The 230,686-nt window shown below is 32.9% G+C and carries 205 protein-coding genes, 4 tRNA genes, 1 other RNA gene, 1 pseudogene and 1 riboswitch (1 of these 212 running past the window's edge); of the genes and pseudogenes, 93 read left to right on the top strand and 118 right to left on the bottom strand.

The features are described 5' to 3' along the window. Nucleotides 1-20: 20 nt before the first annotated feature. Nucleotides 21-1,415, top strand: coding sequence for a sugar transferase (locus tag AB3G39_RS15370; protein WP_369769490.1), 1,395 nt, complete (start codon nucleotides 21-23; stop codon nucleotides 1,413-1,415). Between the two features lie 164 nt (nucleotides 1,416-1,579). Here the strand turns inward: AB3G39_RS15370 and AB3G39_RS15365 are convergent, their stop codons facing one another. After that, complete coding sequence (locus AB3G39_RS15365) at nucleotides 1,580-2,716, bottom strand: DUF4105 domain-containing protein (RefSeq protein ID WP_369769489.1); 1,137 nt, start codon at nucleotides 2,714-2,716, stop codon at nucleotides 1,580-1,582. 26 nt (nucleotides 2,717-2,742) lie between these two features. Beyond that, nucleotides 2,743-3,729 carry a PorV/PorQ family protein gene (locus tag AB3G39_RS15360; protein WP_369754069.1) on the bottom strand — a complete coding sequence of 329 codons (987 nt, stop codon included), beginning with the start codon at nucleotides 3,727-3,729 and terminating at the stop codon, nucleotides 2,743-2,745. 276 nt (nucleotides 3,730-4,005) lie between these two features. On the opposite strand from AB3G39_RS15360, the gene AB3G39_RS15355 reads away from it, so the two are divergent. Together AB3G39_RS15355 and AB3G39_RS15350 are read left to right on the top strand one after the other, a co-directional pair. Beyond that, nucleotides 4,006-4,731, top strand: a complete 726-nt coding sequence (locus AB3G39_RS15355; protein WP_369753210.1) for a phosphatidylcholine/phosphatidylserine synthase — start codon at nucleotides 4,006-4,008, stop codon at nucleotides 4,729-4,731. Then, nucleotides 4,712-5,578, top strand: a complete 867-nt coding sequence (locus AB3G39_RS15350; RefSeq protein WP_369769488.1) for a glycoside hydrolase family 25 protein — start codon at nucleotides 4,712-4,714, stop codon at nucleotides 5,576-5,578. Before AB3G39_RS15355 ends, AB3G39_RS15350 begins: the two co-directional genes overlap by 20 nt. A gap of 127 nt (nucleotides 5,579-5,705) precedes the next feature. Here the strand turns inward: AB3G39_RS15350 and AB3G39_RS15345 are convergent. From AB3G39_RS15345 to AB3G39_RS15325, 5 genes and pseudogenes are all read right to left on the bottom strand, one after another. After that, a pseudogene (locus AB3G39_RS15345) lies at nucleotides 5,706-6,078 on the bottom strand (four helix bundle protein). Nucleotides 6,079-6,114: 36 nt separating this feature from the next. Further along, nucleotides 6,115-6,855: an LPS export ABC transporter ATP-binding protein gene (gene lptB / locus AB3G39_RS15340; protein WP_367773752.1), complete on the bottom strand. Its 741-nt coding sequence runs from the start codon at nucleotides 6,853-6,855 to the stop codon at nucleotides 6,115-6,117. 87 nt (nucleotides 6,856-6,942) lie between these two features. Beyond that, nucleotides 6,943-7,293, bottom strand: coding sequence for a carboxymuconolactone decarboxylase family protein (locus tag AB3G39_RS15335; protein WP_369769487.1), 351 nt, complete (start codon nucleotides 7,291-7,293; stop codon nucleotides 6,943-6,945). A 1-nt stretch (nucleotide 7,294) separates the two neighbouring features. Continuing rightward, entirely contained in the window at nucleotides 7,295-8,101 is an 807-nt protein-coding gene (tatC, locus tag AB3G39_RS15330) for a twin-arginine translocase subunit TatC (RefSeq protein WP_367773757.1), read from the bottom strand. After that, nucleotides 8,101-9,066, bottom strand: a complete 966-nt coding sequence (locus AB3G39_RS15325) for an SIS domain-containing protein (RefSeq protein ID WP_367773759.1) — start codon at nucleotides 9,064-9,066, stop codon at nucleotides 8,101-8,103. The genes tatC and AB3G39_RS15325 overlap by 1 nt, the downstream gene beginning before the upstream one ends. Nucleotides 9,067-9,161: 95 nt before the next feature. On the opposite strand from AB3G39_RS15325, the gene AB3G39_RS15320 reads away from it, so the two are divergent. Beyond that, complete coding sequence (locus tag AB3G39_RS15320; protein ID WP_369769486.1) at nucleotides 9,162-11,357, top strand: RecQ family ATP-dependent DNA helicase; 2,196 nt, start codon at nucleotides 9,162-9,164, stop codon at nucleotides 11,355-11,357. Between the two features lie 68 nt (nucleotides 11,358-11,425). Here the strand turns inward: AB3G39_RS15320 and AB3G39_RS15315 are convergent, their stop codons facing one another. Continuing rightward, the gene (locus AB3G39_RS15315) at nucleotides 11,426-11,668 is read right to left on the bottom strand and encodes a hypothetical protein (RefSeq protein WP_367773764.1); all 243 of its coding nucleotides are present in this window, start codon (nucleotides 11,666-11,668) and stop codon (nucleotides 11,426-11,428) included. Between the two features lie 158 nt (nucleotides 11,669-11,826). Between AB3G39_RS15315 and AB3G39_RS15310 the strand changes: the two genes are divergently transcribed. Beyond that, on the top strand, nucleotides 11,827-13,401 hold the full coding sequence (locus tag AB3G39_RS15310) for an NAD(P)/FAD-dependent oxidoreductase (RefSeq protein ID WP_369769816.1): 1,575 nt from the start codon (nucleotides 11,827-11,829) through the stop codon (nucleotides 13,399-13,401). A gap of 42 nt (nucleotides 13,402-13,443) precedes the next feature. Here AB3G39_RS15310 and AB3G39_RS15305 read toward each other — a convergent pair whose 3' ends face one another. The 5 genes from AB3G39_RS15305 to AB3G39_RS15285 all read right to left on the bottom strand — a co-directional run bounded on the left by AB3G39_RS15305 (nucleotide 13,444) and on the right by AB3G39_RS15285 (nucleotide 19,073). Next, on the bottom strand, nucleotides 13,444-14,403 hold the full coding sequence (locus tag AB3G39_RS15305; protein ID WP_367773766.1) for a quinone oxidoreductase: 960 nt from the start codon (nucleotides 14,401-14,403) through the stop codon (nucleotides 13,444-13,446). Nucleotides 14,404-14,505: 102 nt separating this feature from the next. Beyond that, nucleotides 14,506-16,986: an ATP-binding protein gene (locus AB3G39_RS15300; protein ID WP_367773767.1), complete on the bottom strand. Its 2,481-nt coding sequence runs from the start codon at nucleotides 16,984-16,986 to the stop codon at nucleotides 14,506-14,508. 273 nt (nucleotides 16,987-17,259) lie between these two features. Next, nucleotides 17,260-17,901, bottom strand: coding sequence for a peptide-methionine (S)-S-oxide reductase MsrA (gene msrA, locus AB3G39_RS15295; protein WP_369769484.1), 642 nt, complete (start codon nucleotides 17,899-17,901; stop codon nucleotides 17,260-17,262). Nucleotide 17,902: 1 nt separating this feature from the next. After that, nucleotides 17,903-18,460: a peptide-methionine (R)-S-oxide reductase MsrB gene (gene msrB, locus AB3G39_RS15290; protein ID WP_367757449.1), complete on the bottom strand. Its 558-nt coding sequence runs from the start codon at nucleotides 18,458-18,460 to the stop codon at nucleotides 17,903-17,905. A gap of 151 nt (nucleotides 18,461-18,611) precedes the next feature. Beyond that, entirely contained in the window at nucleotides 18,612-19,073 is a 462-nt protein-coding gene (locus AB3G39_RS15285) for a GNAT family N-acetyltransferase (protein WP_369753217.1), read from the bottom strand. A 169-nt stretch (nucleotides 19,074-19,242) separates the two neighbouring features. Between AB3G39_RS15285 and idi the strand changes: the two genes are divergently transcribed. From idi to AB3G39_RS15250, 7 genes are all read left to right on the top strand, one after another. Then, nucleotides 19,243-19,770 carry an isopentenyl-diphosphate Delta-isomerase gene (idi, locus tag AB3G39_RS15280; protein ID WP_369769483.1) on the top strand — a complete coding sequence of 176 codons (528 nt, stop codon included), beginning with the start codon at nucleotides 19,243-19,245 and terminating at the stop codon, nucleotides 19,768-19,770. Nucleotides 19,771-19,818: 48 nt separating this feature from the next. Beyond that, on the top strand, nucleotides 19,819-20,229 hold the full coding sequence (locus tag AB3G39_RS15275) for a 6-pyruvoyl tetrahydropterin synthase family protein (protein ID WP_367757455.1): 411 nt from the start codon (nucleotides 19,819-19,821) through the stop codon (nucleotides 20,227-20,229). Further along, on the top strand, nucleotides 20,229-20,687 hold the full coding sequence (locus AB3G39_RS15270; RefSeq protein WP_367773773.1) for a peroxiredoxin: 459 nt from the start codon (nucleotides 20,229-20,231) through the stop codon (nucleotides 20,685-20,687). Before AB3G39_RS15275 ends, AB3G39_RS15270 begins: the two co-directional genes overlap by 1 nt. 68 nt (nucleotides 20,688-20,755) lie before the next feature. Beyond that, nucleotides 20,756-21,724, top strand: coding sequence for a type I phosphomannose isomerase catalytic subunit (locus AB3G39_RS15265; RefSeq protein ID WP_367757458.1), 969 nt, complete (start codon nucleotides 20,756-20,758; stop codon nucleotides 21,722-21,724). Between the two features lie 56 nt (nucleotides 21,725-21,780). Then, nucleotides 21,781-22,047, top strand: coding sequence for a hypothetical protein (locus AB3G39_RS15260; protein ID WP_187017304.1), 267 nt, complete (start codon nucleotides 21,781-21,783; stop codon nucleotides 22,045-22,047). A 78-nt stretch (nucleotides 22,048-22,125) separates the two neighbouring features. Then, nucleotides 22,126-22,199, top strand: a tRNA-Thr gene (locus tag AB3G39_RS15255). A 152-nt stretch (nucleotides 22,200-22,351) separates the two neighbouring features. Beyond that, nucleotides 22,352-22,425 (top strand) — tRNA-Thr (locus AB3G39_RS15250). Between the two features lie 172 nt (nucleotides 22,426-22,597). Here AB3G39_RS15250 and AB3G39_RS15245 read toward each other — a convergent pair. The 10 genes from AB3G39_RS15245 to htpG all read right to left on the bottom strand — a co-directional run bounded on the left by AB3G39_RS15245 (nucleotide 22,598) and on the right by htpG (nucleotide 33,157). Next, nucleotides 22,598-23,308, bottom strand: coding sequence for a DUF4369 domain-containing protein (locus AB3G39_RS15245; protein ID WP_367757460.1), 711 nt, complete (start codon nucleotides 23,306-23,308; stop codon nucleotides 22,598-22,600). Nucleotides 23,309-23,432: 124 nt separating this feature from the next. Beyond that, complete coding sequence (locus AB3G39_RS15240) at nucleotides 23,433-25,295, bottom strand: peptidase M61 (RefSeq protein ID WP_369753219.1); 1,863 nt, start codon at nucleotides 25,293-25,295, stop codon at nucleotides 23,433-23,435. Between the two features lie 128 nt (nucleotides 25,296-25,423). After that, complete coding sequence (locus AB3G39_RS15235; RefSeq protein ID WP_367757464.1) at nucleotides 25,424-25,702, bottom strand: DUF2805 domain-containing protein; 279 nt, start codon at nucleotides 25,700-25,702, stop codon at nucleotides 25,424-25,426. 290 nt (nucleotides 25,703-25,992) lie between these two features. Further along, nucleotides 25,993-26,346, bottom strand: coding sequence for a MauE/DoxX family redox-associated membrane protein (locus AB3G39_RS15230; protein ID WP_369753220.1), 354 nt, complete (start codon nucleotides 26,344-26,346; stop codon nucleotides 25,993-25,995). Between the two features lie 72 nt (nucleotides 26,347-26,418). Further along, a complete protein-coding gene (locus AB3G39_RS15225; protein WP_367773783.1) occupies nucleotides 26,419-27,330 on the bottom strand; it encodes a DMT family transporter in 912 nt (303 codons plus the stop codon). 55 nt (nucleotides 27,331-27,385) lie between these two features. After that, a complete protein-coding gene (locus tag AB3G39_RS15220) occupies nucleotides 27,386-27,790 on the bottom strand; it encodes a DUF2721 domain-containing protein (RefSeq protein WP_367773785.1) in 405 nt (134 codons plus the stop codon). Nucleotides 27,791-28,098: 308 nt separating this feature from the next. Beyond that, nucleotides 28,099-28,521 (bottom strand): VOC family protein, encoded by a 423-nt coding sequence (locus AB3G39_RS15215; RefSeq protein ID WP_369769482.1) that lies wholly within the window; start codon nucleotides 28,519-28,521, stop codon nucleotides 28,099-28,101. A gap of 24 nt (nucleotides 28,522-28,545) precedes the next feature. Next, nucleotides 28,546-29,019, bottom strand: a complete 474-nt coding sequence (locus AB3G39_RS15210) for an SRPBCC domain-containing protein (RefSeq protein WP_369765581.1) — start codon at nucleotides 29,017-29,019, stop codon at nucleotides 28,546-28,548. Nucleotides 29,020-30,254: 1,235 nt separating this feature from the next. Beyond that, nucleotides 30,255-30,944 (bottom strand): hypothetical protein, encoded by a 690-nt coding sequence (locus AB3G39_RS15205; RefSeq protein ID WP_367757476.1) that lies wholly within the window; start codon nucleotides 30,942-30,944, stop codon nucleotides 30,255-30,257. Between the two features lie 326 nt (nucleotides 30,945-31,270). Further along, the gene (gene htpG / locus AB3G39_RS15200; RefSeq protein ID WP_369753221.1) at nucleotides 31,271-33,157 is read right to left on the bottom strand and encodes a molecular chaperone HtpG; all 1,887 of its coding nucleotides are present in this window, start codon (nucleotides 33,155-33,157) and stop codon (nucleotides 31,271-31,273) included. Nucleotides 33,158-33,338: 181 nt separating this feature from the next. On the opposite strand from htpG, the gene AB3G39_RS15195 reads away from it, so the two are divergent. From AB3G39_RS15195 to AB3G39_RS15180, 4 genes are all read left to right on the top strand, one after another. Then, nucleotides 33,339-33,818: a lipocalin family protein gene (locus AB3G39_RS15195; RefSeq protein ID WP_369769481.1), complete on the top strand. Its 480-nt coding sequence runs from the start codon at nucleotides 33,339-33,341 to the stop codon at nucleotides 33,816-33,818. Between the two features lie 30 nt (nucleotides 33,819-33,848). After that, nucleotides 33,849-34,544 (top strand): OmpA family protein, encoded by a 696-nt coding sequence (locus tag AB3G39_RS15190; RefSeq protein ID WP_367757482.1) that lies wholly within the window; start codon nucleotides 33,849-33,851, stop codon nucleotides 34,542-34,544. A 140-nt stretch (nucleotides 34,545-34,684) separates the two neighbouring features. Next, nucleotides 34,685-35,629: an ABC transporter ATP-binding protein gene (locus tag AB3G39_RS15185; protein ID WP_369765580.1), complete on the top strand. Its 945-nt coding sequence runs from the start codon at nucleotides 34,685-34,687 to the stop codon at nucleotides 35,627-35,629. A gap of 225 nt (nucleotides 35,630-35,854) precedes the next feature. Beyond that, a complete protein-coding gene (locus AB3G39_RS15180) occupies nucleotides 35,855-36,862 on the top strand; it encodes a 3-oxoacyl-ACP synthase III family protein (RefSeq protein WP_369753224.1) in 1,008 nt (335 codons plus the stop codon). A gap of 92 nt (nucleotides 36,863-36,954) precedes the next feature. Here AB3G39_RS15180 and AB3G39_RS15175 read toward each other — a convergent pair whose 3' ends face one another. Both AB3G39_RS15175 and AB3G39_RS15170 read right to left on the bottom strand, forming a co-directional pair. Beyond that, a complete protein-coding gene (locus AB3G39_RS15175) occupies nucleotides 36,955-39,375 on the bottom strand; it encodes a TonB-dependent receptor domain-containing protein (protein WP_369753225.1) in 2,421 nt (806 codons plus the stop codon). A 210-nt stretch (nucleotides 39,376-39,585) separates the two neighbouring features. Further along, on the bottom strand, nucleotides 39,586-43,872 hold the full coding sequence (locus AB3G39_RS15170) for a choice-of-anchor L domain-containing protein (protein ID WP_369769480.1): 4,287 nt from the start codon (nucleotides 43,870-43,872) through the stop codon (nucleotides 39,586-39,588). A 244-nt stretch (nucleotides 43,873-44,116) separates the two neighbouring features. Between AB3G39_RS15170 and argS the strand changes: the two genes are divergently transcribed. The 4 genes from argS to AB3G39_RS15150 all read left to right on the top strand — a co-directional run bounded on the left by argS (nucleotide 44,117) and on the right by AB3G39_RS15150 (nucleotide 48,981). Then, nucleotides 44,117-45,895 (top strand): arginine--tRNA ligase, encoded by a 1,779-nt coding sequence (argS, locus tag AB3G39_RS15165; protein WP_367773804.1) that lies wholly within the window; start codon nucleotides 44,117-44,119, stop codon nucleotides 45,893-45,895. A 232-nt stretch (nucleotides 45,896-46,127) separates the two neighbouring features. Next, nucleotides 46,128-47,483, top strand: a complete 1,356-nt coding sequence (ffh, locus tag AB3G39_RS15160) for a signal recognition particle protein (protein ID WP_367773806.1) — start codon at nucleotides 46,128-46,130, stop codon at nucleotides 47,481-47,483. A 158-nt stretch (nucleotides 47,484-47,641) separates the two neighbouring features. Further along, a complete protein-coding gene (locus tag AB3G39_RS15155; RefSeq protein WP_367757496.1) occupies nucleotides 47,642-48,529 on the top strand; it encodes a bifunctional 5,10-methylenetetrahydrofolate dehydrogenase/5,10-methenyltetrahydrofolate cyclohydrolase in 888 nt (295 codons plus the stop codon). A gap of 44 nt (nucleotides 48,530-48,573) precedes the next feature. Beyond that, nucleotides 48,574-48,981 (top strand): DUF1801 domain-containing protein, encoded by a 408-nt coding sequence (locus AB3G39_RS15150; RefSeq protein WP_367773808.1) that lies wholly within the window; start codon nucleotides 48,574-48,576, stop codon nucleotides 48,979-48,981. 108 nt (nucleotides 48,982-49,089) lie between these two features. Here AB3G39_RS15150 and rluF read toward each other — a convergent pair whose 3' ends face one another. The 4 genes from rluF to AB3G39_RS15130 all read right to left on the bottom strand — a co-directional run bounded on the left by rluF (nucleotide 49,090) and on the right by AB3G39_RS15130 (nucleotide 52,764). Further along, nucleotides 49,090-49,902, bottom strand: coding sequence for a 23S rRNA pseudouridine(2604) synthase RluF (rluF, locus tag AB3G39_RS15145; protein ID WP_367757500.1), 813 nt, complete (start codon nucleotides 49,900-49,902; stop codon nucleotides 49,090-49,092). A gap of 95 nt (nucleotides 49,903-49,997) precedes the next feature. Next, complete coding sequence (locus AB3G39_RS15140) at nucleotides 49,998-50,846, bottom strand: alpha/beta fold hydrolase (RefSeq protein WP_369769479.1); 849 nt, start codon at nucleotides 50,844-50,846, stop codon at nucleotides 49,998-50,000. A gap of 39 nt (nucleotides 50,847-50,885) precedes the next feature. Continuing rightward, a complete protein-coding gene (locus tag AB3G39_RS15135) occupies nucleotides 50,886-51,665 on the bottom strand; it encodes a zinc ribbon domain-containing protein (RefSeq protein WP_367757503.1) in 780 nt (259 codons plus the stop codon). Between the two features lie 4 nt (nucleotides 51,666-51,669). Then, nucleotides 51,670-52,764, bottom strand: a complete 1,095-nt coding sequence (locus AB3G39_RS15130) for a Nif3-like dinuclear metal center hexameric protein (protein ID WP_367773813.1) — start codon at nucleotides 52,762-52,764, stop codon at nucleotides 51,670-51,672. 112 nt (nucleotides 52,765-52,876) lie between these two features. On the opposite strand from AB3G39_RS15130, the gene lpxK reads away from it, so the two are divergent. Beyond that, on the top strand, nucleotides 52,877-53,902 hold the full coding sequence (gene lpxK, locus AB3G39_RS15125; RefSeq protein WP_369765575.1) for a tetraacyldisaccharide 4'-kinase: 1,026 nt from the start codon (nucleotides 52,877-52,879) through the stop codon (nucleotides 53,900-53,902). Continuing rightward, nucleotides 53,874-54,686 (top strand): purine-nucleoside phosphorylase, encoded by an 813-nt coding sequence (locus tag AB3G39_RS15120; RefSeq protein ID WP_367773817.1) that lies wholly within the window; start codon nucleotides 53,874-53,876, stop codon nucleotides 54,684-54,686. Before lpxK ends, AB3G39_RS15120 begins: the two co-directional genes overlap by 29 nt. Here AB3G39_RS15120 and AB3G39_RS15115 read toward each other — a convergent pair. The 13 genes from AB3G39_RS15115 to AB3G39_RS15055 form a co-directional block, all read right to left on the bottom strand. Then, complete coding sequence (locus AB3G39_RS15115) at nucleotides 54,673-56,856, bottom strand: ATP-binding protein (RefSeq protein WP_369765574.1); 2,184 nt, start codon at nucleotides 56,854-56,856, stop codon at nucleotides 54,673-54,675. The two genes, AB3G39_RS15120 and AB3G39_RS15115, sit on opposite strands and share 14 nt — an antisense overlap. Nucleotides 56,857-56,874: 18 nt before the next feature. Beyond that, nucleotides 56,875-57,870 carry a type I glyceraldehyde-3-phosphate dehydrogenase gene (gene gap / locus AB3G39_RS15110; protein ID WP_369765573.1) on the bottom strand — a complete coding sequence of 332 codons (996 nt, stop codon included), beginning with the start codon at nucleotides 57,868-57,870 and terminating at the stop codon, nucleotides 56,875-56,877. A gap of 59 nt (nucleotides 57,871-57,929) precedes the next feature. Further along, complete coding sequence (lipA, locus tag AB3G39_RS15105) at nucleotides 57,930-58,799, bottom strand: lipoyl synthase (RefSeq protein WP_367773823.1); 870 nt, start codon at nucleotides 58,797-58,799, stop codon at nucleotides 57,930-57,932. Nucleotides 58,800-59,067: 268 nt separating this feature from the next. Then, nucleotides 59,068-59,892 (bottom strand): energy transducer TonB, encoded by an 825-nt coding sequence (locus tag AB3G39_RS15100; protein ID WP_369765572.1) that lies wholly within the window; start codon nucleotides 59,890-59,892, stop codon nucleotides 59,068-59,070. 176 nt (nucleotides 59,893-60,068) lie between these two features. After that, nucleotides 60,069-60,620, bottom strand: a complete 552-nt coding sequence (locus AB3G39_RS15095) for an RNA polymerase sigma factor (RefSeq protein WP_367757518.1) — start codon at nucleotides 60,618-60,620, stop codon at nucleotides 60,069-60,071. Continuing rightward, complete coding sequence (locus AB3G39_RS15090; protein ID WP_369765571.1) at nucleotides 60,611-61,717, bottom strand: glycosyltransferase; 1,107 nt, start codon at nucleotides 61,715-61,717, stop codon at nucleotides 60,611-60,613. The genes AB3G39_RS15095 and AB3G39_RS15090 overlap by 10 nt, the downstream gene beginning before the upstream one ends. A gap of 88 nt (nucleotides 61,718-61,805) precedes the next feature. Further along, nucleotides 61,806-62,420: an FMN-binding negative transcriptional regulator gene (locus AB3G39_RS15085; RefSeq protein ID WP_369765570.1), complete on the bottom strand. Its 615-nt coding sequence runs from the start codon at nucleotides 62,418-62,420 to the stop codon at nucleotides 61,806-61,808. A gap of 30 nt (nucleotides 62,421-62,450) precedes the next feature. Further along, nucleotides 62,451-63,464, bottom strand: coding sequence for a UDP-N-acetylmuramate dehydrogenase (murB, locus tag AB3G39_RS15080; RefSeq protein WP_367773830.1), 1,014 nt, complete (start codon nucleotides 63,462-63,464; stop codon nucleotides 62,451-62,453). 48 nt (nucleotides 63,465-63,512) lie between these two features. Then, nucleotides 63,513-65,360 (bottom strand): asparagine synthase (glutamine-hydrolyzing), encoded by a 1,848-nt coding sequence (asnB, locus tag AB3G39_RS15075; RefSeq protein ID WP_369765569.1) that lies wholly within the window; start codon nucleotides 65,358-65,360, stop codon nucleotides 63,513-63,515. 2 nt (nucleotides 65,361-65,362) lie between these two features. Continuing rightward, nucleotides 65,363-66,430, bottom strand: a complete 1,068-nt coding sequence (locus AB3G39_RS15070; RefSeq protein WP_369765568.1) for a glycosyltransferase — start codon at nucleotides 66,428-66,430, stop codon at nucleotides 65,363-65,365. An 8-nt stretch (nucleotides 66,431-66,438) separates the two neighbouring features. Then, nucleotides 66,439-67,119, bottom strand: a complete 681-nt coding sequence (locus tag AB3G39_RS15065; protein ID WP_369753243.1) for a DUF2461 domain-containing protein — start codon at nucleotides 67,117-67,119, stop codon at nucleotides 66,439-66,441. 10 nt (nucleotides 67,120-67,129) lie between these two features. Continuing rightward, nucleotides 67,130-67,825 carry a thioredoxin domain-containing protein gene (locus AB3G39_RS15060; protein ID WP_369765567.1) on the bottom strand — a complete coding sequence of 232 codons (696 nt, stop codon included), beginning with the start codon at nucleotides 67,823-67,825 and terminating at the stop codon, nucleotides 67,130-67,132. Between the two features lie 73 nt (nucleotides 67,826-67,898). After that, nucleotides 67,899-68,978 (bottom strand): DNA replication/repair protein RecF, encoded by a 1,080-nt coding sequence (locus tag AB3G39_RS15055; RefSeq protein ID WP_369765566.1) that lies wholly within the window; start codon nucleotides 68,976-68,978, stop codon nucleotides 67,899-67,901. A 246-nt stretch (nucleotides 68,979-69,224) separates the two neighbouring features. On the opposite strand from AB3G39_RS15055, the gene AB3G39_RS15050 reads away from it, so the two are divergent. The 6 genes from AB3G39_RS15050 (at nucleotide 69,225) to AB3G39_RS15025 (ending at nucleotide 75,462) form a co-directional block, all read left to right on the top strand. Then, a complete protein-coding gene (locus AB3G39_RS15050; RefSeq protein WP_367773844.1) occupies nucleotides 69,225-69,998 on the top strand; it encodes a tol-pal system YbgF family protein in 774 nt (257 codons plus the stop codon). Nucleotides 69,999-70,100: 102 nt separating this feature from the next. Further along, nucleotides 70,101-70,673 carry a 6,7-dimethyl-8-ribityllumazine synthase gene (gene ribH / locus AB3G39_RS15045; RefSeq protein WP_367757536.1) on the top strand — a complete coding sequence of 191 codons (573 nt, stop codon included), beginning with the start codon at nucleotides 70,101-70,103 and terminating at the stop codon, nucleotides 70,671-70,673. Nucleotides 70,674-70,839: 166 nt separating this feature from the next. Beyond that, nucleotides 70,840-72,690 (top strand): DNA mismatch repair endonuclease MutL, encoded by a 1,851-nt coding sequence (mutL, locus tag AB3G39_RS15040; RefSeq protein WP_369769478.1) that lies wholly within the window; start codon nucleotides 70,840-70,842, stop codon nucleotides 72,688-72,690. Further along, nucleotides 72,687-73,439: a rhomboid family intramembrane serine protease gene (locus tag AB3G39_RS15035; protein ID WP_369753245.1), complete on the top strand. Its 753-nt coding sequence runs from the start codon at nucleotides 72,687-72,689 to the stop codon at nucleotides 73,437-73,439. Before mutL ends, AB3G39_RS15035 begins: the two co-directional genes overlap by 4 nt. A gap of 32 nt (nucleotides 73,440-73,471) precedes the next feature. Next, on the top strand, nucleotides 73,472-74,335 hold the full coding sequence (locus AB3G39_RS15030; protein ID WP_369769477.1) for a rhomboid family intramembrane serine protease: 864 nt from the start codon (nucleotides 73,472-73,474) through the stop codon (nucleotides 74,333-74,335). Nucleotides 74,336-74,418: 83 nt separating this feature from the next. Next, nucleotides 74,419-75,462, top strand: a complete 1,044-nt coding sequence (locus AB3G39_RS15025) for an endonuclease/exonuclease/phosphatase family protein (RefSeq protein ID WP_369753247.1) — start codon at nucleotides 74,419-74,421, stop codon at nucleotides 75,460-75,462. A gap of 8 nt (nucleotides 75,463-75,470) precedes the next feature. On the opposite strand, the gene AB3G39_RS15020 is transcribed toward AB3G39_RS15025, so the two are convergent. The 6 genes from AB3G39_RS15020 to AB3G39_RS14995 all read right to left on the bottom strand — a co-directional run bounded on the left by AB3G39_RS15020 (nucleotide 75,471) and on the right by AB3G39_RS14995 (nucleotide 80,834). Next, nucleotides 75,471-76,097, bottom strand: a complete 627-nt coding sequence (locus AB3G39_RS15020) for a WbqC family protein (protein ID WP_369753248.1) — start codon at nucleotides 76,095-76,097, stop codon at nucleotides 75,471-75,473. Between the two features lie 90 nt (nucleotides 76,098-76,187). Beyond that, nucleotides 76,188-77,765 (bottom strand): signal peptidase I, encoded by a 1,578-nt coding sequence (gene lepB, locus AB3G39_RS15015; RefSeq protein ID WP_369753249.1) that lies wholly within the window; start codon nucleotides 77,763-77,765, stop codon nucleotides 76,188-76,190. A 76-nt stretch (nucleotides 77,766-77,841) separates the two neighbouring features. Then, nucleotides 77,842-78,543 carry a 4-hydroxy-tetrahydrodipicolinate reductase gene (dapB, locus tag AB3G39_RS15010; protein WP_369769476.1) on the bottom strand — a complete coding sequence of 234 codons (702 nt, stop codon included), beginning with the start codon at nucleotides 78,541-78,543 and terminating at the stop codon, nucleotides 77,842-77,844. Nucleotides 78,544-78,602: 59 nt separating this feature from the next. Then, entirely contained in the window at nucleotides 78,603-79,163 is a 561-nt protein-coding gene (locus tag AB3G39_RS15005) for a DUF5683 domain-containing protein (RefSeq protein ID WP_369753251.1), read from the bottom strand. After that, the gene (locus AB3G39_RS15000) at nucleotides 79,163-80,062 is read right to left on the bottom strand and encodes a ParB/RepB/Spo0J family partition protein (RefSeq protein WP_369769475.1); all 900 of its coding nucleotides are present in this window, start codon (nucleotides 80,060-80,062) and stop codon (nucleotides 79,163-79,165) included. The genes AB3G39_RS15005 and AB3G39_RS15000 overlap by 1 nt, the downstream gene beginning before the upstream one ends. A 4-nt stretch (nucleotides 80,063-80,066) precedes the next feature. Next, on the bottom strand, nucleotides 80,067-80,834 hold the full coding sequence (locus tag AB3G39_RS14995) for a ParA family protein (protein ID WP_367757556.1): 768 nt from the start codon (nucleotides 80,832-80,834) through the stop codon (nucleotides 80,067-80,069). Nucleotides 80,835-81,237: 403 nt separating this feature from the next. On the opposite strand from AB3G39_RS14995, the gene AB3G39_RS14990 reads away from it, so the two are divergent. Continuing rightward, nucleotides 81,238-81,312, top strand: a tRNA-Pro gene (locus AB3G39_RS14990). A gap of 131 nt (nucleotides 81,313-81,443) precedes the next feature. Next, the gene (gene trxB, locus AB3G39_RS14985) at nucleotides 81,444-82,391 is read left to right on the top strand and encodes a thioredoxin-disulfide reductase (RefSeq protein WP_369765560.1); all 948 of its coding nucleotides are present in this window, start codon (nucleotides 81,444-81,446) and stop codon (nucleotides 82,389-82,391) included. 78 nt (nucleotides 82,392-82,469) lie between these two features. Here the strand turns inward: trxB and AB3G39_RS14980 are convergent, their stop codons facing one another. From AB3G39_RS14980 to AB3G39_RS14960, 5 genes are all read right to left on the bottom strand, one after another. Then, on the bottom strand, nucleotides 82,470-83,303 hold the full coding sequence (locus AB3G39_RS14980; RefSeq protein WP_369753253.1) for a GIN domain-containing protein: 834 nt from the start codon (nucleotides 83,301-83,303) through the stop codon (nucleotides 82,470-82,472). A gap of 87 nt (nucleotides 83,304-83,390) precedes the next feature. Beyond that, the gene (locus tag AB3G39_RS14975; protein WP_369765559.1) at nucleotides 83,391-84,131 is read right to left on the bottom strand and encodes a head GIN domain-containing protein; all 741 of its coding nucleotides are present in this window, start codon (nucleotides 84,129-84,131) and stop codon (nucleotides 83,391-83,393) included. Nucleotides 84,132-84,133: 2 nt separating this feature from the next. Next, a complete protein-coding gene (locus tag AB3G39_RS14970) occupies nucleotides 84,134-85,864 on the bottom strand; it encodes a PspC domain-containing protein (protein WP_369765558.1) in 1,731 nt (576 codons plus the stop codon). A gap of 5 nt (nucleotides 85,865-85,869) precedes the next feature. Beyond that, on the bottom strand, nucleotides 85,870-86,199 hold the full coding sequence (locus tag AB3G39_RS14965; RefSeq protein WP_007136354.1) for a PadR family transcriptional regulator: 330 nt from the start codon (nucleotides 86,197-86,199) through the stop codon (nucleotides 85,870-85,872). Nucleotides 86,200-86,339: 140 nt separating this feature from the next. Beyond that, complete coding sequence (locus AB3G39_RS14960) at nucleotides 86,340-86,795, bottom strand: DUF4870 domain-containing protein (RefSeq protein ID WP_367757566.1); 456 nt, start codon at nucleotides 86,793-86,795, stop codon at nucleotides 86,340-86,342. Between the two features lie 196 nt (nucleotides 86,796-86,991). Between AB3G39_RS14960 and AB3G39_RS14955 the strand changes: the two genes are divergently transcribed. Further along, nucleotides 86,992-87,444 (top strand): DUF4442 domain-containing protein, encoded by a 453-nt coding sequence (locus AB3G39_RS14955; protein WP_369765557.1) that lies wholly within the window; start codon nucleotides 86,992-86,994, stop codon nucleotides 87,442-87,444. 88 nt (nucleotides 87,445-87,532) lie between these two features. Here AB3G39_RS14955 and AB3G39_RS14950 read toward each other — a convergent pair whose 3' ends face one another. The 3 genes from AB3G39_RS14950 to AB3G39_RS14940 all read right to left on the bottom strand — a co-directional run bounded on the left by AB3G39_RS14950 (nucleotide 87,533) and on the right by AB3G39_RS14940 (nucleotide 104,463). Continuing rightward, nucleotides 87,533-87,766: a hypothetical protein gene (locus AB3G39_RS14950; RefSeq protein WP_367773871.1), complete on the bottom strand. Its 234-nt coding sequence runs from the start codon at nucleotides 87,764-87,766 to the stop codon at nucleotides 87,533-87,535. A gap of 91 nt (nucleotides 87,767-87,857) precedes the next feature. Beyond that, nucleotides 87,858-99,509: an Ig-like domain-containing protein gene (locus AB3G39_RS14945; RefSeq protein WP_369769473.1), complete on the bottom strand. Its 11,652-nt coding sequence runs from the start codon at nucleotides 99,507-99,509 to the stop codon at nucleotides 87,858-87,860. Nucleotides 99,510-99,909: 400 nt separating this feature from the next. After that, nucleotides 99,910-104,463, bottom strand: coding sequence for a LamG-like jellyroll fold domain-containing protein (locus tag AB3G39_RS14940; protein ID WP_369769472.1), 4,554 nt, complete (start codon nucleotides 104,461-104,463; stop codon nucleotides 99,910-99,912). Between the two features lie 1,131 nt (nucleotides 104,464-105,594). On the opposite strand from AB3G39_RS14940, the gene AB3G39_RS14935 reads away from it, so the two are divergent. Continuing rightward, complete coding sequence (locus AB3G39_RS14935) at nucleotides 105,595-106,269, top strand: TonB-dependent receptor plug domain-containing protein (protein WP_367773878.1); 675 nt, start codon at nucleotides 105,595-105,597, stop codon at nucleotides 106,267-106,269. A gap of 68 nt (nucleotides 106,270-106,337) precedes the next feature. On the opposite strand, the gene AB3G39_RS14930 is transcribed toward AB3G39_RS14935, so the two are convergent. Next, nucleotides 106,338-106,502 carry an SDR family oxidoreductase gene (locus tag AB3G39_RS14930; protein ID WP_369753260.1) on the bottom strand — a complete coding sequence of 55 codons (165 nt, stop codon included), beginning with the start codon at nucleotides 106,500-106,502 and terminating at the stop codon, nucleotides 106,338-106,340. A 658-nt stretch (nucleotides 106,503-107,160) separates the two neighbouring features. Here AB3G39_RS14930 and AB3G39_RS14925 point away from each other — a divergent pair. The 6 genes from AB3G39_RS14925 to AB3G39_RS14900 all read left to right on the top strand — a co-directional run bounded on the left by AB3G39_RS14925 (nucleotide 107,161) and on the right by AB3G39_RS14900 (nucleotide 116,086). Then, entirely contained in the window at nucleotides 107,161-107,517 is a 357-nt protein-coding gene (locus tag AB3G39_RS14925; protein WP_369769471.1) for a winged helix-turn-helix transcriptional regulator, read from the top strand. Between the two features lie 93 nt (nucleotides 107,518-107,610). Beyond that, nucleotides 107,611-109,359 carry an ABC transporter ATP-binding protein gene (locus AB3G39_RS14920; protein WP_369769470.1) on the top strand — a complete coding sequence of 583 codons (1,749 nt, stop codon included), beginning with the start codon at nucleotides 107,611-107,613 and terminating at the stop codon, nucleotides 109,357-109,359. A 159-nt stretch (nucleotides 109,360-109,518) separates the two neighbouring features. Beyond that, nucleotides 109,519-110,097, top strand: coding sequence for a TetR/AcrR family transcriptional regulator (locus tag AB3G39_RS14915; RefSeq protein ID WP_367757584.1), 579 nt, complete (start codon nucleotides 109,519-109,521; stop codon nucleotides 110,095-110,097). 201 nt (nucleotides 110,098-110,298) lie between these two features. Continuing rightward, a complete protein-coding gene (locus tag AB3G39_RS14910; protein ID WP_367773886.1) occupies nucleotides 110,299-111,453 on the top strand; it encodes an efflux RND transporter periplasmic adaptor subunit in 1,155 nt (384 codons plus the stop codon). Nucleotides 111,454-111,478: 25 nt separating this feature from the next. Beyond that, a complete protein-coding gene (locus AB3G39_RS14905; RefSeq protein ID WP_367773888.1) occupies nucleotides 111,479-114,649 on the top strand; it encodes an efflux RND transporter permease subunit in 3,171 nt (1,056 codons plus the stop codon). 33 nt (nucleotides 114,650-114,682) lie between these two features. After that, the gene (locus AB3G39_RS14900) at nucleotides 114,683-116,086 is read left to right on the top strand and encodes a TolC family protein (RefSeq protein ID WP_367773889.1); all 1,404 of its coding nucleotides are present in this window, start codon (nucleotides 114,683-114,685) and stop codon (nucleotides 116,084-116,086) included. 186 nt (nucleotides 116,087-116,272) lie between these two features. On the opposite strand, the gene AB3G39_RS14895 is transcribed toward AB3G39_RS14900, so the two are convergent. The 14 genes from AB3G39_RS14895 to AB3G39_RS14830 form a co-directional block, all read right to left on the bottom strand. Then, nucleotides 116,273-117,289, bottom strand: a complete 1,017-nt coding sequence (locus AB3G39_RS14895) for a hypothetical protein (protein ID WP_369769468.1) — start codon at nucleotides 117,287-117,289, stop codon at nucleotides 116,273-116,275. A gap of 60 nt (nucleotides 117,290-117,349) precedes the next feature. Further along, nucleotides 117,350-117,913: a DUF417 family protein gene (locus AB3G39_RS14890; RefSeq protein WP_369753266.1), complete on the bottom strand. Its 564-nt coding sequence runs from the start codon at nucleotides 117,911-117,913 to the stop codon at nucleotides 117,350-117,352. A 66-nt stretch (nucleotides 117,914-117,979) separates the two neighbouring features. Beyond that, nucleotides 117,980-118,834, bottom strand: a complete 855-nt coding sequence (locus tag AB3G39_RS14885) for a helix-turn-helix domain-containing protein (RefSeq protein WP_369753267.1) — start codon at nucleotides 118,832-118,834, stop codon at nucleotides 117,980-117,982. Nucleotides 118,835-119,591: 757 nt separating this feature from the next. Beyond that, nucleotides 119,592-121,244, bottom strand: a complete 1,653-nt coding sequence (locus tag AB3G39_RS14880) for an ATP-binding protein (RefSeq protein ID WP_369769466.1) — start codon at nucleotides 121,242-121,244, stop codon at nucleotides 119,592-119,594. Nucleotides 121,245-121,341: 97 nt separating this feature from the next. After that, entirely contained in the window at nucleotides 121,342-121,572 is a 231-nt protein-coding gene (locus tag AB3G39_RS14875; protein ID WP_369753270.1) for a hypothetical protein, read from the bottom strand. Between the two features lie 181 nt (nucleotides 121,573-121,753). Further along, nucleotides 121,754-124,174 carry a DUF262 domain-containing protein gene (locus AB3G39_RS14870; RefSeq protein WP_369769464.1) on the bottom strand — a complete coding sequence of 807 codons (2,421 nt, stop codon included), beginning with the start codon at nucleotides 124,172-124,174 and terminating at the stop codon, nucleotides 121,754-121,756. Continuing rightward, complete coding sequence (locus tag AB3G39_RS14865; RefSeq protein ID WP_369753272.1) at nucleotides 124,167-126,020, bottom strand: DUF262 domain-containing protein; 1,854 nt, start codon at nucleotides 126,018-126,020, stop codon at nucleotides 124,167-124,169. Before AB3G39_RS14865 ends, AB3G39_RS14870 begins: the two co-directional genes overlap by 8 nt. A gap of 249 nt (nucleotides 126,021-126,269) precedes the next feature. Next, nucleotides 126,270-127,169, bottom strand: a complete 900-nt coding sequence (locus AB3G39_RS14860; protein WP_369753273.1) for a helix-turn-helix transcriptional regulator — start codon at nucleotides 127,167-127,169, stop codon at nucleotides 126,270-126,272. A 108-nt stretch (nucleotides 127,170-127,277) separates the two neighbouring features. After that, the gene (locus tag AB3G39_RS14855) at nucleotides 127,278-128,279 is read right to left on the bottom strand and encodes a DUF6371 domain-containing protein (RefSeq protein ID WP_369753274.1); all 1,002 of its coding nucleotides are present in this window, start codon (nucleotides 128,277-128,279) and stop codon (nucleotides 127,278-127,280) included. 60 nt (nucleotides 128,280-128,339) lie between these two features. After that, complete coding sequence (locus AB3G39_RS14850) at nucleotides 128,340-128,540, bottom strand: hypothetical protein (protein WP_369753275.1); 201 nt, start codon at nucleotides 128,538-128,540, stop codon at nucleotides 128,340-128,342. Next, nucleotides 128,540-129,589, bottom strand: a complete 1,050-nt coding sequence (locus AB3G39_RS14845; RefSeq protein ID WP_369753276.1) for an AAA family ATPase — start codon at nucleotides 129,587-129,589, stop codon at nucleotides 128,540-128,542. Before AB3G39_RS14845 ends, AB3G39_RS14850 begins: the two co-directional genes overlap by 1 nt. Nucleotides 129,590-129,692: 103 nt before the next feature. Next, nucleotides 129,693-130,187, bottom strand: coding sequence for a hypothetical protein (locus AB3G39_RS14840; RefSeq protein WP_369753277.1), 495 nt, complete (start codon nucleotides 130,185-130,187; stop codon nucleotides 129,693-129,695). A 2-nt stretch (nucleotides 130,188-130,189) separates the two neighbouring features. Beyond that, nucleotides 130,190-130,486, bottom strand: a complete 297-nt coding sequence (locus tag AB3G39_RS14835; protein WP_369753278.1) for a helix-turn-helix domain-containing protein — start codon at nucleotides 130,484-130,486, stop codon at nucleotides 130,190-130,192. Between the two features lie 135 nt (nucleotides 130,487-130,621). Further along, nucleotides 130,622-131,695 carry a hypothetical protein gene (locus AB3G39_RS14830; protein WP_369753279.1) on the bottom strand — a complete coding sequence of 358 codons (1,074 nt, stop codon included), beginning with the start codon at nucleotides 131,693-131,695 and terminating at the stop codon, nucleotides 130,622-130,624. A gap of 132 nt (nucleotides 131,696-131,827) precedes the next feature. Here AB3G39_RS14830 and AB3G39_RS14825 point away from each other — a divergent pair, with 132 nt between their 5' ends. From AB3G39_RS14825 to AB3G39_RS14770, 12 genes are all read left to right on the top strand, one after another. After that, nucleotides 131,828-132,385: a restriction endonuclease subunit S gene (locus tag AB3G39_RS14825; RefSeq protein WP_369753280.1), complete on the top strand. Its 558-nt coding sequence runs from the start codon at nucleotides 131,828-131,830 to the stop codon at nucleotides 132,383-132,385. Between the two features lies 1 nt (nucleotide 132,386). Then, nucleotides 132,387-133,910: a type I restriction-modification system subunit M gene (locus AB3G39_RS14820; RefSeq protein ID WP_369769463.1), complete on the top strand. Its 1,524-nt coding sequence runs from the start codon at nucleotides 132,387-132,389 to the stop codon at nucleotides 133,908-133,910. 148 nt (nucleotides 133,911-134,058) lie between these two features. Beyond that, entirely contained in the window at nucleotides 134,059-135,813 is a 1,755-nt protein-coding gene (locus tag AB3G39_RS14815; RefSeq protein ID WP_369769461.1) for an RNA-binding domain-containing protein, read from the top strand. Next, entirely contained in the window at nucleotides 135,810-136,055 is a 246-nt protein-coding gene (locus tag AB3G39_RS14810) for a hypothetical protein (RefSeq protein WP_369753283.1), read from the top strand. The genes AB3G39_RS14815 and AB3G39_RS14810 overlap by 4 nt, the downstream gene beginning before the upstream one ends. A gap of 15 nt (nucleotides 136,056-136,070) precedes the next feature. After that, nucleotides 136,071-136,805, top strand: coding sequence for a hypothetical protein (locus tag AB3G39_RS14805; RefSeq protein ID WP_369769460.1), 735 nt, complete (start codon nucleotides 136,071-136,073; stop codon nucleotides 136,803-136,805). A 107-nt stretch (nucleotides 136,806-136,912) separates the two neighbouring features. Beyond that, nucleotides 136,913-138,190 carry a nucleotidyltransferase gene (locus AB3G39_RS14800; protein ID WP_369769459.1) on the top strand — a complete coding sequence of 426 codons (1,278 nt, stop codon included), beginning with the start codon at nucleotides 136,913-136,915 and terminating at the stop codon, nucleotides 138,188-138,190. After that, a complete protein-coding gene (locus AB3G39_RS14795) occupies nucleotides 138,183-138,614 on the top strand; it encodes a hypothetical protein (RefSeq protein WP_369769458.1) in 432 nt (143 codons plus the stop codon). The genes AB3G39_RS14800 and AB3G39_RS14795 overlap by 8 nt, the downstream gene beginning before the upstream one ends. 9 nt (nucleotides 138,615-138,623) lie before the next feature. Then, nucleotides 138,624-139,895, top strand: a complete 1,272-nt coding sequence (locus tag AB3G39_RS14790; RefSeq protein WP_369769457.1) for a restriction endonuclease subunit S — start codon at nucleotides 138,624-138,626, stop codon at nucleotides 139,893-139,895. Beyond that, the gene (locus AB3G39_RS14785) at nucleotides 139,892-140,917 is read left to right on the top strand and encodes a CBASS cGAMP-activated phospholipase (RefSeq protein WP_369769455.1); all 1,026 of its coding nucleotides are present in this window, start codon (nucleotides 139,892-139,894) and stop codon (nucleotides 140,915-140,917) included. Before AB3G39_RS14790 ends, AB3G39_RS14785 begins: the two co-directional genes overlap by 4 nt. After that, nucleotides 140,914-141,666, top strand: coding sequence for a GGDEF domain-containing protein (locus AB3G39_RS14780; protein WP_369769454.1), 753 nt, complete (start codon nucleotides 140,914-140,916; stop codon nucleotides 141,664-141,666). The genes AB3G39_RS14785 and AB3G39_RS14780 overlap by 4 nt, the downstream gene beginning before the upstream one ends. A 1-nt stretch (nucleotide 141,667) precedes the next feature. Beyond that, complete coding sequence (locus AB3G39_RS14775) at nucleotides 141,668-144,826, top strand: type I restriction endonuclease subunit R (RefSeq protein ID WP_369769453.1); 3,159 nt, start codon at nucleotides 141,668-141,670, stop codon at nucleotides 144,824-144,826. Beyond that, nucleotides 144,826-145,518, top strand: coding sequence for a M48 family metallopeptidase (locus tag AB3G39_RS14770; RefSeq protein WP_369769452.1), 693 nt, complete (start codon nucleotides 144,826-144,828; stop codon nucleotides 145,516-145,518). Before AB3G39_RS14775 ends, AB3G39_RS14770 begins: the two co-directional genes overlap by 1 nt. 41 nt (nucleotides 145,519-145,559) lie before the next feature. Here AB3G39_RS14770 and AB3G39_RS14765 read toward each other — a convergent pair whose 3' ends face one another. From AB3G39_RS14765 to AB3G39_RS14755, 3 genes are all read right to left on the bottom strand, one after another. Then, the gene (locus AB3G39_RS14765) at nucleotides 145,560-145,832 is read right to left on the bottom strand and encodes a hypothetical protein (RefSeq protein WP_369769451.1); all 273 of its coding nucleotides are present in this window, start codon (nucleotides 145,830-145,832) and stop codon (nucleotides 145,560-145,562) included. A 55-nt stretch (nucleotides 145,833-145,887) separates the two neighbouring features. Next, on the bottom strand, nucleotides 145,888-147,261 hold the full coding sequence (locus AB3G39_RS14760; protein ID WP_369769449.1) for a tyrosine-type recombinase/integrase: 1,374 nt from the start codon (nucleotides 147,259-147,261) through the stop codon (nucleotides 145,888-145,890). 52 nt (nucleotides 147,262-147,313) lie between these two features. Continuing rightward, nucleotides 147,314-147,387 (bottom strand) — tRNA-Met (locus tag AB3G39_RS14755). A 153-nt stretch (nucleotides 147,388-147,540) separates the two neighbouring features. On the opposite strand from AB3G39_RS14755, the gene AB3G39_RS14750 reads away from it, so the two are divergent. Both AB3G39_RS14750 and AB3G39_RS14745 read left to right on the top strand, forming a co-directional pair. Beyond that, complete coding sequence (locus AB3G39_RS14750) at nucleotides 147,541-147,933, top strand: START-like domain-containing protein (protein ID WP_367757600.1); 393 nt, start codon at nucleotides 147,541-147,543, stop codon at nucleotides 147,931-147,933. Nucleotides 147,934-147,987: 54 nt separating this feature from the next. Further along, the gene (locus AB3G39_RS14745; RefSeq protein ID WP_369753293.1) at nucleotides 147,988-148,827 is read left to right on the top strand and encodes an aminotransferase class IV; all 840 of its coding nucleotides are present in this window, start codon (nucleotides 147,988-147,990) and stop codon (nucleotides 148,825-148,827) included. On the opposite strand, the gene AB3G39_RS14740 is transcribed toward AB3G39_RS14745, so the two are convergent. The 5 genes from AB3G39_RS14740 to AB3G39_RS14720 all read right to left on the bottom strand — a co-directional run bounded on the left by AB3G39_RS14740 (nucleotide 148,824) and on the right by AB3G39_RS14720 (nucleotide 153,404). Next, the gene (locus AB3G39_RS14740; protein ID WP_367757604.1) at nucleotides 148,824-149,384 is read right to left on the bottom strand and encodes a YqgE/AlgH family protein; all 561 of its coding nucleotides are present in this window, start codon (nucleotides 149,382-149,384) and stop codon (nucleotides 148,824-148,826) included. The genes AB3G39_RS14745 and AB3G39_RS14740 overlap by 4 nt on opposite strands. Before the next feature lie 126 nt (nucleotides 149,385-149,510). Next, a complete protein-coding gene (locus AB3G39_RS14735; protein WP_073017033.1) occupies nucleotides 149,511-149,783 on the bottom strand; it encodes an HU family DNA-binding protein in 273 nt (90 codons plus the stop codon). Nucleotides 149,784-149,962: 179 nt separating this feature from the next. Next, nucleotides 149,963-150,910: a methionyl-tRNA formyltransferase gene (gene fmt, locus AB3G39_RS14730; RefSeq protein WP_369769448.1), complete on the bottom strand. Its 948-nt coding sequence runs from the start codon at nucleotides 150,908-150,910 to the stop codon at nucleotides 149,963-149,965. After that, on the bottom strand, nucleotides 150,910-152,805 hold the full coding sequence (locus AB3G39_RS14725) for a RecQ family ATP-dependent DNA helicase (protein ID WP_369769447.1): 1,896 nt from the start codon (nucleotides 152,803-152,805) through the stop codon (nucleotides 150,910-150,912). Before AB3G39_RS14725 ends, fmt begins: the two co-directional genes overlap by 1 nt. Before the next feature lie 59 nt (nucleotides 152,806-152,864). Continuing rightward, nucleotides 152,865-153,404 (bottom strand): AAA family ATPase, encoded by a 540-nt coding sequence (locus AB3G39_RS14720; protein ID WP_367757611.1) that lies wholly within the window; start codon nucleotides 153,402-153,404, stop codon nucleotides 152,865-152,867. Between the two features lie 149 nt (nucleotides 153,405-153,553). Here AB3G39_RS14720 and AB3G39_RS14715 point away from each other — a divergent pair, with 149 nt between their 5' ends. From AB3G39_RS14715 to AB3G39_RS14700, 4 genes are all read left to right on the top strand, one after another. After that, nucleotides 153,554-153,838, top strand: coding sequence for a DUF493 family protein (locus AB3G39_RS14715; protein WP_367757613.1), 285 nt, complete (start codon nucleotides 153,554-153,556; stop codon nucleotides 153,836-153,838). 81 nt (nucleotides 153,839-153,919) lie between these two features. Then, nucleotides 153,920-154,645, top strand: coding sequence for a DUF4290 domain-containing protein (locus AB3G39_RS14710; RefSeq protein ID WP_367757615.1), 726 nt, complete (start codon nucleotides 153,920-153,922; stop codon nucleotides 154,643-154,645). A 91-nt stretch (nucleotides 154,646-154,736) separates the two neighbouring features. Beyond that, complete coding sequence (gene murA, locus AB3G39_RS14705; RefSeq protein WP_367757617.1) at nucleotides 154,737-156,050, top strand: UDP-N-acetylglucosamine 1-carboxyvinyltransferase; 1,314 nt, start codon at nucleotides 154,737-154,739, stop codon at nucleotides 156,048-156,050. 92 nt (nucleotides 156,051-156,142) lie between these two features. Further along, nucleotides 156,143-157,018 carry a cation diffusion facilitator family transporter gene (locus tag AB3G39_RS14700; RefSeq protein ID WP_367757619.1) on the top strand — a complete coding sequence of 292 codons (876 nt, stop codon included), beginning with the start codon at nucleotides 156,143-156,145 and terminating at the stop codon, nucleotides 157,016-157,018. Nucleotides 157,019-157,023: 5 nt separating this feature from the next. Here AB3G39_RS14700 and aroQ read toward each other — a convergent pair whose 3' ends face one another. Continuing rightward, entirely contained in the window at nucleotides 157,024-157,437 is a 414-nt protein-coding gene (gene aroQ / locus AB3G39_RS14695) for a type II 3-dehydroquinate dehydratase (protein ID WP_367757621.1), read from the bottom strand. Between the two features lie 77 nt (nucleotides 157,438-157,514). Next, nucleotides 157,515-158,057, bottom strand: a complete 543-nt coding sequence (locus AB3G39_RS14690; RefSeq protein WP_367757623.1) for a porin family protein — start codon at nucleotides 158,055-158,057, stop codon at nucleotides 157,515-157,517. Nucleotides 158,058-158,361: 304 nt separating this feature from the next. Between AB3G39_RS14690 and AB3G39_RS14685 the strand changes: the two genes are divergently transcribed. Both AB3G39_RS14685 and xerA read left to right on the top strand, forming a co-directional pair. Next, on the top strand, nucleotides 158,362-158,916 hold the full coding sequence (locus AB3G39_RS14685) for a porin family protein (RefSeq protein ID WP_367757625.1): 555 nt from the start codon (nucleotides 158,362-158,364) through the stop codon (nucleotides 158,914-158,916). 73 nt (nucleotides 158,917-158,989) lie between these two features. Next, nucleotides 158,990-159,886 carry a site-specific tyrosine recombinase/integron integrase gene (xerA, locus tag AB3G39_RS14680; protein WP_369769446.1) on the top strand — a complete coding sequence of 299 codons (897 nt, stop codon included), beginning with the start codon at nucleotides 158,990-158,992 and terminating at the stop codon, nucleotides 159,884-159,886. Between the two features lie 106 nt (nucleotides 159,887-159,992). Here xerA and rny read toward each other — a convergent pair whose 3' ends face one another. From rny to AB3G39_RS14660, 4 genes are all read right to left on the bottom strand, one after another. After that, on the bottom strand, nucleotides 159,993-161,555 hold the full coding sequence (gene rny / locus AB3G39_RS14675) for a ribonuclease Y (protein WP_367757629.1): 1,563 nt from the start codon (nucleotides 161,553-161,555) through the stop codon (nucleotides 159,993-159,995). A 48-nt stretch (nucleotides 161,556-161,603) separates the two neighbouring features. Then, nucleotides 161,604-161,710: non-coding RNA, 6S RNA (gene ssrS, locus AB3G39_RS14670), on the bottom strand. Between the two features lie 51 nt (nucleotides 161,711-161,761). Continuing rightward, nucleotides 161,762-162,055 carry a cell division protein ZapA gene (locus tag AB3G39_RS14665; protein WP_367757631.1) on the bottom strand — a complete coding sequence of 98 codons (294 nt, stop codon included), beginning with the start codon at nucleotides 162,053-162,055 and terminating at the stop codon, nucleotides 161,762-161,764. 8 nt (nucleotides 162,056-162,063) lie between these two features. Next, entirely contained in the window at nucleotides 162,064-162,354 is a 291-nt protein-coding gene (locus AB3G39_RS14660; protein ID WP_369769445.1) for a hypothetical protein, read from the bottom strand. 177 nt (nucleotides 162,355-162,531) lie between these two features. Between AB3G39_RS14660 and AB3G39_RS14655 the strand changes: the two genes are divergently transcribed. The 3 genes from AB3G39_RS14655 (at nucleotide 162,532) to AB3G39_RS14645 (ending at nucleotide 167,550) form a co-directional block, all read left to right on the top strand. Then, on the top strand, nucleotides 162,532-164,226 hold the full coding sequence (locus AB3G39_RS14655) for a M23 family metallopeptidase (RefSeq protein WP_369769444.1): 1,695 nt from the start codon (nucleotides 162,532-162,534) through the stop codon (nucleotides 164,224-164,226). 15 nt (nucleotides 164,227-164,241) lie between these two features. After that, entirely contained in the window at nucleotides 164,242-166,710 is a 2,469-nt protein-coding gene (locus tag AB3G39_RS14650) for a carboxypeptidase-like regulatory domain-containing protein (protein ID WP_369765545.1), read from the top strand. Nucleotides 166,711-166,827: 117 nt separating this feature from the next. Then, nucleotides 166,828-167,550 carry a hypothetical protein gene (locus tag AB3G39_RS14645; protein ID WP_369753300.1) on the top strand — a complete coding sequence of 241 codons (723 nt, stop codon included), beginning with the start codon at nucleotides 166,828-166,830 and terminating at the stop codon, nucleotides 167,548-167,550. Between the two features lie 7 nt (nucleotides 167,551-167,557). Here the strand turns inward: AB3G39_RS14645 and AB3G39_RS14640 are convergent, their stop codons facing one another. From AB3G39_RS14640 to AB3G39_RS14620, 5 genes are all read right to left on the bottom strand, one after another. Then, complete coding sequence (locus tag AB3G39_RS14640; protein WP_367757641.1) at nucleotides 167,558-168,259, bottom strand: hypothetical protein; 702 nt, start codon at nucleotides 168,257-168,259, stop codon at nucleotides 167,558-167,560. A 70-nt stretch (nucleotides 168,260-168,329) separates the two neighbouring features. Continuing rightward, complete coding sequence (locus AB3G39_RS14635; RefSeq protein ID WP_369765543.1) at nucleotides 168,330-170,156, bottom strand: ABC transporter ATP-binding protein; 1,827 nt, start codon at nucleotides 170,154-170,156, stop codon at nucleotides 168,330-168,332. Between the two features lie 77 nt (nucleotides 170,157-170,233). Then, nucleotides 170,234-171,961, bottom strand: a complete 1,728-nt coding sequence (locus tag AB3G39_RS14630; RefSeq protein ID WP_369765542.1) for a phospho-sugar mutase — start codon at nucleotides 171,959-171,961, stop codon at nucleotides 170,234-170,236. 130 nt (nucleotides 171,962-172,091) lie between these two features. Beyond that, on the bottom strand, nucleotides 172,092-173,048 hold the full coding sequence (locus AB3G39_RS14625) for a glycosyltransferase family 2 protein (protein WP_369765541.1): 957 nt from the start codon (nucleotides 173,046-173,048) through the stop codon (nucleotides 172,092-172,094). Nucleotides 173,049-173,053: 5 nt separating this feature from the next. After that, nucleotides 173,054-173,587 carry a DUF4199 domain-containing protein gene (locus tag AB3G39_RS14620; RefSeq protein WP_367773933.1) on the bottom strand — a complete coding sequence of 178 codons (534 nt, stop codon included), beginning with the start codon at nucleotides 173,585-173,587 and terminating at the stop codon, nucleotides 173,054-173,056. A gap of 244 nt (nucleotides 173,588-173,831) precedes the next feature. On the opposite strand from AB3G39_RS14620, the gene AB3G39_RS14615 reads away from it, so the two are divergent. From AB3G39_RS14615 to AB3G39_RS14595, 5 genes are all read left to right on the top strand, one after another. After that, the gene (locus AB3G39_RS14615; RefSeq protein WP_367773935.1) at nucleotides 173,832-174,083 is read left to right on the top strand and encodes a type B 50S ribosomal protein L31; all 252 of its coding nucleotides are present in this window, start codon (nucleotides 173,832-173,834) and stop codon (nucleotides 174,081-174,083) included. A 148-nt stretch (nucleotides 174,084-174,231) separates the two neighbouring features. Continuing rightward, entirely contained in the window at nucleotides 174,232-175,407 is a 1,176-nt protein-coding gene (locus AB3G39_RS14610) for a GlmU family protein (protein WP_367773937.1), read from the top strand. A 299-nt stretch (nucleotides 175,408-175,706) separates the two neighbouring features. Further along, a complete protein-coding gene (locus tag AB3G39_RS14605) occupies nucleotides 175,707-177,170 on the top strand; it encodes an alanine/glycine:cation symporter family protein (protein ID WP_367773939.1) in 1,464 nt (487 codons plus the stop codon). A 167-nt stretch (nucleotides 177,171-177,337) separates the two neighbouring features. Further along, nucleotides 177,338-178,972 (top strand): ABC-F family ATP-binding cassette domain-containing protein, encoded by a 1,635-nt coding sequence (locus AB3G39_RS14600; protein WP_367757657.1) that lies wholly within the window; start codon nucleotides 177,338-177,340, stop codon nucleotides 178,970-178,972. Between the two features lie 189 nt (nucleotides 178,973-179,161). After that, nucleotides 179,162-180,445, top strand: coding sequence for a hypothetical protein (locus tag AB3G39_RS14595; protein ID WP_369765540.1), 1,284 nt, complete (start codon nucleotides 179,162-179,164; stop codon nucleotides 180,443-180,445). 27 nt (nucleotides 180,446-180,472) lie between these two features. Here the strand turns inward: AB3G39_RS14595 and AB3G39_RS14590 are convergent, their stop codons facing one another. Then, nucleotides 180,473-180,757 carry a GNAT family N-acetyltransferase gene (locus AB3G39_RS14590; RefSeq protein WP_367774117.1) on the bottom strand — a complete coding sequence of 95 codons (285 nt, stop codon included), beginning with the start codon at nucleotides 180,755-180,757 and terminating at the stop codon, nucleotides 180,473-180,475. Nucleotides 180,758-181,410: 653 nt separating this feature from the next. Between AB3G39_RS14590 and AB3G39_RS14585 the strand changes: the two genes are divergently transcribed. Genes AB3G39_RS14585 through AB3G39_RS14575 form a run of 3 tightly spaced genes read left to right on the top strand, consistent with a single transcriptional unit; the run spans nucleotide 181,411 to nucleotide 183,401 of the window. After that, complete coding sequence (locus tag AB3G39_RS14585; protein ID WP_367774119.1) at nucleotides 181,411-182,085, top strand: alpha/beta hydrolase; 675 nt, start codon at nucleotides 181,411-181,413, stop codon at nucleotides 182,083-182,085. A gap of 39 nt (nucleotides 182,086-182,124) precedes the next feature. Beyond that, nucleotides 182,125-183,018 carry a lytic transglycosylase domain-containing protein gene (locus AB3G39_RS14580; protein WP_369765539.1) on the top strand — a complete coding sequence of 298 codons (894 nt, stop codon included), beginning with the start codon at nucleotides 182,125-182,127 and terminating at the stop codon, nucleotides 183,016-183,018. A 17-nt stretch (nucleotides 183,019-183,035) separates the two neighbouring features. After that, entirely contained in the window at nucleotides 183,036-183,401 is a 366-nt protein-coding gene (locus tag AB3G39_RS14575) for a sulfite exporter TauE/SafE family protein (protein ID WP_369765538.1), read from the top strand. Nucleotides 183,402-183,456: 55 nt separating this feature from the next. Here the strand turns inward: AB3G39_RS14575 and AB3G39_RS14570 are convergent, their stop codons facing one another. After that, nucleotides 183,457-183,972 carry a DUF2892 domain-containing protein gene (locus tag AB3G39_RS14570; RefSeq protein WP_369753306.1) on the bottom strand — a complete coding sequence of 172 codons (516 nt, stop codon included), beginning with the start codon at nucleotides 183,970-183,972 and terminating at the stop codon, nucleotides 183,457-183,459. Between the two features lie 163 nt (nucleotides 183,973-184,135). On the opposite strand from AB3G39_RS14570, the gene rpmH reads away from it, so the two are divergent. Together rpmH and carB are read left to right on the top strand one after the other, a co-directional pair. Continuing rightward, complete coding sequence (gene rpmH, locus AB3G39_RS14565; RefSeq protein WP_026706823.1) at nucleotides 184,136-184,297, top strand: 50S ribosomal protein L34; 162 nt, start codon at nucleotides 184,136-184,138, stop codon at nucleotides 184,295-184,297. Nucleotides 184,298-184,462: 165 nt separating this feature from the next. After that, a complete protein-coding gene (carB, locus tag AB3G39_RS14560; protein ID WP_367773950.1) occupies nucleotides 184,463-187,315 on the top strand; it encodes a carbamoyl-phosphate synthase large subunit in 2,853 nt (950 codons plus the stop codon). 223 nt (nucleotides 187,316-187,538) lie between these two features. On the opposite strand, the gene AB3G39_RS14555 is transcribed toward carB, so the two are convergent. The 9 genes from AB3G39_RS14555 to mgtA all read right to left on the bottom strand — a co-directional run bounded on the left by AB3G39_RS14555 (nucleotide 187,539) and on the right by mgtA (nucleotide 195,920). After that, entirely contained in the window at nucleotides 187,539-188,495 is a 957-nt protein-coding gene (locus AB3G39_RS14555) for a CorA family divalent cation transporter (protein ID WP_369765537.1), read from the bottom strand. Between the two features lie 165 nt (nucleotides 188,496-188,660). Then, entirely contained in the window at nucleotides 188,661-189,134 is a 474-nt protein-coding gene (locus AB3G39_RS14550) for an SRPBCC family protein (RefSeq protein ID WP_367773954.1), read from the bottom strand. Nucleotides 189,135-189,146: 12 nt separating this feature from the next. After that, complete coding sequence (locus AB3G39_RS14545; RefSeq protein WP_367773957.1) at nucleotides 189,147-189,581, bottom strand: GNAT family N-acetyltransferase; 435 nt, start codon at nucleotides 189,579-189,581, stop codon at nucleotides 189,147-189,149. Between the two features lie 30 nt (nucleotides 189,582-189,611). Then, entirely contained in the window at nucleotides 189,612-190,472 is an 861-nt protein-coding gene (locus AB3G39_RS14540) for a DUF808 domain-containing protein (protein ID WP_367773960.1), read from the bottom strand. A gap of 97 nt (nucleotides 190,473-190,569) precedes the next feature. After that, nucleotides 190,570-191,034, bottom strand: coding sequence for a hypothetical protein (locus AB3G39_RS14535; protein WP_367773962.1), 465 nt, complete (start codon nucleotides 191,032-191,034; stop codon nucleotides 190,570-190,572). Between the two features lie 74 nt (nucleotides 191,035-191,108). Next, on the bottom strand, nucleotides 191,109-191,792 hold the full coding sequence (locus tag AB3G39_RS14530) for a nitroreductase family protein (protein ID WP_369765536.1): 684 nt from the start codon (nucleotides 191,790-191,792) through the stop codon (nucleotides 191,109-191,111). Between the two features lie 123 nt (nucleotides 191,793-191,915). Beyond that, complete coding sequence (locus AB3G39_RS14525; RefSeq protein WP_367773967.1) at nucleotides 191,916-192,569, bottom strand: dienelactone hydrolase family protein; 654 nt, start codon at nucleotides 192,567-192,569, stop codon at nucleotides 191,916-191,918. A 42-nt stretch (nucleotides 192,570-192,611) separates the two neighbouring features. Then, complete coding sequence (locus AB3G39_RS14520) at nucleotides 192,612-193,235, bottom strand: phosphoribosyltransferase (RefSeq protein ID WP_367773969.1); 624 nt, start codon at nucleotides 193,233-193,235, stop codon at nucleotides 192,612-192,614. A gap of 168 nt (nucleotides 193,236-193,403) precedes the next feature. Continuing rightward, nucleotides 193,404-195,920: a magnesium-translocating P-type ATPase gene (gene mgtA / locus AB3G39_RS14515; protein WP_369765535.1), complete on the bottom strand. Its 2,517-nt coding sequence runs from the start codon at nucleotides 195,918-195,920 to the stop codon at nucleotides 193,404-193,406. Between the two features lie 223 nt (nucleotides 195,921-196,143). Here mgtA and AB3G39_RS14510 point away from each other — a divergent pair, with 223 nt between their 5' ends. From AB3G39_RS14510 to AB3G39_RS14480, 7 genes are all read left to right on the top strand, one after another. After that, nucleotides 196,144-197,106, top strand: a complete 963-nt coding sequence (locus tag AB3G39_RS14510) for an ion channel (RefSeq protein ID WP_367757686.1) — start codon at nucleotides 196,144-196,146, stop codon at nucleotides 197,104-197,106. Between the two features lie 57 nt (nucleotides 197,107-197,163). Beyond that, on the top strand, nucleotides 197,164-198,063 hold the full coding sequence (locus AB3G39_RS14505) for a MerR family transcriptional regulator (RefSeq protein ID WP_367773975.1): 900 nt from the start codon (nucleotides 197,164-197,166) through the stop codon (nucleotides 198,061-198,063). 36 nt (nucleotides 198,064-198,099) lie between these two features. Further along, a complete protein-coding gene (locus tag AB3G39_RS14500; protein WP_369753308.1) occupies nucleotides 198,100-199,587 on the top strand; it encodes a phytoene desaturase family protein in 1,488 nt (495 codons plus the stop codon). After that, nucleotides 199,571-200,410 (top strand): phytoene/squalene synthase family protein, encoded by an 840-nt coding sequence (locus AB3G39_RS14495; protein WP_369753309.1) that lies wholly within the window; start codon nucleotides 199,571-199,573, stop codon nucleotides 200,408-200,410. The genes AB3G39_RS14500 and AB3G39_RS14495 overlap by 17 nt, the downstream gene beginning before the upstream one ends. 20 nt (nucleotides 200,411-200,430) lie before the next feature. Further along, entirely contained in the window at nucleotides 200,431-200,871 is a 441-nt protein-coding gene (locus AB3G39_RS14490) for a carotene hydroxylase (protein WP_369753310.1), read from the top strand. A 160-nt stretch (nucleotides 200,872-201,031) separates the two neighbouring features. After that, complete coding sequence (locus tag AB3G39_RS14485; RefSeq protein ID WP_369753311.1) at nucleotides 201,032-201,493, top strand: SRPBCC family protein; 462 nt, start codon at nucleotides 201,032-201,034, stop codon at nucleotides 201,491-201,493. Then, the gene (locus AB3G39_RS14480; RefSeq protein WP_369765534.1) at nucleotides 201,493-202,788 is read left to right on the top strand and encodes a deoxyribodipyrimidine photo-lyase; all 1,296 of its coding nucleotides are present in this window, start codon (nucleotides 201,493-201,495) and stop codon (nucleotides 202,786-202,788) included. The genes AB3G39_RS14485 and AB3G39_RS14480 overlap by 1 nt, the downstream gene beginning before the upstream one ends. 149 nt (nucleotides 202,789-202,937) lie before the next feature. Here AB3G39_RS14480 and AB3G39_RS14475 read toward each other — a convergent pair whose 3' ends face one another. The 6 genes from AB3G39_RS14475 to AB3G39_RS14450 are packed head-to-tail and all read right to left on the bottom strand — an operon-like array spanning nucleotide 202,938 to nucleotide 207,951. Next, entirely contained in the window at nucleotides 202,938-204,356 is a 1,419-nt protein-coding gene (locus AB3G39_RS14475) for an SDR family oxidoreductase (RefSeq protein ID WP_369765533.1), read from the bottom strand. Nucleotides 204,357-204,370: 14 nt separating this feature from the next. Then, complete coding sequence (gene folE / locus AB3G39_RS14470; protein ID WP_369765532.1) at nucleotides 204,371-204,982, bottom strand: GTP cyclohydrolase I FolE; 612 nt, start codon at nucleotides 204,980-204,982, stop codon at nucleotides 204,371-204,373. Between the two features lie 26 nt (nucleotides 204,983-205,008). Beyond that, nucleotides 205,009-205,692 carry an SDR family NAD(P)-dependent oxidoreductase gene (locus tag AB3G39_RS14465; RefSeq protein ID WP_369765531.1) on the bottom strand — a complete coding sequence of 228 codons (684 nt, stop codon included), beginning with the start codon at nucleotides 205,690-205,692 and terminating at the stop codon, nucleotides 205,009-205,011. Nucleotides 205,693-205,711: 19 nt separating this feature from the next. Then, nucleotides 205,712-205,990, bottom strand: coding sequence for a TIGR03643 family protein (locus AB3G39_RS14460; RefSeq protein ID WP_369753313.1), 279 nt, complete (start codon nucleotides 205,988-205,990; stop codon nucleotides 205,712-205,714). 2 nt (nucleotides 205,991-205,992) lie between these two features. Beyond that, nucleotides 205,993-207,291, bottom strand: a complete 1,299-nt coding sequence (locus AB3G39_RS14455) for an ABC1 kinase family protein (RefSeq protein WP_369765530.1) — start codon at nucleotides 207,289-207,291, stop codon at nucleotides 205,993-205,995. Continuing rightward, complete coding sequence (locus AB3G39_RS14450) at nucleotides 207,292-207,951, bottom strand: TetR family transcriptional regulator C-terminal domain-containing protein (protein WP_367774006.1); 660 nt, start codon at nucleotides 207,949-207,951, stop codon at nucleotides 207,292-207,294. Nucleotides 207,952-208,073: 122 nt separating this feature from the next. Here AB3G39_RS14450 and AB3G39_RS14445 point away from each other — a divergent pair, with 122 nt between their 5' ends. Continuing rightward, complete coding sequence (locus AB3G39_RS14445) at nucleotides 208,074-208,985, top strand: TIGR01777 family oxidoreductase (protein ID WP_367774009.1); 912 nt, start codon at nucleotides 208,074-208,076, stop codon at nucleotides 208,983-208,985. Nucleotides 208,986-208,990: 5 nt separating this feature from the next. Here the strand turns inward: AB3G39_RS14445 and AB3G39_RS14440 are convergent, their stop codons facing one another. The 4 genes from AB3G39_RS14440 to rmuC all read right to left on the bottom strand — a co-directional run bounded on the left by AB3G39_RS14440 (nucleotide 208,991) and on the right by rmuC (nucleotide 211,987). Continuing rightward, on the bottom strand, nucleotides 208,991-209,530 hold the full coding sequence (locus tag AB3G39_RS14440; RefSeq protein ID WP_367774011.1) for a YceI family protein: 540 nt from the start codon (nucleotides 209,528-209,530) through the stop codon (nucleotides 208,991-208,993). A gap of 163 nt (nucleotides 209,531-209,693) precedes the next feature. Beyond that, nucleotides 209,694-210,242 (bottom strand): acyl-CoA thioesterase, encoded by a 549-nt coding sequence (locus tag AB3G39_RS14435; protein ID WP_367757715.1) that lies wholly within the window; start codon nucleotides 210,240-210,242, stop codon nucleotides 209,694-209,696. A gap of 3 nt (nucleotides 210,243-210,245) precedes the next feature. After that, the gene (locus tag AB3G39_RS14430; protein WP_367757717.1) at nucleotides 210,246-210,611 is read right to left on the bottom strand and encodes a 6-phosphogluconate dehydrogenase; all 366 of its coding nucleotides are present in this window, start codon (nucleotides 210,609-210,611) and stop codon (nucleotides 210,246-210,248) included. A gap of 5 nt (nucleotides 210,612-210,616) precedes the next feature. Continuing rightward, nucleotides 210,617-211,987, bottom strand: coding sequence for a DNA recombination protein RmuC (gene rmuC, locus AB3G39_RS14425; RefSeq protein WP_369753317.1), 1,371 nt, complete (start codon nucleotides 211,985-211,987; stop codon nucleotides 210,617-210,619). A 109-nt stretch (nucleotides 211,988-212,096) separates the two neighbouring features. Between rmuC and AB3G39_RS14420 the strand changes: the two genes are divergently transcribed. The 3 genes from AB3G39_RS14420 to AB3G39_RS14410 all read left to right on the top strand — a co-directional run bounded on the left by AB3G39_RS14420 (nucleotide 212,097) and on the right by AB3G39_RS14410 (nucleotide 214,894). Beyond that, nucleotides 212,097-212,672 carry a pseudouridine synthase gene (locus tag AB3G39_RS14420; RefSeq protein ID WP_367774017.1) on the top strand — a complete coding sequence of 192 codons (576 nt, stop codon included), beginning with the start codon at nucleotides 212,097-212,099 and terminating at the stop codon, nucleotides 212,670-212,672. A gap of 51 nt (nucleotides 212,673-212,723) precedes the next feature. Continuing rightward, the gene (locus AB3G39_RS14415) at nucleotides 212,724-213,176 is read left to right on the top strand and encodes a tRNA (cytidine(34)-2'-O)-methyltransferase (protein WP_369765529.1); all 453 of its coding nucleotides are present in this window, start codon (nucleotides 212,724-212,726) and stop codon (nucleotides 213,174-213,176) included. A gap of 110 nt (nucleotides 213,177-213,286) precedes the next feature. After that, nucleotides 213,287-214,894 carry a class I SAM-dependent methyltransferase gene (locus AB3G39_RS14410; protein ID WP_369765528.1) on the top strand — a complete coding sequence of 536 codons (1,608 nt, stop codon included), beginning with the start codon at nucleotides 213,287-213,289 and terminating at the stop codon, nucleotides 214,892-214,894. A gap of 46 nt (nucleotides 214,895-214,940) precedes the next feature. On the opposite strand, the gene AB3G39_RS14405 is transcribed toward AB3G39_RS14410, so the two are convergent. From AB3G39_RS14405 to AB3G39_RS14390, 4 genes are all read right to left on the bottom strand, one after another. Next, on the bottom strand, nucleotides 214,941-215,792 hold the full coding sequence (locus tag AB3G39_RS14405) for a hypothetical protein (RefSeq protein WP_369765527.1): 852 nt from the start codon (nucleotides 215,790-215,792) through the stop codon (nucleotides 214,941-214,943). Between the two features lie 183 nt (nucleotides 215,793-215,975). Next, a complete protein-coding gene (locus AB3G39_RS14400) occupies nucleotides 215,976-216,755 on the bottom strand; it encodes an ABC transporter ATP-binding protein (protein ID WP_367774027.1) in 780 nt (259 codons plus the stop codon). Between the two features lie 115 nt (nucleotides 216,756-216,870). Then, the gene (locus AB3G39_RS14395; RefSeq protein ID WP_369765526.1) at nucleotides 216,871-217,902 is read right to left on the bottom strand and encodes an iron chelate uptake ABC transporter family permease subunit; all 1,032 of its coding nucleotides are present in this window, start codon (nucleotides 217,900-217,902) and stop codon (nucleotides 216,871-216,873) included. Between the two features lie 116 nt (nucleotides 217,903-218,018). Continuing rightward, nucleotides 218,019-219,161 (bottom strand): ABC transporter substrate-binding protein, encoded by a 1,143-nt coding sequence (locus AB3G39_RS14390; protein WP_369753322.1) that lies wholly within the window; start codon nucleotides 219,159-219,161, stop codon nucleotides 218,019-218,021. Nucleotides 219,162-219,258: 97 nt separating this feature from the next. Between AB3G39_RS14390 and AB3G39_RS14385 the strand changes: the two genes are divergently transcribed. The 7 genes from AB3G39_RS14385 (at nucleotide 219,259) to AB3G39_RS14355 (ending at nucleotide 226,197) form a co-directional block, all read left to right on the top strand. Beyond that, nucleotides 219,259-219,633, top strand: coding sequence for a DUF5522 domain-containing protein (locus AB3G39_RS14385; RefSeq protein ID WP_369753323.1), 375 nt, complete (start codon nucleotides 219,259-219,261; stop codon nucleotides 219,631-219,633). A gap of 3 nt (nucleotides 219,634-219,636) precedes the next feature. Then, entirely contained in the window at nucleotides 219,637-220,149 is a 513-nt protein-coding gene (gene cobU, locus AB3G39_RS14380; protein ID WP_369753324.1) for a bifunctional adenosylcobinamide kinase/adenosylcobinamide-phosphate guanylyltransferase, read from the top strand. Next, a complete protein-coding gene (locus tag AB3G39_RS14375) occupies nucleotides 220,149-220,799 on the top strand; it encodes a diphthine--ammonia ligase (protein WP_369753325.1) in 651 nt (216 codons plus the stop codon). Before cobU ends, AB3G39_RS14375 begins: the two co-directional genes overlap by 1 nt. Before the next feature lie 36 nt (nucleotides 220,800-220,835). Then, entirely contained in the window at nucleotides 220,836-222,512 is a 1,677-nt protein-coding gene (cobT, locus tag AB3G39_RS14370; RefSeq protein WP_369765525.1) for a nicotinate-nucleotide--dimethylbenzimidazole phosphoribosyltransferase, read from the top strand. A 56-nt stretch (nucleotides 222,513-222,568) separates the two neighbouring features. Beyond that, on the top strand, nucleotides 222,569-223,366 hold the full coding sequence (locus tag AB3G39_RS14365; protein WP_367774042.1) for an adenosylcobinamide-GDP ribazoletransferase: 798 nt from the start codon (nucleotides 222,569-222,571) through the stop codon (nucleotides 223,364-223,366). Further along, nucleotides 223,351-223,872 (top strand): alpha-ribazole phosphatase, encoded by a 522-nt coding sequence (cobC, locus tag AB3G39_RS14360; RefSeq protein WP_367774044.1) that lies wholly within the window; start codon nucleotides 223,351-223,353, stop codon nucleotides 223,870-223,872. Before AB3G39_RS14365 ends, cobC begins: the two co-directional genes overlap by 16 nt. Before the next feature lie 106 nt (nucleotides 223,873-223,978). Further along, nucleotides 223,979-224,207: riboswitch (cobalamin riboswitch) on the top strand. Between the two features lie 76 nt (nucleotides 224,208-224,283). Further along, nucleotides 224,284-226,197 (top strand): TonB-dependent receptor plug domain-containing protein, encoded by a 1,914-nt coding sequence (locus AB3G39_RS14355; protein ID WP_369765524.1) that lies wholly within the window; start codon nucleotides 224,284-224,286, stop codon nucleotides 226,195-226,197. Nucleotides 226,198-226,276: 79 nt separating this feature from the next. On the opposite strand, the gene AB3G39_RS14350 is transcribed toward AB3G39_RS14355, so the two are convergent. Both AB3G39_RS14350 and AB3G39_RS14345 read right to left on the bottom strand, forming a co-directional pair. Next, on the bottom strand, nucleotides 226,277-226,894 hold the full coding sequence (locus AB3G39_RS14350; RefSeq protein ID WP_369765523.1) for an N-acetylmuramoyl-L-alanine amidase: 618 nt from the start codon (nucleotides 226,892-226,894) through the stop codon (nucleotides 226,277-226,279). 74 nt (nucleotides 226,895-226,968) lie between these two features. Next, the gene (locus AB3G39_RS14345) at nucleotides 226,969-228,414 is read right to left on the bottom strand and encodes a S41 family peptidase (protein ID WP_369765522.1); all 1,446 of its coding nucleotides are present in this window, start codon (nucleotides 228,412-228,414) and stop codon (nucleotides 226,969-226,971) included. Nucleotides 228,415-228,585: 171 nt separating this feature from the next. On the opposite strand from AB3G39_RS14345, the gene AB3G39_RS14340 reads away from it, so the two are divergent. The 4 genes from AB3G39_RS14340 to AB3G39_RS14325 are packed head-to-tail and all read left to right on the top strand — an operon-like array spanning nucleotide 228,586 to nucleotide 230,602. Beyond that, complete coding sequence (locus tag AB3G39_RS14340; RefSeq protein WP_369753329.1) at nucleotides 228,586-229,095, top strand: RNA polymerase sigma factor; 510 nt, start codon at nucleotides 228,586-228,588, stop codon at nucleotides 229,093-229,095. Next, nucleotides 229,082-229,525 (top strand): hypothetical protein, encoded by a 444-nt coding sequence (locus tag AB3G39_RS14335; protein WP_367757754.1) that lies wholly within the window; start codon nucleotides 229,082-229,084, stop codon nucleotides 229,523-229,525. The genes AB3G39_RS14340 and AB3G39_RS14335 overlap by 14 nt, the downstream gene beginning before the upstream one ends. A gap of 14 nt (nucleotides 229,526-229,539) precedes the next feature. Next, nucleotides 229,540-230,070 carry a DUF4252 domain-containing protein gene (locus AB3G39_RS14330; RefSeq protein ID WP_367757756.1) on the top strand — a complete coding sequence of 177 codons (531 nt, stop codon included), beginning with the start codon at nucleotides 229,540-229,542 and terminating at the stop codon, nucleotides 230,068-230,070. Nucleotide 230,071: 1 nt separating this feature from the next. Continuing rightward, entirely contained in the window at nucleotides 230,072-230,602 is a 531-nt protein-coding gene (locus AB3G39_RS14325; RefSeq protein ID WP_369765521.1) for a DUF4252 domain-containing protein, read from the top strand. 61 nt (nucleotides 230,603-230,663) lie between these two features. Here the strand turns inward: AB3G39_RS14325 and AB3G39_RS14320 are convergent, their stop codons facing one another. After that, nucleotides 230,664-230,686: the end of an NTP transferase domain-containing protein gene (locus tag AB3G39_RS14320; protein WP_367774056.1), read on the bottom strand. 607 nt of this gene lie beyond the right edge of the window; 23 of the gene's 630 nt are visible here — the last part of the coding sequence; its start codon lies off the right edge, out of view; it ends in the stop codon at nucleotides 230,664-230,666.

Genomic DNA, 230,686 nt, shown 5'->3' with positions numbered 1-230,686 from the left:
CAATAACCACAAACGACTGTATGTCCAAAAACAAAATTCATTTTGAAATCTCAGAAAGAAAAACAATTCTTTATCTGTTTGATATTGTTTTTGTAGTAGCTGCTTTGTATTTAGTAGGCAATTTATTTGATTTAGAATATTTAAAATATTCGGTTGGGAATTTTTACTGGGCTTTATTCCTAATCATTTATCTCAATGTTTTCGGGACTATTTTTGAGATGTATAACCTACAAGTTTCCAGTAATGAATACCAAATATTAAAAAGTACCTTACTTACCGTTTCTACCACCGTTCTAGTTTACCTGCTTACTCCTTTTTTTTCACCAGTATTGCCATCCAATCGATTGCAGATTTTAGTTTTTTATATTGTTTTTTTTCTTACTTTAATTCTTTGGCGGTTGTTTTACGTTAAGTTTTTGGCGTCCAATCGATTTCTTCAAAATGCGGTACTTATTTGCGATAAAGATCAAGTAGAAGAGTTAATACTAGGATTGGAAAACATTGATCCCCATTATAAAATAGTAGCGTATGTTAGTGCCGATACCTTAGTGAATGACGACTTTGAACAGCATCATTACGTACAACATATAAAAAGGGATGATTTGACTGCATTTGTTAGAGAGAAAGGTATTTCGGAAATTGTCATCGCCTCAAAAAACACCCAAGGAATAACATCCGAGTTGTATCTTCAATTATTAGCACTTTTGGAGTCGGGTAAAATTATTAGAGAGTATACACAAGTATATGAAAGCAAAACGCATCGCATTCCAGTACAATATATGGCAAGAGATTTTTATCGTTTTTTTCCTTTTAGTAGGAGCAATCATAATAAATTATATCTGTCTGTTGTAAGAGCGTTTGAGATTGGAATTTCTTTAATTGGATTAGCAATTGGTGTTGTTTTTATTCCATTTATACTCGTGGGAAATGCTTTAGCCAATCAAGGAAAATTATTTTATACTCAAGAAAGAATAGGTAAAGATGGTCAAGTATTTGCCATATTGAAATTTCGAACGATGGTGAAAAATGCGGAATCGAACGGAGCCGTTTTTGCGACTACTAATGATGTTCGAATTACTCGTTTTGGAAAATTTTTAAGGAAAACAAGAATAGATGAACTGCCCCAGTTTGTCAATATCTTAAAAGGGGAGATGGCAGTTATTGGTCCCCGTCCTGAGCGTCCTCATTTTGTAAAGGAAATCGCTGCAATCATGCCTTTTTATGAAACTAGACATATCATAAAGCCTGGTCTTACAGGTTGGGCTCAGGTGAATTATGCTTATGGTGAAACGATTGACGATAGTTTGATTAAACTACAGTATGACCTTTACTATATAAAACACAGAAGTTTTTATTTGGATCTAAATATTACGCTCAAAACAATAACTACTGTTTTATTTTATAGAGGACAATAATGTTATTCGTTGACCAAAACTCGTTGTTCCATGCTCGATTTACGTTGTTCGTAAACCAATTTTCGCTTCACGATGGACGTAAAATGGTTAACAATAATTGATGTTCGTTGACCGATGTTCGATATTCGTTGACCGATATAGGAAGAACGAAAAACGGTTAAAGGTTAACCGACAATCAACATGCGTTTGTTTTGGATCACCAATCGCACTACTATTATTCCAGAAGTTACTATCAAAGGCATAACAATCATCAGGTGTGCTTTGTTTATTAGTATAAGGAGGTAAATCGCTAAAGAAAATAGGTTGAAAAAAGCCAAGTTTAAAATCCCTTTTCGGTTATTTTTAAAATAAAAATAGGCAAGAACTAATAAGGTGGGGTTGAATAAGAGTACATTATAGTTGTATCCTAATTCATGATGAGAGGAGTAAAACCCGATAAAAATAAAGAATAATCCCAATATTCCCATGGTTAAAAAATAGAATTGATTTATTCCTTTTTTATTGATTAAAATAATAAATCCAAGAAGTAGTAAGTACGTATATGTATTATTCCACCATGAGTTTTCCTCTATTTCATTTGATTCCAAAAGAATTTTGCTTTCATTAGCGAGAAGGTGATTTTGAAAACGAATTGTTTTTAAGCTTTTGAGTAGTTCAAAAGGTAAAAAGATACGTGTACCCAACTCATCCACTTTTTTTCCAAAAATGATGCTCGTTCCTAGTTTCTCATAAAAGTGATATTCAAAATAGGGGTAAAGAATTGTTCTGTATGTAATATCAGTATCTGTGTTTTTTACAACTGCAGTAGTGTCTAGTGTTTTATTAATCACGTCCACCACCATCGAGGTACAGTTTTTGTCGATAAATTTATAAGTATAATGACTTTCGCCAGATGCTAATGAAGTATTCAAATTATCAAACAATTTTTGCTTTAATGGTAAAGGAATATCTAATTCCTGCTCATAAACAGATCTTTTTTCATACCTGTATTCATTCATGAAATCATTGAAAGAATGGGTGACTGCAAAATACTGTAAGTCTCCTTTGATAAATTTGGGTACGAAATTAGGGGTGTTAAAATCAAAAGCGCCATAATTATATACCAGATCAATAAAATTGGGAGCATCTGTAATTCGGATAGCAGTATGTCCAAAAAGGGAGTAGGATTCATTACCCGTCCCACAGGTCAAAACACTGACTTTTGCATTTTCGGATAAAATAGCAGTTTGACTAAAAGTAGCGTTTATTGTGCTTAGAAAAGTGAAGGTTAAAATTATTTTTTTTAAAAGAGAGGTCTTCATTTTTGAAAATTGTAAAGAGTTGAAAATTAGTTTCTAAAAAGAGATAAGTCCACTTTTAGTGAAAAAATATTGGAATATAAAGCGGCACTTTGATTTCCTAAATCGGTTAAGGCATAATCTACTTGAATTCCCTTATACTTAAATCCGAGTCCTATATTGGGTTGAAATCCTACTTTTTTAGTATTATCCAATTGTTGGATGTTTTGAAAATTACCTACGCCAGCACGCAAAAAAACCAAGTCTAAGTAGCCAAATTCGAAACCTAAGGCAGGATCAATACTAACAAAATCATTCGAAAATATATCGTTTGTCTTTGAAAAGCGCATATTTAAATTGGCTGCAGCCAAAAGACTATAGTCATACCGAATGATAAATTTTTTTGAAAGTCCTAATTGTGCTTTTGGTGCCGTAATCTCTGTACTTTCAGGAAGGTCTTGATTTTGACCAGGAACGGCATCTGCAATTTTTTGGTATTCCTTCTCGTCAATATTCCATACGTTATAGGTTGTTGTAATGTCACGTACCATTAATCCCAATTTCCAGTCGTTTTTTTCATATTGTAACCCAATATCAAAACCAAATCCCCAAGAGTCAGCAAATTTGCCAATGATGCGTCGAATAATTTTAGCATTTACTCCATATTGAAATCCTTGAACGGGCAATTTTCGAGCATAAGAAAAAGTAAATCCATAGTCGGCTGTCGAAAAAAGACTAATTCTATTGTAGTCAATATTACCCTGGCTATCTATTAATTCAGTTGTATTTAAAATATCATCCACCCCAAAACGGATTAAGGAAACCCCCCAAGCGCTGCGGTCATCTATTGGACTCGCATATGCTATATAATCATATTGTGCAATATTGGCAAAATAATTGGCATGCATTAATCCAATTTGATTGTCTCTTAAACTGATTAGTCCAGCAGGATTCCAATAGGTTGCGTTAACGTCATCGGTTGATGCTACAGCCGTGTTCGCCATGCCTAAGGCAGCAGCATCAACGCCGATATTCATAAACTCATTGGAATATTTTCTAACAGTTTGTCCGTAATTTAGGGAACAAGCTAAAAGAAGAATAATAAATTGATATTTTTTGAATCTTTTTATTTTTAACAAAACGGATGCTTGTTTAAATTTCATCAAAAATATAATTTTTTAGCGAGCTTATTTCTCTCATTGCTTAAATAAATGATAAAGTCGAAAAGGCTGTTAACAATCTCTTTTAAAAACTAACGCTGCATTCACTTATTATAGTAAATTTGTCCCCTTAGATTATAAAATACAATTACAATGAATATTAAGAAACACATTCCAAACAGTATTACTTTGCTAAACCTATTCTGTGGCTGTATTGCTATTGTCTTTGTGTCTGAAAAGGATTTTGAAATGGCTTTTTATATGGTTTGCCTTGGGATCTTTTTTGATTTTTTTGATGGTTTTTTTGCTCGATTATTTAAAGTGTCCGGCCCTTTGGGTTTGCAATTGGATTCATTAGCGGATATGGTAACTAGTGGTGTTGTGCCAGGGTATATTATGTATTTTTTACTGACTAATAGCCAGCACGAAATTTCATCAAATCCTTGGATGCCTTTCTTGGGATTTATTATCACCTTGGGATCCTGTTATCGATTGGCGGTATTTAATTTAGATACCCGTCAGACGAATTCTTTTATTGGTCTACCAACTCCTGCAAATGCCTTATTTATTTTGAGTTTGCCTCTAGTATTAAAATATTCAGATTCTCTACTTGTACTTGAGTTTTTGACTAATCAATGGGTTTTATTGGCCATTACACTTTTTAGTGCTTCTATTTTGAATGCTGAGATTCCTTTATTTTCTTTAAAAATTAAAAAATTCAATCTTAAAGATAATGCACTTCAAATTGTCTTTTTGTTTCTTTCTTTTTTGTTGTTGATCTTCTTTCAATTTTCAGGAATTCCTTTGATTATCATAGGGTATGTTCTATTATCTGTAGTGAGTAACATCTTTAAATTAGATGAGAAAAAAAATCGTTAGACAAAGAAAAACAACTGTAATTCGTAAGTCCAAGAAGCGTTCCTCCGTTTTTTCTGGACGCCTTTTACGATTTTCTATAGGGCTATTTGTTATTCTTTTTGTTTTTACAATTGCCTATCATTATCGAGATGGTTTGGCCTATTATTTTAGCTTTAAATCGAATCATGCGTCACAATTGGAAGCAGAGGAGAAGCGAATTTCTGATGTTCGAAATTTTCAAGTTTTAGAGAAAAGTGAGGGTAAGGTTGTAGGGTTGGATGTTTCTGAATATCAGGGTAATATCAATTGGAAAAAGATGGATTCTTTAGAAAATAAATATCCAATTCATTTTGTTTTTATTAGAGCAACTGTCGGTAGCGATAGACTGGATAAAGGTTTTGAAGACAATTGGCTTGGAGCCAAAAAAAATAAGTTCATCCGTGGTGCTTACCATTATTATCGTCCAAACGAAAATTCTCTGGAACAGGCCGCTTTATTTATAAAAACGGTTTCCTTGAAAAAAGGTGATTTGCCTCCTGTTTTGGATATTGAGAAATTACCAAAAAATCAATCCTTGGAACGTTTGAAAATTGGATTAAGACGCTGGTTGATAGCAGTTGAGCAACATTATAAGGTAAAGCCAATTATTTATACTGGCGAAAAATACTATGAAGATTTTTTAAAAGAAGAGTTTGGGGATTACCTTTTTTGGATTGCCAATTATAACTTTTATAGAGAGGAAATTGATGCTAACTGGTTGTTTTGGCAATTTACGGAGAAAGCTTCAATAGCTGGCATAAAAGGAAATATTGATGTCAATATATATAATGGTGATTTACAGCAGCTGCGGTTTATTACTGTTGAGTAGTGTTCAGTGTTCAGTGTTCAGTGATCAGTGATCAGTGTTCAGTGATCAGTGATCAGTGTTTAAGTTTAAAGTATTTAGCGTTTATTGCTAAATAGTTATTAGAAAATTATCAATAGTAAGTACTGTCTTAGGATTGTACACCAAATTTTTCGGGATTTAAAATCATGTAATTAATTAGTTTCCCAACTTCATTACTTTCATTTGATAATTCAGTATAAACACTTTTATATATATATATAGTTACATTTAAGTGAAAACTCTAACCAGACTTGTGTTTCTGAGTTTTCAGCATCAGAATCCGTTAATTTACTATGAAAATGTCTAGGATATACTCTTTTTCTATACGCTTCTACAATATTAGCTGGTACGCTTCTCGAAGAACGTCTCATTTGGTCCGTCAATGAATGCATTTCTTCTTTGGGAAATAGTTTTGTGATTTCAAAAATTTTCATGGCTAATGAAAATGATTTCTGATACGCTAATAGGTCTTGGAATTTCATGTCAACTGTTTTTTTTACTGAACACTGAACACTTTTTTAAAACTCAATTTTCTTTTTACGTAATTCAAAATTCTGCCCTAGATATACTCTACGTACCATTTCGTCTTCCACTAATTCTTCTGGAATACCCGCTTTTAAGATGCCACCTTCAAACATCAAATAGGTTTTATCAGTAATAGCTAATGTTTCTTGAACATTGTGATCGGTAATTAAAATTCCGATATTTTTATTTTTTAACTGGGCTACAATTCTCTGAATATCTTCTACGGCAACGGGGTCAACTCCAGCAAAAGGTTCGTCAAGTAAAATAAACTTAGGGTCGGTTGCTAAACAACGCGCAATTTCAGTACGGCGACGTTCTCCTCCCGACAGTAAATCTCCCCGATTGGTGCGAATGTGCTCTAAGCTAAATTCAGAAATTAAGCTTTCCATTTTGGCTTCCTGTTCTTCTTTTGAAAGCGTAGTCAGTTGTAAAACACTTAAGATATTGTCTTCGATACTTAGTTTTCTAAAAACAGATGCTTCTTGAGCCAAATACCCAATTCCTTGTTGTGCTCTCTTGTACATGGGATAATCCGTGATGTTCAAGTCATCCAAATAAATATTACCTGAATTGGGTTTAACCAAGCCAACAATCATGTAAAAAGAGGTCGTTTTTCCAGCTCCATTGGGACCTAGTAAACCTACGATTTCTCCTTGATTTACTTCAACCGAAATGCCTTTTACAACACTTCTTCCTTTGTACGTTTTTATTAAATTTTCGGCTCTTAAAATCATATTGATTTGTTTATTTGTTTAATCGGTGATTTGTTTATTCGCTACAAAATAACGAATAAACAAATCAGTAATTAAATACGTTAACAATTATTTAGATTCTTCTTCCAATGCCTCCCAAAATTCATACGCTCTACGTAGATGAGGGACAACGATAGTTCCACCAACTAATGTCGCAATTCCCATTGCTTCCATCATTTCTTCTTTGGTCACACCTTCTTTATAACTGGTTTCTAAATGGTATTTTACACAATCGTCACAACGTAAAACAGCCGAAGCAACAAGACCTAAGAGCTCTTTGGTTTTTACATCAAGAGCACCCGCCGCGTAAGCATTGGTATCTAAGTTGAATATTCGCTTTACAATTTTATTATTGTCAGCTAGTAATTTTTCGTTCATTCTAGAACGGTATTCATTGAATTCTTCTATTATAGCAGCCATTTTAGTCTTTTTTATTTTTAACAACAAATACTGAAATCCAGATACTTGCTTCGTAGATTAATAACATCGGGATAGCAACAATAGTTTGACTCACCACATCAGGAGGAGTAACAATGGCCGCAATGATTAGTACCAATACAATTGCATATTTTCTATATGTTCTTAAAAAAGTAGGAGTTACAAGTCCTAATTTAGTCAAGAAATAGATGATTATAGGTAATTCAAAAAACAATCCACTTGCTAAAACGGATGTTTTAACCATTCCAATATAAGAATCTAGTGTAAATTGATTTTTTACCACATCACTCACGGTAAAGGTTGCAACGAAATTCACGGACATAGGGATCACAACAAAATATCCAAATAGCACTCCTAAAAAGAAAAGTAAAGAAGAGAAGAAGATGAATATTTTAGCATTTTTCTTTTCATTTGTATAAAGTGCTGGACTGATAAATTTCCATATTTCCCATAGTATATAGGGGAAACTTAAAATAAATCCCGCAAGTATACAAATCCATATGAACACATTAACTTGCCCTTCCATTTCTGTGTTCTGAATGATAAATGGCATTTCGGTGATGCAAATACTATCTGCAAAACCTATAGAATGCGATAATTCACAGAAAAAAGTATAGGTAAAAAAAGAAGGTCTTGTTGGTCCAAATATTACTACATCAAACAAATAATCACTTATGAAATAGGTGAAAAATGCCATGATGATAATTGCGACTGTACTTCTTACTAATAACCATCTTAAATCTTCAAGATGATCTAAAAACGACATTTCGTTTTGGTTTTTCTTTGCCATTATATTATTCCTTCTTTTAAAATGTCGTGTAAATGTAAAACGCCCTTGTATTCTTGTTGATCAACAACAACCAATTGTGTTATTGAGAAGTCTTCTAAAATATTGAATGCGTCTACCACCATATCATTGGATTGTATTAATTTTGGGTTTTTTGTCATAATATCTTTTGCAGTCAAATCAGCAAATGTATCTCTTTCATTCAACATTCTGCGTATGTCACCGTCAGTGATTATTCCAATTACTTTGTCATTCTCTACTACGGCAGTTACTCCAAGTCGCTTCTCTGAAATTTCAAAAATAACTTTTTTTATTGGAGTATCAGGACTAACCATCGGTTTTAGTGTATGTTCCAGCATGTCTTTTACTTTAAGTAATAATTTTTTACCTAATGCACCGCCAGGATGGTATTTAGCAAAATCTTCTGCTTTAAAGTCACGTATTTCCATGAGGCATACTGCCATAGCATCTCCCATCACTAATTGTGCAGTTGTACTACTAGTAGGAGCCAAGTTGATAGGACAAGCTTCAGATTCTACTGTTGTATTTAGAATAAAGTCAGATCCTTTGGCAAGAAATGAGGTTGTATTACCAGTAATAGCGATTAAGGTATTGCCAAAACGTTTTAATAAAGGAACAAGTACTTTTATTTCGGGACTATTTCCACTTTTGGAGATACAAATAATGATATCATCATTTTGTACCATTCCTAAGTCGCCATGTATTGCTTCTGCAGCATGAAGGAACATAGATGGGGTACCAGTTGAATTGAAAGTAGCTACCATTTTTTGAGCTATGATGGCACTTTTTCCTATTCCTGTTACGATCAATCGCCCTTTAGAATTGTAGATTGCTTGTGTAGCGTCTGAAAAATTTTCATCTAAATAATCAGTTAATTTTGTAATTGCTTTACTCTCAGCTAATATGGTTTTTTTGGCGGTAGCCAATATATTTTCTTTAGATATCAAAACAGAATGTTTAAAATTTGTAAGTGTAAAAGAAATTAGTATCTTTATGTAATGCAAATTTATACAAAATACCACATAATACCATACAATAAAGAATGAATTCAAACGAAATTGACATCCATAAAGAATTAAAGAAATATTTTGGCTTCAGCCAATTTAAGGGACTACAAGAACAGGTGATAAAAAGTTTGCTTAGCAAACAAAATACATTTGTTATAATGCCAACAGGTGGCGGAAAATCACTCTGTTATCAACTGCCCGCTTTAACACAAGAAGGAACAGCAATTGTTGTTTCGCCTTTGATCGCTTTAATGAAAAACCAAGTGGATGCCATTAGAAGTTTGTCTTCGGAAGCTGGTATTGCCCATGTTTTAAATTCTTCCCTTACGAAAACAGAGATAGCACAAGTTAAAAAAGATATTACATCTGGACTGACTAAATTATTATATGTAGCTCCAGAATCCTTGACCAAAGAAGAAAATGTGAATTTTCTTAAAAGTGTAACTGTTTCATTCGTTGCTATTGATGAAGCCCATTGTATCTCAGAGTGGGGACATGACTTTAGACCAGAATATAGAAATCTAAAAAATATTATAAAGCAGTTGGGTGATATTCCTGTGATAGGACTTACCGCTACTGCTACTCCAAAAGTCCAAGAAGACATTCTTAAAAACTTGGACATGTGCGATGCTAAAACTTTTAAAGCATCGTTTAATAGACCTAACTTATATTACGAAGTACGTACAAAAACGAAGAATATAGAATCCGATATTATTCGGTTTATAAAACAACATAAAGGTAAATCAGGAATTATTTATTGTTTAAGCCGCAAAAAAGTGGAGGCTATTGCCGAAGTTTTACAAGTAAACGGTATAAGTGCGGTTCCGTATCATGCGGGATTGGATGCAAAAACACGGGCTAAACATCAAGATATGTTTCTTATGGAAGATGTTGATGTCGTCGTGGCAACCATCGCTTTTGGAATGGGAATTGATAAACCCGATGTACGATTTGTGATTCATCATGATATTCCTAAATCACTAGAAAGTTATTATCAAGAAACGGGACGTGCCGGTCGAGATGGTGGTGAAGGACATTGTCTAGCCTATTATTCTTATAAGGATGTCGAAAAACTCGAGAAATTCATGTCGGGTAAGCCGGTTGCTGAACAAGAAATTGGCTTCGCTTTACTGCAAGAAGTTGTTGCTTATGCAGAAACTTCTATGTCTAGGAGGAAATTTTTACTCCACTATTTTGGTGAAGAGTTCGACAGTGAAACAGGAGAAGGAGCCGATATGGATGACAATGTTAGAAATCCGAAAGTAAAAATTGAAGCCCAAGATCAAGTAGTGAAACTACTGGAAGTAGTACGAGATACAAAACATTTATACAAATCAAAAGAGATTGTTTTCACCTTAATAGGGAGAGTTAATGCAGTGATTAAAGCGCATAGAACGGATGTTCAGCCTTTTTTTGGATGTGGAATTGCTTTTGATGAAAAATATTGGATGGCTTTATTAAGGCAAGTTCTTGTTGCGGGATATTTGACTAAAGATATTGAGACGTATGGTATTGTAAAAATAACCGACAAAGGTTTGGGTTTTATAAAAAAACCAAGCTCTTTTATGATGTCTGAAGATCATGAATATAATGAAACCTCTGATGAAGCCATTGTGACAGCTTCAAAATCAACTGGTGCTGTTGACGAGGTTTTAATGGGAATGTTGAAAGACTTAAGAAAAAAAGTAGCTAAGAAAATTGGGGTTCCTCCATTTGTAGTTTTTCAAGATCCCTCGCTAGAAGATATGGCTTTGAAATATCCAATTTCTCTAAATGAATTGATTAATATTCATGGAGTTGGTGAAGGTAAAGCTAAGAAATACGGTGCTGATTTTGTCGAACTAATCAATCGATATGTGGCTGATAATGAAATTATTCGCCCTGATGATTTAGTTGTTAAATCTACAGGAGTAAATTCAGCTAATAAATTGTATATCATTCAAAATATTGATAGAAAATTATCGCTAGATGATATTGCTAAGGCTAAAGGATTAACAATGGACCTGCTTATAAAGGAGATGGAACAAATTGTCTATTCAGGAACGAAGCTAAATATTAAATATTGGGTTGATGATATGCTTGATGAAGAGCAGCAAGAAGAAATTCATGATTATTTTATGGAATCAGAATCTGACAATATAGAAGGTGCCTTGAAAGAATTTGAAGGGGACTATGATATTGATGAATTGCGCTTGATGCGCATCAAATTTATTAGCGAAGTAGCTAATTAGTAGTAATGTTTCAAAGTTATAAGGTCTTAAAGTTTGAATTTTATCTTTAGGACCTAAGACCTAATACTTTAACTTTCGACGTAAATCTCAGCGCGATGCGGTTTTAAACCATCACGAACTTGTGTCATATGTTCATCCGTTACTACCATAAAAGCAATGGCGTGCATTTCATTACGGATTTCGAAGCCAGTTATATTCAAAGGTAATTTTTCAATTGCAATATATTCTTTAAGATGTATTTCATGATGTTCCGCCGTTTTTGAAGCGGCAGGCCCACGAAAATCCCATATCATTTTTATTTTTCTAGACATTATTTTAAGGTTCAAAGTTTCAAAGTAGCAAAGGTACAGCTCTATTTTGAAAATGGACTTTATAATAATCAACTAATTCCACTTCAAAATACTATTTTTGCAAATGTTTTTGTTTTTCGAAAAAATGAAACAGTAATGCAATGATTAAAAAAGATAAAATGCCTCAAGAACTCCTTTTACAAGTAACTCCAGAAATTGCTGCGAATGAATCGTTGCTAAAAGACCATTTATCGAAACAAATTAAAGTTTCTGTTAATGAAATTCAGCATGTTGTTATTTTAAAACGTTCTATTGATGCACGTCAAAAAGCAATAAAGATTAACTTGAAAGTGGCTGTTTATTTGAAAGGGGAACCTTTTCAGGAATTAAAATTGGAACTTCCTTATTATCCAAATGTTGCCAGCGCACAAGAAGTATTAGTGGTGGGAGCAGGTCCTGCAGGTCTTTTTGCGGCTTTGCAATTAATAGAATTGGGCTTGAAGCCAATCGTAATCGAACGTGGAAAAGAGGTTCGTGGTCGTCGTCGTGATTTGAAAGCGATTAATGTAGACCACATTGTAAATGAAGATTCTAATTATTGTTTTGGAGAAGGCGGAGCTGGGACTTATTCAGATGGGAAATTATATACCCGTTCTAAAAAACGTGGTGATGTAACCCGAATTTTAGAATTGTTAGTCGCTTATGGTGCTACACCAGATATTTTAGTAGAGGCACATCCACATATTGGAACAAATAAATTGCCACAAATTATTCAAGATATTCGAGAGAAAATTATTGAATGTGGTGGTCAGGTTTTATTTGAAACCAGAGTTACTGATATTTTGGTTAAGAATAATGAAGTGGAGGGAATAGTAACTCAAAATGGAGATACAATTTTGGCTAATAAATTAATTTTGGCCACGGGGCATTCCGCTCGTGATATTTATGAACTATTAGATAGAAAAAAAATATTTATTGAGGCAAAACCTTTTGCCTTGGGCGTAAGAGCGGAACATCCACAATCTTTAATTGATAGCATTCAATACAGTTGTGATTATCGTGGGGTACTTTTACCGCCTGCACCGTATAGTATTGTAAAGCAGGTAGGAGGTAGAGGAATGTATTCTTTTTGTATGTGTCCGGGAGGTGTAATTGCACCTTGTGCTACTAGTCCTGGTGAGGTGGTGACCAATGGTTGGTCTCCATCAAAAAGAGATCAAGCAACTGCCAATTCAGGGATTGTCATCGAATTGAAATTAGAAGATTTCAAACCTTTTGCTCAATTTGGCGCTTTGGCTGGAATGGAATTTCAAAAAAGTATCGAACAAAAGGCTTGGCATCTTGCAGGTGAAACCCAAAAAGTACCGGCACAACGCATGATTGATTTTACACAAAATAAAGTATCATCTGATATTCCAAAAACATCTTACGTACCAGGAACGACATCGGTAGAAATGGGGCAGGTTTTCCCAGGCTTCTTAACTCAAATATTAAGAGAAGGTTTTTCTGAATTTGGGAAATCCATGCGTGGGTATTTAACAAATGAAGCTATTTTACATGCTCCTGAATCAAGAACATCATCTCCAGTTCGTATTCCTAGAGATCCTATTTCCTATGAACACCTTCAAATAAAAGGATTGTATCCTTGCGGAGAAGGAGCAGGTTATGCGGGCGGAATAATATCAGCTGCCATTGACGGGGAGAAATGTGCTTTGATGATTGGGGAAAGTCTGCATAAAAAAACCTCGAATTAGTAATAAGTCGAGGTTTGTTCCAAAATTAGTAGTATTCTGTTTTTAAGGAACAAGAATTATTTTTCCAGTACTTTTTCTGCTTTCTAAATAATCGTGTGCTTTTTTTCCTTCAGAAAGTTTAAAAACGGTTGGTTTGGCAATTGTAATTTGGTTCATACTAATCCAGTTAAACAATTGATGCGCTCTCTTAATTCGTTCTTCTTTTGAGGTTAAATAACTCCATAAGTCACCACCTGTAAGTGTTTTGGAGGTATCCATTAGCATTCTTGGATTGATAAAATCAGGATCTCCACCCGCCATTCCAAAGAAAACAACTTGTCCACAATTTTTAGTTACTTCAAAACTATCGCTTAACGTACTGCCTACACTGTCATAAACCACATCGACTCCGTTTGGATAAAAGGACAGCACCTGCTCTTTCCAGTCTTCGGAATACAAGAATGCTTTGTCTGCTCCATTTTTTAAGGAAACAGTCGCTTTTTCACTTGATGAGGTTAACCCAATAACTGTTGCACCCAAAAGTTTGCTTATTTGAGTTAAAAATTGTCCCACTCCTCCCGCAGAAGCATGAATTAATACTGTTTCGTCTTTTTGAGTTTTATGACTGTCTGTTGCTAAGTAATGCGCTGTTAGGCCTTGTAAAAGTACAGTTGCAGCGGTTTCAAAAGAAATAGATTCTGGTAAAGGAATGACGTGGTCAAGAGGTACGGCTACTAATTCGGCATTCGCATACGGTACGTCAGCAAATGCGATTCGGTCTCCAATTTTGAAATGAGCACTTCCGTTTGCGTCTACTACAACTCCTGCTCCTTCATATCCTGCTATAAACGGAGGGTTTCCTACAAGATGATAATTGCCTTTTCGTCGGTAAACATCTGCGAAGTTTACTCCTATAGCACGCATTTCCACAAGAATCTCCTCTTCTTTTAATGTAGGGCTAGGGATATCTATATATTCAAGAACATCTGAAGTGCCAAATGTTGAAAAAGTTAATGCTTTCATTTTTTATTTTTTTGTACTGCAAAGAACGGAAATAGAATTCTAGAATTCTATTTCCGTTCTTAAAAGGTTTTTATAAAAATAAAAGGATACTATTTTTTGTAATTAGCTTTGATTGAAGATGTGTTTGTTGATTTTATTGAATAATACTATTTCGTCAATAGGTTTAGAAATATAATCATTCATGCCCACTGCTTTGCATTTTTCGACATCAGCAGTAGTGACATCAGCAGTTAAGGCAATAATTGGTATTTTAGATTTTAGTATTTCTCTAATATGAGTTGTAGCTTCAAATCCGTTCATTTCTGGCATTTGTAAATCCATCAAAACAATATCGTACGTATTGTTTTGAAGTTTTTCAACTGCGATTTTGCCATTATCTGCGACTTCAATTTCATATCCGAAATCCAATAGTATTATTTTTAGTAAAAGTTGATTCAAGATCATGTCTTCTACCACTAAGACTTTTATTTTATTAGTTATCGCCTCTTCAAATTTAATAACTGGGATTGGAATAATTTCTTCTATTAGTTCTTCTTTGATTTCAATAGATTTTTCAAAGTTCATAATAAACCCAAAAGTTGAACCTTTACCTTCTTCACTATGGGCGATAATTGATCCTCCTTGTAACTCTACCAGTTGTTTCACAATAGCAAGACCTAAACCTGTTCCTCCATAGGAAGTACTAGTACCTTTAGTTGCTTGTTCAAAATTATTAAAAATATGTGCTAGTCTATCTTGTGGTACTCCAATTCCAGTATCTGTTATTAAGAATTCAAGAGTAACTTTTTCGGTACCTTCATCTACTAGTTTGATACTTACAGTTATTTTTCCTTTTGAAGTAAATTTTATCGCATTACTCATTAGATTTAAAATAACCTGACGTAAACGCATGGGATCACCAATCAAAACTTTAGGAATTGCAGAGTCGCATTTATAGATCAATTCTAAATTTTTTTCCTTCATTTTTTGTTCAAAAAGAAGAAGAATAGTTGAAGTAGACTTGGATAATTTAAAAGGAATATGGTCAAAGATCATCTTGCCTGCATCTACTTTAGCAATGTCTAGGATGTCATTAATTAAAACAAGTAGAGCATCACCAGATTCTTTAATGGCATTGATGTATTCTTTTTGGGATTTATCTAAAGGGGTCTTTAGTACTACATTAGTAAACCCGATAATAGCATTCATTGGGGTCCTTATCTCATGACTCATATTTGACAAAAATTGCTGTTTTGATTTTACCGCTTCTTCTGCAATTTTTGTTTTTAAATCTGCATTAATTTTTGATTCAATTAGTTCGTTTTTTGCTAAAACTTGAGTAGTCACATCATAGGCAATTATAGTAACTCCTGATATTGTTTCGTCGGCTTCATAATAAGGTTGGTAAACAAAATTAAAATAGGCGTCTTTTATAATTCCATTATGCGTTATAGGAGCAAGAAGTTCGTTTCCGTAAAAAGGATTACCTGTTTTAAAAACGTTTTCGAGCAATAGAGGAAAGGCCTTGTCTATAAGTTCAGGTAAAATATCATTGAATCTTTTGCCTTCTACATTTTGTCCTTTTCCCCACATTTCTTTGATACTGTCGTTGGCCAAGGTGACTACCATATCTTTCCCTTTTAATATTGCTATTGCAAATGGGGATTGGAGCACCATCATATTAAATCGTTTATTACTGTCTTCAATCTCCTTAGATGCCTGCTTTTGTACCTCAAGTAATTTTTCGAATTCTTTTTTTTCTTTAGCTTGAAGTTTAATGGAGAGTCGTCTTACTTCAGAAACATCTTGTATGGCTAATAGAATTATTTTTTCATCATGAATTTTTTGAAAAATATAATTCGCACTAAGTATAATTGTTTTTTCTCCAAGAGAGGAAAAATCATGCGTTATTTCTACATTATGAAAGTCTTTACCGCTGGCAAGCATAGTAGTTAGAAGATTCCGAAATTCTGGAAAATCCCATTGTTTGTTATTTACTTCAAACAATGAAACTCCTTCGGTTTTTTCTTTATCGATAGTGTATTTTTGGCAAAATGATTTACTGGCAGATTTAATTTTAAAATCTTGCGTAAGAACTAGCATCGGTTCCATAATAGTCCCGATGATTTCTTCGGAAAACTCATACGATTCAGCAAGTAGATTTAAGCTTTTTTTTAATTTTTTATTGTTTGAAACGAGTTTCTTTTTTTTAGTTACATCTTCAACAATAATCATTATAAGCGTAACATTGTTGTTGGAATCAAGAATTGGGGAGTTTATTGTTTTCCAGTAGCGTTCTTCAAAATGACTGCCTTCTTCAGTAGGTATTTGGATGTCATATTTTATAAAGTCGACTGTGTCAGCTATTTTTTTCTGTAATACGCTATTTAAGGATGTTCTTAAATGGGTAATGGACTCAGGATTTTCTTCATTTGGGTTTTCAGGAAATATATCAAAAATATTTTGATCTATAATTTTCTCCCTTTCGGTCATAGTAGATTTTAGAAAACTATCCGTCACAGTTACTATATTGAAATTAAGATCCAGTACAATAGATAGAGATGGTAATTGCCTATATAGATCTATGTAATCATTGCTATTCATAAACTAAGAAATTAATTTTGTGTTTTATACTTTAAAAAAGGTATCGCTATTAAAATTTAATTATTAATTCTTTAGGTATACGAATTACAGTTCAAATATACATAAAAAAGGGATTGATAAAAATTGATTTTGACCTTGCAAATTTCATTCCAAAAAAATAATGTTTTGTGGTAATTGTTGGAATAGAATAAAAACAAATTCTTTAATTGAAGTTATAATGATGCCTTTTTTAAAGCATAAAAAAAACCGAAAATCTCTTTTCGGTTTTGATAATTAATGTTGTTTATTTTTCAGTTTATCTTTAAATAACTTCTCAAATTTTTCAATTTTGGGCTGAATCACCATTCGACAATAGGGCTGGTTTTTATTATTGGCGTAATAATCTTGATGGTAATCTTCGGCTTTATAAAAAGTGGTAAGCGGTTCTACAACAGTAACAATTGGACTGTTATAAATTTTTGCATTGCTCAGTTCGTTAATGATATTTTGAGCTGCAAGTCGTTGTTCTTCATTTTTATAGAAAATGACTGAACGGTATTGAGTACCTACATCAGCCCCTTGACGGTTCAGCGTAGTGGGGTCATGAACAGTAAAGAAAACTTGAAATATTTCATTCAAATTTGTTACTGTTTTGTCATAAGTGATTTGTACCACTTCAACATAACCAGTTCTTCCTGTTGAAACATCTTCGTAACTAGGATTGGCATTTTTCCCACCTGAAAATCCAGATACTGCCGATTTTACTCCGTTTAGATTTTCGTAAACAGCTTCCACACACCAATAACAGCCACCACCAAGTGTAATAGTTTCAAGGTTGTTTTTATTAGATGGTTTTTCCTCTATTATTTTTGTTTCTTTTTTTTGTCCACAGGCACTTAGTGTGGCCAAAATACAAATTAAAAATATTTTTTTCATGTTATTTAGTATCAGGGATAAAGTCAAGAGCGATAGAATTCATACAGTATCTTTTGTGAGTAGGAGCAGGTCCATCATCAAATAGGTGTCCAAGGTGTCCACCACATCGACCGCATAGTGCTTCAATTCGTTCCATGCCTAAAGAGTTATCTGTTTTATAGATTACACTTTTTTTATTGTCTTGTTCAAAGAAACTTGGCCATCCGCAACTACTTGCAAATTTGGCACTAGAGCGGAATAATTTATTACCGCAAGCGGCACAATAATAGGTTCCTTTTTCATCAGAGTTCCAATATTTTCCTGTAAATGGTCTTTCAGTGTCAGCATGTCTTGTTACAGCATATACATCATCCGAAAGTACTTTTTTCCATTCAGCATCCGTTAGATCTAATTTTGTTGTGTCAGTATTGGAATAATAAGGGTTTTCTGGCTTACTGATTTTATTTTCCATAGTTGTTGATTTTTCTATTTTGTTTTGTTTTTTTCCTGTTTGTCCACAAGCCGTGATTACAAACAATGGAAGAAAGAATAAAAGGCTAAAAAAAGATTTTGTTTTCATAGGTAAATAATATTAAATATTTATAGTACAAATTTAAGCAGCTGTTTTAAGAAGTAATGTCGTGTACTTTACAATTTAACAGCTAATTGTATAAGTTTTAACTAATGATAGTTACGTATTTAAAGTGTTTTTGGTTTTTAACAGGAAATATTTACAAGCCAAGTCTCATGTTTATTAAATGTTTTTTGAATCCCACTTTTTCATAGGCTTTAATGGCTGAAGGATTGTCATTGTATACATCTAAGCGAAGCTCAACAATATCCTGAGTACGACACCATACTTTTAATGATTCAATAATTTTAGCATTGACTCCTTTTCCCCTATAGTCAGCATGGGTAAACATAAATCCTAAATAGGCATAATCTATATGATTCAAATACGGTTTTGCAGTTTCTATTCGTGCGTAACCTGAACCTACAATTATGGAGTCAATCGTAGCAACTAAAACTTCAACTTCGAGAGCTGCAATCATTTTTTCTATATCGTAATAATGAATTTTTTCCTTTTTTAATGTTGGATCGTACGGACGTTCCGCTTCAATAATTCCTTGTTCGAATTCAAGAAGTGTTGTAAGGTCGCTTAAAAGGGCTTTTCGTATGTGTATAGAATTCATTGTAATGTAGCGTTAAGATTATCAAAAGTACTAAAGTTTATTGACGTGGACGGTATCAATAGAGTAGTGAAATACGCTATTTTATTTGCTCATGAACAAAATGAAAGAGAACGTTAAAGCCTGTTTTTTTCTGTATCTTTTTTGTATTTTTGTGATGCTAAAAATAAATATGATAGAAGAAAACGTAATATTAGTTAATACTGACGATGTACAAATTGGATTGATGCCAAAATTAGAGGCGCATGAAAAGGCTTTGTTGCATCGTGCCTTTTCTGTTTTTGTTTTAAACAGTAAAAATGAATTAATGCTGCAACAGCGGGCACACCATAAATACCATTCTCCTTTGTTATGGACTAATACTTGTTGTAGTCATCAAAGGGAAGGGGAGACTAATGTCCAAGCTGGAAGTCGCAGGTTATTTGAAGAAATGGGTTTTAAAACAGAGCTTAAAGAATTATTTCACTTTATCTATAAAGCTCCTTTTGATAACGGATTGACGGAACATGAATTGGATCATGTGATGATTGGCTATTATAGTGAAAGTCCAGAAATAAATACCGAAGAAGTTGAATCTTGGAAATGGATGAGTATCGATGCTGTTCAAGAGGATATGCAGTTGCATCCAGAGATCTATACCGTTTGGTTTAAAATTATTTTTGACGAGTTTTATCATTTTCTAGAAGATCATAAAGTATAGAAGGTAAGTTTTGAGCCTTTGAATTAAAAAAAAATACACGATAATAATATGAAAGTTACTATAAGTAGAAAAGCGCATTTTAATGCAGCTCATAGGTTGTATCGGAAGGATTGGACATTTGAAAAAAATGATGCGGTTTTCGGAAAATGTAATAATCCCAACTTTCATGGACATAATTATGATTTGACTGTAAGTGTTACTGGTGCAATTGATCAAGAGACCGGTTTTGTAATGGATGTGAAAATTTTGGCTGACATTATTCATGAAGAAGTCGAAAGTCAATTTGATCATAAAAACCTGAATTTAGATGTTCCTGAATTTGAAAACTTAAATCCCACTGCTGAAAATATTGTGGTTGTTATTTGGAATAAAATCCGAAAAAGAATTAAACAAGAGTTTGATTTAGAAGTAGTGCTTTATGAAACGGCTCGTAATTTTGTAACCTATAAAGGAGAATAATGGCATTGCGTGTGGGGGATAAAATCCCAAATTTTAAGGGGAAAGACGCTAATGGTAATGATTTTAACATCGAAAGCATTATAGGTAAAAAACCAATAGTTATTTATTTTTATCCTAAAGACAATACTTCTATTTGTACTGCGCAGGCTTGCAGTTTTAGAGATCAATATGAGGAATTTACTGATCTAGGTGCTGAGGTAATTGGTGTCAGCAGTGATAGTGTTGCTTCGCATAAAGATTTTGCAAAAGAACATCAGTTGCCTTTTATTTTATTATCCGACAGTGATAAAAAAATCAGAACTCTTTTTGGTGTTCCTTCTGCTTTATTTGGGTTGCTCCCTGGAAGAGTTACTTATGTAGTTGATAAAAAAGGGGTTGTTCAGCTGATTTTTAACAGTATAAAAGGGCAAAATCATATCGTAAAAGCATTAGAGTCTATAAAAAAATTAGTATCATAAAAGAACAAAATAGTATTAGATATAATTTACTTAAAGAGTGAATTTTGTCGTTTAAAAACGGAAGAAAAATGAATAAAATGGTATACCCTTTACAATTTGACCCTATATTGAAAGATAGAATATGGGGAGGTGAAAAATTAAAAACGATACTTAATAAGCCTATTGAGTCAAAAATCACGGGGGAGAGTTGGGAATTATCCACAGTGGAAGGTGATGTTAGTGTAATTGCTAATGGAGAATTTAAGGGAAAATCTTTAACAGAAGTAATTGAAGAGTTACCAAATGAAATACTAGGAACTGAAGTTCATAAACGTTTTGGAAAACAATTTCCATTACTTTTTAAATATTTAGATGCACGTGAAGATTTGTCTATTCAGGTGCACCCTAATGATGAGTTAGCAAAAAAACGTCACAATTCTTTTGGAAAAACGGAGATGTGGTACATCATGCAAGCGGATCCAGATTCAAGAATAATTGTTGGTTTTAAAGAAAAGTCAAATGCAAATGAGTATTTAGAGCATCTTAAAAATAAAACATTGTTGTCCATTCTTGATGATGTTGAAGTAAAAGAGGGAGATGTATTTTTTCTTGAGACAGGAACGGTTCACGCTATTGGAGCAGGATTAGTAGTTGCGGAGATTCAGCAAACCTCAGATATTACGTATCGTATTTACGATTTTGACCGAGTAGATGCTCAAGGGAATACTAGAGAATTGCATATTGATTTGGCTTTAGAAGCTATTAACTATGATAAAGTGGAAGCATATAGATCCTACAAAAAGGATGAGAATGTATCAAACACGATAGTTAATTGTCCTTATTTTACAACTAATTTTATTCCGTTAGAAGATACTGTAACTGTTTCTAAAACAGGAAATAGTTTTACAGTATATATGTGTGTAGATGGAGAATTTGAGTTAGAATATGATATGAATATTTACACGTATAAAAAAGGAGATACTGTTTTGATTCCAGCTGCAATGGATTATTATGTTATCACCGGAAAAGCTTCTATTTTAGAAATTTACATTTCATAGTAAGTTATAGAAAGATTATGTGTACTTTTGCAGACGCAAATTAAAATTAAAGAAAAATGGCAAACGTTAAAAATTTAAAAAAAGACATCAACTACGTTTTAGGAGATATAATTGAAGCAGTTTATTTGTTTGAGATTTCAACTACTGGAAAACCAACAACAGAAACTAATGATTTAATTGATGAAGCTATCGCTGCTTTTGACGTTTTAATCACTAAAGTGAACGCTAAAAAAGTGGAAAATAAAAAAGCACACTTCAAACAAATCAATGTTGAATTGGAACAAACTGCAAATCAATTGATTGCTAAAATCAACGAATTGTAGTCGAAAAAAACGATAAAAAAGTGCAGATTTATTTTGGAGAAATCGAATTCATCTGTATATTTGCACCCGTAATGAGACGCCAGCGTAGCTCAGTTGGCTAGAGCAGCTGATTTGTAATCAGCAGGTCGTGGGTTCGAGTCCCTCCGCCGGCTCATTGTAAAACCATCTAACTTTGTTAGGTGGTTTTTTTATGATTTCTAATTAAAACCGTCTATTTTGGTCGCTATAAAATAATTTATATTTTATTGTTATTTTGTTTGGAGATTTGGAATTCATCATTATATTTGCACCCGAGAAATGAGACGCCAGCGTAGCTCAGTTGGCTAGAGCAGCTGATTTGTAATCAGCAGGTCGTGGGTTCGAGTCCCTCCGCCGGCTCATCGTAAAACCATCTAACTTTTGTTAGGTGGTTTTTTTATTTTAAAATGAAACTCATATTATTATTTTTATCAAATAAAATTATGGTGTCTTAGTTGAAAATGCAATAAACAAAAAACGCCTCGTTTTAGCGAGGCGTTTTTTTTTGTATTCAACTGAAAATTCAATTCCTTTATTTCTGAGCTTTAATTGAAGTAACGTATTCCGTTAGTTTCTTTCCATAAAGAGATTGTGCCACTTTAGGAGTCATAGATTTCTGGATTGTATCTAGATATTTAATATTGATGTCATAGATCTCTGATAAGGCAATATAAGGAGCTACTTCATGGTCTTTGTTGTTTATGGCAAAATTAGTAGCGTACAAGTACTTTCTTTTGATGTTTGAATCTTGTTTCGCACTTAGGCTATCGATTGCAATTGCATTTTTACTTTTTATTGCATTGAATTTTTGTTCAATCAAAGTAAGGTTTTCATCTTTAAATCTAGAATTGATCTTTTTGTATTCATCCAATAATTCTTGATTTTTAGATCCAGTAATTTTGGCGTCAGAAATATAAGAGTCAAGAGTAGTTTCAATATTTATATTCCCTGGTTCAGCAAAAAATAATATATTATTGTCCAATGAATTCGTTACTCCTCTATCTAGAAATAAATAAAGCATTTCTGGTGATTTTAAATCGATATCACTTGTAAATGTAGAGCTACCATTAATTGTTATGGTGTCTATAGCAACAAGGGAAGAGTCAACGACTCTCTGAATGTATAAAGTTCCACTTTTAAGGCCTTTAATGTTTCCTGTGATGTGTACGTTTTCTTTGGATTCGTTTTTATTGCATGACACTAAAAGAACTAGTGAAAAGAATGCAAGAATTGTTTTTTTCATTGGTTATCTATTTTGGTGCAAAATAAAGAAAATTGTTGGAAAGTGGAAGAATTAACTTCTTGTAATTTTATAAAAAAAAATCCCAATCTATTTCTAAATTGGGATTTGTCAAAGTTTTATTTAATTAGCCTTTCAACCAAGCTTCTTTTAGGATACTTTTTGTTGAATCAGTCGCCTTCACAACCTCTTTTTCTTCATAAGGAAGTTTAACAATGCCTTTAATTGTTTGTTCTGAACCATTTCTTTTTATTTTCACTGTAATAGGATCATTCTCTTTCCATTTTTCACTTTCAGCTATCATTTCATAGATGTTGTCAAGTGTGTAAGACTGGTTGTTAATGGCTACTAAAACATCACCTCCTTTAAGGTCTAGAGAAGTGTAGAAAGTATTTAATTCAATTTCGGGAATAACGACAATTTCTTTGGTTTGAGGATTCACAGTAATGTAAGGTGTTTGTCCTTTTAGAAATATGTTTCCTGGTGTTTTTTCAGATATTAGTGTTAGCCCCACTTTTGCAAAATAAGTGGCGTAAGGAATTGGGGTTGTTCCTGCAACATAAGTTTTTAAAAATTCACCCACTTCTGGGTAGGTCAGTTCCGTGATTTTGGCAAAAAGCTCGTTGTCATTAAATGGTTTAGAAACGCCATACTCTTTGGACAATTTTTGCATTAAATCAAGAATTCCTCTTTGTCCGTTGCTTTTTTCTCTAATTATAATGTCCAAACACATCCCTATTAAAGATCCTTTTTGGTACACATTTATGTATTGATCTTTGTAAGGCTCTTTTAATACATTAGCACTCATTGTTGTAAATGACATCGTATCATTCATAGCATTGGCGCGCTCTATTTGGTCAGAAAGGCGACTGTAAAAGTCTTCTTCAGTAATTAAGCCTTGATTTATTTGAAATAAATTGGCAAAATATTCTGTAACTCCTTCATACATCCATAAATGCTCTGACATTTTTGGATCATTATAATCAAAAAATTGAATTTCTTTTGAATGAATACTTAAAGGAGTAACGATATGAAAGAATTCGTGAGATACCACATCCATCATCGATTTTACTAACTCTTCTTTTGGCATCACTTCAGGTAGGACAACAGTAGTTGCAGTAGGATGTTCTAATGCTCCAAATCCTTTAGCATCTGTATCGGTCATCGTCGATAAGTACAACAAAACACTGTATTTTTTAGTGGTGTTTATTTTTCCTAAAAAGTGTTTTTGCGCCGTCATCATTGTTTTCATTTCTGGAGTAATACTTTCGGCAGTTACTTTTCCAGTGGGAGAATAGACAGCAATATTAATTTCCATTCCGTCAACTGTAAAAGAAGTATGATCGGGTTTTGAATACATGATTGGGTTTTCTACTAACTCTGCGTAACGGGATGTGATAAATACATCATTAGTGTTACTATCATCAATGTCAGTCATTGAAGTAGCTCCCCATATTTCACCGGGATGTGAAATGGTAACTTTGTATGGATTAGACATATAATTTGTAAAATACCCTACAAAACAATGGGTGTTTAACAGGATGTTTTTTCCCGAATCAATGTTTGAACCTGCTGGTGAGAAAACATCATCTTTACCAAATTCAGTTCCTTTTTCAGTGTCAAAGGAATCATTAACCCAATAGGTGATTTTGCTCAAAGTCTTCGCTTTTGCAATTGACCAAGAATTAACATCTAGTTTTTTTACATCTAATGCGTTTCCTTTTTTGTCATATGCTTTTAAATCAGTAATAAAGCGGCCATAATTGTCCTCAGAATAAGTACCTGGAACTGTTTTAGGGATATGGAAAGTAATTTCATCAGTGGTGATTGCAGGTGTATTTACTGTCACCATTACCTTATCATCCTTGATGTCATTTAAATTAATTGCTACTTCAATGTTTTCTTTAATTGAAGATGAGGTTACGGAGCTTGCTGTTTTACATCCTACTAATACGGAAGCTAGGGTAAAGGCAAAAAGTATCTTTTTCATTTTAAATTTGATTTTGACTATTAGACTTATTTGTACTCATCTTGTTACAAGCTTTTTTAATATTTTTTATATGGTTTTTATTTTTGAATAAAAAAAAACACTCTAATTAAGAGTGTTTTTTTAATTGGTTAGTCCAATTTATTTTTTATGTAATATTTGCCATCCAAATCTTCATCAAAATCATCAATTTTCAGCGGTTTTGGTTTTGGTTTATTTGCGGTAGCTTTCTTTTTCCACATCTCAAATTTTTCGGCAGGCATCTTCTTCTTCATTATTTCCAGAACTTCTTTTTCGACCAGACCAAATTCTTTTTTGATAATCTCAAAAGGATTTTTTTCTTCTAAGGCCAATGTAACAAGTTTTTCTGTTTGCTCCCAGGTCAGTTCTTTTCGGTTACTCTTTTTCATCACGTGAAAATTAATTCAAATTGGTTTTAATGATTAAAATAATTGATTCTAAATTAGATACCAATATTAATAAAAAAAATAATTACTTTACGTCAAAAGAGTATTTTTTTTTTAATGTATTTAAATATTCTATTCTAGTTTTTGCTTTTGGCAAGGAATTTTTATTGAATTTTTCAATTTATTGCGTACTTCAATTTCCATAGGTCGAATAGTTAACGAATATGAAAATCATTTAATGTTTTTGAGATTCTTCAATTTTGAAGGTATCTATGTACTATAAATATAGTTTTTTAAGTGTATAAATAGGCCCAATATATCAAAACGAATTGAAATGGAATGCGTAGTAATAATACCCATTTAGGAAGCCCCATTTGTGCTTTGTGATTTTGATACATGAAAAAATGAGTTGGTAAAACGGCAATTAATAATGCAATTACGCCCCAGGCTGCATAATGTGTTAAGGCAGGAATGAGTAAGGATATACCAAGAATTATCTCAGCAATCCCGCTTAAATAATTTAAAAGACTTGGATTGGGTAAATAGGGGGGGATTATTTTTTTGTACAGTTTTGGACTTCTAAAATGATTCATACCAGCAATAGTATAGATGAATGCCATAAAGTATAAGTGCCAGTTTGAATTCATGATAAATCAGAATTAGGGTATTTGTTTTGCGAATTTAAGAATTTATTTACGATATATTAATAATCTGAAATGTTAAAAAGAAGAATTGTTTTTTATAGGTTTAAATTTTAGGTTCATTATGACAATGGCTACAATAATTAAACAGATTCCTATCCATTGCATCAGGATTACTTTTTCATTTAAAAGGAAAAAAGCCATAAGTACTGAAACAGGAAGTTCTAGAGCCGATACAATACTTCCTAATCCAATTCCTGTAAGTGGAAACCCAGCATTCATTAAAAGTGGAGGGATTATTGTCCCAAAAAGAGATAAAACGATTCCCCATTTTAGAAATATTTCGAAGTTAAATGGAGTGGTTTGTGTTGCAATTGAAAACGAAAACACAATTATAGCACCACCAAGAAGCATATATAAACTGCGCTGTGCTGATGAAATGCTTGTAGCTACTCGATTTGCTGTAAACATGGTTGTAGTGAATGAGGCTGCTGCCAAAACACCCCACATAATTCCATGCCAATCTAATTGTACCTCGTTATTGATTAAATTAGTAGCTAAAACCGTTCCTGTTAATACAATAACTACCGATATGATTTTTTGAGTTGAAGGGATTTTTTTTTCCAAAATCATTTCTAGTAAAACACCCATCCACACTGTTTGCATCAATAAAACAATACCTATGGAAACGGGAATGTATTTTACGGCCAAATAATAAAAAACACTAGTCATACCTAATGAAGTGCCTGCCAGCATTAAATGAAAAATGTTTTTTTTAGAAGCTTTACGTACTTTTTCTTTGTTTTTATTTTTTTGGAACATATTGATGAGTAGGATTCCAATAATTCCCAATATGAATTGCGAGCTCGTTACCTCGGCAGTAGTGTATCCTTCCATGTATGCCATTTTTACAAATGTGGCTAGCATGCCGTAACTCGTCGCACCGAATCCTACTAATAAAACTCCTTTTAATACTTTATTTTCAATCATTTTTTTAATTTAAAAAGCGGGCAAAGATAGTTTTTTAGTTGAGAAGACTTTACTTTTATTCTTTTTTCCCTACTTCCTTTAAGTCACTTAAATGCAAACGCAAGGCATTCACTGAAATGCTAATTTCCCAAAAAGACAATCCCAATGATATAAGTAAGCTTAATAAACTCAGCCCAAAAAGATAGAGACTGATCAATTGATTATCTAAAAACAAAAGTAGCATAGCAAAAACAGAAAGAAATAAACAACATACACCAAAAAGCTGCATGTACTTAATTAACGATAATCGCAAATTGAGGTTTTTGATTTCTAGTAATATGGTTTTATTCTCTTTTTCCTCGTAGGTCTTTTTTAAACCTCGAACAATGGTGGCTATAGTCAAGAAACGATTAGTATAGGCCAAAAGGATCAATGAAGTGGCTGAGAATAATAAAGCGGGAGTTTCTATGTGTAAGGTCATTATTGTTTTTTTATGGTTGCTTCAAAGTACGTAATTCTTTAGTTAAGTTTTTAATTTTTAATACAAAAGACTAAAAAGTGATACTTTTAGGTTTTTAAAATTACAAGTAATACAACATCTATTTCCTTTTCAATAAACTTTCTTTTATTTTGTTTGACGGTGTTTTTTAGTGTGATAGCTTTGTTCCTCGCTATGACTTTTATAGAGGAATAGTATTTTTTACTCCTTTTGTTATGCAAGGTCAAGTGGCTTTGCTTAGAGGATTGTATAGAAAATGATTGTTGGGTTTTCTATTGGTTGTTTTTGTTCTATTTTTGATCAAAATCGATCATCCATTCAATGCCATATTTATCTCTAAACATACCAAAGTAGGAACCCCAAGGGCTGTCTTCAATAGGCATTTCGATTTGTCCACCTGATGAAAGTCCGTTAAATAATTTATCGGCTTCTTCTTTGCTTTCTGTACTAATAGATATCTTGGACCTGTTTTCATTTTCATTTACGCGTCCCATACTTTCTGGAACGTCATTGGCAAATAAAAAATTCTTGCCAATAGGTAAGGAGATATGCATTATTTTATTTGCTTCTTTTTCTGAAACTGGAAATTCAGGGCTTGACATTTCTTTGAAACGGGTTATTTGTGCAAACTCTCCACCAAATACGGATTTGTAAAAATGGAATGCTTCTTCGGCATTTCCATTAAAGTTAATGTGCGGATTGATCAGTGCCATAATTCAAATTTTTAAGTTGCTTGTTTATTCTTTTAATAGATTATTGAGATTGTCAAAAAACATTTTCCAACCATCCACAATTCCCGAATGGAGAACAGTATCTTTTTGTTGCTCAGTCGCAAAACTTGAATATAGTTTCAGTACCGTTTTTTCTCCTTGTGGTTCAAAAATTAGTTCAACAACAGTGGGTTCGTTCTGCTTTCTGTCATCATCCCAAGAATCTTTATATACAATTCGATTTGGTTTGTCCAGTAAAAGGTATTCTCCTTTTGTTGGATAAATTTCTCCTCCTGGGGACTTCATGTGTATTCTGAAATAGCCGCCCACATTAGGGACCATTTCTGCTAGAGCGACTGAAAATCCCGTTGGATAAAACCACTTTTGGAATAGGTTTATATCGGTCCACGCATTGTAAACTGAATTGCAGTTTGCGTTTATTTCGTACTCGAGTAACAACATTGGCTCAAGGTAGTTGGCTGTTTTATAAAGTGCTGTCATGTTTCTTTTTTTAGAAGTACGTTTGCGTTGCTATAACCGTTTTAGCTTTTGAAAACGACTGTATTGGCTAAACGAAAATACGAATAAAAAATAGAATTCTACTAAAATTACAATGACTCGAAAAGGTGTTTTTTTTAGTAATTGCAAACGCTACGAGTTGTGTTCTAATTTAAGTAGGTACTTTTCTAAGACAAGCGCTAGAGAATGTGGACAAACGAGAGCTAGTGGAATAGTACTGTTTGTAAATTTTTTGGTATTAAATCATTCGGTCTTGTTTATCGACAGTCATTGCGAAGAATGAAGCAATCTCATCTAGTATTTCCGTTTCAATATGCTTATTTATTTTGTTTGTGGATGTATTTTAGTGTAATAGCTTCGTTCCTCGCTATGACTTTTATTGTGGAATGGTATTGTTTGTAATTTTTTTTGGTATTACATCATTAGGTCTTGTTTATCGACGGTCATTGCGAAGAATGAAGCAATCTCATCCAGTATTTCCGTTTCAATATGCTTATTTATTTTGTTTGTGGATGTGTTTTAGTGTGATAGCTTCGTTCCTCGCTATGACTTTTATTGTGTAATGGTATTGTTTGTAATTTTTTTTGGTATTAAATCATTCGGTCTTGTTTATCGACAGTCATTGCGAAGAATGAAGCAATCTCATCCAGTATTTCCGTTTCAATATGCTTATTTATTTTGTTTGTGGATGTATTTTAGTATGATAGCTTCGTTCCTCGCTATGACTTTTATTGTGGAATGGTATTGTTTGTAATTTTTTTTAGCATTACATCATTAGGTATTGTTTATCGACGGTCATTGCGAAGAATGAAGCAATCTCATCCAGTATTTCCGTTTCAATATGCTTATTTATTTTGTTTGTGGATGTGTTTTAGTGTGATTGCTTCGTTCCTCGCTATGACTTTTATTGTGGAATGGTATTGTTTGTAATTTTTTTTGGTATTACATCATTAGGTCTTGTTTATCGACGGTCATTGCGAAGAATGAAGCAATCTCATCTAGTATTTCCGTTTCAATATGCTTATTTATTTTGTTTGTGGATGTGTTTTAGTATGATAGCTTCGTTCCTCGCTTTGACTTTTATTGTGGAATAGTATGGTTTCTCAGTTTGTATTGCAAAGGCGGGAGACTTCGTAGAGGGTTAACGAAAACTTGATGCGAAACGGTAATTCCACTAAAGTCACCAACCTTGTCAAACCATCTGTCATATCACGTTTTTAGTTTTCTATGTTTCTTAATTTTAGAATTAATGTTTTTAACTCTTCTGTGTATTTGTTTAACTCTTCAAATTTTATTTCACTTGGATTGTGAACCAATTTATTTCTGAAGTTATTTATATCAATTAATTTTTTCTTTTCATCTTCTGTTAAATTGAAAAGATCAGCAAAATTTTTATATCTAAATATTTTTGGTCCTTGTTGAATTGTTAACTTGTTAAACTCAGTCCAGAATAGTAAAAAATCATCTATTCCATATTTTTTTCCATTTAATTCAATTTTTTCATCAAATAGATTTTCGAATAAAATTTTTGCAATACTAGAATATGCAATAACTTTTTCTTTTTCTACAGTTATTCCATTACCGTCATGATAAAGTTGATTTCTTAACTTGTGGAACCATTCAATTTCACCAAGTTCAATTCCAATAAGTTTGTTTTCAGCAAATTTTTCGATAGCATCAACTAAATTCGGAAAATTACTTGTTGCTTCTTCATAAACTTTTCTTGTTACACCTTCAATTTTCGTAATCCTCTTAGGTAGTCCTAAATACGTTTTCATCATTAATTCAACAGAGTTGTCAATTAAAATCATTGACATTCTGTAATCAAATTCGGTATCTAAAGATAAATGTTCAAGACCATGTTTTAATAGTTCTTTTGGTCCAGTTTTCCATAATTCTTTTCCCATTATCTTTTTTTCTAAAATGTGGTATAACTTGTATATATGTCTGACAACCGTCAGACTTTATATTCTATCAAATATATACCATTTATATTATTAATCTTGACATTGTTTTTAATAGTTGGTTTTCATATCAAAATAGTATTTTGGAAATAAAACGCTCTCCATAGCCCTGATGGCAATGAAAATCCCGCGCCTTTTTTGGTGCGGATTGTAATGAACAGCAGGACGAGGGCTTGTTATGGAAATCAGTCGTTTTGCTCCAAAAAAAAACCTGCCAGTTTTCACTAGCAGGTCTTGATTTCCCCTTATTTGGAATGGTTAGTTGAGGATTATTTGATCATCTCGAAACTACGTTTTACAAAAGCGGTTAATGCTTCTCCTTTTAGTAAGTTTTGAGACAATTTAGCTAAGTCCAGCGCTTGTTTTACAAGGTGCTCTTGGCTTGATTTGTCTTCGGTATTTAGAATGGTAGTTGCTAATGGCGAATTAGTATTTACCACTAGATTGTACATCTCTGGCATATTCCCCATCCCAAACATTCCACCACCACCTGACTGGCTCATTTCTTTCATTCTACGCATGAATTCGGGTTGCGTGATGATGAAAGGAGCTGCTTGGCTGTCCATAGATTCTAGTTGAACCGTGTACGTTTGTTTTGGAACAATCGCTTCTAAAACAGTTTTTAAACCTTCTTTTTCCTCATCGGATAATTTAGAAATGGTGTTTTCCTCCTTCTTGATTAAATTATCAATATGATCTGAATCCACACGTACAAAAGTGATTTCTCTATTGTCTCCTTCAATTTTTTGGATCAAGTGAGAAATAATTGGAGAATCTAAAAGTAATACTTCGTATCCTTTTTCTTGTGCAATTTCGATATACGAGTGTTGCGCTTCTTTATTTCCTGCATAAAGAACAACCAGTTTCCCGTCTTTGTCCGTTTGTTTGTCTTTTAGGTTTTCTTTTAATTCCTCCAGTGTATAGAACTTGTTGTCTACTGTAGGGTATAAAACGAATGCACCTGCTTTTTCGTAGAATTTATCTTCAGATAACATTCCGTATTCTAGAACGATTTTGATATCATTCCATTTGGCTTCAAAATCTTCACGGTTTTCTGTGAATAATGATTTCAATTTATCCGCTACTTTACGAGTGATGTAGTTTGAGATTTTTTTCACAGCACCATCAGCCTGTAATCCGGAACGAGAAACGTTCAAAGGAATATCTGGCGAATCGACTACTCCGCGAAGCATCATCAAGAATTCAGGTACAATTCCTTCTACGTTATCTGTAACGTACACTTGGTTTTGGTACAACTGAATTTTATCTTTTTGGATTTGTAAGTCACCACCTAATTTAGGGAAATACAAAATACCTGTTAAGTTAAACGGGTAATCTACATTTAAATGAATGTGGAATAAAGGTTCTTCAAATTGCATAGGATACAATTCATGGTAGAACGTTTTATAGTCTTCATCTGCTAATTCAGTAGGTTGTTTTGTCCAAGCTGGATTAGGGTTATTGATAAAATTATCTACTTCTACCGTTTCAGCTTTATAATCTTCAGGAGCATCTTCTGGTTTAGGAAGTGTTTCTGTTTTTGTTCCAAATTTAATTGGAATAGGCATGAACTTATTGTACTTGTTAAGAAGTTCTTTGATTTTAGACTCTTCTAAGAAATCCAATGAATCTTCGGCAATATGTAAGATAATCTCAGTACCTCTTTCTGTTTTGTCAGCTGGTTCCAAAGTGAATTCAGGACTTCCGTCGCAGGTCCAGTGTGCTGCTGGTTCATCCTTGTATGATTTAGTAATCAATTCCACCTTAGAAGCCACCATAAAAGCAGAGTAGAAACCAAGACCAAAATGACCAATAATTCCTGAATCCTTAGCGGTGTCTTTGTATTTTTCTAGAAATTCTTCGGCTCCAGAAAAAGCGAGTTGGTTGATGTATTTCTCTACTTCCTCTGCAGTCATACCAATACCTTGGTCAATGATATGCAGTTTTTTACCTTCCTTATCTACTTTTACTTCGATAATTGGGTTGCCATATTCTACTTTGGCTTCGCCAATATTCGTAAGGTGTTTTAATTTTAACGTTGCATCTGTCCCATTGGATATCAATTCACGTAAAAAAATCTCGTGATCACTGTATAGGAACTTCTTGATTAAAGGGAAGATGTTTTCTACCGAAACATTAATTTTTCCAGTTGTCATATATAATTTTTTTATAGGGTTTTACAATCTGTGGATATTCTTTCAAATAGAATACCAATTGCTTTTAAAGTGACAAATTGTCGTAACTGTTAATTTTGAAACAAAATAATTTAATTTTGAAACACAAATCAAGGGTTAAGCAATTATCTTTGTATCAGTTTAATTATAAAACGAAATAACAATGAAAAAAATATTTTTTTTAACAGCTTTAGCATTAGTGCTATTCTCATGTAAGACGAGTTCAGTAACAGGTAAAAAATTGGATAAAACTACTCAGGTAGCCATTAAAGGCGAATGGGTATTGACCTCAGTAACGTATCCAGGATCACAATATATCAGAGTGAATTCTTTTGATATTGCCGATTCTAAATGTTTTGTAGGAAGTACATGGAAATTTGTTTCGAATAATAATAAAGGAAATATGGCTTTAACAAGTGCTGATTGTACTGGTTTTAGTTCTCCAATCACTTGGTTTGTTAACACGGATCAAGAATTAATATTGAAAGTTTTGGATGCTGGTGAAAAAGCAAAAAGAGTAAGAGCAGGTTACAAACTGTTTGTTGAAAACCTAGGAGATAATTCGTTCCAATTGGTTGATAAAGGAAATGTTGTTGGTGGAAAAGCTATTGATGTAGTGTACCAATTTCAAAGAGCAAACTAAAAATTAATTAAAAAAATAAAACAGATCATTATGAAAAACTTTTCTATACTAACATTGGCATTAGTAATGTCAATAGGAACACTTTTTACAAGTTGCGAGGCTATTAAAAACACAAATAATACACAAAGAGGTGCTGGTATTGGTGCAGCAAGTGGTGCCGTTATAGGTGCAATTCTTGGTAACAATCTTGGTAAAGGTGGTAAAGGAGCAATGGGTGCTGTTCTTGGTGGTGTTGTAGGTGGAGTTGCCGGTGGAGTCATTGGTAATAAAATGGATAAACAAGCAAGACAAATTGATGAGGTGCTTCCAGGTGCTGAAGTGAAACGTGTGGGTGAAGGAATCCAATTGGTTTTAAATGAAAATGCAGTTCGTTTTGATACTAATAAATCAACTTTAACAGCTACTGCAAAAGCTAATTTAGATAAATTAATTCCTGTATTTACAGAGTATCCTGATACTGATATCACTATTTTTGGATATACTGATAACACTGGTCCAGCAGACTATAATTTAAAATTATCTGGTGAAAGAGCAGCTTCAGTTAGAAACTATTTAGTTAGTAAAGGTGTTGCTTCCTCTCGATTTAATGTTACTGGTTTAGGAATTGCTGATCCAATTGCTACAAATGATACTCCAGAAGGTAGAAGTCAAAACCGTCGTGTTGAGTTTGCTATTACTGCAAATGATAAAATGCAACAAGACGCTAAGATTGAAGCTGGGAACTAAAAGAAAATATTTTTTAATTCTAAAAAAGGTCGTTTCGTAATTATTACGAGACGACTTTTTTTTATTTATATTATCGTTTCCATAAAATAATTTTGACAAAGAAATCTATCTTTGTACTCTTAAATTTCATTATCATAAAAATGCTTCAAGTTCAAAACATCACATTCGGATATACCGAAAAACAAGTGCTAACCAATGCTAGTTTTACAATTACAAAAGGACAAAATATTGCTATAATCGGCGAAAGTGGTTGTGGTAAAAGCACGCTTTTAAAATTAATTTATGGATTGTATGATTTAGATGAAGGACACATTTTATGGAATGAGGAAGAAGTGTTAGGTCCAAAATACAACTTGGTTCCAGGAATGCCATTCATGAAGTATTTGTCACAAGATTTTGATTTGATGCCTTATATTACTGTTGCTGAGAATGTAGGTAAGTTTTTGTCCAATGTTTTCCCTGAAAAGAAGCAAGAGCGAATCCATGAATTACTGGAGATTGTTGAAATGACAGAATTCGCCCATGTGAAAGCAAAATATTTAAGTGGAGGACAACAGCAACGCGTGGCGCTGGCTAGAGTTCTGGCCTTGGAACCTGAAATATTATTATTAGACGAGCCTTTTAGTCATATTGATAATTTTAGAAAAAATGCATTGCGTCGCAATTTGTTTGCGTATTTAAAAGGGCAAGGAGTTACTTGTCTTGTAGCAACTCACGATAGTACCGATGCGCTTTCATTTGCGGATGAAACGATTGTTTTGCAAAACGGAAGAATTGTTGATAAGGCAGCTTCTTTTGATTTGTATATGAATCCTATCAACAAATATGTAGCATCCTTATTTGGCGAAGTAAATGAGCTGAAATTATCTCAATTAGTTCCTGTCGATGGGGAAGATGAGATCGTGTTACTTTATCCGCATCAATTGAAAGTAGTAGATAATGGCTTAATGCATGTAGTGGTAAAACAATCGTATTTTAAAGGAGGCCATTATTTAATAAAAGCAGTATTTGATAGAAAAGTAATCTTTTTTGAGCATGACAGTCCGTTAGAACTCAATCAAGAAGTGACGTTGATGATTTCATAATTTTTATTTGTCACGCGATTCGTTTTAGCCCTGATAGCAGCGGCATCTCCCGATTTAGAAAAACAAGGCTTTTTTTGCCGTAGTTTTTAGTATCGGGAATATAGCGGATAGCAGGAAATAGCTCCAGAAAAATATAAGTTGCTATTTGATAAAAAATCAGTAATTTGTGAGCCAATATTTTAACGTATTTATAAATTTGCAACCTTATTTTAATAAAACAATAATATGTACCATTCAAAAATAGCAGGATTAGGATATTATGTTCCTTCCAATGTTGTCACTAATGATGATTTGGCAAAAATCATAGACACAAACGACGAATGGATTCAAGAAAGAACTGGAATTCAAGAAAGAAGACACATTATAAGAGGGGAAGATACGACAACTTCAATGGGTGTGAAAGCAGCTGAAATTGCTATTGAACGAGCAGGAGTTGCTAAAGAGGATATCGATTTTGTGGTTTTTGCCACTTTAAGTCCAGATTATTATTTTCCTGGTCCAGGAGTTTTAGTTCAGCGTGATTTAGGTTTACGAACTGTGGGAGCACTTGATGTAAGAAATCAATGTTCAGGATTTTTGTATGCTTTATCAGTTGCGGATCAATACATCAAAACAGGAATGTATAAGAATGTTTTGGTTATAGGATCTGAGGTGCATTCTACAGGTTTAGATATGACATCGCGTGGACGTGGTGTTTCGGTTATTTTTGGGGATGGAGCAGGAGCCGCAGTTTTAAGCAGAGAAGAAGATTTAACCAAAGGGATTCTTTCTACCCATCTACATTCAGAAGGGCAACATGCTGAAGAACTTATTGTAAAAGCACCCGGAATGGGTGGGCGTTGGGTTACAGACATCTTAGCAGATAATGATCCAGACGATGAAAGTTATTTCCCTTATATGAATGGACAATTTGTATTTAAAAATGCAGTAGTTCGTTTTAGTGAAGTAATCAATGAAGGGCTGGAAGCGAATAACCTTCAAGTATCAGATATTGATATGCTAATACCACATCAAGCTAATTTGAGAATTTCTCAGTTTATCCAAAAGAAATTTGGATTGAAAGATGATCAAGTTTTTAATAATATTCAAAAATATGGTAATACAACCGCTGCTTCTATTCCAATTGCGCTCACAGAAGCTTGGGAATTAGGGAAAATTAAATCTGGTGACACGGTAGTTTTGGCTGCTTTTGGTAGTGGATTTACTTGGGCTAGTGCTATTATAAAATGGTAAGAAATTTATAGTTGCTATTGTTTTTAAATCAAAAAACCCAGAGTTGGCAAACTCTGGGTTTTTCTTTTGGAACCTAACTATTAAAACTAATCTTATAAAAGGCCACCACCACCTTGGGTTTCATTGTTGTCCCTTTGTTTTCTTTGAATGGCTTTGTTTTTACCGCTTCCAAATCTATAATTGAATCCTAAATAAACCGATTGGCTTTCCCAGTTGAATTGCCCGTTAGATTTATAAGGGCGGTCACCTGCAAAAGCAAAATGCATGGAGTTAAAAACATCGCTGAATCGTGCACTGATTGTTCCACTTCCTTTTAAGATATTGTAACTACTTCCAACATCCATTTTCCACATGGCTTCTCTATTAAACTGTAAGCTCAAATCGCGTCCTCTGTACATTCCAAATAATTGGAAACGCAGGTCTTTAGTAGCTTTAAAAGTATTGTTGATGCGCGCATTAAATGTACTTGCATTGACTTCAACAAATTCATAAACACCAGGAGTACTCTCAATAGTCCCTTTTACTTTTTTCTGATACGCATCAACACTTACATTAGCGCTCCACCATTTTTTAAAATCTAAATTACCCGAAACTTCAACTCCATACGCATTGTTGTTGTTGAAATTATCATAAGATAAGATTTGCTTGTTTGGGTTATCCGGATTAGTATAGATAACTCTTGTGATTTCATCTTCAATTCTTCTATAGAAAACACCTGAAGTAATAGATCCTATTTTAGTTTTTCTAGTATAATTTATTTCATACGAGTTCGTAAACTGCGGAATAAGATTTGGATTTCCTTGAGAATCTAATGTTGCAGTACTCCATTCTCTAATAGGGTTGACTTGTCCGATGCTTGGACGATCCACTCTTCTTGAAAAACTAAGGTTAAATGAGTTGTTATCACTTGGCGTATAAGTCAAGAATGTAGAAGGATAAACGTTTAATAAGTCATCTTTAAAGGCACCATCTGCTTTAGATACTTCTTTAAATAGGGCATCAACATTGTATTTTTCTACACGCGCTCCAGCTTGAAAACTCCATTTTTTCCATTGTTTACCTAAAGTGGCATAGGCCGAAGATATTTTTCTGTCGTAACTAAAATTTGAATTTGGATTACTGTCTCTAAGCAAACTATTATCGGTTGTTTCGTTTCTATGCTCTAAACCCAATTCTAATTTTATAGTCTCCGTAAGAGGGTTTACATAATCAAGATTGATAATAGTATTTTTGCCAATAGTTTCTACATCATTTGTGTAAGAACTAGTCAACGCTCGCGTGTCTCTGTTGTAATTAGAATAAACGGCATTTTCTGGCTCATTATTTTTATTGTAATTCATCTCTAATTCTAAACTGTGTCCTTCCTTTTTAAATTTTACTTTATAATCGAAATTGTAAGTTTGAGAACGTTCCTTATTTTTATTATCGAAAAGTTGAATTACATCTACATTTGTCGCATTGTTTGTATAATCTACATCTGTGCTTGCGTTACCACTTCCTTTAAAGAAACTTTGATTGGTGTAGAATGACAACGTGTTTTTATCATTAATATTGAAATCAAAACCCACTTTTGCTAAATGAGAAGTGTTATTGTTTATGAATGTAAAAAGCTGATCGTTTTCTTTATTAACTTCTTTGCTTTTTATAAATCCATGATTGGATCGTTTTCCTGTGTTTAAACCATAATTTCCATAAAAATTAAATTTTCCACTTCTATAATTTAAATCGATTGATGAATTTAGTTTGGGCGTTTTTCCAAAAGTAACTCCATTATTAATGCTACCATTAAAACCAATTTTACTGTTTTTATTTAAAACAATATTAATAATTCCGCTCATTCCTTCTGGATTGTATTTTGCAGATGGATTGGTGATTAATTCAATTTGTTTAATTGAAGAAGAAGGGATTTGTTGTAATAATTGTGAAGCCTCTATATTAGAAGGTTTTCCGTCAATTAAAACGCGAACATTAGAATTTCCTCTTAAACTAATCGCATTGGTTTGTGGGTCAACACTAACCGATGGAATATTATTCATTATTTCCCCCGCTGTTGCTCCAGCAGAGATTAAATCTTTCCCAACATTAATGATTTTTCGATCTATTTTTTGTTCAATAGTAGATTTCTCACTAACAATATCAACTCCTTTTAATTCTATTGCATCTTCTTCTATTGCAATTGTATTTAGATTTATGTTTTTATTTTCGGAAGATAATTCAATTGATTTTACAACCGTTTTATATCCAATAAACTGAAATTCGACAGTGTATTTTTTTAAATCTAGATTTTTGATAATGAAAATACCTTTGTCTGAAGTGATTCCTCCAGTTACGAATTTGTCAGCTTCTTTAACAATAACATTTACATAGGGTAATGGTTCATTGGTTTTCTTGTCAATAACTTTTCCGGTTACACTTCCTGCGTTTTCGAGAAGATTGGGTTTGACTGAGTTTTGTGCTTGCATCGAAACGATAGTTCCGAATAGGCAGACTAAAATTAATTGTACTGTTTTCATGATTGATTATTTTGATTGATGATGCAAAGGTAATTATTTTTTATATAATATGTATTACATAGTACTATTTTATGCAAAATATATTTATTAAAAATTGATGATTTACATAGTAGACTATGAAGCATTCACTTTGTTACAAAAAATCAATATTTTGTTTAAAAAAAAATGACTTTCAAAATTAGAAAGTCATTTTTATACTATGAAGTGTATTTACCTTTTTAAAGAAAAATGGGATTTGTATTCTTTTGCGGTATTGTTTTCTGTGTAGAATATAGTAAACCAGTAATCATCTGCAGGAAGTGAATACCCATTATAGTTTCCGTCCCAACCCGTTCCATTAGGAGAAAGTTCTTTGAGTAGTTTGCCGTACCTATCGAAAATATATAGTTTGATATTTTCTTGATTTGGCATTTCGGTTACATTCCAAGTGTCATTATATCCATCTCCATTTGGTGTGAAAAACTTAGGAGCATTTATCATTTTTAGACTAATCGGATTAGTAGATCCACAACCATTCGCATCGCTGACACTAATTTCATGAATTCCAGAACTAACATTTGTAAAAGTATTGCTACTTTGTGGAGTATTTCCATCTAAAGAATAAAGAAAATTAGCTCCATTTCCTATACTTGTCACTGCATTTACTGTAATGGTCTGGTTATCTGTAAACCAGCCATCAGTAGTAAACGTGATGGAACTTGGTGGAGCTGATTCGATAACAGCAAATGGAATTATATCTGAGGTGCAACCAAATATGGACAAATCAGTTACAGTTAGTGTGTAGTTTCCAGGCTGACTTGTTGAAAAATCAGAGGCGGTACCTACTAAAATGCCATTTTCTTCTTTCCATTCAAATGAATATCGAGGGGCAGTATATCCACTAGTGATATAAGCATTGGTTAACGTTCCTGTGGCAAAGTCATGGCAAATTGCTGGAACGCTAAGTATTGGGTTTGGTTTATCAGTGATTGTGATCTCCATTGGTTTTTCATCAGAGCAAATTACAGTTGACGAATTTCCTACTTCAGCATAGGCATATATTGTAGATGAAGTTGTTATTACATCACCAGGGTATTTTTCTGTATTAGTAGTATTAGCAGGGCCACCAGATTGTGTGAAGTATTTACTAATGGGAGCAATAAAGTTGGGTAATGTATACGATTCACATCTTGTTACCGCTGCAATAGGTGCAATTATGGGGCTGTTGTAAATGGTTATTGTAAAATCATCTTGATCAGAACAGGCAACTCGAGTATTGTCTTCTGCATAGACATATAGTTTTGTAGTTGTAGTAATAGGTGAATAGGGAGGACTTAGTTTTGTTCCAGCTCCTTGTGGACCATTTGCATCGGTATAATAATCGCCAAGACCTACAATTGCTGGTAAAATATAATTATTACAGGCATATTGATCTGAAATTTTATTTACTAAGGTGATTAATGCTGAAATACTATATTCAGCAGTACAAGTGTTAGGTGCAGTAGCAGCTGCATAAACATATATAGTTTTGGATGAGCTAAGTATATATCCAGGAGGTAATATTGGATTTGTAAGAGAAGGACCTCCAGGGAATTCATAATATTCTCCATTAGCTAAATCATCAAGGACATAGTTTTGCCCACATTTTATAACCTCAATTGGTCTAGCATCTATTAAGGGAGATGGGTTCACAGTAATTAAGAATTTTTCTTCAACATAGCACGAGCCAGATGCAGCTTTATCATAAAAATACATAGTTTGTGTTTTGGTTACCGGAAATCCAACGGGGCGCATATTTCCAGTACCTAGAGGTTTAGTAAAATAATTTCCCGAATGTGCCACTGGAGGTAAATAATACACATCACATTGTGGGGTAGTGTCACTAAATATTGGCAGCGGTGCTATGCTTACATTTACCGTGAACTGTAAATTGTCAGTGCAGCTTTCTCCAGTTACATAATACCAAAGTGTAGTTGTTGTATTTATTGAAGTACCGGCCGGAACAACTGATCCTCCGCCTCCAGCCGCAGTTCTATATTCACCAACAATTAATGGAGGCAAAATATAAGCCGAACAAGAATTTACATCAGATGGAGGATTAATATCTGAAATACCGATATATACAGTAAATGTTTTTTCGGAAGTACAGTTAGTTGGTGCCGTTCCTGTTTCTTTGTAAACATAAATAGGAGTAGTTGCAATTATAATTGTTCCAGCTGGAATAATAGGCAGTCCTTTATTAGGTCCTGAATAATAAATACCACCATTAACATCAGCAGGCATGATGTAGGAACTACAGCCAAATTGATTTTCATAATCTGGTAAAGCAGTAAACGGAATTATTGTTATTGAGAAAGGTTTTTCTTGATTGCAGGCGGGTGACACGGTAGTATCTTGAAACCAAACATAAATGGTATTTAAGCCTGCTGCATTTATTATTGTTCCCGATGCTAACTCAGTGTTCCCTGGAGTTGTAGTACCTCCACTTTGAGTATAGTATTTTCCGTAAGCTAAATTGGGAAGTTTGTATGCTGTGCAATAGGTAGATGAAGTGGGAGTTATTGTTCCTAAATTTGATATAGTAACTTTAAAAGAATCTTGATTTGTACAGATTCCAGATTGATTGAACACATATAAAGTAGTTGTGGTAGAAATTTGGTCTCCTGCAAAAAGCTGCGTTCCTGTCCCATTTAATCCTGTCCAATATTGTGCTCCTGTTTCTGTTAACGTAGGTAAAGTATAGGAAGTACATACAAATACATCTTTTAAGACGTCTACTTGAGGTAGGGGAGTAACAGTAAGTTGAAAGCTTGTTACAACAAAGCAATTGTTACTAGAAATATTTTGTAATCGGACCCACAATGTAGTACTAGAAGACAATAATATGTTGCTTGAATTTGGAATTATAGTATTAGAATTATTGGTAGCTCCTGCTAAAGAAGAGTGAAATGTTAGGATGGTATATAAAGGGTTTTGAGCACCCATTATTGCTGCTTTTGCTGCTGATAAGTTAAAGCTTGCTTTTGGCGTAGCATCCGTACTATTTCTTGCGCATAGAGCTATATCACTGGGTGTAGATGAAATGATTGGACTTGCCACAATCATTAATTGAAAAGATCGTATTTCGTAACATAAAGTAGATGGATTTTGAATTCGAACATAAATTGTTTTTCCGTTTTCAGAATTTAAAATGGTATAAGGGCTTGAAATTGGAGAATTATTTGAAATGGCATCGGCATTAGTTAGGTGATATGAAATAACAGTTCCTGCAGGTAAATCATCTACAATTCCTGCTGCATTAGTGGCTTGATCATTACCGGCTAATATAATTGTAGTATTTTTTGTTAAATCAAAGTCATAAGAAGACGCTCCAGTATTGCAATTGTAAATATTAGGAACTGTATTTATTACTCCAATTGCAGGGTAAATTTCGACACTTATTTCATCAGTGACTTCAGTACATCCAGGTTCCGTATAGGAGACGCTATAATTATGAATTCCAGAACTTATTAATGGGAGAATAGTATTCAGGTCTAAAGTCGTACCCGTTTGTGGAGGAGAAAAGTCAACTCCTTCTTTTTTCCATACAATTGTAGTTCCGGGACTTAAACCTGATGCGGATAAGGTGGGTAATGTATTTCCAGGACAAATTGCTCTATTGTTTGCTGCCGTATAATCAAGCCCCAAAACATTTTGTCCAATATTAAAACTATTGGCTTTTAAAAATATTGCCGAATCATAACCTGTATTATTCCCTCCATCAGCAATAACTAGTTTGATATGATAAACATGATTGGTGTTTAGCCCTGTTGCTGATGCAACCATGGGTATTGTTTGTCCGTTGAAATTAATTGCAGGACCAAAACCACTACCGTTAAAAGTGCCAAAATAACTAGGATTAGCTGATGGGCAATTAGAATTGTAAGTAGCATCTCGAATTGTAGCAACTGAAACTGGAATACTAGTACCAGGAATTACGGCTAAATTCACATTGGGTCCACCAGCAGTAACATCTTTTAATAAAAAAGCAAAGGCGTCCGAAAAGCTACATTGTGAAGTTCCATATTCTTCAGAAGCAAATAGAAAGGAGAAATCAAAATTTGGTGTTTTGGGTTGGAAATCAAATTCAATATAACTAGCATTAATCGAGTTAATTGTTATTCCTGATTGTGATAGTAAATTCGCTTCTAAATCACTATCGCCAGCCCATGCCATAGTACCATCGCTTAAAATAGTAGTATTGGGACTCGGAGTTTGTGTTACATCGCCAGTCGTTAAAACCACACCGTTGGTAAAAGGGAAATTTGGATTGCTATTTTCAAAGTAGCCAATACTATTTGTAGCACCGTAAAAGGAGCCCGACTTATAATTTATATTTGTTGCAGACACACAAGGGGAATTAATTAATACTTGGTTGATCAATTGATCCGTGGTGTACGTGGTTGTATTAATTGTAACTGATTGTGAAAAACAAACTGCCTGAAATAATAATAAAAATAGCAGTTGAGTTTTTTTCATAATACTAATTATTAATTGAATTTTTTAAATCTACAATAAACCGTTACAATACAAATAAATGCGACGTAATGATATTGTTAAATATTTATATAGTAGTATTCTTACTATTATTACTATTTTTTAATAAATAAGTCCTTGTTTAGAATATAAAGTTAAGGAATTCTATAATGGGTTTCAATATTAATTTTCTAAATGATTTTTCTAATTAAATACTATCTTTGCAAGTTCATAACAAACATATAAAATGACATTATCACAAATTCTTACGCCTTCTATAGAAAAAGCAATTCTCGCTTTATTTGACATTACAATTGACAAAGTTGAATTTCAAACTACTCGGAAGGAATTTGAAGGAGATATTACCATGGTTATTTTTCCATTATTAAAAGTGGTAAAAAGCAATCCTGTAGAATTAGGAAATAAAATTGGTAACTATTTAGTTGAAAACGTAAGTGATGTAAGTCGTTTTAATGTAGTCTCAGGATTTTTAAATATTGTTATTTCGGATGAATATTACCTGAATTTCTTTAATGAAATTAAAGACAATGAAAAATTTGGTTTCGTCACTCCAAATCCAGATGAAAAAGCGGTAATGGTAGAATATTCTTCTCCAAACACTAATAAGCCTTTGCATTTAGGTCATGTTCGTAATAATTTATTAGGATATTCTGTTGCTGAAATTATTAAAGCCTCAGGTAAAAAAGTTTATAAAACTCAAATTATCAACGATAGAGGAATTCATATTTGTAAATCGATGCTGGCTTGGCAGAAATTTGGAAATGGAGAAACTCCTGAATCTACAGGCCAAAAAGGAGATAAACTAGTTGGTAATTATTATGTAGCTTTTGATAAAGCATACAAAGTAGAAATAGCTCAATTAATGAGCGAGGGAAAAACAGAAGACGAAGCCAAGAAGCAGTCGCCAATTATTCTAGAAGCACAAGAAATGCTTTTAAAATGGGAAGCGGGTGACGAAGCAGTGATTTCACTTTGGAAAAAAATGAATCAATGGGTTTATGATGGTTTTGCTATTACTTATAAAAATCTAGGAGTCGATTTTGATTGTTTTTATTATGAAAGCAATACCTATTTATTAGGGAAAGATGTCGTACAAATTGGATTAGAGAAAGGCGTATTCGAAAAAGATCCCGATGGTTCTGTTTGGATTGATTTGACTGATGAAGGTTTAGACCGTAAAATTGTTCTTCGTTCAGATGGAACAGCAGTATATATGACGCAAGATATTGGTACTGCGATTCAACGTGTAAAGGACTACCCAGATGTAGGTGGGATGGTCTATACTGTAGGGAATGAACAAGATTATCATTTCAAAGTGTTGTTTCTTATCTTGAAAAAACTAGGTTTTGACTGGTCAAAAAATCTTTTCCACTTGTCTTACGGAATGGTTGATTTGCCTTCTGGTAAAATGAAAAGCCGCGAAGGAACTGTAGTTGATGCTGATGATTTGATGAATGAAATGACCACTACAGCTCAAAAAATCGCCGAAGACCTTGGGAAATTAGACAGCTATTCACCTGAAGAAAAAACCAATTTATACAATACAATTGGTCTTGGTGCATTGAAATATTATATTTTAAAAGTAGATCCTAAAAAACGAATCCTTTTTAATCCTGAAGAATCAGTTGATTTTGCAGGTAATACAGGTCCGTTTATTCAATATACGTATGCCAGAATTCAATCAATAATTCGCAAAGCAAATTTTGATTTTTCTAATAAATCCGAAGCAGTTTCCCTTCACGAAAAAGAAAAAGAATTATTGAAACAACTGGAATTGTTTCCAGAGGTAATTCAAAACGCGGCTCATAATCACAGTCCAGCTTTATTGGCAAATTATACTTATGATTTGGTGCGTGAATACAATTCATTCTATCAAGCAGTTCCTATTTTAGGTGAAGAAGAATTGAGTAAAAAAACATTCCGAGTACAATTGTCTAAAAAAGTAGCCGATACCATTGCTGCTTCTTTTAGATTGTTAGGAATTAATGTTCCTGAGAGAATGTAACTAAATTGGGGCGTTACCCTGAAGAAGAAAAATCTTCAGGGTCGGGCTATCCGTTATAATCTCCCGCAAAAAATCGGGAGGATTTTCACTTCTATCCCTAACGCAAAACCAAAAACTGCAAAGAAAAAATCAGTATTTCAAAAGAACTATTTTCCTTTGTTCCTTTGTGTCTCAGAACCTTTGTACCTTTCTAACTTTATATTATATTTGCAATTCCTAAAACAACAATGACATGTTCGATAATTTAAGCGATAAACTAGATAAAGCCTTTCATATATTAAAAGGGCACGGAAAAATCACCGAAGTAAACGTAGCCGAAACTTTAAAAGAAGTGCGTCGTGCTTTACTTGATGCCGATGTGAATTTTAAAATTGCCAAAGATTTTACTACAAGAGTAAAAGAAAAAGCACTTGGACAAGACGTTTTAACGACTTTACAGCCAGGACAGTTATTGGTAAAATTAGTTAAGGACGAATTAACTGAATTAATGGGTGGAGATGTTGCTGGAATTAATCTTTCAGGAACACCTACAGTAATTTTAATGTCAGGTTTGCAAGGTTCTGGTAAAACTACTTTTTCTGGAAAACTAGCAAATTATTTATTGACAAAAAAGAATAAAAAACCACTTTTGGTTGCTTGTGATATTTACCGTCCTGCGGCGATCCAGCAATTATATGTAGTGGGAGATTCTATAGGTGTTGAGGTATACTCAGAGCCAGAAAATAAAAACCCAGTTGAAATTGCTCAAAATGCAATCAAGCATGCAAAAGCAAATGGTTTCAATGTAGTAATTGTCGATACCGCAGGTCGTCTTGCTGTTGACAAAGAGATGATGGACGAGATTGCTCGTGTTCATAAAGCAATACAACCACAAGAAACTTTATTTGTTGTTGATGCTATGACAGGTCAAGATGCTGTAAATACAGCTAAAGCATTTAATGATATTTTGAATTTTGATGGTGTTATCCTGACTAAATTAGATGGTGATACACGTGGTGGTGCTGCACTATCAATTAAAACGGTTGTCAATAAACCAATCAAGTTTGTAGGAACAGGAGAAAAAATGGATGCTATTGATGTATTCTATCCAGTTCGTATGGCAGAGCGTATCTTAGGGATGGGAGATGTTGTGTCTTTAGTTGAAAGAGCGCAAGAACAATTTGACGAAGAAGAAGCAAGAAAAATCCAAAAGAAAATTGCGAAAAATGAATTTGGTTTTGATGATTTCTTATCTCAAATTCAGCAAGTAAAGAAAATGGGTAATATGAAGGATTTGGTTGGAATGATACCAGGTGCCTCAAAAGCAATGAAAGATGTAGAAATTGAAGATGATGCTTTTAAACATATTGAAGCAATTATTCATTCGATGACTCCTGCTGAAAGAAGCAAACCAGCTCTTATAGACGTGAAAAGGAAAGCTAGAATATCCAAAGGTTCAGGAACAAAAATTGAGCAAGTAAATCAATTGATGAAACAGTTTGAGCAAATGAGCAAGATGATGAAAATGATGCAAGGTCCAGGAGGAAAAAACCTTATGAAAATGATGGGTGGTATGAAAGGCGGAATGCCTGGAGGAATGCAAAGATAAATTAAGACTTAGGTTTAAAATTTCAAGGTATTGAAGTTTTAAACCTTTTTTAATAGTGTAAACAAGCAGTAAAACAAAACTATTTTTTAAGGCTTTAAATTAAAGGCGATCCGAGAAACTTTAAATTGTAAACTTTAAACTTTTTAAACTAAATTAAAATGCAACTACTAGACGGAAAGAAAACAGCAGAAGATATTAAAAGCGAAATCGCTGCCGAAGTACAAAAGATAAAAAACAATGGAGGCAAAGTACCGCATCTAGCAGCAGTTATAGTTGGTAATGATGGGGCTAGTTTAACTTATGTTGGTAGTAAAGTGCGTTCATGTCAGCAAATTGGTTTTGACTCTACTTTAGTAAGTTTGCCAGAAACTACTACAGAGGCTGAATTGTTAGAAAAAATAAAAGAATTGAATGCCGATGACGATTTAGATGGATACATCGTTCAATTGCCTTTGCCTAAACATATTGATGAGCAAAAGATTCTGATGGCAATAGATCCAAATAAAGATGTGGATGGTTTTCATCCTGCTAATTTTGGAAAAATGGCTTTGGAAATGGAAACGTTTTTACCGGCTACTCCATTCGGAATCATGCAATTATTAGAGCGTTATAAAGTAGAAACATCGGGGAAACATACTGTAGTTATTGGGCGTAGCCATATTGTGGGACGACCAATGAGTATTTTGATGAGTCGTAAAGGATATCCTGGTGATTCAACAGTAACATTGACTCACAGTAGAACTAAAAATATTGAAGAATTTACAAAAAACGCTGATATTATCATTACGGCATTAGGAGTTCCTAATTACTTAAAAGCGGATATGGTAAAAGAAGGTGTTGTAGTTATTGATGTTGGAATTACTAGAGTTGCAGATGCTTCACACCCTAAAGGATATGTAATCACGGGTGATGTCGATTTTGATGAGGTAAGTAAAAAATCTTCTTTCATCACTCCGGTTCCGGGAGGAGTAGGACCAATGACTATTGCCATGTTATTGAAAAATACGCTATTGGCAAGGGAAATGAAAATAGCTAGAAACAGTTAAAAAAACATACAGTCTATTCGCCGCGACGGATAGGCTTTTTTATTATGGGAAACCCACAAGGAATACAGTTTGGTTCTATTGATGAATTTCTAGATCAGCTACCAGAAGAGGAAATAGAAATTGTCCTTTTTCTACGTAAAATTATTTTAGAATGTATGCCAGATTTAAAAGAGAAATTGGCTTACAATGTCCCTTTTTATTATCGTCATTCTAGAATTTGTTATATATGGCCCGCTTCCGTTCCATGGGGAAAAGTAACTACTGGTGTAGCAATAGGTTTTTGTAAAGGTGATAATTTCTTAGATGAGACTTTTGCTACAGCAAAATTTGCTTCAAAATTGATTTTTACTTCTACTAAAGAAATTGATGTTGAATCATTGAAACAACAAATCTATGAGGCCGTTTTAATTGATGATAAAATCGTTAAAGCAAGAAGGAGGAGAATTCAGTAAAACAATTTCGAAAATAAATTAAACACAAATTTCACTAATTTGCACAAAACAATTCGTGTAAATTAGTGAAATTTGTGTTTTTTCTTTAAGTGTATATTTTTTTTAAAACTAATAATCCCCTCTTTTCTTAAATCTAGGATCGTCTCTTTTGATAAATTCTGTTCGTCTTTTAGCAGGTTCTGCTTTTGGTAAACTTGCTTCTTCTGTTTTACTAGAAGGCTCAATAAGCTCATTTAATTCTTTTATTTCGGCATCGGTTAAATCGCGGTATCTTCCTACTTGTACATCTAGGGAAATATTAATAATTCGGATGCGTTTTAATGCTGTTACATCATACCCTAAATATTCGGTCATTCTACGGATTTGACGATTTAATCCTTGGGTAAGTATAATTTTAAAAATGTATTTACTGATTTGCTCTACTTTACATTTTCGGGTAACTGTGTCCAAAATGGGTACTCCATTTCCCATTCTTTCAATAAATCGATCGGTGATAGGTTTGTTTACGGTTACCGTATATTCTTTTTCGTGATTGTTTCTAGCGCGAAGTATTTTGTTTACAATATCACCATCATTAGTCATGAAAATCAATCCTTCACTGGCTTTATCTAGTCGGCCAATAGGGAAAATACGTTTAGGATAATTGATGTAATCCACAATATTATTGCGAACGTCTAGGTTTGTAGTACATTCAATTCCTACAGGTTTATAGAAAGCAAGATAAACTGGTTTTTCATTTCTTTCACGGATGAGTTTGCCGTCTATACGCACTTCGTCATCGGGGGAAACTTTTGTTCCTAGCTCAGGGACAACTCCATTGATGGTTACACGACCTTCTTCAATTATTTTGTCTGCCTCACGACGGGAGCAATAACCGGTTTCACCGATGAATTTGTTGAGGCGTTTTAGATTTTCTTCCATAGTGCAAAAGTAACACTAAATTGTGTAATCGTTTATCTGGTGGTTTGTTTATTTGCTTAAGTTGATAAAAAGAGTCGGAAAGGGATCGTGTGGGACTATTTAGATTCGAATAAAAATTCCGAAACTTTTTTATATAATTCATCACCATGTAAGCTATGCCCCAAACCATTTGTTTCAATAAAAATGGAATCTTTCCAAGTACTGGCAATTTTTTTTCCTTCTTCAAATAAAACAACCGTATCCTCAGTATCGTGAGCAATGAGTCCTTTGGTCTTTATTTTAGATGCAAATATTTTTCCAGAGAAATGTTCTAGCTGAAGTTTGAAATGGTCTAAATAATGTGTTTCTAGACCTTTAGAAATGGTAGAGTTCAAGCTAAGCATCTTGATATAGTTATTGAGAATAATTTTAAAATCGCTAGGCGCTCCTAAAATCACCATTTTTTCAATACTATCATTTTGATATTTAGACTGGTAGTATAAGCAGGTTTTTCCTCCTAGTGAATGCCCAATAAGGTATTGAGGTTTGAATTCTTTGACTACTATATCAATAAATGTAGCGTATTGAGGAATGTTGAATTCTTTTCCACTAGACAATCCGTGTGCTGGACCATCTATTGCAATTATAGTACTTCCTGATTCTTTTAAATAAGGGAGCATTTTTTTCCAGCGAGAAGCATTACTTTCCCATCCATGTACTAGTAATATAACAGTGTCATTTCCTTTCCAAGTATAAGTTTGGAAATATTCATCGTTATGTTTAAACGTTCTGCTTTCGGTTTCGCGAAGGATTTTGGGAAGTTTTGATTTGGTTAACCTGCCTTCTCTGGGTTCACTAAAAAGAGAGTAGGCTAATTGTGTGGCTTTATCAGGAGATACAAAACTTAAAAAATTAATGTATAATCCGATAGACTTTGTAAAAAGGAAGTAGAGTGTTTTTTTCATAATAAAAAAGTCCCGATGTGAATCGGGACTTAAATATAATTAAAATTTAGAAAATAACTTTTCCATTTTCTCTTTTTCTTCGTCGGCTAATAAACTGTCGACTAATATTCTTCCTGAATGCTCATCAGTGATGATTTTTTTTCTTGAAGCTATCTCCACTTGAGTTTGTGGTGGGATAGTAAAGAATGAACCTGCCGAAGCTCCTCTTTCGATAGATACAACTGCTAAACCATTACGAACGCTAGTTCTAATTCTAGTGTAAGCTGCTAATAATCTTTCTTCGATAAGGTTTTGGTATTCACCAGATTTCTCTGTTAAAAATGCTTCTTCCTTAGCAGTTTCTGCCATGATAGCATCTAACTCAGATTTTTTATGTTTCAAATGATTAGATTTTACTTCTAATCTTTCTTTTGACTGAGAGATTACTTCTTTCTTATGTTCGATCGAAGCTTTCATTTCTTTAATATGCTTTTCAGCTAATTGAATTTCAAGTTCTTGAAACTCAACTTCTTTTGTTAAAGAGTTAAATTCTCTGTTGTTACGAACAGTTTCTTGTTGTTTTGTGTACTTTTTAATGCTCTCTTTGTGCTCGTCAATTGCATTCTTTTTTGATTTGATAAGGTCCTCGATTACTTCAAGTTCGCTTTTCAATTTTTCAGAACGGGTGCTTAAACCAGCAACTTCATCTTCTAGATCTTCCACTTCAAGAGGAAGTTCACCTCTTACATTTCTAATTTCGTCAATTCTAGAGTCAATCAATTGTAAATCGTAAATTGCTCTTAACTTGTCCTCAACACTTAATTCTTTCGTATTCGCCATATTCTTATAAGTACTTAACTGGATTTGTATTTTCTTCAGATAAAATGATTGCAAAATTAAGGATTTTTTTCCGAAGAAAATCAACAATATAATTTTTTGTATAGCGTTCGCTCTCAAAATGTCCAATATCTGCCAAAAGTAGTCGATTTTCGGCTTCATAAAACTGATGATACTTCAAATCGGCCGTCAAAAATGCATCAGCTCCAGCTGAAATTGCATTTTTTATGGCATAACTGCCAGATCCTCCCAGTACAGCCACTTTTTTTATTGGCTTTCCTGTAAATGTAGAATGTCGAATTCCATCGGATAGCATTTTTTCTTTTACTAAATTTAAAAAATCTTTTTCATCCATGGGAACTTCAAATTCGGCAATCATTCCTAATCCGATGTTTTGATGTTTATTTTGAAGTTCATACACTTCATAAGCCACTTCTTCATAAGCATGACTTTTAAAAAGGGCTTTTAAGATTTTTGATTCTAAATATTTTTCAAAAGTAACTTCAATTTTGATTTCCTCTCCTTCTACAAATTCAAAGCGTTCTCCTAATTGTGGATTGCTATGTTCATTGCCCATATAAGTACCAATCCCCTTAGAGTTGAAACTGCAATCTTCATAATTCCCTATTTGTCCTGCACCAGCATCAAAAAGTGCATTTCTCACTTTTTCGGCATTTTCTGGAATAGTGTAGGTGACTAGTTTACGAATGAAATTTTGTTTTGGAATTAAGATTTTGGAATTTTTCAACCCAAGGGCATCACAAAATATTTTATTTACGCCATCGGGATGGTTGTCTAAAGCAGTATGCACAGCATAAATGGCAATATCATTTTTTATCGCTTTGATCACAGTTCGTTCTACGTAATTTTTTCCAGTGATTTTTTTTAAACCGGAGAAAAGTATGGGATGAAAACAAACAACCAAATTGCATTTTTCAGCAATGGCTTCCTCAATTACATTTTCTAATGCGTCATGACAAACTAGAATTCCAGTAGCTTCGGTTTCTTGATTACCAACTAACAAACCCACATTGTCAAAATCTTCAGCATAGGCGAGTGGAGCCATTTCTTCCAGTACTAAAAGGATTTCTTTTATTTTCATGGTATTTGAGTTTAGCGTTTTCAGTTTGAATTTTGATGATTGACTCTCTTTAAACTTTAAACAAAAGAGACAAAATATTTATTTCAAAGATAATTTATTATACTTTCGTAAAATGAATTTACTGAGAAAAATACTCTTTCCTTTTGCCATTATATATGGTTTGATCACGAGTATTCGGAATTTTCTGTATGATAAAGGAGTTTTGAAATCCTTCTCTTTTGATTTGCCCACTATTGTTGTAGGGAATCTAAGTGTTGGGGGAACCGGGAAAACGCCACAGATAGAATATTTAATTCGGTTGCTTTCAGACTCTTATAAAGTAGCTACATTGAGTAGAGGCTATAAAAGAAAATCAGAAGGCTTTATTTTGGCCGACGCTTCTTCTAATGCGGAGATTTTAGGCGACGAACCTTTTCAATATTATCAAAAATTTAAAAATATTTTTGTTGCTGTTGATGCCAATCGTAAAAACGGAATAGAGCAATTACTTTTGCAAAAGCAAAAACCAGAAGTGATTTTATTAGATGATGCGTACCAACATCGTAAAGTAAAAGCAGGTTTTTATATTTTGCTAACCACTTATGGAGAATTATATTCGGATGATTTTATGCTTCCTACAGGAAATTTAAGAGAGAGTAGGAGTGGAGCTAAAAGGGCTAATATTGTTATTGTAACTAAGTGTTCAGTAGATCTTTCGCTTGACGAAAAACAAAGCATAAGAACTAATTTAAAACTGGAACCCAATCAAGAACTGTATTTTACAGGAGTTGAATATGATACTTTTGTGTATTCTAAAAATAAAAAAATAGTAGTAAGCGAAATTAAAGGTATTGACACTGTGCTATTGGCAGGAATTGCTAAGCCAAAACCATTTTTTAATTATTTGAAAGAGGAAAATACAGTATGTTTAACTTTTCCAGATCATCATCATTTTGCACCAAAAGATATTTTAGAAATTAAAAACTTATCTTTAAATAAAATCATTATTACTACCGAAAAGGATTATGTTAGATTAAAAGAAAGTATTCCTGAAGATAAGCTTTTCTATTTACCAATTAAAAGTAAGTTTCTAGGGGAAAGTGAAGCGTTTAAAAAAACAATACTAAATTATGTGGGAACAAGTTCAAGAAACAGTTAGTTATATAAATAATATTAATCATTTCAATCCAGAGTATGGAGTGATTTTGGGTTCAGGATTAGGGAGTTTTACAGACGATATTGTGGTTGAATTTACGCTACCTTATAATGAGATTCCAAATTTCCCTGTGTCCACAGTTCAAGGTCATAAAGGAGCATTGGTTTTTGGAACTATTGGAGACAAAAAAGTGGTCGCTATGCAAGGGCGTTTTCATTTTTATGAAGGCTACTCTATGAAAGAAGTCACTTTTCCAATTCGTGTTTTGAAGTTTTTGGGAATAAAAAAATTGATTGTTTCCAATGCTTCTGGTGGAGTAAATCCTAATTATAGAATTGGAGAAATTGTAATTATAAAAGACCATATAAATTTCACACCCGAACATCCTTTGCGCGGAGCAAATGACGAACGTTTTGGACCTCGATTTGTGAACATGAGTGAACCTTATTCTAGGAAAATGGTTGCTAAAGCCAAAGAGTTGGCTTTAAATTTAAATATTGAAGTGAAAGACGGAATTTATTTAGGACTACAAGGTCCTAGTTTTGAGACTTTGGCTGAATATAGAATGGTGAAAATTTTAGGTGCTGATTGTGTCGGAATGTCTACTGTTCCTGAAGTTATTGTAGCGCGTCACATGGATTTAGAAACCTTTGGGATATCAGTAATAACTGACATTGGTGATGAAGATAACATCGATAGTATATCACATGATGAAGTTTTAGAAGCGGCGCAAAATGCAGAACCTAATGTAAGAAAGTTAATTAGAGAATTGATTATGAAATACTAGACTTTGAAAGGTTGTTTGCTATTGAAGCATAGAACTCTTCAGGTACAAAAGGTTTTGTGATTACATCATTCATTCCATAAGATAAAAGCATTTCTCTGTTTTCATCTAGTGAAATTGCAGTTAAAGCTATTATAGGAAGTCTTTTGTTGAATTCTCTGATTTTTTGGGTTGCAATAGTTCCATTTATCCCAGGCAAATGGACATCCATTAAAACTAAATCATATTGATTGTTTTTTACGGATTCAATTGCATCCTCTCCATTGTCAATAATTTTACAAATAACGCCTTTGTATTCTAACATTTTTTGAGTGATCATTTGGTTTATTTTATTGTCTTCGACTAATAGTATTTTTTTGTTTTTAAATATTATGTCTTCGTACATTTTTGGTTTTTCAACAATAGGTAATAGTTGGTCATCCACTCTAAAGTCTAAGTTAAATGAAAATGTAGAACCTTTACCAAGTTCGCTTTCTAACTTTATTTGACCACCTAAAATTTTTATTAATTTTTTTACAATGGTTAACCCTAAACCAGTACCACCATATTTACGATTTATCTCTACAGACCCTTGAGAGAAGCTTTCAAATACTGTTTTTTGCTTGTCTTTTGGTATTCCTATGCCCGTGTCAGTTATTTCAAATAATAAAGCAGCATTTTTGTTTTTCAATGCTGTCATTTTTGCATTTACATTTACCTTTCCATCTTTTGTGAATTTAAGTGCGTTATTGATTAAATTCATAAATATCTGTGATAATTTTGTTGGATCTCCAATCAAATTATCGGGAATGTTTGAATCAATTTCTAAGGTAAAGTCAATATTGTTGCTTTTAGCTAATCCTTTCAAAGAGTTTTTTATGTCTTCTAGTAAATTTTTAATATTGAAGTTGATATATTCAATTTCAACTTTGTTCGAATCAATTTTATTAATCTCTAATATTTCATTAATGAAGGTGGCTAGGTAATTCCCTGAAAATTTTAAAGAAGATAAATAATGCAATTGCGATTTTTTTGGGTTCTCTTCTAATAGTAAATGGGTAATTCCATTTATGGCATTCAAAGGAGTACGCAGTTCATGACTCACAGTAGATAAAAATTCAGATCTTGCTTTAGATGCTTTTTCTGTTTTCTCTTTTTCTATTAATAACTCATTATTTTTTTCCTTTAGTAATAAATTGGATTTATTACGGATAATATTGTTCTTATAAAGAGACAGGCTCAACAGGGATAAAATTGAGATTAATGAAATGGATAAAATATTTATCAGTTTAGAGAATTTATTGGTTTTAGCTTTCTCTAAATTTTGTTTGTTTATTTTTTCAATTTTCTTTAGTCGCTGCGTTTCTTTGAAATTTTCGTAATCGTCTATTCCAAGTTTTTCATTATTTAAAATTGCAATACTTTCTTTTAAATTTAAATGCTGTTTTAAATAGGCATAGGCATCACTCTTGTCCAACATTTTTTCGTAGACAGAACTTAAAGCTAGAAGTATATTCGATTTTTGTTCAAGATTATCTTGTTTTGAATTTAATTCTAATGCCTTATTGTAGTAAGTTAAGGCTAAATTGTTGCGATTATTTTCCTCTTCAATGAGTCCTATTTGATAAGAGGCTTCGGCTTTTATATTTAAAAATGCAGGGTTGTCTGGTTTTGCAATTATGGTATTAAAAATTGAAGAGGCCATTTTTTTATTGCCTTTATTTTTAAAAATAATTCCTTTTTGAAGGTTTATAAGGTCGTCATAGTCGTTAATTTTTAATGCTTTATAAATAGATTGGGCTTTATTAAAACAAATTTCGGCTGCGCTATAATTTGATTTTCCAATATGAGAAAGTCCAAGATAATAATAAGTATTGGCGTAACTCGGGGTTGGTTTTGTAGTTTCAAATAAAGCGATACTCTCAGAAAAAATCTCGATCGCATCATTGTACTTTTTTAAAGTATAGTAAATCTCCCCTAATTTAAATGTTTGATTTGCTTGGTCGATTATGCTACCACTCGTTTCGCTGAAATTTATTGCTTTTTGAGTATAAAAAAGGGCGTTTTTATATTTGTTGTTTTTTATATTTTCATGCGCTAAGTTTGTGTAAAACTCAATACTATCCTTACTCTCATTAGTTTGAGAGTATAGAAATGAATTAAAAAAAACGAGATAAACCAAAAAGTATTTCATTTAAAGCTTTTTTTCGAATTAGTTTTTAGTGTATAATATTAAATCAATTATTCGAGATGAATATCCAATTTCATTATCATACCAACCTACTACTTTTACCATTTTATCAATTACAGAGGTTAACTGCGCATCAAAAAGGCATGAGTTTTTATTTCCAATTATATCAACTGAAACAATTGGGTCTTCAGTATAATCCATGATCCCTTTAAAGTCACCTTGAGCGGCCAATTTAAAAGCTTCATTGATTTCGCTTATTGTTACGGCACGTTTTACATTAAATGTGATGTCGGTCAATGAGCCATCCGGTACAGGGACACGAATACCACACCCTCCAATTTTACCTTCTAATAAAGGAAAAATTTTCGTTAATGCCTTTGCCGCTCCAGTTGTTGTAGGTACAATGGATTGACTTGCGCCACGAGCTCTGCGTAGATCTTTATGGGGCTGATCGTGCAAACTCTGGTCTGTTGTATAGGAATGAATTGTGGTGATGTAAGCTTGTTCAATACCACAAAGTTCATTTATTATTTTAATCATTGGTGCTGCATTATTTGTTGTGCAACTTGCATTCGAAATAATGGTTTCAGTTCCATCAAGAATATTTTCATTTACTCCTAGAACTACTGTTTTGATAGTATCTACTTCTGACGGAGCGGATAGAATTACTTTTTTTGCACCAGCAATAATATGTCTGCTCAGCTCTTCGTGCGTTTTATATTTACCCGTAGATTCTATAACATAATCAATGCCTATATTTTTCCAGTCTAAATCGGAAATGTTTTTCTCATGAAAAAATAAAAAATGGTTGTCATCAACTATAATTCCCTTTTCATCAGAACGTACTAAGTTAGGTAAAACTCCGTGAATACTGTCGTATTTTAATAAATGTGCCATTGTTTTTGTATCTGCTATATCATTTATAGCAACAACAACAATGTCAGGATGGTTTAAAAGTAATCGAAATAAATTTCGACCTATTCTTCCAAAACCATTTATTGCAATTCTTGTTTTCAAATGTATTCGTTTAATCGTTTATTTGGTTAACCGATTAACCGATTAAACAAATGAACTACTTATAAAATATGTTTTTGTGCTTTATATGATGAACGTACAAGTGGTCCACTTTCAACATGTCGGAAACCTAATTCCAAACCAAATTTTTCATAAATAGCAAATTGATCCGGAGTTATGAATTCTTTAACTGGCAAGTGTTTTTTACTCGGTTGTAAGTATTGACCTATTGTTACTACATCAACATTTGCAGCGCGAAGGTCTCTCATGGTTTGAAAAACTTCCTCTTCTTGCTCTCCAAGTCCTAACATAATTCCCGACTTCGTTCTATTTATCCCTTTTTCTTTTAAGTATCTCAATACTTCTAAGCTTCTGTCGTATTTTGCTTGAATACGCACTTCACGAGTCAATCTGCGTACCGTTTCTACGTTGTGAGAAACCACTTCAGGATTGGCTTCTACAATACGGTCAATATTTCTTTCGATACCTTGAAAATCAGGAATCAAAGTTTCTAAAGTCGTGTTAGGATTCATTCTACGAATGGCTTTTACTGTTTCTATCCAAATGATAGATCCACCATCTTTTAAATCGTCTCTATCCACACTTGTAATTACAGCATGCTTGATGTTCATAATTTTTATAGAACGAGCTACTTTCTCTGGTTCATCCCAGTCCACCGTTTCAGGTCTTCCAGTTTTTACACCGCAAAATCCGCAAGAACGCGTACAGGTATTTCCTAAAATCATAAATGTAGCAGTCCCTTCACCCCAACATTCACCCATATTTGGGCAGCTTCCTGATGTGCAAATGGTGTTTAAACTATATTTATCAACTAAGCCTCGAAGCTCAGTATATTTTTTTCCTATTGGTAACTTTACCTTCAGCCATTTTGGTTTAGCAGTCGGTAAAGAATTATCTAAAACAGTTTCCATAAATCAATTTTCAAAGTACAAAGATATGGAATGTTGTTTTAAAATAGACTGTTTAAACTGTGAAGCTTACCGAAAGTTTTTTTTAAAAGGTTTTGTTTTTTAGGAGCTATTTCCAGCTATCCGCTAAATCTTTTATAAAGGGCACTATTAAAAAACAGTAACCTTTATAAAAGGATAACGCTTCTATCTGGGCTAGGGATGTAGTTGCTTGACTATTATTTATATAATAAAAAAAGCAGAACGTACTAGTTCTGCTTTCTAAATGTATTTAATGCATTTGCACGGTAATGGGTAGATTGTAAGAGGTTCTAACGGCTTTTGAATTGATCATGCCTGGAGACCATTTGGTTCTCATTGATTTTAAAACGCGTATTGCTTCTCTACCTAATCCATAACCTGGCTCGTTTTTTACTTGAATATTAGACATACTACCATCTTTTTCAACTACGAATGAAACATAAATCCGAATGCTACTTTCTCCATTTACCTCTGGACTTTCAAAATTCTTACCAATATAATTGTAGAATTTATTTATTCCGCCTGGAAATTCAGGCATTTTATCTAGAATTGCAGTTGTTACTACAGTGTCACCATAATCTACCGGTGCACTGATTACGGTGACATTTCCTTGAGAAGGAGTTGTGCTAGTACCAATAGTTCCAGTTCCATCAGTTGTGTTTTTAATTATTGTAGTGCTTTCAACAGTTGTAGCAAGATCTGGAGTAGCCAGTGGCCCTTTTACTATAACAGGATTTGTGAGTTGTTTTTTGTCAATGGATTCTAATGGCTTTTGGGTAAGAGTTTTAGGTAGAATCTTTTCTTCCTGTTTTTTTACTTGTGGCTGCACCGTTGTTAGTTGAATGATCTCGTCGATGGGTTCAATAATTGTTGCTGTCGCAGTAGTAATTAGATTAAAAAAACTTAAAACTCGGGGTATGCTGATAAGTGAAGCGCAAAGTAGTACTCCCATAAAAAGCGCCAATATAGAAGTTTTGGCATTTTCCTTACGCAGTTGATACGCACCATATTCTTTGTTTCTGTTTTCGAAAACTAGATTAATCCAGTTGGCTTCGTAAAGGCTTTGTTTTGACATAATTTATGGATTTAATGGTTAGGTAGCATTTAAATCATAAGCATATGGTGTTTATTAACAGAACGAAAACGGTAGGAAATTTATTGTTTAAAAAAGTTAATATTTTAAAAAATAAACAATGATAATCTTAAGTAATTTTTATTTGTTTATTTTTTTAACTAAAAATAGAAAATTAATTATCTTTTGTCCCTGATAATCTCGGCCAATAATTTTTTGGCGCGAAGCAATTTTACTTTTACATTACTTAATGGCTCGTCAATTGCATTGGCAATTTCTTGATAACTCATTTCTTGAAAATAACGCAACTGAATTACCTCTTGATAGTGAGGTTTTAATTCTTTGATGAATTGCAATAAGCGAGAAAGATTTTGCTCTGTAATCAATTCATCTTCAGCAGATGGGGTCGTATCTGCTATATTGTATGCCTTTTGATCTTCTTTGTCAGTGATCTCTACAAAAAGACTAGATTTTTTTTTGCGTAATAAATCAATATGTACATTTTTAGCAATGCTAATTAACCAGGTGTTAAACTGAAATTCTGGATTGTAAGACGCTATTTTGTCAAATGCTTTAGAGAAGGTTTCAATAGTAATATCCTCAGCATTGGTTTCATTTTCGGTGCGCTTAAGCATGAAACCATATACTTCATTCCAATAGTGATTCAAAAGAAAGGTAAAGGCAGCTTGATCTCCTTTTTTGGCTTTCTCTATTTGATTTGTTATTTCCAATTTACTGGTTTTGATACAATATTAGATATAAAAATATTAATCTGCGTGAATATAAGTAGTATTTCAACGACTGGGAACCAATATTTTAAATCTTTTTCTTTTAATTTTCCTGCTGAAAATCCCACAACGATCCAAGCACATAAATATCTTATGAATAATAATGCTAATACTAATATCCACTGGAACTGGAAACTCAACAATATAATTGGTAAAATGATAAATAATAATTGGGAACAATAAAATGCACCTAGCTGCAACTGGTCTATCTTTTTATAATGACTGGCTGTGGCGATGTGTCTTCTTTTTTGGATTAACCAATCTTTATAGGACGTTTTTGGTTTAGAATAAGTGAAGCTTTCTGGTGTGTAAGCAATTGTTGTGTTTTTAGAGGTGGCCGCTTCATTAATAAATAAATCGTCATCTCCAGAACGAACTTGAATGTGATTAATAAAGCCATTTACATTAAAAAACTCCTCCTTTTTATACGCAAGGTTTCTACCAACGCCCATATAGGGATGTCCGATTTTTGCCCAGGAAAAGTATTGAATAGCAGTAAGTAGCGTTTCAAAACGGATTATTTTATTAAGTAATGAATTAGTGATTTTTTCATATCCGCCATACCCTAAAACAATTGTTTTTTGCATAGTGAATTGGGAACTCATTGCAGTGATCCATTCTTTCGATGTTGGATAACAATCGGCATCCGTAAAAAGCAAATAGTCTTTTTTGGCCGCTTTTATACCCAGTGTTAGGGCGTATTTTTTATTACCCCAGAAAGCTTCGTTGTTTTCTACTTTTACCAAGCGAATATTAGAATATTCTTTCTCAAAAGCTTCAAAGAGCTCCAAAGTACCATCACTAGAGGCATCATCTATTAAGACGATCTCAAAATCAGGATAGTTTTGTTCTGCTAGTAACGGAATAAATTTCGCTACATGTTCTTCTTCATTTTTGGCACAAACAATTACCGAAATCGGAATTCTTTTAGGTGTTATTTTTTGCGATTTTGCAAAAGCAAATTTCCCAAAAACACCCAAATAATACGAAAGTTGAATAGCGACAATAACAATAAAAAAGTAAAGAATCAGTATAAGCATCAGAGTTTAATGAGTTATTTAAATCGTGTGCAAAGGTATGAATAGAATTATGAATTCTTAATTTTAAATTATTGAATTTTAAAAGAATTTATCTAGGGCATTTCTTCATTTCATTTGCTATTGAAATAGAATCTCTATTTTGTGTTTTTTCTAACTCTGTAATGATGTTTTCGTAGTTTTTTTCATCACGGTTTTGAGATAGTTTTTTGGTAGCTTCAATTGCTGTAACTTCTATCTCAAAAGCTACAATCCCGCGGACTTGCCTCATTGTTTTTGAAGATAAGTCCTCTACTCTAATGGGGTTTTCTGAGTTTTTCTCGTATTTGTCAACTAGTTTTTTTAAAGAGTTTATAGCTTCTTCTTCTTCTACTATCTTAATTTTCCCATATACATGTACGGCTAGATAGTTCCAAGTAGGAACGTTTTCATGGTCATACCACGATGAGGAAATGTAACTATGTGGTCCCGAAAAAACAGCTAAAACACTATCGTTTTCTTCAAATCCTTTCCATTGCGGGTTCTCTTTGGCAATGTGCCCGTGCAAAATTTGTTTTCCGTCTTTATTGATATCGAGCTCTAGAGGAATATGAGTAGCACATAGTTTCCCGTTTGTTTGATTGATTAGAATACCAAAACTATTTTCTTGAAGAAATTGCTTGATTTCTTCGTGATTCTCGTTTTTATAAATATTAGGAGTGTACATTTTGTAACTAGTATTAATGCTTAATAAAAACTAAATAACGTTTACTTCGGCTTCAATATGAATACCAAAAGTCTTAAAAATAGTATCTTGAATGGTCTTTGATACTGCTAGAATTTCTTGTCCAGTGGCATTGCCATAATTGACTAATACCAGTGCTTGGTTCTTATGAATTCCGGCATCACCAAAACGTTTCCCTTTAAAGCCAGCTTGTTCAATAAGCCATCCTGCAGGTACTTTAACTTCCGTTTCAGAGACTTCGTAATATTTCATTTCGGGAAATTGTTGATGTATTTTCTCGAAATCTGTTTTTAAAAGAATTGGATTTTTAAAAAAACTTCCGCTATTTCCTAGTTCTTTTGGATCCGGTAATTTACTTTGTCGAATTGCAATTACCGCATTACTAACGTCTTTTAATGAGGGGTTAGTGATGTTGTTTTTTTCTAATTCTCCCAAAATGTCACCATAAGAAGTGTTGATTTTATGATTGCGTTTGGTCAGTTTAAATACTACAGATGTAATGATGTATTGATCTTTGGCGACATTTTTAAAAATGCTTTCACGGTATCCAAAATGACATTCCTCTTTTATAAAATTTTTTATTTCTTGATTTTCAATCGTAATCGCTTTACAAGAAACAAAGGTGTCCTTGATTTCGGTTCCATAGGCACCAATGTTTTGGATAGGTGTTGTTCCTACATTACCGGGAATTAAGGACATGTTTTCAAGTCCGCCAAAATTTTGTGCAATAGTCCATAATACAAATTCATGCCAGTTCTCTCCAGCTTGACTTTCCACCCAAACAAAATCATCGTTTTCCTGGATTATTCTTTTTCCTTTTAAATCAATGTGAAGTACTAGTGCATTGATGTTTTGTGTTAACAACATGTTGCTTCCGCCACCAAGTATGAATTTTTTTGCGGTTTTATTTTGTTTTAAAATAGATGTAAGGTCAGTAACATTTTGTACGTTGACAAATTGTTTTGCACTGGCTTCTATACCAAATGTATTGTAGTTTTTTAGGGAGAAATTATGTAGTATTTCCATAAAAGAAATTTCTTTTTTAATGTTGTAATTTGAGACCAAAAGTAAGGATTAAAATTTAGTTGTATAACTTTTCATCCACATGTGCATCATAAATAAGGGCATTATGTAGGAAACCATTCTTGTGTCTCCTTGCTGTAAATTCTTAATAAGTTTGGCACTATTTATATTTTCTAAATAAGGCATTTTAAAAATTTCACTTTTAGAAAACGATTCTAATTCATCTTTAAAAGCGGGACTTTTTACTAAATAATCTCCCCAAGGTGCGCTAAGGCCTACTTTTTTAAATTTTAAAATAGCTTCAGGTAATCGATTTTCCATGGCCGTTTTTAAAATGAATTTTCCTTTTTTACCTGTAAATAGCCATTTATCATCCAATGAGCCTAAACCTGCAATCAATCTTTGATCTAGAAAAGGTTCTCTACATTCAATGGAAGCGCCCATAGTGGCGCGATCGTTTCTATATAATAAAGAACGCAAATAGGTTTGTTGGTCAAAATAAAGCGCTTGTCGTCTTAAATTGTCGGGATATAATTCTTTTGCTTCTTTGTACGTTTTACGTCTGAATTCGTTTTTGGGCTCGTTGTGAATACCATACACCTTCGAAATATCTTCAGGATAGATATTGCAACTATTATACATAATCAGATCTTGTTTTTTGCTGATTTTAGCATATCGAATTAGTTTTTCGTACCGTGGTTTTTTTTCAAACCCGCCTAGACTTCCTATACTTGAAATTGAACTTAGTATGCTTGGAAATTGTAATGCTTTGTAACGTACATAACCTCCCATTAATTCGTCGGCTCCTTCACCAGAGAGCAATACTTTTACCTTTGGTTTTGCTAATTCAGAAATAGCCAAAAGATGCGGTTCGTTTAGGTGCATTATGGGTTCGTCTTGAAAATAAGTAGCTTTAACTAGGTTTTCATATAAGTCTTGATCTTCCAGTTTTAAGGTGTTAAAACGGTAATCGAACTTTTCAGTTAACATTTTGGCTAAATGAGATTCGTTGTGCTCTTCCTCTTTAAATCCGATGTTAAAAGTTTGTATGTTTTTATATTTTTGTTCGTGTAAAGAAGCTAAAATAGAAGAGGAGTCGAGTCCTCCACTAAGTAAAATTCCAACAGGAACATCACTTACCATCCTTAATTTTACAGAATCATCAAAAGTTTCTCTAAACCATTCAATAGGATTTTCAATTCTAGGATGGTTTTGAATCTCAGTTTTTAAATCCCACCATTTTTCGTTGACTACTTTTCCACCTTCGTGGATAGTCATTATATGCCCTGGTAAAACCTTTTTTATATTTTCATATAAGGTATTGTCACCAGCTACAAAGCGGTTAAAAATATATTCTTCAAGTCCATCTTGCGCTACTTTTAGAGGCAGTCCAGCAGTGAAAAGTGCTTTTTGTTCGGATGCAAAATAAAAACTCTCATTGTAAAAAGAACAGTATAATGGCTTAACACCCATTCGATCTCGTACAACTGTTAATTGCTTTTTTAATTTATCCCAAATAGCAAATGCAAACATCCCGTTTAAGCGATGAAGCATTTTTGAACCATGCAATTGGAATAGTTTTAACAGAACTTCTGTGTCTGATCCTGTTTTTATATCAAAACCGTTGCTCTTTAACTCAGGATAAAATTCTTTAAAATTGTAAATTTCACCATTGTACACCATGACAAACCGTTCGTCATCGGATAAAAAGGGTTGATGTCCTGCAGCAGAAACATCTAATATTGATAAGCGTCGATGTCCTAGTCCGATATTATTTTCCACGAAAATACCTTTATCATCTGGACCACGATGTTCTAATGCGTCGCGCATTTTTGTAAGAATGCGACTGTCTATTTTTCTTTGGGATTGTAAATGAAAGATCCCGTTTATTCCACACATAGCTAATTATTTTTTGCGGTATTTATTAATTCATGGTATTTGCTAGCTATGATAGCCATATTGGTATTGTAATCAGCATGTTCTTCGACAAATTCTCGATTGCTTACTATGGCTTTATTTCGATGTTCCTCGTTTTTAAAAGACCATATTAATTCTTCGGCAAGCATTTTGTAATCATCAACAGTTATAAGTTGGCCATTTTTACGATGTTGTATCCAACTTTGGTTACCCGCAATATCTGTTACAATAGGGTAGCAAAGTGTCGCCATTGCTTCAAATAATGAGGCCGATACTCCTTCGGTTGTAGGCATGCTTATGTAAACATTAGAATCTTGTAATAATTTTGGTAATTCAGTATTTGGAATTCTTCCCATAAATCGAACTTTGTTTTCAATATTTAATTTTTTTGCTAATTTTTTCAATCCATGAAGTTCAGTTCCATCTCCTACTATAGTAAGTACGAAGTTGATTCCTTTTTGGTTTAAAATAGCAAAAGCTTTTAAAACAATATCATGACGGTATTCAGGTAGCAGTGAACGCGTAACGATAGCGCATATTGTGTTGCTTTTCGCAGTATTTTTATTTCCAAATTTCTTTAAATCAATTCCTTTTGGTAGTATCATTACTTTATCCATGTCTACATTGGCTTCGATCATGGAAACCGTCATTGCAGGTCCCCAAGCATGGATAAGAGTAGCTTTTTTAAAGGCATAGTTTTGTATTGCTTTTTTGAAAGGATATAAAGGGGAGTTTTCAGGCCATAAATCAGTGCGTCCTTGTTGTGCGATGACTACTGGTTGTACTCCGCATAAGGCTGCTAGAAAGCCATAGCTTGTGGTTCTTTCGGCAATAACCATGTCCGGTTGTTCGGCCTTAATAATTTTTTTTATTTTAAATATAGAAAATTGAAATTCGAAAATACGCAGGATTCGGTTCATGAAAGTCCCACAAGGTGTTTTTAGTTCCCAGCTGACAATTTCAAAATCTCCAAAATCTTTTAGGCCATTTGTCCAAGTAATGGCATCGGCTCTATAGGTTTCTCCAAGAAAAAGTATTTTCCTTTTTTTCATCTAGATACTTAAAATTCATCTGTAGATAAAGCTCTACCTATGAATTCGTTTAATGGTTTTAGTAGGATCAATTTTTTACTCGCTTTAGAAATAAAATCTTTTTTTGTAATATCCTCGTAGTTAATTTTATGAGAAGCTTCAAAACTTTTTAGTTTTAATAATTCAATTGCAGGATGTTCTTTTTCATAGCCTCGAGGAGGGTTTTTTAAAGTGCTTCTTTCGTTTCTGTCAAAATCTACAAAGGTTTTTTTGAATTCACTTTCATTAAGAACTTCTTCTAAATCCTCATAAAAGAATGCAATTTCTTTGCGTATTTTTTTTAGTTCCTCTGCTTCAGGTGAATACAGTCCGCCAGCAATAAATGCTACTTCTTTTTCTAAGTGTACGTAGTAGCCGGGTCTATTTTGTCCTTTTATTCTGCCACAAGGTAACCAAATACCAAGGTGTGTTTTATAAGGCGTTTTGTCTTTAGAAAATCGAATGTCTCTATTGATTCTAAAGGTACAATTTTTTACTTCAAGCATCTCTAGTGCTGGATCTAAAGGTTTCATAACGTCAAGAAAATCAGAAACGAATTGCTGATAGTCTTTTTTGACTGCTTCGTATCTTTTTTTGTTTTCCAAGAACCAATCTCTATTGTTATTGGCTTTCAAGTCTTCTAGGAATTGTAAGGTATCTTTTGATAGCATTTTGGGGCTATTATAATTGTTTTTTTAAATCATCTTCGCTTATGAAACCGGCATGTTTCCATTTTAGTTCTTTATTTTCATAAAGCAGTAAGGTAGGAAGTTCCTCAATTTTCATTTCATGCATTAGCGTTTTGTTTTCGTCCGCATTCAATCGAATAATAACTACTTTATCACTCATTTCGGTTTGCATTTTAGAAAGGTAAGGAGCCATCTTTTTGCAAGGAGCACACCATTCTGCATAGAAATCGATCAAGACTTTTTTATCCGTATTTAATAATTTATTGTATTCTTGACTGCTCATTCCTACGATTTTATCTGTTGGTTTCGATAGCCCTGCAGCATCCCATTTTAAAAAACCTCCTTCGAGTTCGTATATATTGGTAAAGCCTAATTCTTGAAGTTTTTCAGTTGCTTTTGCACTTCTTCCACCACTTTTACAATACACAAAAACGGGTTTTGTTTTGTCAAGATTTTCTGCATCTTTGACGAAACTATTTCCAAGCCAATTGATGTTTTTAGCATTTTCTATATGTTCTGATGCAAATTCCTCTGAGGTACGTACATCCAAAATTTGGGGGTTTTCTGTTGTTTTTATTTTTTCTGCAAAAGCTGGAGCATCAATTGTTTTGGTATTTTTAGATGTTTGTCCATTACATGATAAAATGATAGAAGAGACGAGTACAGTAAAAATTTGAAAAAATTTCATTACAAATAGTATTTAAAAAATTGAAATGCTAAATTAAGTAAATTATAAGTATTCGAAGGTCATAAAATGCAAATCATAAGTTAAATATTTTATAGGACTGATGCGTTGATTTTACAATAGCTTCGGTGCGTTCAGGATGGGTGTCGGAAATAAATAATTGTCCGAAAGTTTCGCTGTTGACCATTTCAATAATTTTGGCAACCCGACTTTCGTCTAATTTATCAAAGATATCATCGAATAATAAAATAGGTTTAACACCACTTTGTTTTTTTAAAAATTCAAATTGAGCTAATTTTAAAGCAATAAGAAAAGACTTCTGCTGGCCTTGAGATCCAAATTTCTTGATGGGATGACCATCTATTTCAAAGGATAAATCATCTTTATGTGTCCCAACACTTGTGTAATGTAAAGCTCTGTCTTTATTAATGTTTTCTTGTAAAAGAGTCAATAAGTTTTTTTCGAATAAATGACTTTCATATACAAGTTGTACTGTTTCTTGAGAACCTGTTATCGCATGATGGTGTGCATTGAAAATAGGGATGAATTCAGCTATAAACTCTTTTCTCTTTTTAAAAATATAATCACCATATCCATTGAGTTGTTCATTATATATAGAGAGAGTGTCATTTTCAAAAACATGATTCAGTGCAAAATATTTTAATAGTGCATTGCGTTGACTCATTACTTTTTGATACTGGATCAGCTGTTGTAGGTAATTTGGGTTCAATTGAGAGATGACACTGTCCATAAATTTCCTTCTGGTTTCACTGCCTTCCACAATTAAATCCCTATCAGCGGGTGATATTATAACAAGAGGAATGAATCCTATATGATCTGAAAATTTATCGTAAGCCTTGCCATTGCGTTTTAATACTTTTTTCTGTCCTTTCTTTAAACTACATACTACCTGCTCTGACCGTTCATTTTTTATAAACTCAGCATCAATCACGAAAAATTCTTCGCCATGTTTGATGTTTTGGACAGCCAATGGATTGAAATAACTCTTTCCGTACGATAAATGATAGATAGCATCCAATACATTGGTTTTACCAATACCGTTTTTACCTACAAAACAAATTATTTTACCGTCAAACTCGAAGTTGGCTTCTGAAAAATTTTTGTAATTGAATAAGGATATTTTTTTTAAATACATCTTTTAAAGCTTGCTGGTATGGAAGAGTTTGTTGTTTTTTAAAATGACTTTTAAAGTGGGCGCAAATTATTGAAAAATATCGATATAAAGGGTATTTAGCGCTTTTCTGTTTTAAATGTTTTTGCTTTTTACCGAAGCAGTACTTGTATAAAAGCTTATTTTTTTTATTATAAATATAAAATTCCTTTTTTTTTGCGTCGGTTTGAATAAAAATTTTATTTTTGCGGTTCACTAAATTAAATTTAAATGGCTACTTACAGTAAAAGAGGATATAAAGCACCAAAAGAGAAAGAAGTAAAAGATGGAGTTGAAGAAGTAATTGTTGATGAAAAAGACAGTGTTACAGCAGGTGTATTTTCTACATTAGATGAAACTGCTTCAAAAACAGAAGATTTTGTTGCCAAAAACCAAAAATTCATCATTGGAATTGTTGGAGCTGTCGCTTTGGTAACCATTGGTTATTTAGTTTATCAAAAATTTATTGCTGAACCAAAACAAACGGAAGCTGCTGAGGAAATGTTTGTTGCACAACAAAATTTCCAACAAGCTACAGATGGTGTTGCAAGTGATTCACTTTATAAGTTGTCATTGAATGGATCTGAAGGTAAATTTGGATTTTTAAAAATTGCTGATGAATATTCAGGAACTGATGCGGGAAATTTAGCTAATTACTATGCGGGTATGGCGTACTTAAATACAGGTAAATATACAGAAGCGATTGATTATTTGAGTAAATTCAAATCAGAAGATATTGTATTGGGAGCTTTGGCAAAAGGAGCAATTGGTGATGCTTATTCTCAAAAGAACCAGCCAAAAGAAGCTTTGGAAAACTATATTAAAGCAATAGAAGCAAATAAAAATGATTTTACTACTCCACGTTTCTTATTGAAAGCTGGAAAAACAGCTTTGGCTCTAGGTAAAAAAGAAGATGCATTGAAATATTTTACTGATATTAAAGATAATTTTGATTCATCTCCAGAAGCGGCTTCTGTTGATGGTTTAATTGGATTGGCTCAATAGTAAAAAGTTTTAAGATTACTTGTTGTAGATTTTAGATTGTTGATTCAACAAGCTATCTTTAACATCTGAAATCAAAAAAATAATATTAAAATTGACAATCAAATGGCAACAGTAAATAAAAATTTATCCGTTTATGACAAAAATGCAGTTCCTAATGCGAAAGATTTTCGTTTTGGAGTTGTTGTTGCTGAATGGAATGAAGTAATAACTGAAGGGCTTTATAATGGAGCTCATGAAGCTTTTTTAGACAATGAAGTTCCTGCGAATCATATCATCAGATGGAATGTTCCAGGCAGCTTTGAACTTATTTATGGATGCAAGAAGATGTTGCAAACCCAAAATGTAGATGCTGTAATCGCTATTGGATGTGTAATTCAGGGACAAACCAAACATTTTGATTTTGTTTGTGAGGGCGTAACTCAAGGAATTAAAGATTTGAATGTTCAAACGGATATTCCAGTTATTTTTTGTGTCCTTACTGATAATACGATGCAACAGTCAATAGATAGAAGTGGTGGTATTCACGGAAACAAAGGTACTGAAGCGGCAATTGCGGCTATTAAAATGGCCTACATTCGTCAACAAGCCTCTTTGGCGCATGAGTATAAAAAACAAACATTACTGTCTTCTGGTCAATTACAAATCGAAGATTTGCCGTTGAAACTAGAAGAATAAAAAAGTAAATAATTAATTATGAAACCTATACTGTTCTAAAAATAGTATAGGTTTTTTTTGTTTTATTTATGATGGAACGGACTATTAAACCGAGTAGAAATTCATTAAATTTGTGCTTACGGTTTTAAAAAATGGAAACCTTAAACTTTAAAACTTATATTTATTAATGTCGAGTATAATCCAATTACTTCCTGATCACGTTGCGAACCAAATTGCTGCTGGAGAAGTGGTGCAAAGACCGGCTTCAGTAGTCAAAGAATTACTCGAAAACGCGGTTGATGCTAGAGCTACAGATATTAAGTTAATCATAAAAGATGCTGGTAAAGCTTTGGTTCAAGTTATTGACAACGGTTTAGGGATGAATGTAACTGATGCTCGATTGTGTTTTGAGCGTCATGCTACATCAAAAATCCGTCAAGCCGAAGATTTATTTTCATTACACACAAAGGGTTTTCGCGGTGAAGCATTAGCTTCTATTGCTGCTATTGCGCATGTTGAAATGAAAACCAAGCAAGATCAACAGGAATTAGGAACTCAAATTGTGGTGGAAGGCAGTAAATTTATGTCACAAGAAGTGGCTGTTCTACCTAAAGGAACTTCATTTGCGGTTAAAAATTTATTTTTTAATATTCCGGCTCGTCGTAATTTTTTAAAATCAGATACCGTAGAATACCGTCACATTATTGATGAGTTTCAACGTGTCGCATTGGCACATCCCAATATTTATTTTACTTTTTATCATAATGGGAGTGAGATGTTCAATTTACCTTCCGCTAGTTTAAGACAAAGAATTGTCACTATTTTTTCGGGTAAAACCAATGAAAAATTAGTTCCTGTTCAAGAAGAAACTGAAATCGTAACTATTCAAGGGTTTGTAAGTAAACCTGAATTTGCTAAAAAGAATAGGGGAGAACAGTTTTTCTTTGTTAATGACCGATTTATAAAAAGTGGCTATCTGCATCATGCCGTTATGGCTGCCTACGATGGTATTTTAAAAGATGGAGCACAACCGAGTTATTTTTTATACTTAACGGTTCCGCCTAATACGATAGATATCAATATTCATCCTACTAAAACCGAGATTAAGTTTGACGATGAACATGCTTTATATGCCATTTTACGAGCATCCATTAAACACAGTTTAGGGCAGTTTAATGTGTCGCCAGTTTTGGATTTTGATCGTGATGCAAACTTGGATACGCCTTACAGTTATAAAGATGCCAAAGGAGAAACTCCTACAATTCAGGTTGATAGTACTTTTAATCCATTTTCGGATGACAAAGTAAATAAACATTATTCTAGTTATAAAAAACCAGAATCTACGGCCAATTGGGAAAGTTTGTATGTGGGTTTAAAACAAGATTCTGATGTTTTTACAAGTAATACTGATTTTTCATTTGAAACGGATGAGGTAACTGGATCTTTGTTTAATGACGAAGAGGTAGAGCAAGCAGTTCATAATTCGTACCAAATTCATAAAAAATATATTGTTTCGCCTATAAAATCAGGAATGGTTATTGTAGATCAACAGCGTGCACATCAACGTGTTTTGTATGAGCAGTTTTTGACAAATATGACAGTTCATCAAGCATCAAGCCAGCAATTATTATTTCCATTGGATTTGTTTTTTTCATCCACTGAGATGGATCTAATTGAAGAATTAAAACTTTCTCTGGTTAATACCGGTTTTGTTTTTGAAGAAACAAATTCAGATCATGTGGTTATTTCTGGAATTCCAGTCAATGTGACTGAAAGTGAGGTTTCGATGGTGTTAGAACAATTATTGAGTGATTTACAGGATGGAATTCCTGAAAGTAGTTTTAGCCAAAATGATACAATAGCAAAATCAATGGCCAAAAGTTTGGCTGTAAAAACAGGAACGACTTTAACAATAAAAGAACAAGAAAACTTGGTTAACGGTCTTTTTGCCTGTAAAGATCCCAATGTTTCCCCTTTTCAAAAACCGACTTTCATCACGATGCGTGTGGAAGATTTAGATAAAAAATTTGCACTATGAGAAATGTAACCGAAACGGTAAAACAATTAATTATAATTAATATCCTATTTTTTATAGGAACACAAATTGTTGGAGACGCTGCTTACCAAATGTTGGCGATGTATTTCCCGGAAAACACTAATTTTCAATTTTGGCAACCTATCACGCATATGTTTATGCATGGAGGATTTATGCATATTTTCTTCAACATGTTTGCATTATATTCTTTTGGTTCGGCTTTAGAGCATTATTGGGGAGGTAAGAAGTTTCTATTCTTTTATTTCTCTTGCGGCTTAGGAGCGGCACTATTGCATACGGGAATAAACTATTATTATTTTCAAGAGGGAATGAATACATTAATGGCTAATGGTTTTTCTAAAGTGGAAGTATTACAACTTTTAAATGAAGGGAAAATTAATACACAATGGCAACAATTGTTGTCTCCATCGGAATTTCAAAATTTCACTAGTGCCTATATGGGGACTGTAGTTGGGGCTTCTGGAGCTATTTACGGTGTTATTGTCGCTTTTGCATTTATGTTTCCTAATGCAGAGTTGGCTTTGATGTTTATTCCTATACCAATTAAAGCAAAGTATTTTGTTCCAGGATTAGTTTTAGTAGATTTGTATTTAGGGGTTTCTGGACAATCTATTTTTGGAAGTGGTGGGCCAGGAATCGCCCATTTTGCGCATGTTGGTGGTGCTTTATTTGGGTTTTTGATTTCATGGTATTGGAAAAAAAATCAGTTTGATGGCAATCGTTGGAATTAATAGGGGTTATTTGTAAATTCTAAATATAAAAAATGAATATTCTAGACGACTTAAAAATTCAATACAAATTAGGAGGTATAGCTAATAGATTAATCTATTGGAATGTAGGTTGTTTTTTAGTTTCATTACTTTTTTTTTATGAATTTAAAGGAGGGGTATTTAATTTTCCAACTTGGATCGCTTTGTCTACAGACTCTTCTAACTTTTTATTCAAACCGTGGACATTCCTAACCTATGCTTTTTTTCATGATGGTTTCTGGCATTTGGTTTTTAATATGATGGTGTTGAATTTTTCAAGTACTTTATTTTTAACTTTTTTTACCCAAAAACAATATTTAGGAGTTTATATTTTAAGCGCCATATTTGCAGGGTTTTCCTTTGTCTTAGGCTATTATTTACTTGGAATTAGTGCCTCAATTGTAGGTGCATCAGCTGCTATTATGAGTATTTTGGTTGCTGTGACAACCTATCAGCCTTTAATGAATGTGCGTTTGCTTTTGATTGGAAATGTAAAATTGTGGCACATTACTGCTGTTATTCTTATACTTGATCTCATGCAATTTCGTTTAGATAATACCGGTGGTCATATCTCGCATTTAGCTGGAGCACTGTTCGGTTTTGTCTTTATAAAACTACTTCAAAACGGAACTGATTTGAGTACGATTGTAAGTAGAATCATTGATTTTTTTACTAATTTATTTAAGGTGTCACCCAAAACACCTTTCAAAAAAGTACATAAAAACTATACTAAGCCTGTAGGTACGACTGCTTCTAGAATTATGACAAAAGATAAAGCGCAACAACAAATTGATGAAATTTTGGATAAAATCAGTCAGTCTGGATATGATAGTTTGACAAAAGAAGAAAAAGAATTTCTGTTCAAAGCAGGGAAGTAGTACTTTTATAGTATTTTTCGTAAATAAAAGAAGCAATTTTGCGTTATTAATTTAGCAAAGTAATTAACTGAATAAATACCAATATGAAAAACCTTTCATGGTTCAATAAAGGAATGTTTTTTTTAAATATTGTTCTGACAATAGTCACCTTTGTGGCCTATGTTTTGCCTTTTTTAGCGCCAAAGCTGTTTCCGATTTTGTCTGTTTTGACACTTTTCATGCCAATGTTTTTTATATTGAATGGATTATTTTTTATGTATTGGGGGCTCCAATTCAAAAAAAGAATGATTTTGTCTGGATTAGTACTTTTGATGGGGATCACGTTTATTAATAAATTTTATAAATTTTCTTCTAAAGCGTATCCTGAAGATGACAAAGACTTTAAAGTAATGAGCTATAATGTTCGTTTATTTAATTTATTCAAGTGGATAGATAAAGAAGATGTTCCTGGTGATATTTTGACTTTTATCAATGAAAAAAACCCAGATATTCTGTGTATTCAAGAATTTTCTTCTTCGGCAAATATTGACTTGAAAGTGTACCGCTATAAATATATTTTTATGGAGGGCAATAAAATTAAAACGGGGCAGGCGATTTTTTCTAAATTTCCCATTATTAATCAAGGCGATATTGTATTTCCTAATTCGAATAATAATGTAATTTATGCTGACATAAAAAAGGGTAAGGATATTATTCGAGTCTATAACATGCATCTTCAATCTATAAAAATCACACCAGATGTTAACGAAATTTCTGAAAATATAAATGTGATAAATCAGGATAAGTCACAAATGTTATTGATAAGAATCAGTAAGGCGTTTAAACAGCAACAACAACAAGCAGAGATTTTAAAAGAGCATAAGAAACAATGTGAGTATCCTATAATTATCTGTGGAGATATGAATAACAGTGCTTTTTCTTATGTGTATAGAAACATTAAAGGAACGCTTAAAGATAGTTTTGAGGAAGCAGGTACTGGTTTTGGGCAAACGTATAAATTCAGGTATTATCCTGCGAGAATTGATTATATTTTTGCCGATGAAAAAATGATAGTTAAGAAATTTGAAAGCTTCTCTGATTTTGATAATTCAGATCATTATCCTATTATGGTCAAACTATCTTTGTAATAGTTCTTTTATTGGAGTATAATAGTTTGGGCTTTTAAATAGTCAGTAGTGAATTTACCCTCATTGAATAACAAGTCAAGAATACTTAGGTTATTGATAAAGTCATATTTGTCATCAAAAACCTGCGGATACTTTTCAAAAGAAGAAACGTCTTTTTTCCCTTCTACCAAAAATCTAAAGTCTTTTATAATGCTGGTATCTACTTCATGAAAGTATTCAGTAGTAGTATCAAATTCTAATTTCATTCGCAAACATTTCGAAACAACAGCTATGGTTTCAAAATTTAAATCCATTAAGTATTTGTATTTTTTTTCGAAAATAACACGAATATCATCTTCAAAAAATTCAAAGAAAGGGGAACTTCTATAAGCTGCTTCTAGTGATTTGAAGTGTTGTTTTTGCCAATCAAACTCAGGTTCAATTTGAATGTCTTTCGTTTTCTGGCGGATTAATTTGGAGTGCTTAACGGGAATGTTTAAGAGTTGAATTCCGTTTGGGCTGTAGATATAAGTTCGGTTGCGATTGGTTTGCTTTTGGAAATTATCTTCAATTTCAAACGTGATTTTCTCTGCCTGAAGCATCGCTGCAAAATGGCTAATTGAAGGAAAATAAGTTGGGTACAGTAAAGTGTTCATATTTGTCTAAAGTTATAAAGTAATAAAGTCGGAATTCATAAAGTTGCTCTTAAAAGAGTATTTTATAACTTCCGACTTTGAAACTTTTGACTAATTTTTATTCTCTTTTCTTTTTTTCCAAAAATATTCACCAGCGAAGAAAGCAGCTAGTGCAATTAAGAAATATTTAAAATACGACTGTGGTTGTCCTTCCCCGTTTACGGTTGTAAAGACTCTATCCCAACGAACTTTATTCAATCCTTTTCCATTGGTATCCCAACTCATCCAGATGAATATAGGTTTACCTACAATGTGATTTTCTGGAACAAATCCCCAATAACGGCTATCTTCAGAGTTGTGGCGGTTGTCTCCCATCATCCAGTAATAGTTTTGTTTGAAAGTATAGTCTTTTACAACTTCGCCATTCAATCGAATTTCATTTCCTGTTACCTTAAGGTCATTTTTTTCACCATTATCATTCTTCAATTCATAGTCCGTAATGATTCTTTTGTAAAAAGGCAATGACTCCACTGTAAGTGCAACTGTTTTTCCTTTTTGTGGAATATAAATTGGACCAAAATTATCTTGATTCCATTTGGTGTTTTGAGGGAATATAGCAGCTTCTGGAGTTCTAGAAATTTCCCTGATTACTGAAGTTATTCCAGGAACATTTTTTAATCTTTCCGCTCCTGCAGCAGTAAGTGCTCTGAAAAGTAGTGTATCTTTTGTTTCGTTATTTTTAAAATAAACAGCATCCGTAATATCAAGATCCTTAAGTAAATATTCAAAATCAATGGGTGTTTTTCCATCTAATGCTACAGTATATGAAAATTGAGGTTTAGCACGTTCAGGTAATTGCAAGATTTTACCATCGATGTAGACAATTCCATCTTTGATAGATAAACTATCGCCAGGTACTCCCACACATCGTTTTACATAATTTGATTTTTTATCAATTGGTTTGATAACTCCAGGTTTTCCTTTAGCTTCAAAGAAATAATGAACCGTATCTACTGGCCAGTTAAAAACCACGATATCCGTACGATTGATCTTCTCTATACCGGGTAATCTTAAATAAGGCAATTGTGGCCAATTAAGGTATGATTTGGTTTTAATAAAAGGTATGGAATCATGAACCATTGGTAATGCTACGGTAGTCATAGGGATCCGTGCCCCGTAATTTACTTTACTTACAAATAGAAAATCACCTACTAATAACGATTTTTCTAAGGAAGAAGTTGGGATCGTATAAGGTTGAACAAAATAAGTATGTACTAAAGTCGCTACTATAATGGCAAAAAGTAAAGAACTTAATGTATCAGTTGTTTTGTTTTCAGAAGTTGTGCTTTTGTCAGATACATAATTTAATTTTTGGGTGTAATTAATATAGTAAATGTATAATCCAAAAGTTATTATTCCTAAAAAAGAATCTAGAGTAGAGCATTTTCCAAAACTTCTTAATGTTTCAACCCAAATAATTGGAAACATGATTAAGTTAATAATGGGTATGAAAAGTAATATAGTCCACCAAGTTGGGCGGCCAATGATTTTCATCAAAACGATAGCATTGTAAACTGGTATTCCAGCTTCCCAACGTTTTCTTCCTGCCGCTTCATATAACTTCCATGTACCTAAAAAGTGAACAATTTGGATGAATAAGAAAAACACAAACCAATGATATAGTGTCATAATTTTTTATTTAAAGTTTAATTTTTAAGGTAGTTTTTCTCGAAATAGCTAACCTCTAAAAATAGATATAATACGTTTATTTTAAATCCAAAACATCTTTCATCGAGAAGATTCCTTTTTTACCAAAAATCCATTCAGCAGCGATAACAGCTCCAAGAGCAAAGCCTTCACGGCTATGTGCGGTATGTTTTATTTCTACGCTGTCAACAACGGAATTGTAAGTCACGGTATGTGTGCCCGGAACAGTTCCAATTCGTTTCGCTTCAATATGAATTTCGTTAGCTTCAGGAGTTTCTAATGTCCAGTTGGTGTAATTACTGTTTTCAATAACGCCTTTGGCTAAAGAGATTGCAGTTCCACTTGGGGCATCTAGTTTTTGAGTATGGTGAATTTCCTCCATCTCAATGCTGTAGCTGTCTAATTTCGCCATCATTTTGGCCAGATATTCATTGAGTTCAAAGAAAATATTTACACCCAGACTAAAGTTTGAACTAGATAGAAAGGCTCCGTTTTTTTTATTACATAAGGCAACCATTTCTTCATAATGCTCTAACCATCCAGTTGTTCCTGAGATTACTGGTACATTGTTTTCAAAACAATTTGAAATATTGCTTACAGCTGCAGTTGGGATGCTGAAATCAATGGCAACATCAGCATTTGATAGCCCTTCATAAGTATTATGCTCGTCTTTTTTCAAAACGATTTCATGCCCTCTTATCAGCGCGATTCTTTCAATTACTTGACCCATTTTACCATATCCTAAAAGCGCAATTTTCATTTGTTTTGTATTTTATAAATTAAAAAAATTATAGAGAAACCAATAGTTTTAGTTGTGCTCTAAAAATTATAATTAAGAGTTAGACCCACATTTGTTTTGAATGTTACATCATTGGGGTAAATAATTGGACGTATTGATAAGTTTTCATCAACATTAAACTGTATTAGGGCTGCATCAACATTAGCATCTATTATGTTTAAAGCATAAAATGCTACAACGAATAAAGCGGATAAATCGCGGTTGCGTTGATAGAATTTTTGACCAGAAATTAATCTAGCGTTATCTAAATAAGTGAAATTATCGTCACTATATCCTTCTAATCTTCGTTTGTATGCATCTCTATATTGATGGTATTTTTTATTACTATCTAGATAAAAATAAAGACTAGTACCAATAGCACCATATACCAGTGGGATTTTCCAATATTTTTTATTGTATGCTTGACCTAAACCAGGTAAAATAGCGGAGTAAAAAGCCGCCTTTGCTGGGGTTAAAGGATCGATATCATTTGATTTTAAAGTGTCTTTTGCGACTAGAACAGCCTCTTTTTTTGCTTGAGCAAAAACAGTAGCATTTCCTAAAATAAAGAAAAGTATTCCTATGGAAATAAGTTTGTTCACTATCCCTTTATTAATTCGATGATTCTTTTTAAATCTTCTTCGGATTGAAAAGGAATTGTAATTTTTCCTTTACCATTTCCTGCTACTTTTACATCTACTTTGTTTCCAAAATAAGTAGAGAACACTTTCTTTTGTGACTCTTCAATTTCAAAAGAAGCTGCTTTTGCTTTTGTAGCTGGTTTTGGTTTCAAGCTGTCTTGATAGTTTTTTACCAATGCTTCTGTATCACGAACGGAAAGATTCTGACTTACAATTTTTTGATAGATATCAGTTTGAATGTCAAGGTCTTCAATATTTATTATAGCACGACCATGCCCCATACTGATAAAGCCATCACGAATACCTGTTTGAATAATTGGATCTAATTTTAAAAGGCGCAAGTAATTAGCGATAGTAGACCGTTTTTTCCCAACACGTTCACTCATTTGCTCTTGAGTCAATTGAATTTCATCAATCAATCGTTGGTATGAAAGTGCGATTTCAATAGGATCTAAATCATGACGTTGAATATTTTCAACTAAAGCCATCACCAATGATTCATTGTCGTTTGCAATACGAATATATGCTGGAACTGTTGTAAATCCAACTAAAGTAGAAGCACGTAAACGACGCTCCCCTGAAATTAATTGGTATTTATTAAAGTCTAATTTTCGTACGGTAATAGGTTGAATAACGCCTAATTCCTTGATGGAAGTAGCGAGTTCTCGCAATGATTCTTCATTGAAATTACTTCTTGGTTGAAATGGATTTATTTCAATCGCATCAATTTCAAGCTCAATAATATTTCCTACAACTTTATCAGCATTTTTATCATCTACGGATTTTATATCATTTTCCGGATTTTTTAATAATGCAGATAATCCTCTTCCTAAGGCTTGTTTTTTTATTGCTTTTGCCATAAAACTATTTACTGTTTTTCTTTATAACTTCTTGAGCTAAGTGTAAGTAGTTAGTCGCTCCCTTACTTGTTGCATCATAGTTTATAATGCTTTCACCAAAACTTGGTGCTTCACTCAGTTTTACATTTCGTTGGATAATGGTATCAAAAACCATATCGTTGAAATGTTTTTGAACTTCTTCTACAACTTGGTTCGATAAACGCAAACGAGAGTCAAACATTGTTAATAACAAACCTTCAATGTCTAAATCTGGATTGTGAATTTTTTGAATGCTTTTTATAGTATTTAATAATTTACCTAAACCTTCGAGTGCAAAATATTCACATTGTATTGGAATAATAACAGAGTCTGCCGCTGTTAATGCATTTAAAGTAAGCAATCCTAATGATGGTGCACAATCTATAATGATGTAGTCGTATTCGTCTTTTATATCTTCCAATGCTTTTTTAAGCATGTATTCTCTATTTTCTTTGTCTACCAATTCAATTTCGATGGCAACAAGGTCAATATGAGATGGAATTACATCCACATTTGGCGCAGAACATTTTACTATAGCTTCTCTGGGAGTGTTGCTGTGTTCCAGAATTTGATAGGTTCCAATTTCTACACTTTCCACATCAATACCTAACCCTGAACTAGCATTAGCTTGAGGGTCAGCGTCAATAAGTAGTACTTTTTTTTCTAAAACCCCTAAGGATGCAGCAAGATTTACTGATGTCGTTGTCTTTCCAACTCCTCCTTTTTGATTAGCAATCGCAATGATTTTGCCCATTTATTTTTCTAAATTTTGAACCGTAAAAATACAATTAATTATGGTTTCTAAAAATCTATTTTGTTAACATTTGTTAAAGCTTGATTAGTTGTCAATTGAACTATTTCATTTTAAAAAAAAAGGAGCGTTAATTTTAAGGAGCTATTCCAGCTGTTTGTTTCAAGTTCTTGTACTTCAGTGTTTTTTCTAATGCTATAAAAGGAGCTTCTTTTAGTTGCTCTTTTATAGCAAGAAAAAATAACAGGAAGTACTGCGAGTCTTTTCACTACCATCTGGGCTAGGCGTTTATTATATATAATTTAGAGCGATTTTTAAAGTATTATTTTTATTCTAAATTAATTATTTCTTATTTCTGAAATAGTTTTGCAAAAGCAAAAAATAGTTCTATATTTGCACCCGCTTTCGGGGTGTAGCGTAGCTCGGTTATCGCGCCTGCTTTGGGAGCAGGAGGCCGCAGGTTCGAATCCTGCCACCCCGACAAGAAAACCTTTCTGTTCCTACAGAAGGGTTTTTTTTTATTGTAGAATAACAAAAACTAATTGCGTAAGTTCAATTTTCCAGCAATTAAAACTTATTTTTGTGCTTTTAAAATTATAATATATCCTTATTATGTCAGATACAATCGAAAAAATTAAATGTCTTATTATAGGTTCTGGACCGGCAGGTTATACTGCGGCAATATATGCAGCCAGAGCAAACATGAATCCTGTTTTATACCAAGGAATACAACCAGGTGGTCAATTAACTACAACTAATGAAGTAGAGAATTTCCCAGGTTATGTAGATGGAGTTACTGGACCAGAGATGATGGTTCAACTGCAAGCGCAAGCACAACGTTTTGGTACTGATGTACGTGATGGATGGGCTACTAAAGTAGACTTTTCTGGAGATGTACATAAAGTATGGATTAATGATACTAAAGAATTGCACTGTGAAACGGTGATTATTTCTACTGGTGCTTCGGCTAAATATTTAGGACTGCCATCTGAACAACACTATTTAAAAATGGGTGGAGGAGTTTCTGCCTGTGCTGTTTGTGACGGATTTTTCTATAGAAATCAAGAAGTAGTAATTGTAGGAGCTGGAGATTCGGCTTGTGAGGAAGCACATTATTTATCTAAACTTTGTAAAAAAGTAACAATGTTAGTGAGAAGCGAAAAATTCCGTGCTTCAAAAATCATGGAAGAACGTGTTCGCAAAACAGAGAATATTACTATTTTAATGAACCATGATACTGTTGAAGTTTTAGGTGATGAACAAGTGGTAACTGCTGTAAAAGCGTTGAATAAATCTACAAATGAGACTTTTGACATTGAAGCAACAGGTTTCTTCGTGGCAATTGGTCATAAGCCCAATACAGATATTTTTAAAGACTTTCTTATATTAGATGAAACTGGATATATTATAAATACTCCTGGTACTTCTAAAACGAATGTAGCTGGTGTTTTTGTAGCTGGTGATGCTGCAGATCATGTGTATCGTCAAGCAATTACTGCTGCTGGCACAGGATGTATGGCCGCTCTAGATGCAGAGCGATATTTAGCTTCCAAAGAATAATACAATGCTATAATGGCAATAAAAAAAAGTCCCAATTTGTATAAATTGGGACTTTTTTTATAAAAATACAAGAAGATATTATTTCACCTTTTTAAGTAGCTTAGCCTCATTAGTGAATTTTTTCATTTCAATTTTTGGCTCCCCAAAAAGTTGTATCTCTGATTTATCAGAAGCAGCTATGCTGATACTAGTTTCGGCATAAACAGAGCCAGTTGAATATCCTTCAGCTGTTAAATCAATATTTTTTATAGTTAATTTATTGGCAGTTAGATTGGAGTTGCTATCAATTCTGATAACGCCATTGGTTGCGCTACCTTCTATTTTAGCTTCTGATTTTTGATATAAATCACAAATGAAATCTTGAGTTGTGGTTAAAGATTTTAAAGAGGCATTTTGACTTAATACGATTTTAGATTTTTCTGATTTTAGATTTAACTCTACCTTCGATTTATCATTTGACTCTAAAAGAAAATCTTTTGAATTTACATTTAAAAATAGTTGAGCATTATCAAATGTCTTAAAGGCAATAGTATCAATCTGTACTTCTTGAATAGCATTTATTGCTACATCATTTTTTGCAGATATTGAATTAAGGTCTTTGGTATAAGTTATTTTTACTATTAACTTCTTGTATCGAATTGCTTCTTTACTAGTGTAAACACGCAATACATTATCTCTTAAGTCAATTGAAATGATATCATGTAAATTGTCATCTGCTTCAATTTTTAATTCTGTTTTCTCTCCTCTTTCTAAGTATACTTCAATATTATCTTCAACTTCAATACTTTTAAAAGAACCTATTTCTCTTTGTTCAGTCGTTACCTTTTTAGATCCTTTTATTTTTTCTTTACTTTGCGCCAATGTTATAGTTGTAGATATAAGAAGTAGAAGTACATTGATGTAATTTTTCATTATGACATTAAATTATGGTTTTTACAAATATAAAAAAATCATCCATTTTTAATGAATGATTTTGGTAATAATTCTATATTAGGTAAGCTAATCTCTATCAATACTTGCTCCAGAGCTTGAATTTTTTTCAAGTGAATGTGGCGTATTATTATAAGTAATAGAGCTACCACTAGAAGCTTTTGCTTTCAAACTTACTATGGGATGAACATGTATTGATGATCCGCTAGATGATTTTGCGCTCACTTCATTGGCTAATAATTCTTTGGCATTGATTGTGCTTCCGCTAGAAGCTATTGCTTCTAAGTTAAGAGCCATACCATTCATTGAAATAGTGCTACCACTACTTGATTTGCTAGCTATATTATCGGATTCAATTTTCACATCAATAGTTGCGGCACTAGAAGCTCTAAGACTAATTTTTTCCCCTTTCAACGTATTGATGCTTCGTATTGAGGAGGCGCTTGACGCTTGTAATTCTTCAATAATTGGCATTTTAACAGTGACTTTTTTCGACTCAATATTAATAAATGAATTGTAATCACATGCAACAATAAGTACTCCATTTTCAACTTTTGTAGTAATGCTATTTTGCAAGTTATCATCCGCCTCAACACTAATTTCCTTATTATCACCTTGCTCAATAACAAGATCAATAGCATTGCTTACTTCTATACTTTTAAAGTCTCCTTCTACAGTCCTTTTTTCAGTGGTAACGTTTCCACTACCTCTTATCGATTTTGAATTTACAGAATAGTTGCAGGATGCAAACAATAATGCAGTTAGCGCAACCAGTATAAATTTTGTGATGATTGTGATGATTTTTAGCATGATTATTTAGTTTTAATGATGATACCGTCTTTGTTTATTTTCAACTCTTTGATATCATTGTTCCCTTTAATTATAGTATCATTCGTAATTGAAACCCCGTTTTTATTAATTGTTACTGTAGCGTGGTCGTCTTCATTATTATCAACATCCACATCATTATCCTCATCTTCATCAGCTGGACAATCCAAACATTTTACTTTTGTGTCCATTACTTGGTAAAGATATTTATCTGAACTGTAGTGTAAGTTAAAAAACTCATCATTAGATCTATCATAGTTTTGCACACTTGAATCTGCTTTAAATAAAGTTCCTTCGGGTAAGTATAATGTGACTTCAATTTCTTGATCTCTGTATTTATTTTTTAAATCACTCAATAGATAGTTATCAAGTATTAATTGATTTCCAATTATTTTGTAGTTGTATTTAATTTCTTTTGCTCTTTTTTTAGCTTCAGATAAAGATTTTCCTTTTGCCTCTTTTTCTATTTGAATATAGGGTGTTTTCTCGTCTGTTTTTTCAATTTTAAAACTAACTTCATTAGAATAAATAACATCATTGTCAGTGGAGTCTTGGGTAATTTTGAAATCATTTCTATCATTCACATTTTTTGCATAATAGTCATTGTGTTTGAATTTAATAAACAAAGTGTCACTAGGTTGTAATATTATATTTTCTTTGTGTACCACTCTACCATCAATTGCAAATGCAGTTGCTTGTCTTATTCCAATAGAGATTGCTAATGCTACCGCAATTATCCAAAGTGCTAATAATGTATATTTAGCAATGTTTCCGATCGATTTCATGTTCGGAGCCAATAATTTAAAGCCCAATAGCGTTAGAAAAAAGAAAGGAATTCCTACAGCAAAGAACATTAAAAGGCCAAATGACCAAATAGGGTAGTCCGTAAAGTTCCCTGCTTCAACAAAGCTTTGCCAAGGGAAATCAATAAAAGTGGAAGAGCCTAATGTGAATACGCCTATCAGTAAAAAGATTAATGTTGTTAATCCTGTGATGATTAATAGGATACCGAGAAATTTAGCAAATACTTTGAAAACAGATAGGATAAAATCTCCAAATGAACTTCCTATTTTATTTGCTCCCGACTTTATTTGATTACCGTATTTGTCATAATCAACATTTTTAATTTTGTCAGAAACGTTTTCAAATTCTTCACGAACTTTTTTTTCGATATTCGAAATGTTAACTGGTTCTCCAGTCATTTCCAATTTTTCGGATGTGGTTACTGCTTCTGGCGTTACAATCCAAAGAATGATATAGGCTAAGACACCTGTTCCAAATCCCCAAACTGATATTATTAATAAAAGTCGGATCCATACCGTATCAATTCCAAAATAATGACTAAGTCCAGCAGCTACACCGCCTATCATTCCTTTTTCTTTATCTCTATATAGTTTTTTTACTCTTCTATTAGAAGTTTCTGTAAAGGTTTGATTTGTTTTATTGTCTTCTTCAATGATATAGTCTTCAGGTTGTCCCATGACCGTAATCACTTCGTCAACATCTTTTAAACCCACAACATGTTTGTCGCTTTTTTGTTTCTCGTTCAGTAATTCCGAAACGCGCATTTCAATGTCTTTGATGATTTCTTCTTGACCAGATGAATTGGATAGAGAACGCTTTATAGCATCAAAATAACGAGTTAGTTTTTGGTATGCATCTTCATCTATATGAAAGAACATTCCGCCTAAGTTTATATTTACAGTTTTGTTCATGACTCTTATTTTTGGTTTGTGATTAGATTTACGGCATCAGACAATTCTGTCCAAGTACCATTTAATTCGTTTAAAAAGGTTTGTCCTATTTCAGTAAGACCATAATATTTTCTTGGTGGTCCTGATGTTGATTCTTCCCAACGGTAGCTTAATAATCCGTCGTTTTTTAGTCGTGTCAGTAGTGGGTAAATAGTACCCTCCACTACGAGTAATTTTGCGTTTTTTAAAGTGTCTAGTATTTCCGATGTGTATGCATCTTTTTCTTTCAATACGGATAGGATGCAAAATTCGAGAACACCTTTACGCATCTGTGCTTTTGTGTTTTCAATGTTCATAATTTCATTTTTGTTTTTGGATTAAACTGTTCATTTTTTGATTGATGATTGATGATTATTTTTAGAAGCTATTTCCTGCTGTCCGTTGTATTCCCGATAAATAAAATCGGGAGATGTCACTTCCATCAGGGATAGGCTCGTTATTTTATAAATGGAATTGTGATTGGATATTTAAAACGTTCTCCGTTTGATGTTTTTATTGCTGCATAGATAATTAAAAAGAACTCTGCTATTTTCAAACAGCCAAAAATAATAACAGCCATAATTCCAATTGTTAATAGACCAATACTGTTGTCAAAATTAAAATTATTGATAACAAAATTATCATCATGAATGATAGCATCAAAAGGAACATTGTTAAAAATAGTGATTAAGAAAACAGGTACTGCAATAGCAATAAGGACTAACGAATACAATAGTAAACTCAATTGAAAATTAAGTACTTGTTTTCCATTATAATCTACAAATTCGGACTGATCTTTTTTTGTCGACCAAATTAATATTGGAAAAATATAATTCCCAAAAGGAATAAAGTATTGTGTTAACGTACTTATGTGTGTAAAAGTAGCGGCATTTTTTTCGGTAATTGTTTCCATTTTTTTTGATTTTTGATTGATGATTGAAAGTACAGAACTAATTTCGATTAGCTTACCTAGTAATTTCTTATGCAAATATATGTCCAAAAGACAGTATCTTGTATCGCATAGTAGTAAATATTAACATATTTTTAACAAATTATTTTTATATGTACGCATAGTATTTTTTTGTATATTAGCAAAAAAACAAGCAATAATGAACCTTACAGCCTCTAAACTTAATAAATTTCTATTTTTCAAATTGCCTTCTGCTTTTCTTTGCGGAGTAAGGGTAAAAGAAATAGATGAGAATAAATGTGTGGTGTCTGTAAAACACCGCTGGATCAATCAAAATCCATTCAATTCGATGTATTTTGCAGTTCAGGCTATGGCTGCTGAGCTTTCAACAGGAGCATTAGTAATCTATCAAATTAAAAAAAGCAGAAAAAAAATATCCATGTTAGTGGCTAATAATAAAGGAAATTTTACAAAAAAAGCAACTGGAAGAATAACATTTGTATGTAAGGATGGGCACTTGATAGCGCAAGCAATCAAAGAAACAATTGCTACAGGAGAGGGACAAACTTTCTGGATGAAATCCATAGGGACGAATGAAGAGGGAGTTCAAGTGTCAGAAATGGATTTTGAATGGAGTGTTAGAATAAAATAAAAATAAGTTGTTTACTAGTTTGTAAAAAAAGAAGGCTCTAAATTAGTTAGAGCCTTCTTTTGTAAAAATTATTTTATACTTTTTTAAATTAGCATTTTTTACCTTCTTTTTTACTTGTTTTGGCACTGCATTTTTTTCCGTCGGCCTTGCATTTTACTTGACATTTTGCAACATCTTCTGCACTCATAGTCTTTGCGTCAGATTCTTTTGCCATGCAACAAGATTCTTTTTTTGTTTTTTCTTTTTTAGCCGGTTTTGCATCTTGAGCACTTGCGTTTATAGTAAATAAAGCTATTGCTAAAAGGGTGATTATTTTTTTCATACTCTATATTGTTTTTATATTCGAATTTTCGATTCAAATATAAAAACAATTCTCAGTTCAACTTTACAAAATTTAGTTAATATTTCGTCGATTAATGGACAATAATATTCTTACTAAAATTGCCTTTCGAAGTTTGAATTTTCACAATATACACTCCGGTTCTAACATTTTTAATTGGTAGTTTAATAGAAGCTTGCACACCATCATCAATAGTCCAATTTTCTATTTTTTGACCTAAAATATTGAAAAGGTATACTTTTTCTATTATATTATCTACAAAATTATTTTTAATGTTTAGTATTTTATTGTCATTGGTAAAATATACTAGTATTCCATCATTCAATTTAGCTTTGTCAACACTAAGGGTTTTATTTGCAAAATGCAAAGAAAAGCGATTTGTATACGCTCCTGGTGTAAGTGATAGAGTTAGATCATTGTTTTTTATATCGTTATAAATCCCAGTTACATTGTCAAATAAATAAATTTCCAGTGAATTAGGAATATTTTCCATTGCATCTATCTTAATTGTTATTGCACCTTCATTTGCCACATTAATACCCACTGGTATAATTTGATCGTCATTAAAATTAGGAACTCCCTGTATTATAAATTGAGTATTATTCATTTCCCAATACATATCATCATCGCTTAAATCATACATGGGAGCATCATAACCAATATCAAATTGATTTGTAGTATTGGGATCAATACCTACAAGTAATTGTCGGTGTGCACCGATTGCAGAGTCAAAACCTAATCGTATTTTTGACCTATCATCTATTTCGGGACTGTTTATTTTAGTAGTGCTATTTGTTTTCATAAATAGGGAGCTTCCGGAACTCTCTCTAACAAATTGTCGCTGACTGTTTTTGAAAAGTAATGTACCTCCTTCAACAGATATTGGGATTTCTGAACCAGAAATGTCAGTATCTAAAAAGGCATCTACAAAAAATCCTTGTGCTACGGGTATGTATTGTTTTGGAATTTTTGATCCAGTTGAACCATCATTGACCGTTAACGAACTATCATTGATTCCAGCTACACCTCCCATTAGGGTATAGGTAGCATAACCTCCTTCATATTCAGCTAAATAATGGTTATTTGATAATCCAAAATGATCCCAATAATAGAGAGCTCCATTAAATACGTTTTTACTATTTGTACAACCAGTGCAATCTCTTAAATTATCTCTTATAAATTGTTTAGCGTCAAGGGCAGATGGATAGGGGTTACCTACCAAATAGGATTGCTCTGGATCTATTTTTAATTGAATTGTTCCAGTATTTGGAATACCAACAAATATATAGTTTTGTAAAGAAGAAATAGGAGCAACTCCTCCATTTCCTTTCATCGTAAATCCTTCTCCAATGTTTATTGTCCCTGTACTACCAACATATTTCCATTGATAATAATTTAATAAAGGATCTGATAATGCAGGTGAATTAAAAGCCCATAACCAACGGTTGCTTACAGTTATTGGATTCGTTTGTGGCAAGTCGGCACTAAAGGCACCATCAAGGAACGTTATTACAGTTGGGTTAAATGGATTAGTGGTGACATCAGTCCCGTCTCTTAATACACTTGATATAGAATAATTTATGTTATTAAGGCTTACTGGTGAAGACCAATAATTGTAATTGAAACTATTTTTTTGACCTTGTTGATCTATTAACAGTACACCTTGTCCACCGGTTGGATTTGATGTAGCAATAGTTTGTACCAGTTGCGCTTCACCTGTTAAACGGACATCTCCTTTTAATAAGTTGAGTTGATTTTGTACAGTTAATTCAAATTGATTTACAACACTTAAGCCTTTAGCTGTTCCTGTTGTATTGGTTTTTAGGTTATAAAAAGTTTCGTTTGTTTTTATTCCTAGATTTATAGTTTGAATTTGATTAGCAGTTCCACCATTAAAAGTAACTGTTCCTGTCCCGGGGATAAAAGCACCACTATTTCTCCAATTACGGCTTATTTGTAATTCAGAATTATTAGTGTTAACCATAGTGACAGAAGCTCCAGGATTAACAATTAAATCTCTAGCAGTTGCAATACCACTATATAAAGGGGCAAATGGAGAAGTGTTGTCAATAACTGGCATGCCAAATCCACCAGATGGAGTAGTAGGTATTTGAGCATCAATTGTATAAGAAGGAAGGCCTTGTTCCCAGTTTTTACAATCAAACCAGTCTGTACTTACTAAACCAGTCCAGATACCCGCTGTTCCCGTTAGAACTGTTACTGCTGCTGATCCAGTTAAATCGGATGGTTTTGCAGGGTTACAATTTGCATCGCTTAACGCCGTAACGATATAGGTTGTATTCACAATAATATTTGGGACGGTAAATACATAGGGGTTGGCGCTTGTAGTTACTGTAGTAGGCGTTGTGCCATTTGTATACGTAAAAGTCCAAGGCGCTTTACCTGTTAAGGCAATACTAAAAGTACCAGTACCCCCATAACAAATCGTTTGGTTTGGTCCTATGTTTGCGGTTGGTCGTGGATTTACAGTTACGGTAATATTCTTTGCCGTACCTAAACATCCTTTGGATGTTGGGGTAATCGTATAGACGGCTGTTCCTGATGTAGCACCAGTTGTTGTCAATTTTTGTGCAATTGTATTCCCACTTCCCACAGTTGCTCCTGTCACTCCAGTTTGTACTACAGTCCAAGTAAATGTTGTTGATGTTTCGGTACCTACAACAGCACTTGACAACGGAATGTTTGATATGTCGTCAGAACAGATTGTTGCTGGAGAAGCAGTAACAAGTGGTCTTTTATTTACGGTAACCGTTACATATGTTGTCCCATCAATTCCATAGCTGGTACATCCATTAAGGAACGAGGTTACTGCATAAGTTGTAGTTATTGCAGGAGTTACAGTTACATTTGTAGCATTACTCACACTAATGATTGCCCCTGTACCTAAATTTTGCCACTGGGATGTTAAGGTAGGAACTGGTGCTTGGGGAATTTTGACATTATCAATTGCCCATGAACTACCTCCAAAAGCATTAACACTATTTACTGTCCCGTGAAAATTAAATTTTATTCTCAAATTAGAATATCCTAAATAAGCATCCAAATTAATACTCATTGCACTAGTAAATTTATTATAAGGCGTTTTATTTCCAGTATACGTAATCAAGGTTACAGGATATGTAGCACCTCCATCAAAAGAAAGTTCTACTTTTCCAGTTGCTCCCGATGCTAATTGATAGGCATAGTCAAAAGTCAAATTAGCAGTTGTTAGTCCGACCAAATCAAAAATTGGCGTTTCTAACCTTGAGTCGATTGCACCTCTTACAATAGCAAACTTATCATTAGATGCTGTGTCGTACTCAGTCCCCGCATTTCCATTAGTTTCCAGCCAGGTATGGTTGTTTCCGTTGTCGCCGGAAGCATTGAAATTCCCTCCATCTACATACCAACCAACAGGTTGAGCAGTATTGAAAAGTCCACCATTTTGTAAATTTTGACTGGTAGAGTAACTAGCACTTGAGGTTAATGTTGTTGAATCACCTTCGCATATTGTGGAAGGTAATGCACTCACAGGGGATGGTTTGATATTTGGAATAATAAATAAAATCGCAACATCTGATTTAACTATTGTACAAGAGGCGTTTTGTATGGCCACTCTAAACATAGTATTTGTTGTTATAGTAGAATAGTTATAGGTTGTATTACCACCATTAGCAATATTGGTCCATGTGTTTCCGGCGTCTATTGAAGTTTCCCAATATAGAATTGTACCAGTATGTCCAGATAAAGTAAGTTGTCCAGATGCGGAGTGACAGTCGGTTTTCGTTTTTGTCCCATCCGAATAGCTAACAATACCACCCGTTGAGGAGGCATCAATTTTGATAGTGTATGTTTTTGGGGTTCCTGTACATCCATTTACCGTTGGAGTAACAGTTATTGTTGCGTTTATAGCTGATGTTCCTGAGTTTGTAGCATTAAATGAAGGTATGTTTCCAGCTCCAGAAGCTGCTAATCCTATGCTTGGATTACTATTAGTCCAAGTGAAAGTACCTCCAGCTGGCGATGAAGTGAAATTGGTTGCAGGAACCACCCCATTATTACAAACGGTTAGGTTTGAAGGTACAGTTACAGTAGGGGTAGGGTTGACTGTTATAGTAAATGTTTTAGATGGCCCCGTACAATTTATGCTACTGTTATTAAATGATGGAGTAACAGTAATAGTTGCGATTACGGGAGTCGTGCCATTATTTATTGCACTAAAAGAGAGGATGCTACCACTTCCAGATGTTATACCTATTGAAGGGGTGTTGTTTGTCCAATTATAGGTTGTGGTTCCACCAGTATTTGTAGTTCCAAAAGTAATAGCAGAAGTTGCATTTCCATTACAAAAAGTCAAATTACTTGGTTGATTAACCTCTGCTGTAGGGTTAATAGTAATTACAAATGTTTCAGCTTGACCATTACATTTAATTCCTCCGTTGTCAAATGTAGGAGTTACATTTATGGTAGCTGTAATTGGAGAACTACCATTGTTTATTGCTGTAAATGAAGGGATATCCCCAGTTCCAGAAGCTCCTAAACCAATTGAAGGATTATTATTTGTCCAAGCATACGTTTTAGTTCCTCCTGAATTTGAAGATCCAAATGTAATTGCTGCGACCGTATTCCCATTACAAACATCAATTGGTGATGGCTTGTTTACATTTGCTTTAGGATTGACAGTAATGGTAAAAGTTTTTGTAGCACCAATACAGCTGGCTCCACCATTTGTAAATGTTGGTGTAACTATTATTGTCGCAATCACAGGAGAATTTCCATTATTTATGGCAGAAAATGAAGTTATGTTTCCAGATCCGGATGCTGCTAAACCTATTGAAGTGGTATTGTTTGTCCAGCTGTAGGTAGTTGTTCCTCCGGTATTTGTAGTTCCAAAATTAACTGCAGTAATGAAACTGCTGTTACATAGTATTTGATCTAGTGGTTGATTAACTTGAGCAGTTGGATTTACCACTACGGTTGAAGTTATGGCAATACCAATGCAAGTTGCAGTTGATGGAATAATAGTAAAGGTTACTGTAACTGGGGCTGAAGTTGTATTAACTAAATTCCCACTGATATTCCCACTACCACTAGCCGCGATTCCTGTCACGGTTCCTGTATTATCTCTTGTCCAATTAAAAATAGTTGATGGAACATTTCCAGAAACGACCATAGGTGTAATTAATGTGCTGGAACAAATAGTTTGCGAGCCATTGGTTACGACTGCATTTGGAGTTGGATTAACAGTTACCGTTGCTGTAATTTTACATCCATTTGAATTAGTGTACGTAATGGTAGTTGAACCTGCGAGAATACCTGTTACTAATCCAGTGTTACTTACGGTCGCGACAGCAGTATTTGATGACAACCAAGGAGAACTCACATTTGGGGATGCAGAACCGCTCAATTGGGTATTAGCGCCTTCACAAACTGAAAGTGTGCCACTGATTGTAGGTATTGGATAAATAGTTACTGTGGCAGTAGTTGATTGAACAGAGGAGCAGGTATAACCCGATGGCCCTGAAATCAAAACATCATAGGTAGCTGTTATAGTATTATTATTTAAAATTAATGAAGAGTTCGTTGTTGATGTCGTTGGCGCTCCAATGTTTGTACCGTTTTTTCTCCATTGAAAGGAGAGCATATCACCATTTGCATCAGCACTAACTGTTAAAGTAATATTAGATCCACTACATATCGACTGTGTAATAGGTTGGTTAGATACAATTATCGCTTGGTCTACATTTAGTGTTCTTTGCGCTGAGATTACCGGAGAACAAGCTGAAGCACCGCTAACAATTACGTAGTAAATACCATCATCTGATAAACTAGCTTGGTTAAAGTGAAGGTTTGATGATTGTGCCCCAGAAATATTTCCCGAATTGGAAACTGCTACTCCTGGAAAAGCTCCTTTATACCATTGATAGGTTAATTCATCTCCAATTGCGACAACGTTTAAATCTGCAGGGAAACTGGCACAAATACTCGTGTTGGACGGCTGAGTGGTAATTATTACTTCTTTTTTTACTGTGAAAGTTTTTGTTGCACTTGCGGTAGTACATGAGGTTGCTGAATTTGTGGTTAGTTTAAGGATAACGGTTCCACTAAAATTTGAGGCAGGTGTATAAGTTACTGTTTGTGGTGATGCATTTTGAGCTGTATTGCTTAACGTTCCACCTCCAGACGTGATTGACCAAGCACCTGTTGTTGCTCCACCACCAATAAAAGCACCAGTTAAAATAATTGCTGAGGGAGTTGCAGATTGACAAATGGTTTGATCTAATCCTGCATCAACAGTTGATGCCGTATTTACCGTAATTGTTCTTGTGTCAGAAATAGGAGAACAGGAAGTTAAGGCATTTGTAGTTAATGTCAAAATTACATTTCCGCTATAGTTTATAGCCGGAGTATAAGTAACGGTCGCTGGAGTTGCGGTCTGCGCAGTACTACTTAATGTTCCTCCTCCAGACGTAATTGACCAAGCTCCAGTTGTTGCTCCGCCACCTATTGAAGCTCCGGCTAAGGTTATTGATGATGGTGATAAAGATTGGCATGCAATGTTGGGGCCACCAGCATTTACTGTAGGTGCAGTATTAACTGTGATTGTTCTTGTCGCATTGGTAGCAGTACATGAGGTCAAGGCACTTGTAGTTAAAGTCAAAATTACATTTCCGCTATAATTTGTTGCTGGAGTATAAGTAACAAGATCAGGAGTTGTAGTTTGTGCAGTATTACTTAATGATCCTCCTCCTGAAGTAATGGACCAAGCCGCAGTTGTAGCGCCTCCACCAAATGATGCTCCAGTTAATTGAATAGGGGATGGGGATGGGGATTGACAAATCGTTTGATTCAAACCAGGATTTACAGTAGAAGCAACATTAATAGTTATTGTTCTTGTGGCAGTTGTTGGATTACATGATGTAGCTGAATTTGTAGTTAAAGTCAAAATTACGTTTCCGCTATAGTTTATTGCTGGAGTATAGGTAACGCTAGACGGAGTTGCAGTTTGTGCGGTGCTACTTAATGTTCCTCCTCCAGAGGTGATTGACCAAGCTCCAGTTGTGGCTCCACCACCTATTGAAGCTCCTGTTAAGGTAATTGCTGAAGGGGATGAAGATTGACAAATGGTTTGATCCAAACCAGGATTCACAGTTGATAGCGCGTTAACCGTAATTGTTTTTGTAGCACTTACGGTTGAACAAGTGCTTAAAGCATTTGTAGTTAAGGTTAAAATTACAGCTCCACTATAATTTGCCGCTGGAGTGTATGTCACGGTTGCTGGTGATGCGGTTTGTGCAGTATTGCTTAATGTTCCTCCTCCAGAAGTAATTGACCAAGCTCCTGTAGTCGCTCCGCCACCAACTGATGCTCCAGCTAATGTAATGGGCGATGGAGTCGCAGATTGACAAATGGTTTGATTAGTTCCAGAATTTACAGAAGATGCGGCATTTATGGTAATAGTTCTTGTAGCACTTATTGGTGAACAAGAACTTAAAGCATTTGTAGTTAAAGTCAAAGTAATTACCCCACTAGAGTTTGCCGCTGGAGTATAGGTCACAGTTGCTGGTGATGCGGTTTGTGCAGTGCTACTTAATGTTCCTCCACCTGAAGTAATTGACCAAGCAGCAGTAGTTGCTCCACCACCAATAGTCGCCCCTGATAAAGTTAGGGCAGATGGTGTTGCAGATTGGCATACAATATCTGGTCCTCCAGCATTTACAGTAGGTGACGCATTAATAGTAATCGTTCTTGTTGCACTAGTTGGAGAGCAGGCTGTTGGTGCATCTGAAGTCAAAGTTAAAATTACATTTCCGCTATAATTTGCTGCTGGGGTGTAAGTCACAGATGCTGGATTTGACGTAGGTGCGGTTGATGATAAAGATCCTCCTCCAGAAGTGATGGACCAAGCTGCTGCTGTTGCTCCCCCAGAACGAGTTGCTCCTGATAATGTAATGGCTGATGGGGTACTAGATTGACAAACGGTATCTGGACCACCTGCATTAACAGTTGGCGCTGCATTAATGGTTATAGATTGAAAGGCTGTTTTAGTTCCGCCACAGCCTCCAGTAATAGTATAAATAATATTACAATTACCTGATGCGATTCCTGTTACTATTCCTGTGTTGTTAACAGTAGCTACAGCAGTATTACTACTACTCCAAGCGCCAATACCACCGCTAAGAACTACAGAGTTGGCTATGTAGGTTGTTGTTCCGGAGGTGCACAAAGTACTTGTACCTGTAACAGAAGCTATGCTAGCAACAGGTGTTATTGTTATTATCATTTGGTCATTTACTGCATCACATGATGGACCAGCAGGATCATCGGTTGTAATAGTTAATGTCACTGTACCCGCTGCTATTGCCGCTGCACTAGGCGTATAAGTTCCTGTGGCTTTTCTTCCTCCATTTGTAAAACTTCCTCCGTTGGATGATGTCCATTGTACATCATTGTTACCGCTTATAGCACCGCCAACAGCTGCGCTATATGATACATTCGGTGATGTTGCACAAACGGTCTGGTCTACACCAGCATCTACATAAGCAAAATTACCAACTGTTACTGCTAAATTAGGACTTGACGCACTTGATCCACAAGTATTACTTGCTTTTACGGATATATTGCCTGTAATTGCGGAAGATGTCGCAGTGACCGTAATAGAATTTGTACCTGAGCCCGCTGTTATTGTAAATCCGGTTGGTAAAGTCCAAATATAATTTGAAGTACCAACAACGGCCGCCACATTATATATCAACCCTGCAGCAACAGGACAAATAGATGATTGGCCAGTTGGGGTCGCTGGTGTTCCTGGAATACCTGAAAATACATTTACGGCTTGAGAGGCAGATACATTGCCACCGCAACCTCCTGTTATGGTATACGTTATGTTGCAAGTTCCAGCTCCTGTAGCGGTAACAAGACCTGTAGCATTAACAGTTGCAACCGAGTTGTTGCTACTGCTCCAAGTTCCAGTACCACCACCTAAAATTACGGAATTGGCAGTAAAGGTTGTTGAGGTTGAAATACATAAATTACTGATTCCAGTAACAGAAGCAATACTTGCATTTGGATTTATAGTTATCGATTGTTGAGCTGTTTTAGTTCCTGAACATCCTCCTGAAATGGTGTAAATTATGTTTGAAGTTCCTGCGGAAACTCCAGTAACAACTCCAGTTGATGAATTAACTGTCGCTACAGCTGTATTGCTACTTGTCCAAGTTCCAGAACCACCACCTAGGACAACTGAGTTTGCCGCATAAGTTGTTGTTCCAGAAATACATATCGGACTGGCGCCACTAACGGAACTAATACTTGCATTTGGGGTTATGGTTATTGATTGTTGTGCAGTTTTAATTCCTGAACAACCTCCTGAAATAGTGTAAATTATGTTTGAAGTTCCTGCTGAAACTCCTGTGACAACTCCAGTTGATGAATTAATTGTCGCTACAGCTGTATTTGAACTGCTCCAAGCGCCAGTTTCACCACCTAAAACAACTGAGTTTGCGGCGTAGGTTGTTGTACCAGAAATGCAAATTGGACTTGTACCAGTAACGGAGCCAATACTTGTATTTGGTGTAATTGTTAGTGTTTGCTGGGCAGATTTAGTTCCTGAACAACCTCCAGTTATGCTATAAATGATGTTGGTTGTCCCAGCAGCAATTCCAGTAACTATACCTGTTGAAGAATCAACAGTAGCTACAGCGGTGTTACTACTACTCCAAGCCCCCGTTCCTCCACCGAGTACAATGGAATTTGCAGAATAAGTGGTTGTTCCTGCAATACATATCGGACTTGTACCAGTTACGGAACTAATAGTAGCATTTGGTGTTATCGTTATTGATTGTTGGGCAGTTTTAGTTCCTGAACAACCGCCACTGATAGTATAAACGATATTGCAATTCCCTGCTCCAATTCCAGTTACAAGACCTGATGAATTTACGGTAGCAATTGCTGCATTACTGCTACTCCAAGTTCCTGTTCCACCCCCGAGTGTAACTGAATTTGCAGTAAAAGTTGTTGTTCCGGAAATACATATTGGACTTGTCCCAGTAACTGAGGCAATATTGGCATCGGGATTTATCGTTATTGATTGTTGGGCCGTTTTAGTACCTGAGCAACCACCAGTTATCGTGTAGATTATGTTTGAATTTCCTGCTGCTATTCCAGTTACTAGGCCTGTAGTTGAATCTACTGTTGCTACAGCGGTATTAGAACTACTCCAAGCGCCAGTTCCACCGCCTAATATAACAGAGTTTGCTGAGTATGTTGTAGTACTACCAATGCATATTGCATTTGTTCCAGAAACTGAAGCAATACTTGCATTAGGTATAATAGTTACAGCCAGATTGCTTGCCGAACTTGTTCCACAGCTATTGCCCGCTGTAACACTTATATTACCATTTTGACCACTATTTCCAGTTGTTACGTTTATTGAAGTAGTTCCTTGTCCTCCAGTTATTGTCCATCCAGAAGGCACAGTCCAATTGTAAATAGTAGCATTTGTTACCGCTGCAATTGTATACGCCTGATTATTTAGTGTTGGACATTGCGTACTAATTCCCGATACAGCTAAAGGGGTAGTTGGTATTGCGGGATTAACTGTTATTGGGATGCTATTACTTGTAATTTTTGTTGGAGAAACGCAAATTGCGTTTGAAGTTAATTCTACAGTAACAACATCTCCATCAATTAAGGTGGTAGAGGAAAAATTAGGACTATTAATTCCAACGTTACTGTTGTTTATTTTCCATTGATAGAAAGGTGTACTTCCTCCGTTTATTGCTACTGCAGAAAAGTTGATATTGTTTCCTGGGCAGATTGTTGTTGATGAAGAAGAAATACTTATAGAAGGAGTTAATAGATCATTAACAGTCATTGTAATTTGATTGCTAGTAGCGTTTACCGGAGCAGCACAGGTAGCATTAGAGGTTAAGACAACTGTTACTTTATCTGTATTAACTAATGACGATGAGGTGAAAGTTGCTGTCGAACTATTGGAACCGATGTTAGTTCCATTAATTTTCCATTGATATAAAGGAGATGTTCCTCCATTTGTAGGATTAGCTGTAAAAGTCACAGATGTTCCAGCACATATATTACTACCTGGACTTACACCAATTGATACAGTTGGAACTGGAACTGAATTAACGATTACCGCTGTAGAAGCGCAGCTAGTAACGTTGCAAGACCCATTATAACGGACGTAATAAGTGGTATTACTTATAGGAGAAACTGTAATACTATTTCCAGTTCCTACGGCAATGCCATTACAAGAACCCGAAAACCATTCAGCCATAGCTCCCGTACCTAGCGTACCTCCATTAACTGTTAGTGTAGTAGATTGCCCGTTGCAAATAGTAGTTATTCCAGAGATAGTTGTAGGAGCAACTGAAAGATTATTTACAGTTACGGTAGAAACATCTGCATATGTTATGTCGCAAACTGAAGCAGTATTTGAAGTAGCAAAAACGGAATAAATTGTAGTTATTGATGGCGATACTGTAAATGTGATATCTGAACCAGTTCCGGTTATAGGGCTTCCAATGTCAGAAGCTCCTATTCTTAATTGATAAGTCATAGTGATTTCACTATTTGACAAAATAATCGAAGCATTTTGACCAATACATATTACGTCATCTGAGAGGCTTCTTTCTAAACAATCTTGTCCGAAACTGTGAAATGAAATGAAATAGAATATTATTATAAATAAGTATTTTTTTTTCATGATATCAACATTTTGAATTAAACAATTTAGCAGTTTAATAAAATGTACATATAGTAGAGATATGGCTATTTTAGTAATTAAATAATTATAATGTAGTGGTGTTTTCCTTAAGAAATAAATCAATTATTTGCTATTTTTAACATTGATTTGTGTTTGTTTTGCTCTACTAGAATTGTGTTTTAAAATGCTAAAAAAAATGTATTTTAGGTGTTATATCTCTTAAAATTAAGCAATTATAAACTTGTATTTGCCATAAAAAGCATATTTTCGATTAAAGTATTTTATCTCCCGATGAACTACTTATTTTATACTATTTATATTGCTTTTTCCTGCAGATTAAGATTTTATGAAGCAAAAAAAAACTGTCATAATAGACAGTTTTTTAATTTATTTTCAGGAATTATGGCACTATAATTTTTTTATTTATTTCTCCATCTGAAGTTTTAATTTTTACAATGTAAATACCGGAGCTTATTTTTTTAACTGGAAGTTGAATGTTTTGCCTATTTTGATTTTCTATATCCCAATTAATAATTGATTGACCAGATAAATTGTATAAAGTTACTTTTTTAATAATTGTATGATCCGAATTGTTATAAATTTCGATACTATTCCTTTTTGGAAAATGAATGATATTAATACTATCTACTTCTAGGTCTATATTGTTGTTACTATTATTAGTACTCAAAGTTTTATCAGTGAATCTTAATGAAAATCTATCGTTATACTCTCCGATTGGGATCATCACTTCAAAGTTTTTATTTTTTATATCATGGTAGGTGTTATTAGAATTGTCATAGATAAATATATTTTGATTTTTGTCAAAATTCTCTAAGCTATCAATCATGAATACCACTTTTCCTTCAGTATCTGCTTTAACACCAATGGGGTAGGAACTATTTTTATCAAATGAACTTACACCTTGAATCACTAATTGATTTTCACCACACATAAAATACATATCATTTGGATACTCGTCAAAATTAAGTCCATCATAACCATAGTCCATTTCAATCGTTGCTTTTTCATCCATAAAGCCCAATAGTGTTTGGCGATGTGCAGTATTATTAGAATCAAATCCTAAACGAATTTTTTTATAATTCTTTTTTTCTGCTTTATCACTCTCATTATTGTTCCAATATTTGTCTTTGACAGGTTTTGTTTTGAACATTAAATTGGAAGTGCTTTCGTTTTCTTTAATAAAACCTCTTTGGCTGTTCTTGTAGGTTACAGTTGTTGCCGTTGATCCAATTTTTCCATTTACAAAAAAACTTTGTCCAACAGGGATATAACGATTTGGGATACTTCTAGTTGTAGTACCTAATCCACTTATGTAGTCCACACCAACAGACGTAGGAGGAACACCCCCCGTTAAATTCCTTTCTGCGTATCCTCCTTCATAGTCTCTAAGAATATGAGTATTGTTTGTTGTGTAGTGTTCCCAAAAATATAATGTTCCATCAATAGAAGCTGAATTATCATTTATAAAAGCATCTGCATCTAAGGCTGAAGGATAGGGATTTCCAGTTAGTAATAGTTGATCTGAACTAACAGTATTTGTCGCAATAGTTCCATTATTTGGTTTTCCTATAAAAGTATAGTTTTGAGTTGTTCCAGCAGCCCCACTTCCTTTGAGAGTAAAACCTTGTCCTACACGTAACGAACCTGTTTCGCCTATTTGAACCCAATTTGCGTAAGCATTTGCATAGTTATCAAATTTATATACCCAATAACGAGCTAAACTGATTGGAGAAGTTGGGGATCCATCATATCCACCTACCCAATTAATTGCTGTTGGTGTAGCTGCATTTGTCCCATCTTTTAAAACACCTCCAACAGTATAATCGGTATTGTTAGCGGTTGTATTTATAGGGCTCACAGGCGAACTCCAGTAATTATAATTGTATTTATTTGATTGTCCTTGTTGGTCTCTTTCAAGTGATCCGCTACTGGTAACATCTAAAATACTTCCTTCGGTTTGTATTAATTGTGATTTTCCAACTAGGTCTATTTTTCCATTTAATTTCAAATATTTCGAAACCTGTATTTTTGAATCATTTTCTGCACTTATGGTATTGCTATTCACTAGTAATCCTAAAACAGTTTTGTTACCTTTAGAAGTAATATAATGTGATGTTTTAACAATATTCCAGTCTATTCTTGTAGTTCCATCTATTGCTAAACTATTTGGGACATCCCAAACATCATAATAAGTCCAAGTATCATCTTGTGACCAATCTTGATTGCTTATTCTTGAGGTATAAGGTAACGGAGCAGTATCTGGTTGTTGCGTACCAATATTTCTTAATTTCCCATTAATAGCTGATGTAGATTTACCTACTACAAATCCGTTAACTACATCATTTACAGGATTCATTGGATAATAGCCATCTAAATTAGTCCAAGTTAAACCAGGAATATCTAGTGGTACAATTGCGCCTTTTACATTTCCTCCATTATTTTGGATCTCTTGATTCATCATTTGCCGAATTTGATCAACGGTCAATTCCACTTTCCAAATACGAAGTTCATCCATCCATCCATTAAAATAGTTAAATGGAATACCACTACTTTGATCCATGGCTCCTAGAATACAATTAGCACTATTGTTTATTATAGGGTTAACACCTGCAACGGCTGTTTGCACAGGTATTCCGTCTATATATAATTTGTAATTTGAACCATTAAAAGTGACAGCAACATGATACCACCTATCTGTATTAATAGTAAAGTTTGAAGCTATTGTATTTCCATTATTCCAGTTAAAAGAGATAATGTTATTTACTAATTTTAAATCATAACCATCAGCTGTACTTGTACCAAGTCGTTTAGAAAAAATGGTTTGTTTATTTCCATTTGTTGCATTTGATTTGACCCAAGTCTCAATACTAAATGAACCTGTATTTAAGCCATAATTATTTTTAAAAGTTACATTATCGTCAATTCCATCGAAATTCAAAATGTCGCAAGCAACAAATGTTACTAAAACGTCGTCTTTTGTATTAGCACAACCAGTGGTCCATCTTAGCAAATAAGCTCCTACATTAGGACTATAAAAGGTTGAGCTGGTGCTAGTATTATTAGAAAAGATCTCACCGCCACCAGCAGGACCACTAACGATGGACCAAGAACCAGTTGTTCCTGAAGTAGCGTTCAAGTTTACTTGTTCTCCACCACAAGAAACAATTTGGTCAGGACCTGCTAATGCTGTAAAACAAGGGCTTCCTGAATTATCCAAAGTTACAGTGGTAGGAGCCGTAATAGGAACCTGACATCCTGAGGTATTGTCAAATCCTTTAAAAATGGCTTTATTAACGGCTACACCGGATACTGCTCCGGTGCCATTTATTGTACCACTAACTGAAATTACTGAGTTACAACTATTATTAACTATTATGGCACAATCTTCTGTGGCTTTTACTTTAAAAGTGATTGTTGCCAATAAAGTATTTTGGTCTGCTGGAAGTGGTAACGTACCCATGTCCCAAATTATAGAATGGCTAGTAGTATCATAATAAGGAAGATTTGGAGTTGTTACACTCGCGTCTTTTGTACTAATAATACTTCCTACAATGAAATTGATTGTGTTTGAAATTGGAATTGTAACTAAATTATTGTTTATAGCTTCAGTACCCTTGTTTTTAATATTCAAAGTATAAGATATTTCTTGTCCTGGTAAAACAGAATAGGGTTGTGGCGGAGTGGTAACAGCGTTAATTGAATTGATTGCCATAAATCCTTCTGGTTCTGGAATGTAGGTGTCTACGGACATGGCGAATCCAAATATGGTATACACTTCATACGTGGAACCAAATCTAAAGGTGGTAGAAGTTTGATTGTTTCCAATAACTGTGTTTCCAGCATTAGGAACGGTAAACATACTGAAATCTACTCCCGTATTATTTTGTAAAATGGGGTTGCTTTTGCCTGCAGCAGGGACTGGAAAAATCGACGAATTAAAAAAGTTATTAGTGGTATTACCGGCATGATTTAAGGTCAAATAATTTGTCGCGTTGTAAACATTAGGGTCCGCATTAAGTTTTAGTACAGCTAAATAATCACTTCCAGAATTTGTAGCAACATCACCTTCAGCTGCCATTACACCAAGTTTCATATTAACTGGACCAGCACCTACAGTTGTAAATCCTGAAATAGGAATTGTTCCATATTCACCACCTCCAGAGCGTTGACCATTAACATATGCATAACCATCAAAAAGTGTGACTGCTCTACTTTTCATTGCCGAATTCTCGTAAATAACAATCATTACCCAACCACCTGAGTAACCAGGATTGTTGTTTGTCCCTTCTATTAAAGCAATATCGGCTACAGTATATGCACCTGGTCCGTATGTTTTTACATAGTCTGTTATTTCTTGATAACCTATAAAAATACCACTCTGTGCCGATCCTGGGAAACGAATATCATAATCTGGAGCTTTAGGTTTTGCTGTAATAGCGGTATATGCAGCTGCACCTGGTCCTTTTATAGAAATAACTTTTTTATCATAGTTTTTTGTTACTGAGCCTTTTGTTACTGAAAATGTTTCATTATTATCGTTAGATTTTCCTGTCCAGTAGAGTCCCGCGTAAACGATTTTTGAGCAATTTTGGCTAGAGCTATTTTCTCCTGAATTCGAGAGTTCGAGGGTAGCCATAGAAGAATTTAAAGTATTGGAATCACCATCAATATCGACGTATTTCATCGAATTCCCTTCATTATTTGTTGTATTGTTATAATTTGTAAGGGTCAAATTTGTGTTGCCCAACATGGTGAAATCACCTTTTAGATTATATACAGTAGTACCAGGCGTTGCGGATGAAGTTCTTTGTGTAAAATTGACTTGAGGTGATGTCAATGATTGTGCCTTCATATCAATAGATACCGTCAATAGTAATGAAATTATTACTATTGGTAAATTTAAAATTATGTTTTTAAAGTAAAGTTTTCTCATAGTAGTTTGGGTCTTAAACACAATGAATATTTATCTTAACTTCCTAAAAAAAAAACTGAAAAAAGTAGGTAGTATTAAATAGTTTTATAGCAAGGTTAATTTAAAAAAATCTAAATCAAATATAATTTATTTGTTTTTGTTTTTACGTTTTTACGCATATTTTACCGACTAAATACATGAAAATTAATAATTAGTAAGTATTTTCTTTAAAATAAATATATACTATACCTGTGGTTTTACATAAAAAATAATTCTAAATGAATAGAATAAAGTATGTTTTAAGGAATCTATTTAGGGAATTATGATTTTTACTTTAAGTCTACTGAATTATGAATTTTCGAAATATATAATCTGTTACTTATTTTTTTTATTGGTACCTGTATTATTTTTCGCATTGATTTTTAATATTTCAATTAGTGATTAATTGACCTGTTGCGCGAAAAAAAATTACTTTTTTAAAACTAGAATCTGCTTTTACTCTAATTGGGTAAATTAAATTTGGATTATAAAAGAGTTCGAATTGAATTATTAATTAATTTTCTCCATTCATAAAGCCTAGTAAGCCTTTAAGGTGGATCGTATTATTAGAGTCAAATCCTAAACGTATTTACTAATACTTAAGTTTTTTAATTTTGTCATCTGTATTATTGTACCAAAAAAAAGTCATTTGCTGTCTTATTTTTGTACATAATATTGGAGGCAACATTACCTTCTTTAATAAAATAGCTTTGAGAGTTCTTAGATGTTATTGTTTCACCAGAAGCACTGTCATTTACAAAAAAAAACCGTGGCCAACTGGAATAAATTAATTTAGAATGTTTCTTGTAGTTGTACCTAAGCCAGTAAAATAATCAATACCAATTGAGGTAAGAGGGACTCCTCCTTTTAAATTTATTTCAGCGTATCCACCTTCATAATCTCTTAAAAGAGGAGTGCCGTTTGATGGGGAATATTACCAAAACATATAATGTTACGTCTATTGAAGTTGAGTTAACGTTTATAAATGCTTTAGTTTTCTATTTAATATTATTAAATATTTAATTATTCTTTTTTTTTAATGTTATTTTTTTAAGGAGTGTTGTTTTTATGTGTTATTTTTATATATTTAACAATATTTGTAAATTATATATTATGAAAATTTCAAGAGTAGTTTTATTTATGATGTTTTTTTTTATTGGGATTGGGTATTCCCAAAATAAACTTTCGGGCAGTGTAGTAAACAGTAATAATAAACCTGTTGCTAATGCTAAAATTTATTTAGATTCTATTTATTCGAACGTTGAAACGGATCGAAAAGGAAATTTTGAATTATCCTTTCCCCAGAATGTAGCTACAATAAATGTTTATTCTAATGAGTATGGTTTATTGTCTAATAAATTCAGTAATGAAAAAGTTATGAATTTCATGTTTCTTAATTCCCCACTACCTTCAGGAGAAAGAATTCAAAAAGGAGGAGTATTGAAAATGGTGTATTCTAAGCAAACTAATGAATATAAAGTGAATAATAATAAAGGATCTGGTCTTGAAACAGATAGGAATTCAGGTGTATATAATACGATTTATGATCTTATAAGGGGGCGTTTGCCAGGAGTATCAGTTTCGAGAGATAATAAAATAACTATTAGGGGGGTCAGTTCTCTTAGAAATATTTCGGATCCATTATTTGTTGTCGATGGTGTAATCGTATCTAGTATTGATTTTATTTCGCCAAACAATGTAAAAAAAGTTAGTGTTTTAAAAGGAGCCGAAGCTTCTATTTATGGTTCTCAAGGCTCAAGTGGCGTTATAGTAATTAAAACAAAATAAGGAAAGTTATTTCTTTTTTTAATATATAATTCCTTCTAAACTAATTGATTTAGAAGGAATTATTGTAATTACTTAAGACTGCCAGAAACGCTTATACTTTCACCAGTAATCCAAGAAGAATCATCTGAAGCTAAGAATATAGCCACTTTAGCAATTTCAGTTGGTTGACCAACACGACCAATAGGGGTGTTTGCAACTGCTTGTTTTTCAAAGTCTGATCCAATGAATCCCATGGTATGAGTTTATTCGGTTTCTATGATTTCTGGACAAATTGAATTAACACGAATCTTTTTTGGTCCTAGTTCTTTTTGGAGCGATTGAGTCTAATGTGCTTTTAGTAGTTAAATATATGAAACCCATTAGAAAAGGATTTTTACTCGCTACTGTACTCATAGTTTATAATACTTCCTCCATATCTCCAAATAATTTAACGGCTTCTTGAGTAGCTAAAAAAGGACGTAGTAAATTGATGGTGAAATTCCTCTTCGTTAATACTTTCAATTGGAGTAAATTGATAGACACCCAGATTATTTATAAAAAAAACCATGAACCGTATACTTTTTTAGTTGCTTCAAATAGATTCTTTACAACTGCTGAATTAGACAAATTAGCTTGAATGGCTACCGCTGTTCTGCCATTTTTTGCAATTTCAGCAGCAACTGCATTAGCTCCTTCTTTGCTCTTTCGGCTCCCGTTTATTTTGCAATTTCAGTTCCAATTCCTTTGGAAGCTCCTGTTATTATAATTACTTTATTAATTAGTTAAATCATTTTAAAGTATTTTAAATTATTAATTTTACTTTTGTACCGAAAATATACTATCAATAGTATATTTAAGATACTATCTAGTTAAATTGTATTTACCCTAAGGGGAGCTGCATAAAAAAAAAAAGTGAGAGATGAAAGATTTTGTAGTTCTCATTGTCCTCTAACTAGGGCAATTAGTAAGATTGGGAACAAATGGAAACCAATTATTATAAATGTTATTCAAGAAAGAACGGTTCGTTTTGGGCAGTTGGATACTATTATTCCTTTAATAACTAGGAAGGTACTAACGGAGCAATTAAAAGAATTAGAAGAAGATGGTATTTTGATACGAACTGCCTATAAAGAAATCCCACCAAGGGTAGAATACTCTTTAACAAAGCAAGGGTTAGAATTAGTGCCAATTTTAAAGACAATCACTGATTGGAATATAAAATATGAAAGTAATGGAACTGGTGAGTTAATAATACCCAATGAAAAATAATTTAGCGAAGTGAATCAGTTTATTAACATGATTATATGAAATTATTAAATAAATACGTACTAATTTTGCTTTTCCTTTTTTAGATTATATACAATGAAAATATTATATACTTATATTAAAGCGCATAAACAATTATTGTTTTTGGCTTTATTTTTAGCAGCTATCAATCAATGTTTTTCACTTTATGACTCCATAATAATTGGTAAACTGCTTAATGAATGTGGAGTAGGGGTTACTAATTTTAATCATAATTATTCTGCTTTTGTCAAAGTAGTTTTGGGTTGGTTAGGACTTTCGTTAGGTGCTGCAATGCTCTCGCGAATAGCCAAAAATTTTCAAGATTATTTCACCAACATCATTATTCAACGTACAGGTGCGCATATGTATACCGACGGTATCCAAAAGGCTCTACAGCTTCCTTTTCAAGAATTTGAAGATCAAAGTAGTGGAGAAACTTTAGGCAAACTCCAAAAAGTAAAAATAGACTGTGAAAAGTTTATTACTTTATCTATTTCGATGGTTTTTCAAAGTCTTATCGGAATTACATTTGTTGTAATATATGCAATAAATATTCATTGGCTTTTAGGACCAATTTTTCTTGCCACTGTACCAGTTATTGCAGTAGTAAGTTCTTTTTTAGGTAAAAGAATAAAAAAAATTTCTAAGGAAATACTGGGAGAAACTACTGCATTAGCAGGAGCAACAACAGAGTCTTTAAGAAATATAGAATTGGTTAAAAGTTTAGGACTGACAGAACAGGAAGTTGATCGATTAAACAGTACAACTAATAAGATTTTAGGTTTAGAATTAAAGAAAGTACGCTTTATTCGTTCACTGAGTTTTATTCAAGGTACAACCGTTCATTTTATGCGAACAGGTTTAGTTTTTGCGCTATATATCTTCATTTTTCAAGGAATTATCAAGCCAGGTGATTTAATTACGTTAATGTTTTTTTCTTTCTTTTTATTTAATCCTTTGCAAGAGTTAGGTAATGTGATTGCTACTTATAATGAAACTAAAGCTTCTATGGATAATTTTGGAGATTTGATGCGTTCAAAAAGTGAAAAGACACCACAGCATCCCCAAACTATTGGCGCTATCAATAACTTAAAGTTTTCGAATATTTCATTCAAACATATTTCAACAAGTACTTATGCTGTAAAAGATATTTCTTTTGAAGCTAAGGCAGGAGAAACGATTGCTTTTGTTGGACCATCAGGGAGTGGTAAAACTACTTTAGTAAAAATGTTGGTTGGATTGTATTCTCCCGCTGAAGGATCTATTTTTTATAATGAAAGAAATGCTAAAGATATTGATTTGACTGAATTAAGACAGCAATTAGGTTTCGTTACTCAGGATGCACAATTATTCTCAGGAACAATTAAAGATAATTTACTATTTGTTAAGCCAACTGCTACAGATGAAGAGATCTATGATGTTTTACAAAAAGCAGCTTGTCAAAACTTATTGGAGAGAGCCGAGAACGGTTTGTATACGACAATTGGTGAAGGTGGGATTAAAGTTTCAGGAGGAGAAAAACAACGATTGTCAATTGCTAGAGCATTATTGAGAAATCCAAGATTATTAATATTTGATGAAGCAACATCTGCACTAGATTCAATTACTGAAGAGGAAATTACTAAAACAATAAGAAGCATATCATCCAAACAAGATCAAATTACCGTTTTGATAGCACACCGTTTATCAACTATAATGCATGCCGATAAAATATTTGTATTAGAACAAGGGCAAATTATAGAACAAGGAAAGCATCAAGATTTATTAGATGAAAAGGGATTGTATTACGCTATGTGGAGACAACAAATTGGTGAAAGAAAGTAAGATTTTTCTATAATTAATAATTTATCACGAAATAATTTTAATTTTAACTTACTGAAATAGTGGTAGTTATTTATATTTTAATAATAATTTAAAAATATATAAATATTCTGAAACGTGTGTTCCAGAATATTTATATATTTGCATCATATTTAATGTCTTATGGCTCGCAATGTTGAATTTAACGAAATGGAAAGCATAGAGAAAGCTATGAATGTCTTTTGGGAAAAAGGATATCATGGTACTACTATGCAGGATTTAGTTGATGCAATGCAAATCAATAGGAGTAGTTTATATAATACCATTGGAGATAAACATTGTTTATTTATAAAGTGTGTTACTAGCTATACCGAAAATGCGATTCAAGAATCGAAAATTAAAGTTGCTCAGGAAAAATCTCCATTGCAAGCGCTTAAAAATATTATTTATGATAAAGCTGCTTGGGTTGTAGATTGTGAAAAAGGGTGTTTAGGAGTAAAGACTATTTTTGAAATTGCTCCTGAAGATGCAGAAGTAAGAAAAATATTGAGTAGGAATAATGATATTTATATTGACTTTTTAACAGAAGTTATCCAAAAAGCAATAGATGAGGGAGAATTAGAAACCACTGAAGATGCTTCATTAATTGCAGAATATATTTTGACCACTTTTACAGGCTGGAAACAAGCATACATTTTACATCGAGATCCTATAAAGATCAAAAAGATGTCAGAATACCTTATTAAACACATTACAAATTAGCATTTTTTTTGCTTATATTCTGGAACGTTTGTTCCAATAAGTACTATCTGAAATAATTACTATTTCATTTAAAATCAGAATAATATCTGGAACGATTGTTCCAGAATTGTATAATTAATTACTAACCTTAAATCCTCTAAAAACACGTCTAATTCTGGAACGAACGTTTCAGAATAAGTAATGAAAATCAATTATAATTTAATGAAAATCAAATCCAATCCAAACATGAAAACAATTATTACTCTAAGCATAGTGGCTTTAATATTAACAGGTTGTGGTAATAAAAATGAAAGTGCACCAGTAAATGTACTAGCAACATTGCCCGTTTTAAACATTGCCTATGAATCGGCAACAACTGACACAGAATTCCCAGTAGCCATTCAAGGGAAAACTGATGTTGAAATCAGATCTCAAGTTAACGGAACTTTAGATAAAATCTATGTTGATGAAGGGGCCTATGTTTCTCAAGGACAGCCTTTGTTTAAAATCAATGACAACTCATACCGTCAGCAATTTAATAGTGCATCGGCAAGTTTAAATGCTGCTAAAGCTACTGTTATCAATGCACAAATTGAAGTAGAAAAATTGAAACCGCTTGTGTTAAATAAGGTGGTTTCGGACTATCAATTAAAAATTGCGAAAGCAAATTTAGAAATTGCTAAAGCGACTGTTGCTCAAACACAAGCTGTTGTGGCCAATGCACAAATTAATCTAGGGTACACTATAATTAAAGCGCCTGTGAGCGGCTACATTGCTAGGATACCAAGAAAACAAGGAAGTCTAATTAGTACGGCTGATCCTGAAGCTTTGACGAAATTATCGGATACTAGAGATATTTACGCATACTTTTCTCTAGGTGAAAATGATTTTATCAATTTTAAAACTCAATATGAAGGTAAAACCATAAATGACAAATTAAAGAATTTGCCACCGGTATCTTTAATTTTATCAGATAATTCCATTTATTCTCAAACTGGAAAAATCGATATGGTCGATGGTCAATTTGACAAAACTACAGGTGCAATTACACTAAGAGCAAAGTTTTCTAATCCAAACGGATTGTTGCGTTCTGGAAATACTGGGAAAATAAAAATTAGTATGCAGCACGAGAACTCGATCGTAATTCCGCAAGCAGCTACAATAGAAATTCAAGATAAATTATTTGTTTTTCTTGTTGATAAAAAGAATAGTGTTGCGAGACAGCCTATACTTATTTCAGGAAAAAGCGGTACTAATTATTTAATAAAAGAAGGGCTTAAAACGGGTGATCGAATTGTATTAAAAGGCTTTGAAAGTTTGCCTGATGGTGCTACAATTATCCCTGAAAATTCCCAAAAAGTAGTAGCTAAAAATTAATTCAACTATTTAATAAATATAAAATATGTTACAAAAATTTATTGACAGGCCAGTACTGTCAACGGTAATAGCTATTCTTATAGTTATCCTAGGAGTTATAGGATTAAGGGCGCTCCCTTTACAACAATTTCCAGATATTGCTCCTCCAGCTGTACAAGTTGTGGCACTTTATCCTGGGGCCAATGCGGAAACAGTTTTACGTTCCGTTGCGCCATCTCTTGAAGAAGCTATCAATGGTGTAGAAAACATGAGTTACATGAGTTCTACTGCGAGTAATGACGGTTCATTAGTAATTACTGTTAATTTTGAGTTAGGAACTAATCCTGATCAAGCAGCGGTAAATGTTCAAAATCGAGTTTCTCAAGCTACGAGTCAATTGCCTCCAGAAGTAGTTCAAGCTGGAATATCAACAACCAAAAAGCAAAATAGTCTTTTGATGGTGGTTGATTTATACACCGAAAATGAAGCGCAATACGACCAAACTTTTTTAGCTAATTATTCTCAAATAAATATAATTCCTGATTTAAAAAGGATTCCTGGAGTAGGGCAGGCAGTGATTTTTGGAGGAAGTAAAGATTACTCTATGCGCGTATGGTTAAGCCCATCAAAAATGGCTAGTTATAATCTAACTCCACAAGAAGTTATGGGAGCTATTCAAGACAAAAACCTTGAGGCTGCACCAGGTAGATTTGGGGAAAGTAGCAAGGAATCATTTGAATATGTAATTAAATACAAAGGAAAATTAAATAAACCGGAACAATATGAAAATATTGTAATTCATTCGAATGCAGATGGCTCTGTATTGCGTTTAAAAGATGTTGCCCGAATTGAGTTTGGTTCCTACACTTATGGAAGTAGTACGCGTATTGATGGAAAATCAGGACTTAATATTGCAATTTATCAATTGCCAGGTTCGAACTCCAGTGATGTTCAAATTGCGATTAAAGCAATGATGGAAAAAGCATCCAAAGATTTTCCAAAAGATGTAAAACACTTAATTCTGTATAATACTAAAGACTCATTAGATTTATCAATAGAACAAGTAAAACACACTTTAATAGAAGCTTTTATTTTGGTTTTCATAGTAGTGTTTTTATTCCTTCAGGATTTTAGAGCTACTTTAATTCCAGCAATTGCGGTTCCAGTTTCTATCTTGGGTACCTTCTTTTTTATGCAGGTATTTGGATTCTCGGTCAATTTGTTAACGCTATTTGCGCTAGTTCTTGCTATTGGTATTGTTGTAGATGATGCCATTGTAGTTGTTGAGGCGGTTCATGAGAAAATGCACAGTAAAAAATTATCTGCAAAAGCTGCTACAACTTCTGCAATGAGTGAAATTACGGGAGCGATTATTTCGATAACCTTAGTAATGTCGGCGGTATTTCTTCCTGTAGGTTTTATGGAAGGTTCAACAGGTGTTTTTTACAGACAATTTGCTTTTACATTAGCTATTGCCATTGTGATTTCGGCAGTGAATGCTTTAACACTTAGCCCAGCTTTGGCAGCTTTATTTTTGAAAGACATTCAACACGATGTAGATGGAGAAGAGGTGAAACCTAAAAATTTCAAGGAAAAATTCTTCATTGGGTTTAACCAAGGATTTGATAAACTGACAAATAAATATGTAAAGAGTCTTCGCTTTTTAATTAAGTTTAAATGGGTGAGCCTTGGTGGATTGGCAGTTGTAATTTTGGCGACTGTTTACATGGTGAAAACAACATCGACAGGTTTCATTCCATCAGAAGATCAGGGTTTTATAGCTATATCAATGTCGATGCCAGCGGGAACATCTTTAGAGAGAACCAAAACGGTTATGCTAGATGTAGAAAAAACACTGGGAGATATGCAGTCTAAAAAGACATTAAACATTCTTTCAGGGTTTAACTTACTTACACAATCAAGCAGTCCATCAGCAGGAGTAATATTCATTTTATTGAAACCAGCAGCAGAGCGTGGTGATATTACGGATATTAATGCTATCATGGGCGATGTTAGACAAAAGCTAGCTGGAATAAAGGGAGCAGGTTTCTTTGTGTTTACTTTCCCGACAGTTCCAGGCTTTAGTAATGTTGATGCTTTAGATATTGTTTTAAAAGACAAAACAGGACAAAGCATAAGTAAATTTAGTGGTGTCAGTACTACTTTTATTGGTGAATTAATGCAACGTCCAGAAATTGCATTTGCTTTTACAAGTTTTAAAGCAGATTATCCTCAACTTGAAATGGAAGTAGATGATGTAAAAGCAGAACAACTAGGGGTGAATGTTAGAGATATTCTGCAAACCATGCAAGCCTACTTTGGTAGTGCACAAGCTTCTGATTTTAATAGATTTGGGAAATATTATAGAGTTGTAGTTCAAGCTGATGTGGATTCAAGAAACAATGTAGAATCTATGAATGGAATATTTGTAAAAAATAGACAAGGCGAGATGGTTCCAGTTTCTACTTTGGTAAAATTGAAACCCGTTAATGGACCAGAAACAGCTTCTCGTTATAACCTTTTTAATTCCATAAGTGTTAATGCCATTGCTGCTCCAGGATTTAGTACAGGTGCAGCCATAAAAGCTGTACAAGAAGTAGCCGAAACAAAATTACCTAAAGGATACAGCATTGAATTTTCAGGGCTTACCAAAGAGGAAATTACATCTTCAGGACAATCGGCTGTTATATTTGGATTAAGTCTATTATTTGTGTTCTTTTTACTAGCAGCACAGTACGAAAGTTATATTCTTCCTGCAGCCGTTATTTTATCAATACCAACAGGAATTTTTGGAGTATTCCTTGCCATTGGTTTAACTGGAATTGAAAACAACATTTATGTTCAAGTTGCCTTAATCATGCTTATCGGATTATTGGCTAAAAATGCCATTCTTATTGTTGAATATGCGATTCAAAGGAGACGGGCTGGGAAATCGCTTTTGGCCTCTGCATTAGAAGCAGCCAAATTGCGTTTACGCCCAATTATCATGACTTCATTTGCTTTTGTAGTTGGACTTATTCCAATGATGCGCGCAACAGGACCATCAGCATTAGGAAACCATTCGATTAGTATTGGTGCAGCTGGAGGAATGATATCTGGAGTTCTTTTGGGAATATTTATTATTCCGGTATTGTTTATTGTTTTCCAGCATTTGCAAGAGAAAGTTACTGGTAAACCCTTGGCAGTTATAAACAACGAAAGCCATTCAAAAAAATAATCTGTATCAATAGCAATCTTTAAAAATCATCTTATGATAAAAAATATAAAAAGGAGTGTTGTAATAGGATCTCTTTTTACAGCCTTCACATCATTTTCTCAGGAAACTCCAAAAATTGGAGTTCCTGAAAATTTCAGAAATTCCACTTCGATAGATACCACAAATACGGCTGATATTAAATGGAAAGATTTTTTTGCAGAATCCGATTTAGTAAAGTTAATTGATGATGCATTATTGAAAAACAATGACTTGCAAATTGCAGATAAAAATATGGCTATTGCCAATTTACAATTCAAGCAAACTAAATGGGGAAATATTCCTGAGCTCAATGCTTTTGCAACAGCTTCTTCGAACAGATTATCAGATAATAGCTTAAATGGAATAAGTACAAATCAATTTCTGGGTAAAAAACATTTAGAAGACTATTCGGCAGGACTAAGTTTGTCATGGGAAGCAGATATTTGGGGTAAAATAAAAAACCAGAAAAAAAGTGCATTAGCTGCTTATATGCAAACAACAGAAGCCAAAAAAGCATTGCAAACAGCAATAGTTGCAAGTGTGTCAAAAGGGTTTTATGATTTGTTGATGCTAGATGCACAATTAGAAATTGCTAAGAAAACACTTGTATTGAATGACAGTACTCTTTTTATTGTAAATCTTCAATATGAAGCCGGACAGGTAAATTTATTTGCAAAACAACAAACAGAAGCACAACAACTTGTTGCAGCCCAATTGATTCCACAATTAGAGCAAAATATTCAAATTCAAGAGAATGCATTAAGTGTATTATCAGGGACTTTTCCAGAGGCTAAAGATAGACAGAGCAAGCTGGAAACTATAGTGATAAAAGACAATCTTTCTGCTGGAATTCCATCTCAGTTATTGAGTAAACGACCAGATGTAAAAAGTGCTGAAATGGGGGTAAAAATGGCCAATGCAAGAGTTGGTGTAACGAAGGCCAGTTTGTATCCTTCTTTGAATATTACGGCTAGAACTGGTGTAAATTCATTCGAAATAAACAATTGGTTTAATATTCCAGCTTCATTATTTGGTTCTATTGCGGGCGGATTGACAGCACCACTACTAAACAGCAAAAAATTAAGAACACAATATGAAATAGCTAAAGTAGAAAGAGAGCAATCAATATTACAGTTCAAACAAACTGTTTTAGTAGCTGTAGGTGAAGTTTCAAATGCATTGACTAAAATTGAAAAACAAGCAGCGCAATTTGAGATTGCAAAACTAAGAACAACAACACTTCAAAAAGCAATTATAAATGCAAACATGCTTTTTAAAAATGGTATGGTAACTTACCTGGAAGTAGTTATTGCGCAAGGCAATCTTTTGCAAGCAGAGCTAGAATTGGCTTCGATAAAAAAAGAGCAATTATCATCTAATGTTGAGTTATACCGTGCTTTAGGTGGCGGTTGGCGATAACAGTTAATTTGTATTTATACAGAAAAACTCGGAAGTGATTCCGAGTTTTTTTTATATAAATAATTAAGACATTATATTTTCTTGCAGTGTAAATCCGATTAGTTTTAAAAAATAAGGGACAACGTTACGTTCATAAACATCCAACCTATAATACACTCTGTTTTAAAATAGTAGTATTAAACAGACTTAACATCTCTCTTTTCGCTTTGGGCGTTCCATTCTGAATCTGATAAATTTAGGTATAAAACATACTAGAAGATGCTCACGTTTCCAACGGTAACATTTTAAGAAAAAGAACATGGCTACAAACAGAAATATACCTGACCCAACGGCAACCTGAAAGGGATAAGACAGTACATTTTTTTGTGGAATAATCATTGGAACAAGAGCAATGGCACAAGCTGGCGCAAATGGTTTACCCACAATTTCAAAAAGAAGAAACAGGCATAAAAATAGCAATAAAACCGTATATATTTGTGGGAATCCCAATATTGTATGCAAATAGTGCTGAAAGAGTGTTCCTAGTATAGCAGAAATTATGATTACTAAATAAACCTGTAGCGGGCGATTGCGAAAGCCTGATGATGATGAACTGAATTCTATAAACATGACCATCAATGGTGGAACTATAAAATATATTTTCCCAAAATATACCGGAATTACAGCTATGAGTACTACCCAAAACAGTAATCTCATCCAATGCTTCGGACTGTGTTTGTAATGATCTTTTTTTCTATCGAAAGTAATAACCTCGCGCAATACATTTTTCTCCATAAGACATTGTCCGGAAACGACCAAAAGACTCATGATGAAAACAGAAACAGGATAAACTAACGAGTTAGTTCCTAATAAAACTGGCAACATTGCAGATGACGTTATTGGAATTAAGGTGGTGCGCGTCAAAATAAGGCAAAGGGATGTAAATGTAAATGAAATTGCAATATTTATTAAAAGAGGGAATGGGGAATAAAGGACAAGCAGAATTCCGAAAAAGGCGCAGACTGTCATCAATGCTACCAGTATCGGTCTACTAACCGTCCATATTTTTTTATCAATAACCCATAAACCAAGCACCAATGCGGCCATTTCAGGAAACAGAATTTCTTTTTGGTCGAGCCATTCTGAAGCGCCAACCATAACAGCAATCATGATAAGGGCAAAAAAATATCGGATTAATTTGAGTTTATTCACTTTTTCAACCATTATATTTTTAAACTTTACAAGAATGACTTTCTTTGATATTTATTTTTAAGAATACTTTAATTAATCCTTCAAAAGTTTTTTAGCACAATCAGAAGCTACAATTAAACCTCCTGCCATCATAATAATGTCTTTTATAACCAATCGGCCCGCAGCTGAAAGATAAGGAAAGCCATATTGAGGTGTTGGCATATCGCCACCTAAGTTAGGCACCCAGGTTTCTGGAGTAGTAATTAAGAAAGAAAGCGTAACTAATGCCATACCGGCAGTGAGTAATCCACCAATAAGCCCTAAGTGATTATTGAAAATACCAAATAAAGTTAGCGAACCAATAATAACAATTATGCCGCCCAACATATATGAAAAGCTATAGGTTCCATTTTGAGTGTTCCATTTAATATTCTTTTCAACAATTTCTCCCTCTTTATTTTTGTGGTCTTTATATTCATTTGGATTACTGTAAAAGAAACTCATCAAAGGGCTATTGGCAACAAAAGGCACAATTCCATCTGCTTCATATTGAAAAGCTTTAAGTCCTCCAATCCATACCATTACTATAAAAATAGCTATTCTCATTAAATTAAAAAATTGACTTTGTAATTTTGCTAAGGTTATTAACATGTTCATATATTTACTATTTATTAGGCAAAGTTAATAAGATTTTGTTGTGGTCACAATGGACAGATGTGGATATTACCTAGACAAATCTGCCACGATGGATATCCCAACATTCTCTCGAAATGCAGTAGGGGTAATTCCAGTATGTTTTTTAAAATAACGACTAAAGTAATTTTCATCGTCAAAGTTTAATTCAGCAGCAATTTCTTTCATGCTTTTGTAACTAAGGTGAATCCATTTTTTAGATTCAAGTATAACCCTTTGGTGAATTAATGTAGAGGGTGTTTTCAAGAAATGCTGTTTACAGATTTTTGAAAATGTATTAGGCGAAATGCCCATTTGATCAGCATAAAAAGAAGGTTGCCTTTCTTTATGAAAATTATTTTCAAGTAGCACTTTAAAATTCATTAAAGGATGAAAAGTGTTTTTTTCTTCAGAAATGACTACTTTTTTCGATTTAATTTTACTAGATAAAGCTAGAATCAATTGTAAATAAGCTCGTACTACCGCAATAGAATAACTGTTAATGATTTCTAGTTCAATAATTAGTTTTTCTAGAATATAATCCATCTCAATATAATCTTCTAATTCAAGATTTATATAGGCTTGTTGATATATGTTGTTAAATAAAAGACCGTTACAAGCCACTTCTTTTTTGTGATATTCTATGCAATAAAAATCACCATAAAATTGGAGTCTTCTGGTTTTAATTGGATGTTCCGTATTAAAAAGAATAATTTGATATGGAGTTGTAAACAATACAATTTTACCTTCAAAAGAATATTCTACTAAATCGACACTTATTTTGCCTGTACCTTCAAAAAGATAAATAGAATACAAAGGAGAACCCCCACACTGATTGATATAATCTGTATTGCATTCTTGGACTGTACAGCCTTTTTGATTGATTTGTGTATCTTTTAACTCCATCTTTTATTTTGAGAACAATGCTCAAAGTTAAAATATTATTATTTGTTTATGGCTCATGCAGTAAGGTTGTTTTTCTGAATAAGTACGTAACAAAGCACTGGATATGTAAATATACACATTCAGTTAAGCTGCATTCTCATAATTAATTTGGATTGTTAAATTCTTTAATGTTTTTTTTTGCAATTCAAAGCAGAATGTCTTCTTTTCTGTTTTAACAAATTTCAAAAATATAAGCCAAATAAAAGTGGCACAGGATGAAATACTAAAATCAAAGCAATCAATTGAAGAGCTGGATTTGCCATTAGTAAATTGGTATAATTTGTTTTGATATAAACGAATTCTAGCATTATAATCTAAAAACGACAAGTTATTTCAGGGCAAGACAGAATAAAAAACATACTATTCTTTTGTGATTTGGAAAGTTTACACCTTGTCTTTATATCGATATTTCTAGCTTATGTATTTGGTAATGATTAGATTGATTTTATAGGTAAATCGTGCACGTTCTGTAAAAGTACTAAAAGTTTAGGCATAAAAAAACGGATTAGTTGGCACTAATCCGTGATTTACATGACTTTAAGTTTGTAGCGAGGACGAGATTTGAACTCGTGACCTCAGGGTTATGAATTCGGTCAAAAATTCCAAAAATCCCCTGAAATATATACTCTTATTGTGCTTAAAATTATAGAAATCGTGTACGGATTCGTGCACGTTAATAATTAATATTTTAAGCTAAATTAATGAAAATTAATTAATATTAAAACCCTATTTTCATTTTACTAATTTTATTGCTCCATTTTTCATTTTCGCAAAAAAAAAGGACTTTTTCGAAGTTGGGTTTTGTACCAAAAACAATTTCTTCCATAATAGATTTTCGGGCAATATTTTCCATTGCCCCGCCAGAACAGGAAAATTGAGAAGCTAGTTTTAAAGCTTCCTCTTCAGAAAGAAAAGGTAATTTGTTTTTCCATATTTTGGTAGCGTTTTCTATGGTTGGGTTTTCATATTTTACTTTGAATAGAAAACGACGTTCGAATGCTGGATCTAAATTGGCTACCAAGTTGGATGTAGCAAATAGAATTCCGTCGAAATTTTCTAGTTCTTCCAGTAATACATTTTGTATGGCGTTTTCTGTGTCGGCAACTGAAGATGAACCAGCACTTTTTCTCTTACCTATAATCGCATCGGCTTCGTTAAATAAAAGAATAGGGCATACTTTTAATGTCTTTTTGAAATTATAGTAATCGGTGAAAATTTTTTTAACTAACTTCTGACTTTCGCCAAACCACATGGATTTTGTTTCTGAAATTTCTACTTTGAAAACAGGACGATTGTGCTTCTTTGCTAATTGATAAACAGTTTCGGTCTTTCCAGTTCCTGGAGCTCCGTACAGAAGCGCAGTGATACCCGTACTCATGTTTTTTGATTTTAATCTACTTTGTAATTTCACATATGAAGTGTTTGAAAGACTTTTTGTAATAGGGTCTAATTGGAGTTTTTCTCCGCTATTATAAAACAAGTTTTTCTTCTGGATTTGCTTAGCATAAATTAATCGTTCGTCTTTCTTTTCTGCAGCCGTTAATGAAATCCCTTCTAATTCTTTCAACATAGAAATGGCTTTTTGAGTCAATTGAATGCGGTGTCTGTTGGAAAATGTAGTAGTGTCTTTTTCTATTAATTCGTGTAGATTTAATGCTGTCTTGTCATCTAGGAAATCATTAATGTATTTGAATGAATCTCTTTTTCGGTCATAAAAATCTTCAACTGTGGTCTGTAATACCGTGTTGAAATTATTCTCTCCTAAGTTCATAGCGTCTAGAATTGTATCAAAAAAAACAAACGAATCTACTAATTCAAGATTTTTGATTGCGAAAGCGATCAATTTGAATTGCTTATTGGCTTGTAATAGATCACCGAACTTTTGGACGAAATAAAAGTAATTGATTTTGTCGTCATCTTTCAGGTTACTTAAAATATCCAAATCTGATAAAAATTCACAAAAAGTATTTTCTTTTACTTTAATTGCTAATAGTCCTTTTGGAATTGATTTTTGGGTTGATATATAATCATAAATATGTTGGGACAGTTTATAATTATTTTCTGAGCGGCGATTTTCTGTTTTAACTACTATAGATTTGGCAATTAGTAAATTGAAATTTTCTATATATTTTAGAAAGCTATGTTTTTCTAAACCAAAGTGTTTAATGATTTCTGGCAGTTCTACCGTATCAAAACAGGATTGTATAAAACAACTTGCTAGCAGTACAGCTTCTATGCTATTGATTTCAAAATAATTACTAATTAGCTTTATTTCAACTGAAATACTGTCGAATGCTGACAGTTTTAGTTGTGAGTTTTTAGAGGTTTTGTGAATAGTTTCTAATGATAAAATAAGGTGGTTTTCTTCCATGATTTCTTAGTGTTTTGATTATTACAGACCAAAAATAAACCGCCACAATGCCATATGGTGACGGTTTAAGTTTTGCCAACTATTTTAAAATTTTGTTTTAACCTCTTTTAATCCAGCTTCTACCTTCATTGGTCGAATAATAGAGGCCTTTAGAAGTCATTCCTAAGATTTCCCTGCCGCTATCGGTTAAATCGGTAAAATCGCCGCAGCTGCTAGAATTATACCGTGAAATCCAACTTCTTCCTTGGTTGGTTGAATATTCAATTTTTGTTTTGATTGTTGGATTAATTCTAATCATTTCTTTTCCTTTTAAAATCATTTGAGACATAATATTTTATTTTTTGTTTTGCTTACTCTAATTGGTTTTCTGCTTCCCCTACATGCGAAATTAGGTACGGAGAAGGTCAAAGGGCGACAGAGTAATTTATTTATAACTAAAAAACGACACTCTAGTGGGAATGTCGTTTTAATAATAAGTTGCAGGTATTATATATTAAGCCATAAAGTAGTTATTCAATCTCTTGATTTAACTTTGAGATCAGAAATTGAAATCCCTCTTCAACCTCCTTTAAAAAGCTATTAATGTCATATTCGTTTTTGACGATTTTCAGATAATCATATTTTTTTTGACACAACCAACCTTCTTCATTTTCATCAAAACCAAATTTTGCTGGTTCAGAAAACTGATGAAGTGAAAACGAAAGTTGCAATTCAGTAGTTTCTTTAATTCCAATACTTAGATATTGTCTATCAAAAAGATATTCAATTTCTACATCTTGATTTTGAAGACGTGTTTTGCGTATAAGTTTTATATTCCAACCTCTAAAGTACTTGTTATCGATATTAGACCAATCAGGACTATTATAAATCATTTCTTTGTCTTTAAGTAACTCTTGAATAATCTCGTTACGATAATTTGATAATAGTATATTTCCTTCTGTCCAATTAGTTTTATTATATAAATAAATACTTCCTTGATTGTAATAATTTACAATTCGTTTAGTATCAGAATAGTTATCAAGCAACGTTTCTCCTTTTTCACCTACCCAATGAACTAATGGATAAACCCAAAGCAGTTCTTCCTTACGTTTATAATTTGCACAAATATTTTTCATAATGGTCTGTGCAGACTGTGCTTGATAATCAATATTTTTGAAATTTGAAATTAGATTACGAAATGCTTCCATAAGAGATGAATTAATTAAGTACCTCCAATTATCATTTATATTCGATAAAGTTATGGTAGTAGGAAGTCTGCCAGCGTTGGCTAGTATTGATCTAATCCATAAATAATCTCCCGTATTTTGAGTAATAAGAAACGCAATATCTCTTTCAGTATTAAAATCTTCGATAGTAGTGTTTATACCTTTACTAAGTAAAAATTGAATATTTCCTTTGAATAATTTATGAGATTCTGCTTTTATGATTGCTTTTTCATAACTATCATCTTTGACAGATTTAATTAGCTTTGCCTTTATTGATTCTTCTTCAAATTGGGTTTTAGATATCTTAACTTCTTCGTTATTGTCGCATAAAAAAGTAATTATGTCACCAGAATGTTTTGCTATTTCTTTTATAAATCTCATTGCACCAATCATTGCAAGATTTGGGTCGATTACTATATTCCACACGAAACGCATCCAATCTTTTAATGCTTTCTCTTCATATTCATTATTTTCAAAATAACAACATATCGCGTAAAAAACTACTCTTTGTCGATCTGTTGGTGTAGAAGTTATGTATTCCTCTCCCTCTGTTTTATAAACAGGTATAAATCTAAAATCAGAGTGATCGTCCCAAGATGGGAAAAATAGTTTGTCTATATCTTCTTTTGTAAAAGATTTGAAAGTTAAATGAAACTTATCAAGAATCATAGTCAGACGTTCAAAACACAGTTTATCAAATACGTTTTCTTCAGATTTGTAAATTTCAAATCCATTGTATTTAAGCGATGAGTTATCTGATAAATATTTATATAATTTGTTATTTAGAATTGCTTCTTGGGTATATAAATCTATTTCTTTATCATTTTTTGCTGTTATTAAACTATTTAGAAAGTAACTATTAATAAATGAAAAATAAATATTATCAATTTTATGTTCCTCAGATTTATTCTTCCAAAATATATCGGTCCACGAAGTATCTAATTTGTGAGAAATTTTATTTGCCTCAGTTTTGTCTTTATCCCATTCCTTTTTATCAATATATCCTACTAAGTCTGCTTTAAAATTTTCAAAAGAAGTTAGCGCCTTCCCTCTGGCATTCATTTTGATGTACAAATCATCAGACAACGACAATTCAGCAAGAGGAAGATAATAAAATTTGATAGGGCAATTTTCCGAAGTCAGCTTTATCCAATACTCTTCAAATTTTGTTTTATCGAAAAAGACCTCTTCTATACCATCAAATATTTCTTCTCCTTTTTCATCTTTTTCGGATGTTCCTCCAAGCATATTAAGCATTGCGCTTACTGTTGGATCTTGCTTCCAGAGAGACTGAAACCAAGTTTGATTTTGAATCAACTGCAAAATTCCATTTTCGGCAGTTATTTCTAAACTAGATAGTTGCTTGCAAAATTCACGGGATGAAACTCTTGTTTCGTACGAAAATCTTTCAAAAACATGTTTGTTTTTAGATAATTCTCCTGCTCTGAATGCAATATACCAATGCAGTAGCCAGAGTGTAGTTAATCTTTGCTGTCCGTCAAGAGGATTGAGACTACCGTTTTCAAGGCTTCCATAAACAAAATCAAGTTTTAAAACCGTATTTTTATCTAATGATTCTTTTAAATCTTTAAGGAATTTTTCGCGTAATTTTTCATTTCCAGATCGCCCCTGTGCATAATCTCGCTGAATAATTGGAATTTCAATTTTCTGAGATTTAAGAAATGTCCAAAATGTTGTTTGTTGTGTAATATTGTCTTTACTCATCTTTTAAAAATTTTTCTAAGACTGTTTCTATGTTCTTTAAATATGTATTGGCGTCAGATTTGTCCCATTCTCTTAAATTATCAGTATTTGGACTGTAGTATTTTAGAAAAACATTTTTCGTGCAAGGGGGAATAAATGCAATTTCACCTGGTATTTGATGTATTTCAAAATCAGCAACGTCATCATTGATAGTGATCTTTTTACCTTGATCCTTGCCAATAATAACAATGCGTTTCATAGGAAAAATATCATTGCCATAGCTCCTATTAGTTGATGCATCGAGCAAAGTGAAGTTCCATAATTTATTTTTTTCTTCATTATTTAATTTAACTGAAGCGGAAGTTGTGTTTGCGATAACTTTTGCCCGTAAATAATCAAAATCTTTTTTATCCTCTGCATCGATTAAAAACTTTTCTATTTCCAATTTTAAATCATTATCGGATATATGTGAGTAACTACATTTTAACCATTTTTTTTGGTCTTTTTCGTCTTCTAATTGATTTTCTGTATTAGAATCAATGTGCTCTACATCCCAAGCCTCTTTTTTGTATAAATGAAATGGGAACTTATAAAAGACAGGTAGCTTGTATTTAGCGTTATCTTTAATACTTTCATTCTGATTAATTAGGGTTTGTATATTATATAATAAAAGAAGTGGGCGAGATTGGGTTTTTTTAGGAGAATTCTCAATCTCATATTGTTTGTTCAGATCAGAACATTTCGCAATTTTAAACTTTAATGACGGAATAATATATTGCTTAGTAAAGTCATTTTTGGTTCGTCCCTCTTTTTTCCATTCTTTAATAATTGTAGAAATATCGATCTTGTTTTCAATCATAAAACCGATATAATGGTACAATTCTAAATCATTAAACCATTCTTGAAAAATTTGGTGGTAGGATTTTACTTCTTTCCAGCATTCGGTTATATCAGTTTTCCTTTTAAACCAAGCATAAAAGTATCTGAAAGTTTTATACTCATCTTTACCAATGTCTTTCATTTCTTCCTCTTTAAGCTTTAAGGAATTGTGGTTACAGATTAAATCAAAAATAAAATCGATTCGAGTTGGTTTGTCATAGTTTTGCTCATGCAAAAACATCCAGAACTCATCACTTTGTAAATTATATTCTATGTGATCCCATTCACTTGCTATTTCTTGTTGTTGAAGTCTTATTTTTTTAAAATCGTTACTTTCAAAATTTGACTTGTTAAGAAATAATGCTTTTATAAGTTCTGCGTTGGTAAGGGGGATTTTTCCAATATTCAAGCGGGTAAAAACAGCTATTGGATTTTCATCTACAGATTCATACCAAATGAAATTCACTTTATTTAAAAGCGTATTTTTGAATATTTCCAGATCATTACCATTTTCAGTAAACCATTTGGTTATTTGCTCCTTTGCCTCAATGATATGATAATAATCTATATTGTCCTCTTTTTTGCCATGATCAATAGATAGTAAAAAAGACTCGCTGTCTTCACGAGTTGCATATTTGAGGTTGTATTTATTCTCACAGTCTAAATATGTTAACAGTATGAAAATTGTGGTTAATCGTTGTTGACCATCAATGACCTCCCAACTACCTTTCAATAATTTTTCAATTTCTTCAATATTTTTTGCTTCATTCTTTATTAAATCAAAAGTTTCCTGTTTTTGTTCTTTAATTACTAAAGGTTGAATGCAATAAATACCTTTGTCTTTTTTTTCGATAAATTCATTAATATCATCGAGTAAGTCCTTTACTTGCTGTTTTGTCCACCTATATCCACGTTGATAATTAGGAATAAAGAAATTCATACCTAAGATTTCCTTAATAGGTTTTAATCCTATGTAATTTTCTGTCATGATATTGTTGTTTTAATTATTTTCTGATTTAAACTAATTAACCTAATAAACAAAAAAAAACATCATCACAAAAGCGCTAGCATCGCTATGCTGACATTAATAGTTTAGTGATTTGTTTTGTTCTTTGTACAAGGTAATATATTGTGTCATATAAATCTTATAAGATAAAATTTTATTGTAGTTTTTAATCAGCAATTTGGTTGCTATGGTATTTTGCAGTTTTAAAGTTTCTACCTCTAAGGTTTGACATTATTGGTATAGACTTGACATGTCCGAAATCCTTTTTTTGATTTCATTTTGGAGGGTAATTGGGGAGATTACTTTTACGTTTGATCCGTATTTCAAAAGCTCCATTATAATATCATTTGTTGTATGTATATAAATTTCCACTATGACAGTGTCCTCTGTTTCCTCAACTACAATTTGAGATTCATGCAAAGGAAATGTTTTGATGTAATTTCCTTGTTTGTTAGAAAACTCTAAAATTATTTTTTCGGCAGCAGAATAGGTCTCTATTCCAAATGCATGTTTGAATTCTTTCTCCACATTATATTTAATTGGCTTGAACTTGGTATCAGTGATTTTTAGTTTGGAAATACGATCTAAACCAAAGGTTTTCACTGTGTCGTCCTTTTTATCCAGAGCAACTAAATACCATCTTTGTTGTGATTCTTTAATTGCAATAGGTTTCACTTCTCGTAAGGTGCTAAAATCGTCCCAATGTTTTTGATGCGTAAATAGTAAAATATTAAGATTTTGAATGGCGTGAATGATGCCGTAGATATGTTCAGTTCCTAATGATTTTCGTTTTTCGAGAAACACAGAAGGAGACAATTTATTTCCTTCTTGAAGTGCATGATGAATTGAAAAGGCGTCGATCATTCGAGTTACTGATTGATCTTCTATTTCTTCTTCATCAATAGCGTACGTTTTTTCTTTTCGGTTGTAGTGTATTTCGATGCCAAAAAGAGTGGTAATGTCTTTCTTGTCGCGTTCAAAAGTGCGTATGGCATATTCAAAAGTGGTGTCGATATCGTCCTTTTCAAGTTTTCGCATCACGTGTTCCTGCAATTCATTAAAACTACAAGGTCTGCTTCGCAAGCGGTCTATAACGTACAAATACCTTTTAAAATAGATTAATTTTGACATAATTGATTTTTATTTATTAATCAAAGATAAAAGATTTGTCTGCCGTTTTGCGACAGAGTAATTGGAATCCAATATAAATTTAAATGTGTTCTTTTATAACGTTAGAACCTAGACAACAAACTCAATCTCATTATGCTCATTATCCAGCAACTCAAAAGTCCTGATAAGATTAATAATTTCAGGATTTATTTTAGCTAATCGGTTTACTTCGATTTCTGTAGTAGTGTGTTTTACTTCAGGTTTTGGAAAGGTTTTAATCTTTGATTCAATATAAATATCGGCAAGATCTGTTCCTTCTAGCACGTCTTTTTTTTCAACAAAATCACTACATCTTATGTGATAACCTTCTTGATTTAATTGTATGGTTTTTTTATTCCAATCATTATATTCCGATTTGTCGGGGTAGGCTATGATTTTAAAATTCTTAATAGGCTCTAATAATTCTTTTTTAAAATTTCCTTTACTTCCTGTAGCAATCCAAATATAATTAGGCAAAAATAAGCTCATTATGATTACTGTTTTTTCTGATTCAACTAAGGCAATAGTTTTTTCGGGATATTCATTAATAAGATGTAAACCAAAAAGACATTGTTTCAATTCATAATTCGGGATTTTTAGCGCTTTGTGCATCCAACTAATGTGATTATAGGGCTTTTTGACTCTTTTGCCTGTATTGATGTCAAACAGCATTATTTTACCTGTTACAACCGCTTCTTTATGGTCGATTTGCCAAAAAACAGTTGCACCTCTCCAATGATTCGAAGTTCCAATTAAATAGTTTAGAATAGTTGCTTTTATTTCGTCCTCATGGAAGTGATTTTTAAGATATTGAATGAAATAATTGTTTTTAAAATTCTGTCCATGCTTTGTTACTTCTATTTTCTGAATAGTAGACTTTTCTCTTTTAAGTAGTGGTTTAGAATGAATGTATAGGATATTATTGTTTTTTGGAGAGGTATGATATTTACAACTACTTTCTTTGTCACATCTGCCAAATTGAGTATCCAAATAGCATGTTGTTTCATTGTCAACATACCTAACAAATGATTTTTTCAGGCATCTAGGGCAAATAAATTTTTTGCTGGATTTGTCGAGTGAATATTTATACATGGTTTAATTGATTATTCGTAACACTCGTAATATTCGTAACCCCTACGAATATTACGAGTGTTACGACTTCTTGAATTTGCTAAATTGAGTTTCGATTAAATAGGCAATCATTTCTCTTTTTTCGATTAGTTTTTGATGATCAGCAGATAAGAATTTGTTTAAATCAAGCTTATTAGTTTTTACTCCTAACATCTCCAATAGTAATTCACGCTCCTGTTCAGGTAGCGCCATTATTAGAGGATATATTAGTTTTGCAGACATTATAAATTTTCAGATTTTTTTATTTTGTTTCGAACAGTACCTTCGCTTATTCCTAATTTTTCAGCAATTTGAGTGTTGGGTAAACCTTGTTTTTTCAAAGCTATAATTTCATTAAACTGTTCTTTGTTGTTTCTTGGTTTCAAATGATCCAATTCATTCTCATAACCCATAAAAACAAAGGCTAAGAAGTTCGTATCCTTCTCAATGTTGCACACAATTATATTTTGGGTGTCATATATCAATTCTGTATTTCGTTGCTTAATTTGTTTGATATACCTCAATCCTGTTTGCTGTGCGCTTTCGCCAATAGCAAAACAACTGTCACAAAAATTCATTAACATTTTGCTCCCAGAGAGGTCATTTTTAGTCAAAGGTTTGGAAGCATCTCGTTTCGGGGTATGAGCTAATACTAAGATTGAAAGGTTGTACTTCTTCTTAATACTGTTCAAAAATTTCATCAGTGGTAAAGCATCTTTTGCTTTTTCGGTATCCGTTTTTAAATAAGTTAAATTGTCTATGACGATAATTTTGGCATCATGTTCAATAGTTGCGAGTTCTAACGAATGACATAAGTAATCATCAAAATCTTTAAATTCTGCAGGAATATCTTGTTCAGGATTTATTTCTACCCGAAGTAAATTTGGACTGAAAACATAGTGTTCAGAATATTGATTGGAGTATCTATTTTCTACTTGTTTATCTGATAGTTCAAAATCAAAATACAATACCTTTTGAGCTAGTATCTCCATTTTGAAGCCTAAAATGCTGATGCCTTTGCTTAATGCATTAGACATTTGTAACGCCAAAATGGATTTACCAAGATTAGTGTCAGCAAATAATATGCAGGTTTCATTTTCATACCATAGCTCACTAAATAGCATATTTGGGATTGGACGGTTTTTTGCATCCTCTATCCATTCATTGATAGGTTTTATGTTGAAACAATTGGAAGGATTTGTCATTTTTATTTCAGAATTGTTTAAATCGGCTTCAAGTTCTTTTTTAAACGCCTCCGTATGCTCGGATAAGGGGATGATTTTTGGAGTCATGTTTTCTGTTTTTGGTGTGTTACAGTTTGTGTTACAGTTTGTGTTACAGTTTGTCATACAAATTGTAACACAAACTGTAATACAAAGTGTAATACAAAGTGTATTACAAATAGATTCTGTTTTCAAATGCCTTATTTCTAATGAATTCTGCTAAGATGATGTAGTCAAAAACTTCATCAGTACAGAGCGCACAAAAGTTGAATTTGTTATTAGGGAGGTCAAATTCATTAAGGTATCTTTGAATGTCAATAAGTACTTTTTCAAATTCCTGTTTTAAGTCTGGAGGGGAAAACTTATTGGTTACTACTTGTAATACAATTTTTTTCAGATCTTCCAATTCATTTTTAGGCCCAAAATGTTTTGGGGATCTAATTTTTTCGAACATCCAAAAGATTAAGTAAATGAATTCGTTACTATTATAAAAATTGATATCACGTAGAGTTTGATTGTCAATTTTATCACTATTTTTTGCTTTGCAATAAGCGGTAAGTATCTCCCTTGAATTATCAGATAGTGTAATGCCTTTTTCATGGGAATCATCGATTAACCTATCTCTCAATTTTTGAGAAATACGCACATTAAGAATAACTGATTTCATAATTATCCCTTTTGGTTTAGATAATTTAGAATGTCACTTTTCTTGAATCGAATAGTTCTTTTGTGTTGGGTGTAGGGGAGGATTCCGCCCTTTCGAAGTTTCCAGAGGGTGACTTCAGAACATTTTAAAATTTGGCACGATTCCTTAACTGTAATTCGTTCCTCCATAATAGTAGAATCTTCAGTTAACCTGCCATTGTTGTTTTCTAGATAAAGAAGAACTCTTTGTTGGAGTGTTTTGATTTCTTGAACCTCTGATTGTAGATTCTTAAATGCGGATAAAAATTGTTGCTGATTCATATTAAAATTAATTAAGATTATTTGATTGCAATAACCTCAATGTTTTAAAAATCAGCAAATTAAATATATGTCTGAAAATTGAAAATGTATGTCTGAAAATGGGTTTTGAATGTCTAGAAATGGATTTTGTAAAAATTAGCCTTCTGGAAAGTATTTTTCATTGAAGATTCCCCATTCTTTTTCTAGTTGTTTTACTCTTGTTGCATGTGCTGTATGTTGTTCATCTTCTTCATGACTTTTTAAATCTTTTACTTGTTCATAAAATGTTGTGTTTACAAGGTCTAAGAATTTACTGTTGGTTTTTCCAATGTATAAATTATTATTTTTTAAAAAAGAAAAAAGGCTTTCTATATTTGACCTATTGATTTCATCAAAATTTTTGATCGTAACCATTGTAAATACATAAGCATTTGTATTTAGAAAAATATCTAGGTGATTTAGTGCTTCAAGACCATAATAAAACATGTTATTAAAATAGATGTCTATTTCGAACTTAAATCTGTTATTAAGTTCTAGTAAAATATCAATTTTTATTTGAAAGGATATAATTTCGTTAATTAATTCTTCATTATAATAAGGATACTCATTTTGTAAATCTATGTCACCATACAAGTATGGTAATATGCTATATGTGTTTATGTTGTGGATTATATATTGTTTCTCTCGGGATAATTCATGAAGATACGTTGGTGTATAAATAAATTTTTCATTTTTTGCTGTTCTACCAATAAAGGATTTAACAGGGTTTGACAGATCAACTGACTGATATATTTTTTTAAATTCTATTAGTGCAATTTCTTTTATTTCTTTAAAATCCCTTCCATAAATCTTATCTTGGAAATTATCAAAAAAATCTAATTTTATATACTCTAATTTAGAAAGATATAAATTGCAAATGTGGTCATATATTTCGTCTAAAAGTATAGGCGGTATCTCTAAGTGAGTATCAAAAACTTCGTAGTCAATCTCAGTATCTGGAATATTTTGTTCTTTTATACGCTCTCGTATTTTTTCATCACTGATAATTTTTTTAAAAATGCCTTTTTCTTCTAATAAGTATTCAATATCATATTCGGTTCCCATAATTATTTCATGCTCTGAAAAATCTTCTTTAATAGATTCCAAGTAATCTTTTGGTTGATCGTTCTCTATTGCTAAAAGTTCTTGTTCTATTTCGCTACGATCTAGGATGCCAAAAAAATATTCCATATGCTTTATTTTTTGTTATTAGTATTTTTGTTTAGTACAAAATATACTTGATTATTTTTAATCAAAATTAATGAAATTTACTTAACTTTGTTTGAAATTTTAATAAAAGTATATCATGTACTAAATTATTTTATGAGAGAGATACTAAAAGAAATAGTGTATATCAAGTCTGGCGTATTTGCAAAAGGAGATGTTAATCCTGATGTGTACTATGTTCAGGCTACGGATTTTAATGAAGATAAGGAGTGGGCTGGTACTTCGAGTCCAGTGCTGAGTAAATCTCCAAAACTGATAAAACATTTTTTGCAAAAAGACGACATACTTTTTGCGGCTAAAGGGAAAGATTTTTTTGCAGTTGTTTATGATGGAAGTTACCAACCAGCGGTAGCCTCTACTACTTTTTTGGTCCTGCAATTGAAGAATACCAATGTTAAGCCGGAGTATGTCGCTTGGTTTTTAAATCATGGCAAAACACAGGCTTTGCTTCAAGGGGTTGCAAAAGGAACTGCAATCAAATCTGTTACTATTTCTATCTTAGAAAAGATTGAAATTTTCATTCCAAATTTTGCTAAGCAATTTACTATCTTAGAACTCTTTAACTTACAAAAAAAAGAAAAGTTCTTACAGAATGAAATTTCACAATTGAGGCAAAATTATTATAACGAACTAATATTTAAAGCAATACAATAAGATGAGCCATAAGATAAATCAAAAAGAAATCAATCAAACTGTATGGAAAGCCTGTGATACCTTTAGGGGTATTATAGATCCTTCTCAATACAAAGATTATATTTTGACCATGTTGTTCTTAAAATACATCAGTGATGTTAATAAGGAAAAAAGAGAAGAGTATTTAGAAAAATACAATGGAGATCAAGCTCGAACCGATAGAGCTTTGAAAATGGAGCGTTTTCAAGTGCCAGAGCATTGTAGTTTTGATGACTTGTATGAGAATAGAAATGAAGCAAATATTGGTGAGCGAATCAATATTGCCTTGGCTGATTTAGAAGAGGCTAATCGTGAAAAATTAAGTAGTGAAGATGGTAGTGGGATTTTTAGAAATATCGATTTCAATAGTAGTAACCTAGGGGATGTAAAGGATAAAAACACGAGGTTAAAAAACCTGTTGGCAGATTTTGTTGCACTGGATTTATCACCTTCGCATTTAGAACGTGAAGATGTTATTGGTAATGCTTATGAATACCTGATTGCCAACTTTGCAGGTGATGCAGGGAAAAAAGCAGGTGAATTTTTTACACCAAGTGAAGTGTCAACACTATTAGCAAAACTAACCAAGTCAAAGTCGGGTGCAAGGATATGTGATCCTACTTGTGGATCAGGGTCTTTGTTGATAAAAGCAGGTCGTGAAGTGGGTAATAATAATTTCTCTCTTTACGGTCAAGAAGCTAACGGAAGTACATGGGCATTAGCAGTGATGAATATGTTTTTGCATGGTTTTGATAATGCTACGATTCGTTGGGGAGATACAATAAGAAATCCAAAATTGAAAGAAGGCGATCAATTGATGAAGTTTGATACCGTTGTTGCTAATCCACCTTTTTCATTAGACAAATGGGGAGCTGATATAGCTGTTGGAGATCCTTACAATCGTTTTTGGAGAGGGGTTCCATCCAAAAGCAAAGGAGACTGGGCCTTTATCAGTCACATGATAGAAACCTTGAATGAAACTGGAAAAGCAGGTGTTGTAGTGCCGCATGGTGTTTTGTTTAGAGGAAGTAGCGAGGGTAAAATTCGCCAACAAACTATTGATGAAAATATATTAGAAGCGGTTATAGGATTGCCATCCAACTTGTTTTTTGGAACTGGAATTCCTGCTGCTATTTTAGTTTTTAATAAAGGGAAAGCCAAAAATACCGATGTGTTGTTTATTGATGCCAGCAAGCATTTTGAAAGTGGTAAAAACCAAAATAAATTACGTGATTTAGACATTAATAAAATAGTAGCTACCTACGAAGATTTTAATGCAGGGAAATTAAAAAACGGAGTTGCCGAAGACAAATACAGCTATGTGGCTAGTTTAGCCCAAATCATTGAGAATGATTACAACTTGAACATTCCTCGTTATGTAGATACTTTTGAAGAAGAAGCTGCTATAGATATCAAGGCGGTGCAAGTAGAAATCAAAAGATTAGAAACAGAGTTGCTAGAAGTACAACAACAAATGAATAAATACTTGCAAGAGTTAATAGATTAGAGCAAAACATGTACATAAAAACGGTATTTTATGTACATATCAAAAAAACGTGTATATAAAAGCACCTTTTTGTATACATATTAAAAAAACGGATATAGAAAATAATGCCTTTATGCGGTTGAAATAATAAACGATACTTTTATAAATTATGCAGAAATACACTAAACATAGCATTCAATGGTTTTATAACCTTCTTGCTCAGGGAGAATGTGATATTCTTGATTTTAAAGAACAACTCGATGATAAAGTTGTTTTTGGTAAATCAATAAAGAATTTTGCTCCAAAATACGAAGAGCTTGCTAAGGATGTTGTTGCTTTTGCTAATAAAAAGGGAGGTTTTTTGTTTGTAGGTATCGTTGATGACACTAAAGAATTAAATCCTGATTTTATTGCTACAGATTCTAAAATATTTGAATTAATCAGACAGATTCAAGACAGGACTTCTCCTTCAATTACATTACATTCACACAAATTAAAAATAAGTGGTAGTGATGTTTTGGTACTTGAAATTCCTTTCTCACCTCAGATGCACAGAACTTCAAAAGGGGAGTATCTAATTAGGAGTAATGATGGGAATAGAGCTATTGAACCCTACGAAATTGCCACTATACAATCCGAGAAAGGATTGATTGTATACGATCAAAAAACTTGGGACTTACCTTTGAATTCGATAGAACAAGATAAACAAGGAAATCCAATACCTGGTTGGCAGGATATTAAAAGAACTCGTTTATTATATAATAAGATTAAAAGGGAGAAACCTAAAAGCCCCTATTTAAAAAACACTTCTAATGAGTTTACGGAAACTTTAGGTCTTGTTAAAGAAGAAAATGGGATTCAATTGCCTACTACTACAGGTATTTTATTTATTGGTAATAATAAAGCATTAAGGGAAATACCTTTTAGTCAAATTAAGTACATCCGATATTATGAAGATGGAAGTTATAAGCCTTTTGAGTATACGGGTAATTTAATTGAAATTGCTGATGCCTGTTTCAACCAATTGAAATCAGAGATGAAAGTAAAAGAGTTTCATTTTGGTTTGTTTAGAGACTATATTGACGATTATCCAGAAATTGTATTACGTGAAATGCTAATCAATGCCATTGTTCATCGGGACTACAGTAGACAACAAGTCATTGAAATTAGAAAGTATCCAAATTATATTGAATTTGAAAGTCCAGGACATTTTCCGCAGGGAATTGATGAAACTAACCTTCTGAGAAAAACAAATCCACGCAATCCTAACATTATAGACATAATGCGAGAAGTTAGTTATGCGGAAAAAGCAGGAACAGGGTTTGATAAAATATTTACTGCATTACTTTCTAAAGGAAAAAAATTGCCGAAATCAATTCAGAATGAACACTCTATAATTTTTAGAATTGATGCCGATGTTTATTCTGAAAAATTAGCAGAATTGAGTTATGAATATAAACAAATTACAGGATTAGATATGGATCTTGAAAAATTGTTGGTGCTCAATGCTATTTATACCGAAAAAAAGCAAACATTTCAGCAGTTAGAAGCTAACCCATTTGTAAATCCATACCAGTTACGTAAAATTTTAACAGAGCTTCAAGATATAGAATTTATTGAAACAACTGGTAAAACTTCTGGAGTGAAATATATTATTCATAAAAATAAATTAGCATCTACAGAAGACAAAATCAGTTATTCTAAATTAAAAAAGCAAGAAAAAGCAAGGCAGATTGAAGCTATAATTAGATACCTTGATACAGCTGATGAGATTGACAATGAAGCTGCCAGAAAATTACTAAACCTACCCGATTCAGACGTATCGTATATATCAAGGCTTTTTGCTGAGATGATAGAAAAAGGTCATTTAGAAATTGCAAGGGAAATAAAACACAACCAACGAACTTATAAAATTAAAGAATGATTGCAAAGAGAAATATCCCTAAAAACAAGGGTTTAACGTGTTTTTTCTTTGCAGGTTTCTTTGCAAGAATCGCAACTTTGATCCCTAGGAAAAGAATTGTAAATAGCGTTTTAATTTACGTTAAATATAGTTTTGCGAAACAATTACAGCTTTTTTGCAAACAAAAAAGTATTGTTTTACAGCGTTTTAATTATTTTTTCTTTGCAGCTTTCTTTGCAAAACAACAAACTTTAATAAAGTAAATTATTAAACAATAAATGAACCAAAAACTAAACGACATCTATTCCTTTTTAAACGAAAACAGAGCTTACAATTTGCCTGTTCAAATTGGTGCTTACAAAATGGCACTAATACCGTATAAAACTACTTATGACAAAGTATATGCTTTGTTGTACAGTATTCTCAATTCGCAGTCACAGTTAAAAATGGATAAGTCGGCAGTTTTTTTTCAAACTATTGCTAATTCTGATAACAGTCTTAATTCTTTTATTGATTTCTTAAATACTTTAGGTGCTTCAAGTGATACGCCTATTACATATAAATCAATGTTCCAGTTATTGACCAAGCAGCCGAGTTGGGGAGACAAAACGGCGGCTTTATTCTTAAAAGCCATTTATCACACCCATATTGGATATGCCAAGGAATTATATTTTTGGGATGATGCTCCCGAAATACTCGCAGAGGATGATGAACTTTTTTTGCCTGTGGATGCAGTAATTAAACACATAATTCAAGAAATAGGAAGCCCTTGTGCTAATTCATTTCCAGGGATTAACAACTATTTAAAAACCAATATGCCCAACTCTAATTTTGAAGTTTGGGACGACCTTTGGTTTTGGGGATTTATTACTCAAAAAGGCAATGACGATAAGCGCACAATGGAGTTTAACGAAGCGAAATATTGGAATATGCTTGATGCGCCAAAAGACAAAGTAACCATTGCAATCACACAACGATTAGCAAACCAATTTATTGACTTGCTGAAAAAATAATACAAATTATGAATACAATTTTAAAGCACACCACAATATACAAAAACTCCCCTTTAGGTTTAATTCCTGAGGAATGAGTGTTTAAAAGAACTTTATTTAATGAAATTATGATAACAACACAACAAAAAACAGAATTAGAAGAAATATTGGATGTTCTTGGAGAAAATTTAAGTATAACAGAAGCTCAACATGATGCAGCCGTAAGAAGTTATAAAGCCGTTGGGAATTGGTTAACAAACCAAGAGTCTGAATTAGCAGACTATAATCCAGTTGTTAGTCCACAGGGTTCATTTATCATTGGAACTTTAATTCAAACTGTAGATCCTGACGGAGATATTGATTTGGATATTGTATGCGAATTAAATGGTAAAAAACAAAGTTGGACTCAAAAGGATGTAAAGGAACTTGTCGGTGATCAACTTCGTAAGCATAAAAAGTATGACTCTATTCTTGATGATGAAGGAAGAAGATGTTGGACTTTGAAATATAGAGAAAATGGTAATGCAAATGAAAGATACCACATGGATATTCTTCCAGCTGTTAATACATCGGGTTATTCAATAATAATGGAAAGAGCTTATTCAAATTTATCCGACCAGAAAATTGAGAGCTTGGTTTTGAGTATTACTGATAAAGAAAAAGTACCAGAATATTACACATCAACAGAACCATCAAATTGGTATTTGAGCAATCCATTTGGCTATGCGATTTGGTTTATGAAAAGTGCAGAAGCAGTTAAGGGAGTAAAAACAAAAATGTTCTCGCTTAATGAATCTGTCAAACCAACACCAAAATTCCAAAAACAAAGATTACCATTACAAAGAGTTGTGCAGTTGTTGAAGAGACATAGAGATATAATGTTCAAAGATTATACTGATGAAGATAAAAAAGAAAAACCAATTTCTTGTATTATAACAACATTAGCAACGCATGCTTATAATGGAGAAGATAATATAATGGAGGCATTAATAAATGTTATCAATAATATGGAAGAATTCATAGAAGTTAGGTTAGACGAAAAAAATGGTAAATACGTCAAATGGATTTCTAATCCTGTTAAAACATCAGAAAACTTTGCCGATAGATGGGCTTTGCCAAATTCAAAAAGAGAAAGGTTTTTTAAAGATTGGATTGAAAAATTAAAACTTGATTTTGGAATATTTAATTCTCCTTTCAATAGAATTAATTTATCAGATTCATTAAAAAAATCTTTTGGTGATGCTCCCGTGACTAAAACATTCTCTGCGATAGGTAATAAAATGCGAATATTAACTGAAAACGGAAATAATAATGTAGATAGAAACCTTGGGCTAGTTGGAACGGCAGTAACAGGTTTAAACGAAGTTTCTAAAGTACATCCTCATAAATTTTTTGGTAATGAATAAACCACCAAAACTCACTATTGCGCAACAGTATGCAGCGTTAAAAAGAAATTATGGATTTGGGGAAACTAAAATGAGTACATACAGTCAAATATTTTGGGAAGGTAAATTAAAATCTTCTCCATTGGGTGATGAATACTTGGTTAGAGTTACTTACAAAAAAGACGACAGTCCTAAAATTTATGTTTTAGAACCAAAGGAACTTAAACTGCCAGAGGGGAAAAACAAATTAGAGCATGTATATGACCATAAAAAACAAAAGCTTTGTTTGTATTATCCAAAAGCAAAGGAATGGAATGATACTAAAACAATAGCAAGTACAATTATGCCTTGGACTATGGAGTGGTTATACCATTATGAAATGTGGTTAATTACTGATGAGTGGTTAGGTGGTGGAATTCATCCAGGAGGAAATAATTTAAAATAAATCAATTTTATGTTAAAAGTGTTAAGTAATAATTATAAAGAAACTTCATTTGGTGATATTCCAATTGAATGGGACGTTAAAAAATTAGGTGATTTAGGAAAAGTTATTTCAGGCTTAACATATAGTCCAGATGACATTTGCGAAGAAACTGGCACATTAGTTTTGCGTTCATCGAACGTTCAAGATGGTCAAATAAAATTTGATGATAATGTTTTTGTGAAAGTGAATTCTGGAGGGTATAATCAAGTTCAATATAATGATATTTTAATTTGTGTTAGAAATGGAAGTAAATCTTTAATCGGAAAAAATGCATTAATTACTAAAGAAGCGACTGGGATGGCATTTGGTGCTTTTATGACAATATTCAGAGGTGAATATAATAATTATTTATATCAAGTTTTCAATACAGATATATATTATAGAGAAATTCACAAAAATCTTGGAGCAACTATTAATTCTATCAACGGCAGTGATTTAAAAGAGTTTAAAATCCCAATTCCGCCACTTCCTGAGCAACAAAAAATTGCTTCGATATTATCAACTTGGGATAAAGCCATAGAAATAAATAAGAAAATTTTAAGTGATCTTGAAATTATCAAAAAAAGTATGACAATAAATGTTTTATCTGGTAAAAATAGATTTAGGGAGTTTTTGAAAAATAATGAAATTAGTGATAAAAAAGGTTATAAAATACCCAATGATTGGGAAGTGATTAGTTTGTCTGCTGTTTTAGAACAGATTAAAAATTCAGTTAAACCAGAAAAAGATAAACTATATAAACAAATAGGTATACGCTCACATGCTAAAGGTATTTTTTACAAGGAAGCTGTAACTGGCGAAAGTCTTGGAAACAAATCGGTTTTTGCGGTTGAACCTGATTGTTTTATGGTAAATATTGTCTTTGCTTGGGAACATGCAATTGCAAAAACAACCACTGCTGAATTAGATATGATTGTATCACATAGATTTCCTATGTACAAACCCTTAGCTTCAAAACTTGATTTAGATTATCTTTTGTTTTTCTTTAAATCTAAAAAAGGAAAAGATTTATTAGGTTTAGCTTCTCCAGGTGGTGCAGGTAGAAATAAAACATTAGGTCAAAAAGAATTTTTAAAATTGAAAATTCCATTACCATCAATTAATGAACAAAAAGCAATTGCAATTTTTTTAGAAACTTATGATTTAGAAATAAAATTATGCAAACAAAAGCTTGAGAAATTACAACTACAAAAAAAGGGTTTGATGCAACAATTATTAACTGGTAAAATAAGAACTACATGAGTGATAAAAAATTCAGAGTACTAAGTTTAGATGGTGGTGGTATTCGAGGTATTTTTCCAGCAGTAATTTTAAGCGAAATCGAAAAGGAGCTTAAATCTAAAGAATTTAAGAATTGGCAAATATATCAGAATGTAGATTTAATTTTTGGCACTTCTACAGGTGGTATTCTTGCATTAGCTTTATCAATAGGTATACCAGCTGAAGAAATTAAAAACCTTTACATTAATAACGCCAAAAAAATATTTGGTAATAGAAAAGGATTCGTAAAATGCATTAACCATTCTTCACACGATAGAGCAAGTCTTAAAGAATTATTAGAAGATGTGTTTAAAAAATATCATCATAGCGCTACTCCTAAACTTAAAGACTGTAAGGTTCCTGTTGGGGTATCAATTTACGATTTAAGTATTGGAAAACCATCTGTTCTAAAAAGCCTTTACCATCATAGGTTCACTCGAGACCCTAATCTTCCATTATTAGATGCTTCTTTATCAACTTCATCCGCACCAACATATTTTGATCCATATTCGGGAGATATGTATAAAGATATGAAAGGAGATATTTTACAATTTAAAAATAAAGTAGATGGTGGAGTTTGGGCTAATAATCCGAGTTTAATAGCTCTGATTGAAGCTCAGAAAGCTTTTAATAAAGAATTAATTGATGTTAATTTACTATCCATTGGTACAGGTGAAAGAATATTTCTTGAGCCTAATAGAGAAAATAAGTTTGGAATTTGGTATTGGATAAATAATAAGCGCAAAAGAATTATAGAGTTGTTTATGCAAGGCCAATCTCAACAAGTGGAAAATATTTTAAGCTTGTTGAAAAATGGTATTGATAGACAAGAAGCGGATAATTTCGCATACTTAAGACTTAATACATTATTTAAAACTGAGACAGAAAATATTGAAATGGATGAAACTGACAAAGATAGACTTAAAGATCTTGAGATTCGTGCATTAGAGGTTTACAAAGAGAATAAAGTAGAAATTTATAAACTACTAAACATAGAGTTATGAAACATATTAAAAAATCATTTGAAAAATTTAAATCTGAATTAGTGTCAAAAGGATTTTATGACATTTTCAAGGCAATTTTAATTTTTACTGCAGCTTCGCTATCTACATATTTTGTTAGCTTAATTCCTTTGGTAAAGACTTTTATTATTTCTGAGGTTAAAACACCAATATATCTTATAATCATTTTATCAATATTCATTTTTTGTTTGTTTTTTTTAATTTTTAGATATAAATCAAAGCTTGATAATTTAATAATAGATAATAATATTGATGAATTAACAGGTTTAAAAAATCATAAAGGATTAAAAACTTCATTAGAATCCTTCATTGAAGATTTTAAAGAAAATACCAGTATTATTTTAATTGATATTGATAATTTCAAATCTTTTAACACGAAGTATGGTTATGGAGAGGCAGATTTATTATTAAAAAAGGTAGGTGAATTACTTGGCAGTGATAAAAGAGCAACAGATGAAACTTTTCGTTTCTTTCAAAGAGGAGATGAATTTGCTGTTATTGCCAATGAAACAAATCTTGGTCAAGCTTTACAAGCGGCTGAGCGAAAGAGAAAAATGATCAGTAATAATATTTTTTCAATTGGAGATAATAAACATCGTTTGACCATTTGCTGTGGTGTAACTAGTTTGAAAAAGGAAGATTCAATTGACATTTTAACTGATAGACTATCTAAAGCTTTAAAAGAAGCTAAGAATATAAAAGGTAAAAACAACACTAAATCAATTAGTTAAAATGATACCATCCTTCAAAGAAGACCAAATATCTCAAATTCCTGCCTTGCAAATTTTGCAAAAGTTGGGCTATACCTATCTTTCTCCGCAAGAGGCTGAGGAATTGAGAGGCAATAAAACAGGTCAGGTTATTCTGGAGCCTATTTTGAGAAAACAACTTCACGAAATCAATAGTATTCAGTTGAGTTCGTCTAAACTAGCTTTGTTTAGTGATGCTAATATCGAAAACGGGATTCAGGCGCTCAAAGATATTCCAATGAACGAAGGCTATATCGCGGCCAGTAAAAAAGCTTATGAACTCATTACTTTGGGCAAAGCATTAGAGCAAAGTATTGATGGTGATAAAAAGAGTTTTACCCTGCAATACATAGATTGGAAAAACTTCGAGAACAATGTTTTTCACGTTACAGAGGAGTTTAGTGTGATGCGTACAGGGAGCAAAGAACATTATAGACCTGATGTGGTTTTGTTCGTCAATGGAATTCCGCTGTGTATTATAGAGTGTAAACGTCCAGACATCAAAGAACCTATTACCGAGGCGATTTCGCAACATACAAGGAACCAACAAGAAGACGGAATCAGGCATTTGTATATTTACAGTCAGTTATTATTGAGTATTGCTACTTTGCAAGCAAAATACGCTACCACAGATACCAAAGAAGAGTTTTGGGCATCATGGAAAGAAAATACAGCGGATACAGAAGGAATTATTAATGATTTAGTGAATAAGCCTTTGTCTAAAGAGCAAAAAGCAAAGTTGTTTTTAAATAGAAAAGACTGGGAGCAACAAATAATTGAGGCAAAAGAAAAAGAAATTATTGGAGTAAGTGAACAAGATCGTTACCTGTACTGGTTGTGTCGTCCAGAGCGATTGTTGACTATTATAAAAGATTTTGTTTTGTTTGAAGGTGGTGCTTTTAAGAAAGTCGCTCGATACCAACAATTTTTTGCTATTAATAAAATCATCAAACGAATTGAAACAACTACCGATGGAAAACGAAATGGAGGAGTAGTTTGGCATACACAAGGAAGTGGTAAGTCACTAACTATGGCAATGCTTGCAAAAAAAATATACCTAACGGTCAAAAATCCTAAAATCATTCTAGTTACAGATAGAACTGATTTAGATCATCAAATTACAGATACCTTTAGAAATGTTGAAGTACCCGTTCATAATGCCAGGACAGGAAATCAATTGGTTGATTTATTACAAAATAAAAGTGATGCAGTCGTTACAACGATTATTAATAAGTTTGAAGCAGCTGTCAATCAATTAGGATCTTCGCCTTTAGAGAGTGAAAATATTTTTGTGTTAATCGATGAAGGACACCGTACTCAATACGGAACGTTTAATGTGAAAATGCAAAAGGTATTGCCTAATGCTTGTTTTTTGGCTTTCACAGGAACTCCTTTGATGAAGAAGGAGAAAAGTACGGCTCAAAAATTTGGAGGTATTATTGATGCTTATACTATAATCCAAGCTGTTGAAGATGGCGCAATTGTACCTATTATTTATGAGGGAAGGCATGCGATTCAAAATGTAAATCAAAAAGCCTTGGATCGAGGATTTGACAGTGTTTCTGAACCTTTGTCAGACTATGAGAAAGTAGATTTAAAAAAGAAATTTAGCAAAGCCAATCTTATTTCAAAAACAGAACAACGCATTGATGAGATTGCAAGAGATATTTCAGATCATTATACGCACAATTGGGGTGTAGATAGAACTGGAGAACGAAGTGGATTCAAGGGAATGGTAGTTACACCTGATAAAGCAACTGCGGTTAAATATAAAAAAGCCTTTGATTTAATAGGAAAGGTGTCTACTGAGGTGATTATGTCTTCGCCAGATACTAGAGAAGGAAATGATGATATTCATGGCGAGCCAACGAATGAAGTTGTTGCTTTCTGGAGGCAAATGGAAACCAAATATGGAAAAGGTTTTGACGAAAAGTTAATCAGTCAATTTAAAAAATCAGATTACCCAGAATTGTTAATTGTAATTGATAAACTCTTAACAGGATTTGATGTGCCTAGTGTGGTTGTGATGTATGTATGTCGCAAGCTAAGGGATCATACACTTTTGCAAGCAATTGCTAGAGTGAATAGGGTTGCAAGAGGAAAAGAGTATGGCTTTATTATAGATTATGAAGGTATCATAGGAGAATTAGATGAGGCAATGAATACCTATTCTGATTTTAACGAATTTGATGAAGAGGATTTGGTTGGGACCTTGACCGATATCAAAAAAGAAATTGCTAAACTTCCACAATTGCATACCGAATTGAATGCGATCTTTAAAACAATAAGGAATAAGCTGGACATTGTAAGTTATTCGGCTATTTTGACTGATGAGGCAATCAGAGTAGAGTTTTATCAAAAATTCACTGCGTTTGCCAAATGCTTGAAAGTTGCACTATCTTCAATTGATTTTGAAAACAACACGCCAGAAGAAACCAAAGAACTATATAAAAGGCATTTGAAGTTTTATACCGAATTACGGAATTCAGTGGTCAATACGTATTCTGATTCTATTGATTTCAAAAAATATGAAAAGCAATTACAAAAGTTGCTAGACCAACATGTAACTACCGAAGAGATTATCCGCTTGACCGAGCAGGTTTCTATTTTAGACACCAAAGCGTTTGAGGTGGAGTTGGAAAAAGTAATTGGTGCAAAAGCAAAAGCAGAAACGATTGCCAGTAGAACAGCTAAACACATTTCTGAAAGAATGGATGAAGATCCTATTTTCTATAAAAAACTATCAGAGTTAATTCAACAGACCATTTCAGATTTACGGGCTATGCGAATTTCGGATGTAGTTGCTTTAAATCGATTAAAAGAATTAAGAGAACAGGCAATTACCAAAAAATCAGATGATATTCCTGAAGCTATTCTGAAAAACGAAAAATCAGTTCCGTTTTATAGATTAGCGATTTCTAATGAAAATATTAGCGCAGAAGCAGCAGTCCCTTTTGCAATTGAAGTAGATTCGATATTGAAGAAATTCATTATTGTAGATTGGTATACAAAACCTGACATTATTAGGAAAATGACTTTTTATGTGGGGGAATATTTGATTGATGAATTGGAGGTATCTATTGATGAAGCAGATGAAATGGCAGAAAAATGTATTGAAGTTGCAAAAATGATTTATAAATAATGGAGTGTTCGATAGATTTTGGTTCCAAAAAAATAAAGTATACACTTTTGTATACAAAACGTAAGACACTTGGTATTACAGTAAACCCTGATATGGAAATTGTAGTGAAAGCGCCTGAAAATTCGGCTATGGAATTAGTTGAAACTAAAGTTAGAAAAAGAGCGCCTTGGATTATAAAACAGCAAAATTACTTTTTGACTTTTCATCCTAAACCCAATGATAAGAAATATGTTTCGGGTGAGTCTCATTATTATCTAGGTAAACAATATAGAATTGAAGTAATAGAAGATAAGCAAAATGAAGTAAGTTACAAGGGAAGGTATATTCAAGTGAAAACGAAGAATAAATCAAACGTAAAAAAGCTACTTAACGATTGGTATCGAGTTAAGTCAAAAGAAAAGTTTGAAGCTATAGCAGCGCCATTAATTGAAAAGTTTAAAAAATATAATGTAGAACCAACAGGTCTTTATATACAAGATATGAAAACCCGTTGGGGGAGCTGTACTCCACAAGGAAAAATTATCTTAAACCCCGAATTAATTAAAACACCTAAAGGATGTATAGAGTATGTTATAATCCATGAATTATGTCATTTAGTACATCTTAGTCACAATCAGAAATTTTTTGATCTTCAAGCCAAAGAATGTCCTTTATGGGAACGTTGGAAAACTAAATTGGAGCAATTTGGATAGCTGTCCTACATTGTGTAATACTTACACTTTAGCAGTTTAGCTTACCACTTTGATAATTGTTCGTATAATTTACCAATTTCAGTTGTTTTAATACTGTATTGTGTTGCTGTTTTAGGTAAATCTAATTTGTCAATACCTTCTGCGCCAATAGTACGTTCCCATCGACATTGCAATTCAGATATTTTTTTTCCACCTAAACTTTGAACAAGAACAAGAATTTTTGCACCTAAATCTTGAGTGGTTTTCCCAACAGCTTTGTTGTTTTTGCGCAACCAAAGAATTATTTCGTCTGCACCGATATTAATTTTTATCATAAGGATTGATTTACTTTGTAGCTAATATAAATATTTAAATTTATTTAGACTTTAATTACTTCAACAAATGCGAATAATCATCTGGTAATTCAGCATCAATATCACGAAGGTATTTTTCTAAGGCTTCAATAGTTTGATGTCCTGTGATTCCCATTAATATACTCTTGGCTTCGTGAGGTGTTTTTATTTTTCTAATTTCTCTGTACAGGTTCGTAATGGCAGTATGTCTAAAACTATACAAACCATAATCCTTATTTAATTTAAAATGGTCTTTAACTAATTTAAATTTTTTAGAAAAATTATCTCTTCTGTTGTTTTCTTCTGCTTCCCATTCTGCTCCAATAGCTGTCGGAGTAAACAAATAATGATTTGGATCCATACTGCATAAATCAGGAAGTAAGTCAATTATTTTTTGAGGTATAATTTTAACTTTGACTGCCTTGTTTTTGGCTCTAACAAAAAGTTTTTTTCCTTCTAAATCCAAATCACCTATTTTAAGTCGGTTTACTTCAACAGGTCTTAAGAAATTATAAGTTATAAATTGGATGTACAATAATAGGATAGTGTCATTCTGTTCTATGTATTCCAAAATGTCCTTTTCTTGCGCAACTGAATAGGTTTTGTTTCTTTCTGGTGCTGCTTTAAGTACGTTGATGCTTTTTATATAATTGTCATGCATTAGTTCGTTGTCTACTAATGTTTGTACAAGAGCACTTAAATCGGTTCTCGTGTTGTTTCTATTGCTTGCACTAGTATTTTCTAAAACAGAGTTCAAATAATTGATAAAAGTCTTTTTCTCTAAGGTGGAAATTTTATCTGAACTACTTCCATTTTCATCAAGCCAAGTCAAAAAACGATTGATTCTTCCTTGGAAACTACTATAAGAAGTAGCGCCCAAAACATTTTGTTTGATTTTTAATCCAAATTGAAAAGCTTCTCTGATGGATTTTTCGTTGTCAGCTACGACTTGTTTTTTAGGAGCTTTTACTACTGGAATCTTTTCGGACTCTTTTTCCTTAAGAACAGGAGCAGTTGTCGTACCGTTTATTTTATTATCTAATTTTTGAAGTGTTTTTTCTTCTAATATAGAATTATCTACATAAGGGTTAAAACCTTTTTTTAATAAGAATAGCAGGTTGTCTTTTATTGTTTCCAATTTTGCATAGCGCTCTTTTTTAGTTTTGAGGCTATTAACACCAGTTTTAATATTGGTTTGACGAACTAGTTTTCCTGTTTGTGGATTTCGGAATGCATAATATACATACCATTCTTTAGATAAAGCTTGTTCTTTTTCTAATTTGGATAGGGTAGACCATGTTTTTATGTCTACGTTTCCAGTGTAAATGTGAGGTCCTGAGTAGTTCGGTTTCATAGGCAAATCGTGTACGTAATCGTGCACGTTTTGTAAAAGTACTAAAAGTTTAGGCATAAAAAAACGGATTAGTTTGCACTAATCCGTGATTTTCAAAACTTTAAGTTTGTAGCGAGGACGAGATTTGAACTCGTGACCTCAGGGTTATGAATCCTGCGCTCTAACCGACTGAGCTACCTCGCCAAAGTTTCAAGAATAACAATTCCTGAACGCGGGTGCAAATATAGAAATAATATTAATGCGTGCAAGCATATTTTAAAGAAAAAAAAATATTTTTAAAAACGTTTTTTTTTCGGGCTTATATTCTATATATTCGAAAAAAATTAAAAGTAGCTCATGGATCAAAAAGTACGTTACGAAATAGAGTTCCCAATCAATTCTTCGCCGCAATTGTTATATCAATATATCTCAACTCCATCTGGATTGTCAGAATGGTTTGCAGATAATGTAAATTCTCGTGGTGAATTTTTTACTTTCATTTGGAATGATTCAGAAGAGAAAGCGAGGCTTGCCTCTAAAAAATCCGGAGAAAAAGTAAAATTTAAATGGGTTGATGGTAATAATAAAGATACCGAGTATTTTTTTGAACTGCACATCCTTGTAGATGAGTTAACTAAAGATGTTTCTTTAATGGTAGTTGATTTTGCTGATAAAGACGAGGTTGATGAAGCGTCATTATTATGGGAAAATCAAATTTCAGATCTTAAACATCTAATTGGATCGGTATAGTAAAATTGTATTTTATAACTTACATTTGCCCTGAACAAAAATCAGGGTTTTTTTATGATTAATTTTAATGGAATTATTGTGTCCCAAGACACAAATGTGTTGACACAGAATCGTGCTTTTTTATTTGGCGATGCCGTTTTTGAAACAGTTAAAATAGTAAATTCTAAAATTCTATTTCTAGAAGATCATTATTTTAGGCTTATGGCTTCTATGCGGGTGGTAAGAATGGAGATTCCTATGAATTTCACTATGGAGTATTTTGAAGAACAAATACTTTCTTTAGCAAGTACTAATTCAGTATTAAATTCATCACGTGCAAGAATTACCGTTTATAGAAATGATGGTGGTTTTTATCTGCCACAAACCAATGAAATTTCATTTTTGATTCATACTACTTCCATTGAAAGCGCTTTGTATTCATTCGAAAAGACGAATTATGAAGTTGATTTATACAAAGATTTTTATGTGACTAAGCAATTGTTATCTTCTATAAAAACCACAAATCGCATGCTAAATACAACTGCAAGTATTTATGCTCACGAAAACGGGTTGGACAATTGCTTGTTATTAAACGATACGAAGAATGTTGTTGAAGCAATTCAGGGTAATCTTTTTATGGTTGTAGGGGACAAACTAATCACACCTCCAGTGTCAGAAGGTTGTTTGAATGGTGTTATGAGAAAGCAAATCTTAGAATTAGCTAAAAAAATTACAGGTTTAGTAGTTGTTGAAGAAGTTATTTCTCCATTTGAACTGCAAAAAGCCGATGAATTGTTTATTACTAATGTTATCAAGGGAATACAACCAATAACTAAATACCGAAAGAAAGACTTTGCTGTAAACCATTCAAAGGTATTACTGCAAAAGTTAAATGAGATTGTAAGTAGTACTTAGTTTAGGTATGGATTTTCTGGTGCATTTGACCAAATAAGGTATTCGCCTCCTAATTCCATTATTTGTTCTTTCCAAAAATGAGTTGGTGATTTACCAATAATTTTATTTTTATAGCTATTAGGTGCAATAATCCAAGAGTTTGAATTCATTTCGGATTCTAATTGATTTTCATCCCAACCTGTATATCCTAAAAAGAATCGAATATTTCCTTTATTTATTCTGCCACTATTAATAAGGTCTTTTGTTGATTCAAAATCGCCTCCCCAATATATTCCGTTAGATATTTCAATACTATTTGGAATTAAGTCAGGAATGTTGTGAATGAAGTAAAGATTGTCTTGTTCAACTGGACCTCCATTGTAAATTTTGAATTTGGCACTAATTTCTGGAATTAAGTCGTTGATTGTGTATTTCAGCGGTTTATTGATGATAAATCCTACTGAACCTTCCTTATTATGATCAGCCAATAAAATCACAGATCTATTAAATGATAAATCTCCAATTATAGAAGGCTCAGCAATAAGAAGTTGCCCTTTTATTAATTTTTCTGAAATCATAATTTCTGTAATTTTTTTATTAAATTTAAGAAAAAAAACTAAAAAAAACCAAATTTAATCGTTTAAATACAAAAAAAAACCCTCCATCAGGAGGGTTTTTGATTATATTAGGGTGAAAACTTTAAATTAGTTTACTGCACCTTCTAATTCAGCACCTGCTTTGAATTTTACAACATTCTTAGCAGCAATTTGAATAGTTTTTCCTGTTTGAGGATTTCTACCGTCTCTTGCAGCTCTTGCTGAAACTGACCATGATCCAAAACCTACTAGAGATACTCTACCACCTTTTTTCAAAGTACCACCTACGTTTCCTAAAAATGACTCTAAAGCTAATTTTGCAGCTGCTTTTGTAATTCCTGCATCTGCAGCGATAGCATCGATTAATTCTGATTTGTTCATAATAATAGTTTTATTAATTGTTGGTTAAAAAAATTGTTAATACACAAATTTAGCAGGAAATACCTACCTCGCAAGCGTTTTCGTTGATTTTAGCACGATTTGTTAATAACTTATTTTTTTTGTTCATAAAACAGTACTTTTTAGTAATGATTTGTAATAAAGCCCCGATTTTAGTAGCCTTAATAGGCTTTTGCTTGTTCTGAAAATGTAATTCCATTTAGTAATTCAGATGTTTTCATTCTCTTTTTACCTGGAAACTGTAGATTCAAAACTTGAATAAACCCTTTCTGAACTGCAATTTTCATTTCTTTCTTGGTACATATTAGGCTTCCAATTTCATAAGAGTGGTCTTCATCAATTATTTTAGCTTCATAGATTTTAATATTCCATTCTTCGTTTTTATCCGAAAAGAAACTCCACGCAGCTGGATAAGGACTTAAACCTCTTATTAAATTATTGATTTCTGATGCTGATTTTGTCCAATCAATTTTGCAGTTTTCTTTGTTTAGTTTGTAAGCAGTTTTTATATCAGATGATTCTTCTTGAATAGTAGTGGTTACATTCCCAGTTTCAATTAAATCTAAAGTTTTAATGACCGTATCACTTCCTAAATGCATTAATCGATCGTGCAGTTGTCCAGCATTCTCCTCTGGATCAATAGCTGTCTCAGAACTCATAATCATTGCTCCAGTGTCTATTTTGTCATCGATGAAAAAAGTAGTAACACCCGTTTTCTCCTCTCCGTTTATAATAGCCCAATTAATTGGAGCCGCACCACGATAATTTGGCAGGAGTGAAGCGTGTAAGTTAAAAGTGCCTAGTTTAGGCATTTCCCAAACAACTTTGGGTAGCATTCTAAAGGCAACGACGATTTGTAAATTTGCATTTAGATTTTTTAACTCTTGTAAAAATCCTTCGTCTTTTAGATTTGTAGGTTGTAATAAAGGAAGGTTATGTTCTAAAGCGTATTCTTTTACAGCTGAATATTTTATTTTTTGTCCGCGACCTGCAGGTTTGTCCGCTGCGGTTATTACTCCTACAACAGTATAGCTATTTTTGATTATGGTGTCAAGTATTCCAACGGCAAATTCCGGAGTTCCCATAAATACAATTCGTAATTTTTCCATTATAGTTTTAAGATATATTTGTTATTAGGTTTTAATATTATTTTTTCGTTTTCCAATAGTTGCTGAATTGCAAAGATAACATCGTCTGATTTATTATTGATCCTATTTTGGATTTCTCTAGAATTTAATTCCTCATTAGTTATTATCAAAAGAATCTCTTTAGAAAGATGTATTGTATTCGTTTTTTTATTTTTTTTGGTAATACAGTAGGAACAGATACCGCAATCCTCTGTGGTTTTTTCTCCAAAATAATTTAAAATCAATTTGCTCTTGCAAACTTTGTCTTCTTTTATGTATTTTAAAACCGATTTAAATTGCTCTTTTTTTAAGGTATTTTGATTTTCTAAATATTTAGCAACTCTATTTATAGTTCTTTCGTCTTCCCGAATTTCATTAAAAATTAAAGTGGAATCATTGTTTCTGGAATGGTAATCAATAATTCCTTTTTCTTTTAATTTTTGTAAAACAGCATAAATTTGTGTTTCAGGATGATTCGATTTTTTTGCAATTAATGGCAAGTTAAATGCCGTTTGCATCTCATAAATACCAGGATAGGTTCTTAATATTGTTAAAAGAATTTCTTCGTCATGTGGATTTAAACTGGTATAGCGAATTACTTCTTTTGAAGGAATAATGAACTGTAATGTGATTTTTTCTGAGAATTCTTGTGATAAAGTAATAATACCTTGTCTGTCTAAAAACTGCATTGCATTATATGTTTTTAGGACAGGGAACTTATATTTTAGACAAAAAGCATTTAAATTAAAAGAGAACTGCTCGTTTATTCCTTCTCCATAAGCGATTTGAAAGTAGTTGCAAAGTTTGATGTAAATGGAATTTAAAAAAGCTTTATCAGGTAATATGTTTATAAATTGGTTTTCGGTTTGAGCTATATCAGATGGATTTGTGAGTAGTACGGCAAACGCTTTATCGCCATTTCTTCCTGAGCGACCAGCTTCCTGATAATAGTTTTCTAAATTTTCGGGTAGTTGAATGTGAATTACTGTTTTTACATTAGATTTGTCAATGCCCATCCCGAAGGCATTTGTTGCTACAATGACCTGAACTTCATCCTGCATCCACAGCTGCATGTTTTTATCTTTTTCTTTGGATGAAAGTCCACCATGGTAGAATGTGGCTTTAAATCCTAGATAACGCAATTGTGTTGAAATTTCTAAACAAGATTTTCTATTTCGAACATAAATGATAGAGGACTGTGGATTTTTTTTTAATATTTGTTCAATCCGAAAGAGCTTATCATCGGTTTCAAAAACCATATATGCGATATTTTTTCGAGCAAAAGATTTTTGAAATAATTTAGGATTATGCAGTCCTAATTCAGTTATGATATCCACTTTTGCTTTGGGAGTGGCCGTAGCGGTTAGGGCTAGAAAAGGAATATTTGGGAAATGGGCTTTTAATCCGGATATTTTTAAATATGCAGGTCGAAAGTCATGTCCCCATTGTGAAACACAATGTGCTTCGTCAATAGCTATTAAATTTATGGGAAGATTTTTTATTCTTTCTAAGATCCAATCAGACTGTAAACGTTCAGGTGACAAGTAGAGGAATTTATAATTTCCAAATTGGCAATTGTCCAATAAGTCAATCATTTCATTAGATTTTATGCCGCCAGTGAGAGCTATTGCTTTAATATCTCTTTTTTGCAAGTTGGCAACTTGATCTTTCATTAATGCAATCAATGGAGAAATAACAAGGCAAATTCCTTTATTTACCATTGCAGGAATTTGAAAACATATTGATTTACCTCCTCCAGTGGGCATTAATGCAAAGGTGTCTTGTCCACTTAAAACAGAATCTATTATTTCTTGTTGTAGTGGTCTAAAGCGATTATGCTTCCAATATTTTTGAAGAATTTGTAATGCTTCAGACATCAATTTTTGAATTTTGAATATTATGTTAACAATCCATAATTCAGAAATTAAATTACGAATTAATTAGAAATTTTGTCTAATATAAAAAGAATTCTTTTATCTACCGTTTCCTTTGGTACTTCAATAAGATTGTATCCATACCCTTGGTATGTTTCAATAAGATGATCCTGAATTAATTTTGCTTGTTCGTAGTTTTCATAACGTGCTTCGTCACTTATGTAAATCTCCTCCCAAGGCGGAAGAATGAAAATTTTCGAATAGACATGTTCTCTACAGATTGCATCAAAAGATGCGGGGTAACTGTCTCCAATATAGTGCATATAAGCCAATACATCAGGAATACCACGGTCAATGAAAACAATGTCATGTGGTTCGTTTTGTGCGTTTGTGAACTGCTTTTTTCTTCCTTCAAGAAGGAGTTCACTAAATAATAGTGGTTTTTCAAGAAATAATTGTTCAATTCCTTGCTTTTTGGCCTCCAAAGTAACTTCCCTTGAAATTTCAGGATAACAACAAAAACCTTTTGCTTTTAATCCTTCAATTAGCGTACTTTTCCCAGTTCCTGGACCACCTATAATTACTATGATTTCTTTTTGCACTTTTTAGAAATAAGGCGCAAACTTACTTAAACTTATTGGAATTTGAAAAAATCATTATCATTAAAATTATAGTTTTTAAGAAAAATTAATAATCCATAATTCATAAATTACATTTGAAACCGTATATTTGCTTTAATTTTAATTAAAAAATGGATAAGAAGACCGAAGAATTTTATGATAGATTAAAAGTAGAGTTGGACATGAGTAATACTTGGCCTGCTTTGTACTTATTTAAATTTATTGTTCCAACTGAAAATGACAATGTTGAACGTGTAGAATTTGCTTTTGATTGCATGGGAGCGGTTATTAAAACGACAAAATCAAAAACAGGTAAATTTACCAGTATATCAGTTGATGTTCAGGTTAAAGATTCTCAAGAAATTATTGATAAATACCTAGAAGTCTCTACTATTAAAGGTATCGTTTCATTATAAATATCAAATAACAATGTGTATTGTAAACAGTTTTGTTTGCACATCTATTGTTGTATTGAAAAGCCTCAAAATAATTCACATATGAATTCAAAGTATCAAAAAGAAAATGCTAATGATGTTGTGCATCATTTAGAATATAATGCCGAAAGATCGCATTTGATTATTCCTGAATACGGACGTCATTTACAGAAACTAATTGATCAAGCTACAGCAATTGTTGATGTGGAAGAGCGCAATAAAGCAGCAAAGTATATTATTCAAGTAATGGGTAGTTTAAATCCTCATTTGCGTGATGTATTGGATTTTCAGCACAAATTATGGGATCAACTTTTTATTATGTCTGATTTTAGATTAGATGTTGAATCTCCTTACCCAATACCTTCGCGTGAAGTTTTGCAATTGAAACCGGATGTTTTAAAATACCCTCAAAATTTTCCAAAATACAGGTATTACGGTAACAATATTAAATATATGATTGATGTTGCCAATAAATGGGAAGATGGGGATATGAAAAATGCATTGGTAAAAGTCATTGCCAATCACATGAAAAAATCATATTTAAGTTGGAACAAAGATACCGTGAAAGACGATGTTATTTTTGAACATTTGTATGAGTTATCCGACGGTAAATTGAATATGCTTCAAAGTACGGAGGAACTTTTAAATACGACTGATTTATTAAGGACTAATAAGCGAATATCTAATAAAATTACTCCTGCTGGTCAACCAAAAATTCAAAGCAATAAAAATGCGAAAACAGGTAAATCAAAACCGTACATAAAAAATAATAATAACAATCAGAAATAAGATATCAAGTAGCTAAATTTGGTTTGATAATATTCATCAGCTAGATGGCAGTAGTATCTTAAATTATATATAAAACTAATAATAATATCATATGGGAATTTTCAAAATAGAAGGAGGCATACGTTTAAAAGGAGAAATTACTCCACAAGGAGCAAAAAATGAAGCATTACAAATTTTGTGTGCTGTACTTTTGACGCCTGAAGAAGTAACTATAAACAACATTCCAGATATTATTGATATTAATAAACTTATTACGTTATTAGGTAATCTAGGAGTTAAAATTCAAAAAAACGGGGCAGGTTCTTATACTTTTCAAGCAGATGATGTGAATATTGGTTATCTGGAAACCGAAGCATTTAAGAAAGAGGGCGGTTCATTACGTGGTTCTATCATGATTGTAGGTCCACTTTTGGCTCGTTTTGGAAAAGGATATATCCCAAAACCAGGTGGAGATAAAATAGGACGTAGAAGATTAGATACTCATTTTGAAGGTTTTATTAATTTAGGAGCAAAATTTCGTTACAATCGTGAAGATCATTTTTATGGTGTTGAAGCTAAAAATGGTTTAATTGGTACAGATATGTTACTTGATGAAGCTTCAGTAACTGGAACTGCAAATATTGTAATGGCAGCAGTTTTAGCCAAAGGAAAAACAACGGTATATAATGCTGCTTGTGAACCTTATTTGCAACAACTTTGTAAGATGTTAAACTCCATGGGAGCAAAAATAACTGGAGTTGGATCTAATTTATTGTCTATTGAAGGTGTGGAAGCACTTGGTGGTTGTGAGCATAGAATTTTGCCTGATATGATTGAGATAGGAAGCTGGATTGGACTAGCTGCTATGACTAGAAGTGAAATTACAATTAAAAATGTGAGTTGGGACAATCTAGGTGTTATTCCAAATACTTTTAGAAAACTAGGAATTACATTGGAGCGTAAAGGGGATGATATTTATATTCCTGCTCATGAAGATGGATACGAAATTAAAACAGATATTGATGGTTCTATTCTTACCATTGCAGATGCGCCTTGGCCAGGATTTACTCCTGATTTATTGAGTATCGTTTTAGTAGTTGCTACTCAAGCCAAAGGAGATGTGTTAATTCATCAAAAAATGTTTGAAAGCCGTTTGTTCTTCGTGGATAAACTAATTGATATGGGAGCAAAAATCATGTTATGTGATCCGCACAGAGCAGTTGTTATGGGGCATGATTTTAAATCTCAATTGAAAGCTACAACAATGTCTTCACCAGATATTCGTGCTGGAATTTCTTTATTAATTGCAGCTCTTTCTGGTAAAGGAACTAGTACTATTCAAAATATTGAGCAAATCGATCGTGGATATGAAAGAATCGACGAACGATTGAGAGCAATCGGAGCTAATATAGTTCGTGTAGAATAAATATAATAATTCCTATTTTAATCGTTTAAATAAATCTTTTTGCATTCATTAAAGAGATTTTATTTAAGCGATTTTTTAATTAAAAAATTAAAATGTCACACGAAGAGAAAGCAATAAAAGCTACTTATTTTAGTATTATTGGAAATACTTGTTTAGCAATAATTAAGGGCTTAGCAGGTTTTTTTGGAAATTCATATGCTTTGATTGCAGATGCAATTGAATCGACAACGGATATATTTGCTTCATTTTTAGTGCTATTTGGAATTAAATATTCAAATAAGCCAGCAGATAAAAATCACCCTTATGGTCATGGTCGTGCTGAGCCTCTTGTCACTTTTTTAGTAGTTGGTTTCTTGATTACATCGGCTACTATTATTGCATATGAAAGTATCATAAATATTCAAATAGCACATGATTTGCCTAAGTCTTGGACTTTATTTGTTTTGGGTGCCATAATTATTTGGAAAGAGTATTCTTTTCGGTTGGTAATGAAAAGAAGTATTGAAACAAATAGCTCTTCATTGAAAGCAGATGCTTGGCATCATCGGTCAGATGCAATAACCTCTATAGCTGCTTTTATAGGTATATCAATTGCTTTAATTTTAGGAAAAGGATATGAATCTGCTGATGATTGGGCTGCACTTTTTGCCTCAGGTTTTATTTTATATAATAGCTATCTTATCTTTAGACCTGCCCTTGGTGAAATAATGGACGAGCATTTGAATGATGACTTAATTGAAGAAATAAGAAAAGTTTCTTCACAGGTAGAAGGTATTATTGATACAGAAAAGTGTTTTATTCGTAAGGCAGGAATGAAATACCATGTCGATCTTCATGCTATAGTTGATGGAACTATCTCAGTTAGAGAAGGACATGATTTGGCTCATAAATTAAAAGATACTTTACGAACAGAAATTCCTGAATTGGGGCATGTTTTAATTCATGTAGAGCCCCATTATCAGGTTTAGACTAATTATAGAAAAGATTGGATAGCTAGTTCGTAACTTTTTAAGCCAAAACCTAATATAACTCCTTTTGCATTTCCTGAAATATAAGATTGGTGTCTAAAACTCTCGCGTGAAAAAGTATTTGAAATATGTACCTCTACCACGGGTGTTGTTATTGCTTTAATAGCATCTCCAATTCCTATAGAGGTGTGAGTATAAGCACCTGCATTAAGTATTATTCCGTCGTAAGTAAAGCCAAATTCTTGGATTTTATCAATCAGTTCTCCTTCAATATTGCTTTGGAAATAACTGAACTCTATTGTTGGAAATTTAATTTGTAAACTAGTAAAGTATTCTTCAAAAGTTAGACTTCCATACACTTCTGGTTCACGTTTTCCTAATAAATTAAGATTCGGACCGTTGACAATACTAATTTTCATAATTTATGTTTTTGTAAAAATAAATAAACCGTTCCAATTATGAAACGGTTTTGATAAAATTAGTTTTGATTCACTTTCTAGAAAAGAAAACCAACTGATACTTGAACTACTGAGTTTTTTGTTTGAGCTTCTTTTGAGACTTCTGTAAGACCTAAAACATAACGTCCTTGTAAGAAGATGCTTTTTGTTAGATTAACTCCTAAACCTCCTACTGCTGCAAATTCAAATGTTTCAGCATTACTTACATCAAAATTATTCCTTTCACTTAATAAAAAAGAAGCTTGTGGTCCAAGATCAAGACTGACAAATTTATTTAAATGAATTTTAGCCAAAACGGGAATGGATAAGTAACCTAATTCATTTTTGAACTCAGTTCCAGCATTTTTATATGTTGCTCCTTGAGTAGAATAAAGTAATTCGGGTTGTATTGAGAAACTATCCACAAGTTTAATTTCTGCTACAAGACCAGCGTGGTAACTAGTTATCGCGTCAGTTTGTATGTCTGACCCTTCGAAATTTGCATAATTTACCCCTGCTTTAATTCCGAATTTTACTAATTGTGCCTCTACGTTATTAGATAAGGCGAAGAAAAATAGCCCAATCAAAATTGATTTTTTCATAAGTTATTGTTTTAATATTAATGTCTGTTTATATCGAGCAATTTAGAACTCTTTTATGTAATAGTTATTGTAATATTATTTGTTTTTATGTCAAAATTATAAGCTTATTTTTTAAATGTGTGGCTGTTTTTTCTATATGGGCTTTCGATCTAGTATGAAAATAATGTAAGTATAAAAGTATTAAAAGTCTTATTTTGTTGTTTTTAGTCGTAACTTGTTGATTATCAACGAGTTTAATTATTGTTATTAACTTTTTAGTTATTAGTTATTTAACTTTGATATTCTAATTTTAAATATTAAAATCATGAAGAAAATTATTTTTACAATTGCAGTGTTATTTATAATAACTAGCAATAATGCACAGGATAAAAAAGAAATGTCTTTTGGTATTAAGGCAGGTCTGAATATTGCAACAGTTACCCACGTTGATAATTCAAAAGCGTTAGTTGGATTTGAAGGAGGTGTTTTTGGTGAATTTATGATTGGCGATAAGTTTGCTATTCAGCCAGAAGTTTTGTATTCTGGTCAAGGAGTAAAATCGGAAGGTATGGAGTTAAAACTGGATTATATAAACATTCCAATTTTGGCAAAATACTATGTTGCCGATTCTTTTAGCATTGAATTGGGGCCACAAGTTAGTTTTTTAATTTCTGCAAAATCGGAGGGAGTGGATGTTAAAGAATTCTTTAAAACAACGGATATTAGTGTGGATTTTGGAGCTAATTATGATATTACTAAAAATTTCATATTTGGTGTTCGTTATGATTTGGGCTTATTAAGGTTGCAAGAAAATATAGGCCCTGGGGAAAAAGAGTCGAAAAACTCCGTGTTTCAAATAGCTGTAGGGTATAAATTTTAAAATTTTAAATATTATTGAAAACCTTCCAATTTTGGAAGGTTTTTGTATTAAATAAAAGGCTTACTTTGTATTTATGAGTTGGAATAATTATATAAAAAACTTTCAATCGTATTTGAAAATTGAACGAGGACTGTCAAGTAATACGATACAGAATTATTCTTTCGATATTGAAAGACTGTGTTTGTATCTTGAAACAAACGGAATTGAAGTTTCTCCTATAAAAATTAGTGAAGAAACAATTCAACACTTTATCTATACCATTTCAGGTCAAGTTAATGCGCGTTCACAAGCACGAATAATTTCAGGACTTAAAAGTTTTTTTGGGTATTTAATATTTGAAGATTACCGCGCAGACAATCCTTTAGAACTTATTGAAACTCCTAAAACAGGTAGGAAATTACCTGATACATTATCCGTTGTTGAAATAGATTCTCTTATTGCGGCCATCGACTTAACTTCTAATGAAGGAGAGCGTAATAGAGCAATGCTAGAATTGCTTTATGGTTGTGGTCTTCGGGTGTCTGAATTGGTTGCGTTGAAAATTTCTGATTTATTTTTCGAAGAAGGATTTATCAAAATAACGGGTAAAGGGAATAAACAGCGTTTTGTTCCTATTGGTGATTTATCAAAAAAATATATTGAACTTTATAAAAACACAATTCGAATTCATATCAATATAAAAAAAGGTTTTGGAGACACTTTATTTTTGAATAGGCGAGGAAGTCAGCTCACACGGGCGATGATTTTTACAATTATTAAAGATTTGGCTTTAAAGGTAAAATTAAATAAAAAGATAAGTCCACATACCTTTCGTCATTCTTTTGCAACTCATCTATTAGAAAATGGTGCTGATTTGCGTTCTATTCAATTGATGTTAGGTCATGAATCGATTACTACAACGGAAATATATTTGCATTTAGATCGTAAATTTTTGTCGGAAGTCATTAATAATTTCCATCCCAGAAAATAGGAGTCTGAATTTCACTATTTGCTGTGTATAGACAATCTAAAAAAAAATGCGGTATGATCCATATAAGTGAATCATACCGCAATTGTAATAAAGCGTATTTTATATATTATTTAGCGATATTTACCGCTCTTGTTTCTCTAATTACAGTAACTTTTACTTGACCAGGATAAGTCATCTCTGTTTGTATTTTTTGTGAAATTTCAAAAGATAAAGTAGCTGCATTGTCATCAGAAACTTTTTCACTCTCTACTATCACACGTAATTCTCTACCCGCTTGAATGGCATAAGCATTTTTAACTCCAGTAAATCCGTAAGCTACTTCTTCTAGATCTTTTAAACGTTGAATGTAAGAGTCTAAAACTTGTCTTCTTGCTCCAGGTCTTGCTCCAGATATAGCATCACAAACTTGAATGATTGGAGATAAAAGAGATTTCATTTCTATTTCATCGTGGTGTGCACCAATTGCATTACAAACTTCTTCTTTTTCGCCATATTTCTCTGCCCATTGCATTCCTAATAAGGCGTGAGGTAAGTCACTTTCTGCATCTGGTACTTTTCCAATATCATGCAATAAACCTGCTCTCTTAGCTAACTTTACGTTAAGTCCTAATTCAGCTGCCATGATTCCACAAAGCTTAGAAACTTCACGGGAGTGTTGTAGTAAGTTTTGACCATAAGAAGAACGGTATTTCATACGTCCTACTACCTTAATTAATTCAGGGTGTAAACCGTGAATTCCTAGGTCAATAACTGTACGTTTACCAACTTCAATAATTTCATCATCAATTTGTTTAGCAGTTTTAGCAACAACTTCTTCAATTCGTGCTGGGTGGATACGACCGTCTGTTACTAATTTATGCAAAGCCAAACGGGCAATTTCTCTACGTACTGGGTCAAAACAAGAAAGGATGATCGCTTCTGGTGTGTCATCTACAATGATTTCAACTCCAGTTGCAGCCTCAAGTGCTCTAATATTTCTACCTTCACGACCAATGATTCTACCTTTAACGTCATCTGACTCAATGTTAAATACAGAAACACAGTTTTCAACTGCTTCTTCAGTACCAACTCTTTGAATGGTGTTGATGATTATTTTTTTGGCTTCTTGTTGTGCAGTTAATTTTGCCTCTTCAATAGTATCTTGAATGTGTCCCATTGCTTGGCTTTTTGCTTCTGCTTTTAGACCTTCAACTAATTGACTTTTCGCTTCCTCTGCAGATAAACCAGAAATTACTTCCAGTTGTTGCAGTTGGCTTTTGTGCATTTTCTCAACTTCGGCTTGCTTTTTATCTAAAACTTCAATTTTAGATGAAAATTCAGCTGATTTTGATTCGAAATCATCATTTACTTTTTTAGCTTTTGATAGTTCGTTAGAAATTTGAGATTCTTTGTCACGAATTCTTTTTTCTACTTCTGCTACTTTTTTATCTCGAGATAAAATGACTTGTTCGTGTTCTGATTTTAATTCGATAAATTTCTCTTTGGCTTGCAGAATTTTATCTTTTTTTATGTTTTCAGCCTCTAGATTAGCGTCTTTTAAAATTGATGATGCTTCTTTTTTAGCATTTTTAATTAAATTTGAAATATTGCTCTTTTCTATGATTTTGGCTATCCCAAAACCTCCCGCAATACCTATTATTCCTGAAATGACGATCGTTAATATGTCCATGTTTGTTAAAATTTATATATAAAAAAGCCTACATTAGGCTGATTGAATAAACTCGAAAAGACAAGTTTTGAGCTAACTCGTTGTTCAAGCTTCCAAACTGAATTGGCTTGCTATAGTAACGATGATTTGCTCATTCTAAATTGTTAGTGTTGAGTTTACCAAATGTGAACTAATGTAGGCAGTATCTTAGTTTCTGTAAAGAACGTTTAATTATCGAGATATTGATCTAAAAGCGCATTGATTTTTTTAATTCTTTCAATGGTTTCTTCCCCATTAATAGCGTTGTCAATTTGTTTTTGTTCTACTTGAGAAGCAAATTGTAAAGCGCACATGGCTAATACATCTTGCTTATCTCGAACGGCATAATTTTCTTCAAACTGCTTCATCATTACATCAATTTTCTTAGAAGCACTCCTAAGTCCTTCCTCCTGAGACAGTTCCACAGTTAAGGGGTATACTCTGTCTGCGATTGATATTTTAATTTTAAGCTTTTCGTCCATATTTTTTACTAATCTGATAGTTGTGCTATACAGTAATCAATTTCACGAATTAATGAATTTATTTTAAGCTTTGTATCTCTTTTATTATCGTCACTGCCCAGTAATGAGTTGGCAATTTTAAGTGTCTCATATTGCGCTTTTAACGCTTCAATCTCAGTTAACTGAGTTTGTATGATTTGTGCAGATTTTGTTAAATCGACCTGTAATTCTTGAGTTTTTTGTTCTAAATTTTGTATTTTTAGAACTAGTTTTACAACTTTATTTTCAAGAGTATCAATTATTTCTGCAATTACACTCATTATATATCCTATTCATTACTTAATATTACAAATTTAGTATTACTTTTTATTATTACAATATTTTATTTGTTTTTTTATTAGAAAATAATCAAATTGTTGTAATGTAATTGGTTACGATTTGTGTTTTTTTATAAAGCGAAAGCAATTAGTTTTTTTACCTTAGCAAAAATGTAAGTCATGAGATTTTTTATTTATTTTCTATTATTTTCGGGTTCTGTTTTTGGACAAAATGAGTATCCAAAAGATTATTTTAGTCTGCCTATAGATATTCCAGTGCAGTTATCTGGTAATTTTGGGGAGCTGAGACCCAATCATTTTCATGCTGGTTTTGATTTTAAAACCTTGCAAAGAGAAGGTTTAGAGGTTCATGCTGTTGCAGATGGGTATGTTTCTAGAATAAAAATTTCCACTTTTGGGAATGGAAAAGCAATTTATATTACGCATCCGAATGGTTTTACTTCGGTATATTGTCACTTGCAAAAAGCAACAGATGAAATTGAGAGTTATATAAAAAAAGGACATTATAAGGAACAAGCTTTTGAGATTGAATTGTTCTTAAAGCCAAATGAACTAACGGTGAAAAAAGGGCAAACAATTGCTCTTTCTGGTAATACAGGTTCTTCGGAAGGGCCCCATTTGCATTTTGAATTTCGCGACAGCAAAACCGAAAAAATTATAAACCCTTTACTGTTTGGTTTTGATAAATACTTAAAGGATACTAAAAAACCACTATTATCAGCTGTTTACGTTTATCCAGTGGATAATAAAACGGTTGTGAATCAATCGAAGCGACCTTTGCTTCTTAATTTATCTCTACAAAAAGACGGTACCTATTTAGCAAATAAAGTGGTTGCAAATGGTAAAATTGGTTTTGGTGTCACCGCGGATGATTATGATAATGTTTCATTTAATAAAAATGGAATTTATAAAGTGCAAACCTATCTTAATGGGAAGCCTACGTTTGGTTATCAATTTGACACCTATTCTTTTGATGAAATGCGTTATGTAAATGCTTTGATTGATTATTCGAGGTATAAAAAAACATCGCAAAGGGTTCAGAAATTATTTATGGTCAATCCTTATAAATTAAGTATTATAAAGACAGATGAGAATAATGGTGTCATAAATGTTGCGCCAAACTTGGCCTCTATTTATCGCATTGAAGTTTCTGATTTTTTTGGAAATAAAAATGTAGTCAACATACCTATTAGTTATGATGTATCGGCAACTATAGTAGATAGGGAACCAGTCGTTTCTAATTATTTTGTAAAAGTGAATAAAGACAATATTTTTTCAAAAAATAATATGTCGGTTTTCTTTCCAGCTGGAACTTTTTTTGAGGATTTTAATATGAACTTTGATGTAAAGGGGGATACTCTGTATCTTCACGACGACTCTGTTCCTGTTTTTTCTAGTTTTACTATTACTATTGAAGACAGTTCTTTTTCTGAGGAGCAAAAAGGAAAAGTTTTTATTGCCGATATTGATAATGGGAGAGTAGGTTATAATGCAACTCAAAGAAAAGATAATGTATTCACTGCCAAAGTGAGATCATTAGGCAAATACGCTTTGAAAATGGATACCGTACCACCAACAATTTCTATTGCGAATCCTATTGAAGGGAAATGGATAAGTGCTCAAAATACGATTCAGCTTTCGATAAATGATTATGGTTCAGGTATAAAATCGTATAATGGATACTTAAACGGAAATTGGATTTTATTTGAATACGACAACAAAACAAAAAAAATCACTCATAATTTTAGTGATGGTGTCGTAGCTGAAGGTGCTAATGATTTAAAAGTGGTGGTGGTAGATAATGTAGGAAATTCAACTACCTTTGAGACTCATTTTTTTAGAAGTCAAAAATAATAATATATCGACAGCTTGAATATCAAAAAAATATTTTTTGTTTGGATTTTATTTTGGACAGGATGGTCTTCTTTTGCTCAAACTTCGCGAGTAAAAGGGGTTATTCTCGATAAGAATAATAAGCCCGTAGATGATGTTAATGTGTTCTGTTCAGGCCGCAGTACTCAGTCTAATGCTCAAGGTTTTTATCTAATTATTATTCCTGCCAATCAAAAAGTAACATTAGTATTTAGCCATGTTTCATTAAAAAAAGCAACACTTTTGCTAATTTTAAAAGAAAATGAAGAACAAGTGTTCAACTTGGTTATGAGTGACCAGCAAGAACAAATGGGGGAGATTATTGTGACTAATAACAATAAGAAGCAGGTTCAAGGAATAACTGTAATTGAACCGGAAATAATTAAGAACATACCAGGAGCTAATGCTGGAATTGAATCAATATTAAAAACACTGCCAGGCGTAAATTCGAATAATGAATTGAGTACTCAGTATGCCGTTCGTGGTGGAAATTATGATGAGAATTTAGTTTATGTCAATGAAATTGAAATTTATCGTCCATTTCTTATTCGTTCCGGTCAGCAAGAAGGATTGAGTTTTACTAATACTGATTTAGTTCAAAATGTAGAATTTTCAGCTGGTGGTTTTCAAGCAAAATTTGGAGATAAATTATCATCCGTTTTAGATATTACCTATCGCAAGCCTACAAAGTTTGGCGCTTCACTTGAAGCTAGTTTTCTTGGCGGAAGCTTATCTGTTGACGCAGTTTCTAAGAATAAAAAGTGGTCGGCAATTACAGGGGTTCGTTATCGAAACAATAGTCTTTTGGTTAAAAGCCAAGATACACAAACCAATTATACTCCAACATTTGCTGATATTCAAACGAATATTAATTATCAGGCTTCGGCCAAATGGCAGTGGAGTTTTCTAGGAAATATTTCACAAAATAAATATGTTTACCAGCCATTAACACGTCAAACTAAATTTGGAACAATAGACAAGCCTATGGCACTGACTGTCTATTATGAAGGGCAAGAAAAAGATCGATATGATACTTATTTTGGTGCTTTTAAATCAACATTTAAAGCTACAGATAAATTAACCCTGAAATTTATTGGGTCTATTTTTCACACTTTGGAACAAGAATATTTTGACATTTTTGCGCAATATCGATTAGGAGCTGTAGACTCGACTATTGGTTCAGATTCGTATGGAGATGTCTCTTATACGGAAGGAATCGGATCCCAACTCAATCATGCTAGAAATGATTTGGACGCTTTGATTGTTAATGCAGAAGTGAAAGGATTTTATGATTGGAAAAAAAATCAATTGGAATGGGGAGCAAAATACACTCGTGAATCAATTCGGGACCGAGTGGTAGAATGGGAAGTCATTGACTCTGCTGGTTTTTCGATTAATCAGCCAATTATTGACCTGCCTAAGAATGACCAGCCCTATTCTTCATATACTGGACCACTAGTTCCTTATCAAAATGTGAGAGCAACTAATTTTAATACAATTAATCGTTTTTCGGGCTATGGGCAATGGAGTAGAAAAGGCAATATTGGACAGACAGAGGTTTGGTTAAATGCAGGTGTTCGTATGCATAGTTGGGACGTTCAAGGTGCATTGGAAAAAGGAAATGACCAGTTTACTGTTAGCCCAAGAGCGCAAATTGCCATTAAACCCTACTGGAAAAAAGATATGGTTTTTAGGGTTTCTGGAGGTGTATATCAGCAACCTCCTTTTTATAGAGAACTTAGGGATGCTGACGGAATAGTGCATCCTAATGTTAAGGCACAACAATCGGTTCATTTTGTAGTAGGAAATGATTTTAGTTTTAAAATGTGGGAACGTCCTTTTAAATTAGTTTCTGAAATGTATTATAAATCACTGACGGATGTAAATACCTATACAATAGACAATGTAAGAATACGTTATGCTGCTTCAAATGTGGCTAAAGGATATGCGCAAGGTTTAGATCTTCGCTTGAATGGAGAATTTGTTCCTGGTACTGAGTCGTGGTTGAGTTTTGGTTATTTAAAAACCGAAGAGAATAGTGAAAATAAAGGGTATATTGCGAGACCAACTGATCAAAGGCTAAAATTTGGAATGCTATTTCAGGATTATATGCCCAATATTCCTAGTGTGAAATTGTATTTGAATTTAGTTTACAATACGGGATTACCAGGAGGTTCTCCTTCGTATGCTGATCCTTATTTGTATCAAAATAGATTGAATGATTATCGCAGAGTAGACATAGGTTTTTCTAAAGTTTTTATTGATAACAATGCTGGAAATCAGTATAAAAATTGGTTTGGGAATTTCAAGGAACTCGCAATAGGATTAGAAATATTTAATTTGTTTAATAATCAAAATGCGATAACGAATACTTGGGTTCGAGATGTGTATTCTAAAAATGAATATGCGATTCCAAATTATATGACCACTAGGGTGTTTAATGTAAAGTTAAGTGCTAAATTATAATGACGAACGGTTGATGTCTTATAGTTATTCGATCAATTTATGACATAAATTGGATTTAATTATAAAAAGCATTTTTAAAATTGATTACATTTGGTTTTATTTTAATAGTACATGATTATGAAAAGATTACATATAGCATTAATAGGCATTTCGGTTTTACTTTTAACAAGTTGTAAAGATGAGGTAGAGAAGCCGAAGGTAATTTATGATTCTGCCAATAAAGGGAAAGAAATGACTAAAGTAGATTCTACTCAAGTCGCGCTTTCTGATTTACCTATTCAAATGGAAGGAACGGATTATTTAATTCATCCTGTGGGAGACTTGCGAGTGTATGAAAGAGGAACGAAAGCACGTTATGGCTCTTCGAGTGTGATCGATTTAAGTTTTACCATTTCTAATTATGGAGAGAATGAAATTACCGGTTATTTGCAAAACTTAAAATTTCAAAAAACAGATTCTGATTCGATTCATGCTTTAACTGATAAGCCTGCTTTGATTTTAACTGCTACTTACCTAAAAGCAGTTTCTGATAGAGCTAAAAAGCAAATTATGGTGTATACCATGTATGACATAGATACCAATAGAGATGGAAAATTAGATACTAGCGATATCAAATCCTTATACCTTAGTGAGATTAGCGGCGCTCGTTTCACTAAAATATCTCCTGATTTTCAGGAATTAATAGACTGGAGTTTAATCGAATCAAAAAACCGTTTGTACTTTAGAACAGTAGAGGATACTAATAAGAATGGACAATTTGATAAAAATGATGTAGTACATTACAATTATGTAGATTTGTCAAACAACGAATGGAAAGTGTCAAGTTATCAGCCAATATAATTAAAAGCTAAATTAAAATATCACTTTCAAGATCTGATTTTTCGATTGTAAAGTTAAAATCAAGTTGCTTTACCAGTTGAATCACTAGATTTTTATACCAATTTTCCGATTTTGGATGTATATAGATTTTTTCAATCAATTGATTGATGTCAACGCTTATTTTTAGCCCATCATTTAAGATGATTTTACTGTCGGCAACATCAGTTATGATGCGCACCTCACGTTCGTACTGAAAGCTTTTTCTTTTAAATAAAAATGGGAAAAACATATCGTCAAAAGGAATGTATTCTTTTTTGTAGTCAATATAATTTACTTCACCAATATACTGTTTGTAATTATTTTCGGGCCCAAGTGCATTTTGTAGTCTCCCTATAGTAGATTGAATGGCTAGTCCTTCACTGTTTTGTGTGAAAATTTGCCACATAGCAAATGATTCATATTCGTTAATATGCCAACTACTAATAGCTACTTTTTCACGATGCGTTTTGTAATATTTTAGAAAATCAGGGTTGTCTATCGATAATCTTTTTATTTCTTCGTATGTAGGTTCACTGAAGGTACCTTCATACTGATCTTCAAATTTATCTGACCGTGACATGAATAGCTTTTTAGACATCAATAAGTCTAAAAACTTGGATAAATCTAAATATTTCCAGACAATAGTGTCAAGGTCTTCGGTAAGATTGATATTTGGGTTACTGTGGTACATTTTTTAATTTAAAGATTTTTAATTTTAATATACTGTAAATCCTTAAATCAAATTTAGTGATTTAAGTGCATCATTCAAAAGATTGCATAGTTACCAATTTGTTATACATACCATTTAAAGCAATAAGTTCTTCATGTTTACCTTGTTCAACAATTTTTCCCTTTTGCATTACCACAATTAGATCTGCTTTTTGAATGGTTGAAAGACGGTGTGCAATAACTATCGAAGTTCGGTTTTGCATCATGTTTTCTAGAGCAACTTGTACGAATTTTTCGCTTTCAGTATCCAATGCTGATGTCGCTTCATCCAAAATCATGATTGGAGGGTTTTTCAATACCGCTCTCGCAATCGATAAACGTTGTTTTTGACCACCAGAAAGTTTGTTTCCGCTGTCTCCTATATTCGTATGTATTCCTTTTGGTAAATCTTGTACAAATTCATACGCATTGGCAATTTTCAGCGCTTCAATGATTTCATCATTTGTAGCGTCTAATTTTCCTAGTGAAATGTTTGCTTTTATAGTGTCATTAAACAAAATGCTATCTTGAGTAACTAATCCCATTAAACCTCGCAAAGACTGAAGATTCATGTCTTTAATATTAATACCGTCAATGTCTATTGTACCGTCGTTTACATCATAAAAACGAGTCAGCAAATTGGCAATGGTACTTTTTCCACTTCCAGATTGTCCAACAAGCGCTACTGTTTGCCCTTTTTTTACTTGTAGTGAAAAGTCTTTTAATACAATTTCATCTTCGTATTTGAAATTGATGTTTTTGATAGAAATATTCGATTCAAATGTATTTTTTTCTACTGCGTCTTTTTTACTTTTAATAGCATTTTCTTGTTCTAAGATTTCCAAAATTCTATCGGCTGCGGCATTCCCTTTTTTGATGCTATAAGATGCTTTTGAGATTGATTTTGCTGGAGTTAAAATGTTATATGCTAATCCCATATAAGCAATAAAAGAAGCGCCGTTTAAGGTTTTTTCGATCAAAACCATATTTCCTCCATACCATAATAAAATAGCAATAACCATAATTCCCATAAATTCACTCATTGGTGAAGCTAGGTTTTGTCGGTTGCCAATGCTGTTTGATAATTTAAAAAAGCGTTGTGTAGATGCTGTGAATATTTGATTAAAGTACTTTTCAGAATTGTATCCTTTTACTACTTTCAATCCGCCCAGTGTTTCTTCGATAGTCGATAAAAATACTCCTTGTTCTTCTTGTGCTTTAGTAGATTGTTTTTTTAACTGTTTTCCAATAAGGGAAATGACATAACCAGATACGGGAATAAAAATAAATACAAACAAGGTCAATTTAGTACTTATGGTAAGCATTGCAATTATCGTAAATACAATCGTTAATGGCTCTTTTACTGCAAGTTCTAAAATAGATAAGAAAGAAGTTTGTACCTCATTGACATCAGCTGATATTCTTGAAATAACATCTCCTTTTCTTTTCTCAGAGAAAAAAGCCAAAGGCAAATCGATCGTTTTTTTGTACATCGCATTACGCATGTCTTTCAAGATTCCATTTCTTAAAAAGGTAATAAAAAACAAGGCTAGATAATCACTCAAGTTTTTTAGTAAAAAGATCGAGATAATCACGGCAACCATAATGGATAGGGTGTGACCTACACCAAGAGTATCGGTGGTATTGGTAATATAATAACTTAAATAATCCTCAGCAAATTGTTTGAATTCACCAATTCCAGTATAAGTGGGTTCGACAGTATTTCTTTTTGTTTGGTCAAATAAGACCTGCATCATGGGGATCAATGACATAAAAGAAAGCGTGCTGAAAAGTGCATATAAAACATTAAAAAAAATGTTGAGATAGGCGTACTTTTTATAAGGAATTACAAAAGAAAATATTTTTTTAAAATTATTCATTTAAGTTTTTTTTACCATTAAGACCCGACAAATTTTAAAGCCTGTCGGGTCTGTGAGAAAAATGGAGTTGTATACAATTAGTTCAATTGCATCGCTGCAATAATATTTTTTATTTTTTCATTCAATGAAGCTTCTACTTTATCGAAGTTTTCAACAGCATCTAGTTCTGTATTTACACTGATGTAGAATTTTATTTTAGGTTCGGTTCCACTTGGTCTAGCGCAAATTTTAGATCCATCTTCAGTGTAATAAATTAATACATCTGCTTTTGGCATATCCATGATATCTTCTTCGCCTGTAAGTAAGTTTTTGGCAACAGATGATTTGTAATCTTCTAACATGATTACTCTTTGTCCATTAATTTCTTTAACTGGATTCTCACGCATAGAAACCATCATTTGATTGATTTCGGCTAAACCTTCCATCCCTTTTTTAGTGATAGAAATCAAATGTTCTTTGTAAAAACCGTGTTCTACATAAAGTTGTAGTAATTCTTTATAAACAGTGCTTCCTTTTTCTTTTGCTTGCGCTGCCACTTCGCATATTAATAAAGTAGCTGCAACAGCATCTTTATCACGAACAGCATCACCAACCATGTATCCAAAACTTTCCTCTCCACCACCAATGAATTGTAGTTCAGGGAAATCTTTTATCATTTTGGCAATCCATTTAAAACCAGTCAAACCTACTTTAAATTGTACACCATAAGCCGATGCCAATTCCATAATCATAGGAGTAGAAACAATTGTAGAACCTACAAATTGTTTTCCATTGATTTTTCCTGCTTTTTTCCATTGTTCTAGTAAAAATGCAGTCATCAAAATCATTGTTTGATTTCCATTCAGCAAAGTCATTTTGCCTTCATTATCACGAACAGCAACACCCAATCTATCGCAATCTGGATCAGTTCCTATTACAATATCAGAATTTGTTTTGTCTGCTAATGCTAATGCCATTGCTAATGCTTCTGGTTCTTCTGGATTAGGAGATTTTACCGTTGGGAAATCACCATTTGGAACTCTTTGTTCCTCAACAATATGTACATTTGGATAACCAGCTTGCTCGAAAGTATCGGGAACAAGAGTGATTGATGTACCGTGTAAAGAAGTAAATACGATATTTAAATTTTCTTTGGCAACAGCCGAAGTACCAAAACTCGCATTTTCGATAGTCGATTTAATAAAAGCGGCGTCAACTTCAGTATCTATATATTCTATCAAATCTTCATTTGCAGTAAATTTGATTTGGTTGTAATTTAAATTCTCAATAACATTGATGATTCCCTCATCTTCCGGTGGGACAATTTGGCCACCATCTTCCCAATACACTTTGTATCCATTGTATTCAGGTGGATTGTGAGAAGCAGTAAGGACAATTCCGCATTGGCAACCTAAATGTTTAAGTGCAAATGACAGTTCTGGTGTTGGTCTTAAACTTGAAAACAAATAAACATGAATTCCATTTGCCGAGAAAACATCAGCAACCACCTTAGCAAGTGTATCACTATTATGACGACAGTCATACGCAATAACCGCTTTTATAGGTTGGTTAGGAAATGAAGTATGTAAATAATCCGAAAGCCCTTGAGTACTTTTTCCAAGTGTATATTTATTGATACGGTTATTTCCTACGCCCATAACACCGCGCATTCCGCCGGTTCCGAATTCAAGACTTTTATAAAAACTCTCTTCTAGTTCCTTAGGTGATGTCGCCATCATTTCTTTAATAGCTTCTTGAGTCGTGTTGTCAAATGTTGGTGTTAACCATTCATTCACAGCATCTAGAATGTTTTGTTTAATATCCATATTTTAGTTTTTAGTTTTAGTTTTAAAAGAGCTCTTTTTTTTTGGAGCTACATCCTGCTATTCGTTTCAATCTTTATGTTTTTAAAGGAAAAACATAAAGGATTTTCACTGCTATCAGGGCTAGGTCCTATTATAAATTAACTTGACTAGATATTTTATAACGTCCCTCGTTGCTTTTTGTACGCAAAATAATTTCGCCCAGAAAACCAGCCAAAAACAGCTGAGTTCCCAAAACCATTGTTGTTAAAGCAATAAAAAACCATGGATTATCAGTCACTAAACTATAACGCATGTTATTGTACATATGGTATAGTTTTGATATTCCAATATAACCAGCAAGCATGAAACCAATGATGAACATCAATGAACCCATCGCTCCAAATAAATGCATTGGTCTTTTCCCAAATCGAGATAGAAACCAAATAGTAATTAAATCTAGGAAACCATTAATAAAACGCTCCATTCCAAATTTAGTCTCACCATATTTTCTAGCTTGGTGTTGCACCACTTTTTCGCCAATTTTTCCAAAACCAGCATTCTTTGCCAGAACGGGAATATAGCGGTGCATTTCACCCGAAACTTCAATGTTTTTTACTACAATGTTTTTGTATGCTTTCAATCCACAATTGAAATCATTCAATTCCACACCCGAAGTTTTTCTAGCGGCCCAATTGAATAATTTAGATGGAAGATTTTTTGCAACGACTGAATCGTAGCGTTTCTTTTTCCAACCGGAAACCAAATCAAAATTTTGACTAGTTATCATATTATATAGACCTGGAATTTCTTCTGGACTATCTTGTAAATCGGCATCCATCGTAATGATAACATCTCCTTGAGCTTTAGCAAACCCAGCATGTAAAGCCTGTGATTTACCAAAATTTCTCATGAAACGAATTCCTTTTACATTAGAGTTTTCGGTAGCAAATTGCTCTATAATTGACCAAGAGTTATCTGTACTTCCATCATCTAGAAAAATAATTTCATAAGTATAATTGTTTGCCTGCATCACTTTTATGATCCAAGTGTACAATTCAGTAAGCGATTCCTCTTCGTTGAGAAGGGGTATGAGTATGGATAAATTCATTTATGTTATTCTTGTGATGTCGATTTTGATTTAAAAAAGGCGGCCATAATTAAACCAAAGATGGTAATGAAAACTATATTTGTAAGTGATCCTTTTAATAATCCTACTATAGAGAACTGATCGTTTTCTTGCAAGTTCTTTATTGCCTCATTCACTGTAGATGCTGGAGCATTAAATTTAGCCATAGTTTTTACCATATATTTAATGGTCAATTCTTTTATAGCATCTTTAGCCGACGGATCTATAAAGTTAAACAAGATGATATTGAAAGTTAATGAAATTAAGATACCTATTAAAGCTGAAATAAAATAAGTTGTAAAGGCGTCTTTAAAGGTAAGTATACCGTTTAGGTCTTTTTTTGTTTTCGAAAGTAAAACTATCGCAATAACAAGATAAAAAGCCATGCTTAATAAACCTACCCACCAAGAAGTAAATAATTCTAAATCAATAGTGTATATTAAGGTTGTGATTAATGCTGAACCAATACCTGTTATTACTCCAAAAGTGACCCCGTTTTTTTTAATGGTTTCATTAATCATTAGTTTTCATTTTTTATAAATTAATTCACAAATATAGTAATTCCCAATTTATTCAAGAGCAAAAAAAGTTTTTTACTATTTTATAAAAAAAAGGAAGCAAAGAATTGTTTATTGAAAAATAATTGTAAATTTGCAAACTCAAAATAACAGAATAAAATAAAAAGTTATAATGAATTTATACCTTTCCTGTTAAAAGGAAAGCTTCAAAAGGAGTTATAGCCAAACAAATAAAAAGAATTACAAGATGAAAAAAGGTGTACACCCAGAAAATTACAGATTAGTTGCTTTTAAAGACATGTCTAACGAAGACGTTTTTATTACTAAATCTACAGCAGATACAAGAGAAACAATTACAGTTGATGGTGTTGAATACCCAGTTGTAAAAATGGAGATCTCTAGAACGTCTCACCCTTTTTACACAGGTAAAAACAAACTTATCGATACTGCAGGACGTATTGACAAGTTCAAAACTAAATACGCTAAACACGTTAAATAATTTTAACTTGTTTTCAATTATACTAAAGCCTTCCATTTCGGGAGGCTTTTTTATTGATATAAATTGGGATGGATAAGAGGTAAACTTGTTAATGAAACCAATAAAAACTTTGTAACTTTGGTCCTTTGTAACTTTGAAACTTTATAAAATGAATTACATACTTTTTGACGGGCCTGCTCGTAATGCTTTATTGCCTTTTACATTTACTCGCCCCGTTGCTGATATTCTTATTGGAATCATGACGATACGTCAAAAATGGGAAATGCATTTGGGATCAACCACCACTACTTTGACTGAGGAATATTTATCTGAAAAATATCCAATGGTAGAATTAGAAGAAAATGTGATGATTAATGCTTCTTTTATTCCGAATCCAGTTTTAGTGGAAATGATTTATAATCTAGAAGCAAATCAAGCGATTTTTAAAGGGGATGAAGTAATCGCTTTTTATACACATGAAAATCAAGAAGAAGTAGATTTTGATTCCTATGAAGTTTTTGAATATGAAGAAGAATGCTTGACTGTCATGAATACTTGGGATATTTTTTCAAAAAATGATGCTTCTATTCGGGAAGATTTTGAATTCTTGACAGAAGATAGAAAATCACAACCCATTCCAAAAAGTGTCAATGTAATCGCTCCAGAAAATATTTTTATCGAAGAAGGGGCTAAGTTGGAGTTTGTAACGCTTAATGCTTCAACGGGTCCTATATATATAGGTAAGGATTCTTTAATTATGGAAGGATCTGTAATTCGTGGTCCTTTTGCTTTATGTGAAGGCGCAGTTGTAAAGATGGCAGCTAAAATTTATGGTGCCACTACTGTAGGATCAAACTCTAAAGTAGGAGGGGAAATCAATAATTCAGTATTATTTCCTAATTCTAATAAAGGACATGATGGTTTCTTAGGAAATTCTGTTTTAGGGGAATGGTGTAATATTGGTGCTGATAGTAATAATTCGAATCTAAAAAATAATTACGAAGAGGTGCGTTTGTGGAGTTATGAAACGGAAGGCTTTGCTAAAACGGGACTTCAATTTTGTGGTTTGATAATGGGTGATCATAGTAAATGTGGTATTAATACCATGTTTAATACGGGAACTGTTATTGGTGTAAGTGCTAATATTTTTGGAAGTGGATTTCCTCGTAATTTTGTGCCTAGTTTTTCTTGGGGAGGAGCTTCTGGTTTTACAACTTACATCACTAAAAAAGCTTTTGAAACGGCTCGTTTAGTCATGAGTCGCAGAAATATTGATTTTGATGAAAAAGAAGCGGCTATATTAGAACATGTTTTTGAAGAAACTAAAAAATGGAGAAAAGAATAACTTTTTTACTAATTACTTTAAAGGCCTTATCAATTTAGATAAGGCCTTTTTTTTGGGCTTCATTATGGTATTTTATGATAATCATTTTTGTATGTGATGGGTTAGCGTTAAAATGTTAAATTATATATAAAATTATCGTTTTAAATTTCAACTTGATTTTTAGATAAATAATTAGTTTTTGCCGTTTTTTATGGCTTTAAGCTAGTTTTTTTTATCTATATGTTTTAGTTTTATCAAAAAATAGGAGTAAAACGATTGTTTTATTGATTTTTTAATAATTATTAATCTAAAATAAATATATGGAAGAGATTATTGGCGTGTTAAATGATATTGTATGGAGTAATGCTTTAATTGTTCTCTGTTTAGGAACGGGACTCTATTTTTCTTTAAGAACTCGTTTTTTACAAGTTCGTCATATACGTGAAATGTTTCGCTTGTTGTTTGATGGCGAAAGCTCAGAGTCAGGCGTGTCTTCTTTTCAAGCTTTATCAATGTCTTTGGCTGGTAGAGTAGGTACTGGAAATATCGCAGGTGTAGCGACCGCAATTGCCTTTGGTGGTCCAGGTGCTATGTTTTGGATGTGGATGGTAGCGTTCTTAGGTGCTAGTACGGCATTTGTTGAAGCGACTTTGGCGCAAATTTATAAAGAAAAGCATTTAGGTCAGTTTCGTGGAGGTCCCGCTTTTTATATTGAAAGAGGATTAGGAGTAAAATGGTTTGGTATTTTATTCGCAGTGGTTTCGGTAATCTCTGCAGGTTTATTACTGCCGGGGGTTCAAGCAAACTCTGTTGCTGATGGAATTCAAAATGCATTTCAATTAGATACTTGGATTTCTGGAGTTGCAGTGGCTATTATATTTGGGCTGATTGTATTTGGTGGAGTAAAAAGAATAGCTAAATTTACAGAGTATGTTGTGCCTATTATGGCAATTGGTTATATTTTAATCGTATTAGTTATCATTGCAATTGATTATGATCAACTTCCTGGAGTAATTTCATTAGTTTTCAAAAGTGCTTTTAATATGGAAGCTGGTTTTGGAGCTGTTTTTGGTCTTGCAGTACAATGGGGAGTTAAAAGAGGAATTTATTCTAATGAAGCGGGACAAGGTACGGCGCCACATATTGCTGCAGCTGCCAATGTTTCGCACCCTACAAAACAAGGATTAGTTCAATCTTTTTCGGTATATATTGATACTTTATTAGTGTGTTCAGCTACTGGTTTTATGTTGTTAATAACAGGAAAATACAATGTTCAAAATCCTGCTTTTGGAACGAGTGGTGCTTCAGAGTTTTTATACAATGGGGCGCAAAATGTAACAGTAGGTCCAGGATTTACGCAAAGTGCTATGGATAGTGTTTTTCCAGGTTTTGGGTCTTATTTTGTTGCAATAGCGTTATTTTTCTTCGCTTTCACTACTATTTTGGCTTATTATTATATTGCTGAAACAAATATTTCTTATTTAACAAGAAACTTAAAATCACCTATTTATACTCATTTATTAAAATTAGTTATGATGTTGGTTATTATGTATGGTTCCATAAATCAAGCAAAACTAGCTTGGGATATTGGAGATTTAGGAGTAGGATTAATGGCTTGGTTTAATATTATAGCGATTATTCTTTTGCAAAAACCAGCATTGGCCGCATTGAAAGATTATGAAAAACAAAAAAAGGAGGGTAAAGATCCTGTTTTTGATCCTGAAGATATCGGAGTTTATAATGCACATATTTGGCATACCATTAATAAAAAGAAAGAAGAGTAATAATTCATAATTTATTTTGAGAGCTTCTAGAGATAAGAATTTGATTCTGTTTCTAGAAGCTTTCATTTTATAATAAACCGATTAGTTATTTACTCTATCTTTGCACTTTTAAAAAATAACTCGGTTTTCAAATTGATGAGCAACCGAATCAAGAAATCTATATTACAATGATTACAGTTAATGATATTTCAGTACAGTTTGGTGGTACTACACTTTTTAGCGATGTTTCATTTGCTATAAATGAAAATGATAAAATTGCCCTTATGGGTAAAAATGGAGCAGGAAAATCAACGCTTCTTAAAATTATTGCAGGACAAAGCAAACCTTCTACAGGAAATATTTCGGCACCAAAAGATGCTGTTGTAGCTTATTTACCGCAGCATTTATTGACAACGGATGGTGCTACTGTAATGGAAGAAACTTCAAAGGCATTTGGAGAAATTTTTGGTATGAAAGCGGAAATTGATGAAATCAATGAGCAATTGACTATTCGTACGGATTATGAAAGTGATGCCTACATGAAATTGATCGAAAGAGTTTCTGACTTGAGCGAGAAATTTTATGCGATTGAAGAGGTGAATTATGAAGCGGAGGTAGAGAAAATATTAACGGGTTTAGGATTTGAAAGAGAAGATTTCAATCGACAAACTTCTGAGTTTTCAGGAGGATGGAGAATGCGTATTGAACTAGCTAAAATCCTTTTACAAAAGCCAGATTTAATTTTGCTAGATGAACCTACCAATCACATGGATATTGAAAGTATCCAATGGTTAGAGGATTTCTTGATTAATTCGGCCAAAGCGGTTGTGGTGATTTCTCACGATAGAGCCTTCGTAGATAATATCACGAATCGTACTATTGAAGTAACCATGGGACGTATCTATGATTATAAAGCCAAGTATTCTCATTATTTAGAATTGAGAAAAGACCGTCGCATGCACCAACAAAAGGCATATGATGAACAACAACGTATGATTGCTGACAATAGAACTTTTATTGATCGTTTTAAAGGAACTTTTTCTAAAACGGATGCCGTTCAATCACGTGTAAAGATGTTAGAGAAATTAGTTATAGTGCAGGTGGATGAAGTAGATACTTCGGCATTAAAATTAAAGTTTCCTGCTGCAGTTCGTTCAGGTCAATATCCTGTAATCGTAAAAGACTTATCAAAAGCATATGGAGATCATGTTGTTTTCAAAGATGCTAATATTGTTATTGAAAGAGGTCAAAAAGTGGCTTTTGTAGGTAAAAATGGGGAAGGAAAATCAACCATGATTAAAGCCATCATGAAAGAAATTGGTATTGATGGAGGAAATCTTGAAATTGGACATAATGCGCAAATTGGTTATTTTGCACAAAACCAAGCATCCTTATTAAATGAAAATGCTACTATTTTTGAAACGATAGATGATATAGCTGTTGGTGATGTTAGAACTAAGATTAAAGATATTTTAGGTGCATTTATGTTTCATGGTGATGATGTAACTAAGAAAGTGAAAGTACTTTCAGGTGGAGAGAAAACACGTTTAGCAATGATAAAATTATTGTTGGAGCCAGTGAATTTATTGATTTTGGATGAGCCTTCTAATCACTTGGACATGAAAACTAAGGATATTATTAAAGATGCGCTTCGTGATTTTGATGGAACATTAATTTTGGTTTCGCATGACCGTGATTTCTTAGATGGATTAGCAACAAAAGTTTTCGAATTTGGAAACAAGAGAGTAGTGGAGCATTTTGAAGATATTACAGGATTCTTAGCTAATAAGAAAATGGAAAGTATGAGAGAAATTGAGAAGTAGAATATATTAAGTTCTACTTTCTTAAAACAGCTATAAAACAAAAAAGCATACGAATAGTACGTATGCTTTTTTGTTTTATAGCTGTTTTTGTATTAGTCTAAAAATTAGTTAAATATATATAAATCAACTAATTGGAATTTATTTTTTGTAACTTGTTCTATGTATTTGTACATAGCAAAAAGAACAGTCATGAAAAAATTTGTTTTGAAATGGGTAGTTATAGCAACTTGCTTTTGGAGTTGTTCCTTGCTTTCGCAAACTGGAAACGAAATGATTGCTTTGGGTATGCCTGGAGATAATCTAAATCTTTATGCTGTTTTGGATGTTTTTCAACAATCTAAAACATTGGAGGAATTTGAAAGAACGCTCAATTCGCAAAACTCCAATATTAATAACTTGGATTTGAATAATGATAATATAATAGATTATATATCTGTAATTAGCTTTAATCAAGGAGGTTTTCATTCTATTGTTCTTAGGGTTTCTATAAATAGTTATGAATATCAAGATGTAGCTGTGATTGAAGTGAGTAAAAATAATCAGGGCAATGTTGTAGTTCAAATCATTGGTGATGAAGCATTGTATGGTAAAAATTATGTTTTGGAACCATCCGTAAGGGTAGTTTCCGAAACTCCAAATCCTGGTTATATAGGTAATAAAACCATAGTTGCGCCTAATTATGTATATGGAAATGGGATTGTTTATATTTCAGATTGGCCCATAATTATGTATCTGTATTCTCCGTTATTCTCCATTTATGTTTCCCCATGGCATTGGGGGTATTTTCCGTCGTACTGGTCCCCATGGTCTCCTATTTTATATTACAACTATTGGAGCTTTCATAATCATTATTATGAAAGTCAATTTTATCACAGAGCGTCTTATATTAGATTTCCTTCACATCATTCCTATTATTTAAGAAGAAGAACAACCTCTTCTGTAGTTACTAGAAATAGAGAAAGAGGAACGTACGATAGAACGTATGAAGGAAGAAATTATAGAAGGCCCGTTGCGCCACCCAGAGCGACAAGAAGTGATATAAGAAGAGAAAGTAGAGAATCAATAAGACAGCAAGCGCAGCCTTCAACTAGAGCACAAGCTAATCCATCTATAAGGAGAGAAAAAGGAGAGGCGACTAGACAGCAAGCGCAGCCTTCAACTAGAGCACAAGCTAATCCATCTATAAGGAGAGAAAATGGAGAGTCGACTAGACAGCAGACGCAACCCACAACGAGACCACAAACGAATCCATCTATAAGAAGGGAAAATGGAGAATCGACTAGACGGCAAACGCAACCCACAACAAGACGGAAAACGAGTCCAACTATAAGAAGAGAAAATAGGGGGTTAATACAGCAAGGTCAATCCTCAGTAATTCCCCAGTCAAGATCGTCTATAAGACAATCTGAGCGACAATCAGCTAGAGTAACAAGGCAGTCTAATCGTTCTAACAGACAAAAAAGCCGTCCGTAAAATTAATTTGAATTTAAAAATACTGTTTTATAGTCTAATTCCTGGGGGAAGTAACTCTTTGTATTCAGGGTTTTTCTTGAAAAAAACAACTATTTTAGGAAGAATGGGAACGACTTTTAATTTTCGTTCAATAGCAATTGCCATAATTTCTGAAAGAAATTGCGCAATAAATTCTTCGTTTTCAAATTGATCAGGAGTGTTTATTTTTGTTAAAAATATTTTTTTCTCTTGAAAGGAATATTCTACGGAAATCAATCCTTGGTCTAGCGTAGTTTCAAATTGTCTTGCAAATGTATTGTCTTTGATTTCCATGATGATAGCTTGATCCATATAATATATTAAAAAAGTTATAGATAGGATAGTTATTATCCATAGTCTCAATTTTGGGTATTCTTATTTATTTCGACCAGAGGTTTTTTATTATTAATTTCAAATACATTGAAATTAATAATTCCGATGGTTTCTTTTTTATATTTAATCGTCGATTACAGTTTTATTTTAATTATAAATAAACAAGTGCCTTTTTTTTTTACCCTCAAAGTGTAAGTTGTAGGTGTGATACTCTAAATGAAGTCTAAATAAAAAAAATAGTTTCTGATAAAGTCATAAAGAGTTTTAATTTTTTGACTTTAGGGGAGACGTTGTTTACAAAGGTATTGATTTGATAGTCAATATCAAATGATTTTTAAATGTATCTTAAGTTTCGTTTTATTTATTCGAAAAAAAAACAAATTTGAATCTTTAGGATTAGATGCTGCTTGTTTTTATTTTTTGAGTAATCGACTCTAAATTTAAAAATAGTGGCTTGGTTCTTTTTAAAATCAGTCGAATCTATAGGTTTTAGTAGTCATAATTTATTGCTAATATAATGTGCGAAGTTCAGTTAGTTTGAATAAAAAAATTAAATTTATGCAAAATTCATTATCACGAGATGGATGGAGATAATAAAATTGGTACAAATAATTATGAGTAAAATTCCTGTTTATTTCATGCCGGGTTTGGCGGCAAGTTCTCTAATTTTTGAACGGATTTCGCTTCCTACGGATGTTTTTGAGATGATATTGCTTGAATGGGAAATTCCATTAGAAAAGGAATCATTATCTGAATATGCGCAACGAATTTCTAAAAAAGTAACTCATGAGAATCCAGTTTTAATAGGTGTTTCTTTTGGAGGTATTTTAGTGCAAGAAATGGCGGCTTTTATTAATGTTAGGAAGGTTGTAATTATTTCGAGTGTCAAAAGTAATTTGGAATTTCCTAGAAGGATGAAAGTAGCTAAAACGACTAAAGCGTACAAATTGATTCCGATGAATTTGATTTTAAATTTAGAAAATCTGGCTAAATTTTCTTTTGGAGAAAAAATAAATCATAGATTGAAGTTATATGAGAAATTCTTATCGGTTCGCGATATTGGGTATTTGCAATGGGCTGTTGAAAAAGTAATTCTTTGGGATAGAACGATTCCTGATGAAAAAGTAATTCATATTCATGGCGATATGGATGATGTTTTTCCTATGAAATATATAAGAGAGTGTATTGTAGTAAAAGGAGGAACGCACATTATGATTTTAAATAAATACAAATGGTTCAATACTAATTTACCAGCAATTATTATAGATTCAGTTGGAAAAACGGATTGATTGTTGTTAGTTTAAAAAGAACGTGAAAATAAAAAAGAGATGAGAGTAATAGAAAAAATATGTTTAATGACTGTTTTGATTTTTGTGAGTGGATTGTTAATTTTTGCAACCACTGATGAATCAAAGAAGAAACTAGTAAAGGAAGAATTGGAAAATTATTTTCCAGTAACAGCTAATTTTGCAGGGGAACAAACGCCATTAAAAATCTCTGATGTAAAGGAACGCTTGGATAGGGAGTTGATTGTAAATATTAATTTGCATGCTTCAACTATTTTAGCAATTAAAAGAGCCAACCGTGCATTTCCAATTATCGAACCCATTTTAAAGAAAAATGGTATTCCAGATGATTTTAAATATTTGGCTGTGATAGAAAGTGGTTTAGTAAATGCCGTTTCGGGTGCAGGTGCAAGAGGAGTTTGGCAATTTATGCCTGAAACAGCCAAAGAACGTGGGATGGAAGTGAATGATGGAGTTGACGAACGCTATGATCTAGAGAAATCGACTCAGGCTGCTTGTAGTTACTTTTTAAGTGCCAAAGCAAAATTTGGAACTTGGACCTTGGCCGCTGCTTCTTATAACGGTGGAATGGGTGGTGTAAACAAGCAAATGGATACTCAAAAAGAAACCAATTATTACGATTTATTACTGACCGAAGAAACCTCTCGATATGTATTTAGAATATTAGCTTTGAAGGAAATCATGAAAAATCCGGATAAATTTGGATTTACATTGGCAAATGAAGAACTGTATACACTACTTCCAACAAAAAAAATAGAAATAGATAGTTCGATTACTGATTTGGCCGATTTTGCAAAAGCACAAGGAATCAATTATAAGATTTTAAAAATTCATAATCCATGGCTTAGAGATAAGAAATTGGATAACCCTACCAATAAAAAATATACATTAGAAATTCCTTTAAGCGGATATTAATTTAAAACGGTATGAAAATGACTATTCAAACAATTATAATATTAATGACTATTGGTTTAGTAGCAGGAGTACTGAGTGGATTGATTGGAATTGGGGGTGGGATAATTATGGTTCCTTTATTATTGCTAATGGGTTTTACACAGCAACAAGCCCAAGGAACAAGTTTAGCCGCTTTATTACCACCGGTAACTTTGCTAGCGGTCATCAATTACCACAAAGCAGGATTTGTTGATTGGCGCTATGCTATAATCATTTCTTTGGTTTTTATAGTTGGTGGTTTCTTTGGGAGTAAACTAGCCATTCACGTAGATCAGAAAATGCTAAAAAATATTTTTGCGGTTACTTTGATAGTAATAGCAGGTTATTTACTTTTTGAGAAATAATTAGGCAAAAAAAAAACATCCGCAATTGCGGATGTTTTTTTTGAAAATAAAATAATTATATTTTTTTCATTTGATCTTTCATCATGGTGATTTGCTCTTTCAACATGCCTTGTTTGTCAAGTCTTTTAGCTTCGTTCAGTAAATTAGTTGCTTCCAGTTTTCTTCTTCTTGACATGGCTACACCGGCTAGGTTTAATTTGGCAACAGCCAAATCCATGTCCATAGATAATCCTAGTTCAATCGCTTTCTTGAAATATTTCTCCGCTTGATTGATATTGGTTTGAGAAAGCATGATTCCGTGAAGGTAATTAAAGTATCCTTGCTGTTTTTGTACTAAAGCCGATTCCGGTTTTTTGATGTAATTCAACCACTTTTTAGCTCCTTCAAAATCTTGTTTACGTAGTTTTAAGAAGGCAAGTAAGATAAATTCGTTTTTGAAGTAAAGGAAAATAGGAATTGCAGTCAATAAAAATAAGAAAATTCCGTTTCCAATATTGTTTTCAGTAAATTGCCAAATGCCAGTAATTACGATAAGCCCAGCGATAATAAGTTTGATATTCTTGTGAAACATAGTCTGTTTGTTTTAGGAACGCAAATATAGTAAAATGAATTTAAAATATTTTTACAAAACTACTTGTGAGAAAAAAAAGTCTTTGTATATTTGCACTCGGTTTTAGAATAACAGTTATTCGAAATTAGGAAGACATATAAATTAGATTTAAAGATACAAAGCAATGAGCAAAAGAACGTTTCAACCATCGAAAAGAAAAAGAAGAAATAAGCACGGATTTATGGACAGAATGGCTTCTGCGAATGGAAGAAAAGTTCTTGCTAGAAGAAGAGCTAAAGGAAGACATAAATTGACTGTTTCTTGTGACCCAAGACACAAAAAATAATGTTTGTATAAACATAAATAAGGCGTTACTTTTTTTAGTATCGCCTTTTTTTATACCTTGTCGTTAAAATAAGATTAAAAGTTTAATGTTTAAAGGTTTAATGTTGTGTAACTAACCTTAAACTTTAAACTTTAAACAAAAAAAACTAAATATAATTATATTACAATGCCAAAAGACACATCCATAAAATCAGTTTTAATAATAGGTTCAGGTCCTATTGTTATTGGTCAAGCTTGCGAATTTGATTATGCAGGATCGCAATCTGCACGTTCAATTCGTGAAGAAGGAATAGAAGTTATCTTGATAAACTCTAATCCAGCAACGATTATGACCGATCCTTCTATGGCCGATCATATTTATTTGAAGCCTTTAACTACTAAATCGATAATTGAAATCTTAAAAGCACATCCACAAATTGATGCTGTTTTACCTACTATGGGTGGACAAACGGCGTTGAACTTGTGTTTAGAAGCGGAAGAAAAAGGAATTTGGGAAGATTTTGGAGTAAAATTAATTGGAGTTGATGTTAATGCCATTAATATTACGGAGGATAGAGAGCAGTTCAAACAGCTTTTGAAAAAAATTGGAGTACCATCAGCACCTGCAGAAATTTGTACTTCATACTTAAGAGGAAAAGAAATTGCACAAGAATTTGGTTTTCCATTAGTAATCCGTCCTTCATTTACACTTGGAGGAACTGGAGCAGCAATTGTCTATAAAAAAGAAGATTTTGATGAACTTTTAACTAGAGGTTTAGAAGCATCTCCTATCCATGAGGTTTTGATTGACAAGGCTTTAATGGGATGGAAAGAATACGAATTGGAACTTTTAAGAGATAAAAACGACAATGTGGTTATCATTTGTTCTATCGAAAATATGGATCCAATGGGAATTCATACTGGAGATTCAATCACAGTGGCACCAGCAATGACTTTATCGGATACTACTTTCCAAAGAATGCGTGATTATGCGATCTTGATGATGCGTAGTATCGGAAATTTTGCAGGAGGTTGTAACGTACAGTTTGCCGTTTCACCAGATGATAAAGAAGATATCGTAGCGATTGAAATCAATCCTCGTGTGTCTCGTTCTTCTGCCTTGGCTTCAAAAGCAACAGGTTATCCAATTGCAAAAATTGCTTCGAAACTAGCTTTAGGATATAATTTAGATGAACTGCAAAATCAAATTACCAAATCTACTTCGGCATTATTCGAACCAACTTTGGATTATGTGATTGTGAAAATTCCACGTTGGAACTTTGATAAATTTGAAGGAGCGGATAGAACTTTAGGTCTTCAAATGAAATCGGTTGGTGAAGTAATGGGAATTGGACGTTCGTTCCAAGAAGCATTGCATAAAGCGACTCAATCATTAGAAATTAAAAGAAATGGTTTAGGTGCTGACGGAAAAGGATATACGAACTATGAACAAATTATAGAGAAGCTAACTTTTGCAAGTTGGGATCGTGTATTTGTAATTTATGATGCGATTGCCATGGGAATTCCTTTGAGCCGCATCCATGAAATTACTAAAATCGATATGTGGTTCTTGAAACAATATGAGGAACTTTATACTTTAGAAAAAGAAATTACAACCTATAAAGTGGATGCCTTGCCAAAAGGACTTTTGCTTGAAGCGAAACAAAAAGGGTTTGCCGACAGACAAATTGCACACATGGTGGGCTGTTTAGAAAGTCAAGTACATGCTTTGCGTATGGATATGGATATTAATCGCGTATTCAAACTAGTTGATACTTGTGCGGCCGAATTTAAAGCGAAAACACCTTATTACTATTCTACTTTTGAAGCTGAAATTGAAAAAGCAGACGGAACTCGTTTCGTAGATAATGAAAGCGTTGTTACCGATAAAAAGAAAATAATTGTTCTTGGGTCAGGCCCAAATAGAATTGGACAAGGAATCGAATTTGATTATTCTTGTGTACACGGAGTGCTTGCTGCTAAAGAGTGTGGATACGAAACCATCATGATTAACTGTAATCCTGAAACGGTTTCAACTGATTTTGATACGGCAGATAAATTATACTTTGAGCCTGTTTTTTGGGAACACATTTACGATATTATCAAGCACGAAAAACCTGAAGGGGTTATTGTACAATTAGGAGGTCAAACGGCACTGAAATTAGCAGAAAAATTATCTAAATACGGAATAAAAATTATTGGAACTAGCTTTGATGCTTTGGATTTAGCCGAAGATAGAGGGCGTTTCTCTGATTTATTGACTGAATTAGAAATTCCTTTCCCGCAGTTTGGAATTGCTGAAACGGCTGATGAAGCTGCTGCATTAGCAGATACTTTAGACTTTCCATTATTGATTCGTCCTTCGTATGTGTTAGGAGGTCAAGGAATGAAAATTGTAATCAACAAGCAAGAATTAGAAGAGCATGTTGTGAATTTATTGAAAACCATTCCTGGAAACAAATTGCTTTTAGACCATTATTTAGATGGTGCGATTGAAGCAGAAGCAGATGCGATTTGTGACGGAGAAAATGTGTACATCATAGGAATTATGGAGCACATCGAACCTTGTGGAGTGCACTCTGGTGATAGTAATGCAACATTGCCTCCTTTTAATTTAGGAGAATTTGTAATGCAACAAATAAAAGACCATACTAAGAAAATAGCATTAGGATTAAGAACGGTTGGTTTAATCAACATTCAGTTTGCGATAAAAGACGATACCGTTTATATTATCGAAGCTAATCCTAGAGCATCTCGTACAGTACCATTTATTGCGAAAGCTTACGGAGAACCTTATGTAAACTACGCTACAAAAGTAATGTTAGGACATAATAAAGTAACTGATTTTGATTTCAATCCACAATTAAAAGGGTATGCAATCAAGCAACCGGTTTTCTCTTTCAGCAAGTTCCATAATGTAAACAAAGCATTAGGACCTGAGATGAAATCGACAGGAGAAAGCATCTTGTTTATTGATGACTTAAAAGACGATCAATTCTACGAATTGTATTCTAGAAGGAAAATGTATTTGAGTAAATAATACTTGAATTTAGTATAGTAAAAAAGCCCTGTTTGGGGCTTTTTTTGTTTTTAGGGGTATCTTAACTGGAAGGATTTGAGAAGTTAACGTTTTGATGCTTGGCGAAAAAGCGGATTTCGAATCACGTCACTGTCTGCCAGCACTGAACTTGATAGGAAACAGTCCTCATCATTTAACCACCGACCCCGTTTTTTTGCCAAACGACTGTTAACCAATGCCGTTTTTAGAACCATTTCTTTTTTCGAAACCATAGAATTGGAAATATAAAACTTAAAACTATTAAAATTAATACGTATAAATAGCCAAATTTCCATTCCAATTCAGGCATATTTTTAAAGTTCATACCATAAATACCTGCTACTAACATCGGTAATGAAATGCACATTGTTACAATTGTGAGAGTTTTAAAAATTTTATTTTGTTCCAACTCAATTTTACTTGATATATTTTGCTTCAAGTCGTCAATTCTTTTAAAGTTGTTCTGCACATACTCATTTATTACAGACAAATCATTAAGTTCTGAATAAAAGTTATCTTTTGTTTCGCTGTTTAGTTTTTTACTTTTTCTTAGTAGATGTATTATTCTTCGATATTCATTATTAGCTTCTTCAATTATTAAATTATTGAAACTAAAATTAGTTAGTTTGTCTAACTCTTGTTCAGAAAATTTATTCTTTTTTAAAATTTCAGAGTAACTATTTATTATCTTTTTAGAAATTATTTCTGTTAAGTCAGCAAAGTAATCAGAAACGAAACCAACTATTAATACGAAAAAAGCATTAGTATCTAAGAAACCGTCCAATTCTTCCAATTGAAATTGCTTTTGTCGAAAGGGTAAAATTTCTTCAAATTTTACTGTTGAGAATGTGAATAGGGTGTCGTTTTTTAAAATAATGCAAACTGATACTTCGTTAATTTTATTTTCAATGTCGAAATATGGGACAGAAAAATTAATACCAATTTGATTTTCTGTTTCTAAATAATGAGAGCTAATTTCTATGTCTTCTCCAGTATTTAAAATGCTTGTATTAATATTGAATTCTTTTTCTATATACTTAATATTATCCTTGTTGTAATTAATAAATTGGATGTTCACAATTTCATTAATGTCATATGTAAAATCATCTACACTTTTTATTTGTTTTGACGTTTTGTCTTGAAATATCAATTCAATGTTCATTCTTCTGTTTTAAAAGTCCTATTTTTGATTCTGCGAAATGGTTGAGGCTAACTTAGATGTCTGATATCTATCAAACTTTATTTATTATCAAATATACCGAATAATCTAACTCCTTTCTATTTATGCAGTATTTTCTTAAAGAGTAGAAAGTCATGAAAAAGTTTCTTATTCTTCTCTTAATTCTTTTGGAAAACGATCAGAAACTAAATTCAATTGAATATTGTGTTCTAAATAAGCTTTCAAGCCCGCTAAAACCAAGGTAAAACCTTCGGTAGTATCTCTAATTTGGGCACACATCTCGTCTTGCTTTCCTTGAATTCCGTTGTAGGTTATGGTAACAAAGGTTTTACTTTCTCCTAAATCGTTAAATTCCCATTCTGCTATGGCTTTTTCATCATCTCCCCATTGGATTACAATGGATTCGTTTGGCTTTATAGAAAGCACTTTAACGGTAACGGTATGGTTGCCGTACATTTCCCAAATCCAATCAATCGATTTGCCTTCTTCCAGTTTTCCAGATGCACTTGTAAACCAAAATTGAGTCGTGATTTCGGGATTAATAAAGGCTTGAAATACATCGAATACTGGTTTTCTAATTAGCATCGCTGCCTCGGCATAAGAAGTGTTGTCTAGAGTCATGTTGTGTTGATTTTATAAATTAATTCGCATGTGGTAATGTTGAATGCCTACTTCTACAAAAGGGTCATCATAAATTTCAAAACCTAAGCTGAGGTAGAAAGGGACAGCATTGTCTCTGGCGTGGCATATGACTTCTTTAATCCCTTTGGATTTAGAAAAAGCAATTAATTCTTTTACTAATAGTTTGCCAACTCCTTTTCCTTGCTGATTGGTTTCTACTGCCATTTGCATTAGCTGCGTTTTGGTTTGCTCTGGATTTAAAGGTACCAAGACAACGCAACCAATTACAGTTTCATTTTCAACGGCGACAAAATGCCATGATTTTTCATCGTGCATTTCCCAAGCATGATCTGGAACACCTATAGGTCTCAATAAAATTTTGTTTCGTAATTCTTGTTCTAAGGGGTAAAAGGGATGTTTAGTGTCAATTAATGCTATGGAAATCATTGTGTTTTTCTATTTAGAGTATAATTATTTTTATTTCTTTTTAAATATTTTTTTAAAAATTAAAACGAGAGCCAAAGCAACAATACCCGCTAGTAAGCCCACGATAAATTCTTTTACAAAATCAGGAACACCATTTAGAAAATGATGTAAGGGTTCGATTTTATGTGCAAATATTCCACCAGCTACTAATAGTAAGGCGATTGTGCCTACAAATGCTAATGTTTTGATGACTTTTGGTAACCCTTGAATTAATAGATCCCCTAATAATTGCGCGATAGTACTTTCTCTTTTTCTTATGGCAACTCCTGCATCGTCCATTCGAACTATAAGAGTAACAATTCCGTAAACGCCTACGGTTGCTAGGAACGAAATGAAGGTAACTACAATAATTTGTCCTAAAATAGGTTTGCCCATAACGGTTCCTAAAGCAATTATCACGATTTCTATTGATAATATGAAATCAGTTACAATAGCTGATTTTATTTTGTCTTTTTCAAGAATGAGGATTTCCTCTTGGGTTAGCGGTTGTGTTTCAATTTTGTTTTCCGTTTGATTATGAGGAACAACGTATTCGTATATTTTTTCTACACCTTCGTAGGCTAAATAAAATGCACCTAATAGTAGAATAACAGTAATTACAATAGGAGCAAAAGCACTTAATAAAAAGGCAAAAGGCAAAATGATTAACTTATTCAATAAAGATCCTTTTGTGATGGCCCATAAAACAGGGATTTCTCTTGAAGAAACAAAGCCTGATGCCTTCTCTGCATTAACAGCTAAATCATCGCCTAATATTCCCGCTGTTTTTTTGGTAGCAACTTTACTCATCAAAGCGACGTCATCCATAAGTGCTGCAATATCATCTAAAAGGGCAAAAAATCCTGAGGCCATATATATATTGGTTTATTATTATTATTATTATTATTATTATTATTATTAGTATTGAGAAAAATTTATAAGCTGTTTTAAATGCAATTTCTAAATTGAGCTATTTATATTGATCTAAATTCGAGCGAATTGCATAAATAATTTCAGTATAATTTTCAAATATATCGGGCGAAATAATTTCTTGTTCGCCATTAGTTAAATGTATAGCACTTAAATGATAACCGTCGCTTACCAGTCCACTTTCGACCTTTTGTTGGATTTTAATTCTTTCAATATTTAAAATGGCATCATAAAGTAATGTTTTACTAGTAGTAAAGAATAAATATTTGATTACAATTTTATCATTATAAACATGTATCGTTTGTAAAGTAAGAATTGAAATAATTTGAATAATCAATATAATACTAATTAGTATTCCAATCCAAAAAGGAGCATATTCAAAATTAAATCTTCCGTTTTCCATTATTGACATTTGCAAAAACTTTATCGACATGGTGATTCCAACTATAAGTCCAATAGTAACTCGTGCCCAATACATTTGTCTGAATTTCGAACTAACATTCATTTTTAATTCCGTTTGATGTTTGGTTATTTATTATTTCTTGTGATTTTTTTTCGAAAATTTACTAAAGTTTTTTTTTAATAAAAAACACAAATATCTTCCAATTCTTTTCTTTTTATATCTGGAACCCAACATTCCTCTGCAGGATAACCCACTGGAATTAATAAAAAAGGTTTTTCGTTTTCGGGGCGATTTAGGATTTTGGTGATGAAATTCATGGGGCTTGGTGTGTGTGTTAAAGAAACTAAACCAGCATCATGGATAGCGGCCAATAAAAAACCGCAAGCTAAGCCTACACTTTCCTGTACGTAATAATTATTTTTCTTTTTTCCTTCATCGTCAAATTCATAAATGCGTCTAAAAACAATAATGATATAGGGAGCAGTTTCTAAAAAGGGTTTATGCCAATCGGTTCCTAAAGGTTTCAAATCGTCAAGCCATTCGCTTGACATTCGAGATTCATAACTTTGAAGTTCTTCCTCTTCGGCAGCGATGCGTATTTGTTTTTTAATTTCAGGATTTTCGACTACACAAAAAGTCCAAGGCTGTTTGTGTGCACCAGATGGAGCAGTGGAAACAGTTTTGATTATGGTTTCGATTACTTCACGAGCTACAGGAAAATTTGAAAATCCTCTAACTGAGCGTCTTGTATCCATGAATTCGTAAAAAGATTTAGCGCGTTCTAGTATTGCTTTATCTTCTAAAATGGGTTTGCTATAAGCAATATAAGGATAATCTTCTATGATTTTTTTAATAGGCATTTTCAAATATTTGTATTCTCAAATATAATTAAATTTATTGGGGAGTACTGCAAATGAGTTGCTATTTAGGGACAAAAAAAATCCCAATGTTGGGATTTTATCTAATGTGTTTTTTGATTGATTTTATGTTGCTAGTTCTTTATTTTTGACTAAATGTTTTTTGTACCAAACGGCAGCTAAATTGGCTACTTCTATTAGTTTTTCGGGTTCTGCAAAAAGATGACTGGCACCAGGAACTATTTTCATTTCTTTTATAGCTTCCAATTCATCAAAAGCAATTTTATTCATTTCAATTACAGGCACATCCATACCGCCTACAATTAATAAGGTGGGTGCTGTTACTTGATGTAGTACTCCCAAAGCTAAATCTGGTCGGCCACCTCGAGATACTACAGATTGTATTAGATTTCCAAAATAAGCGGCCGCTCGTAATGCAGATGCAGCTCCTGTACTGGCACCAAAATAACCGATAGGCATGTTTTTTACATAAGAATAGGTCATAAGCCATTCTGTGGTTTCAATCAAGCGACCCGCCAGTAAATCAATATTGAACCTATTTCGATACACTTCGTCTTCTTCTAAGGTAAGTAAATCAAATAATAAAGTTCCTATATTTTGCTTTTGTAGTAGTTCCGCAACCATTCTGTTTCTAGGACTCAATCGGCTACTACCGCTTCCATGAGAAAAGACAACAATTCCAATTGCATTTTCAGGAATGACTAAATCCCCTTTCAGTGTCACTGAAGTCAAAGGGATATTTATTTCTAATTTCTTCATGATTTTAAATTTTAAAATGAATAATTAGTAGGTCTTGATTCTTTATTGATTTGGGGCGGTAACCTGTAGCATTTGTATTACTTCTTCGTCTTTGACTGGATTAAATTCTTGATAAAATTCACCTACAGCTCTAAAGTTGTGAGGGGCTAGTATGTAAACTAATTCATCAGCATATTGTTCAAAAATGGGTATTGTATCATAAGGTAAAACGGGAACAGCAACAATTATTTTAGAAGGCTTCTTTTTTCGCAACATGGCAATACTGGCTAGGAGTGTATTTCCTGTAGCAATTCCATCATCAACTAGAATTACATTTTTTCTGTTAATATCAAGGGGTTTGTTATTGCCTCTATATAGCTTGTATTTTTCCGCTAGTAATTGGCGTAATCGTATAGTTTCATTATGAATATAACTGTCAGAAACACTTATTTGATCATCTATAATCACAGAGTCTAATGCTATCGCGCCTATAGCAAATTCCTTGTTGTTAGGATGCCCTATCTTTTTTGAAAGTATGATGTCTAAAGGAAGTTGTAGTTTTTTAGCAATTGCATAACCTATAGGCACACCACCCCTTGGTACAGCCAAAACAATAGCATTGCTATGACTGTATTTTTTTAATTTATCTTTTAGCATTAATGCAGCTTCTAATCGATCTTTAAACATATACTAAATTATTAGAATACTAAATTCAATCTATATAAATATACTGATTTTCAGCTGTTTAAAGAAATAAATCGCGCTATTTTGTTTTTGAAAAGAAGAAATTATTTTTTATTTTTAAAAAAAATGTTTTTTTTGGAGGGAACCTACTATTAAAATAAATTATAGTAATTAATTTCTGTACTTTTTGAAAAACCAAACTTTTAATAGATCGGCTGTAATGATATAAGTCGCCACAATTAGAAGCATGAGTACTAAATTAAATAAAGGAAGTGGCGATAGTCCAATTTTATCAGCGAAGGGAATGTAGGGTAAAGCAATCGTTATTAGTAATCCTAAGACACTAAGTATGAAAAGGTATTTTCCAGGTTTACTTTTAAAAAAGTTTTTATGAGTTCGAATGATAAATAAAATAAACAACTCTGTGAGTATGGACTCGATAAACCACGCAGTTTGAAAAGCGGATTCTTTTACTTTTAGAATATAAAAAAGAATAAGAAAAGTAATTACATCAAAGATGGAGCTATGTATCCCAAAAATAATCATGTAGTTTCTTATAAATTTGAGATTCCATTTACCGGGTTTTCTTAATTGCTCTGGGTCTACATTGTCAGATGCAATAGTTAGGTACGGAAAATCAGTAATAAAGTTTGTTAGCAAAATCTGTTTGGGCAACATGGGGAGGAACGGCAATAAAAGGGAAGCGATTGCTACACTAAACATATTTCCAAAAGTGGAACCCGTATTTATGAAAATGTATTTTAAAGTATTAGCAAAAGTTTTTCTACCTTCCTTAATACCATCTATAATTACGGTTAAATCTTTTTCCATTAGTACAAAGTCTGCTGCCTCTCGTGCTACATCCACTGCATTCTCTACAGAAATCCCAACATCGGCAACATTAATTGCTGATACATCATTGATGCCGTCGCCCATATACGCTACAGTATACGTCTTTCTTAAAGCTTGAATAATTCGTTCTTTTTGTTGTGGTTCTACTTCGGCAAAAATGTGTGTTTTTTTTACTAATTGTTTTAAGGCCTCGGGACTTATTTTATATAGCTCTTGTCCGGTGATTATTACAGGATTTTTTATACCAATCTTTAGTGCTGTAGATTTAGATACATTTTTATTATCCCCTGAAATAATTTTTAGATTAACCTGTAGTTTTTTTAATTTTTCAATTGCCTCAGTTATCCCTTCTTTTATAGGATCTTCCAGTAAAATGAATCCTGCAAATACCATAGCAGTTTCATCTTCTTTTGTAATTGTACTTGCCTCTATGTTTTTATAGCAAATACCAATAGCTCTCAATCCATTGATACCATATTGTTCAAAGTTTTTTTCTATTTCAGCTTTATGTTGTTCTAGATTTTCAATATTGCCGTTTGGTAAACGCATAGTGGAGCAAATGGAAATAATTTGGTTAAAGGCTCCTTTACTAATTAATAAAGTGTCATTCTTAGTAATTATTGCTATACTTAATCGTTTACGGATGAAATCATAGGGAATTTCCCCAGTTTTTATGGGAGTAATTTTTGAATCGATTATTAATTCTTTTAAGGCATCATCCATGGGATTTGAATATCCTGTTTCAAAAGTGGCATTCCAATACCCAATTTCTTTCACAAATTCACATTCATTTCCTAGACTATCTACTGTTCCTACTACTTTAATAGTACCTTCAGTGATGGTTCCTGTTTTGTCTGTACATAATAAATTTACTTCTCCTAAATTTTGAATTGAAGTGAGCTTTTTTACTATAACTTTTTTAGACAACATTCTTTGTGCGCCTGCACTCATAGCGATTGTGGTAATTGCAGGTAGTAATTCAGGGGCCATTCCTACGGCTAAAGCCAAAGCAAATAAGGCGGACTCTATCACGTTTTTATGATACAATAAATTAACTATTAAAATAAAAAGAGACAATACCAGCGTAATTTTCATTAGAAAAAAACCAAAATCTTTGATTCCTTTTTCAAATTTGGTCTCAACGGTGGTGTTGGCATTTTTAGTGATCGTGCCAAAGATGGTGTTGGATCCCGTGTTGATTACTAATGCCTTAGCAGTGCCACTTACAATACTGGTTCCTTCCCATAGCGAATTTGTTCTTTTAGCAATTTCAGTGTTTTCATCAAGAACCCCTATTTCTTTTGCGGTAGGATAGGATTCTCCAGTAAGGCTAGCTTCATTAGTGTGTAATTCATTTGCTTCAATAATTAAACAATCTGCAGGTAGCATATCTCCAGCTTTTAAAATAATAATATCTCCTGGGACAATAGTGGAGCTAAAAATGTCTTGTACGATTCCGTCTCGGATTACGCTGCATTTTAAAGCAATTAAAGATTGTAATTTATCGACAATACGTCCTGCATTTCTTTCCTGGAAAAAACTCAATAAACCAGTAGATAATACAATAAATAGGATTATAAAAACATCTGAGGTATCACCTAGAAAGGCTGATAAAATAACCGCTCCAATTAGTAATAGCATTAGCGGACTTTTAAATTGTCCTGTCAATAGAAAGAAATCCTTACTAAATACTGATTCTTTTTTTATATTATGTCCCGCTTGAAGAGACACTTGCTCTGCTAAATTTTGGGGCAAGCCGTTAGGGGAACTGTTTAATTTATCATACCAATATGTAGTGTCAAATTGCCAAAAACTATTTGGTACTGCTGTTTTCATAGCGTCAGTTCTTATTTATACCATTGTCATAAATTAATAAAAGGAGGCTGTAAAACGTTTTTTTTGTCTAATAAAATAGTTTCATTTTTAACACTATTCTTAGATTATAAAAACAGTCTAGTATCAAAGTTAGCTAAAAAAAAGAAGCACTGTTTTAAATATGCAATAGGTTTATTGTACTTGTATTTTTTGTTTAAATTTACTTTCAAAGAATTACAAGTAAATGGCGTTATTAGAAAGAATTAATATGAGAGCTAAAGCAAAGCAAAATACTGGTTTTGGTACTAATGCAAGTAGCTATGGAGGACGTTTTGTAAATAAAAATGGTTCGGCAAACATTGAGAAACGAGGTATGCATGCTTTGCATCGCATCAGTTGGTATCATACTATGATAGAAATGTCAGCGTGGAAATTCATGGCTATTATTTTGTCCTTCTATATCAGTATTAATTTTGTTTTTGCGGCCATTTATTATGGAATTGGTGTTGAACACCTTGACGGAATTGCTTTATCAGATAATAAGTGGGAACAATTTGGGAAAGCTTATTTCTTTAGTGCGCAAACCTTTACGACTGTTGGTTATGGCCATATAAGTCCTACTGGTTTCTTAACTAGTGCACTTTCTGCAGCCGAAGCGCTTATTGGCTTGTTGAGTTTTGCTATTGCGACGGGATTGTTCTTCGGTAGATTTAGTAGACCAACTGCTTTTCTTAAATTTTCGCATAATGCAGTTATCGCTCCGTATGATGATATCAAAGGTTTAATGATACGGTTAACTCCTTTTAAAAATACTAATTTTAGTGATGCCGAAGCTCAAATTACATTGGGAATGAATATTGAGGAGAATGGGAAAATGGTAAATCGATTTTATTCTCTTGATCTTGAACTGCAAAAAATAAGTGCACTAAATTTAAGCTGGACCTTGGTTCACCCTATTACTGAAGATAGTCCACTCTATAATTTTACGAAAGAAGATTATGCCAATTTGCGTGGTGAAATTTTGGTTTATATTAAAACTTTTGATGATATGTTTAGTAATACAGTTGCCATCCGTACTTCATATACTTTTGATGAAGTAGTTTATGGTGCTAAGTTCGAGTCTATGTATTTTAGAAGTATCGATAATTCTAAAACAGTTTTGAATTTAGAAAAGTTGAATGCATTTCAATTGGTTGATATGGAATAATTGTTTTTCTTATTTATTTAATTTTTTAAGCTATATTTGTTTATTAAATTTCAATAAATGATAAACAATGTAAAAAATGTTTTTAGTATAAAAGATTTAGAAAATCTTTCAGGTATTAAAGCGCATACAATTCGCATTTGGGAAAAGAGGTATAACGTTTTACAGCCAATGCGTACGGATACTAATATTAGATTGTATGATTTAGCTAGTTTGCAAAAGCTATTAAATATTACTTTGTTACATGATCACGGCTATAAAATTTCTAAAATCGCGGCTTATTCTGAAGAAAAAATCCCATCACTTGTACGCGAAATAACTTCTTCTAAAAATGCTAAAAATCATGCAATCAGTGCTTTTAAAATGGCAATGATGAATTTCGATCAAGAGCTTTTTTTTAATACATACAATTGGTTAATAGCCGAGAAGTCATTTAAAGAAGTTTTCCATCAAGTATTTATTCCCCTTATGAATGAACTGGGTTTGTTATGGCAAACAGATACTATTTCTCCTGCACATGAGCATTTTATCAGCTATTTAATAAAACAAAAATTAGTTATAAATATTGAAAAAGTGCAAACGCAAAAACCTTCTAAAACGGATAAGGTTTTTGTCTTATCTCTTCCAATGAATGAAATACATGAATTAGGTTTAATGTATATCAACTATGAAATAGTACTACAGGGTTATAAAGCAATCTATCTTGGTGAGAGTATGCCAATAGAAAACTTGAAGGACCTCAAAAAACATTTTGAATCAATAGTCTTTTTATCTTATTTCACTGTACAACCAGAGCGTAACATAGTTAATGAATATGTTGACGAAATGATAACTCAGTTACTTGACGAGAATACGTCACTTTGGTATATTGGTCGACTAGCAGAATTTATCCATATGGAAAAGCGTGATGATAAAGTTGTTGTTTTTAATTCTATTTCAGATTTAGTAGATAAAATTTAATATTTTGTTTAAACATTTTGTATATTTGCTAAACAAATGAAAAAGAAAATTACAATTATAGGTTCGGGTTTCGCTGCATTGTCTGCTTCTTGCTATTTAGCAAAAATGGGTCATCAGGTTGCCGTTTTTGAAAAGAATGCCTCGATAGGAGGTAGAGCTAGGCAGTTAAAAAAAGAAGGTTTTACCTTTGATATGGGACCAAGTTGGTACTGGATGCCTGATGTTTTTGATCGTTTTTTTGCCGATTTTGGAAAAAAAACTTCTGATTATTACGAGCTCATAAAACTTTCTCCAGCGTATCGCGTATATTATGGAGTGGATGATTTTATAGCTATAGCAGATAATCTAATCGAAATTGAAACTACTTTCGAAAAAATCGAAAAAGGAAGTGGCCAAATTTTAGATGACTTTATGATGGAAGCACAAAGCAATTATAATATTGCCATCAAAGATTTAGTATATCGTCCAGGAGTTTCACCACTTGAATTGGTGACTGTGGAGACGGCAATGAAAGTGGGAGCCTTTTTTAGTAATATCAGTAAAGATATTCGCAAGAAATTCAAAAATGAAAAACTGATTCAAATTCTTGAATTTCCCGTTTTGTTCTTAGGAGCTAAACCGTCAGATACGCCTTCATTTTATAGTTTTATGAATTTTGCCGACTTTGGTCTTGGAACTTGGCATCCCAAAACAGGAATGTTTGACGTGGTTAAAGCAATGGAAAGTTTAGCACTTGAACTAGGGGTTACTTTTCATACCAATGCTAATATTGAAAAGATTATAGTCGAAGATAAAACGGCAAAAGCAATTGTTGTCAATGGCAAACGAATTGATTCAGATATTGTTTTAAGTGGTGCTGATTATCATCATACCGAAACTTTACTAGATAAGGAACATAGAGCCTATTCAGCAAAATATTGGAAAAGTCGAGTTTTTGCACCTTCGTCACTATTGTTCTATGTGGGTTTTAATAAAAAAATAAAAAACATTTCACATCATGCTTTATTTTTTGATGTAGATTTTAAGCAACATGCAGCTGATATTTATGACAAACCACAATGGCCTAAAGAACCTTTGTTTTATGCTAATTTCCCTTCGCTGACTGATAAAACAGCAGCGCCAGAAGGAATGGAAACGGGTTTTTTCTTGATACCATTGGCGCCTGGAATAGAAGATACAGAAGAATTAAGGGAGGAATATTTTGATAAAATTATGGATCGTTTTGAACGCGTAACACAGCAAAGCATTAAAAAAAATATTATATTTAAGGAATCCTTTTGCAAAAATGATTTTGTATCTGAGTACAATTCATACAAAGGCAATGCCTACGGAATGGCAAATACTTTATTGCAAACGGCTTTTTTAAGACCAAAATTAAAAAGTAAAAAAGTAAACAATCTCTATTTTACAGGGCAATTAACTGTTCCAGGACCTGGAGTTCCACCTGCACTAATTTCCGGAAAATTAGTATCTGAGTTAATAGAAAAGCAAATTAAAGAATACTATTATGAAGCAATTATTTGATGATGTCTCTTTCAAATGCAGTAAGCTAGTTACTAAAAACTATAGTACTTCATTTTCATTGGCGGTATATATGCTGTCACCAAGTATCAGAGATGCTATTTATAGTATTTACGGCTTTGTGCGCTTTGCTGATGAAATTGTAGATTCTTTTCATGGTTTTGATAAAGCCGATTTAATTAATGATTTCGAAAAAGAATATTATAAATCGTATAAAGCCGGAATCAGTTTAAATCCTATTTTAAATTCATTTCAGCATACAGTAAAAGAATATAATATTACAGATGATCTCATTCAAGCTTTCTTGAAAAGTATGAAACTGGATTTAGTAAAATCAGATTATGAAACGCAGGATGAATACGAAGACTATATTTACGGATCAGCCGATGTGGTTGGTTTGATGTGTCTCAAAGTGTTTGTAAAAGGAAATGCAGTCCGTTATGAGCAGTTAAAAGGGGAAGCCATGCGATTGGGCTCAGCCTTCCAAAAAGTAAATTTCCTGCGAGATTTAAAAGATGATAATTTGGTTTTAAACCGTAATTATTTCCCTGGTGTCGACTTAAAATCTTTCGATGAAAAAGCTAAAATAGCGATTATCAAAGAAATCGAAGAAGATTTCAAAGTAGCGTATCAAGGCATTGTAAAATTGCCTATTGAAGCTAAATTTGGTGTGTATACCGCTTTTGTTTATTATAAAAAACTACTTAAAAAATTGGAAAAAACACCTTATCACGAAATTGGGAGTGCAAGAATCCGAGTTTCTAATTATACCAAAGCCGGACTGCTAGCACAATCATTTGTAACCTATAAACTTAAATTAGTCTAGTACTTTTAAATAAAAAAACAATGATTTCTTTTTTAATTTTTATAAGCGTTTTTCTCATTATGGAATGCGTCACTTGGCTCACACACAAGTACATCATGCACGGCTTGATGTGGTATTTTCACGAAGACCATCACCAGCCTAAATATGCGCATCCATTTGAACGGAATGATGTTTTTTTTGTCATTTTTGCCATCCCCAGCATCGTTCTTTTTTATTTTGGTGTCGAGGGGGGAATCAATTATTTATTTTTCATCGCACTTGGAATCACTACCTACGGATTTTGCTATTTTATGATTCATGATGTCTTAATTCATCAACGTTTCAAGTGGTTCAAAAACACCAAAAACAAATACCTAATCGGTTTGCGAAAAGCCCATAAAGTGCACCACAAGCATCTGGGAAAAGAAGAAGGGGAGTGTTTTGGAATGTTATTTGTCCCTTTCAAATATTACAAAATGTAAAATTATTTGGGTGTGACCCGTTTTTTTGATTAAACTCATATAAGAATAATTTAAAAACTTTTTCGAATATACCTGACAGCCACTGGCTGTCCTCCTTTTAATTTCAAATCTCACGCATCCCTGTTGATACTTCAAGAATAGATTATTAAACTCTACTACTATGAAACTCTATAAAAAAGAATCGGTTCAATATGTCAATGCAAGTATTGAGGAATGTTGGGCTTTTTTTTCCAGTCCAAAAAACCTTCAAAAAATTACACCTGAAACCATGGGTTTTCAAATTACTGATTACGATGGGAAAAGTATGTATCCAGGCCAAATCATTCAATATAAAGTATCGCCTTTAGCAGGAATTAAAATAGCGTGGGTAACCGAAATAACAAAAGTAAAAGACAATAGCTATTTCATAGACGAACAACGTTTTGGACCTTATGCATTTTGGCACCACAAGCATTTTTTTGAAGCTACCGAAAATGGAGTAAAAATGACTGATGTAGTCCATTATGGATTGCCTTTAGGAATCTTAGGACGCATTATGAATACGCTTGTCGTAAAAGGAAAACTAAACGAAATTTTTGCTCACCGAGTAAAAATGGTCGATCAACTTTTTAATTCAAAATAATGACCAAGCAATCAGTAGCTGTTTTTTGGTATCGTCGGGACTTGCGTTTAGAAGACAATGTAGGTTTATTTCATGCGTTACAATCTCATTATCCTGTAATTTCATTGTTTATTTTTGATGATGCAATTTTAGATAGTTTACCTAATGATGATGCGAGAGTATGTTTTATTCACGAATCACTTGCAAAGATTAATTCAAAACTCCATGAATCAGGGAGTTCCTTTTTGATAAAAAAAGGAGCTACAGCATCCGTTTGGCAATCGTTAATTCAAGAATTTGATATCAAAGAAGTGTTTTTCAATAAAGATTATGAGCCTTATGCTATGAAACGGGATCTTGCAATTGGTGCATTATTAAATGCAAATAACGCCACTTCAAATTCCTATAAAGACCAAGTGATTTTTGAAGAATTGGAAATCACCAAATCCGATGGTTTGCCTTATACGGTTTACACACCCTATAAAAATAAATGGTTAGAAAAATACAAAGCAAACGCTCCAGTAACGGAATTTGATGCTTCCCTTTACTATTGTAATTTTTATAAAAGCAATTTTGATTTTCCAACTTTGGAACAAATTGGGTTTATAGAAAGTACTATAAAAGTAAAGCCACACAATCTCACGCAAATTTCTAATTATCACGAAACCCGAGATTTTCCAGCGATAGATAGCACCTCTTACTTATCACCTCATTTGCGTTTTGGAACTATTAGCATTCGAAAATTAGTCAATTGGGCTGTACGTAAAAATGATGTTTTTTTGAGTGAACTCATTTGGCGAGAGTTTTTCATGCAAATCCTTTATAGTTTCCCAAAAGTGATGGATCATAATTTCAAATCGGCTTATGATGGTATCCAGTGGCGTAATAATGAAGAAGATTTCAAACGCTGGTGCACTGGTACTACAGGTTATCCCATGGTGGATGCAGGAATGCGTCAGCTGAATGAAACGGGGTACATGCACAATCGTGTTCGTATGGTGGTGGCGAGTTTTTTGTGTAAACATTTATTAATTCAGTGGCAATGGGGCGAAGCTTATTTTGCCGAAAAGTTGTTGGATTATGAACTATCTGCTAATGTAGGAAACTGGCAATGGGCAGCTGGTACGGGTTGCGATGCTGCACCTTATTTTAGAGTATTCAATCCTGAAATTCAATTGAAAAAGTTTGACGAAAAAGGGATTTACATTCGTAAATGGATTCCTGAATTCGATTTAGGATACGGAGCGCCTATGGTAGAACATGCTATGGCGAGAGACAGAGCGATTGCGACTTATAAGGCAGGAATATTGAAGTGATTTTTATTAAACATATAAGTCATATAAGTTTTTTGAATTGTAAATAAAGTTAAAACCATTATGGAGTTAAGTTTCATATAGCTTTTTCAGCTTAATTTCACTTAATTTCTTAATGGTTAAAAAGCTTATATGACTTATATGTTAAATATTTAACGAATTAACTTCGCTAACATTCCCTTAAAAATAAACCCATGAAAAGGCAAAACAGAATACCAATATAATTTCCCCCAAATGCCTCTAGGTCTAAACGTTGCAGATTGATACAAGGTGGTTCCAATTATTTTGAATTCTAGCCAAGCTTCTCCCGGGAGTTTCATTTCGGCAAAAAGAATTAATTTCCCTTCTGATTTATTAGCATACAAAACCCTCCAAAAATCCAGTGCATCGCCAGCATGAATGTCGTGTTTGTTAGTTCGTCCTCTTCTAGAACCTACACCACCATACAATTTATCAATAAATCCACGCAATCCCCACAACCAATCTCCGTAATACCATCCTGTTTCTCCACCAATGGACCAAATTTGGTGAATGGTATAGGCCCGATTTATAATTTCCATTTTGCGTCTGTCTATAAAACAGTCTTTTTTGGGTACTTGTAGATATTCTGAAATATTACTATTAAATCGACCACTGATTAAGGAATCTTTCCAACTCGAAGCTACTTTATCTTCATCAACTTTTATTAATGCTCGTGAAAGTGCCTGTTCGTAGGACATGGGTTTTACCTGAAGCAGTTCGTTAATTTTTGTATCTCTACAAATCACTTCTACTTTCATGCTACTCACTAAAGCGCTCGCTAATTTATAAGAAGTTGAGGTGACGAAATAAAGCCAGTAGGAGGAGAGTTTTGGAGTCATTACTGGGACGGTGAAAATCCAGCGTTTTAGTTTTTTTGCTTTGGCGAAAGCCAACAACATTTCTTTATAAGTCAAAATATCGGGACCACCTATATCAAAACTTTGATTGTAAGTGACGGGGTTTAACAGTGATTTAGATAAAAAATCGAGCACATCATTGATGGCAATAGGTTGGCATTTGGTATTAAGCCATTTGGGCGTAATCATTACTGGAAGTTTATTGACTAAATCCCTAATGATTTCGAACGAGGCACTTCCAGAACCAACGATAATTCCAGCACGCAAAGTGGTAAGGGCGAAAGTTCCTGAGCTTAGAATATTTTCTACATTTTTTCTAGAAGATAAATGTTTAGAAAGTGATTTGTCATTTACAATACCGCTCAAGTAAATCACTTGTTTGGCATGGGTGGTATTTATTTTAGTCACAAAATTTTCAGCCGAAGCTTGTTCTAACTCATCATAATTATCAGCAGAACTTGACATCGAATGAATCAGGTAATAGGCCGCATCAATGTCATTAGGAATGTTGTTTAGTGTTTCTTCTTTTAAAAAATCAACTTCAATAACTTCGATGTTTTTTGTTAAATCAATTGGAACATAGAACCTGTTTTTATCTCTTACACAACAGATTATATCGTGACCTTGTGCTACTAAAATGGGTAATAGTCGCTTTCCAATATAACCTGTTGCGCCTGTTAAGAGAATTTTCATAGTTTTTGTTTAAATTAACTTAATTTATTAGAAATCAAGCTGATAAATTCTTTTCTAGTTTTATTTTTTTCAAATGCACCTGTAAAAGAGGAAGTAGTTGTGAAAGAATTTTGTTTTTGAATGCCACGCATTTGCATGCACATGTGTTGTGCTTCAATGACTACCGCAACACCTAATGGTTCTAATGCTTCTTGAATACAATCTTTAATTTGGTCAGTCAATCGTTCTTGAACTTGCATTCTACGGGCATATGCATCTACAATTCTAGGAATTTTACTCAGCCCTACAATTTTTCCATTTGGAATGTAAGCAACGTGGGCTTTACCAAAAAAAGGGAGCATATGATGTTCACACATCGAATAGACTTCGATATTTTTTACCACAATCATTTGGCTATGGTCTTCAGTAAATAATGCCGATTTTAATATTTCTAATGGGTCAATTGCGTATCCATGAGTCAAAAACTGCATGGCTTTAGCCACTCTTTCAGGTGTTTTTTCTAGACCTTCTCTAGTAACATCTTCTCCTAAACCATGAATTATTGTTTTGTAATTTTCTGCTAATAGATTTGTTGTTTCAATATTATATTGCTCTTTTTTCTCGTAACTTTTCATTTCTTTAATCATGCGATTGTTATTTTATAGGGGAGTCATTATATTTTAAAAGTTACTATTCCATAATCCATTTCAAAGACTTGACCTGAAATAGATTTTGCTTTTTCAGACAGTAGAAAATCTGCCATATCTGCTACTTCTTTTGGTTTTAGGTATCCTTTCATAGGGTGTCGTTCTACCATATTTTCCTTCATTCGGTCATTTCGTAAAATCCCTGCTGATAGCGATGTTTCGGTAATCGTGGGAGCAATGGCATTGATGCGTACTACCGATGCCAACTCAGCTCCCAACGATTTAACTAATCCTTCCACTCCCGCCTTAGCTGTTGCAATACTAGCGTGAAATGGCATTCCCAGTTTTGCAGCAACTGTACTAAATAAGAGTATGGATGGATTTGTTCCCTTTTTTAAAACAGGTAAATAGTTTTGAATGACTTTTACTGCTCCAATTACATTAATTTCAAAGTCATTTCTAAAATCTTCTATACTTAAACTTCCTATTGGTTTCAAATTAATGGAACCAGGGCAGTAGATTATTGTGTCAATTTTTTCTATTTGTGGTAGTGCATCATTTAAAACATCTAGAGGATAATGTATCAAATTTGGGTGTGAAATTTCAGGAGTACTTCTACTAATGTTATATATAGTATTTTGTTCTAATTGTTGTAAAAGAATGGCGTTTCCTATGCCTTTGCTGCCACCAATGATTAGTATGTTTTTCATTTAAAATAAGTTTTTAAATCTATCTTTTTGAAATTTTATTATTGCTAATGTTTCTTTGTCTGTTGCATTTAAAACGACCTTCTTGAAAATCACGTAATTTTTCATGTTTTGTTTTCCTGCCTTGCACGCGTTCACGCCACATTTTAAAACTCGACGCTTTCATTTCTTGTCGCATTAAGTCAATCACTTCTTGTTCTTTTAAACCAAATTGAATTTGAATTGCTTCAAATGTGGTTCGATCTTCCCATGCCATTTCAATGATTCGATCAATTTCTATTTCTGCTAGAATTAATTTCACGATTAGTATTTTTTATATTGATTGACTACAATAGTTGCTTTTAGATCAAACATTAAATTATACAAGCCAAAGAAAGTCCTGTTCATATAGATGAAATGTTTAGAACCTCTATTGCCATTCATTTTTCTAAGATTAGTATCTTTTGAAAATCGTTCTCCTAATTGGGCAATGTTTTCAAAAAATTCTTCATCTGAAAAGTCGAAAGTTTCTGTTTGGAACGGTTTAGTAAATAGGGATAATAAATCGTAAAACATTTGAGTGAAATACATAATTTCTTCTTTAGAATCATCGGTTCTTAATATTTCTAATTCAAATAGTTTTTTTTCAAATAGTACTTTGTTGTCTATTACTTCTTTGTTAATCAATTCAAAATAAGGAATGTAAAATTCATTTGGTATTTGCTTCATGCAACCAAAATCAAGTGCTACCAATTGATTTTTATCATTCACCAAGAAATTTCCAGGATGTGGATCAGCATGTACTTTTTTTAGAATGTGGATTTGATACATATAGAAATCCCATAATGCTTGTCCTAGCTTATTGGCAATCTCAGGATTCGCATTTTTAAATTCAGATAAATGAACACCCGTCATCCAATCCATCGTAATAATTTTCTCTGATGAAAACTCTGGGTAGTAATTTGGAAAAACTAAATTGTCAATTTTTTCACAAGCTGCAACTACTTCTTGACTTTGTTGTAGTTCTAACAAATAGTTAGTTTCTTCAATCAGTTTGTCTTCTACTTCCTTAAAGTATTTATCGGAGTCTTTTCCTTGAAGATTAAACATTCTTATAGCGATTGGCTTTACCAACGCCAAATCCGATGAGATACTGTTGGCTACTCCAGGATACTGAATTTTCACAGCGAGTTTTTTATTATCTTTTACTGCTAAATGTACTTGTCCGATACTCGCCGCATTTACTGAAGTAGAATTAAACTCATCAAAAATCTCGTATGGTGTTTTTCCGAAATTAGTTTTAAATGTTTTCAAAACTAATGGCGCAGAAAGTGGTGGAACAGAAAATTGAGACAAAGAAAATTTCTCTACATAGGCTTGAGGCAAGAAACTTTTATCCATACTTAACATTTGCGCTACTTTAAGTGCACTTCCTTTTAGGCTTTTTAAACCATCATATATGTCTTCGGCATTGTCTTCATTTAATTTGTCACGTGTCAAATCGGAATTCACCATTTTTTCGCCGTAATATTTTAAATAGTTAACGCCTACTTTAGCACCAGTTTGCACCAGTTTCGTCGCTCTTTCTATTTTTGAGGTTGGGATATAATCAATTGTTTTCATTTATTTGGTTTGTATTTTTTCTTTAAAAATAAATTTTCCAAAATCGATTAGTGATTCAATAGGGCTGATATTCATTAATTCAAAAGTGGCTTTAACCGATTTCTCAATGAAAATATCTGTCTTTTCAAAAGCAGGAGAGGAATCATCCAACCAAAATTTTAGCGTCATCAATAATTGAATCCAAGACCCTTCGGTAATTGCTTTTTCTTGATATTGCTGTGCTTTTTCGTTTTTAATACGATATTCATCAGTGATAATTGTAGTTACGTATTCCTTGAAAGCAACTCTTAATTCTGATAATTGCATCAAATTTTTTAACTGATTTTGGTGTTCTTTCAAACTCATAACGACATAAGAACGATTAGCAGCTAATAATTCGAAGAAAGTAAAATAAAAACTAAGCATTTTACTTTTCATATCATAGGTTTCGTATTCTTTGTTTTTGTGTAAAAGTTCAACCGTTTTTTGCAGAAATAACACATATATTTCTTTTTCGATTCCTTCTAGAGTTCCAAAAAAGGCGTAAAATTCAGTTTCTGAATATCCATTTAATTTCATAAATTGATAAACTGATTTTGGCTTTTCATTATTTTCCAATGTATAATCCATATACATAGAAACTATCTTGTCTTTGCTAAGTGTTGCTTTTTTAGTTGCCATTTTTTTGAAAATTTCAAATTAGAGTATAAAGATATGTATTGTTTAATGAAATATTGTTAAAGTTAAACAAAAATTTATTTTGTACATTTGTTTTATTATAAAATCATTAAAGTTGAACTGCCATGAAAAAAAATGTTTTGATATCAGGAGGTACTGGATTTATTGGACGGCATATGACCCATTTATTAATCGATAAAGGATTTACAGTTTCTATTTTAAGCAGAGGGAAAAAGGAGAATGTAACCAATATTTTTTATTATACTTGGGATGTTACAAATCAGAAAATAGAAGAGGAAGCAGTTCTTAATGCTGATTATATAATTCATCTTGCTGGAGAAAACATTGCCGAAAAAAGATGGACAAAAAAAAGGAAAGAGGAAATTATCGATAGTAGGGAAAAATCAATTCAATTGATTTATTCCGTTCTAAAAAAGAATAATAAAATACCCGAAGCATTTGTTTCTGCCTCAGCAGTTGGTATTTATGGAGCGATAAACGGGAGAGCTATTTGTACTGAAAAAACAACTGAGGCAAATGATTTCTTGGGAGTTACCTGTAAAAAATGGGAGGCTGCAGCGGATCGTGTTGGAAATTTAGGGATTCGGACTGTGAAAATTCGTACTGGTTTAGTATTGGGTAAAAATGATGGTTTTTTAAATAAGTTAATTCCGCTGTTTAAATGGAATTTAGGTGCCGCTTTAGGCTCAGGGGAACAATATATGCCTTGGATTCATATTAGTGATCTTTGTAGAATATATCTAGAAGCTATTACTAACCTTAAAATGGAAGGGCCATATAATGCGGCTATCAATGACGATACAACCAATGCTATTTTTTCGAAAACCTTAGCTAAGCTATGCGGTCACTCTCTTTGGCTGCCTAATATTCCTGCATTTGTATTAAAAATAATGATGGGGGAAATGGCTAAGATTGTTTTGACTGGTAGAAGGGTTTCTTCAGATAAAATAGAAAGTACTGGCTTTTATTTCGAGCATAAAAATTTAGAAGAAACGATAAAAATTTGTTTGCCTTAACAGTATTATTGTATAACAGAATATAGTGTAATAGTAACTTCTTTAGAAATTTTATTTCTCACGATATAGGGAATAGCAATATTGAAGTCATCTGTGTTTATTGTAAAATTGGATTGTAGTTCTAAACCTTTACCTAGTTTTTTGATTTTAGCAGGCACTCTTATGTTTTTTGATTTGCCGTGGATAGTTATTTTCCCACTTATGTAATATACATTCGTATGAAAATCAATATTTTTTATTTCGAATTTTTCAATTACACCTTTAAAGGTTGCTTTTGGATATTTTTTACTTTCTAAATAATTAGCATTAAAATGCTCTTCCATTAAACTTCTTTGAAAGTGGAACATATTAATATAAACGACAAACGATACTTGACCTTTTTTTGTGTTTAAATAGGAATTTACGGTCTCGTTTTTTGCTTCTACATTTTCAAAAAAAGGTACTGATGCCTCAAAGGAAATGATTCCGTTTGTAGAAGTCATTTTTTCTTGAGCATGTAGGTTGGTTGCTATAAACAAAGCGAGTAAGAGTAGCGTTTTTTTCATAGGTTTTGTCCTATATTGTTCTACTTAAAGTTACGAAAAATCAGCCGAATTTAGACTATATTCAAATGGTTAATTGGTGAGAAATAGGAACTAAATTGATTTTAATATTCTGAAAAGTAAAAGAAAAATAATTACAAACGGTTAAGTGTTTGTAATCAGTTAATTAGCTTAGTTCGATTTGAACATTGTATTTTTCCAAACTTGCTAATGTTTCTATAGAGCTATAATTAAACACCTCTTCATGACGATTTTTTTCCTTTTTTAAGGAGATTTGTTTCAAACAATTACAAAAACGACGCACTTCCTCTAAATTGGAAAGGATAAGACCTGGAACTTTTGCATTTGCTCCATGTTTATCTTTAGAAACCATCGTAAAATAAGAAGAATTACAATGATTAACAGTTCCTGTTTGAATGTTTTCAGACTCTACTCGAATTCCTATAATCATGGAGCTTTTACCTACATAATTGACACTTGCCTTCATAGTGACTAATTCACCAACTTCTATAGGTCTTAGAAAATCTACGGTATCTACTGATGCTGTTACACAATAATTTCCTGAAAATTTAGATGCGCAAGCAAAGGCAATTTGATCGAGTAAAGAAAGGATATAGCCACCATGTATTTTACCACTAAAGTTTGTGTGCGATGGAAGCATTAATTCAGAAATTGTAATATCTGATGATGCGACTGTTTTGAAAGTATTATGCATGTTTTATTTAATTTTAAAAGGGGAGGTTTCTTTCTTGACTTCTACAATGTAATACTTAGTATCACCCCACCAAGGAAATGTTTTGTAACGTTCGATATACGATACTTTTACATATTGTCCTTCCATCTCTTGCAAATCTGTAATTACTTTTTTGTCTTTGTCTAAAACTGAAAATGCGAATATTTGAGCACCTGAAATGCCTTGACTAATTTCTCCTTCCCAAGTTTTGAAAACCATTCCTTTATGACTAAATTTAATTAACTCACCAGATCGAACACCTTCGCTATAGGTTGCGTAGTATAAAAAAGTAAAATAACTAATGATTGATAGTATGATTACTGCCACAAGAATGCCTAAAAATTTTTTCATTTTTTCTAGTTTAATAGTTGATTTTCGTCTTTTTCAGCTCTATTTATGATGCTTTCTGGAAGTGACTTTTTAGCTTTGGCTCCCATTTTTTTCAATTTCTCTACACTGGTAATCAAGTTCCCTTTTCCTTCTACTAATTTATTCATGGCACCACTATATTCCGTTTTACTTTCGTCAATTTTTTTACCAATTTTAATTAAATCAGCAACAAAACCTTCAAATTTGTCATATAGTGCTCCCGCTTGACGCGCAATTTCAAAAGCATTTTCTTGTTGTTTTTGGTTGGCCCACATACTGTCAATAGTACGTAAGGTTGCAAGTAAAGTAGCTGGTGTTACGATAACAATGTTTTTTTCGAATGCTTTGTTGTACAAGGTATTGTCTTCATTCAGCGCCATGGCAAAAGCAGGTTCAATTGGGATAAATAGCAGTACAAAGTCGGGGCTTTCTATTTGGTATAAATCTTGATAATTTTTATTGCCTAATTGTTCTACATGGCGTTTTATGGAATTGACATGTTCTTTTAAATAACCAATTTTTAAATCATCCTCTTCTTCGTTAATGTATTTTTCATAAGCAGTCAAAGAAACCTTAGAATCGACTATCATTTTTTTGCCATCAGGGAGATTGATTACAACATCAGGGAAAACACGATTTCCTTCCTCCGTAGTAAAAGCTTGTTGTACTTCATATTCACGACCTTTTTCCAATCCTGATTTTTCAAGTACACGCTCCAAAACGAGTTCGCCCCAGTTCCCTTGCATTTTGCTGTCACCCTTTAAGGCTTTGGTCAAATTGATGGTTTCCTTGCTCATTTGAATATTCATTTCACGTAAGCCCAGAATTTGTTGGCGTAAAGCCGCATGATAATCAATACTTTCTTTGTGGGTATCTTCGACTTTTTTCTCAAATAATTGAATTTTATCTTGCAAAGGAGACAAGATGTTTTTCATATTTTCCTTGTTCTGTTCTGTAAATTTATTGGATTTTTCGTCTAATATTTTATTTGCCAGATTCTCAAATTCTTTGGTGAATTTTTCTTGTAGTTTTTCTACTTCTTCTTTTTGTTCTTTATTACGTTCCCAAAGATTTTCGAAATCCACTTCTTTTTTCGAAAGCTGAATCGCTAAACTGTCTTTTTCATTTCGAATGGTTTCTTTTTCTAGCGAACTAGTTTGAAGTTGTTTTTCGAATATAGTACGATCATTTAAATATTGTTCTTTCTGTTGGTCAAAGTGAGAATTTAAAGCAATCAGTTTTTCTTCTAAACTGATTTTTTCAGACTGAAAGCGAGCGGAGAAAATGAGTTTTCCTATGAAGACTCCTATAGCAAGGGCAATAATAAATAGAAACAAAAAAGGAAGCATATTTGACATGAAAGGTTTTTTTTATGAATAGTAAAAGTAGCAAAAGATGGGTGAGATTCCTAAAAATTGATATCAGACAATTTAAAAATGTATTTTTGCATAAAATAGTTCAAATAGTATGCCCCACCAACACTTTATCCTCCACAAACCCTACGGTTATTTAAGTCAGTTTATTTATGAGTTGAAAAGAAAAAAGAAACTTTTAGGGGAATTGTACGATTTTCCATTAGGGACTATGGCAATTGGTCGTTTAGATGAAGATTCAGAAGGACTTTTGTTACTGACTACTGATGGTAAGATGAGCGAAATGATACGATCAAAAAAAGTAGATAAAGAATATTATGTACAAGTGGACGGTGTAATCACTCAGAGCGCCGTTGACCTGATGAAAGAAGGGGTAGAAATAGGTTTCAACGGGACAAAATACATTACTAAAAAATGCAATGCCAGTTTGATTCATGAAGTACCTAATTTTGGACTTAGAGGGAAAAAAATTCGTGACGAACGTCATGGTCCAACTTCTTGGGCTTCGATCACGGTCAATGAAGGAAAGTTTAGACAAGTACGTAAAATGACTGCTGCTGTAGGTTTTCCTACTTTAAGATTGGTTCGTGTTCGTATAGGGAATGTACATCTTGACAACTTACAATCTGGTGATGTAATAGAAGTCTCCGATTTTAATACCGAAGATTAATACTTTAATCTTTTTAATCTTTTTAATTTTTAAATCTTTAAATAATTACTAATGTTGAACATTGTTTTAGTTGAGCCCGAAATACCTAATAATACTGGAAACATTGGCCGTTTGTGTGTAGGAACGGAAAGTCGTTTGCATTTAATTCATCCTTTTGGATTTGTAATTAATGATAAAAATTTAAAACGCTCGGGACTTGATTATTGGGTACATCTTGATGTAACGCAATATCAAAATGTAGCCGAATGGAAGTCAATAGTTCCAGATTCATCAAGAGTTTTCTTAATGAGTTCACATGCCCCGAAATCGTATTTGGATATTGATTTTCAAGATGGTGATTGGTTGGTTTTTGGAAAAGAAAGTAAGGGATTGAGTAAAGAAGTTTTGGCCCAATTCGAGAATCATTTAAAAATTCCGATGTCAACAAATATCCGTAGTTTCAACATTGCCAATTCAGTAGCATTTGTAATTGGCGAAGCCAAAAGGCAAATTCAATTAAAGTAATAGCAGCAATATAGATTCTAATTATCCCAATTGTTCGATTGAAATTTTATATATTTGAGTACCTCATTTGCAATAAGAACTGAATTCTACTCATTTTAAATTTCCTTTTTATGATTGATAAAGTTACTCTCCGTGGTTCAATTTTTAGACATTTAGATGGTTTGGTAACTGCGCCAGTAGCCTATTCTTTGCATAAAAAAGGAGTTTTGGCTTTTTTGATGGATAAAAAGGAGGTAAGTTTAGCAGATCTTACCAATCATTTTTCGGCTAATGAAGGGTATCTCAATATAGGTTTGCGCGTTTTATGTTCGCAAGGTTTTTTGAAATACCATATCAATACTACTACAGATGAAATTAAATTTAGCTTGACTGATACAAGCGAAATTGCCTTTTCCTTTTTTGACCTTTATGAGGATGTGGTTGACCTGTTACAGTTTTCGATGCAATTTCATCCTAGGTTATTTGAAGAAGCTCCTTTTGAAAGGCTGAAAGTCATTTTTGAAAAATATAAAAAAAACTACAATCTAGTATTTTCAGAAGACTCCAAAATCAAGGAAGTACAACATCAAATATTGATGCATATTGAAGGGGTATTAGTTGGTCCTACTTTGGTCAGACTAGGAATGAGCGGAATGTTTCATAAGTATTTTATGGAAATCTCATTCCGACCAGAAGAGTTTCATAAAACACCAGAAAATTTTAAAGTCATCCTGGATTTTTTAACTTATTTGGGTTGGTTTACCCAAAAAAACGGAAATTATCAATTTACAGAAACGGGTTTGTTTTTTGCCAAAAGAGCATCTGCTTATGGAGTAACCGTTTCCTATTTGCCAACATTTAGTAAAATAGATGATTTGCTTTTTGGTAATCCTAATGTTTTGCGAAATACAAGTGATGGGGAGGACGAAATTCATGTAGACCGTGAAATGAATGTATGGGGTAGCGGTGGAGCTCATGACAGTTACTTCAAGGTTGTCGATGAGATTATTATTCAATTGTTTAATTTACCAATAGAAGATCAACCCAAAGGAATTTTAGATATGGGCTGTGGCAATGGTGCTTTCTTAGAACATATTTTTAATGTTATCGAAAGGCAAACCTTTCGAGGAAAAATACTTGATGACTACCCTTTGTTTCTCATAGGTGTTGATTACAATCAAGCTGCTTTGAAAGTAACGCGAGCCAATTTAATAAAAGCGGATATTTGGGCTAAAGTCATTTGGGGTGATATCGGTAGGCCAGATGTGCTTGCCGAAGATTTATTGGGAAATTATAATATTGATTTAAAGGATGTGCTGAATGTGAGAACTTTTTTGGATCACAACCGCATTTGGGAAGAACCAAAAAAACGTTCTCCAGAAAGAGATAGTCAATCTACTGGTGCTTTTGCTCACAGAGGAAAAAGGATTAGTACTAATGTAGTGGAAGATAATCTACTAGAGCATTTTAATAAATGGTCTCCTTATGTGCATAAGTACGGCTTGTTAATGATTGAGTTACATACCATTCCTCCAGCTTTGACTGCAGCTAATTTAGGGAAAACGGCTGCAACTGCTTATGATGCTACTCATGGATTTTCGGATCAATATATTGTAGAAATTCCTGTATTGCATAAAATTGCTGCAGAAGCGGGTTTGTATCCAGACATTTCATTTTTTAAACGGTTTCCAGATTCTAATATCGCCACGGTAAGTGTTAATTTATTAAAAGGGAAATAAGGTAAAAAAAAAGAGGAAGCCTTATCAAAAGCTTCCTCTTTTTTAATTAATCTCGCATAACAAAATCGCTCAGTGTTATAAAAGTACTGCCCGTTTTGGCATCATGATAAATATTATATTTTGTTGGGTAATTACCTGCTTTTGCAAAATGTTCCGGTTGAGAATAATTCAGTCTAGATTCCTCATTAGAAAGTAAATACTCTAAAGTTATCATAGGTTCTACAAATATCAAATCACCATCAAAGGATCCATAGATCATAATTTTGCTAAAGGGCAAATAATCGGGTAAGTTTAACGGTAGCCAGTGTTTTCCCATTTGAGCTTCAGCAGTACCACCATCAGGAGGTGTAAAATAATCAGCAGGCATATATCCCAAAGGCGGATAATTATTAAATAGATCATTTGTGCTTTCAGACCATGCTGGTATAGCCAGTTGTTCGTCGAGAGAGATCATATAAAAATGAATGTCAAAATGGGGTACATCAAAAACATGTTCTGGTTCATGGCCATTGGGATTCCAATTAAGTCCGATATGATCAAACGGTGTCAACTGATGTGCTTTAAGGTGTAGCGGAATAACAATTGTTGAACCTGCCAGCGGTGCATTATTTTTGTCTCTTTCTGGATTTAATAAGGATTCAGCGGTCATTTCAATTCCAATTTCATTTGGATTACCACTGCCATCAACACTTATCCAGGAGCGCACTTTTCCGTATCCGAGTGTTACTTGAGGTCCCTTGAATACATTGAGCTTCATTGCATTCGTTTTTACATTAAAAGGTTTGGAGGTGTTTGTTTGTAAATCAGTAGAAATCATTTCGTCCTGACTGCAAGAATAGAGAAAAAATAAGCTTCCCAATAGAACCACTTTTTTGAGTAAAGTACACAAATTTTCCATAATTAAAATTTTTAAAGATTAGTTTTAATAATGTAGATAAGTTGAATTTGGGGAAATAAGAATGAGGTATACTAATTTACAAAACAATAAAGTATAAAATTGATACACTTTGCTTTTTGGGTATGTTTTGTGATAATTCTGTTGTCCATTATGGAATTAATAACTGTTGGTGCGAAATAGTGATTATACAATAACAAATTTCCCTTTTGCGGAATCGAATGTAATGTGTTCGTCTTTAAAGATTGTATTAAAACTCCCTTTTGAAATCAAATTGCACGGTTCGTCTTGGATGACTGTTTCTGCCGTCATAATAATCATTTCATCACTCAGTTGAATCGCCATATCGATATCATGTGTCGAAAATAAAATACATTTATTTGTTTCCTTTGTTAGTTTTTTTAGCAATTTGAAGAGTGCTACTTTGTGCAGTAAATCGAGATGGGTGGTAGGCTCATCAAGAATAATTAAAGGAGTATCTTGCGCCAATGCACGTGCTACTAACACTTTTTGCAATTGCCCGTCACTTATTTCGTAATGCTTTTTGGAGGCCAAATGACTGATTTTGGTCAGTTCAAGGGCTTCATTAATTTTAGCAACATCTTCATCGGATAAAGTTCCGATCCAATTGGTATACGGTTGACGTCCCAAAGCGACCAATTCGAAAACCGTCAAATTACTAGGCGGTAATTTTTCGGTTAAAACAATACTTAGATTTTGGGCTAGTTCTAATGGTTCATAATCAGTTACTTTTTTATCATTCAAATAGACAGCCCCTTCCAATGGTTTTTGAATTCCATTAATAGTGCGCAATAAAGTTGACTTCCCTATTCCATTAGCACCAATTAATGCTATAAGTTTTCCTTGCTGTAAATTCAGGTTGAGGTTTTTAGCAATGGTCGTAACTGCGCTTTTGGTTTTGTAACCAATGCTTAGGTTTGATGTGGATAGGATGTTTTTATTCATCAATTTTTTCGAGTTTATTTTTTAAACTTTTTTTATAAAACCGTCAAGGAGTTAAGGTACAGTATTGCCTAAATTTTCTAAATGAGATAAAAAATAAAGTCGTTTTTATGTTCAATCACCCCATCATTTTCCTCTTACGTACTAGTAACCAAATTACAATAGGTGCACCAAGTAGTGACGTAATCGCATTTATAGGTAAAGTTATATCAAAACCTGGCATTTGTGAAACTAGATCACATACAAGCATGATTCCCGCGCCAAGAAGAAGTGTACTCCAATATAAAACCGAATGATTACTAGTTTGGAATATAAGTTTTGCAATATGAGGAACTGCTAAACCTATAAAGGCAATTGGCCCTGCATAAGCCGTGATACTTCCCGCGAGAATACTAGTGGCAAGAATTATAGTAAGTCGCATTTTCTTGAAATTAAGTCCCAAACTTCGTGCGTAGTTTTCCCCAAGTAATAATGCATTTAAGGGTTTGATACTAAATAGACTTAATAGTAATCCTATGAAAACTGAAATGGATAAAATAGTTATAGAGGTCCAGGATAAATTACCGAGTGTTCCCATAGACCAAAAAGTAAATTTTTGTAATTGTTCTGCCGTGCTGAAATACGTAAGTGTTCCTACGATGGCACTGGTAAAACTACCAAACATCAAACCTACAATTAGAATGGCCATCGTATCACGCAAGCGATGAGAAACTAGGAGAACAGCTAATAAAACGATAGAACTTCCCATAGTTGACGCAAGAACGATTCCGTAAGAGGACAATAGAATAGTACTGATAAATGAGGGCATAAACGCAGCTCCTAAAATCACAAAAGCAACGCCTAAACTTGCACCTGAGCTCAGCCCTAAAACATAAGGTCCCGCAAGCGGATTTCTAAATAAAGTTTGCATCAGCAATCCGCTGATAGAAAGTCCCATTCCAACTAAAACAGCAGTGATAGCTTTGGGTAAGCGGTAATTAATAATAATATATTCCCAAGTGGATTTACTTACTTGTCCTCCCGTTAAGCTGTTGTAAACTTCCTTGAACGGAATTGTTATCGAGCCAAAACTGATGTTTATAAAAAACAAAACGACCAATCCTATAGCCAGTAAAGAGAATAAAATGATATTTCGTTTTTGATTATTCAATTAGTATTTTTTTTATTTGTATTGTGTTTTTGATAATGGATCAGTTTTTAAAAACGAATCGGAAATCCGTTTTGTATGCTGTCTTATGGAGAGGGTTTAGTTTAGTTTAGTTTAGTTTAGTTTAGTTTTTGTGCAAAGGTAAAAGTATAATTTGGAAGTAAATCAGCATGGAAAATTTTGATGTAATCTTTTAGGACTAAATCGGGTCGGCTAGGGGCTGATTCATAGTATATCGTTCCGCCAGTAGCGCCTATTTTACCCTCAAAAGTATATACTTGTTTGGTTTTAAAGGCATCAAATTGACTGTAATGTGGATTGATTTTTTCTAATTCAGCTACTGTTTTATAAGGGCCTGTAGCAATCCAATACTGAGCTGTTTTAGCTTTTTCTAATACTTTTTCGAATGATAATCCAATACTACCCGTTCCTTCGGTGTCTGACCAAAGGTAATTAACTTTTGAATCTTTTAAAAATTGTGCAACCCAACTATTGGCTTTGGCCACATACCATTGATCTTGGTACATGGAACCGTATAATACTGTTGCTGTTGGTTTTTTGGTGGAAACCAAATCCAACGCTTCTTTGTAATTTTTAATAATAGCGTCAAATTGAGTTTTGGCTTCTTTCTCTTTTCCAAAAAGAGCGCCGTACAGTTTTATCCATTCTGCTTTTCCAAGAGGAGATTGCTCCATCCAATCTGCCTGAATACATACTTTTAAGCCACTTTTTGCAAGATTATCAATCATTGGATTATTGTTGTCAATACCAAAAGTCACTATAAGCTCTGGGTTCATTTCTATCAATTGCTCTATATTTAATTTTTCGTTTTGCCCTACATTTTTAACGGTTCCATTATCAATTAATTTTCTGGTTTTTTTAGAAGAAATGTAGTCTGTATGTGGGAATCCAGCCAATCGATTTTCCACTCCTAGCATTTCCAAATAAGGGACAATCGTAGTAGAAGTTACCACAATCGACTCTAGAGGTACCTGGATGGTATTGTATTTTTTCAAACTATCTGGGATGGCGCTGTTTTTCTCTTTTAAGATATAAGTAAAACCTTTTTCAGCATTGGGCCATGGGTTGATTACCTTCACTATAGAAAAGCCTTCGTACTTGTATATGGCTAAGCTATTTGCATATTCAATTTCGTTTTTTGCGTTTAAAATGGATTTAGTTTCTGATTTATCTGCTTTTTTACAACTAATGAAGGAGAGAAGAACAACTAGTAAAAGAATTTTATAGGAAGAAAGTTTCATGATGCTATTTTATGATTTAAGCAAAGGTAAAAGAAATTACAAAAAAATCTTGTTTATTTTTTAGCCAAAAAAAATCAACAAATACTATCTTTACAGCATGAATGGAATAAAAGCGAAACAGTGTTCAAGTTGTGGAACTAACTTTGGTTGTGGAGATACATTAGAAGGAACTAGATGTTGGTGTAATGATTTTCCGCCGATATTTGTTCCTACAACAGCAATTGATTGCCTTTGCCCCATTTGCTTTAAAAAATCCTGTTCAGAAAAAATTGAGGAGTATGTAGCTACATTGAATTCGGAAACTGTTCTCCATAATAAAGCGGCATTGTTACCAAAATCAACTCATTTAATCGAAGGAATTGATTACTATTTAGAGAAAGGTAATTATGTTTTTAAAGCATTTTTTCATTTGAAAAGAGGGAGCTGCTGTGGAAACGGATGTAGACATTGTCCTTATGATTTTAAAAAATAAAAAATGATATATTTAATTACAGGAGGAGAGCGCTCTGGAAAAAGCAGTTATGCCGAGAATTTGGCAAAAGAATTATCGGCTAAACCCATGTATGTTGCAACAGCGAGAAAATGGGACGATGATTTTCAAAAAAGAATCGATCGTCATCAAAAAGACCGTGATGAACGCTGGATTAACATCGAAAAAGAAAAGCACTTGAGTGAAATTGATTTCTCCGGTAATGTTGCGATAGTAGATTGTGTTACACTTTGGTTGACTAACTTTTTTATAGATACTAAAAATGATGTAGCATTGAGTTTAGAACAAGCCAAAGCAGAGTTTGACAAAATAGCAAATCAAGAAAACGCGACTATTATTATTGTTACCAATGAAATAGGAATGGGGGTTCATGCTGAAACGCATATTGGCCGAAAATTTACCGAATTACAAGGTTGGATGAATCAGTATATTGCAAAAAGAGCAGATAAAGTGGTTTTAATGGTTTCAGGAATTCCTGTTACAATAAAAGGACAATAATGAATTTTTTAACTTCTTGGAGTGGTGGAAAAGACAGTTGTTATGCCATGATGCAGGCAATTGATCAAGGTTTAGTTCCAAAAGTGTTGTTGAATATGATGAACGAAAATGGAAAAATATCCCGTTCTCATGGATTGCCATTGTCTATATTGAATCAACAAGCTCAAAAAATGCAGCTACCATTAGAAGGTGTTCCTGCTACTTGGGGGGATTATGAGGCAAAGTTTATTAGTACTTTAAAATCGCTTAAAGCAAAATATGATTTGGATGCCGCCGTTTTTGGCGATATCGATTTGCAAGCCCATAAAGACTGGGAAGATAAAGTATGTGGAGCCGCCTCTCTGAAATGTATTTTGCCTTTGTGGCAACAAGACCGAATTATATTAGTAAACGAAATGATTGATAATGGCATCGAGACTATGATTGTTTCCTGTAATACGATCATGGGAGAAAGCTATCTGGGTAAGATACTGACTAAGGAATTAGCAGTTGAGCTAAAAGAAAAAGGAATAGATCCTTGTGGTGAAAACGGCGAGTTTCATACTTTGGTTTTAAATTGCCCTCTTTTTTGTGAAAGGATAAGCCTACCAAATTATTCGATCAAAACGTATAATGACTATTGTTTTATTGTTTGGGAAGATTTCGATTAGAAATTGAATCAATAAATCAGTGTAAATAAAACTAGAATGACCAATTTAGATAAAATTTTACAATCTCGTCGCGACACGCGTCATTTTACAAATGATGAAGTTCCTGATGCTGTAATTCAAAAAGCGTTGCAGGCCGGACATTGGGCTCCTTCCGTAGGTCTGACCGATGCTACTAAATATTATCTGGTTAAGGCGGACGAAATTAAGAAAGCGGTTAAAGAATTGTTTTTGGATTATGATAATAAAGCTGCAAATCAAACCGATAGCAAACAACAAAAGGAAGATTATAAAGCTTTAAAACTAGAAGCAATTGAAGAAGCTCCGCTAGGACTCGTGATTTGCTATGACCGTTCAGTTTTGAATAATTTCACTATTGGAACCGTAGGAAGCAATGAAGCAATTAAATTTAGTGCTGTTTGTGCTGCTCAAAATATATGGTTGTCTTTGACAGAGCAGGGATTTTCAATGGGTTGGATTTCGATTTTAAATTATTATCAGTTCAAACAATTACTAGGATTACCAGAACATATTGAACCATTAGGTTACTTCTGTGTAGGCAAACCCGCAACTAATTATGATCAACAACCGATGTTACAACAATTGAACTGGAAACAAAAATCAGAAGTTCCTTTTATAGAAGAAATCAAGATGATGCATTCTAAGAGTAAAATTACACCAACGGAAAAAAAAGGTAAAATAGATGCTAAAGATGATATTTCAGCAGTTTTAAAAATTAAAATTGATGCTAAAACGAAGCCCACGGGTTCATTAGGGATTCTTGAAAAACTTGCCCAACAAATAGGTGAGGTTTTCCAAACATTAGAGCCCAAACTAATTCAACCCAATATTGTAGTTTTTGCTGCTGATCATGGAATTGCGACACATGGAGTGAGTTCATATCCACAAGATGTTACACGCCAAATGGTAACTAATTTTCTAGAAGGAGGAGCGGCAATAAATGTTTTTTGCAAACAAAATAATATTAAATTATCGATTGTAGATGCTGGAGTGAATTATGATTTCCCTCCTAATGTCAAGTTGATTTCAGCAAAAGTAGGCAAGGGGACTCAGTCGTATTCTACTGGACCTGCAATGAGTAGAACCGAATTGAATTTGTGTTTTTCTAAAGGTGCCGCGGTTGTAGATGCTATTGCAAAAACTGGTAGTAATTGTATCGGTTTTGGTGAAATGGGTATTGGAAATACTTCGACAGCTTCCGTTTTGATGAGTTTAATTACTAAAATTCCTTTGGAAGATTGCGTGGGATTAGGAACAGGAGTGAGTGATGAAAAATTGATTCAGAAACAAAAAATCCTTAAAACCGCTGTTGATAATTATTGGGGTTCAGAAGATTTAGAGGAAAAGTTAGCGTATTTTGGCGGATTTGAAATCATGCAAATGGCTGCGGGAATACAAGCGGCTTATGAAAATAACATGCTAATTCTTGTTGATGGATTTATTTGTAGTGTGGCTTTTTTGATTGCTCATCAAAAAAATCCTGTTATTATAAAGAACGCTGTTTTTTGCCATTGCTCAGCTGAACAAGCACATGTGAAGTTACTGGATTATTTGGGAGTTGAGTCTGTTTTACAATTGGGATTGCGTTTAGGCGAAGGGACAGGTTGTGCGGTTGCATTTCCTATTATTGAGTCGGCTGTGGCATTTTTAAATGAAATGGCTAGTTTTGAAAGTGCTGGGATTAGCGGCTCATAAATACGATGTTACGATGCATTGCTATGCATCTTTGATAAAAAAAGAATCTTAATAAAATGAAAAAAGAATTACATATATTTTTTACGGCTTTAATGTTTTATACTCGGATTCCATGTCCTAAAAACATAGATCATAACCCGGATTATTTAAACAAAGCCTCTCGCTATTTTCCGTTTATCGGCTGGATAGTAGGTGTTGTAGCATTTGGTGTTTTTAGTTTGTTTAGCTATTTAATAAGTCCTGAAATAGCTGTTATTGTTTCTATGATTGCTTCTATTCTAGTTACGGGGGCTTTTCATGAAGATGGCTTTGCTGATGTTTGTGATGGTTTTGGCGGTGGATGGACCAAAGAAAAAATTCTCTTAATCATGAAAGACAGTGCAATTGGTGCTTATGGATCGATAGGAGTAGTTTTATTGTTTTTATTAAAATTTCAGGCTTTATCCCATATAGTTTCTACAATCGATTTATTAAATATTCAGACGCAAATAGTTGTTTTTCTACTGTTTGTTTCGGCTCATGCTGTCAGTCGTTTGGCAGCTATTTCGATTGTTTTTACTCATGAATATTCAAGAGAGGATGCAAGCAGTAAAAGCAAACCTATTGCACAAAATTATACATGGAGAGAAGTAGTAGGTGCATTCTTTTTTGGGTTATTGCCACTTGTAATTTTGGCTTGTTTTCAGTGGCAATTCCTTTTGGTTTTAGTACCAGTTTTTCTGACGCGATTTTTTTTGGCGAGTTATTTCCAAAAATGGATTGATGGCTATACAGGTGATTGTTTAGGCGCAACCCAACAAGTATGTGAAGTAGTAATTTATTTATCAGTAATTATTTTATGGAAGTTTATTTAGTACGCCACACCGAGACGGTTTGTGAAAAAGGAATTTGTTATGGGCAATCGGATGTTCAGATTTTGGAACCGTATTTGGAATTATTTGATTCAATAAAAAACCAAATTCCAAAAGATGCTGTTGTGTATTCCAGTCCTTTAGTTCGTTGTACTACACTCGCTAATTATCTTTCGGCTTCAATAATTACAGATGCTCGTTTAATGGAAATGAATTTTGGGGATTGGGAAATGAAAAAGTGGGATGTGATTCCTCCTGATGATTTTACACCATGGATGAATGACTTTGTCAATGTCAGTGTTCCTAACGGAGAATCCTTTGTTGATTTGTATAATAGAGTGAATGATTTTTTAGAAAACGAACTTAAAAGCACCGTTAAAAGACCAATTGTGATTGTAGCACACGCAGGAGTTATTAGAAGTATCCTGTGTAAAGTAACTAATGTACCACTAAAAGATGCATTTAATAATAAAGTCAATTTTGGTGCAGTTGTTAAAATAGAATTGTAACTAGTTGTTTATTAGTGCTTAGTGAGTAATTGGTATCTTTTGTTTAAAAAAATGCTCAATAGTTTCTACAAATTAGTTTTAAAGCTGAATTTAGTTTTATCTTTGCCGCCGTATTGAGGTTGTGCGTTTGTTTTATTGCAAAGCACATTAAAAGGGAATCAAGTAAATTTTTTGGAATTTTAATCTAAAATTCTAAATGAGTAATCTTGGGCTGTACCCGCAACTGTAAGCTAAAAAGCTTGTTGTTATCTACAAAACCATTGTTCGCCACGGCGAATGAGAAGGTAAACATCAAGACGCAAGCCAGGAGACCTGCCTACTACATCGAGTATCAAACTTTCGGGAAAAAAGGTTTGGGTATGGGTCATTCTATGCTTTTCTCCCCAATTTATTAAATTTTACATTTTTAAAATGAACAAAAAAATCGTTCGCATAAGTGCGATTGCATTGTTGTTTGCAATGAATTGTTTTGCACAAGAACAAAAGTCAAATCAATTAGATGAGGTTGTAATTTCTGATTCAAAATTTGCTTTGCCAAAAGAAAAATCTGGAAAAGTAATCGTTAAGATTACCGCTGAAGATTTAAAGAAAAAACAAGGGCAATCTCTAGCTGCTGTTTTAAGTACTGTTGCTGGAGTAGAAATTAATGGAAACCAAAGCCGTAACGGTAAGGATTTAGGTCTTTACATTCGCGGAGGAAGAGGACATCAAGTTTTAATCCTGATTGATGGTGTACCAGTTACGGATGCGTCGGGGATTAATTTATCCTATGATTTACGTTTGCTTCCTGTAGAACAAGTGGAGAGTATTGAAATTATGAAAGGGGCTGCAAGTACTTTATATGGTTCTGGAGCAGCTACGGGAGTAATTAATATTACTTTGAAAAAAGCAACTAATAAAGAAATTGCTGGAAATGTGTATATGAATATGGGTACACAAACCGTTGCTAATAAAGCGAATTACAAACCTCAGGAGTATAATCAAGGTTTTTCGTTGAACGGACGTACCGATAAAGTCAATTATTTTGCTTCCTTGAATAGTACTGAATCTACAGGAATATCAGAAGCTAAGCCAGAAAATGAAGGTGTTGATTTTGAAAAAGATAAATTTTCAAGAATAAATTCATTAGTGAAATTAGGATTTACTCCAACTAAAAAGTTGAGTTTGGACTTTTCTGCTAATTATGACAAAGTGAAAAGTGATTTTGATTCGGGATCATTTGTGGATAATAAAATGAATTTTTCTACCTCAGAACAATACAGAGTTGGGTTTTCTCCAAAGTACAAATATGAAAAAGGAGAATTTGTGATGAACTCAAGTGCAAGTTCGATTGACAGATCGATTTTTAATTACGGAAGCTTTTCGTATTACAAATCAAGAAGTATAAATGCGGATGTGTTTAATAAATACAATGTTGCGTCACAATTGTTTATCGTTACTGGTGCTCAATTTCAATTCCATGAAATGTCAAATAAAAGTGATTATGATGCTATCGAAAGTAGTTTAGCAAAATTCAATATGATTGATCCTTATTTAACTGCGGTATATAATTCAGAGTTTGGATTTAATTTAAATGCTGGAGCACGTTTGAATATTCATAGCAAGTATGGTAATAATTTGGTTTTTAATGTGAATCCTTCTTATAAATTGCAAAGCCTTCCATTGAAAATCTTAGCTTCTTATAGTACTGCATATGTTACTCCAAGTTTATATCAGTTGTATTCACCTTACGGAGATTTGAATTTGTCACCTGAGAAAGATGCTACTGCTGAGGTAGGTTTTGAAGCGAGTCTGTTTGGTAAAAAAGTAACTTTAACGTCAGTTGCTTTTGCAAGAGAAGAGACAGATGCTATTGGTTTTGATTTAATGACCTACAAATATTTTAACGTAAATGGTTTAAATAAGACAAAAGGGGTGGAAACAATGGTGGTATATGCTCCGAACGATAAAGTAAGTTTTAATGTAAACTATACTTTTACAGAATTAGAGCGACAATCGCGTATTTTAAATCCTAAACATAAAGTGAATGCTGGAATTGATGTTCAGGCCACGCCACGTTTAGCATTTAGTGCTGCTTATCAATTTGTTTCAGATCGCTACACAGAATACACTACTTATCCAGCCCCATCGTATAACGCTGTATTGAATTCAGAAATTTTAAAAGACTATCAATTAGTTAATGCAAATGTTCGTTATGATCTTATTAAAAACAGAATGAATATTTTTGGAGCTGTTGATAATATCCTTGATAAAGATTTTGTTGAGACAAGAGGTTTTAGTACAAGAGGTAGAAATATTAAGGTAGGTTTGAATATTTTGTTTTAATATAATAGTCAAGATTGTTAAAAAAAATCCCACATTCAAGTTAATTCTTGGAGTGGGATTTTTGCTTTTGAAAATGGCATTATTTTAATTCAGCAATACATTCTATTATTTTTTTTGCAATTTGATTTTGTTCGTAATTATTAGAAAGATTTTTTTTGTCACTTTCATTAGTTAAATATCCCAATTCCATTATAACTGCTGGAACCTTTGAGTTTTTCAAAATAAAAAAATTCGCATTCTTTATTTCAGCAACTTTAAAATTTGAATTTAAAAACTTAGTTTGAAAATTTTCGGCTATTGTATTTGACTTTTCATAATTAGTAGATTCTTTTGAAACATAAAATTCCATACCTGAAGTAGTATTGTTTTTACTTGCGTTCACATGTATTGATAAAACCAAATCGGGTTTGATTGTATTTATAAAATCAGTTCTATCTTGTAATGGAATAAATTTATCTGTCGATCGAGTAAAATGAAAAACGATATTTTTATTTTTACTGAATGCCTTGATTTTTGTAATCACTTGTTCTACAATTTGTTTTTCAGATAAATCATCTTGGGTGATTCCAAAATCTTCTCCACCATGTCCAGCATCAATAACTACATTAATCTGTTTTAGTACTTTATTTTTGGGGCTTATAAAAGCAAAAGAAGTAAAAGCTATCAAAATTAAAAATGATTTAATAAGTTTTTTCATAACTAGCATAGTTTTTATATTAGGTTGGTTATATATAACGTATTGAATTCTAATTTATTATATTCTACTGTTAATTATTTCAATGCTTTTAAAAGCCCTTCTGGTGCTTTCTCTATATACATTTGGTTTTGTAAACCGTCAATCGATTTTGTGTCTTTAAAATAATTAAAATCTTGTTCAGGGTTTTGTTTTAGCATTTTTCCTGTTCCTGTAATTTTTCCTATTGCCGTACTCAATAAAGGTTCTGAACTATTTCCAAGAACGTCTAAGTTTCCTAAATTTTCTTTTAATTGGTAAGTAGGAGTAAGGCCATTATAATAATCTCCAAAACCAGCAGCATTGATTATCTTCAATACTATTGGTTGCATCGCATAACGATGGTTAGGATTCCTATTGTCTTTTCCAAAAGTAGGGGAGTCATATAATGTAACCGACCCAACATTTTTCCCTGTAGTAATATCGCCTATTTGTACTACATCCATATAGGGTTTTAAGCCATTGATTACTAATTCACTTGCTGACGCAGTGCTTTTGGTGGTTAGGATATAAATTTTTGATAAATTTAAACTGTTGATAGGTGTTGTCCCAATTTGGTCTGTAAAGTTATTGTTTAGGGCTTCTGGATTATTAGAGGCAAAATAGTCGTTTATCTTTGAGTTCCACTGTTGTTTTGCGAAAATTTGTCCTGTATATTGTCCCGTAATCATACTGGCTAAGCGGGTAGCAGTAAGTACTGAACCTCCACCATTGTAACGTAAATCTAATACTAAGTCAGTAATACCTTGTGATTTTAAAGATTCAAATGCTGCATTCAATTGAGTATCATATTCAGCATAAAAACCATTGTACATCAGGTAACCTATTTTATGTGCACCATTTGTAATAACTTTGTTTATTAATATTGGATTTTCGGCTACCGTTGTTTTAACTAGGTCCACTGATTTTCCATTTGATGTAATAGCACCTCCATTGTAGTCGGCTAAATTTAAAGTATAGCTATCAGCTCCTAATAAAGTTTGATAATTGCTTATAGTAAGTTGGGTTCCATTAACACCGTAAAAGATACTCCCTCTTTGAATGTTTTTTGTCGCTGCATCAGAATTTGGAAGAATGTAACGAACATAACCAAATATTTCAGTAGTACTTCCCGGTTTGTATACAAGCCCAAATTCTGCTCCATGATTTTTTGAGATTCCTCCAAGGGCCTGCTCTAATTCTAAATAATCACTTACAATCCAGCTAAAGCGATCAATACTTTTATCCACTCTTAGCGCATCAAATAATTCTTCTGGAACAGGATATCCTCTCAAAAATACATTAAGTTGATCTTGAGAAGCAAAACGATCATCGGCTAAGTTAGGCACATCTGCTTGCCATAAATAGTATTGATTCAATCCTTTCCAGATAAAATCTTGAACCTCTAAATTTATTGGTACTGCTGTGTCATCTTGATCTTGACAACTCTGGAAGGTTAAAGCAGCTAAAAATAATAAAAGTGTAAACTTGAATGTTGTTCTCATATTTGGGGTTTAATATGTATATGAACGTAAAAATACTATCTTTAGTTTTAATTGTTTGTTTTTTTGTAACAAAAATTAAACTGTTTCGTCTTGATATTATAAGGGCAATTGATTTAAATTGTATGCCAAGCGAATTGCAAATCGTAAAATAGAAAAAATAAGTAGTAACATATGAATCAAGTGCAATTTTTGGAACTGACTTCTCCTTTCAAAGACAAACTCTTTCGATTGGCAAAGCGTCTGCTTATTAGCACGGAAGAAGCAGAAGACGCTACCCAAGAAGTACTTGTAAAACTATGGCATAAAAGCGAAAGTCTGAATGGTTTTAATAGTGTAGAAGCATTTGCAATGACAATAACAAAAAACCATTGTTTGGATCAGTTAAAATCTAAGAGGGTTAATAATATTAAAATTGTTCATGATAATTATGCTGATACTACTCCAAGTTTAGAAAAGAAAATAGAAGATGATGATAGTCTTGATTGGGTTGGAAAAATTATTAACCAATTGCCAGAACAACAACGGCTCATAATTCAAATGAGAGATATTGAACAATATGAATTTGAAGAGATTGCAAAAATTATGCAAATGAATGAAACGGCTATTCGTGTAGCGCTTTCAAGAGCAAGAAAAACGATAAGAGAATGCATGACAAAAATTAATAATTATGGAATGGAATAAAATTGAAATACTTTTAGAAAAATATTTCGAAGGGGAAACAAGTAGTATGGATGAAAAAGAGTTGCAAAATTATTTTTCTTCTCCAAATGTTGCGCAGCATTTAGAGCAATACAAGCCTTTATTTGATTATTTTTCTATTGCGGCAACTCAAAAGTTTGCACCTGAAATACCACTACAATCTAAAAAACGTAAAGTAGCGTGGTTATCTATTGCAGCTTCAGTTGTTATTATGTTAGGTGTTAGTACGTATATGTATTTTGATAATAAAGTTGCTAATCAAGACCTAGGGACCTATACTAATCCAGAGGTTGCTTTAAAGGAAACACAGAAAGCATTGGCAATGTTATCAACTCATGTAAATACTGGCATAGTAAGTGTTAACTACATTCAAGAATACGAGGATTCAAAACAATTAATTTTTAAACAATAACAAATACTAAAAAAATGAAAAAATTTATAATCACACTAGTAATTGCATTAATAGCAACTCCGTTTTTTGCCCAATCGGCTTTTGATAAATTTGATGGACAAGATGATGTGACTTCAATTATTGTCAACAAAAAAATGTTTGACTTGATGAGTAAAGTAAAAGTTGATGCATCTGATAAGGAAACGCAACAATACATGAATTTAATCAAAAAATTAGACAACTTAAAAGTTTTCACTACAAGTAGTTCTAGAGCAACAGCTGATATGAAATCAGCAGCCGATAAATATATAAAAACAGCTGGATTAGAAGAATTAATGCGTGTAAATGACAGTGGTAAAAATATAAAGATATTAGTAAAATCAGGTGCCTCAGACAGTCAAATAAAAGAGTTGTTAATGTTCATTGAAGGAGGAAGTAAAACAAATGAAACGGTGTTAATGTCTTTGACAGGTAATTTTGACTTGAATGAAATTTCAGTTTTAACTGATAAAATGAGAATACCTGGTGGCGATGACCTGAAGAAAGCAACTAAAGGAAGAAAGTAATATGAAAACAGTTTATATCTTTTATTTTTTATGCCTGTTGTTGGTAAGCTGCAATTCAGAACCCACCCTACAAAAATATTTTGTAGAAAATACAGAGAATAAAGATTTCCTTGTAATGGATGTTTCTCCAAATATTTTAAATGTTGACAAAACGAAGTTGTCGATAGCTGAATCATCCGCTTTGAAATCTTTTGATAAGATGAATATTTTAGCATTTAAATTAACAGATAAAAATAAAAATCAGTTTGATGTTCAACTTGCTAAAGTGGATGCTATTTTGAAAGATAAAAAGTACCAACAGTTGATGAGATTTGGTTCTGGTAAAGAAGGTGCATCAGTAAGCTGTGTAGGAGCTGATGATCATATTGAAGAATTTGTTTTTTATGCCAATAAAAAAGATGCTGGTTTTGCAGTTGTTAGGGTAATTGGAAAAGATATGAATCCAACAAATATAATAACAATGATGCAAGTGCTGAAAAAGTCCAATATTGACATGGAGCAATTGAAACCTTTGCAACAATTAATAAAGTAATTAATTGTATTAAAATTTATAGGCCTCGATATATTTTATCGGGGCTTTTTTTGCTTGATTTTTATTTGGAGTTCAAATAGTCAG

This window comes from Flavobacterium sp. WC2416 (assembly GCF_041200095.1).
GTDB lineage: Bacteria > Bacteroidota > Bacteroidia > Flavobacteriales > Flavobacteriaceae > Flavobacterium.
Note: the sequence above shows the minus strand (reverse complement) of the source record. Positions and strands in the feature narration are given on the sequence as shown.

Coding starts and splice junctions, on each gene's coding strand:
- AB3G39_RS14875 (WP_369753270.1), bottom strand. CDS start 121,572: ATGTCTCAAATGATTTTAAAAGGAAAAGAAATGATTAGAATTAATCCA.
- tatC (WP_367773757.1), bottom strand. CDS start 8,101: ATGGCAAAGAAAAACCAAAACGAAATGTCGTTTTTAGATCATCTTGAA.
- AB3G39_RS15320 (WP_369769486.1), top strand. CDS start 9,162: ATGAATTCAAACGAAATTGACATCCATAAAGAATTAAAGAAATATTTT.
- AB3G39_RS15185 (WP_369765580.1), top strand. CDS start 34,685: ATGCTTCAAGTTCAAAACATCACATTCGGATATACCGAAAAACAAGTG.
- AB3G39_RS15070 (WP_369765568.1), bottom strand. CDS start 66,430: ATGAAAAAAAGGAAAATACTTTTTCTTGGAGAAACCTATAGAGCCGAT.
- idi (WP_369769483.1), top strand. CDS start 19,243: ATGATAGAAGAAAACGTAATATTAGTTAATACTGACGATGTACAAATT.
- AB3G39_RS15180 (WP_369753224.1), top strand. CDS start 35,855: ATGTACCATTCAAAAATAGCAGGATTAGGATATTATGTTCCTTCCAAT.
- AB3G39_RS14915 (WP_367757584.1), top strand. CDS start 109,519: ATGGCTCGCAATGTTGAATTTAACGAAATGGAAAGCATAGAGAAAGCT.
- AB3G39_RS14710 (WP_367757615.1), top strand. CDS start 153,920: ATGAATTCAAAGTATCAAAAAGAAAATGCTAATGATGTTGTGCATCAT.
- htpG (WP_369753221.1), bottom strand. CDS start 33,157: ATGACAACTGGAAAAATTAATGTTTCGGTAGAAAACATCTTCCCTTTA.
- AB3G39_RS14450 (WP_367774006.1), bottom strand. CDS start 207,951: ATGGCAACTAAAAAAGCAACACTTAGCAAAGACAAGATAGTTTCTATG.
- ribH (WP_367757536.1), top strand. CDS start 70,101: ATGGCAACAGTAAATAAAAATTTATCCGTTTATGACAAAAATGCAGTT.
- AB3G39_RS14355 (WP_369765524.1), top strand. CDS start 224,284: ATGAACAAAAAAATCGTTCGCATAAGTGCGATTGCATTGTTGTTTGCA.
- AB3G39_RS15370 (WP_369769490.1), top strand. CDS start 21: ATGTCCAAAAACAAAATTCATTTTGAAATCTCAGAAAGAAAAACAATT.
- murA (WP_367757617.1), top strand. CDS start 154,737: ATGGGAATTTTCAAAATAGAAGGAGGCATACGTTTAAAAGGAGAAATT.
- AB3G39_RS14790 (WP_369769457.1), top strand. CDS start 138,624: ATGTTAAAAGTGTTAAGTAATAATTATAAAGAAACTTCATTTGGTGAT.
- AB3G39_RS14545 (WP_367773957.1), bottom strand. CDS start 189,581: ATGATTTCCATAGCATTAATTGACACTAAACATCCCTTTTACCCCTTA.
- AB3G39_RS14405 (WP_369765527.1), bottom strand. CDS start 215,792: ATGGAAAATTTGTGTACTTTACTCAAAAAAGTGGTTCTATTGGGAAGC.
- AB3G39_RS14780 (WP_369769454.1), top strand. CDS start 140,914: ATGAAACATATTAAAAAATCATTTGAAAAATTTAAATCTGAATTAGTG.
- AB3G39_RS14325 (WP_369765521.1), top strand. CDS start 230,072: ATGAAAACAGTTTATATCTTTTATTTTTTATGCCTGTTGTTGGTAAGC.
- AB3G39_RS15130 (WP_367773813.1), bottom strand. CDS start 52,764: ATGAAAATAAAAGAAATCCTTTTAGTACTGGAAGAAATGGCTCCACTC.
- cobU (WP_369753324.1), top strand. CDS start 219,637: ATGATATATTTAATTACAGGAGGAGAGCGCTCTGGAAAAAGCAGTTAT.
- AB3G39_RS14480 (WP_369765534.1), top strand. CDS start 201,493: ATGACCAAGCAATCAGTAGCTGTTTTTTGGTATCGTCGGGACTTGCGT.
- AB3G39_RS15155 (WP_367757496.1), top strand. CDS start 47,642: ATGCAACTACTAGACGGAAAGAAAACAGCAGAAGATATTAAAAGCGAA.
- AB3G39_RS15355 (WP_369753210.1), top strand. CDS start 4,006: ATGAATATTAAGAAACACATTCCAAACAGTATTACTTTGCTAAACCTA.
- AB3G39_RS15335 (WP_369769487.1), bottom strand. CDS start 7,293: ATGGCTGCTATAATAGAAGAATTCAATGAATACCGTTCTAGAATGAAC.
- msrA (WP_369769484.1), bottom strand. CDS start 17,901: ATGAAAAAAATATTTTTAATTTGTATTTTGGCCACACTAAGTGCCTGT.
- AB3G39_RS15210 (WP_369765581.1), bottom strand. CDS start 29,019: ATGACAGCACTTTATAAAACAGCCAACTACCTTGAGCCAATGTTGTTA.
- AB3G39_RS14490 (WP_369753310.1), top strand. CDS start 200,431: ATGATTTCTTTTTTAATTTTTATAAGCGTTTTTCTCATTATGGAATGC.
- AB3G39_RS15170 (WP_369769480.1), bottom strand. CDS start 43,872: ATGAAAAAAACTCAACTGCTATTTTTATTATTATTTCAGGCAGTTTGT.
- AB3G39_RS14995 (WP_367757556.1), bottom strand. CDS start 80,834: ATGGGCAAAATCATTGCGATTGCTAATCAAAAAGGAGGAGTTGGAAAG.
- AB3G39_RS15050 (WP_367773844.1), top strand. CDS start 69,225: ATGGCTACTTACAGTAAAAGAGGATATAAAGCACCAAAAGAGAAAGAA.
- AB3G39_RS14580 (WP_369765539.1), top strand. CDS start 182,125: ATGAGAGTAATAGAAAAAATATGTTTAATGACTGTTTTGATTTTTGTG.
- AB3G39_RS14715 (WP_367757613.1), top strand. CDS start 153,554: ATGGATAAGAAGACCGAAGAATTTTATGATAGATTAAAAGTAGAGTTG.
- AB3G39_RS14390 (WP_369753322.1), bottom strand. CDS start 219,161: ATGAAACTTTCTTCCTATAAAATTCTTTTACTAGTTGTTCTTCTCTCC.
- AB3G39_RS14860 (WP_369753273.1), bottom strand. CDS start 127,169: ATGTCAAAATTAATCTATTTTAAAAGGTATTTGTACGTTATAGACCGC.
- AB3G39_RS15055 (WP_369765566.1), bottom strand. CDS start 68,978: ATGTATTTAAAAAAAATATCCTTATTCAATTACAAAAATTTTTCAGAA.
- AB3G39_RS14495 (WP_369753309.1), top strand. CDS start 199,571: ATGAAGCAATTATTTGATGATGTCTCTTTCAAATGCAGTAAGCTAGTT.
- AB3G39_RS14785 (WP_369769455.1), top strand. CDS start 139,892: ATGAGTGATAAAAAATTCAGAGTACTAAGTTTAGATGGTGGTGGTATT.
- AB3G39_RS14900 (WP_367773889.1), top strand. CDS start 114,683: ATGATAAAAAATATAAAAAGGAGTGTTGTAATAGGATCTCTTTTTACA.
- AB3G39_RS15150 (WP_367773808.1), top strand. CDS start 48,574: ATGGGAAACCCACAAGGAATACAGTTTGGTTCTATTGATGAATTTCTA.
- AB3G39_RS15275 (WP_367757455.1), top strand. CDS start 19,819: ATGAAAGTTACTATAAGTAGAAAAGCGCATTTTAATGCAGCTCATAGG.
- msrB (WP_367757449.1), bottom strand. CDS start 18,460: ATGAAAACAAAATCTTTTTTTAGCCTTTTATTCTTTCTTCCATTGTTT.
- AB3G39_RS15030 (WP_369769477.1), top strand. CDS start 73,472: ATGAATATTCTAGACGACTTAAAAATTCAATACAAATTAGGAGGTATA.
- lepB (WP_369753249.1), bottom strand. CDS start 77,765: ATGACACTATATCATTGGTTTGTGTTTTTCTTATTCATCCAAATTGTT.
- xerA (WP_369769446.1), top strand. CDS start 158,990: ATGAGTTGGAATAATTATATAAAAAACTTTCAATCGTATTTGAAAATT.
- AB3G39_RS15225 (WP_367773783.1), bottom strand. CDS start 27,330: ATGATTGAAAATAAAGTATTAAAAGGAGTTTTATTAGTAGGATTCGGT.
- AB3G39_RS15230 (WP_369753220.1), bottom strand. CDS start 26,346: ATGAATTCAAACTGGCACTTATACTTTATGGCATTCATCTATACTATT.
- murB (WP_367773830.1), bottom strand. CDS start 63,464: ATGGAAATACTACATAATTTCTCCCTAAAAAACTACAATACATTTGGT.
- AB3G39_RS14775 (WP_369769453.1), top strand. CDS start 141,668: ATGATACCATCCTTCAAAGAAGACCAAATATCTCAAATTCCTGCCTTG.
- AB3G39_RS14465 (WP_369765531.1), bottom strand. CDS start 205,692: ATGAAAAACATACTAATCATTGGTGGCAGCAAAGGCATAGGAAACGCC.
- AB3G39_RS14630 (WP_369765542.1), bottom strand. CDS start 171,961: ATGGATATTAAACAAAACATTCTAGATGCTGTGAATGAATGGTTAACA.
- AB3G39_RS15135 (WP_367757503.1), bottom strand. CDS start 51,665: ATGGCGAATACGAAAGAATTAAGTGTTGAGGACAAGTTAAGAGCAATT.
- ffh (WP_367773806.1), top strand. CDS start 46,128: ATGTTCGATAATTTAAGCGATAAACTAGATAAAGCCTTTCATATATTA.
- AB3G39_RS14455 (WP_369765530.1), bottom strand. CDS start 207,291: ATGAAAACAATTGATTATATCCCAACCTCAAAAATAGAAAGAGCGACG.
- AB3G39_RS15315 (WP_367773764.1), bottom strand. CDS start 11,668: ATGTCTAGAAAAATAAAAATGATATGGGATTTTCGTGGGCCTGCCGCT.
- cobT (WP_369765525.1), top strand. CDS start 220,836: ATGACCAATTTAGATAAAATTTTACAATCTCGTCGCGACACGCGTCAT.
- AB3G39_RS14410 (WP_369765528.1), top strand. CDS start 213,287: ATGATTGATAAAGTTACTCTCCGTGGTTCAATTTTTAGACATTTAGAT.
- AB3G39_RS14965 (WP_007136354.1), bottom strand. CDS start 86,199: ATGAACATTGAAAACACAAAAGCACAGATGCGTAAAGGTGTTCTCGAA.
- AB3G39_RS14600 (WP_367757657.1), top strand. CDS start 177,338: ATGATTACAGTTAATGATATTTCAGTACAGTTTGGTGGTACTACACTT.
- AB3G39_RS15305 (WP_367773766.1), bottom strand. CDS start 14,403: ATGAAAGCATTAACTTTTTCAACATTTGGCACTTCAGATGTTCTTGAA.
- AB3G39_RS14530 (WP_369765536.1), bottom strand. CDS start 191,792: ATGCCTATTAAAAAAATCATAGAAGATTATCCTTATATTGCTTATAGC.
- AB3G39_RS15265 (WP_367757458.1), top strand. CDS start 20,756: ATGAATAAAATGGTATACCCTTTACAATTTGACCCTATATTGAAAGAT.
- AB3G39_RS14840 (WP_369753277.1), bottom strand. CDS start 130,187: ATGAAATCAGTTATTCTTAATGTGCGTATTTCTCAAAAATTGAGAGAT.
- AB3G39_RS15120 (WP_367773817.1), top strand. CDS start 53,874: ATGTGGGAACAAGTTCAAGAAACAGTTAGTTATATAAATAATATTAAT.
- AB3G39_RS14825 (WP_369753280.1), top strand. CDS start 131,828: ATGAGAGAGATACTAAAAGAAATAGTGTATATCAAGTCTGGCGTATTT.
- AB3G39_RS14955 (WP_369765557.1), top strand. CDS start 86,992: ATGAACCTTACAGCCTCTAAACTTAATAAATTTCTATTTTTCAAATTG.
- AB3G39_RS15205 (WP_367757476.1), bottom strand. CDS start 30,944: ATGGGAAAAGAATTATGGAAAACTGGACCAAAAGAACTATTAAAACAT.
- AB3G39_RS14375 (WP_369753325.1), top strand. CDS start 220,149: ATGAATTTTTTAACTTCTTGGAGTGGTGGAAAAGACAGTTGTTATGCC.
- AB3G39_RS14420 (WP_367774017.1), top strand. CDS start 212,097: ATGCCCCACCAACACTTTATCCTCCACAAACCCTACGGTTATTTAAGT.
- AB3G39_RS14795 (WP_369769458.1), top strand. CDS start 138,183: ATGAATAAACCACCAAAACTCACTATTGCGCAACAGTATGCAGCGTTA.
- AB3G39_RS14690 (WP_367757623.1), bottom strand. CDS start 158,057: ATGAAAAAATCAATTTTGATTGGGCTATTTTTCTTCGCCTTATCTAAT.
- AB3G39_RS14935 (WP_367773878.1), top strand. CDS start 105,595: ATGAAAATTTCAAGAGTAGTTTTATTTATGATGTTTTTTTTTATTGGG.
- AB3G39_RS14910 (WP_367773886.1), top strand. CDS start 110,299: ATGAAAATCAAATCCAATCCAAACATGAAAACAATTATTACTCTAAGC.
- mutL (WP_369769478.1), top strand. CDS start 70,840: ATGTCGAGTATAATCCAATTACTTCCTGATCACGTTGCGAACCAAATT.
- AB3G39_RS14350 (WP_369765523.1), bottom strand. CDS start 226,894: ATGAAAAAACTTATTAAATCATTTTTAATTTTGATAGCTTTTACTTCT.
- aroQ (WP_367757621.1), bottom strand. CDS start 157,437: ATGAAAATTAGTATTGTCAACGGTCCGAATCTTAATTTATTAGGAAAA.
- AB3G39_RS14555 (WP_369765537.1), bottom strand. CDS start 188,495: ATGAACATTGAATTGATATTTCAAGACAAAACGTCAAAACAAATAAAA.
- AB3G39_RS14435 (WP_367757715.1), bottom strand. CDS start 210,242: ATGCATAATACTTTCAAAACAGTCGCATCATCAGATATTACAATTTCT.
- AB3G39_RS14870 (WP_369769464.1), bottom strand. CDS start 124,174: ATGAGTAAAGACAATATTACACAACAAACAACATTTTGGACATTTCTT.
- AB3G39_RS14945 (WP_369769473.1), bottom strand. CDS start 99,509: ATGAAAAAAAAATACTTATTTATAATAATATTCTATTTCATTTCATTT.
- AB3G39_RS15060 (WP_369765567.1), bottom strand. CDS start 67,825: ATGAAATTTTTTCAAATTTTTACTGTACTCGTCTCTTCTATCATTTTA.
- AB3G39_RS14535 (WP_367773962.1), bottom strand. CDS start 191,034: ATGAATGTTAGTTCGAAATTCAGACAAATGTATTGGGCACGAGTTACT.
- AB3G39_RS14905 (WP_367773888.1), top strand. CDS start 111,479: ATGTTACAAAAATTTATTGACAGGCCAGTACTGTCAACGGTAATAGCT.
- AB3G39_RS15035 (WP_369753245.1), top strand. CDS start 72,687: ATGAGAAATGTAACCGAAACGGTAAAACAATTAATTATAATTAATATC.
- lptB (WP_367773752.1), bottom strand. CDS start 6,855: ATGATTTTAAGAGCCGAAAATTTAATAAAAACGTACAAAGGAAGAAGT.
- AB3G39_RS14640 (WP_367757641.1), bottom strand. CDS start 168,259: ATGTACCACAGTAACCCAAATATCAATCTTACCGAAGACCTTGACACT.
- AB3G39_RS14830 (WP_369753279.1), bottom strand. CDS start 131,695: ATGGAATATTTTTTTGGCATCCTAGATCGTAGCGAAATAGAACAAGAA.
- AB3G39_RS14660 (WP_369769445.1), bottom strand. CDS start 162,354: ATGAGTGTAATTGCAGAAATAATTGATACTCTTGAAAATAAAGTTGTA.
- AB3G39_RS14335 (WP_367757754.1), top strand. CDS start 229,082: ATGGAATGGAATAAAATTGAAATACTTTTAGAAAAATATTTCGAAGGG.
- AB3G39_RS15260 (WP_187017304.1), top strand. CDS start 21,781: ATGGCAAACGTTAAAAATTTAAAAAAAGACATCAACTACGTTTTAGGA.
- AB3G39_RS14820 (WP_369769463.1), top strand. CDS start 132,387: ATGAGCCATAAGATAAATCAAAAAGAAATCAATCAAACTGTATGGAAA.
- AB3G39_RS14625 (WP_369765541.1), bottom strand. CDS start 173,048: ATGAATTTATCCATACTCATACCCCTTCTCAACGAAGAGGAATCGCTT.
- trxB (WP_369765560.1), top strand. CDS start 81,444: ATGTCAGATACAATCGAAAAAATTAAATGTCTTATTATAGGTTCTGGA.
- AB3G39_RS14550 (WP_367773954.1), bottom strand. CDS start 189,134: ATGACTCTAGACAACACTTCTTATGCCGAGGCAGCGATGCTAATTAGA.
- argS (WP_367773804.1), top strand. CDS start 44,117: ATGACATTATCACAAATTCTTACGCCTTCTATAGAAAAAGCAATTCTC.
- AB3G39_RS14595 (WP_369765540.1), top strand. CDS start 179,162: ATGAAAAAATTTGTTTTGAAATGGGTAGTTATAGCAACTTGCTTTTGG.
- AB3G39_RS14400 (WP_367774027.1), bottom strand. CDS start 216,755: ATGAATAAAAACATCCTATCCACATCAAACCTAAGCATTGGTTACAAA.
- AB3G39_RS14845 (WP_369753276.1), bottom strand. CDS start 129,589: ATGACTCCAAAAATCATCCCCTTATCCGAGCATACGGAGGCGTTTAAA.
- AB3G39_RS15300 (WP_367773767.1), bottom strand. CDS start 16,986: ATGAATAGCAATGATTACATAGATCTATATAGGCAATTACCATCTCTA.
- AB3G39_RS14960 (WP_367757566.1), bottom strand. CDS start 86,795: ATGGAAACAATTACCGAAAAAAATGCCGCTACTTTTACACACATAAGT.
- AB3G39_RS14975 (WP_369765559.1), bottom strand. CDS start 84,131: ATGCTAAAAATCATCACAATCATCACAAAATTTATACTGGTTGCGCTA.
- dapB (WP_369769476.1), bottom strand. CDS start 78,543: ATGAAAATTGCGCTTTTAGGATATGGTAAAATGGGTCAAGTAATTGAA.
- AB3G39_RS14615 (WP_367773935.1), top strand. CDS start 173,832: ATGAAAAAAGGTGTACACCCAGAAAATTACAGATTAGTTGCTTTTAAA.
- AB3G39_RS14920 (WP_369769470.1), top strand. CDS start 107,611: ATGAAAATATTATATACTTATATTAAAGCGCATAAACAATTATTGTTT.
- AB3G39_RS14765 (WP_369769451.1), bottom strand. CDS start 145,832: ATGATAAAAATTAATATCGGTGCAGACGAAATAATTCTTTGGTTGCGC.
- AB3G39_RS14735 (WP_073017033.1), bottom strand. CDS start 149,783: ATGAACAAATCAGAATTAATCGATGCTATCGCTGCAGATGCAGGAATT.
- AB3G39_RS14980 (WP_369753253.1), bottom strand. CDS start 83,303: ATGAAAAATTACATCAATGTACTTCTACTTCTTATATCTACAACTATA.
- AB3G39_RS15270 (WP_367773773.1), top strand. CDS start 20,229: ATGGCATTGCGTGTGGGGGATAAAATCCCAAATTTTAAGGGGAAAGAC.
- AB3G39_RS14475 (WP_369765533.1), bottom strand. CDS start 204,356: ATGAAAATTCTCTTAACAGGCGCAACAGGTTATATTGGAAAGCGACTA.
- lipA (WP_367773823.1), bottom strand. CDS start 58,799: ATGGAAACTGTTTTAGATAATTCTTTACCGACTGCTAAACCAAAATGG.
- AB3G39_RS14610 (WP_367773937.1), top strand. CDS start 174,232: ATGAATTACATACTTTTTGACGGGCCTGCTCGTAATGCTTTATTGCCT.
- AB3G39_RS14620 (WP_367773933.1), bottom strand. CDS start 173,587: ATGATTAATGAAACCATTAAAAAAAACGGGGTCACTTTTGGAGTAATA.
- AB3G39_RS15020 (WP_369753248.1), bottom strand. CDS start 76,097: ATGAACACTTTACTGTACCCAACTTATTTTCCTTCAATTAGCCATTTT.
- AB3G39_RS14685 (WP_367757625.1), top strand. CDS start 158,362: ATGAAGAAAATTATTTTTACAATTGCAGTGTTATTTATAATAACTAGC.
- AB3G39_RS14700 (WP_367757619.1), top strand. CDS start 156,143: ATGTCACACGAAGAGAAAGCAATAAAAGCTACTTATTTTAGTATTATT.
- AB3G39_RS14575 (WP_369765538.1), top strand. CDS start 183,036: ATGACTATTCAAACAATTATAATATTAATGACTATTGGTTTAGTAGCA.
- AB3G39_RS14365 (WP_367774042.1), top strand. CDS start 222,569: ATGAAAAAAGAATTACATATATTTTTTACGGCTTTAATGTTTTATACT.
- carB (WP_367773950.1), top strand. CDS start 184,463: ATGCCAAAAGACACATCCATAAAATCAGTTTTAATAATAGGTTCAGGT.
- fmt (WP_369769448.1), bottom strand. CDS start 150,910: ATGGAAAAATTACGAATTGTATTTATGGGAACTCCGGAATTTGCCGTT.
- AB3G39_RS15115 (WP_369765574.1), bottom strand. CDS start 56,856: ATGAAATACTTTTTGGTTTATCTCGTTTTTTTTAATTCATTTCTATAC.
- AB3G39_RS14585 (WP_367774119.1), top strand. CDS start 181,411: ATGAGTAAAATTCCTGTTTATTTCATGCCGGGTTTGGCGGCAAGTTCT.
- AB3G39_RS14345 (WP_369765522.1), bottom strand. CDS start 228,414: ATGAGAACAACATTCAAGTTTACACTTTTATTATTTTTAGCTGCTTTA.
- AB3G39_RS14950 (WP_367773871.1), bottom strand. CDS start 87,766: ATGAAAAAAATAATCACCCTTTTAGCAATAGCTTTATTTACTATAAAC.
- AB3G39_RS14430 (WP_367757717.1), bottom strand. CDS start 210,611: ATGAAAAAATTTTTAGGCATTCTTGTGGCAGTAATCATACTATCAATC.
- AB3G39_RS14885 (WP_369753267.1), bottom strand. CDS start 118,834: ATGGAGTTAAAAGATACACAAATCAATCAAAAAGGCTGTACAGTCCAA.
- AB3G39_RS15195 (WP_369769481.1), top strand. CDS start 33,339: ATGAAAAAAATATTTTTTTTAACAGCTTTAGCATTAGTGCTATTCTCA.
- AB3G39_RS14770 (WP_369769452.1), top strand. CDS start 144,826: ATGGAGTGTTCGATAGATTTTGGTTCCAAAAAAATAAAGTATACACTT.
- AB3G39_RS15215 (WP_369769482.1), bottom strand. CDS start 28,521: ATGGCACTGATCAATCCGCACATTAACTTTAATGGAAATGCCGAAGAA.
- AB3G39_RS14880 (WP_369769466.1), bottom strand. CDS start 121,244: ATGGAAGAAAACCACCTTATTTTATCATTAGAAACTATTCACAAAACC.
- AB3G39_RS15100 (WP_369765572.1), bottom strand. CDS start 59,892: ATGTCAAAACAAAGCCTTTACGAAGCCAACTGGATTAATCTAGTTTTC.
- AB3G39_RS14740 (WP_367757604.1), bottom strand. CDS start 149,384: ATGATTTCAGAAAAATTAATAAAAGGGCAACTTCTTATTGCTGAGCCT.
- AB3G39_RS15190 (WP_367757482.1), top strand. CDS start 33,849: ATGAAAAACTTTTCTATACTAACATTGGCATTAGTAATGTCAATAGGA.
- AB3G39_RS15065 (WP_369753243.1), bottom strand. CDS start 67,119: ATGCTATCAAAAGATACCTTACAATTCCTAGAAGACTTGAAAGCCAAT.
- AB3G39_RS15240 (WP_369753219.1), bottom strand. CDS start 25,295: ATGAAAAAGATACTTTTTGCCTTTACCCTAGCTTCCGTATTAGTAGGA.
- AB3G39_RS14805 (WP_369769460.1), top strand. CDS start 136,071: ATGAACCAAAAACTAAACGACATCTATTCCTTTTTAAACGAAAACAGA.
- AB3G39_RS14930 (WP_369753260.1), bottom strand. CDS start 106,502: ATGGGATTCATTGGATCAGACTTTGAAAAACAAGCAGTTGCAAACACC.
- AB3G39_RS15285 (WP_369753217.1), bottom strand. CDS start 19,073: ATGAATTCTATACACATACGAAAAGCCCTTTTAAGCGACCTTACAACA.
- AB3G39_RS14540 (WP_367773960.1), bottom strand. CDS start 190,472: ATGGCCTCAGGATTTTTTGCCCTTTTAGATGATATTGCAGCACTTATG.
- AB3G39_RS14850 (WP_369753275.1), bottom strand. CDS start 128,540: ATGTCTGCAAAACTAATATATCCTCTAATAATGGCGCTACCTGAACAG.
- rluF (WP_367757500.1), bottom strand. CDS start 49,902: ATGGAAGAAAATCTAAAACGCCTCAACAAATTCATCGGTGAAACCGGT.
- AB3G39_RS14440 (WP_367774011.1), bottom strand. CDS start 209,530: ATGAAAAAAACGCTACTCTTACTCGCTTTGTTTATAGCAACCAACCTA.
- AB3G39_RS15310 (WP_369769816.1), top strand. CDS start 11,827: ATGCCTCAAGAACTCCTTTTACAAGTAACTCCAGAAATTGCTGCGAAT.
- AB3G39_RS14385 (WP_369753323.1), top strand. CDS start 219,259: ATGAATGGAATAAAAGCGAAACAGTGTTCAAGTTGTGGAACTAACTTT.
- AB3G39_RS14810 (WP_369753283.1), top strand. CDS start 135,810: ATGATTGCAAAGAGAAATATCCCTAAAAACAAGGGTTTAACGTGTTTT.
- AB3G39_RS14645 (WP_369753300.1), top strand. CDS start 166,828: ATGAAAAGATTACATATAGCATTAATAGGCATTTCGGTTTTACTTTTA.
- AB3G39_RS15000 (WP_369769475.1), bottom strand. CDS start 80,062: ATGGCAAAAGCAATAAAAAAACAAGCCTTAGGAAGAGGATTATCTGCA.
- AB3G39_RS14940 (WP_369769472.1), bottom strand. CDS start 104,463: ATGAGAAAACTTTACTTTAAAAACATAATTTTAAATTTACCAATAGTA.
- AB3G39_RS14570 (WP_369753306.1), bottom strand. CDS start 183,972: ATGTTTCACAAGAATATCAAACTTATTATCGCTGGGCTTATCGTAATT.
- AB3G39_RS14895 (WP_369769468.1), bottom strand. CDS start 117,289: ATGGTTGAAAAAGTGAATAAACTCAAATTAATCCGATATTTTTTTGCC.
- AB3G39_RS14605 (WP_367773939.1), top strand. CDS start 175,707: ATGGAAGAGATTATTGGCGTGTTAAATGATATTGTATGGAGTAATGCT.
- rny (WP_367757629.1), bottom strand. CDS start 161,555: ATGGACATATTAACGATCGTCATTTCAGGAATAATAGGTATTGCGGGA.
- AB3G39_RS14635 (WP_369765543.1), bottom strand. CDS start 170,156: ATGAATAATTTTAAAAAAATATTTTCTTTTGTAATTCCTTATAAAAAG.
- AB3G39_RS14890 (WP_369753266.1), bottom strand. CDS start 117,913: ATGAACATGTTAATAACCTTAGCAAAATTACAAAGTCAATTTTTTAAT.
- AB3G39_RS14815 (WP_369769461.1), top strand. CDS start 134,059: ATGCAGAAATACACTAAACATAGCATTCAATGGTTTTATAACCTTCTT.
- AB3G39_RS15365 (WP_369769489.1), bottom strand. CDS start 2,716: ATGAAGACCTCTCTTTTAAAAAAAATAATTTTAACCTTCACTTTTCTA.
- AB3G39_RS15360 (WP_369754069.1), bottom strand. CDS start 3,729: ATGAATATCGGCGTTGATGCTGCTGCCTTAGGCATGGCGAACACGGCT.
- AB3G39_RS15235 (WP_367757464.1), bottom strand. CDS start 25,702: ATGAAAAAGAGTAACCGAAAAGAACTGACCTGGGAGCAAACAGAAAAA.
- AB3G39_RS14510 (WP_367757686.1), top strand. CDS start 196,144: ATGGCGTTATTAGAAAGAATTAATATGAGAGCTAAAGCAAAGCAAAAT.
- AB3G39_RS14500 (WP_369753308.1), top strand. CDS start 198,100: ATGAAAAAGAAAATTACAATTATAGGTTCGGGTTTCGCTGCATTGTCT.
- AB3G39_RS15245 (WP_367757460.1), bottom strand. CDS start 23,308: ATGAAAAAAACAATTCTTGCATTCTTTTCACTAGTTCTTTTAGTGTCA.
- AB3G39_RS14415 (WP_369765529.1), top strand. CDS start 212,724: ATGTTGAACATTGTTTTAGTTGAGCCCGAAATACCTAATAATACTGGA.
- AB3G39_RS14655 (WP_369769444.1), top strand. CDS start 162,532: ATGAGATTTTTTATTTATTTTCTATTATTTTCGGGTTCTGTTTTTGGA.
- AB3G39_RS15025 (WP_369753247.1), top strand. CDS start 74,419: ATGAAAAACCTTTCATGGTTCAATAAAGGAATGTTTTTTTTAAATATT.
- asnB (WP_369765569.1), bottom strand. CDS start 65,360: ATGTGTGGAATAAACGGGATCTTTCATTTACAATCCCAAAGAAAAATA.
- AB3G39_RS15175 (WP_369753225.1), bottom strand. CDS start 39,375: ATGAAAACAGTACAATTAATTTTAGTCTGCCTATTCGGAACTATCGTT.
- AB3G39_RS14485 (WP_369753311.1), top strand. CDS start 201,032: ATGAAACTCTATAAAAAAGAATCGGTTCAATATGTCAATGCAAGTATT.
- AB3G39_RS14525 (WP_367773967.1), bottom strand. CDS start 192,569: ATGAAGAAATTAGAAATAAATATCCCTTTGACTTCAGTGACACTGAAA.
- AB3G39_RS14520 (WP_367773969.1), bottom strand. CDS start 193,235: ATGTTTAAAGATCGATTAGAAGCTGCATTAATGCTAAAAGATAAATTA.
- AB3G39_RS14835 (WP_369753278.1), bottom strand. CDS start 130,486: ATGAATCAGCAACAATTTTTATCCGCATTTAAGAATCTACAATCAGAG.
- rpmH (WP_026706823.1), top strand. CDS start 184,136: ATGAGCAAAAGAACGTTTCAACCATCGAAAAGAAAAAGAAGAAATAAG.
- AB3G39_RS14750 (WP_367757600.1), top strand. CDS start 147,541: ATGGATCAAAAAGTACGTTACGAAATAGAGTTCCCAATCAATTCTTCG.
- AB3G39_RS14505 (WP_367773975.1), top strand. CDS start 197,164: ATGATAAACAATGTAAAAAATGTTTTTAGTATAAAAGATTTAGAAAAT.
- AB3G39_RS15350 (WP_369769488.1), top strand. CDS start 4,712: ATGAGAAAAAAAATCGTTAGACAAAGAAAAACAACTGTAATTCGTAAG.
- AB3G39_RS14855 (WP_369753274.1), bottom strand. CDS start 128,279: ATGTATAAATATTCACTCGACAAATCCAGCAAAAAATTTATTTGCCCT.
- AB3G39_RS14725 (WP_369769447.1), bottom strand. CDS start 152,805: ATGTCTGAAGCATTACAAATTCTTCAAAAATATTGGAAGCATAATCGC.
- AB3G39_RS14665 (WP_367757631.1), bottom strand. CDS start 162,055: ATGGACGAAAAGCTTAAAATTAAAATATCAATCGCAGACAGAGTATAC.
- rmuC (WP_369753317.1), bottom strand. CDS start 211,987: ATGTCAAATATGCTTCCTTTTTTGTTTCTATTTATTATTGCCCTTGCT.
- lpxK (WP_369765575.1), top strand. CDS start 52,877: ATGAATTTACTGAGAAAAATACTCTTTCCTTTTGCCATTATATATGGT.
- AB3G39_RS14745 (WP_369753293.1), top strand. CDS start 147,988: ATGATTAATTTTAATGGAATTATTGTGTCCCAAGACACAAATGTGTTG.
- folE (WP_369765532.1), bottom strand. CDS start 204,982: ATGATTAAAGAAATGAAAAGTTACGAGAAAAAAGAGCAATATAATATT.
- AB3G39_RS15140 (WP_369769479.1), bottom strand. CDS start 50,846: ATGAAAAAAACACTCTACTTCCTTTTTACAAAGTCTATCGGATTATAC.
- AB3G39_RS14760 (WP_369769449.1), bottom strand. CDS start 147,261: ATGCCTAAACTTTTAGTACTTTTACAAAACGTGCACGATTACGTACAC.
- AB3G39_RS14800 (WP_369769459.1), top strand. CDS start 136,913: ATGATAACAACACAACAAAAAACAGAATTAGAAGAAATATTGGATGTT.
- mgtA (WP_369765535.1), bottom strand. CDS start 195,920: ATGAAAACAGCAGTACCAAATAGTTTTTGGCAATTTGACACTACATAT.
- AB3G39_RS14330 (WP_367757756.1), top strand. CDS start 229,540: ATGAAAAAATTTATAATCACACTAGTAATTGCATTAATAGCAACTCCG.
- AB3G39_RS15220 (WP_367773785.1), bottom strand. CDS start 27,790: ATGACCTTACACATAGAAACTCCCGCTTTATTATTCTCAGCCACTTCA.
- AB3G39_RS15085 (WP_369765570.1), bottom strand. CDS start 62,420: ATGTACACTCCTAATATTTATAAAAACGAGAATCACGAAGAAATCAAG.
- AB3G39_RS14590 (WP_367774117.1), bottom strand. CDS start 180,757: ATGGAAATCAAAGACAATACATTTGCAAGACAATTTGAAACTACGCTA.
- AB3G39_RS14340 (WP_369753329.1), top strand. CDS start 228,586: ATGAATCAAGTGCAATTTTTGGAACTGACTTCTCCTTTCAAAGACAAA.
- AB3G39_RS15090 (WP_369765571.1), bottom strand. CDS start 61,717: ATGCTTATACTGATTCTTTACTTTTTTATTGTTATTGTCGCTATTCAA.
- AB3G39_RS14445 (WP_367774009.1), top strand. CDS start 208,074: ATGAAAAAAAATGTTTTGATATCAGGAGGTACTGGATTTATTGGACGG.
- cobC (WP_367774044.1), top strand. CDS start 223,351: ATGGAAGTTTATTTAGTACGCCACACCGAGACGGTTTGTGAAAAAGGA.
- AB3G39_RS14970 (WP_369765558.1), bottom strand. CDS start 85,864: ATGAACAAAACTGTAAATATAAACTTAGGCGGAATGTTCTTTCATATA.
- AB3G39_RS14865 (WP_369753272.1), bottom strand. CDS start 126,020: ATGACAGAAAATTACATAGGATTAAAACCTATTAAGGAAATCTTAGGT.